Source organism: Salipiger sp. ABF4_146 (genome assembly GCF_056161345.1).
This window is the reverse complement of record NZ_JBSWYX010000008.1, coordinates 1-222,292: the sequence shown is the minus strand read 5'-3', so window position 1 is coordinate 222,292 and position 222,292 is coordinate 1. Positions and strand designations below refer to the sequence as shown.

Annotated in this window: 201 protein-coding genes, 2 pseudogenes and 1 riboswitch (1 of these 204 cut by a window edge); of the genes and pseudogenes, 98 read left to right on the top strand and 105 right to left on the bottom strand. The window is 66.0% G+C overall.

Annotated features, from left to right (window positions below):
* Positions 1-298, top strand: partial view of a cyclophilin-like fold protein gene (locus ACXAJT_RS13770; protein WP_475236134.1) — the 3' portion only. It extends 140 nt beyond the left edge of the window; 298 of the gene's 438 nt are visible here — the last part of the coding sequence; its start codon lies off the left edge, out of view; it ends in the stop codon at positions 296-298.
* A gap of 133 nt (positions 299-431) precedes the next feature.
* Here the strand turns inward: ACXAJT_RS13770 and ACXAJT_RS13765 are convergent, their stop codons facing one another.
* The 3 genes from ACXAJT_RS13765 to ACXAJT_RS13755 are packed head-to-tail and all read right to left on the bottom strand — an operon-like array spanning position 432 to position 2,319.
* Positions 432-659, bottom strand: a complete 228-nt coding sequence (locus ACXAJT_RS13765; RefSeq protein WP_475236133.1) for a DUF1127 domain-containing protein — start codon at positions 657-659, stop codon at positions 432-434.
* Positions 656-1,105, bottom strand: a complete 450-nt coding sequence (locus tag ACXAJT_RS13760) for an STAS domain-containing protein (RefSeq protein WP_475236131.1) — start codon at positions 1,103-1,105, stop codon at positions 656-658. Before ACXAJT_RS13760 ends, ACXAJT_RS13765 begins: the two co-directional genes overlap by 4 nt.
* Positions 1,102-2,319, bottom strand: a complete 1,218-nt coding sequence (locus tag ACXAJT_RS13755) for a cytochrome P450 (protein ID WP_475236129.1) — start codon at positions 2,317-2,319, stop codon at positions 1,102-1,104. The genes ACXAJT_RS13760 and ACXAJT_RS13755 overlap by 4 nt, the downstream gene beginning before the upstream one ends.
* A gap of 264 nt (positions 2,320-2,583) precedes the next feature.
* Here ACXAJT_RS13755 and ACXAJT_RS13750 point away from each other — a divergent pair, with 264 nt between their 5' ends.
* Complete coding sequence (locus ACXAJT_RS13750; protein WP_475236128.1) at positions 2,584-4,128, top strand: bifunctional AfsR/SARP family transcriptional regulator/alpha/beta hydrolase; 1,545 nt, start codon at positions 2,584-2,586, stop codon at positions 4,126-4,128.
* A 122-nt stretch (positions 4,129-4,250) separates the two neighbouring features.
* Here the strand turns inward: ACXAJT_RS13750 and ACXAJT_RS13745 are convergent, their stop codons facing one another.
* From ACXAJT_RS13745 to ACXAJT_RS13710, 8 genes are all read right to left on the bottom strand, one after another.
* A complete protein-coding gene (locus ACXAJT_RS13745) occupies positions 4,251-5,024 on the bottom strand; it encodes a cyclase family protein (RefSeq protein ID WP_475236127.1) in 774 nt (257 codons plus the stop codon).
* Positions 5,021-5,992, bottom strand: coding sequence for a fumarylacetoacetate hydrolase family protein (locus tag ACXAJT_RS13740; protein ID WP_475236126.1), 972 nt, complete (start codon positions 5,990-5,992; stop codon positions 5,021-5,023). The genes ACXAJT_RS13745 and ACXAJT_RS13740 overlap by 4 nt, the downstream gene beginning before the upstream one ends.
* A 1-nt stretch (position 5,993) precedes the next feature.
* Positions 5,994-7,175 carry an alpha/beta hydrolase family protein gene (locus tag ACXAJT_RS13735; RefSeq protein WP_475236125.1) on the bottom strand — a complete coding sequence of 394 codons (1,182 nt, stop codon included), beginning with the start codon at positions 7,173-7,175 and terminating at the stop codon, positions 5,994-5,996.
* Between the two features lie 132 nt (positions 7,176-7,307).
* On the bottom strand, positions 7,308-8,255 hold the full coding sequence (locus ACXAJT_RS13730) for an MBL fold metallo-hydrolase (RefSeq protein ID WP_475236124.1): 948 nt from the start codon (positions 8,253-8,255) through the stop codon (positions 7,308-7,310).
* Positions 8,256-8,313: 58 nt separating this feature from the next.
* Positions 8,314-9,477 carry an MFS transporter gene (locus ACXAJT_RS13725; protein ID WP_475236122.1) on the bottom strand — a complete coding sequence of 388 codons (1,164 nt, stop codon included), beginning with the start codon at positions 9,475-9,477 and terminating at the stop codon, positions 8,314-8,316.
* A 118-nt stretch (positions 9,478-9,595) separates the two neighbouring features.
* Positions 9,596-10,726, bottom strand: coding sequence for an FAD-dependent oxidoreductase (locus ACXAJT_RS13720; protein WP_475236121.1), 1,131 nt, complete (start codon positions 10,724-10,726; stop codon positions 9,596-9,598).
* A gap of 2 nt (positions 10,727-10,728) precedes the next feature.
* Complete coding sequence (locus ACXAJT_RS13715; protein ID WP_475236120.1) at positions 10,729-11,106, bottom strand: Rieske (2Fe-2S) protein; 378 nt, start codon at positions 11,104-11,106, stop codon at positions 10,729-10,731.
* On the bottom strand, positions 11,103-12,053 hold the full coding sequence (locus ACXAJT_RS13710) for a VOC family protein (RefSeq protein ID WP_475236119.1): 951 nt from the start codon (positions 12,051-12,053) through the stop codon (positions 11,103-11,105). Before ACXAJT_RS13710 ends, ACXAJT_RS13715 begins: the two co-directional genes overlap by 4 nt.
* Positions 12,054-12,199: 146 nt before the next feature.
* Between ACXAJT_RS13710 and ACXAJT_RS13705 the strand changes: the two genes are divergently transcribed.
* From ACXAJT_RS13705 to ACXAJT_RS13695, 3 genes are all read left to right on the top strand, one after another.
* Positions 12,200-13,120 carry a LysR family transcriptional regulator gene (locus ACXAJT_RS13705; RefSeq protein ID WP_475236118.1) on the top strand — a complete coding sequence of 307 codons (921 nt, stop codon included), beginning with the start codon at positions 12,200-12,202 and terminating at the stop codon, positions 13,118-13,120.
* Positions 13,121-13,547: 427 nt separating this feature from the next.
* Positions 13,548-14,678 (top strand): autotransporter domain-containing protein, encoded by a 1,131-nt coding sequence (locus ACXAJT_RS13700; protein ID WP_475236117.1) that lies wholly within the window; start codon positions 13,548-13,550, stop codon positions 14,676-14,678.
* A 152-nt stretch (positions 14,679-14,830) separates the two neighbouring features.
* The gene (locus tag ACXAJT_RS13695) at positions 14,831-16,057 is read left to right on the top strand and encodes an FAD-dependent oxidoreductase (protein WP_475236115.1); all 1,227 of its coding nucleotides are present in this window, start codon (positions 14,831-14,833) and stop codon (positions 16,055-16,057) included.
* 60 nt (positions 16,058-16,117) lie between these two features.
* On the opposite strand, the gene ACXAJT_RS13690 is transcribed toward ACXAJT_RS13695, so the two are convergent.
* Positions 16,118-16,996, bottom strand: coding sequence for a dihydrodipicolinate synthase family protein (locus tag ACXAJT_RS13690; RefSeq protein ID WP_475236114.1), 879 nt, complete (start codon positions 16,994-16,996; stop codon positions 16,118-16,120).
* An 11-nt stretch (positions 16,997-17,007) separates the two neighbouring features.
* Positions 17,008-17,979, bottom strand: coding sequence for a 4-hydroxythreonine-4-phosphate dehydrogenase PdxA (gene pdxA / locus ACXAJT_RS13685; RefSeq protein ID WP_475236111.1), 972 nt, complete (start codon positions 17,977-17,979; stop codon positions 17,008-17,010).
* Positions 17,980-18,147: 168 nt separating this feature from the next.
* On the opposite strand from pdxA, the gene ACXAJT_RS13680 reads away from it, so the two are divergent.
* Positions 18,148-19,203: a four-carbon acid sugar kinase family protein gene (locus ACXAJT_RS13680; RefSeq protein ID WP_475236110.1), complete on the top strand. Its 1,056-nt coding sequence runs from the start codon at positions 18,148-18,150 to the stop codon at positions 19,201-19,203.
* A complete protein-coding gene (locus tag ACXAJT_RS13675; RefSeq protein WP_475236109.1) occupies positions 19,200-19,943 on the top strand; it encodes a FadR/GntR family transcriptional regulator in 744 nt (247 codons plus the stop codon). Before ACXAJT_RS13680 ends, ACXAJT_RS13675 begins: the two co-directional genes overlap by 4 nt.
* Positions 19,944-19,959: 16 nt before the next feature.
* On the opposite strand, the gene ACXAJT_RS13670 is transcribed toward ACXAJT_RS13675, so the two are convergent.
* Positions 19,960-21,084: an iron-containing alcohol dehydrogenase gene (locus ACXAJT_RS13670; RefSeq protein WP_475236108.1), complete on the bottom strand. Its 1,125-nt coding sequence runs from the start codon at positions 21,082-21,084 to the stop codon at positions 19,960-19,962.
* 29 nt (positions 21,085-21,113) lie between these two features.
* Positions 21,114-22,283 (bottom strand): sialidase family protein, encoded by a 1,170-nt coding sequence (locus ACXAJT_RS13665; protein WP_475236106.1) that lies wholly within the window; start codon positions 22,281-22,283, stop codon positions 21,114-21,116.
* 397 nt (positions 22,284-22,680) lie between these two features.
* On the opposite strand from ACXAJT_RS13665, the gene ACXAJT_RS13660 reads away from it, so the two are divergent.
* The 5 genes from ACXAJT_RS13660 to ACXAJT_RS13640 all read left to right on the top strand — a co-directional run bounded on the left by ACXAJT_RS13660 (position 22,681) and on the right by ACXAJT_RS13640 (position 28,844).
* Complete coding sequence (locus tag ACXAJT_RS13660; RefSeq protein ID WP_475236105.1) at positions 22,681-24,183, top strand: ABC transporter substrate-binding protein; 1,503 nt, start codon at positions 22,681-22,683, stop codon at positions 24,181-24,183.
* A gap of 99 nt (positions 24,184-24,282) precedes the next feature.
* Positions 24,283-25,197: an ABC transporter permease gene (locus tag ACXAJT_RS13655; protein WP_475236104.1), complete on the top strand. Its 915-nt coding sequence runs from the start codon at positions 24,283-24,285 to the stop codon at positions 25,195-25,197.
* 12 nt (positions 25,198-25,209) lie between these two features.
* The gene (locus ACXAJT_RS13650; protein ID WP_475236103.1) at positions 25,210-26,151 is read left to right on the top strand and encodes an ABC transporter permease; all 942 of its coding nucleotides are present in this window, start codon (positions 25,210-25,212) and stop codon (positions 26,149-26,151) included.
* Positions 26,144-27,763, top strand: a complete 1,620-nt coding sequence (locus tag ACXAJT_RS13645; RefSeq protein ID WP_475236102.1) for an ABC transporter ATP-binding protein — start codon at positions 26,144-26,146, stop codon at positions 27,761-27,763. Before ACXAJT_RS13650 ends, ACXAJT_RS13645 begins: the two co-directional genes overlap by 8 nt.
* Positions 27,764-27,809: 46 nt before the next feature.
* Entirely contained in the window at positions 27,810-28,844 is a 1,035-nt protein-coding gene (locus tag ACXAJT_RS13640; RefSeq protein ID WP_475236101.1) for a DUF475 domain-containing protein, read from the top strand.
* 65 nt (positions 28,845-28,909) lie between these two features.
* Here ACXAJT_RS13640 and ACXAJT_RS13635 read toward each other — a convergent pair whose 3' ends face one another.
* Positions 28,910-29,851 carry a LysR family transcriptional regulator gene (locus ACXAJT_RS13635; RefSeq protein ID WP_475236100.1) on the bottom strand — a complete coding sequence of 314 codons (942 nt, stop codon included), beginning with the start codon at positions 29,849-29,851 and terminating at the stop codon, positions 28,910-28,912.
* A 62-nt stretch (positions 29,852-29,913) separates the two neighbouring features.
* On the opposite strand from ACXAJT_RS13635, the gene ACXAJT_RS13630 reads away from it, so the two are divergent.
* The 3 genes from ACXAJT_RS13630 to ACXAJT_RS13620 are packed head-to-tail and all read left to right on the top strand — an operon-like array spanning position 29,914 to position 33,549.
* Positions 29,914-30,504: a sugar dehydrogenase complex small subunit gene (locus tag ACXAJT_RS13630; RefSeq protein ID WP_475236098.1), complete on the top strand. Its 591-nt coding sequence runs from the start codon at positions 29,914-29,916 to the stop codon at positions 30,502-30,504.
* Between the two features lie 34 nt (positions 30,505-30,538).
* The gene (locus tag ACXAJT_RS13625) at positions 30,539-32,158 is read left to right on the top strand and encodes a GMC family oxidoreductase (RefSeq protein ID WP_475236096.1); all 1,620 of its coding nucleotides are present in this window, start codon (positions 30,539-30,541) and stop codon (positions 32,156-32,158) included.
* Complete coding sequence (locus ACXAJT_RS13620; protein ID WP_475236094.1) at positions 32,158-33,549, top strand: c-type cytochrome; 1,392 nt, start codon at positions 32,158-32,160, stop codon at positions 33,547-33,549. The genes ACXAJT_RS13625 and ACXAJT_RS13620 overlap by 1 nt, the downstream gene beginning before the upstream one ends.
* A 203-nt stretch (positions 33,550-33,752) precedes the next feature.
* On the opposite strand, the gene ACXAJT_RS13615 is transcribed toward ACXAJT_RS13620, so the two are convergent.
* A complete protein-coding gene (locus tag ACXAJT_RS13615; protein WP_475236092.1) occupies positions 33,753-34,940 on the bottom strand; it encodes an MFS transporter in 1,188 nt (395 codons plus the stop codon).
* A gap of 718 nt (positions 34,941-35,658) precedes the next feature.
* Between ACXAJT_RS13615 and paoA the strand changes: the two genes are divergently transcribed.
* The 5 genes from paoA to ACXAJT_RS13590 all read left to right on the top strand — a co-directional run bounded on the left by paoA (position 35,659) and on the right by ACXAJT_RS13590 (position 40,863).
* Positions 35,659-36,309 (top strand): aldehyde dehydrogenase iron-sulfur subunit PaoA, encoded by a 651-nt coding sequence (gene paoA / locus ACXAJT_RS13610; RefSeq protein ID WP_475236091.1) that lies wholly within the window; start codon positions 35,659-35,661, stop codon positions 36,307-36,309.
* A complete protein-coding gene (locus ACXAJT_RS13605) occupies positions 36,306-37,256 on the top strand; it encodes an FAD binding domain-containing protein (RefSeq protein WP_475236090.1) in 951 nt (316 codons plus the stop codon). Before paoA ends, ACXAJT_RS13605 begins: the two co-directional genes overlap by 4 nt.
* Positions 37,257-37,260: 4 nt before the next feature.
* Positions 37,261-39,447 (top strand): molybdopterin cofactor-binding domain-containing protein, encoded by a 2,187-nt coding sequence (locus tag ACXAJT_RS13600; RefSeq protein ID WP_475236089.1) that lies wholly within the window; start codon positions 37,261-37,263, stop codon positions 39,445-39,447.
* A gap of 227 nt (positions 39,448-39,674) precedes the next feature.
* Positions 39,675-40,052 (top strand): DUF2255 family protein, encoded by a 378-nt coding sequence (locus ACXAJT_RS13595; protein ID WP_475236088.1) that lies wholly within the window; start codon positions 39,675-39,677, stop codon positions 40,050-40,052.
* A gap of 43 nt (positions 40,053-40,095) precedes the next feature.
* A complete protein-coding gene (locus ACXAJT_RS13590) occupies positions 40,096-40,863 on the top strand; it encodes an SDR family NAD(P)-dependent oxidoreductase (RefSeq protein ID WP_475236086.1) in 768 nt (255 codons plus the stop codon).
* Positions 40,864-41,051: 188 nt separating this feature from the next.
* On the opposite strand, the gene ACXAJT_RS13585 is transcribed toward ACXAJT_RS13590, so the two are convergent.
* The 4 genes from ACXAJT_RS13585 to ACXAJT_RS13570 all read right to left on the bottom strand — a co-directional run bounded on the left by ACXAJT_RS13585 (position 41,052) and on the right by ACXAJT_RS13570 (position 44,290).
* Positions 41,052-41,873: a formate/nitrite transporter family protein gene (locus tag ACXAJT_RS13585; protein WP_475236084.1), complete on the bottom strand. Its 822-nt coding sequence runs from the start codon at positions 41,871-41,873 to the stop codon at positions 41,052-41,054.
* A gap of 150 nt (positions 41,874-42,023) precedes the next feature.
* The gene (locus tag ACXAJT_RS13580; RefSeq protein ID WP_475236083.1) at positions 42,024-42,977 is read right to left on the bottom strand and encodes an alpha/beta hydrolase; all 954 of its coding nucleotides are present in this window, start codon (positions 42,975-42,977) and stop codon (positions 42,024-42,026) included.
* A 122-nt stretch (positions 42,978-43,099) separates the two neighbouring features.
* Positions 43,100-43,846: an SDR family oxidoreductase gene (locus ACXAJT_RS13575; RefSeq protein WP_475236081.1), complete on the bottom strand. Its 747-nt coding sequence runs from the start codon at positions 43,844-43,846 to the stop codon at positions 43,100-43,102.
* A gap of 90 nt (positions 43,847-43,936) precedes the next feature.
* A complete protein-coding gene (locus ACXAJT_RS13570; RefSeq protein ID WP_475236079.1) occupies positions 43,937-44,290 on the bottom strand; it encodes a cyclophilin-like fold protein in 354 nt (117 codons plus the stop codon).
* Between the two features lie 342 nt (positions 44,291-44,632).
* On the opposite strand from ACXAJT_RS13570, the gene ACXAJT_RS13565 reads away from it, so the two are divergent.
* The 12 genes from ACXAJT_RS13565 to ACXAJT_RS13510 all read left to right on the top strand — a co-directional run bounded on the left by ACXAJT_RS13565 (position 44,633) and on the right by ACXAJT_RS13510 (position 54,612).
* Positions 44,633-45,091 (top strand): (R)-mandelonitrile lyase, encoded by a 459-nt coding sequence (locus ACXAJT_RS13565; RefSeq protein ID WP_475236078.1) that lies wholly within the window; start codon positions 44,633-44,635, stop codon positions 45,089-45,091.
* A 25-nt stretch (positions 45,092-45,116) separates the two neighbouring features.
* Positions 45,117-46,088: a PQQ-dependent sugar dehydrogenase gene (locus ACXAJT_RS13560; RefSeq protein ID WP_475236076.1), complete on the top strand. Its 972-nt coding sequence runs from the start codon at positions 45,117-45,119 to the stop codon at positions 46,086-46,088.
* 56 nt (positions 46,089-46,144) lie between these two features.
* Positions 46,145-47,074, top strand: coding sequence for a LysR family transcriptional regulator (locus tag ACXAJT_RS13555; protein ID WP_475236075.1), 930 nt, complete (start codon positions 46,145-46,147; stop codon positions 47,072-47,074).
* 109 nt (positions 47,075-47,183) lie between these two features.
* Positions 47,184-47,663: a carboxymuconolactone decarboxylase family protein gene (locus ACXAJT_RS13550; RefSeq protein ID WP_475236072.1), complete on the top strand. Its 480-nt coding sequence runs from the start codon at positions 47,184-47,186 to the stop codon at positions 47,661-47,663.
* 8 nt (positions 47,664-47,671) lie between these two features.
* Entirely contained in the window at positions 47,672-47,950 is a 279-nt protein-coding gene (locus tag ACXAJT_RS13545) for a carboxymuconolactone decarboxylase family protein (protein ID WP_475236071.1), read from the top strand.
* 51 nt (positions 47,951-48,001) lie between these two features.
* The gene (locus ACXAJT_RS13540) at positions 48,002-48,640 is read left to right on the top strand and encodes an NADPH-dependent F420 reductase (RefSeq protein ID WP_475236070.1); all 639 of its coding nucleotides are present in this window, start codon (positions 48,002-48,004) and stop codon (positions 48,638-48,640) included.
* 31 nt (positions 48,641-48,671) lie between these two features.
* A complete protein-coding gene (locus ACXAJT_RS13535; protein ID WP_475236069.1) occupies positions 48,672-49,067 on the top strand; it encodes a (R)-mandelonitrile lyase in 396 nt (131 codons plus the stop codon).
* Between the two features lie 251 nt (positions 49,068-49,318).
* Complete coding sequence (locus ACXAJT_RS13530) at positions 49,319-50,047, top strand: dihydrofolate reductase family protein (protein WP_475236068.1); 729 nt, start codon at positions 49,319-49,321, stop codon at positions 50,045-50,047.
* On the top strand, positions 50,044-51,423 hold the full coding sequence (locus ACXAJT_RS13525; RefSeq protein ID WP_475236067.1) for an MFS transporter: 1,380 nt from the start codon (positions 50,044-50,046) through the stop codon (positions 51,421-51,423). The genes ACXAJT_RS13530 and ACXAJT_RS13525 overlap by 4 nt, the downstream gene beginning before the upstream one ends.
* Positions 51,424-51,606: 183 nt before the next feature.
* Positions 51,607-52,053, top strand: coding sequence for a (2Fe-2S)-binding protein (locus ACXAJT_RS13520; RefSeq protein WP_475236066.1), 447 nt, complete (start codon positions 51,607-51,609; stop codon positions 52,051-52,053).
* A 3-nt stretch (positions 52,054-52,056) separates the two neighbouring features.
* Complete coding sequence (locus tag ACXAJT_RS13515) at positions 52,057-54,252, top strand: xanthine dehydrogenase family protein molybdopterin-binding subunit (RefSeq protein WP_475236065.1); 2,196 nt, start codon at positions 52,057-52,059, stop codon at positions 54,250-54,252.
* A 3-nt stretch (positions 54,253-54,255) separates the two neighbouring features.
* Complete coding sequence (locus ACXAJT_RS13510; protein WP_475236064.1) at positions 54,256-54,612, top strand: c-type cytochrome; 357 nt, start codon at positions 54,256-54,258, stop codon at positions 54,610-54,612.
* 79 nt (positions 54,613-54,691) lie between these two features.
* On the opposite strand, the gene ACXAJT_RS13505 is transcribed toward ACXAJT_RS13510, so the two are convergent.
* Both ACXAJT_RS13505 and ACXAJT_RS13500 read right to left on the bottom strand, forming a co-directional pair.
* Entirely contained in the window at positions 54,692-55,156 is a 465-nt protein-coding gene (locus tag ACXAJT_RS13505; RefSeq protein WP_475236060.1) for a group III truncated hemoglobin, read from the bottom strand.
* Positions 55,153-55,818 (bottom strand): helix-turn-helix transcriptional regulator, encoded by a 666-nt coding sequence (locus ACXAJT_RS13500; protein WP_475236058.1) that lies wholly within the window; start codon positions 55,816-55,818, stop codon positions 55,153-55,155. The genes ACXAJT_RS13505 and ACXAJT_RS13500 overlap by 4 nt, the downstream gene beginning before the upstream one ends.
* Before the next feature lie 88 nt (positions 55,819-55,906).
* Here ACXAJT_RS13500 and ACXAJT_RS13495 point away from each other — a divergent pair, with 88 nt between their 5' ends.
* The 3 genes from ACXAJT_RS13495 to ACXAJT_RS13485 are packed head-to-tail and all read left to right on the top strand — an operon-like array spanning position 55,907 to position 57,441.
* Complete coding sequence (locus ACXAJT_RS13495) at positions 55,907-56,509, top strand: superoxide dismutase (protein ID WP_475236057.1); 603 nt, start codon at positions 55,907-55,909, stop codon at positions 56,507-56,509.
* A 60-nt stretch (positions 56,510-56,569) separates the two neighbouring features.
* The gene (gene fdxA, locus ACXAJT_RS13490) at positions 56,570-56,908 is read left to right on the top strand and encodes a ferredoxin FdxA (protein ID WP_475236056.1); all 339 of its coding nucleotides are present in this window, start codon (positions 56,570-56,572) and stop codon (positions 56,906-56,908) included.
* Complete coding sequence (locus ACXAJT_RS13485) at positions 56,905-57,441, top strand: flavin reductase family protein (RefSeq protein ID WP_475236053.1); 537 nt, start codon at positions 56,905-56,907, stop codon at positions 57,439-57,441. The genes fdxA and ACXAJT_RS13485 overlap by 4 nt, the downstream gene beginning before the upstream one ends.
* A gap of 10 nt (positions 57,442-57,451) precedes the next feature.
* Here the strand turns inward: ACXAJT_RS13485 and ACXAJT_RS13480 are convergent, their stop codons facing one another.
* A complete protein-coding gene (locus ACXAJT_RS13480) occupies positions 57,452-58,474 on the bottom strand; it encodes a GlxA family transcriptional regulator (protein ID WP_475236052.1) in 1,023 nt (340 codons plus the stop codon).
* A gap of 230 nt (positions 58,475-58,704) precedes the next feature.
* Between ACXAJT_RS13480 and ACXAJT_RS13475 the strand changes: the two genes are divergently transcribed.
* Positions 58,705-59,832 carry an S-(hydroxymethyl)glutathione dehydrogenase/class III alcohol dehydrogenase gene (locus ACXAJT_RS13475; protein WP_475236050.1) on the top strand — a complete coding sequence of 376 codons (1,128 nt, stop codon included), beginning with the start codon at positions 58,705-58,707 and terminating at the stop codon, positions 59,830-59,832.
* A 300-nt stretch (positions 59,833-60,132) separates the two neighbouring features.
* Positions 60,133-60,993 (top strand): aldo/keto reductase, encoded by an 861-nt coding sequence (locus ACXAJT_RS13470; RefSeq protein WP_475236048.1) that lies wholly within the window; start codon positions 60,133-60,135, stop codon positions 60,991-60,993.
* A gap of 77 nt (positions 60,994-61,070) precedes the next feature.
* Here the strand turns inward: ACXAJT_RS13470 and ACXAJT_RS13465 are convergent, their stop codons facing one another.
* A complete protein-coding gene (locus ACXAJT_RS13465; protein ID WP_475236047.1) occupies positions 61,071-62,132 on the bottom strand; it encodes an MBL fold metallo-hydrolase in 1,062 nt (353 codons plus the stop codon).
* A 335-nt stretch (positions 62,133-62,467) separates the two neighbouring features.
* Here ACXAJT_RS13465 and ACXAJT_RS13460 point away from each other — a divergent pair, with 335 nt between their 5' ends.
* The 3 genes from ACXAJT_RS13460 to ACXAJT_RS13450 all read left to right on the top strand — a co-directional run bounded on the left by ACXAJT_RS13460 (position 62,468) and on the right by ACXAJT_RS13450 (position 65,861).
* Complete coding sequence (locus ACXAJT_RS13460) at positions 62,468-62,992, top strand: hypothetical protein (protein ID WP_475236046.1); 525 nt, start codon at positions 62,468-62,470, stop codon at positions 62,990-62,992.
* 251 nt (positions 62,993-63,243) lie between these two features.
* Entirely contained in the window at positions 63,244-63,504 is a 261-nt protein-coding gene (locus ACXAJT_RS13455) for a spike base protein, RCAP_Rcc01079 family (protein ID WP_475236045.1), read from the top strand.
* A complete protein-coding gene (locus ACXAJT_RS13450) occupies positions 63,504-65,861 on the top strand; it encodes a hypothetical protein (protein ID WP_475236043.1) in 2,358 nt (785 codons plus the stop codon). The genes ACXAJT_RS13455 and ACXAJT_RS13450 overlap by 1 nt, the downstream gene beginning before the upstream one ends.
* Positions 65,862-65,868: 7 nt before the next feature.
* On the opposite strand, the gene ACXAJT_RS13445 is transcribed toward ACXAJT_RS13450, so the two are convergent.
* From ACXAJT_RS13445 to ACXAJT_RS13420, 6 genes are all read right to left on the bottom strand, one after another.
* Positions 65,869-66,345 (bottom strand): glycosyltransferase, encoded by a 477-nt coding sequence (locus ACXAJT_RS13445; RefSeq protein WP_475236041.1) that lies wholly within the window; start codon positions 66,343-66,345, stop codon positions 65,869-65,871.
* Positions 66,342-66,791: a UDP-N-acetylglucosamine--LPS N-acetylglucosamine transferase gene (locus ACXAJT_RS13440; protein WP_475236039.1), complete on the bottom strand. Its 450-nt coding sequence runs from the start codon at positions 66,789-66,791 to the stop codon at positions 66,342-66,344. Before ACXAJT_RS13440 ends, ACXAJT_RS13445 begins: the two co-directional genes overlap by 4 nt.
* A gap of 208 nt (positions 66,792-66,999) precedes the next feature.
* Positions 67,000-68,340 carry a right-handed parallel beta-helix repeat-containing protein gene (locus tag ACXAJT_RS13435; RefSeq protein WP_475236036.1) on the bottom strand — a complete coding sequence of 447 codons (1,341 nt, stop codon included), beginning with the start codon at positions 68,338-68,340 and terminating at the stop codon, positions 67,000-67,002.
* Positions 68,337-69,293, bottom strand: coding sequence for a glycosyltransferase (locus tag ACXAJT_RS13430; protein WP_475236035.1), 957 nt, complete (start codon positions 69,291-69,293; stop codon positions 68,337-68,339). Before ACXAJT_RS13430 ends, ACXAJT_RS13435 begins: the two co-directional genes overlap by 4 nt.
* Positions 69,290-70,255 (bottom strand): glycosyltransferase family 2 protein, encoded by a 966-nt coding sequence (locus ACXAJT_RS13425; protein ID WP_475236034.1) that lies wholly within the window; start codon positions 70,253-70,255, stop codon positions 69,290-69,292. The genes ACXAJT_RS13430 and ACXAJT_RS13425 overlap by 4 nt, the downstream gene beginning before the upstream one ends.
* Before the next feature lie 312 nt (positions 70,256-70,567).
* Positions 70,568-72,520 carry an acyltransferase family protein gene (locus ACXAJT_RS13420; protein WP_475236033.1) on the bottom strand — a complete coding sequence of 651 codons (1,953 nt, stop codon included), beginning with the start codon at positions 72,518-72,520 and terminating at the stop codon, positions 70,568-70,570.
* A 536-nt stretch (positions 72,521-73,056) separates the two neighbouring features.
* Between ACXAJT_RS13420 and ACXAJT_RS13415 the strand changes: the two genes are divergently transcribed.
* The gene (locus ACXAJT_RS13415; RefSeq protein WP_475236031.1) at positions 73,057-73,887 is read left to right on the top strand and encodes an inositol monophosphatase family protein; all 831 of its coding nucleotides are present in this window, start codon (positions 73,057-73,059) and stop codon (positions 73,885-73,887) included.
* Here the strand turns inward: ACXAJT_RS13415 and ACXAJT_RS13410 are convergent.
* Genes ACXAJT_RS13410 through ACXAJT_RS13390 form a run of 5 tightly spaced genes read right to left on the bottom strand, consistent with a single transcriptional unit; the run spans position 73,884 to position 78,716 of the window.
* On the bottom strand, positions 73,884-74,744 hold the full coding sequence (locus tag ACXAJT_RS13410; RefSeq protein ID WP_475236030.1) for a glycerophosphodiester phosphodiesterase: 861 nt from the start codon (positions 74,742-74,744) through the stop codon (positions 73,884-73,886). The genes ACXAJT_RS13415 and ACXAJT_RS13410 overlap by 4 nt on opposite strands.
* Positions 74,737-75,798 (bottom strand): ABC transporter ATP-binding protein, encoded by a 1,062-nt coding sequence (locus ACXAJT_RS13405; protein ID WP_475236029.1) that lies wholly within the window; start codon positions 75,796-75,798, stop codon positions 74,737-74,739. Before ACXAJT_RS13405 ends, ACXAJT_RS13410 begins: the two co-directional genes overlap by 8 nt.
* Positions 75,799-75,808: 10 nt before the next feature.
* Complete coding sequence (locus tag ACXAJT_RS13400) at positions 75,809-76,663, bottom strand: ABC transporter permease (RefSeq protein ID WP_475236027.1); 855 nt, start codon at positions 76,661-76,663, stop codon at positions 75,809-75,811.
* Positions 76,660-77,553, bottom strand: coding sequence for an ABC transporter permease (locus ACXAJT_RS13395; protein WP_475236026.1), 894 nt, complete (start codon positions 77,551-77,553; stop codon positions 76,660-76,662). Before ACXAJT_RS13395 ends, ACXAJT_RS13400 begins: the two co-directional genes overlap by 4 nt.
* 5 nt (positions 77,554-77,558) lie before the next feature.
* On the bottom strand, positions 77,559-78,716 hold the full coding sequence (locus ACXAJT_RS13390; protein WP_475236024.1) for an extracellular solute-binding protein: 1,158 nt from the start codon (positions 78,714-78,716) through the stop codon (positions 77,559-77,561).
* A gap of 198 nt (positions 78,717-78,914) precedes the next feature.
* Here ACXAJT_RS13390 and ACXAJT_RS13385 point away from each other — a divergent pair, with 198 nt between their 5' ends.
* Positions 78,915-80,084, top strand: a complete 1,170-nt coding sequence (locus tag ACXAJT_RS13385) for an MFS transporter (protein WP_475236022.1) — start codon at positions 78,915-78,917, stop codon at positions 80,082-80,084.
* Positions 80,085-80,094: 10 nt separating this feature from the next.
* On the opposite strand, the gene ACXAJT_RS13380 is transcribed toward ACXAJT_RS13385, so the two are convergent.
* The gene (locus ACXAJT_RS13380; RefSeq protein WP_475236020.1) at positions 80,095-81,264 is read right to left on the bottom strand and encodes an ROK family transcriptional regulator; all 1,170 of its coding nucleotides are present in this window, start codon (positions 81,262-81,264) and stop codon (positions 80,095-80,097) included.
* A 142-nt stretch (positions 81,265-81,406) separates the two neighbouring features.
* On the opposite strand from ACXAJT_RS13380, the gene ACXAJT_RS13375 reads away from it, so the two are divergent.
* The 6 genes from ACXAJT_RS13375 (at position 81,407) to ACXAJT_RS13350 (ending at position 87,264) form a co-directional block, all read left to right on the top strand.
* Positions 81,407-82,717, top strand: a complete 1,311-nt coding sequence (locus ACXAJT_RS13375) for an extracellular solute-binding protein (protein WP_475236019.1) — start codon at positions 81,407-81,409, stop codon at positions 82,715-82,717.
* 84 nt (positions 82,718-82,801) lie between these two features.
* Positions 82,802-83,686, top strand: coding sequence for a carbohydrate ABC transporter permease (locus ACXAJT_RS13370; protein ID WP_475236018.1), 885 nt, complete (start codon positions 82,802-82,804; stop codon positions 83,684-83,686).
* Positions 83,683-84,588 carry a carbohydrate ABC transporter permease gene (locus ACXAJT_RS13365; RefSeq protein WP_475236017.1) on the top strand — a complete coding sequence of 302 codons (906 nt, stop codon included), beginning with the start codon at positions 83,683-83,685 and terminating at the stop codon, positions 84,586-84,588. The genes ACXAJT_RS13370 and ACXAJT_RS13365 overlap by 4 nt, the downstream gene beginning before the upstream one ends.
* A 2-nt stretch (positions 84,589-84,590) precedes the next feature.
* Positions 84,591-85,706 carry an ABC transporter ATP-binding protein gene (locus tag ACXAJT_RS13360; protein WP_475236015.1) on the top strand — a complete coding sequence of 372 codons (1,116 nt, stop codon included), beginning with the start codon at positions 84,591-84,593 and terminating at the stop codon, positions 85,704-85,706.
* On the top strand, positions 85,687-86,415 hold the full coding sequence (locus ACXAJT_RS13355) for a DUF1868 domain-containing protein (RefSeq protein ID WP_475236014.1): 729 nt from the start codon (positions 85,687-85,689) through the stop codon (positions 86,413-86,415). Before ACXAJT_RS13360 ends, ACXAJT_RS13355 begins: the two co-directional genes overlap by 20 nt.
* A 12-nt stretch (positions 86,416-86,427) precedes the next feature.
* Positions 86,428-87,264, top strand: a complete 837-nt coding sequence (locus ACXAJT_RS13350; RefSeq protein ID WP_475236013.1) for an inositol monophosphatase family protein — start codon at positions 86,428-86,430, stop codon at positions 87,262-87,264.
* 39 nt (positions 87,265-87,303) lie between these two features.
* Here ACXAJT_RS13350 and ACXAJT_RS13345 read toward each other — a convergent pair whose 3' ends face one another.
* Positions 87,304-88,653: an aspartate ammonia-lyase gene (locus ACXAJT_RS13345; RefSeq protein WP_475236012.1), complete on the bottom strand. Its 1,350-nt coding sequence runs from the start codon at positions 88,651-88,653 to the stop codon at positions 87,304-87,306.
* A 218-nt stretch (positions 88,654-88,871) separates the two neighbouring features.
* On the opposite strand from ACXAJT_RS13345, the gene ACXAJT_RS13340 reads away from it, so the two are divergent.
* The gene (locus tag ACXAJT_RS13340; RefSeq protein ID WP_475236010.1) at positions 88,872-89,825 is read left to right on the top strand and encodes an asparaginase; all 954 of its coding nucleotides are present in this window, start codon (positions 88,872-88,874) and stop codon (positions 89,823-89,825) included.
* Positions 89,826-89,828: 3 nt separating this feature from the next.
* Here ACXAJT_RS13340 and ACXAJT_RS13335 read toward each other — a convergent pair whose 3' ends face one another.
* Positions 89,829-90,641: a helix-turn-helix domain-containing protein gene (locus ACXAJT_RS13335; protein WP_475236008.1), complete on the bottom strand. Its 813-nt coding sequence runs from the start codon at positions 90,639-90,641 to the stop codon at positions 89,829-89,831.
* 143 nt (positions 90,642-90,784) lie between these two features.
* Between ACXAJT_RS13335 and ACXAJT_RS13330 the strand changes: the two genes are divergently transcribed.
* The 4 genes from ACXAJT_RS13330 to ACXAJT_RS13315 all read left to right on the top strand — a co-directional run bounded on the left by ACXAJT_RS13330 (position 90,785) and on the right by ACXAJT_RS13315 (position 95,419).
* On the top strand, positions 90,785-92,212 hold the full coding sequence (locus ACXAJT_RS13330; protein WP_475236007.1) for an alanine/glycine:cation symporter family protein: 1,428 nt from the start codon (positions 90,785-90,787) through the stop codon (positions 92,210-92,212).
* Between the two features lie 164 nt (positions 92,213-92,376).
* Entirely contained in the window at positions 92,377-93,327 is a 951-nt protein-coding gene (locus ACXAJT_RS13325) for an HlyD family secretion protein (protein ID WP_475236184.1), read from the top strand.
* Complete coding sequence (locus tag ACXAJT_RS13320; protein ID WP_475236006.1) at positions 93,324-94,277, top strand: ABC transporter ATP-binding protein; 954 nt, start codon at positions 93,324-93,326, stop codon at positions 94,275-94,277. The genes ACXAJT_RS13325 and ACXAJT_RS13320 overlap by 4 nt, the downstream gene beginning before the upstream one ends.
* Positions 94,274-95,419 (top strand): ABC transporter permease, encoded by a 1,146-nt coding sequence (locus ACXAJT_RS13315; RefSeq protein WP_475236003.1) that lies wholly within the window; start codon positions 94,274-94,276, stop codon positions 95,417-95,419. The genes ACXAJT_RS13320 and ACXAJT_RS13315 overlap by 4 nt, the downstream gene beginning before the upstream one ends.
* A gap of 335 nt (positions 95,420-95,754) precedes the next feature.
* Here the strand turns inward: ACXAJT_RS13315 and ACXAJT_RS13310 are convergent, their stop codons facing one another.
* Genes ACXAJT_RS13310 through atpD form a run of 10 tightly spaced genes read right to left on the bottom strand, consistent with a single transcriptional unit; the run spans position 95,755 to position 103,255 of the window.
* Positions 95,755-96,726 carry an LOG family protein gene (locus ACXAJT_RS13310; RefSeq protein ID WP_475236000.1) on the bottom strand — a complete coding sequence of 324 codons (972 nt, stop codon included), beginning with the start codon at positions 96,724-96,726 and terminating at the stop codon, positions 95,755-95,757.
* 17 nt (positions 96,727-96,743) lie between these two features.
* Positions 96,744-97,607, bottom strand: a complete 864-nt coding sequence (locus ACXAJT_RS13305; RefSeq protein WP_475235998.1) for a F0F1 ATP synthase subunit gamma — start codon at positions 97,605-97,607, stop codon at positions 96,744-96,746.
* Entirely contained in the window at positions 97,604-99,142 is a 1,539-nt protein-coding gene (locus tag ACXAJT_RS13300; RefSeq protein WP_475235996.1) for a F0F1 ATP synthase subunit alpha, read from the bottom strand. Before ACXAJT_RS13300 ends, ACXAJT_RS13305 begins: the two co-directional genes overlap by 4 nt.
* Positions 99,135-99,869 (bottom strand): F0F1 ATP synthase subunit delta, encoded by a 735-nt coding sequence (locus ACXAJT_RS13295; RefSeq protein ID WP_475235994.1) that lies wholly within the window; start codon positions 99,867-99,869, stop codon positions 99,135-99,137. Before ACXAJT_RS13295 ends, ACXAJT_RS13300 begins: the two co-directional genes overlap by 8 nt.
* Positions 99,870-99,882: 13 nt before the next feature.
* Positions 99,883-100,131 (bottom strand): F0F1 ATP synthase subunit C, encoded by a 249-nt coding sequence (locus tag ACXAJT_RS13290; protein WP_226623606.1) that lies wholly within the window; start codon positions 100,129-100,131, stop codon positions 99,883-99,885.
* Positions 100,128-100,826: a F0F1 ATP synthase subunit A gene (locus ACXAJT_RS13285; protein WP_475235992.1), complete on the bottom strand. Its 699-nt coding sequence runs from the start codon at positions 100,824-100,826 to the stop codon at positions 100,128-100,130. Before ACXAJT_RS13285 ends, ACXAJT_RS13290 begins: the two co-directional genes overlap by 4 nt.
* The gene (locus tag ACXAJT_RS13280) at positions 100,823-101,104 is read right to left on the bottom strand and encodes an N-ATPase subunit AtpR (protein WP_475235990.1); all 282 of its coding nucleotides are present in this window, start codon (positions 101,102-101,104) and stop codon (positions 100,823-100,825) included. The genes ACXAJT_RS13285 and ACXAJT_RS13280 overlap by 4 nt, the downstream gene beginning before the upstream one ends.
* Positions 101,101-101,379 carry an AtpZ/AtpI family protein gene (locus tag ACXAJT_RS13275; RefSeq protein WP_475235988.1) on the bottom strand — a complete coding sequence of 93 codons (279 nt, stop codon included), beginning with the start codon at positions 101,377-101,379 and terminating at the stop codon, positions 101,101-101,103. The genes ACXAJT_RS13280 and ACXAJT_RS13275 overlap by 4 nt, the downstream gene beginning before the upstream one ends.
* On the bottom strand, positions 101,376-101,837 hold the full coding sequence (locus tag ACXAJT_RS13270; protein ID WP_475235986.1) for a F0F1 ATP synthase subunit epsilon: 462 nt from the start codon (positions 101,835-101,837) through the stop codon (positions 101,376-101,378). The genes ACXAJT_RS13275 and ACXAJT_RS13270 overlap by 4 nt, the downstream gene beginning before the upstream one ends.
* Entirely contained in the window at positions 101,834-103,255 is a 1,422-nt protein-coding gene (gene atpD, locus ACXAJT_RS13265) for a F0F1 ATP synthase subunit beta (RefSeq protein WP_475235984.1), read from the bottom strand. The genes ACXAJT_RS13270 and atpD overlap by 4 nt, the downstream gene beginning before the upstream one ends.
* A 191-nt stretch (positions 103,256-103,446) precedes the next feature.
* On the opposite strand from atpD, the gene ACXAJT_RS13260 reads away from it, so the two are divergent.
* On the top strand, positions 103,447-104,172 hold the full coding sequence (locus tag ACXAJT_RS13260; RefSeq protein WP_475235982.1) for a SpoIIAA family protein: 726 nt from the start codon (positions 103,447-103,449) through the stop codon (positions 104,170-104,172).
* Positions 104,173-104,408: 236 nt separating this feature from the next.
* On the opposite strand, the gene ACXAJT_RS13255 is transcribed toward ACXAJT_RS13260, so the two are convergent.
* Entirely contained in the window at positions 104,409-105,914 is a 1,506-nt protein-coding gene (locus ACXAJT_RS13255) for a DUF2235 domain-containing protein (RefSeq protein ID WP_475235979.1), read from the bottom strand.
* A gap of 544 nt (positions 105,915-106,458) precedes the next feature.
* Here ACXAJT_RS13255 and ACXAJT_RS13250 point away from each other — a divergent pair.
* From ACXAJT_RS13250 to ACXAJT_RS13240, 3 genes are read left to right on the top strand one after another with little or no spacing between them, the layout of a single operon-like run.
* Positions 106,459-107,292 (top strand): N-acetylmuramidase domain-containing protein, encoded by an 834-nt coding sequence (locus ACXAJT_RS13250; RefSeq protein ID WP_475235977.1) that lies wholly within the window; start codon positions 106,459-106,461, stop codon positions 107,290-107,292.
* A gap of 3 nt (positions 107,293-107,295) precedes the next feature.
* Positions 107,296-108,006 (top strand): hypothetical protein, encoded by a 711-nt coding sequence (locus tag ACXAJT_RS13245; protein ID WP_475235974.1) that lies wholly within the window; start codon positions 107,296-107,298, stop codon positions 108,004-108,006.
* 56 nt (positions 108,007-108,062) lie between these two features.
* A complete protein-coding gene (locus ACXAJT_RS13240; RefSeq protein ID WP_475235972.1) occupies positions 108,063-110,918 on the top strand; it encodes a hypothetical protein in 2,856 nt (951 codons plus the stop codon).
* Between the two features lie 10 nt (positions 110,919-110,928).
* Here ACXAJT_RS13240 and ACXAJT_RS13235 read toward each other — a convergent pair whose 3' ends face one another.
* Positions 110,929-111,294: a hypothetical protein gene (locus tag ACXAJT_RS13235; protein ID WP_475235971.1), complete on the bottom strand. Its 366-nt coding sequence runs from the start codon at positions 111,292-111,294 to the stop codon at positions 110,929-110,931.
* A gap of 293 nt (positions 111,295-111,587) precedes the next feature.
* Positions 111,588-112,400 (bottom strand): restriction endonuclease, encoded by an 813-nt coding sequence (locus ACXAJT_RS13230; protein WP_475235969.1) that lies wholly within the window; start codon positions 112,398-112,400, stop codon positions 111,588-111,590.
* A gap of 327 nt (positions 112,401-112,727) precedes the next feature.
* Here ACXAJT_RS13230 and ACXAJT_RS13225 point away from each other — a divergent pair, with 327 nt between their 5' ends.
* The 3 genes from ACXAJT_RS13225 to ACXAJT_RS13215 are packed head-to-tail and all read left to right on the top strand — an operon-like array spanning position 112,728 to position 115,703.
* Positions 112,728-113,852 (top strand): ABC transporter substrate-binding protein, encoded by a 1,125-nt coding sequence (locus ACXAJT_RS13225; RefSeq protein WP_475235967.1) that lies wholly within the window; start codon positions 112,728-112,730, stop codon positions 113,850-113,852.
* Positions 113,845-114,912, top strand: a complete 1,068-nt coding sequence (locus tag ACXAJT_RS13220) for a FecCD family ABC transporter permease (RefSeq protein WP_475235966.1) — start codon at positions 113,845-113,847, stop codon at positions 114,910-114,912. Before ACXAJT_RS13225 ends, ACXAJT_RS13220 begins: the two co-directional genes overlap by 8 nt.
* On the top strand, positions 114,906-115,703 hold the full coding sequence (locus ACXAJT_RS13215) for an ABC transporter ATP-binding protein (protein ID WP_475235965.1): 798 nt from the start codon (positions 114,906-114,908) through the stop codon (positions 115,701-115,703). The genes ACXAJT_RS13220 and ACXAJT_RS13215 overlap by 7 nt, the downstream gene beginning before the upstream one ends.
* A gap of 75 nt (positions 115,704-115,778) precedes the next feature.
* On the opposite strand, the gene ACXAJT_RS13210 is transcribed toward ACXAJT_RS13215, so the two are convergent.
* From ACXAJT_RS13210 to ACXAJT_RS13145, 14 genes are all read right to left on the bottom strand, one after another.
* Positions 115,779-116,138, bottom strand: a complete 360-nt coding sequence (locus ACXAJT_RS13210) for a response regulator (RefSeq protein WP_475235964.1) — start codon at positions 116,136-116,138, stop codon at positions 115,779-115,781.
* A gap of 322 nt (positions 116,139-116,460) precedes the next feature.
* Entirely contained in the window at positions 116,461-119,250 is a 2,790-nt protein-coding gene (locus tag ACXAJT_RS13205; RefSeq protein ID WP_475235963.1) for a bifunctional aconitate hydratase 2/2-methylisocitrate dehydratase, read from the bottom strand.
* Positions 119,251-119,564: 314 nt separating this feature from the next.
* Positions 119,565-121,151 carry an arylsulfatase gene (locus ACXAJT_RS13200; RefSeq protein ID WP_475235962.1) on the bottom strand — a complete coding sequence of 529 codons (1,587 nt, stop codon included), beginning with the start codon at positions 121,149-121,151 and terminating at the stop codon, positions 119,565-119,567.
* A 190-nt stretch (positions 121,152-121,341) separates the two neighbouring features.
* Positions 121,342-122,835 carry a tripartite tricarboxylate transporter permease gene (locus ACXAJT_RS13195; protein WP_475235961.1) on the bottom strand — a complete coding sequence of 498 codons (1,494 nt, stop codon included), beginning with the start codon at positions 122,833-122,835 and terminating at the stop codon, positions 121,342-121,344.
* A 9-nt stretch (positions 122,836-122,844) separates the two neighbouring features.
* Complete coding sequence (locus tag ACXAJT_RS13190; protein ID WP_475235959.1) at positions 122,845-123,480, bottom strand: tripartite tricarboxylate transporter TctB family protein; 636 nt, start codon at positions 123,478-123,480, stop codon at positions 122,845-122,847.
* Positions 123,473-124,411 carry a tripartite tricarboxylate transporter substrate binding protein gene (locus ACXAJT_RS13185; RefSeq protein WP_475235957.1) on the bottom strand — a complete coding sequence of 313 codons (939 nt, stop codon included), beginning with the start codon at positions 124,409-124,411 and terminating at the stop codon, positions 123,473-123,475. Before ACXAJT_RS13185 ends, ACXAJT_RS13190 begins: the two co-directional genes overlap by 8 nt.
* A 49-nt stretch (positions 124,412-124,460) precedes the next feature.
* Positions 124,461-124,985 (bottom strand): hypothetical protein, encoded by a 525-nt coding sequence (locus tag ACXAJT_RS13180; RefSeq protein WP_475235956.1) that lies wholly within the window; start codon positions 124,983-124,985, stop codon positions 124,461-124,463.
* Positions 124,986-124,988: 3 nt separating this feature from the next.
* A complete protein-coding gene (locus ACXAJT_RS13175; RefSeq protein ID WP_475235954.1) occupies positions 124,989-126,968 on the bottom strand; it encodes a primary-amine oxidase in 1,980 nt (659 codons plus the stop codon).
* 249 nt (positions 126,969-127,217) lie between these two features.
* Positions 127,218-128,258: an AraC family transcriptional regulator gene (locus ACXAJT_RS13170; RefSeq protein ID WP_475235953.1), complete on the bottom strand. Its 1,041-nt coding sequence runs from the start codon at positions 128,256-128,258 to the stop codon at positions 127,218-127,220.
* 95 nt (positions 128,259-128,353) lie between these two features.
* Positions 128,354-129,460 carry a DmpA family aminopeptidase gene (locus tag ACXAJT_RS13165; RefSeq protein WP_475235952.1) on the bottom strand — a complete coding sequence of 369 codons (1,107 nt, stop codon included), beginning with the start codon at positions 129,458-129,460 and terminating at the stop codon, positions 128,354-128,356.
* On the bottom strand, positions 129,457-130,275 hold the full coding sequence (locus ACXAJT_RS13160) for an ABC transporter permease (protein ID WP_475235951.1): 819 nt from the start codon (positions 130,273-130,275) through the stop codon (positions 129,457-129,459). Before ACXAJT_RS13160 ends, ACXAJT_RS13165 begins: the two co-directional genes overlap by 4 nt.
* Positions 130,272-131,156 carry an ABC transporter permease gene (locus ACXAJT_RS13155; protein ID WP_475235948.1) on the bottom strand — a complete coding sequence of 295 codons (885 nt, stop codon included), beginning with the start codon at positions 131,154-131,156 and terminating at the stop codon, positions 130,272-130,274. Before ACXAJT_RS13155 ends, ACXAJT_RS13160 begins: the two co-directional genes overlap by 4 nt.
* On the bottom strand, positions 131,153-132,214 hold the full coding sequence (locus tag ACXAJT_RS13150) for an ABC transporter ATP-binding protein (protein ID WP_475235947.1): 1,062 nt from the start codon (positions 132,212-132,214) through the stop codon (positions 131,153-131,155). The genes ACXAJT_RS13155 and ACXAJT_RS13150 overlap by 4 nt, the downstream gene beginning before the upstream one ends.
* A gap of 59 nt (positions 132,215-132,273) precedes the next feature.
* Entirely contained in the window at positions 132,274-133,296 is a 1,023-nt protein-coding gene (locus tag ACXAJT_RS13145; protein WP_475235946.1) for an ABC transporter substrate-binding protein, read from the bottom strand.
* A 112-nt stretch (positions 133,297-133,408) separates the two neighbouring features.
* On the opposite strand from ACXAJT_RS13145, the gene ACXAJT_RS13140 reads away from it, so the two are divergent.
* Positions 133,409-134,275 carry a MurR/RpiR family transcriptional regulator gene (locus ACXAJT_RS13140; RefSeq protein ID WP_475235945.1) on the top strand — a complete coding sequence of 289 codons (867 nt, stop codon included), beginning with the start codon at positions 133,409-133,411 and terminating at the stop codon, positions 134,273-134,275.
* A gap of 152 nt (positions 134,276-134,427) precedes the next feature.
* Here ACXAJT_RS13140 and ACXAJT_RS13135 read toward each other — a convergent pair whose 3' ends face one another.
* From ACXAJT_RS13135 to ACXAJT_RS13105, 7 genes are all read right to left on the bottom strand, one after another.
* Complete coding sequence (locus ACXAJT_RS13135; protein ID WP_475235944.1) at positions 134,428-134,760, bottom strand: hypothetical protein; 333 nt, start codon at positions 134,758-134,760, stop codon at positions 134,428-134,430.
* A 102-nt stretch (positions 134,761-134,862) separates the two neighbouring features.
* Positions 134,863-136,608: a SulP family inorganic anion transporter gene (locus ACXAJT_RS13130; protein ID WP_475235943.1), complete on the bottom strand. Its 1,746-nt coding sequence runs from the start codon at positions 136,606-136,608 to the stop codon at positions 134,863-134,865.
* Between the two features lie 55 nt (positions 136,609-136,663).
* The gene (locus ACXAJT_RS13125; protein WP_475235941.1) at positions 136,664-138,241 is read right to left on the bottom strand and encodes a sulfatase family protein; all 1,578 of its coding nucleotides are present in this window, start codon (positions 138,239-138,241) and stop codon (positions 136,664-136,666) included.
* Positions 138,241-140,178 carry a TRAP transporter permease gene (locus ACXAJT_RS13120; RefSeq protein ID WP_475235939.1) on the bottom strand — a complete coding sequence of 646 codons (1,938 nt, stop codon included), beginning with the start codon at positions 140,176-140,178 and terminating at the stop codon, positions 138,241-138,243. Before ACXAJT_RS13120 ends, ACXAJT_RS13125 begins: the two co-directional genes overlap by 1 nt.
* A gap of 111 nt (positions 140,179-140,289) precedes the next feature.
* Positions 140,290-141,300: a TAXI family TRAP transporter solute-binding subunit gene (locus ACXAJT_RS13115; RefSeq protein WP_475235937.1), complete on the bottom strand. Its 1,011-nt coding sequence runs from the start codon at positions 141,298-141,300 to the stop codon at positions 140,290-140,292.
* A 67-nt stretch (positions 141,301-141,367) separates the two neighbouring features.
* A complete protein-coding gene (locus tag ACXAJT_RS13110) occupies positions 141,368-142,399 on the bottom strand; it encodes a LysR substrate-binding domain-containing protein (RefSeq protein WP_475235934.1) in 1,032 nt (343 codons plus the stop codon).
* 42 nt (positions 142,400-142,441) lie between these two features.
* Positions 142,442-143,386: a nucleoside hydrolase gene (locus tag ACXAJT_RS13105; protein WP_475235931.1), complete on the bottom strand. Its 945-nt coding sequence runs from the start codon at positions 143,384-143,386 to the stop codon at positions 142,442-142,444.
* Positions 143,387-143,473: 87 nt separating this feature from the next.
* Here ACXAJT_RS13105 and ACXAJT_RS13100 point away from each other — a divergent pair, with 87 nt between their 5' ends.
* The 7 genes from ACXAJT_RS13100 to ACXAJT_RS13070 all read left to right on the top strand — a co-directional run bounded on the left by ACXAJT_RS13100 (position 143,474) and on the right by ACXAJT_RS13070 (position 149,186).
* A complete protein-coding gene (locus ACXAJT_RS13100) occupies positions 143,474-144,253 on the top strand; it encodes a GntR family transcriptional regulator (protein WP_475235928.1) in 780 nt (259 codons plus the stop codon).
* 92 nt (positions 144,254-144,345) lie between these two features.
* Entirely contained in the window at positions 144,346-145,215 is an 870-nt protein-coding gene (locus ACXAJT_RS13095; RefSeq protein ID WP_475235926.1) for a carbohydrate ABC transporter permease, read from the top strand.
* On the top strand, positions 145,212-146,057 hold the full coding sequence (locus tag ACXAJT_RS13090) for a carbohydrate ABC transporter permease (protein ID WP_475235924.1): 846 nt from the start codon (positions 145,212-145,214) through the stop codon (positions 146,055-146,057). Before ACXAJT_RS13095 ends, ACXAJT_RS13090 begins: the two co-directional genes overlap by 4 nt.
* A gap of 10 nt (positions 146,058-146,067) precedes the next feature.
* The gene (locus ACXAJT_RS13085; RefSeq protein ID WP_475235923.1) at positions 146,068-147,078 is read left to right on the top strand and encodes an ABC transporter ATP-binding protein; all 1,011 of its coding nucleotides are present in this window, start codon (positions 146,068-146,070) and stop codon (positions 147,076-147,078) included.
* Between the two features lie 40 nt (positions 147,079-147,118).
* Complete coding sequence (locus ACXAJT_RS13080) at positions 147,119-148,438, top strand: ABC transporter substrate-binding protein (protein WP_475235920.1); 1,320 nt, start codon at positions 147,119-147,121, stop codon at positions 148,436-148,438.
* A 254-nt stretch (positions 148,439-148,692) separates the two neighbouring features.
* Positions 148,693-148,914: a hypothetical protein gene (locus ACXAJT_RS13075; protein WP_475235917.1), complete on the top strand. Its 222-nt coding sequence runs from the start codon at positions 148,693-148,695 to the stop codon at positions 148,912-148,914.
* An 11-nt stretch (positions 148,915-148,925) separates the two neighbouring features.
* Positions 148,926-149,186 carry a hypothetical protein gene (locus tag ACXAJT_RS13070; RefSeq protein WP_475235915.1) on the top strand — a complete coding sequence of 87 codons (261 nt, stop codon included), beginning with the start codon at positions 148,926-148,928 and terminating at the stop codon, positions 149,184-149,186.
* A 161-nt stretch (positions 149,187-149,347) separates the two neighbouring features.
* Here the strand turns inward: ACXAJT_RS13070 and ACXAJT_RS13065 are convergent, their stop codons facing one another.
* Together ACXAJT_RS13065 and mnmC2 are read right to left on the bottom strand one after the other, a co-directional pair.
* The gene (locus ACXAJT_RS13065; RefSeq protein WP_475235913.1) at positions 149,348-150,220 is read right to left on the bottom strand and encodes a DMT family transporter; all 873 of its coding nucleotides are present in this window, start codon (positions 150,218-150,220) and stop codon (positions 149,348-149,350) included.
* Positions 150,221-150,904, bottom strand: coding sequence for a tRNA (5-methylaminomethyl-2-thiouridine)(34)-methyltransferase MnmC2 (gene mnmC2, locus ACXAJT_RS13060; RefSeq protein ID WP_475235912.1), 684 nt, complete (start codon positions 150,902-150,904; stop codon positions 150,221-150,223).
* A 51-nt stretch (positions 150,905-150,955) separates the two neighbouring features.
* Here mnmC2 and ACXAJT_RS13055 point away from each other — a divergent pair, with 51 nt between their 5' ends.
* The 4 genes from ACXAJT_RS13055 (at position 150,956) to ACXAJT_RS13040 (ending at position 155,240) form a co-directional block, all read left to right on the top strand.
* A complete protein-coding gene (locus ACXAJT_RS13055) occupies positions 150,956-152,008 on the top strand; it encodes an NAD(P)/FAD-dependent oxidoreductase (protein WP_475235910.1) in 1,053 nt (350 codons plus the stop codon).
* Between the two features lie 107 nt (positions 152,009-152,115).
* Positions 152,116-153,285, top strand: coding sequence for a M20 aminoacylase family protein (locus ACXAJT_RS13050; protein WP_475235908.1), 1,170 nt, complete (start codon positions 152,116-152,118; stop codon positions 153,283-153,285).
* The gene (locus ACXAJT_RS13045) at positions 153,282-154,286 is read left to right on the top strand and encodes an Ldh family oxidoreductase (protein ID WP_475235907.1); all 1,005 of its coding nucleotides are present in this window, start codon (positions 153,282-153,284) and stop codon (positions 154,284-154,286) included. Before ACXAJT_RS13050 ends, ACXAJT_RS13045 begins: the two co-directional genes overlap by 4 nt.
* A 135-nt stretch (positions 154,287-154,421) precedes the next feature.
* Positions 154,422-155,240, top strand: a complete 819-nt coding sequence (locus tag ACXAJT_RS13040) for a sugar phosphate isomerase/epimerase family protein (protein WP_475235906.1) — start codon at positions 154,422-154,424, stop codon at positions 155,238-155,240.
* Positions 155,241-155,432: 192 nt separating this feature from the next.
* Here ACXAJT_RS13040 and ACXAJT_RS13035 read toward each other — a convergent pair whose 3' ends face one another.
* From ACXAJT_RS13035 to ACXAJT_RS13025, 3 genes are all read right to left on the bottom strand, one after another.
* Positions 155,433-157,811 carry a Tex family protein gene (locus tag ACXAJT_RS13035; RefSeq protein WP_475235904.1) on the bottom strand — a complete coding sequence of 793 codons (2,379 nt, stop codon included), beginning with the start codon at positions 157,809-157,811 and terminating at the stop codon, positions 155,433-155,435.
* 300 nt (positions 157,812-158,111) lie between these two features.
* Entirely contained in the window at positions 158,112-158,837 is a 726-nt protein-coding gene (locus tag ACXAJT_RS13030; protein ID WP_475235902.1) for a response regulator, read from the bottom strand.
* A gap of 13 nt (positions 158,838-158,850) precedes the next feature.
* Entirely contained in the window at positions 158,851-160,086 is a 1,236-nt protein-coding gene (locus tag ACXAJT_RS13025) for a GAF domain-containing sensor histidine kinase (protein ID WP_475235900.1), read from the bottom strand.
* Between the two features lie 213 nt (positions 160,087-160,299).
* Here ACXAJT_RS13025 and ACXAJT_RS13020 point away from each other — a divergent pair, with 213 nt between their 5' ends.
* The 7 genes from ACXAJT_RS13020 to ACXAJT_RS12990 all read left to right on the top strand — a co-directional run bounded on the left by ACXAJT_RS13020 (position 160,300) and on the right by ACXAJT_RS12990 (position 167,563).
* The gene (locus ACXAJT_RS13020) at positions 160,300-161,310 is read left to right on the top strand and encodes a substrate-binding domain-containing protein (RefSeq protein WP_475235899.1); all 1,011 of its coding nucleotides are present in this window, start codon (positions 160,300-160,302) and stop codon (positions 161,308-161,310) included.
* Positions 161,311-161,316: 6 nt separating this feature from the next.
* Positions 161,317-162,747 carry a sugar ABC transporter ATP-binding protein gene (locus ACXAJT_RS13015; RefSeq protein WP_475235897.1) on the top strand — a complete coding sequence of 477 codons (1,431 nt, stop codon included), beginning with the start codon at positions 161,317-161,319 and terminating at the stop codon, positions 162,745-162,747.
* A 1-nt stretch (position 162,748) separates the two neighbouring features.
* Positions 162,749-163,678 (top strand): ABC transporter permease, encoded by a 930-nt coding sequence (locus tag ACXAJT_RS13010; RefSeq protein WP_475235895.1) that lies wholly within the window; start codon positions 162,749-162,751, stop codon positions 163,676-163,678.
* A 10-nt stretch (positions 163,679-163,688) separates the two neighbouring features.
* A complete protein-coding gene (locus tag ACXAJT_RS13005) occupies positions 163,689-164,624 on the top strand; it encodes an ABC transporter permease (RefSeq protein ID WP_475235894.1) in 936 nt (311 codons plus the stop codon).
* Positions 164,621-165,553, top strand: a complete 933-nt coding sequence (locus ACXAJT_RS13000) for an SMP-30/gluconolactonase/LRE family protein (protein WP_475235893.1) — start codon at positions 164,621-164,623, stop codon at positions 165,551-165,553. Before ACXAJT_RS13005 ends, ACXAJT_RS13000 begins: the two co-directional genes overlap by 4 nt.
* A 180-nt stretch (positions 165,554-165,733) precedes the next feature.
* Positions 165,734-166,294 carry a type 1 glutamine amidotransferase domain-containing protein gene (locus tag ACXAJT_RS12995; RefSeq protein ID WP_475235891.1) on the top strand — a complete coding sequence of 187 codons (561 nt, stop codon included), beginning with the start codon at positions 165,734-165,736 and terminating at the stop codon, positions 166,292-166,294.
* Between the two features lie 363 nt (positions 166,295-166,657).
* Positions 166,658-167,563: a LysR family transcriptional regulator gene (locus ACXAJT_RS12990; RefSeq protein ID WP_475235889.1), complete on the top strand. Its 906-nt coding sequence runs from the start codon at positions 166,658-166,660 to the stop codon at positions 167,561-167,563.
* A gap of 63 nt (positions 167,564-167,626) precedes the next feature.
* On the opposite strand, the gene ACXAJT_RS12985 is transcribed toward ACXAJT_RS12990, so the two are convergent.
* Entirely contained in the window at positions 167,627-168,298 is a 672-nt protein-coding gene (locus ACXAJT_RS12985; protein WP_475235888.1) for a TetR/AcrR family transcriptional regulator, read from the bottom strand.
* A 138-nt stretch (positions 168,299-168,436) separates the two neighbouring features.
* On the opposite strand from ACXAJT_RS12985, the gene ACXAJT_RS12980 reads away from it, so the two are divergent.
* Complete coding sequence (locus ACXAJT_RS12980; protein WP_475235887.1) at positions 168,437-169,342, top strand: LysR family transcriptional regulator; 906 nt, start codon at positions 168,437-168,439, stop codon at positions 169,340-169,342.
* Between the two features lie 30 nt (positions 169,343-169,372).
* Here the strand turns inward: ACXAJT_RS12980 and ACXAJT_RS12975 are convergent, their stop codons facing one another.
* From ACXAJT_RS12975 to ACXAJT_RS12960, 4 genes are all read right to left on the bottom strand, one after another.
* Positions 169,373-170,362, bottom strand: coding sequence for an OmpA family protein (locus tag ACXAJT_RS12975; protein WP_475235886.1), 990 nt, complete (start codon positions 170,360-170,362; stop codon positions 169,373-169,375).
* Positions 170,334-170,903 carry a peroxidase-related enzyme gene (locus ACXAJT_RS12970; RefSeq protein WP_475235884.1) on the bottom strand — a complete coding sequence of 190 codons (570 nt, stop codon included), beginning with the start codon at positions 170,901-170,903 and terminating at the stop codon, positions 170,334-170,336. The genes ACXAJT_RS12975 and ACXAJT_RS12970 overlap by 29 nt, the downstream gene beginning before the upstream one ends.
* Positions 170,904-170,907: 4 nt before the next feature.
* The gene (locus tag ACXAJT_RS12965) at positions 170,908-171,633 is read right to left on the bottom strand and encodes a GNAT family N-acetyltransferase (protein ID WP_475235882.1); all 726 of its coding nucleotides are present in this window, start codon (positions 171,631-171,633) and stop codon (positions 170,908-170,910) included.
* An 89-nt stretch (positions 171,634-171,722) separates the two neighbouring features.
* The gene (locus ACXAJT_RS12960; protein ID WP_475235881.1) at positions 171,723-172,448 is read right to left on the bottom strand and encodes a competence/damage-inducible protein A; all 726 of its coding nucleotides are present in this window, start codon (positions 172,446-172,448) and stop codon (positions 171,723-171,725) included.
* Positions 172,449-173,478: 1,030 nt separating this feature from the next.
* Between ACXAJT_RS12960 and ACXAJT_RS12955 the strand changes: the two genes are divergently transcribed.
* Complete coding sequence (locus ACXAJT_RS12955; RefSeq protein WP_475235879.1) at positions 173,479-174,381, top strand: nucleoside hydrolase; 903 nt, start codon at positions 173,479-173,481, stop codon at positions 174,379-174,381.
* A 281-nt stretch (positions 174,382-174,662) separates the two neighbouring features.
* On the opposite strand, the gene ACXAJT_RS12950 is transcribed toward ACXAJT_RS12955, so the two are convergent.
* From ACXAJT_RS12950 to ACXAJT_RS12930, 5 genes are all read right to left on the bottom strand, one after another.
* Positions 174,663-176,552 carry a bifunctional sugar phosphate isomerase/epimerase/4-hydroxyphenylpyruvate dioxygenase family protein gene (locus ACXAJT_RS12950; RefSeq protein ID WP_475235877.1) on the bottom strand — a complete coding sequence of 630 codons (1,890 nt, stop codon included), beginning with the start codon at positions 176,550-176,552 and terminating at the stop codon, positions 174,663-174,665.
* A 13-nt stretch (positions 176,553-176,565) separates the two neighbouring features.
* The gene (locus tag ACXAJT_RS12945; protein WP_475235874.1) at positions 176,566-177,840 is read right to left on the bottom strand and encodes a TRAP transporter large permease; all 1,275 of its coding nucleotides are present in this window, start codon (positions 177,838-177,840) and stop codon (positions 176,566-176,568) included.
* A 4-nt stretch (positions 177,841-177,844) separates the two neighbouring features.
* The gene (locus ACXAJT_RS12940) at positions 177,845-178,372 is read right to left on the bottom strand and encodes a TRAP transporter small permease (protein WP_475235870.1); all 528 of its coding nucleotides are present in this window, start codon (positions 178,370-178,372) and stop codon (positions 177,845-177,847) included.
* Between the two features lie 114 nt (positions 178,373-178,486).
* Entirely contained in the window at positions 178,487-179,497 is a 1,011-nt protein-coding gene (gene dctP, locus ACXAJT_RS12935; protein WP_475235867.1) for a TRAP transporter substrate-binding protein DctP, read from the bottom strand.
* A gap of 11 nt (positions 179,498-179,508) precedes the next feature.
* Positions 179,509-180,411, bottom strand: coding sequence for a shikimate dehydrogenase (locus ACXAJT_RS12930; protein ID WP_475235866.1), 903 nt, complete (start codon positions 180,409-180,411; stop codon positions 179,509-179,511).
* Between the two features lie 131 nt (positions 180,412-180,542).
* Here ACXAJT_RS12930 and ACXAJT_RS12925 point away from each other — a divergent pair, with 131 nt between their 5' ends.
* On the top strand, positions 180,543-181,256 hold the full coding sequence (locus ACXAJT_RS12925; protein ID WP_475235864.1) for a TetR/AcrR family transcriptional regulator: 714 nt from the start codon (positions 180,543-180,545) through the stop codon (positions 181,254-181,256).
* 3 nt (positions 181,257-181,259) lie between these two features.
* Here ACXAJT_RS12925 and ACXAJT_RS12920 read toward each other — a convergent pair whose 3' ends face one another.
* The 4 genes and pseudogenes from ACXAJT_RS12920 to ACXAJT_RS12905 all read right to left on the bottom strand — a co-directional run bounded on the left by ACXAJT_RS12920 (position 181,260) and on the right by ACXAJT_RS12905 (position 185,025).
* Complete coding sequence (locus ACXAJT_RS12920) at positions 181,260-181,949, bottom strand: aspartate/glutamate racemase family protein (protein WP_475235862.1); 690 nt, start codon at positions 181,947-181,949, stop codon at positions 181,260-181,262.
* A 49-nt stretch (positions 181,950-181,998) separates the two neighbouring features.
* Positions 181,999-183,324, bottom strand: coding sequence for a TRAP transporter large permease (locus ACXAJT_RS12915; protein WP_475236183.1), 1,326 nt, complete (start codon positions 183,322-183,324; stop codon positions 181,999-182,001).
* A gap of 138 nt (positions 183,325-183,462) precedes the next feature.
* Positions 183,463-183,906: pseudogene (locus tag ACXAJT_RS12910) on the bottom strand (TRAP transporter small permease); the annotation flags it as partial.
* 150 nt (positions 183,907-184,056) lie between these two features.
* Entirely contained in the window at positions 184,057-185,025 is a 969-nt protein-coding gene (locus tag ACXAJT_RS12905; RefSeq protein WP_475235860.1) for a TRAP transporter substrate-binding protein, read from the bottom strand.
* A 256-nt stretch (positions 185,026-185,281) separates the two neighbouring features.
* Between ACXAJT_RS12905 and ACXAJT_RS12900 the strand changes: the two genes are divergently transcribed.
* Positions 185,282-186,406 (top strand): alanine racemase, encoded by a 1,125-nt coding sequence (locus tag ACXAJT_RS12900; protein WP_475235859.1) that lies wholly within the window; start codon positions 185,282-185,284, stop codon positions 186,404-186,406.
* Between the two features lie 61 nt (positions 186,407-186,467).
* Here ACXAJT_RS12900 and ACXAJT_RS12895 read toward each other — a convergent pair whose 3' ends face one another.
* The 3 genes from ACXAJT_RS12895 to ACXAJT_RS12885 form a co-directional block, all read right to left on the bottom strand.
* Positions 186,468-188,006: a tripartite tricarboxylate transporter permease gene (locus ACXAJT_RS12895; RefSeq protein WP_475235858.1), complete on the bottom strand. Its 1,539-nt coding sequence runs from the start codon at positions 188,004-188,006 to the stop codon at positions 186,468-186,470.
* A gap of 13 nt (positions 188,007-188,019) precedes the next feature.
* Positions 188,020-188,451 (bottom strand): tripartite tricarboxylate transporter TctB family protein, encoded by a 432-nt coding sequence (locus ACXAJT_RS12890; RefSeq protein WP_475235857.1) that lies wholly within the window; start codon positions 188,449-188,451, stop codon positions 188,020-188,022.
* Between the two features lie 89 nt (positions 188,452-188,540).
* Positions 188,541-189,530 (bottom strand): Bug family tripartite tricarboxylate transporter substrate binding protein, encoded by a 990-nt coding sequence (locus ACXAJT_RS12885; RefSeq protein ID WP_475235856.1) that lies wholly within the window; start codon positions 189,528-189,530, stop codon positions 188,541-188,543.
* 190 nt (positions 189,531-189,720) lie between these two features.
* Between ACXAJT_RS12885 and ACXAJT_RS12880 the strand changes: the two genes are divergently transcribed.
* From ACXAJT_RS12880 to ACXAJT_RS12870, 3 genes are read left to right on the top strand one after another with little or no spacing between them, the layout of a single operon-like run.
* On the top strand, positions 189,721-190,392 hold the full coding sequence (locus ACXAJT_RS12880) for a response regulator transcription factor (RefSeq protein WP_475235855.1): 672 nt from the start codon (positions 189,721-189,723) through the stop codon (positions 190,390-190,392).
* Positions 190,385-191,797, top strand: a complete 1,413-nt coding sequence (locus ACXAJT_RS12875) for a sensor histidine kinase N-terminal domain-containing protein (RefSeq protein WP_475235854.1) — start codon at positions 190,385-190,387, stop codon at positions 191,795-191,797. The genes ACXAJT_RS12880 and ACXAJT_RS12875 overlap by 8 nt, the downstream gene beginning before the upstream one ends.
* Entirely contained in the window at positions 191,794-192,867 is a 1,074-nt protein-coding gene (locus ACXAJT_RS12870) for an ABC transporter substrate-binding protein (RefSeq protein ID WP_475235853.1), read from the top strand. Before ACXAJT_RS12875 ends, ACXAJT_RS12870 begins: the two co-directional genes overlap by 4 nt.
* A 59-nt stretch (positions 192,868-192,926) precedes the next feature.
* Here ACXAJT_RS12870 and ACXAJT_RS12865 read toward each other — a convergent pair whose 3' ends face one another.
* A complete protein-coding gene (locus ACXAJT_RS12865) occupies positions 192,927-193,694 on the bottom strand; it encodes a DeoR/GlpR family DNA-binding transcription regulator (RefSeq protein WP_475235852.1) in 768 nt (255 codons plus the stop codon).
* Positions 193,695-193,927: 233 nt separating this feature from the next.
* On the opposite strand from ACXAJT_RS12865, the gene glpD reads away from it, so the two are divergent.
* The 9 genes and pseudogenes from glpD (at position 193,928) to ACXAJT_RS12820 (ending at position 206,016) form a co-directional block, all read left to right on the top strand.
* Entirely contained in the window at positions 193,928-195,523 is a 1,596-nt protein-coding gene (gene glpD, locus ACXAJT_RS12860; RefSeq protein WP_475235850.1) for a glycerol-3-phosphate dehydrogenase, read from the top strand.
* Between the two features lie 36 nt (positions 195,524-195,559).
* Complete coding sequence (locus ACXAJT_RS12855) at positions 195,560-196,648, top strand: ABC transporter ATP-binding protein (RefSeq protein WP_475235849.1); 1,089 nt, start codon at positions 195,560-195,562, stop codon at positions 196,646-196,648.
* Between the two features lie 12 nt (positions 196,649-196,660).
* Positions 196,661-197,743: an ABC transporter ATP-binding protein gene (locus ACXAJT_RS12850; protein WP_475235847.1), complete on the top strand. Its 1,083-nt coding sequence runs from the start codon at positions 196,661-196,663 to the stop codon at positions 197,741-197,743.
* Positions 197,743-198,618, top strand: a complete 876-nt coding sequence (locus ACXAJT_RS12845) for a carbohydrate ABC transporter permease (RefSeq protein WP_475235846.1) — start codon at positions 197,743-197,745, stop codon at positions 198,616-198,618. Before ACXAJT_RS12850 ends, ACXAJT_RS12845 begins: the two co-directional genes overlap by 1 nt.
* Positions 198,619-198,838: 220 nt before the next feature.
* Positions 198,839-199,690: a carbohydrate ABC transporter permease gene (locus ACXAJT_RS12840; protein ID WP_475235844.1), complete on the top strand. Its 852-nt coding sequence runs from the start codon at positions 198,839-198,841 to the stop codon at positions 199,688-199,690.
* Between the two features lie 13 nt (positions 199,691-199,703).
* Positions 199,704-199,976 carry a DUF2160 domain-containing protein gene (locus tag ACXAJT_RS12835; protein ID WP_475235843.1) on the top strand — a complete coding sequence of 91 codons (273 nt, stop codon included), beginning with the start codon at positions 199,704-199,706 and terminating at the stop codon, positions 199,974-199,976.
* Between the two features lie 68 nt (positions 199,977-200,044).
* On the top strand, positions 200,045-201,748 hold the full coding sequence (locus tag ACXAJT_RS12830; protein ID WP_475235842.1) for an ABC transporter substrate-binding protein: 1,704 nt from the start codon (positions 200,045-200,047) through the stop codon (positions 201,746-201,748).
* Positions 201,749-201,984: 236 nt separating this feature from the next.
* Positions 201,985-203,514, top strand: a complete 1,530-nt coding sequence (glpK, locus tag ACXAJT_RS12825) for a glycerol kinase GlpK (RefSeq protein ID WP_475235840.1) — start codon at positions 201,985-201,987, stop codon at positions 203,512-203,514.
* A 195-nt stretch (positions 203,515-203,709) separates the two neighbouring features.
* Positions 203,710-206,016 (top strand): annotated as a pseudogene (locus ACXAJT_RS12820) (FepA family TonB-dependent siderophore receptor).
* 342 nt (positions 206,017-206,358) lie between these two features.
* On the opposite strand, the gene ACXAJT_RS12815 reads toward ACXAJT_RS12820, so the two are convergent.
* From ACXAJT_RS12815 to nrdH, 7 genes are all read right to left on the bottom strand, one after another.
* Positions 206,359-207,714, bottom strand: a complete 1,356-nt coding sequence (locus ACXAJT_RS12815; protein WP_475235838.1) for a c-type cytochrome — start codon at positions 207,712-207,714, stop codon at positions 206,359-206,361.
* Positions 207,715-207,725: 11 nt separating this feature from the next.
* Entirely contained in the window at positions 207,726-209,495 is a 1,770-nt protein-coding gene (locus tag ACXAJT_RS12810; protein WP_475235837.1) for a GMC family oxidoreductase, read from the bottom strand.
* Between the two features lie 2 nt (positions 209,496-209,497).
* Positions 209,498-210,199 carry a gluconate 2-dehydrogenase subunit 3 family protein gene (locus ACXAJT_RS12805; RefSeq protein ID WP_475235835.1) on the bottom strand — a complete coding sequence of 234 codons (702 nt, stop codon included), beginning with the start codon at positions 210,197-210,199 and terminating at the stop codon, positions 209,498-209,500.
* 390 nt (positions 210,200-210,589) lie between these two features.
* The gene (gene nrdF, locus ACXAJT_RS12800) at positions 210,590-211,564 is read right to left on the bottom strand and encodes a class 1b ribonucleoside-diphosphate reductase subunit beta (protein ID WP_475235833.1); all 975 of its coding nucleotides are present in this window, start codon (positions 211,562-211,564) and stop codon (positions 210,590-210,592) included.
* A 111-nt stretch (positions 211,565-211,675) separates the two neighbouring features.
* A complete protein-coding gene (nrdE, locus tag ACXAJT_RS12795) occupies positions 211,676-213,799 on the bottom strand; it encodes a class 1b ribonucleoside-diphosphate reductase subunit alpha (protein WP_475235831.1) in 2,124 nt (707 codons plus the stop codon).
* A complete protein-coding gene (gene nrdI, locus ACXAJT_RS12790; RefSeq protein ID WP_475235830.1) occupies positions 213,784-214,197 on the bottom strand; it encodes a class Ib ribonucleoside-diphosphate reductase assembly flavoprotein NrdI in 414 nt (137 codons plus the stop codon). The genes nrdE and nrdI overlap by 16 nt, the downstream gene beginning before the upstream one ends.
* Before the next feature lie 19 nt (positions 214,198-214,216).
* The gene (gene nrdH / locus ACXAJT_RS12785) at positions 214,217-214,438 is read right to left on the bottom strand and encodes a glutaredoxin-like protein NrdH (RefSeq protein ID WP_475235828.1); all 222 of its coding nucleotides are present in this window, start codon (positions 214,436-214,438) and stop codon (positions 214,217-214,219) included.
* 97 nt (positions 214,439-214,535) lie between these two features.
* Positions 214,536-214,736, bottom strand: a riboswitch (cobalamin riboswitch).
* Between the two features lie 592 nt (positions 214,737-215,328).
* Between nrdH and ACXAJT_RS12780 the strand changes: the two genes are divergently transcribed.
* The 3 genes from ACXAJT_RS12780 to katG all read left to right on the top strand — a co-directional run bounded on the left by ACXAJT_RS12780 (position 215,329) and on the right by katG (position 220,261).
* The gene (locus tag ACXAJT_RS12780) at positions 215,329-216,321 is read left to right on the top strand and encodes an asparaginase (RefSeq protein WP_475235826.1); all 993 of its coding nucleotides are present in this window, start codon (positions 215,329-215,331) and stop codon (positions 216,319-216,321) included.
* A gap of 92 nt (positions 216,322-216,413) precedes the next feature.
* Entirely contained in the window at positions 216,414-217,823 is a 1,410-nt protein-coding gene (locus ACXAJT_RS12775; protein WP_475235822.1) for an alkaline phosphatase D family protein, read from the top strand.
* 263 nt (positions 217,824-218,086) lie between these two features.
* The gene (gene katG / locus ACXAJT_RS12770; protein ID WP_475235820.1) at positions 218,087-220,261 is read left to right on the top strand and encodes a catalase/peroxidase HPI; all 2,175 of its coding nucleotides are present in this window, start codon (positions 218,087-218,089) and stop codon (positions 220,259-220,261) included.
* Positions 220,262-220,400: 139 nt separating this feature from the next.
* Here katG and ACXAJT_RS12765 read toward each other — a convergent pair whose 3' ends face one another.
* Positions 220,401-221,159, bottom strand: a complete 759-nt coding sequence (locus ACXAJT_RS12765; protein ID WP_475235817.1) for a FadR/GntR family transcriptional regulator — start codon at positions 221,157-221,159, stop codon at positions 220,401-220,403.
* A gap of 23 nt (positions 221,160-221,182) precedes the next feature.
* Positions 221,183-222,148, bottom strand: coding sequence for a D-erythronate dehydrogenase (denD, locus tag ACXAJT_RS12760; RefSeq protein WP_475235814.1), 966 nt, complete (start codon positions 222,146-222,148; stop codon positions 221,183-221,185).
* Positions 222,149-222,292: the final 144 nt, after the last annotated feature.

The window sequence follows — 222,292 nt, the reverse complement described above, 5'->3', positions numbered from 1 at the left end:
CGACACCCCCACGACCCGCGACCTAATCTCGATGCTGCCGCTGCAACTGGAGATCGAAGATCTCTCTACCAACGAGAAGATCGTGCACCTGCCGCGCCGATTGGACGAAGGCGGCTTCGATGCGTTCAGCGACGAGACGCCGGGCGATCTGTGCTATTTCCTCGGCTGGGGCAACCTTGCGCTGTTCCACGACGATTATACGTTCCGCGATGATCTGATCCGGCTGGGCCATATCGAGGGCGACTTGGCACCGCTGCTGCACAAAGGCACCTACCCGGTGCGCATCGAAATGATCTGAGCGCGGCGCACCGGGGCGGTGGGCTGTCTGGTGCCTCCGGGTGGTTTCGGGGGCAACGCCATAGGCGGGGTGCGTTGAACCCGCCCCGGAGAGCTTTGCTCCGGAGCGGGCGAGGGCTTCGACAAAGACAGGGTCAGTAGGGAAACTCGCCGCGGCGCGCCCTTGCGATGTCACCGCGTGTGAGGCCGATATCGTCGAGCAGGTAGTCCGGCAGATCTTCGAGGTGGCGATACTGGGATCGGGCAACCCAAGACCTGCGCAGCCTGCTCAGCCAGCCCGCGGCCTTCTTCGCGCGCGTGCCGCGGCGCACGCTCCACTGGCTTTGCTGGGTGAAGGCGGTGAAGAAATACGTCGTCATCATTTTCGAATCTCCTTTTTGAAATCGCTGGAGGTGCCGCGGCGCTCTGGCGCGGCGGCGGAAATGCTCGTCAGGGCGGCGCTGCGATCGGGGGCGAAGCGCAGCAAATGGCGAAAGCTCTCGCGTTTGCCGAAGGCTTCGGTCTCGGCGGTCGCGCCGCAGATGCGCATGTCCCCCTGCCGGGCTTGCAGCAGCTTGGCAGCGACCACGAGGCCGCGCAGTCCTGGCCGGGTGAGCTGTGTCTGCGGCGTCAGTTCGATCACCATGCGCCGCCAGCCGGACCGGACATGCGCCACCAGCGCATCGCACAGCGGGCCGGTCGAAGACGCATCGATGCAGCCGCTCAGCGAGACGATCAGCACGTCGCCCGCGGCGAGACATCCCATCTGCATCCGTGGCGCGGTCTGCGCCGCCTGTAGGGCAGCCTGTGGGGCAAGATCGAAGCTCATGACAGGCGCACCCGCATCGGTGTGGCCCGGCGCAGCCCGCCAAAGCCTTCCAGCCGGGGGCTCAGCAGCAACTCGGTGAACGGCGCCTCCGCCATCAGCGCTGCGAAGGTCTCTTCCATCTCGATCCGCGCCAGCCTTTCGCCAAGGCAGCGGTGCGGCCCATGTCCGAACACCGGGTGCAGCCGGGGGTGATCGCGGCGGCGGATATCGAATGCCTCGGGCGCATGGTGCAGCGCCGGATCACGCAGCGCCGAGAGCAGCGACAGCCGCAGCGCGCAGTCTTTGGCGAGCAGCGTTCCGCCAATCTCGAGCGGTTCGGCGACCACCCGTGTTACCGAGCCCACCGGCGGATCAAAGCGCAGCACCTCTGCCACGGCGCCGGGGATCAGCGCCGGGTCCTTGCACAGCGCGGCCCAGTCGCGTGGCCGTTCCAGCAGCATCGCGGTGCCGCGCGCCAGCGCCGTGCGGGTGGTGTCGACCCCGGCGATCAGCACCCCCATGATCTGGAAGATCAGGCATTCGGCTGAAATGTCCGGCTCGGCGCGCCAGGCTTTCACAAGCTGGCTCAGGACGTCGGCCCGGGGCTGGATGATCCGTGCCTGCAGCTGCCGCTCGACATAGAAGTAAAGCGCCTCGGTGGCGTCTTCGATCTGCGCATGACGCTCACGCGGATAGATTGGAGAGATCGCGCTGGCGACCTCACCGACCAAGGCCGCAAGGTGCGGCGCGTCGGCGTCGGGCAGGCCAAGGATCGCGGCCACGGCTTCGGCGGGAACCCGCGCCGCCACCGCAGCGCTGAAATCCAGACTTTCGCCGCGGGGCAGGCGTGCCAAGATGCGCCGCGCCGTGTCCCGCACTGCGGGGCGACGCGCTTCGATCTCTTTGTGCGCGAAGGCACGGGCGAAGAGCCCGCGCTTGCGGCGGTGGTCTTGGGTGTCGGCGAACAGGAAGAACTCGGCTTGCAGCCGCGCGGTCAGCCCGTCGGGCACCCGGTTGAGGGCAATATACTGATCCCCGCTGATCTGCCGTGTGCGCGGATCGTTCAGCAGCGGCAGCACATCATCGGCGCGCAGGACGAGAAACTGGCCGTCGCCGATCTGCACCAGCGGGTGTTCGGCGCGCAGTGCCGCAAGGCGGGCGTGTGTGTCGCGCTGCAGGCTGCGCGGATCGATCACCGGACAGCCAAGCTTGTGCAGGGTCGTGTCTTCAATCATCGTGGTACTCCAATTCAGCAGGCCCGCCGGAAATTTCACGCTCGCTGAGCCGTGGCGGGTGCTGCAGGGGTATCGGGGCAGAGCGTTGTCACCAGCGTTGTCATCGGCGTGGAAATTGCCGCAACGTCACGTTGTATTTGCCGGTGCGTTTTGCCCGCTAGGCGGCCGTGGGGGCCGCTCAGAACGCTGGACAGCTCGGGGGGCATTGGCTCAGGATGAAGCGCAATTTCGATCCGCGCTTTCTTACATCTGTCCGGAGACCTGATGGGGCCGCACGACCGCCCAGAGGACGCCACGTCGCCGAGCGACCGTTTGCAGGTTTCTCTGCTCGGCGAACTGCGGGTGCGCTGCGGCGGCGCGGACATTGCGCTGCCGTCATCGCGCAAGGCGCGGGCGCTGCTCGGGTTTCTCGTGGCCACCGGACGCCCGCATCGGCGCGAGCGTCTGTGCGAATTGCTGTGGGATCTGCCCGACGATCCAAAGGCGGCGCTGCGCTGGTCGTTGACCAAACTGCGCCCGGTCGTCGACACGCCCGACCGGCGCCGCATCCTGTCGGACCGCGAGCGGGTGCGCTTCGACGCCGAGGCGGCGGAGGTCGATTTGCACGAGGTCTACGCCCGGCTGCGCAGCGACGCCGAGCTTGATGTGGCCGAACTTGAGGACATGGCTCTGGCGCTGTCGCCGATCCTGCTCGACGGGTTGGACGGCGCCGGGGATGCCGGCTTCCGGTCGTGGCTGGAGGCCGAGCGCGAAGACGTGCGAATTGCCCGCGTCGAGGTGCTGCGCCGTCTCGTCGCCCATCCCGAGTTGCCAGCGCTCTCAGCGCAGAAATGGACGCGCCTGTGGCGCGACGCGGACCCCGAAGCAGGTTCCGAAAGCGGACTGCCAGCTGCGCGAGACGCCTCGTCCGGCCCCGCCAGCGGCGGCTCGGAGGCGCCCGCTGCCGGTGGCGCCTCGGGGCTACGCAGCCAGCGCATCGCCTTCTGCGAAGCCCCCGACGGCACGAAGATCGCCTATGCCACGCTTGGCTCTGGCCCGCCGCTGCTCAAGGCGGCGAACTGGCTGACGCATCTCGAGTTCGACTGGACCAGCCCGATCTGGGGCAAGTGCTTTGCCGAGATCGCCAGCAGGCGCAGGTTCGTGCGCTACGACGAGCGTGGCTGCGGCTTGTCGGACTGGGACGTGGCCGACCTCGGGTTCGACGCCTTCGTCGAAGACCTCGAGGTGGTGGCCGACAAGCTGGAGCTTGAGCGCTTCCCGCTGCTGGGGATCTCGCAGGGGGCGGCGGTCTGCGTCGAATATGCCGTGCGCCACCCCGAGCGGGTCTCGGGGCTGATCCTCGTCGGGGGGTATGCTGCGGGCTGGCGCCACATGGTCAGCGAGGAAGAGAAAGCTCGGCGCGAAGCGGTGCGGGCGCTGACCGAACTGGGCTGGGGCACCGACAATCCGGCCTACCGGCACATCTTCTCGCAGACCTTCATGCCCGACGCGGGGCCAGAGGAACTGGCGTGGTTCGACGAGTTCCAGCGGCTGACCACCTCGCCGGGCAACGCCGCGCGGTTTCAGGACGCCTTCGGCGAGATCGACGTGCGACACCGTCTGGGAGAGGTGCGCGCGCCGACGATCGTGCTGCACTCCAAGGACGACATGCGCATTCCGCTCGATATGGGCCGGGCGCTGGCCTCGGGCATCCCCGACGCGCATTTTGTGCCGCTCGACAGCCGCAATCACGTGCTTGTCGACTATGAGCCCGCTTGGCGCACCTGCATGCAGACCGTTCGCGAGTTTCTGGACCAACATGACATCTAGGCGCGACGTTGGCGGTGGTTCGCTCTCGGATCGTCGCTGGCGCGGTCCTTAGGCAAAGCAACTTGGGCAAAGAAAAAGGCCGGCGCCCCCCACAGCGCCGGCCTTCCCGGGAGGCGCGGACCTCAGTCCGCGAGGATGGCCACCGGGCGGCACCAGCCTGCCGAGCCGCGGGCGACCTTGACCGGAAAGCACATGACCTCGAAGCCGGTGTCGGGTAGCTGGTCGAGATTGGCGAGTTTCTCCATGTGGCAATAGACCGTCTCGGCCCCGGCCTTGTGGCCTTCCCAGAACAGGTCCCACTGGCCGGTCGCCTTGGCTTTTTCCGCCACCGCCTTCAGCGGAGCATCCCAGCTCCACGCGTCGGTGCCGCAGACCTTCATGCCGCGCTCGGCCAACCAGAGCGTCGCCTCGCGGCCAATGCCACAGCCCGCCGCCACATAGCCGGGCTGGCCGTAGAGCGCGCCGGCACGGGTGTTGACCAGCACGATGTCGCCCGGTTGCAGATCATGGCCGATGCGGGCGAACTCCGCCTCCATCTCGGCGGCGGTGACAACGTGGCCGTCGGGCACCTCGCGGAAGTCGAGCTTCACGCCCGGCCCCATGCACCACTCCAGCGGCACCTCGTCGATGGTGATCGCCCGCTCGCCCTTGTTCATTGTCGGGTGGTAGTGCCACGGCGCGTCGAGATGCGTGCCGTTGTGGGTGGTCAGAGTGAGGCGTTCCGCCGCTGCGCCGGCACCGTCAAGCTGGTGCTCCACGGGGATGCCGAACATCTGTTGGTATTCGCGCGCGCCGCCGGAGTGCTCCATGTACTCGATGCGCGGCCCCATGCCGGGCGGGTCGGCGGGCACCTCGTCTGTAAGCGTGACCGAAAGGTCGATGATCCTGCGGCTCATCTGCGTCCTCCTTTGATCACCTTCTGGTCGATGGCCCCAAAGAGCGGCGCCCGGTCGCGGCTGCGGCACTCCATGGCGACGCGGTCGCCGAAGCCCATGAAAGGCGTGCGCGGCGCGCCCTCGTCGAGCAGTTCGATCGCCCGGCGCTCGGCAAGGCAGGACGAGCCGACCTCGCGGTAATTCTCGTTCGACACGGTGCCAGAGCCGAGCACGGTTCCAGCCACCAGATCGCGCGAATGCGCGGCATGGGCGAGCAATTCGTCAAAACCGTAGCTCATCGGGTAGCCCTCGGCATGGCCGAAGGGGGCACCGTTGAGCGTGACGGTCAGCGGCAGATCGACCCGCGCATCGCGCCACGCGTCGCCCAGCTCATCGGGGGTGAGGGCAACAGGCGCAATGGCGCAGGCAGGCTTGGCCTGCACCCAGCCAAAGCCGGTCTTCATCTCGATCGGGGCGAGGCGGCGCAGCGACCAGTCGTTGATCTGCACCACCAGCCGGATCCGCGCGGCGGCCTCGGCCGGCGTGCTGCCCATGGGCACAGAGTCGCAGATCACCCCGAACTCGCCCTCGAAATCGATGCCGTCCTCTTCGGACGGCAGCGGAATATCGGCGGTGGGACCATAAAAGCGGTCGGACATGCCCTGATACATCAAGGGCCGCCCCTTGGGGTTGGGATCGAGGCCAAAGACCTTCTGCATCAGATCGCCGTGGCTGTCGTAGGCCGATCCGTCGAGCCATTGCCACGCGCGGGGCAGGGGGGCGCGCGCGGCGGCGGGATCGAAGGGCGCACCGCCGCCCGCGTTCAGCGTGGCGTATTGCGCCTCGAGCGCGAGCGCATGGCCGTCCCAATCGTCCATAAGGGCCAGCAGCGTCTGCACCCCCTCGGCGGGGATGCAGCGCGCGTTGTCGCGGCTGACGAGGTGCAGCCGCCCGTCGCGGCTGCCGTCGGGCAGGGTGGCGAAGCGCATCTCAGCCCTCCGCCACTGTCTGGGCGCTCAGCCGTCCGCCAAGCGTCTCGGCGAACCAATCGGCGATGTAGTTGCGGCCGTAGGTCATGTTGTCGGCGCCCACATGCTCAACCCCGCCCTCGCGATCGGTGAAGATCTTCAGCTCGCGGCGCGGCGCGTTGACCAACTGGTCGTAGGACTGATGCGCGTAATCCAGCGCGATCTGCCGGTCATTCGCGCCATGGGTGACGAGGAAGGGCACCTTGATCTTTTCCATCTGGCCGTCGAGGCAGAAACCCTCGGCCTTGGCGAGGAACGTGTCCATGTCGTCGGCGCCGAACACCCACATGACGTGGTTCCAATAGTGCGGCACCGGGTTCTCGCCCTCGCGCTTGAGGCGCTTTTGCTGCACCTCGGCCCAGTTGTGGTTGGCGCCCCAGACCGCACCGGAGGCATAGCGCGGCTCGTTGGCGCAGACCCGCGGCGCGTAATAGCCGCCGAGCGAGATGCCGGTGATGCCGATACGCTCCGCGTCCACATCCTCGCGCGCGGCAAGCCATTCGTAGATCGGGGTGCCCCATGTTTCGCTGTCGTAATGCGCCGGCAGGTCCTGCAGGCGCAGGCTCTCGCCGGTGCCGGGCTGGTCGACGCAGAGCGTGGCGATGCCGCGCTTGGCCAGTTCGTGCGGCAGGAACGACCAGTAGAGCAGCTCTTTGCAGCTATCGAGACCGTTGAGGTAGACCACCGCAGGGGCGGGGCCCTCGACGCCCTGCGCCGGGGTGTAGAGCACCGGGATCACCTTGTCGCCATAGGCGACCTCGAAGCGCTGCACGTTATCGCCGGACTGCTGCGTGCCCTTAAGAAAGTTCTCGAGCCCCTTCTTGTAGGTCACCATGCGCTCGGGATCGCCCTGACCCTGCATGCGCTCTGCAAGGATGTAGTAGAGCGCCGCGCGCTTGCGCTTGGCACCTGCGGAGAACAGCTTGCCCTCCGCCTCTTCTTCCTCTGCGATCGCGGTCAGCTTGTCGGCGACGCGCACCCATTCGACCATGAATTCCTTGGTGCCCGCGTCCTCGCCGTTCTTCGCCTTCTCAAGCAGCGGCTGGCACATGTCCATGATCTCGCCGATCTCGCCGCCGGAGGCGAGCGCGATAGAGACCGTGAGGTTCCAGACATAGTTGGGGAAGTAGTTGAACATCGCCATGGGGAGGCTCCTTGGATCGTCGGAGTGAGCGGGCGCGTCGCCCTTGGGGCCGAGAGGTATTCGGGGCCCGCGCATTCGGAAAATGGAAAGGTGTGATCCCGGGCATTCACGCGGTGAATGCCCGGGGCCGTGTCAGAAGTCCTGCAGGTCCTCGGCGATGACGATCTCGCCATCGAAGCCGGCGCGGATCAGCTCGGCCCAGCTCTCGGTCTGCTCGGGGGTGATGCGGGCGCCGGCCACAAGGTGTGTGGCGACGACCTTCTGCACGCCCGCCTCTGCGGCCATGCGGCCGATCTGCTCGGGGCTGACGTGGTGCTCTGCAAGGTGCCACTCGATCTCTTCGATCAGGTGCTCGGGCGCGGTTTTGCGCACGTTTTCCATCACCGAGGGCAGGTCGATCAGTTCGGTGACCAGCAGATCGGCGTCCCGCGCCAGCTCAATCACCGCCTCGGACCAGCCAGTGTCGCCGGTGTAGACGATCGAGCGGTCAGGTGTGTCGAAGCGGAAGGAAAGCGACTCGTATTTGGCCTCGAGGTCGGACCCATGGGCAAAGCTGTAGTGCGAGTTCTTCGCCGCGGTCACCTTCACGTCGCCCAGTTGCAGCGTGTCGCCGTCGCGGATTTCCTGCACCTGCACCAGCTGCTCGGGGGTCATGATCTCGGCATCCTCCATGCCGTAGGCGGCTTCCATAGCCGGCCCCATGCCCTCGACAATGCCGTTGACCAGCGCGGCGGTGCCCGGCGGGCCGTAGATCATCACCGGCTTCGCTGGGTTGGTCTGAAAGCGCTGGCCGAGTACCGCCAGCAGCCCGCCCGCGTGGTCGAAATGCAGGTGGCTGAGCAGCACCTCGTCGACGCCGCCCATCCGCACGCGTTTCGCTGCGAGACGGATCGACAGGCCGTCGCCGGCGTCGACCACGATGTTGCGGCCATTGACCTGCAGCAGGTTGGCGGGCTGCGAGCGGTCGGGGCGGGCGATCGGGCCGCCGCCGCTGCCGAGCACGGTGAAGGTGGTCTCGGCCATTGCAGGCAACGCGGTCAGCGCGGCAAGGGCCAGCGCGGTTGCTGTACGTTTGATCATGATTGGGTCTCCTCCTCAGTCTCGGGCCCGCCAAGGCGGCAGGCCCTCTTGGTCTTGGTCAGTCTTGCGCGCGGGTGCCGCGGGCAAAGCAGGTGACGGAAAGCGCCGCGACGATCACCGCGGTCACGCCGAGCGCGCCGATGCCGAAGCTCTCCATAAGGATGCCGCCGATGATCGGGCCGAGCGCCGAGCCGGTCATCAGCATCGCCGGGGTTGCAGCCACGGCGCGGCCGGTGCGGTCCATGCGCGCCAGCAGGCCGAAGGCGAAGGTGTGGGTGAAGATCTGTACCGCCACGAAGATCGCCGCGACCGGGGCCCAGACGGCCAGCACCGTGGCGAAGGTCAGCACCAGCGCGAGGGTGGCCTGCACCACCGGCCCGGCCAGCACGACGCGGCGCGCCGAGAGGCGCTTTTCCAGAAGCGCGGCCAGCGGTGCGGGGCCGACGAAGTTGACGATGCCGAGCGCGATCAGCGTGCCGACGATGGCCTGCGGCGCGAAGTTGCGGGCGGTGCCGATGACCTCTACGAAGGAAAACACCATCGCCTGATTGAAGGTCATCAGGCTGACGCCTGCGATCACGGCCAGCACGCCAGCCGCAAAGGGCGCGCGGCTTGGGGCGTCTTCGGCCTGTCCGGCCACCGAGGGGAAGGCCAGCAGCATCGCCAGCGCCGCCACTGCCATGATCGCGCCGAAGCTGTAGAACAGCACCTGTCCGCCGTGCAGCGCCAGAAGCTGCGGCACCGCGCCCATGTAGATCACCCCGAAAAGGCCGAGCCCGGCGCCCGCGAAGGCGAACAGCCGGTGCGGGTTGGCGGCGCGGCCCATGCTGCCGTGCACGAGGCTGAGCGCCATGCCGGTGGCGGTGCCGCCCAGCAAGTGCAGGGCCGCCAGCGGCGCGAAGCCGCTCTGCCCGGCGGCCAGCACGAAGGCCAGCGCCGAGAGCGCGTATCCCGTCACCGCCAGTGCCTTGCGCGGCAGGCGGTTGAAGTTGCGCGCGGTCAGCACGCTGGCGATCACCGCGCCGATCAGGAACAGCGTCACCAGCGCCCCGGCCTCGCGCGGGCCAAAGCCAAAGCGCGCGATCAGCGCGCCGACCCAGACCGGCAGCGCCACCAGATCGATCAGCCCGGCGCAATGCCCGACGATCAGCGCCGCGGCGCCGATCTTGCGCAGCTCTCCCGCCGCCGGGACCGGCCCGGCGTGAAGTTGTGTTTCCGTCATATGTTTTCCTCCCTGCTGGGCCGGCCTCCCGCCGACCTTGCTCCCCAGATTTTGCCCGTGGTTTTGCCTGTGATTTTGCCCGTGATGTTTCCTGCGGCCTCGCCTTGGCCGCGCCGGGTCAGACCGGTGCGCCGAGGGCCATCATCGAGCGGCCCATGATCGCGTTGTGTTCCTGCTGGTCTCCGCCGGTCACCTCGATTTCCGACAGGCGCGCAGAGTTGTTGACCACCATGCTGCAGCGATCCCAGCGGCGCGCCTCATGCGCGGCGAAGGCCTCGGCCACGGTGTCCGCGCGCAGCAGTTCCTCGGCGATCACCAGCCCGTCTTCCATGCCGATACAAGCGCCCGCGCCGAGGTGCGGCGTGGTGGCGTGCACCGCATCACCGATCAGCATCACCCGGCCCGCGTGCCACGGCTGCGGCAGCAGCATTTTCTCGAGCGGGCGGTAGATCAGCTTGCTGTCGGCGCTCAGACCCGCCTTCACGCCGGTCAGGATCGGCGAGGGGAACTGATCGAGCAGCGCGGTCATCTGCGGCAGCAGATCGGCCTCCCCAACCCAGTCGTTGGTCGGGCGGTCCTCGGTGACGAACATATACGAACGGCCCTCGGAGACCGGGTTGATCCCGACCTTGAGACCCTTGCCGAGCCACATGTTGAGCGTCTCGACGCCCTCGGGCGTGGCCATCTCTGCGCGCCAGACCGCCTGTCCGACGTACTCGGGCTGCGGCGCCTCGGGCATCAGCGTGGCGCGGGTCTTCGAATACAGCCCGTCGGCGCCGATCACCGCATCGTAGCGCGCCGAAGTGCCGTCGGTGAAACTGACGTCGACGCCCGCATCGTCCTGCGCGATGGTCTCGAAGCTGCAGCCAAGCTTCACCGAAACGCCCGCGGCGCGGGTGGCGTCTGCAAGGATCGCCGCCAGCGCCGGGCGCATGATCGCGGCATTGCCGGGAAGGCCGGTGCCGGGCATCGGCGGGGTGGGAATGGTGACGAGCACCTGATCATTGTGCGGCATCCGCACCACCAGCCCATCGGTCGCCGCGCCGGTGGCCTTGAACGCATCGAGGATGCCAAGCTCGGCAAACACCCGCAGCGTTGCGCCATGCAGGCTGATGCCCGCGCCGTAGCTGCGCCAGCCGGCGTCGATCTCGACGAGGTCGGTCTCGATGCCGCCGCGTGCCAGCATGATCGCCGCGGACATGCCGGAAAAACCGCCGCCGATCACCAGTACTTTCTTTGCCGCTCCCATGATCAGCCCTCCCGTGCTGCGCGTCCGGCGACCTGCGCCGGGACGCTGATGAACCCGTCCGGTGCCTCGGTCAGAGGCACGCGGGTCAGTTTCCGTCCCAGGCAGGGGCCGGACACGCAGGCCCCCGTCTCGATGTCAAAAAGTGCCCCGTGGGCGTGGCAGGCCAGATGCGTGCCGTCGCCGTTGAGGTAGGCGTCCCTGCGCCAGGCCATGGGCGTGCCGCCGCGGTAGTGCGGGCAGGAATCCATGTACCCATGCAGATGCCCGCCGCGCTTCACCACGATGACGTTGCGCGAGGCGCCGGGCAGGGGCAGGAAGCCGCGGGCTGCGCCTTCGGGAATATCGTCCCGGTGGCACAGCCGAAGCTGGCGCGGGCTCATTTCGGGCCGGCGCCGCCTTCGGGGCCGCCGCCGGGCGCCCATTTCTCGCGCCACTGCAGCAGGAACATCTGGCTCGCCTCGGGTCCGTTCGGCGCCTCGCGCGCGACCCATGTGTCGTCGTGCTTGTCCATGTCGGCGTCGTATTCGAAATGGCAGCCGAGCGGGCTGTTGAAGTACCAGAACCAGTTCGAGCCGAACTTGTGCCGGCCCGGACCCCAGAAGCTCTGGTAGCCCTTCCGCACGAAGCGATCACCCGCCACCATCAGTTCGGTCGGCCCACCCATGTGGAAGGCGAGGTGCTCGCAGCCCTGCATGTAGGCCGGGGTGCGGATGAAGAAGTGCGTGTGATGATCGTCATTCGCCGCGGGGCGCAGGAACGGTCCGGCGCCGGAGAGCACGTCGGTGATGACGAAGCCCAGACGGTCGCAGAAGAAGCTGACCATCTTGTCGATGTCCGGCACAAACAGCACCACGTGGCTCAGCGTGCGGGGCAGGGCGGCCATGTCGTCGGTCACGCCCAGCTCGTTCGCCGCGCGCTGCGCCGGGGCGCCGGGGGCGTTGATCTTCTCGGCGGGCATCGACAGCTCGCGGCGGATGGTCACCTGAAAGCGCAGCTCGAAGCCCAGATCATCTTTGAACTCCAGCCCGCCGTCCGACAGGCGGGTGACGCGGCGGTCCTTCGACATCTCGGCCTCGATCGCGTCGAGCGTTTCGGCGTCCTCGACCCCATAGACCTGCTGGCGCAGCATGTTCTTGGTTTCCAGCGGCGCGGGCAGCTTGGGGTCGTCGCGGTGGCGAATGATCACGCCGGTGCCGTCTAGCGTTTCATAAAGCCAGCCGCTGTCGTCCAGCTGCACCGGCTTCAGGCCGAAATCCTCGAGATAGGTTTTCGACCCTTCCAGATCGTCCACCCCGAACACCAGATAGTCGGGTCCGATGATGCGCATGGTCAGCCTCCTCCGTCTGCCAGCACCCGAACGTGGCCGGGTGCGAATCCTGCTTGCCAATCGTGTAGCTTTGGCAGAGGTATTTAGAAAATTGCTTCGATGAATGGCTGACATTGATCGTGTGAATTTGTGGGGAGGAGACCCGGATGCGTTTCAACAAGCTCGACATGAACCTTTTGGCGGCACTGGATATTCTGCTGAAGACCCGCAGCGTCACCCGCGCGGCGGAAGAGATGTTCATCACCCAATCGGCCATGTCGAACGCGCTGGGGCGGCTGCGCACCTTCTTCGACGATCCGCTGCTGGTGCAGGTCGGGCGCGGCATGGAACTGTCGCCGCTGGCGCAGAGCCTGCAGGAGCCGGTGCGCGAGATCATGGTGCGCGTCGAGAGCGCCACGCGCATCCGCCCGCACTTCGACCCGTCCGAAGACAGCGCGACATTCAATGTGGTGATCTCTGATTACTCGCTGAGCGTGCTTGGGCCGGGGCTGTCGCGCCGGTTGGCTGCCGAGGCGCCGAATGTGCGGCTCAACCTGCGCCCGCAGCACGCGCAGCCGAGCCAGTTGCTGGACCGCGGCGAGGCCGATCTGCTGATCGTGCCGGACTACCTTGGTGCCAGCAGCCAAGAGCATGAGATTCTCTTCGAGGACGAACTGGTTGTGCTGGTCGCAGCAGACGGGCCGCACGCGCAGGCGGAGATGACGCCGGAGCGCTTTGCCGAGGCGCCGCATGTTCTGATGGAGCCCTTCACCGGGCAGGACAGCTTCTCGGCTGTCTCCATGCGGCAGGCCGGGGTGACGCCGGCCAAGGTGCTCTCGACCTATGTCTTCGCGTCGATCCCCGGACTGATCCGTGGCACCGACCGGGTTGCGCTGATCCAGCGCCGGCTCGCCGAGCCTGAGCTGGCGCATGGCGGGCTGTCGATCAAGCCCGCCCCCTTCGACTTCGCTCCGCTTCGCCAGAGCATCCGCTGGCAGTCGCACCGCAGCCGCGACCCCGCGCTTGCGTGGCTGCGGCAGCTGATCCACGACTGCGTGCCGCCACGGCAGCTCGGGGCGCTGGCCTGACCTATCACCGCGGCGAATGCGGATACATTCACCGCATGAATAGGTACATGAGATAGAATCAATTTTTCTTTTTTCTGGTGCGGCGCCTAGGGTCTGTCCTCAAGCGCGACGAAGCGCTGTCGGGGGAGGCAGCGCGCGTGGAGGGAGGACAGGATGCGACACACAGGCCGCCCGCGATAGCGGGGACAGTGCCGGGCTGAGCCGCCGCTGACGGCGCACCGCCCGAAACGCACAGCACACAGCATCACGTTGCCCCACATCCGCGGCTCCGGCGCGCGGCGTGGCCGCTTGCGGCCCGCCGTCCGCCGGGCCTCGGCACAAGACACCGCCTGGCGCGACGCGCGGCAGGCGCCGGCACGTGTCTGTCCGACGCAGGGCAGGGCGCGCCGTCCGGGCCGGAGAGGCCAGACAACAAGGGAGGAGCCACATGCTCAAACTCAAAGCGACACTCGCTCTGGGCACAGCCATTCTGTGCCTTTCGACGCCTGCCACAGCGCAGCAGCAGCCCCCGGCGGGGGCACAGAACATGCCGCCTATGTCGATCCGGGTGCTGGCCAACATGGGCCGGTCCGGCCTGCTGGGCACGATGGCCTCGAACGAGCGCTACGGCACCGTGCAGTCGCGCGTCGCGCTTGGCCGGGCCATGTCGGCGCTGACCGAGGTGCCCGGAAACCCCGAGGATGGCTATCGCGACGGCATCACCGATATGCTTGCGCCGCTCAGCGCAATGGTGCGGCTGAACAAGGGGCCGAGCGACAGCGCGCATTACCTGCGGTTTTCGTCCAACAACCGCTGGTCCAACGGCTGGCCGACGCGCAATGGCGGGGCCGAGCTCGAGTCCGACAGCGAGGCGCATGGCTTCGGCGCGCAGTACCTTTATGCGCCCAGCACCGATTTGATGATTGGCATCGGCATCGAGGTCGACCGCAATGAGGTCGACATCCGCCATGCCGACGGTGAAGCGACGATCGAGCAATATGCAATCCGCGGCGATCTGTTGAAAAAGGTCAACGAAAACTGGGGTGTTGCCCTGCGCGCCGGTTGGTTCGAAGAGAGCTCGGAGACCGAGATCCCACTGCCCTTTGGCCTGCTTGAGGTCGAGCAGGACGCCTCGCGGCTCTACCTGCAGGCCGACGCCGTGGGCACCTTCACCAAGGCCGACATCGCGGCGCTGCCCGAAGGCTGGATGCTGCGCCCGACCATCGGCACCGCGTGGCAGCAGACGTGGTTCGACGAGACCACCAACTCCTTCGGCGAGGTCGAGAAAGGCCCGCGCGGCGAAAGCTCGGATCAATACGGCTCGATCTACGCCAACGCGGCGCTCAACTTCGGAACCTTCGGCAAGGTGCAGCCCTACGTCGGGCTCGGCCTCGACCATGAGTACGTCAATTCCTACAACGACTACGTCGACGAGAGCACCTATTTCAACAGCTTCGTCGGGGCGACGATCAAGCTCTCGCAAAGCGCGCTGATGAACGTGAACTACGGACGCTACGACGGCTTCAACGGCAACCGCGAGAAGGAAGCCTTCGTGGTGGCTTTCGGCGTCACCTTCTGACGCCACTGGCGCGGCGGCAGGTAGGGTGCCGTCGCGCCATCCATGGAACTTTGCTCGCGCTTCGGCGACAGAAAAGCCGGAGCCGGGCGGCCGCGCCGCTCTTGCCGGGTGGCGGAGGGGCGGCCCGATCTGGATCTTCGAGGGAGGATATCATGACTGACATGGCGTGGCGGCCCGGCCGCCGTGTGGCCATCGCCGGGGCGGGTCCCGGCGGAATTTCCGCGGCGCTGGAGATGCTCCGGCAAGGCTATGACGTGCGGGTGTTTGAAAAGGCCGCCGAACCCAAGCCGCTGGGCGGTGCGGTGCTGTTGTCCTCGCCGGTGCTGGCGGTACTGCGGCACTATGGTGTCGACGTCGGGCCAAGCTTCGGCTCGAAGACGCTGGTCGAGTTCCGCAACAACAAGGGCAAGGTCCGCGCCCGTCTTCCGTTCAACGAGAAGGTCGAGAAGGCGTTGGGGATCGACGGCTGGCATTACGGCGTGCTGCGCGCCACCGCCTTTCGCAAGATGCTAGACCTGCTGCCCGAAGGGGTGATCGTGCCCGGGCGCGCGGTCAGCGGCTACGAAGAGACCGGCGCGGGCATCCGGGTCGAGTTCGAAGAGGGCGCGCCGGTCGAAGCTGATCTGCTGATCGGCGCCGATGGCATCCGCTCGAAGGTCTCGGCGCAGGCCTTCGGCGATCCCAGGCTGTTTCACGTCGGGCTGCGGGTCTGGCTGGCGTGGTGCGAAGATTGGGGCGGGCTCGACCGCTCGACCGGTGCGATCACCCACGCGCGGGACGTGCAGGCCAGCTACTTCCCCATGCTGCACGAGGGCAAGCCAGGCTGGGAGTGGTGGATCGTCGAGAAATCCGGCGAAAACGCCAGTGCGCCCAAAGACGTCGAGGCGCACCTGCGCGAGCGCCTGTCGCATTTTGCGGCGCCGCTGCCGGCCTTCGCGGCGCACACCGATTTTTCCAGCCAAGTGTTCCGCTGGGAGATTTACAATCGTCCCTCGCTGAGCTCGTGGACCAAGGGGCGTGTGGCTTGCGTTGGCGACGCGGTGCATCCGGTCTCGCCCTATGCCGCTTATGGCATGGGCATGGCGATCGAGGATGGGTACTTTCTTGGCCGCGCGCTGGGGGGCTGCGATCTGTCGGACCGGGCTGCCGTCGGCAAGGCCTTCGCGCGTTACGAGAGCGAGCGGGTGGACTATGTGAACCATCAGGTCGAGTTCGCCCGCAAGCTGGGACAGCAGTTCCACCATGCCGCAGCGCCGGTCGGCATGCTGCGCGACATGGTCTTTGACAACACCAAGCTGCTCGAGAAGCTCATCACCAAGGACTACCTCGCGGACGCGGAGGTGATGTCGCTGAAGCTCAGAGAACTGCACGTCTCCTGATCCGGGCGGGTCGTGCAGACCGTTTCGGCGCCTCGTAGCGGGCGCCGGAACGGAACCGGATCAAAGCCCGTAGCGCCGCAGGATGGCGTCGATCGCCTTGTCCTGCTCGGGATCGGGCAGCAGCGCGGGCTGGCGCGAGGCGCCGACCGAATTGTCGCGCAGCCACAGCGCCCGCTTCACCAGCGCTGGCGGGAAGCCAAGCTTGTAGAGATCGGTGCGGAAGGCGGTGTAGGTCTCCTGCGCTTTGGCTGCGCCAGCCTCGTCACCGGCATTGAAGCAGCGCACGATCTCGGCCAGCACCTCGGGCATCACGTTGCCGAGGCCGGAGATCGCCCCCTTGGCACCGTTCTGGAACGCCCAGTGCACCAGATGATCGGGGCCGGAGTAGACATCGAAGCCCGCGCAGTCCTGTCCCACCGCCATATACGCCTCGAGCGTGTCCTGCGCGCCGCCCGAGTCCTTGATCCCGGCAATATTGCCATGCGCGGCAAGGGTGCGCGCGGTCTCGGGCTCGATGTGGTTCTGCGTGCGGGCAGGGATGTCATAGAGGTAGATCGGCGTTGTCACGGCATCGGCCACCGTCGAGAAATGCCGGATCAACCCGTCCTGAGTGCAGGCAATGAAGAAGGGCGTGATCACCGCGATACCGTCGACGCCGATGCGGTCGAACTCGCGCGCCAGCAGCACCGTCTCGAAAGTGGCGGGCATGCCGGCATTGACGATCACCTTCGCGGCGCCGCCAACCTCGTCGACCACCTCGCCGCAGAGTCGCACTTTCTCGTCGAAGGTCAGCGCCGAGAAATCGCCGTTGGTGCCGGCGCACATGATGTTGTTGCCTGCGGCCACTTGTCGGCGCACCTGCGCGCGGGTGGCCTCGTAATTGATGGTCTCGTCCTCGTTGAAACAGGTGACGAGCGCGACGAAGGCTTCCTTGGTCATGGTCTTCCCCCTCAGCGCGCCGCGGCGCTCATTTTCGCGGCGTAGTCGAGCGCCGAGAGCATGTTGACGTGGTTGGCCTTGCCGGTGCCGGCGATGTCGAAGGCGGTGCCATGGTCGACCGAGCAGCGGTCGATCGGCAGCCCCAGCGAGACGTTCACCGCCGTGTCGAAGGCCACCAGCTTGATCGGGATATGGCCCTGATCGTGGTATTGCGCGATCACCAGATCGAAAGCGCCCTGATAGGCGCGGTGATAGACCGTATCGGCCGAGATCGGCCCCTCGACATTGATCCCCTCGGCCTTGGCGGCGGCGACGGCGGGCACGAGGAACTGCGTGTCCTCGGTGCCAAAAAGACCGTTCTCGCCGCAATGCGGATTGATCCCCGCGACAGCGATGCGCGGGTTTTCCAGCCCCATCCGCTTCATGTGGCGGTGGCCGGTGCGGATGGTCTCCAGCACCCGCTCGACCGTGGCGCGGTCGATGGCGTCTCGCAGCGAAACATGGGTCGAGACATGCACGACGTTGAGCCGCTCGGAGGCGAGCAGCATCCACGACGATTTCGAGCCGGTGAGATGCGCCAGCATGCCGGTGTGGCCATCGTAATGGTGGCCGGCGGCGTTCAGCGCCTCCTTGTTGATCGGCGCGGTGACGATGCAGGAGGCATCTCCGGCGGTGGTCATCTGGACCGCACGCTCGATGAAGCGGAAAGAGGCCTCGCCGCAGGCCGGGCTGAGCACGCCGAACTCTCCGGGCAGGCCCTCGACGGCCACATGCTCGACGCGGATGCCATCGCCGTTGGCGCCGGGCTCCAGCAGCGGCAGCGTCACGCCCGAGACCTTCGCGGCGCGCTCCAGCGTCTCGCGGTCGCCGATCACGACGGCAGAGGCGCGCAGGTCTGCGTCGCGGTCGGCCAAGGCCTTGACGGTGACCTCGGCGCCGACACCGGACGGGTCCCCCATGGTGATGACGATTGGCTTGCTCATGGTGGCCTCCCTGCCTGCTCCGATGCCCGATGGTTAACCTATAGGTAAAGAGGTTGCAACTTCTCATCCGATCCTGTTTGATATTGGTGTGAAGCGTCAATTTCCTTGGGGTTTGTCATCGCTTCTCTATATGTAATATTCTTTACAACACGGGTCGAAAGGGACGCCATGCCGCGAGTCCTCATCATCGCAGACGATCTCACCGGGGCGCTCGACTCGGCGGTGGCCTTCGCGGCGCCGGGCTGCCGGGTGTTGGTCGCGCGTGGGGCCGACGGCATTCCCGGCGCGCTGGCGCGGGCCCCTGATGTGCTGGCGGTGGTAACCGCCAGTCGTGAGATTGCCCCAGACATGGCGCGCAACCGGGTGGCCGAGGTGCTGGCGGCGCTGTCGCTGGATGACTTCGATGTCGTGATGAAAAAAATCGACTCCCGGCTGAAGGGCAACACCGGCCCCGAGACCGAGGTTTTGGCCAAGGCGATGGGAGCACCGCGCGTGATCGTCTCCCCGGCGATCCCGGACATGGGGAGGTTCGTACGCCATGGCGCGCTGACCGGCAGTGGCGTCGCCGCGCCGATCGATGTTGCGGCGCGGTTTCTGCGCCCCGTCGAAGTGCCCGAGGTGGGCTCGGACGCCGATCTCGACGGCTGTGTGTCCGGTTGCGCAGAGCGGGTGCTCTGGGTCGGGGCGCGGGGGTTGGCATTGGCGCTGTCGCGCCATGTTGGATTGCGCCCGGCGCCACCGCCAGCGCTCGACGCGCCGCTGCTGATCGCCAGCGGCTCGCGCGATCCGGTGACGCTGGCGCAACTGGATGCACTGAAAGCAGAGCTGCCTGTGCAGGAGGCACCTGACGGTGCCGTTCCCGAGGTGTCTTCTGTCGAGGCTCTGGCGCTCTCCATCACCGATGGCGGCGCGGGATTGGATGGTGCCGAGGCGGCCTCGCGCTATGCCGAGGGCATCCTGCGCGTGGCGAAGAACCTGCGCCCGCGCAGCCTGCTTGTCTGCGGCGGCGAGACGGCGCATGCGGTGCTGGACCAGATGCAGGTCGGCAGTTTACAAGTGACCGCCGAGTTGCGCCCGGGTCTGCCGCTGTGCCGGATCGAGGCGCCTTGGGGGCCGTTGCATCTGGTGACCAAGTCGGGCGGCTTCGGGGAGCCGGGGCTGCTGCGGGATATCCTGCGCGAGCTGCGGGCAGGGCAAGCTGGGACGGAAGGACAATGCGCATGAGCATGGCGGGACCCGAGATCGAAAAGGACGGCGCCTCCGGGCGCAGTCGGCCATCGCTGTCCGAAAAGGTCTACGCGGCGCTGCGCAGCCGGATCATGCGCGGCGATTACGCGCCGAACGAAAAGCTGCCAGCGGAAAAGGACCTGTCGGTGACCTTCGGCGTCTCGCGCCCGGTGCTGCGGCTGGCGCTGGAGCAGTTGCGCGAAGAGGGGCTGGTTTATTCCCGGCAGGGGGCGGGCAACTTCGTGCGGGTGAAGCGCGAGCCGGCGCTTGGCTACACGCCGGTCGAAACCATTGCCGATATCCAGCGCTGCTACGAGTTCCGCCTGACGGTCGAGACCGATGCGGCGGCGCTGGCGGCGCTGCGGCGCAATGATGCCGCGCTCGAAGAGATCGAGCGCGCGCTGCACCTGCTGTCAGACGCCACCGGCTCGCGGCTGCACCGCGAGGACGCGGATTTCGCTTTTCATCAGGGCGTCGCGCGTGCGTCGAACAACCAGTATTACGAAGAGACGCTGAAGGCGCTGCGCGATCACATCCACGTCGGCATGAAGCTGCACGGCGAGTCGCTGATGTCGGACGGCGCGAAGGCGCTGGAGGCGGTGTTTGCCGAGCATCGCGGCATCTATGAGGCGATCCGCGACCGCGACGCCGAGCGCGCGCGCGAGGTGATGCGCCAGCACATCACCCATTCGCGCGAGCGCCTGTTCGGCGGCGGCGAGTTCGACCTCTCGCTCTGACGTCTCTCGCGCCGCCTCAGAAGGCGGCGCGGTAGATCTCGTGCACCTCGGTGACGCTCATGTCGCGCGGGTTGTTGTCCATCAGCCGCCGGATCGCGTGCGCCTCGCCAGCCCAATCCTTAAGCGCGGCCTCGCTGGCGCCATGGGCCGAGAGGCGCATTTCCACCCCCAGATCGGCGCAGAACCCATGCGCGGCCTGTAGCAGCCCCTCTTGGCTGCCGGCGCCGGAAAGCCCCAGCGCGGCCGAAACCTCGGCGCTTTTTTCGGGGCGGACCGGCTGATTGAAGGCCAGTACATGCGGGAAGATGATCGCATTCGCCAGCCCGTGCGGCAGCGACAGTCGCGTGCCAAGCGGGTAGGCTAGCGCATGTCCGGCGGCAGTGTTCACCGGCCCCAGACACAGCCCGCCATAGTAGCTGGCCAGCATCATGCCCGCGCGCGCTTCGGCGTCATCGCCATTTTCGACGGCGCGGCGCAGGTACTTGCCCACCAGCGAGATGCCCATGCGGGCATAGCCGTCGATCAGATCATGCGCTCGGATGTTGGTGAAGGCTTCGACGCAATGCGCCATGGCGTCGATGCCGGTGGCGGCGGTGACCGCGGGTGGCACCGAATAGGTAAGTTCGGGGTCGAGGATGGCGATATCGGCCAGCAGGTAGGGGCTTTCGACCGCCACCTTGGATTTGGTTTCGGGGTCGGTCAGCAGCGCGCGGATGCCCGCCTCCGAGCCGGTGCCGGCGGTCGTCGCGACCTGCGCCAGCTTGGTGCGGCGCCCGGCGACCTTGTTGGGGCCGGCCACCTCGGCCAGCGCCTGCGACCCATCCCACATCGCAGCGGTCAGCTTGGCAACGTCGAGCACCGAGCCGCCACCAAGCCCGACCACAAGGTCGGGGCGGTGGGCGCGGGCAGCCTCAAGCACCGCTTCGAAGGCGGGAATGTCGGGCTCTGGCGGTACGTCATCGATCACGCAAATGTCGCCGGTCAGCCCGAGCCTCTCGACGTATTGCAGCGTGGCGGTGCTGGCGATGACCAGCGGGCGCGCGGCACCCTCGGCCCAAGTGCCGAGGGTGCGTGCCGCGCCGGTGCCGATTTCAAGCCGCGGCGGCTGGTGCAGGGTGATGGGGCGGTCCATGCCGGACATGGCGGGTCTCCTTCGTGCAGGAAATGGGCTCAGGCGCCGAGCGCGGCCAGCGTGGCGGCGTCGAGGCGGACGTGGCGGATGGCGCGGCGGTAGAGCGTATAGGCGACGTCGAGCCCGCCGTCGGGGCGGGGCAGCAGGACGGGGTAGGACAGCTCTTTGTTGCGCCCATCGAGCGAGTTGTTCGACAGGCAGGTGCCGGGGCTGTCCTCGATTACGTGGCGCACCGGGAAGCTGCGCCCGCCGTCGCGCGACAGGCAGAGGGTCAGCGGTGCGCGCTCAACGCCCCAGATCGGTTTGCAGCCTTCCTCCGCCTCGGGGCGGTCGTCGCCCTCGTCCAGTTCGTCGTAAAGCGAGGCGCGGCGGGCCTGCGAGTGCGCGGCCGAGGTCGGATTGCAGACCAGCGCCAGCCGACCGTCTGCCAGCAGTCCCGCACCGATCGAGCTGTTGTTGTTCGGAACATCGGTGGCGGCGGGCGCGCTCCAGCTGCGCCCGCCGTCATGGCTTTCCGAGCGATGTACCCAGTCGGCCTGCCGGCGGCGATAGAAGGCGGCGAGTGAGCCGTCTTCCAGCGGCACCGGGCTCATGTGCACGGCGCCGGGCGAGTCCGGCACCTCGGTGATTTTCCAGCTTGCGCCGCCGTCGGTGCTGACCGCCATGGCGGCGGTGTCGAAAGCGCCGGTCCAGCGGATGCCGGGGCGGGGGTTGCAGCGGAACAGCGGCAGCATCCATGCACCGTCGTCACGCAGCAGCGGCGCGGCGCGGATGAAGGTGCCGGGCGGCAGTCCGGTGTCGCGCGCCTCGCCCGCGACCAGACGGTCCCCCTCGCGGTGAACGGGGCGCATGAAGACACGTGCTTCGTCTTGGTTTCCGGCGGGTTGCGCGGTGTTGAACAGCCAGATCGTGTTGTCCGGTGCAACGAAGAGCACCGGGTTCTGTTCGGAGCGGTCGGGATCGTTTGTCAGCCGTGCGGCGGGGCCCCAGCGCGTGGCGCCCTCGTCCAGCAGGCAGGCGTGGATCGAGATGTCGGATTTGCCTTCCAGCGTGCCGCCGAACCATGCGCAGGCCAGCGCGCCGTCGGGCATGCGTGCCAGGAAAGCCGCGTGGTTCTGCACCGTGGGGGCGGGCAAGACTGCCTCCTGTCCGCCAGCCCTTGGTGCCAGTTCGCCGGTCATTTTTTCGGCGATTTCCTCCGGTGTCATCCGCGCCCCTCCCTGTGCGTGATTCCGCCCTGAGAGAACAAGGTTGCAAACAAGTTGTCAAGTTGGTCGCATCTTGTCATTTCCCGGGATCATCGGATCGAGAAAATTATTGCGATTTAAAGCAAAGCCTTAGGCTAAGGGGGTGCAGGTATGCCTTAGTGGTCTGAGAAACGCATTTGACATGTATTGGCAAGTTTACCAATATGCCTGCACCGCAACTGGCCGAGGGAGGAGACCGATGCCAGGCTTCGGAGTGACCCAGCGACGTTTCGGCCGCTGCCTTGTGTTCCGCGTGTTCCGCGCGGAGCGGCATGGGCCGGGGCAGCATGTCGGCGCGGGGAGAGCCGCGCAGCCGGACAACGGCTGATACGGCGGATTATTCAGGGAGGACATCATAATGAAAAACTTCACGGCCCTTGCCGGGCTACTACTGGCCAGCACGGCGATCACGCCGGCCTTCGCTCAGGACAACCACGACGTCACCGTCGTGCTGGCCGAGGAAGCCGACGTTATCGAACCTTGCATGGCGACCCGCTCGAACATCGGGCGCATCGTGCTGCAGAACATCTCCGAGACGCTCACCGAGCTTGACGTGCGCGGCGATGAGGGCCTGATGCCCCGCCTTGCCGAAAGCTGGGAGATGACCGGCGACAACACCTGGCGTTTCCATCTGCGCGAGGGTGTCAAGTTCTCGGACGGCAGCGATTTTGACGCCGAGGACGTGAAGCACAGCTTCGAGCGTGCCGGCAGCGATCAGATCACCTGCGAGATCTCGCGCTATTACGAAGGGATCGACATCACCCCCGAGGTGGTCGACGCCAACACCATCGACTTCACCACCGACCCGGCGCAGCCGATCCTGCCGCTGCTGATGTCGCTGCTGACCATCGTGCCGTCTGAGACGCCGCTCGAGTTCACCCGCGATCCGGTCGGCACCGGCCCCTACACGCTGTCGGAATGGAACCCGGGCCAGAACATCACGCTGACCCGCCGCGACGATTACTGGGGCGAGGCGCCCGCGGTCGCCGGCGCAACCTACCTGTTCCGCACAGACGCCGCCGTGCGCGCCGCCATGGTGCAGACCGGCGAGGCGGATATCGCGCCGTCGATCTCGGCCACCGACGCCACCGATCCGGAGATGGATTTCTCCTATCCGAACTCGGAAACCACCTATCTGCGGATCGACCAGAACGTCGCGCCGCTGGGGGATAAGCGGGTGCGCGAGGCGCTGAACCTCGCCATCGACCGCGAGGCCTTTGTCGGCACCATCCTCGCCGAAGGCACGCAGATCGCCACAGCGCTCAACGTGCCGACCACGCTGGGCTGGAACCCGGATGTGCAGGCATGGTCCTATGATCCCGACAAGGCCCGCGCTCTGCTCGAAGAGGCCAAGGCGGATGGCGTTCCGGTCGACACCACGATCTCGCTGATCGGCCGCACCGGCAACTTTCCCGGCGCCACCGAGGTGTTCGAGGCGATCCAGGGCATGCTGTCCGACGTCGGCTTCAACATCGATCTGCAGATGGTCGAGGTGGCCGAACACGAGCAGTACTACTCGAAGCCCTACGTCGAGGATCGCCCGATCCTTGTCGGCGCGCAGCACGACAACTCGCGCGGCGATCCGGTGTTCTCGATGTACTTCAAGTACCACTCCGAGGGCCGCCAGTCGGGGATCAACGATCCCAAGGTCGATGAGCTGATCGAGGCCGCGACCGCGGCGACCGGCGAAGAACGCAGCGCGCTGTGGTCCGAGCTTTTCGCCTACCTGCATGACGATGTGGTGGCCGATGTGCCGCTGTTCCACATGGTCGGCCACGCCCGCGTCGGCACCCGCGTGGATTTTGAACCGACGATCGCCACCAACAGCTCGCTGCAGCTGTCGGAGATCGGCTTCAAGTAAGCGAACCGTGGGCGCGCGACCCTGTCGCGCGCCCCGTCAAGGCCCTGCCAGACCCCCGTCAGACCCCTGCCATCCCCTGCCAGACCCCAGGAGGCCCCCATGTCGTCGATGCTGGGAAAACGCGCCGTGTCGAGTTTCATCTCGCTGATGGTGCTGATCGTCCTCGTCTTTTTCCTGTCCCGTCTGACCGGTGATCCGGCCGCTCTGTATCTGCCGGTCGATGCCTCCGAGGAGATGCGGCAGAACTTTCGCGAAATTCACGGGCTCAACGATCCGGTGCTTGTGCAGTTTGGCCACTACCTCGCGGACCTCGTGCAGTTCGACTTCGGCGAGAGTCTGCGCAAGGCGCGCCCGGCGCTCGAAGTGGTGCTCGAGGCCTTTGCCTGGACGCTGCAACTGGCGCTGATCACCATGGCGCTGGTCTCGGTTGCGGCCATCGCGCTGGGATCGCTCGCCGCCTTCAACATCGGCTCGCCGCTGGATCGCGTCGCCTCGCTGCTGTCGCTGATCGGCGCCTCGGCCCCCGACTTCTGGATCGCCATCGTCGGCATCGTGCTGTTTTCGGTCTCTCTCGGCTGGCTGCCGACCTCGGGCACCGGCTCGGTCTGGCACTGGGTGCTACCGATCTCGGTGCTGTTCATCCGCCCCTTCGGCCTGATCCTGCAGGTGGTGCGCGGCTCGATGATCACCGCGCTCGGCTCCGCCTACGTCAAGACCGCCCGCGCCAAAGGCGTGAAGAACCGCCCGATCATCTTTGTGCACACGCTGCGCAACGCCATGCTGCCGGTGATCACCGTGATCGGCGATCAGGCGGCGGCGCTGCTCAACGGCGCGGTGGTGGTGGAGACGATCTTCGGCTTCCCCGGCGTCGGCAAGCTGATGATCGACAGCATCCTGCAGCGCGACTTCAACGTCATCCTTGCCGCGATCATGGTCACCGCACTGGCGATCTTCGTGATGAACCTGCTGATCGACATCGCCTATGCGCTGCTCGACCCCCGCATCCGCACCTGAGGGGATGCCGCAATGACCCACACAAGCACCGAGACTTCCATGGCCCAAACGCAGACCACCCCCCGCGATCCCGGCAAGCTGCGCCGCGTCCTCGCGATGCTCTGGGCCGATAAATTCGCCTTCGCCGCGGCGCTGTTCCTGCTCCTGATGCTGCTCTTTGCGCTTTTCGGCCCGGCGGTGCTGGGCGACGCGGCGGCCAAGCAGAACCTGCGCGCCCGCAACGCCGACCCCTTTACCCTCGAGCGCGGCTTTCTCTACCTGCTCGGCGGCGACGCGCTGGGGCGGCCGCTGCTGGCGCGGATCATCGTCGCGGCGCAGAACACGCTGGTGATCGCCGCCGGCGCGGTGGCGGGCTCGATGATCATCGGCTCGACGCTGGGGCTGATCGCCGGCTACGCCGGCAAGACCACGGGCGAGGTGATCATGCGGCTTGCCGACGTGATCATGTCCTTCCCCTCGCTGCTGCTGGCGGTGATCGTGCTTTACATGCTCGAGCCGTCGATCGGGAACCTCGTGCTGGTGCTGGCGATCACCCGCATCCCGATCTATCTGCGCACCACCCGCGCCGAGGTGCTGGAAGTGCGCGAACGGATGTTCGTGCAGGCGGCGCAGGTGATGGGGGCGTCGAACCGGCGCATCATCTTCCGCCACATCCTGCCGGTGATCCTGCCGACGCTGCTGACCATCGCGACGCTCGACTTCGCCTTCGTGATGCTGGCGGAATCGGCGCTGTCGTTCCTCGGCATCGGCATTCAGCCGCCCGAGATCACCTGGGGCCTGATGGTCAGCCAGGGGCGGCAGTATCTGACCACCGCGTGGTGGCTCGCCTTCTGGCCCGGTCTGGTGATCATCCTCACCACCATGTCCCTCAACCTGATCTCGGGCTGGATGCGCGTGGCGCTCAACCCGACGCAACGCTGGCGGCTCGAGCTTGGAGGTAAGCGCAATGACTGACCATCTTCTTGAAGTGCGCGACCTGTCGGTGCGCTTCCACACGGCACGCGGCACGGTCAACGCGGTGAATGGCATCTCGTGGCACCTCGACCGCGGCGAGACGCTGGCCATCCTTGGCGAGAGCGGCTCGGGCAAATCGGTGTCGGCCTCGGCGATCATGAACCTGATCGACTGCCCGCCGGGAGAGATCACCTCGGGGCAGATCCTCTTCGAAGGGCAGGACCTGTTGACCCTCGGATCGGAGGCGCGGCGCGAGATCAATGGCCGTCGCATCGCGATGATCTTTCAGGACCCGCTGAGCCACCTCAACCCGGTCTACCCCGTGGGCTGGCAGATCGCCGAGGCCGGGATGACCCACGGCGAGAGCCGGTCCGAGGCGTACGGCCGCACGCTGGACCTGATGCGCCGCGTCGGCATCCCCGAGCCCGAGGCGGCGATGAAGAAATACCCGCATCAGTTTTCGGGCGGCCAGCGGCAGCGGTTGATGATCGCCATGGCGCTGGTGCTCAAGCCCGACATCCTGATCGCAGACGAGCCGACCACGGCGCTCGACGTGACGGTGCAGGCCGAGGTGCTGTCGCTGCTTGAGGAGTTGCAGCAGGAAACCGGCATGGGCTTGCTGATGATCACCCACGACCTTGGCGTGGTCGCCGAGGCCGCCGACCGCGCGGTGGTGATGGAAGGCGGGCGCATCGTCGAAAGTGGCACCCCGCGTGAGCTTTATCACAACGCGCAGCACCCCTACACGCGCAAGCTGCTGGCGGCGGCACCGGGGCGCGGCGAGATGCGTGAGGCGAATGAGGCGCCCGAGCCGATCCTGCAGGTGCGCGGCCTGACCAAGAGCTATGGCGCTTTCACCGCGCTGAAGCGCGTCGACTTTGATCTGCGCGCTGGCGAGACGCTGGCCGTGGTGGGCGAAAGCGGCTCGGGCAAATCCACCGTCGCGCGGCTGCTGCTGAAGCTCGAAGAGGCCTCGGGCGGCGAGGCGCTGTGGAAGGGACAGGATCTGCTGCAGATGACCCCGCGCCAGATGGCGCCGCTGCGGCGGCAATTGCAGATGGTGTTTCAGGACCCGACGCAATCGCTCGCGCCGCATATGTCAGTCTATGAGATCATCTCGGAGGCGTGGGTCATCCACCGCGACATCCTGCCCAAGAGCCGCTGGCGCGCGCGGGTGACCGAGTTGCTTGAACAGGTCGGGCTGCAGGCCGATCATGCCGACCGCTACCCGCATCAGTTCTCGGGCGGGCAGCGGCAGCGCATCGCCATCGCCCGCGCCTTGGCGCTGGAGCCGGAACTGATCATCTGCGACGAGGCGGTCTCGGCGCTCGACGTGTCGATTCAGGCGCAGGTGATCGATCTGCTGGGACGGCTGCGCGACGAACTTGGCATCGCCTTTATCTTCATCGCCCACGACCTGCCGGTGGTGCGCGACTTTGCCGACCGGGTGCTGGTCATGCAGCGCGGCGAGATTGTCGAGCAGGGACCGGTGAAGCAGATCTTCGAGGCCCCGCGCGAACTCTACACCCAGCGGCTGCTGGCGGCCGGGCTGGATGCCGACCCGGATGTGCAGGCCGAGCGCCGCGCCGCGCGACTGGCGCTGGCGGACTGAGCCCCCCTCCCGGACCACCCTCTGCAAGACACCAAGGGAAGACCGTATGTCGACCGCACTTCACTATTTCAAATGGGCGTTCCTCGTCACCGCACTGGGGCTGGTGGGCAGTTTCTGGCTGGGCTGGTGGTACGGCGGCACGCTGGCCTCGGCACTGTCGTTCCTGCTGATCGGCACGGTGCTGGCGGTTCTGGAGATCTCGCTGAGCTTCGACAACGCCATCGTCAACGCCAACAAGCTCAAGAGCATGACGCCGGTCTGGCAGCAGCGGTTCCTCACATGGGGCATCCTGATCGCGGTGTTTGGTATGCGCATCGTCTTTCCGCTGGCGGTGGTCGCGGTGGCGGCAAAGGTCGGTCCGGTGGACGCGCTGCTGCTGGCGGCGCGCGAGCCGCAGGAATACGCCCGGCTGATGAACGAAAGCCACTTGTCGATCGCCGCCTTCGGCGGCGCGTTCCTGATGATGGTGGCGCTGTCGTTCTTCATCGACGACGGCAAGGACATCGACTGGATCTCGCGTATCGAGCGGCGCATGCGCTCGATGGGCACGGTCAAAGGCGTGGCCTACGGGCTGGTGCTGCTGTTTGTCATGGCGTTCGGCATGGGGCTTGGCGTGCAGGATCAGGCGACCTTCTACCGCGCCGCGATCCTCGGGCTTGTGGTGTTCATGGCGGTCGACACGCTCAGCCATGTGCTCGACGCCGAGACCGAGGTGATGAGCGCCGCCCGCGCCGGCGGGTTGGGGGCGTTCCTCTATCTGGAGGTGCTGGACGCCTCGTTCAGTTTCGATGGGGTGATCGGGGCCTTTGCGCTGACGCAGAACCTGTTCCTGATCGCCATCGGCCTTGGCATCGGCGCGATGTATGTGCGCTCGATGACCATCATGCTGGTCGACCGCAAGACCCTCAGCGAGTTCCGCTTTCTGGAGCATGGCGCGTTCTATTCGATCCTTGCGCTGTCGCTGATCATGTTCTCGCAAAGCGTGGTGCATGTGCCCGAGGTGATCACCGGTCTGCTGGGGGCGTCGATCATCGGCCTGTCGATGGTGTCGTCGATCCAGTTCAACCGCCGCAGCGCCTGAGGTGGGTGCGGTGCCTTGAGAGGCGCCGCGCTTTGTCAGAGCGCCGATCCTCATGTGCGCTCGGATCAGCTAGGGGCAGGGGCCTCGGTTGCCGGCGCCTCGGCATGCGCCACGGCCGCTGCATCAAGGATGCACTCGCGAAATCGCCGGAGAAACCGCGAGCCAGCGCCGTCGACGCTGCGGGTCAGTACGCCAAGGTCCCGCGTCACCAGCGGCTCGACCAGTGGAAGGGTGCAGAGCATCGGGTGGTCCGGCGGCGGGCAACTGACCATCGGCAGCGCGCTGACCCCAAGCCCGGCCTCGATCATCCCCTCGACGGCAAGAAAGTGGTTGAACTCCATAACGGTGCGCGCCGGATGGTTGATCGAGTGCATCGCCGCGTCGGTGGCAAAGCGGGTGCCGCTGCCGCGATTGGCGCCGATGAAATCGTAGCGCAGCAGGTCGGACCACGTGACCTCGTCCTGCGTCGCCAGCGGGTGCGTCCGCGGCACCACCGCCATGAACGGGTCGGCGCGGATCAGTTCGAACTCCACGTCCTTGTTCTTGTGCGGCAGAAAACTCGACACGGCCAGATCAAGCTCACCCTGATGAACGGCGGCGAACAGGCCCTCGGCGGTATCGTCGCGCGCGTGCACGGCGACATCGGGGTAGTCGGCGCGGAATTGGCGCAGGGCGAGGGGCAGGTATTTCACCGCAGCCGAGGCCAGAAACCCAAGCCGGAGTGTCACGCCGCTGTCCTTTCCGAAGGTGCGCGTGCGGTCGAGTGCATCTTGCAGCGCGGGCAGCAGTTTCGCGAGGTGGGTCTGAAGCTCTGCGGCCTCTGCGGTGAGCCGCACCGAGCGTGTGGTGCGCAGAAACAGCTTCGTGTCGAGATGCGCTTCAAGCTGCGCGATGTTCTGCGAAAGCGCGGGCTGAGACATGCCAAGACGGTCAGCGGCGAGCCGAAAAGACCGCGCCTCCGCCACGGCGAGAAAGGCTTCAAGCTGGCGGGGAGGGGGCAGGCTCATTGATTGGAAATCCTTAATTGAAGTTCAATTAATACGATTTGTCTTATTTATCGGCAAGCGATATGCGGTGCGGCGTTATCACGCAGGTCAGGTCGCGAGTGACCGCCTTCCCCACGTCGTCAACGAGGGACACCTTGACATCCAAAGCCACTCTCGCCCGAGCAAGCCGCAGACAGGTCTTGTTCGGGACCGCAGCCGCCGTCGCCTCTGTGGCGTCGCCGGGTCTGCTCCGCGCAGCGCTCTCCGCCGGGACCGAAGAGAAATTCCTGTCGGTCTCGCAGCTGCTTATCAACCACAGCCTTGATCCGGCAGTCGGCGCGCGCATCGCGCAATTTGCCGGCGCGACCTATCCGAACCTCGAGCCAATGCTCGACGGGATCATCGCCGCCGCCGAGTCGCGCGGCGCCAGTCAGGTCGAAGACTTCTTCGACGATCTGCCCGAAGGTGAGCTGCGCGATTTTGCCTACTGGGTGATCTCGGCATGGTACACCGGCTCGTCCTCCTTCGACCGCGACGCCACGCTCTTCACCTACGAAGAGGCGCTGCTTTATCGCGCGACGCTCGACATGGTGCCGATCCCGACCTTCGGTTTCTCTGCGCCGAACGCCTGGGGCCAAGACCTCTACCCGCTGACGAACCTGCCGCGGTTCTGATCCTCCTGCTCCTCCTCCCAAGAAAAGCCTCCCAATGACCAGCTCCTCGCAAGTCGTCATCGTCGGAACCGGCGTGGTCGGTGCTGTCGTCGCAGAACAATGCCTCGACGCCGGCCTCGAAGTTCTGATGATCGAAGCGGGTCCGCGCGTGACGCGGTCCCAGATCGTCGAAAACTACCGCAACCTGCCGCTTGGCTCGAAGCCCGATGCCACCGCCTCCTATCCGCCCGCCGACTGGGCGCCGCACCCGTTCTACGGGCAGGAGTATCTCGAGAGCACCGGCCCCAACACCTACAACCCCACCTATCTGCGCTACGCCGGCGGCTCGACCTGGCACTGGGCCGGCACCTGCTGGCGCCTGACGCCGGAAGACATGCAGCTGCGCTCGCGCTACGGGGTGGGCCGAGACTGGGCCTTCGACTACGACACGCTCGATCCCTACTACAACAAGACCGAGCAGGTGCTGGGCATCTGCGGGCCGTCGGACCCCGAACTGCAATGGCCGCCGCGGCCGCGCTCGATGGACTACCCGATGCCGCATCTGCCGCTGTCGCAGGGCGAGCAGAAGTTCAGCCAAGTGGTGCAAGAGCAGCTTGGTCTGCGCAACCTGCCGGTGGCGCAGGCGCGCAACTCCGGCACGCCCTACGATGATCGCCCGGCCTGCTGCGCCAACAACAACTGCGTGCCGGTCTGCCCGATCGGCGCCAAATACGACGCCGCCACCGCGCTCAACCGGCTGGAGGCGAAAGGCGCCACGATCCTCGACAATTCTGTGGTCTACCGGGTCGAGACCGGCGAGGGCAACGGCATCGCCGCGGTGCATTACTACGACAGCAACCGCGAAAGCCACCGCGTCACCGGCGCGCATTTCGTGATCGCCTGCAACGGCGTCGAGACGCCGAAGCTGATGCTGATGTCGGCCGATGACCGCAACCCGAACGGGCTGGCCAACTCCTCCGATCAGGTGGGGCGCAACATCATGGACCACCCGCAGCAAGGCTACACGTTCACCACGACCGAGCCTTACTGGCTGGGCGCCGGGCCGGTGGTCAACAGCGGCATCATGGAGACCTCGCAGGGCGCGTTCCGCGGCGAGCATGCCGGGGCCTACTTCCGGATGAACAACTTTGCCCGCAACCGCTATATCGCCAAGCGCGCGGTGCAGAGGGGCAAGGTTGGCCGCGCGCTGGACGAGGAAATCCGCCGCCTGACGGCCTGCACGGTCAATGTCGTCGCGGCCTACGAGATGCTGCCCGATCCCAACAACCGGCTGACCCTGTCGGGCAACAAGGACTGGCTCGGCCTGCCGCGGCCGAGCGTTTACTGGGACGTGGGGGACTACACGCGCCGCTCCTCGCGCGAGTATGCAGAGCCGATTGTGCGCCGCATCGGCGAAGCCATCGGTGCGACGGATTTCAAATCCGCCGGCGACAACTTCTCGACCTCCAAGCACATCATGGGCGGCACGATCATGGGCAACGATCCGGCGGATTCCGTCGTCGATGCCGTGTGCCGCACGCACGACCACGAGAACCTCTACCTGCCCGGCGGCGGCGCAATGGCCTCGACCGCCTGCGGCAACAGCACGATCACCATGACGGCCCTCGCGTTCAAGGCAGCCGAGGCGCTGATCTCGGAGGCGAAAGGCGCATGATGTCCCGCAAACTCCCCCTCGCCGCCGCGTTGACGCTGGTTGCCGGCGCGGCCTCGGCGGCCGATTTCTCTGACGACCTGGTCGAACAGGGGCGCTACATCGCCACCGCCTCGGACTGCGTGGCCTGCCACACCAGCGCCGAGGACAAGCCGTTCGCCGGCAACCACGCGATCGCCTCGCCGGTGGGCACGATCATGGCGACCAACATCACGCCGTCGGTCGAGCATGGCATCGGCAGCTACACCGAGCAGGAATTTTCTGACGCGGTGCGGCGCGGGGTGCGCGCCGATGGTGCGAACCTCTACCCGGCGATGCCCTACACGGCCTATGCCAAGATCACCGACGCGGACATGCACGCGCTCTACGCCTACTTCATGCAGGGCGTGGAGCCGGTGGACGAGCCGAGCGCCGAAACCAGCCTGCCGTTCCCGTTCAACATCCGCGCCTCGATGATCGGCTGGAACCTGCTGTTCCGTGATACGTCGGTGCATCAGGATGTGCCCGGAGAGTCCGAGGCATGGAACCGCGGCGCCTATCTTGTCGAGGGGCCGGGCCACTGTTCGAGCTGCCACACGCCGCGCGGCGTGCTGATGCAGGAAGACGGCAGCCAGCATCTTGCAGGGGCGCAGATCGGCGCATGGTACGCGCCGAACATCACCTCCGACCCCGAGGCCGGCATCGGCGCGTGGTCGCAGGACGAGATCGTCGCTTATCTCGCCACCGGCCGCGCCGAGGGCAAGGCGCAGGCGGGCGGCAGCATGGCCGAAGCGGTGACCCACAGCTTCTCGAAGCTGACCGACGAAGACCTCGGTGCCATGGCGACCTACCTGTCGGATGTTCCCGCCGTTGCCGGTGAGAGCCGGTTTGACCAAGGCGAAGCGGGCAATATGACCATGGCGTTCCGCGGCCTCGACGCAGAGCCGGAAGGGCTTGCGGAAGGCGCGCAGATTTATTCGGCCAACTGTGCCTCGTGTCACGGCTTCAACGGGCAGGGCACCAAGGATCAGTACTACCCGAGCCTTTACCACAACTCGGCCACGGCGGGCGCCTCGACGGTCAATTTCATTGCCGCAGTGCTGAACGGCGTCGACCGCGAGACTGAAGAGGGGCATGTCTTCATGCCGCCCTTCGGCGATCAGGTGAACGCCTTCAATTCGCTCAGCGACGATGAGGTGGCGAGCCTGTCCAACTACGTCTTCGCGCAATACGGCGACCGCGATCAGGCGGTGACCGCCGCGGAGGTTGCACAGATCCGCGCGGGCGGGCCGGAGTCGAACCTGCTGGCGATGGTTCGCATCGCGATGGTCGTCGGGGTTGCCTTGGGGGCGCTGCTGCTGCTGGCTCTCGTGGTGTGGCTCCGGCGCCGTCGGAATGGCGCTGGCGCGGCCTGAGCCGCGCCTGTCTCCCGCGGTGTCTTTGGGCGCGGCGGGGGCAGCCAAGGCAGGCGGGGTTTGCCGCCACTGCCTGAACATTGAAGGCTTGCCCCGGACGGCAGAACGTCGCCGGGGCAAGCCTCTTTTTTGGGGGGGCGGGCCGATCGCCGGACCTGCGTGCGCTTGCCGGGTCGCTCAGGCCAGTCGCTTAAGTCCCCCGCTCAGGCCAGCCCTTGGCGTCTGGCGTTGGCGCTTTGCAGACGCAGCGCGACCAGCCCCAGCAGAGCAAGGCCCCCGCCCGCCAGCGGCACCGCAGCGACGCCGAGGCCAAGGCCGATCACCGCGCCCCCCACCGCTGCGCCGACGGCGTTGCCGAGGTTGAAGGCCGCGATGTTCATCGCCGCGGCGAGGCTCGGCGCGTCGGCAGCGGCCTGCATGGCGCGCATCTGCAGCGCGGGAACGCAGGCGAAGGCGGCAGCCGACCATGCGATGAAGCCAAGGATGGTGCCCGCGGCAGAGCCGCAGACAAAGGGCAGCGCCGCCGAGGTCAGGGCCAGCGCCAGCATCGCCTGCGCCGCGCCGCGTTCGACAGAGCGGTCGGCCAATTTTCCGCCCAGCCAGTTTCCAAGCGTCAGGCCAAGGCCGATCAGCACCAGCATCAGCGTCACGAAGGCGCTCGACGCGCCGGCGATCTCTTGCAGAAACGGCGCCACATAGGTGTAGACGGCGAAGAAGCCACCGGCAAAGAGCACCGTCGCGGCGAGTGTGCCCAGCATCTGCGGGCGCAACAGCGTGGCCAATTCGCGGCGGGCATCGGGGCGCGGCTGCGGGCCGGTTTCGGGCAGCGCACGAGCGATCGCGATCAGCGCCACCACGCCAAGGCCCACGGTCCCCGCGAAGGCTGTACGCCAGCCGATGGTCTCGCCCATCCACGCCGAGGCGGGCACACCGCCGATGTTGGCGATGCTGGTGCCCATGAACATGATGGCAAGCGCACTGGCCCGGCGTTCCTGTGGTACCAGCGACGTCGCCGCCACCGCGCCGAAACCGAAGAATGCGCCCTGACACAGGCTGGTGAGCAGCCGCCCGGCCATCAGCGACCAGTACTCGGGGGCGAGCGTCGAGACGAGGTTGCCGAGGATGTAGATGCCCATCGTCATCATCAGCGCGCGGCGCGGTCCGAAGCGCGCCAGATAGAGCGTCATGAACGGCGCGCTGATCATCACCCCGATGGCGTAGGCGGTGACCAATTGGCCTGCGGCGGGGATCGACACGTCGATGCCATCGGCAATCGCGGGCAACATGCCCATCGGCGCGAATTCGGTGGTGCCGATGCCAAACGCGCCAAGGCCGATGGCCAGCAGCGCAAGGCGGGGCGATACGGCAGAAGACGGGGCTGCCTTGGACATGAGGATTGTGTCCTTTGGTTGTTGTGAGGGAGGTGTTGAGGGATTTGCACCACATGTACGCCGCGGATCGCGGACGCTGTATGGGGGCAAAGCCACTGCCACTGATGAACACGCGTCATGAAAGCGCCAAGGTTTAGGGCTGCTTCGGCTTCGCCGGCGCACAAGCGCAAGCCGAGGCTCGGACCGGGCAGAAGGTCCGTCGCCGTCAAGCTGGTCGGCACAGGCTGTTCACCCTTCGAGGCGCTGCCTCGCTTGCAGGGAGGGATCGCGCTCACCCCAAGGGGGCCTCTCGATCTGGATGCACCGGGGCGCGACGAACTGCAGGCGCGTGCGAGCAGACGAGCATGCCTCTATGCGGAATGCTCACTGCATATTTGTTTTGCGCCGGGAAACCCAATGCGCTGCCGGGCGTTTTTCCCGACAACGCCCGTCGACGCAGTGTCACCCGGTTTGCGCCTGTCTCCCACGCGTCCGGGGGCAGCAATCGATGTCTCTGCGAGGTCGGCTCTGCGCCCTTCTGGGCGCCGACTGCGAAAATCCGGTGCTTTCGCAGGTCATCAAAACCCTACCCAACGCGCGAGCTTGGTCTTTGGTTTCATGAATCTGCCTAATGGCGGGAATGAGCGCCAAGGCGTTGGACATTGCGAGGTTCCGCAACAGGTTTTCTTCCAAATCTCCGTGCGTGCCGCCGCGCGCCCATCGACAGGAAGGATACTCCATGTCCCCACCCATCGAATTCGAACTCCGCCGTCGAACCCTGCTTGCCGGAAGCGCCGCGATCGCCGTGAGCGCCGCCGCGGGCCGACCCGGTGCCGCGCAGACCTCCGGCGGATCCGGCACACCGGTCGGCCCCGAAAGCACCTCGGTCACGCTGACGGTGAACGGCGAAGAGCGCGAGCTTACGGTCGACAACCGCACCACGCTGCTCGATGCGCTGCGCGAGCAGTTGCAACTGACCGGCACCAAGAAGGGCTGTGACCACGGCCAATGCGGCGCCTGCACCTGCACGGTGAACGGCCAGCGCATCAATTCGTGCCTGTCGCTGGCGGTGATGCACGACGGCGACGAGGTGAAGACCATCGAAGGTATCGGCACGCCCGAGCAGATGGACCCGATGCAAGCTGCCTTCGTCGAGAATGACGGCTTTCAGTGCGGCTATTGCACGCCGGGCCAGATCAACTCGGCCAAATCGGTGATCGAGGAAATCCGTGCTGGCATTCCCAGCCACGTCACCGGCGATCTGACCGCCGAGATCGAGATGACCGACGCCGAGATCCGCGAGCGCATGTCGGGCAACATCTGCCGCTGCGGCGCCTATGCGAACATTCTCGCCGCCATCACCCAAGTCGCCGAAGGAGACGAGGCATGAGAGCGTTTTCCTACGAGAAGGTGAGTGATCCGGCGCAGGCCGCGGCGCGCGCCGCCGAGGTCGAGGGCGCCAAGTTCCTCGCCGGGGGCACCAACCTGCTGGACCTGATGAAGCTCGAGATCGAGACCCCGGCGCATGTGATCGACGTCAACGGTCTCGGCCTTGATGAGATCACCGAGACCGAAGAGGGCGGGCTGCGCATCGGCGCGCTGGTGACCAACACCGCGCTTTCCGCAGACAGCCGCATCCGCCGCGACTACCCGGTGCTGACGCGGGCGATTGCCGCGGGCGCCTCGGGTCAGCTGCGCAACAAGGCGACGACGGGCGGCAACCTGCTGCAGCGCACGCGCTGCCCGTATTTCTACGACACCGCCCAGCCGTGCAACAAACGCAGCCCCGGCTCGGGCTGCGCAGCGCTGAGCGAGGGGGCCTTTTCGCGCCAGCTTGGGGTGATCGGCACCTCTGATGCCTGCATCGCCACGCATCCGTCGGACATGGCCGTGGGCATGCGCGTGCTTGATGCGGTGGTCGAGACGGTGACGCCCGAGGGCATGACCCGCACCATCCCGCTGGATGAGTTCCATCTGCTCCCGGGCGATACGCCCGAGCAGGAGAACGCGCTGATGCCGGGTGAGCTGATCACTGCGGTGACCCTGCCCGCGCCGGTGGGCGGCGAGCAGAAGTACCACAAGGTGCGCGACCGGGCGTCCTACGCCTTCGCGCTGGTCTCTGTGGCGCTGATCCGACAGCCCGACGGATCGGGCCGTGTGGCGCTTGGCGGCGTCGCGCCGAAGCCGTGGCGCAGCGCTGCCGCCGATGCCGAGCTTTCCAACGGGGCTGCGGCAGTGATGGCCGAGTTGCTGGGCGGCGCGCGTCCGACCGAGGAAAACGCCTTCAAGATCACCCTGGCCGAGCGCACGCTCGCAGCCATGCTGGCAGAGGAGTGACGACATGAAATTCGACAATGCAGCAGGCGAAAACACCCTGTTCGACAATGCCGAGGTCGTCGGGCGGCCGACGCACCGGATCGACGGGCCGCTGAAGGTCACCGGCACCGCGCCCTATGCCTACGAGCGTCACGATGTGGTCGAGGGGCAGCTTTACGGCTACCCGGTCGGCAGCGCGATCAGCCACGGGCGGATCGTGTCGATGGACGCCGAGGCGGCGCGCAATGCGCCGGGTGTGCGGGCGGTTGTGACCACTTTGGAGATCGACCCGCTTGAGAAGGGCATGAACAACGTCGCGCGGCTTTTTGGCGGCGCCGAGGTGCAGCACTATCATCAGGCGATCGCCGTGGTCGTGGCCGACAGCTTTGAGCAGGCGCGCGCCGCAGCTTCGCTGATCGAGGTCGACTATGAAGCCGGCGATCCGGCGGATTACGATCTGGGCGCCGCCTTCGAACGGTTGCAGGGATCGGGCGAGATGGACACCGACACCGGCGACGTCGAGGCGGCCTTTTCCAGCGCCGCCGCGGTGCTCGACGAGATGTACCACACGCCTTCGCAGTCGCACATGGCGATGGAACCGCATGCCTCGATCGTCGATTGGTCGGATGGCGAGCAGATGACCGTCTGGACCTCGAACCAGATGATCAACTGGAACCACGGCTCGCTGGCCACCACCTTCGGCATGGATCAAGAGAACATCCGCGTCGAAAGCCCCTATGTGGGCGGCGGCTTCGGCGGCAAGCTGTGGCTGCGCGCCGATGCGGTGCTGGCGGCGCTCGGCTCGCGCGCAGCGGGGGCACCGGTGAAGCTGGCGCTGCCGCGTCCGTTCATCATGAACAACACCACCCACCGGTCGGAAACCGTGCAGCGCATCCGTCTGGCGGCGGGCGAGGACGGCAAGCTGACCGGCATTTGGCACGAGGCGGCCTCGCACGCGCTGCCCGATGGCCGCGGCGAGAACGCCACCGCGCAGACGCCGTATTTCTATGCTTCCGACAGCATCCGGGCCAAGCACCACATCGTCACCATGCCGCTGCCCGAGTCCGCCGACATGCGCGCCCCGGGTGAGGCCGCGGGCCTGATGGCGCTGGAAGTGGCGATGGACGAGATGGCCGAGAAACTGGGCATGGACCCGGTGGAGTTCCGCAAGGTGAACGACACGCAGGTCAATCCCTCCAGCCCGGATCAGGAGTTCTCGGACCGGCACTTCGTCGAGTGCCTCGACCGCGGCGCCGAGAGCTTTGGCTGGGCGGACCGCAACAGCGCGCCGGGCGCGACGCGTGACGGCCAGTGGCTGATCGGCCATGGCGTCGCGGGGGCTTACCGCGGCGCGCTGGTGCTGCCGTCGGGCGCGCGGGCGCTGCTGGAGGGCGGCAAGCTGGTGATCGAGACCGACATGACCGACATCGGCACCGGCTCTTATACCATCCTTGCGCAGACCGCCGCCGAGACCATGGGGCTCACCCTCGACGACGTCGAGATGCGCATGGGCAACAGCGCCTATCCGGTGTCCTCGGGCTCGGGTGGCCAATTCGGCGCGGCCTCCTCGTCGGCGGGGGTCTATGCCGCCTGCATGGCGCTGCGTGAACGCATCGCCGAGCAGCTTGGCGTCGAGGACCCGGAGTTCCGCGAGGGCCGGGTAATCGCCGGGGATACCGAGCGCGCGCTGTCGGACCTTGAAGGGCAGATCGACGCGGTGGATTCCATCGAGTGGGGGGACTTCCAGTCCGAATACCAGATGGCCACCTTCGGCGCGCATTTCGTCGAGGTCGGCGTGCATGCCGGCACCGGCGAGACGCGGGTGCGTCGGATGCTGGCGGTCTGCGACTCGGGCCGCATCCTCAACCCGATCACCGCGCGCAGTCAGGTGATCGGCGGCATGACCATGGCGGTCGGCGCGGCGCTCTCCGAAGACATGGCGCTGGACAGCGGCCGCGGAATGTTCGCCAACCACGACCTTGCGGGCTACGAGGTGGCGGTGAATGCCGACATCCCCGAGCAGGAGGTGATCTTCCTCGACACGCTCGACCCGGTGGCCTCGCCGCTGAAGGCCAAAGGCGTTGGCGAGCTGGGGGTTTGCGGTGTCGCCGCGGCGGTGGCCAATGCCGTCTACAACGCCACCGGCGTGCGGGTGCGCGAGTACCCGGTGACGCTCGACAAGCTGATCGGTGAACTGCCGCCGGTCGGCTGACCCTGACATCTTTCGCGGGTCCGGGCCTCGCAGGGCAATTGCCTTGCGGGGCCCTTTTCTTTGCCGGGAGGGCCGTCCGCCTGACGCGGCGCTGCCCGTCCGCAAGGTTCCATGAATCCGGCTCATGAGCGCCAGTTGCAGGCGTGCTCTACTGGCCGCGCGGACCCCAGCTAGATGTCTTCAGAGGGACGAAACGCGCCCGGCAGCTATCGGAAGGAGCAGGCACCATGACATGGACCGCGGAATTTCTTGAGATGATCGCTGGCAGTGACGGGCTGCGCGTCGCGCCGCTGCGCGAGGACGGGAAGACCTTTGGCACGCCCACGTTCATCTGGGCGGTGGTGGTCGAGGGGCGGCTGTTCGTCCGCGCCTACAGCGGGCCCGGATCGAGCTGGTACCGCGCCGCGCTCCGCGAAGGCGCGGGCCGTATACACGTGGCCGAACAACCGTTCGAAGCGCGTTTCGCACCGGTCGATCCGGCGCTCTGGGGCGCCATCGACGCGGCCTACCGCAGCAAATATCCGACCAGCCCCTATCTCGCGCCGATGGTCTCGGAGCGGGCCCGGGAGGCCTGCGTCGAAATACGGCCGGCCGGCAACGCCTGACGGCACCGGAGCGGCACTCGAAGACCAAGAAAGGACCAACGACATGAAGAAGATGCTTGAGGGGAAAACCGCGGTGATCACCGGGGCGAGCAAGGGTATCGGCTACGCCATCGCCGATCTCTTCGCCGAAGAGGGCGCCAACGTGGTGCTGACCGCGCGCGGCAAGGACGGGCTCGACAAGGCCGTGGCGGAGATCAAGGCCAAGGGCCACAGCGCGCTTGGCGTGGTGGCCGACAGCGCCGACCGCGAGGCGCCCGCGCGGGTGTTCAAGGAAGCGATCGACGCCTTCGGCCAGGTCGACATCCTGGTCAACAACGCGGGCGTGGGCGAGATGTACGCGATTGAGAAGACCTCCGACGACCATTTTGACGACATCATGCAGATCAACCTCGCCGGGCCGTTCCGGTTCTGCCGCGAGGCGGTGAACCACATGATGCCGCGCGACGAGGGGCGGATCATCAACGTCAGCTCGGTGAACGGCACCACGCCGATCTGCGGCGTCGCCTACACCACCACCAAGGGCGGCATGAACACCATGACGCTGAACATCGCCATGCGCCTGTCGGGCACCAAGATCCGCTGCAACGCGATCGCGCCGGGGGTGACCGACACCGACGCCGCCCGCGCCTGGGCCGCCGGCGAGCAGGAAGGCGGCGGCGAGATGCTGGAGTTCTCGGACAAATACACCAACACCACCGTGCCTTCGACTGAACCGATCGATCAGGCCTATGCGGCGCTTTATCTGGCGTCCGACATGGGCCGGGCGGTGACCGGTCAGGTGATCCAGGTCGACAACGGCCAGTTCCTCTGAGCGCTGCGCCAGTGTGACGACATGCAACACCCCCGCAGGCCTTGCGGGGGTGTTTTTCTGTGCGAGACACGGGGTCGCGTGAGGGCTCCATTGTTCCTCAAACACGCAGGTGCGGCGCTGGCGGCTTGGTTCGGCATGCGTATTTGGAAAGAGAAGAAGCGGGACCTGACGAGGTCTTCCGCGTTCGCTCAGTCGGGGAGTTCGCGCAGCACCTGCCCGTGCGCGATCAGCGCAAACAGGCCGGTGCCGCCAGCTATATTGCCCAGCAAGGTGCCGGCGAGCAGCGCCGCACCTGCGGTGAGACCCAGCTCGTCGTGGATCACCAGCAGGAAGACCTCGGCCGAGCCGGCGATCGAATGGGTGAAATCGCCCATCGCGATAAGGTAGGTGAACAGCATGATGACCAACACCCCGGCGCCGCGCGCCGCCGGCAGCATCCAGACGATCGCGGCGATGTAGAACCCGGCGGGGATGCCGTAGCGAAACGCCTCCCACGGGGTATAATTGCCGAAGTGGCGTGAAACCGCGAGCATGCCGTCGACGTGTTCTGGGGGGATCGCGTCGCCCCAGGTGGCCAGCGCGATGGCCAGGAAGGTGCCCGCGAAATTGGCGATCAGCGTCACGCCCCAAAGTCGCGCCGTGGCGCCCAGCATGGCCATGCCGCCCTTCTGCAGCAGCGGCAGGATCGCGGTCAGCGTGCTTTCGGTGAAAAGCTGCAAGCGCCCCATGATCACCAGCACGAAGCCCAGCGTGTAGCCGAGGTTTTCGATCGCCGTCCGATAGGGGTGATCGGTGAAAAGCCCGTGCAGGATGCCTTCGGCGGTGACCGAGACGGTGATGCCAAGCCCGGCGGCGACACCCGACCACCACAGCGAAAGCGCGGGGCGCTGCAGATCGTGCATGCCATCTTGATGGACGATGCCGTAGACCGAGACCGGGCTCAGCCCTTGGTTTTCGGCGATGTCCTTTTTCTCCTGACGGGAGATCTGTGTCGTGCCCTCTTGGCTCATCTGTCTGGCGTCCTGCTGGAAGGGGGGGGCGCGGCGGCCAGCGGCGCCGCGCCGATGCAGCGCGGCCCGCAGGGCCTTGGCAAGCGGACGCCCCGAGGCCGGAACCTCGGGGCGCGGAGTGTCGGGCAGGGCCGGAACGGCCCGGGCCCTTTACTTGCCGAAGGCGGCGCCGAAGAACTCGAGGAGCTTGCCGAACGGGATCACGTCGGTCTTGTCATAAAGGTCGACGTGGTTGGCGCCGGGCACCATGAAAAGCTCTTTGGGGTCATGCGCCTCTTTGAAGACGTCCTCGCTGAAGTAGCGCGAGTGCGCCTCTTCACCGATCACCAGCAGGACCGGGCGGCCGTTCAGCCACTCCAGATCGTCGAGCAGCGCGAAGTTCATCCACGACGGCGTGCTGGTCATGGTGAACTGGGTGATCGAGCGCGGGTGGTTGCCGCGCGGACGCGAGTAGAATTCGCCGAACTCGGCACCCACCGGGTTGGCCTCGGCGTCCCACTCCAGCGGCGCGCCGCGGTCGGTGAGGGTCTGCTCGCCGGTTTCGAAGTCGGCCCAGCGTTGTTCGGCCAGCGTCGCGAGCAGCCCGGTGCGGTCGTCATCGGTCATGCTGTCGCCGAAGCCGTTCTTCTGCATGCGGCTGATGTCGTACATCGACACGGTGGCCACGGCCTTGATGCGCGGATCGATCTTGGCCGCCGACAGCGCGAAACCGCCGGAGCCGCAGATGCCGATGGCGCCGATCTGGTCGCGGTTCACGAAGGGGCGGGTGCCGATGAAGTCGACGCAGGCCATGAAATCCTCGACCATCTGGTCGGGCGACGACAGGTGCAGCTCGCCGCCTTCCGAGGCGCCGTTCCAGGCCGGATCGAAGGTCAGCACGACATAGCCCTGCTGCGCCAGTTCATTGGCGTAGATGCCGGGGCCCTGTTCCTTGACGCCGCCATAGGGTGCGCCGACGATCAGCGCCGGGTATTGCTTGGTTTCGTCGAAATCTGCCGGGCAGTAGAGATCAGCGGCGATGCTGATGCCGTAGCGGGTCTGAAAGTCCACCGGGGTGCGGGTGACGTTCGGCGACAGATCGAAGATGTAGTTGTCTTTGGGCATGGGTCTTCCTTGGGAGGTATTCTGAGAGTCTTTTTGGGGAGGAGGTCTTGGAGGAGGGCTTGGTGGAAGTCCGGGACCACCGTCAGGGCGGCCCCGGACGTTTCTTCAGTCTCAGCCGCGGATCATTCCGGCTGCACTGTGGGGCGGAACAGGATCTCGTTCACATCCACATTCGCCGGCTGCGAGATGGCGAAGCTCACCATGTCGGCCATCGTGGTGGCGGGCACGGCGATCTGCGGCACGAACTCGCGCAGCTGGTCGCCGAGGCCGGGCTCGGAGATGTGCTGGGTCAGTTCGGTGTCGACCGCGCCGGGCGAGATCACCGTGACGCGCACGTTGTAGTCCTTCACCTCTTGGCGCAGGCCTTCCGAGAGCGAGCGCACGGCGTGTTTGGTGGCGCAGTAGACGGCGCCGGTGGCAACGGTCTTGTGGCCGTAGACCGAGGAGACGTTGATCACCTGACCCGACTTCTGCTCCTTGAAGATCGGCAGCACCGCGGCGATGCCGTAGAGCGTGCCCTTCATGTTGACGTCGATCATCTGGTCCCACTCGTCGATGCGCAGGCTCTCCAGCGGCGAGAGCGGCATCAGCCCGGCGTTGTTGAAGATCACGTCAATCTTGCCGAAGGTCTCTTTGGCGGTGTCGACGAGCTTCTGCACGTCTTCGCGCTTGGTGACGTCGGTGGCCACGGCGATGGCCTCGCCGCCCGCGTCCTTGATCTCTTTGACCAGGGTTTCAAGGCGGTCGGCACGGCGGGCACCAAGCGCGACCTTGGCGCCCTTGGCGGCGAGATCGCGGGCGGTCGCTTCGCCCATGCCGCTCGAGGCGCCGGTGATAACAACGACTTTGCCGGTGATGTTGTCGGTCATGATAGTCTCCTTCCTAGAGGGTGGCCTTGAGGGTGGCAGAGCGTTGTCCGGGCCGTTTGCCGGCCTCTGATGGCTCTGCCGGGGTGTGTGTCAGTCCGCGCGGGTGATGCGGGCCTTGAAGCTGCCGTGCTTCAGAAGGGCGGCGAAATCACCCTCGATGGCGCCGAGGCGGACAAACCCGCTGGCGGGCTGAAACGGCTTGTAGAAGATCGCAAGGTTGCCCCAGGGCGCGTAGAGCGTCAGGTCGCCCGCTTGCGCCGCATAGCGCGCCGGCGCTCCGGTGGTGTCGAGCTTGCGGGGCAGGTCGGCGACCTTTTCGATGCCGTGGTAGTCGCTCAGGGTCAGGTCAAGCGGCAGCAGTGCAGCAAAGTCCTGCCCGGCGGGGCTGTCGTCGAGCGTGGCGGGAAGCACCGCGTCGTCGACAGTGATCTGTATCTTTGTCATGGCATGTCCTTTCCGTCGGAGCGATCCGGGGCCGAGGCGATGGTGCGTCGGACAGCGCTCCATCTAATCCATCTTGCGCGGCGGATAATCGGTGGCGAACTACAGGCACCCATGAGCCGCATTCATGAAACCTCAGGAAGCGCCGCGGCGGCTCGTGATCGGACCAACCTTCCAGATCGCCCCGGATCATCCTGTTCTGCGCTTTTCATGAGACCTCCTCATGAGCGTATTCTTACCTTGCGGCATTATACGCACAGACGACAGCACTATGTCTTTGCTGGACCGGGGATAAGCCCCTGTTTCAGGCCAAACGGCCGCCTCACGAGAAACGGAGACGACCAGATGAAATCCACCCTTGCAGCCCTCGCCCTCACGCTTGCCGCCACCCCCGCGGCCTTCGCGCAGGAAATGACCCAGACCACCACGCTCGAGCGCGGTGGCCAGATCGGCGGCGACGAGACCTTCACCGGCACCGTGTTTGTCGCGCCGGTCTTCGACCCGAACATGAACGACGTCAGCGCCGGCGAGGTGACCTTCATGCCCGGCGCGCGCTCGGCGTGGCACACGCATCCGATCGGCCAGTACCTCATCGTGACCAAGGGCACCGGCTGGTACCAAGAAGAAGGTCAGGAAAAGCAGATCATGCGCACCGGCGACGTGGTCTTTGCCCCGGCCGACGTGAACCACTGGCATGGCGCCACCGACAGCACCTCGGTCACCCACTACGCGATCCAAGCTGCCGAAGACGGCACGGCCGTTGTCTGGGGTGATCTGGTGACGGACGAAGAATATGGCAGCTAAGGCTGCTTTCTGGCGCGGCCTTTGCATGGCCGCGCTTCTTCCGCTCAGTGCGCAGGCGCAGGAAACCGTGCTCGAGGGGCTCGACTACCCTTGGGACATCGAGGCGCAGGATGCGGTGATCTACATCACCGAAAAGGCTGGCACCATCGGCACCTTCGAAGACGGTGACTTCAGCCGGCTGCCCGTCGAGACCAGCGCGCCGATCCTCAATGACCGGGGCGGCGGCCTGCTTGGCCTTGCGCTGCGGCCCGACTTCGCGCAGAGCCAGCGGGCAGTGGCGTATCAGCACATGGGCACGTCCGACGCGCGCAGCAACCGGGTCATCGAGATCGAGCTTGATGGCGATGCATGGCGCGAGACGCGCGTCCTGCTGGACGGCATTCCCGGCCATCCGCTCTACAACGGTGGGCGCGTCGCGTTCGGGCCCGATGGGATGCTCTATGTCAGCACCGGCTGGACCGAGAACCGCGAACGTCCCCAGGACCTCGAGAACCTCGCGGGCAAGATCCTGCGGCTGACGCCCGATGGTGCGATCCCCGCGGATAATCCGTTCGAGGGCTCGCCGGTCTGGTCGCTGGGGCATCGCAATCCGCAGGGGCTGGCATGGGGCGCCGATGGGCACCTCTATGCCGCCGAGCACGGCCAGTCCGGACATGACGAGGTGAACCTCATCGAGCCCGGTGCCAACTATGGATGGCCTCTGATACAAGGCGACGAGACTGCAAACGGCATGCAGGCACCGCTGGCGCATTCCGGGCGCAGCACATGGGCGCCGTCCGGCCTTGCATGGGATGGCGAGCGTCTGCTGCTGGCCAGTCTGCGCGCCGGGGCCGTGCTGTCTGTCGGGGCAGACGGGGCGGTGAGTGAAGCCTTCGATCTCGGTGGGCGCGTCCGCGACGTGCTGGTGACCGATGAGCATGTCTATGCGATCACCACCAACCGCTCGCCCCGCAGAGACGGGCCGTCTGAGGACCAGATGGTCCGGATGCCACGATAGTCGGATAATCGGTGGACGTCATGAGCCACACCCATATATCGTGAGGGAGACCCGTCGTGATCCTCGACAAACAGATCAAGGCCTCCCTCATGCTTCGCGAAAACATCAACGATCTCATTGCGCTGGCGGCTGTCGCCGAAGAGCGCAGCTTTACCCGTGCCGCGGCCCGTCTCAACGTCTCGCAATCGGCGCTGAGCCACACCATCAAGGGGCTGGAGCAGCGGCTGGGCCTGCGTCTGCTGACCCGCACGACGCGCTCGGTGGCGCCGACGCTGGAGGGTGAGGATTTGTTGGCGACGCTCAACCCGTGCTTCGAGAAGATCGAGGCGCGGCTCAATGCGCTCAACGACTCGCGCGATCAACCCACTGGCACGGTGCGGATCGTCGCCGTGGAATACGCCATCGACACCATTCTCTGGCCCAAGCTCTCGGCGGTTCTGAAGCAATACCCGGCGGTCAACGTCGAGTTCGTCATGGACTACGGCTACACCGACCTTGCCAGCTCGCAATGCGACGCCGGGGTGCGCTACGGCGAGCAGGTGAGCGAGGGGATGATTTCTATGCGCATCGGCCCGGATGAACGGATGATCTGTGTCGGGGCGCCGGAGTATTTCGAAGCCGCGGGGATCCCGCAGGTGCCGCAGGACCTGACCGAGCATCGCTGCGTGAACCTGCGCCTGTCGACCCACGGCGCGCTGTATGCGTGGGAATTCGAGGATCAGGACGGCAACGAGATCCGCGTCAAGGTATCGGGCCAGACCTGCTTCAACACGATCAACCCGGTGATGCGCGCGGCGCTGGACGGCCACGGGCTGGCGCTGATCCCCGAGCGGTTGGCTGCCGATCATCTGGCGTCCGGCGCGCTGCAGACCTGTCTCGAAGAATATTGCCCCTATTTTCCCGGTTTTCACCTTTACTATCCCAGCTGTCAGCGCCCGTCCTCGGCCTTCGAAGTGGTGCTGGAGGCGCTGCGCGAGCGGGGCTGAACCATTCATGAGGCGCTGTCATGAGTGGGTTGGTGTGATTTGGCATTAAGCTTCCCTAGCGTCGGCCTACATCAAGCGTGCAACCGGAATTAGCCCAACAGGAGCTCCCATGAAGACCTATGTTGCCGCTTCGGCCCTCGCCCTCATGACCACCGGCGCTACGGCGCAGGAGGTGACCAACACCCTGCCGTCCGCCGTCGGCTCGGTCGCCCCGGCGCTTGAATCCTATTCCAACGACGGTCTGTTCGGCTCCGTCTGGTCCGGCGAAGAGCTGTCGATGCGCGATCGCTCGCTGGTGACCTTCGCCGCGCTGATGACCCGTCATGAGACCGAAAACCTCGGCAGCTATGTCGAACTGGCGCTTGATGCGGGTGTGACCCCGGCCGAGCTGTCCGAAACGATCACCCACCTTGCCTTCTACACCGGCTGGGGCAACGCCACTGCCGCCGCCGAAGCCATGGCGCCGGTCTACGAAGAGCGCGGCATCACCGCCGAAGACCTGCCCGCCGTCGATCCCGAACTGATGGATTACGACGAAGAGCCGAGGCAAGCCGTCAGGAGTTCGTCTCGAGCACCTATGGCGACGTGAGCCAAGGCGTGGTGGACACCACCGAACAGATGCTGTTCCTCGACCTGTGGCGCCGTCCGGCGCTGGAGCCGCGGGATCGCAGCATGGTTACTGTGGCCGCGCTGATCGCGGCTGGTCAGCCCGAGCAGATGACTTTCCACCTCAACCGCGCGATGGACAACGGCATGTCGCAGGAAGAAGCGGGTGCGATGCTGTCGCATCTGGCGTTCTACGCAGGCTGGCCCAAGGTGTTCTCGGCGATGCCGGTGGCCAAGCAGGTGTTCAGCGACCGCGTGAGCACAGAGTAAGACACGGGCAGGCGGGGCATGGCCCCGCCGCCTCACTTTTAGGAGACCCCCATGAAGATCGGCATTCTCGGATCGGGCCTGATGGGCGGCAAGCTCGGCACGCTCTGGGCGGCCAGTGGCCATGACGTCACCTTCGCCTATTCACGCAGCGCCTCGAAGCTTCAGCGCCTCGCCCGCGACAGCGGCGCCGCGCATGGCACAGTGGCCGAGGCGGTCGAGGGCGCGGATGCGCTGCTGCTCTCGGTGCATTGGTCGCGCGTCGGCGACGTGCTGGAACAGGCCGGCGATCTGGCGGGCAAGGTCGTGCTGAACTGCTGCGTTCCGCTGGATGCGGCAGACCGCGATCTGGTGGTCGGCACTACCTCTTCCGGCGCCGAGGAACTGGCCAAGATGCGCCCCGAAGCGCGCTGGGTGTCGTGCTTTAACACAACGCCGTCCGAAAGCTTTGCCCCGGTGTTCGCCCGCAAGGGTCAGGACCCCGCGCCGCAGGTGTTCACCTATGGCGACGACGCGGAGGCAAAGCAGATCGCGGGGCAGTTGATCCGCGACATCGGTTTCGAACCGCTGGAAACCGGCGGGCTGCGCAACGGGCGCTATATAGAGCCCTTCGCGATGGCCACCGTCGAACTGGCCTACGTCCAACCGGGCGGGCCGGCGCTCACTTACAGATTTACCAAGCTGCGCGACTGATCGCGCAGCCCTACGAAGAAGGAGAACGACAATGAAAATCATTCGCGCAGGCAGCATTCCTTCCGGCCCCGGTCCCGAGGACTATTTCACCGGCACGGTGCGCATCGATCCGATGTTCCAAGCTGACGAGCCGGGCCGCACCAGCGGCGCGCATGTCACTTTTGAGCCGGGCGCGCGCACCGCATGGCACACGCATCCCGCCGGCCAGACCATCATCATCACCTTCGGCAAGGGCCGTGTGCAGCGCGAAGGCGGCCCGGTCGAGGAAGTCACCGCTGGCGACGTGGTGTTCTTCCCGGCCGAGGAAAAGCACTGGCACGGCGCCGCGCCGGAAAACGCCATGTCGCACATCGCCATTCAGGAAAGCATCAACGGCTCGCCGGTGACCTGGATGGAGAAAGTGGCCGACGAAGACTACAACGGCTGATCGGCAATGATCGGGGCGGACTGCCCTGCAGCCGGGCCGGGTGCACCATTGCGCCCGGCCTTCTGCGTTCTGTGGCGGCTTTCCGGCCTGCCTGCCGTGCGGCCGAACGGGCCCCGCGCGGCCCATTCATGAGCGGCGGTCATCTCTGCGAGGTGAGAAACAGGGATACTACCGTCGCGACCGCGCCGCATATGTAGCAAAACTCTCCCCGCGTCTGCGGGGCCCACCTTGAACCGCACGCGAGCCGAGCCATGATTGACGCCAAATCCCGCCCCGAAATCATCTGCCACATGATCACGTCCATCGACGGACGGTTGCTGGCGGATCGCTGGCCCTGCGAGGAAGAAACGCTGCTGGAGATTTATGACGCCGCGGCGGACCTTCTGGAGGCCGACGGCTGGATCGTCGGGCGGGCGACGATGCAGGCGCATTATCTCGACGCCGCAGAGCCCGCAGCATCCGTAGAGGCTGGCCCGCGCGAAGACCTTGTGGCGCCCAGTCACAAGGCGCTCGACGGTGTTGGCATCTGTATCGACCGCAAAGGTCGGCTGCATCCCGAAAGCGGCGAGATCGAGGGCGCGCATCTGGTGATCGTGCTTGGGCGCGATGTGGCCGCGTCGCATGCGGAGGCGCTGGCTTCGCGTGGCGTATCCGTGTTTTTTCTTGGCGCCGGTGAGGACGCGATCGCCGATGTGCTGGCGCGCATCGGAGCGGCCTTCGGGACCGGCCGGCTGATCCTCGAAGGTGGCGGTGAAATCAACGGCGCGTTTCTTTCCGAGGGGCTGATCGACGAGACCAGCACGCTGGTCTACCCCGTGGTGGACGGGCAGGGCGGAGATCCGGCGATCTACGAACATCGCGGCAAGACCGATGTGCGTCCGCTTGAACTGATCGCGGTGGAAACGCTGTCCGGGGGCTGCGTCTGGATGCGCCACCGCGTGGTGGCCCCCGCCGGCGCATGCGATGGAGACCCGCGATGAGCCGCCGCGAGAGCTCCGCCTCGGAGGCGTCGCGGCTTCCGCTCGCCGTGATTGCGCTGGCCACGTTGCTGGCGCTGGTGGTGTTCACCGCGCCGCTGACCACCCTCGAGGCGATGACCGCCGCGCTGGAGCTTGGGGCGGCGGAACAGGCTTGGGTGATGAGCGGCATGCCCCTAGGGGCCGCCTGCGGGCTGCTGACGGCGGGGGCTTTCGGTGACACGCTGGGCCGCCGCCGGACCTTCGTCGGCGGGCTGTGGATCACGGTGGTCTCCTCGATCGCGGCGGCGCTTGCGCAGAACGGGCCGATGCTGATCGTGATGCGCATCGTGCAGGGCCTCGGCAGCGCAGGGATCATGGCCTGCGGGCTGGGTCTTCTGGGACAAATCTATCAGGGCGAGGCGCGCCGACAGGCGGCGGCGATCTGGGCGGCGGCGCTCGGCGCCGGCGTGGCGGTCGGGCCGATCCTGGCCTCCGCGTTGCTGGCGTATTTCGGCTGGCATGCGATCCATTGGTTCATCGCGGTGATCTCTGCTCCGCTGGCGCTGGCGGCAGCGCGCCGCCTGCCGGAAAGCCCGCGCACCGGGCAGCGGGTGGATCTGCCCGGCTCGGCGGTGCTGATCGTCGGCATGGCGGCGCTGATGTCCTCGCTGGTCGAGGTGCGGGTCGGCTCTTCGGGGCTGGTGACCGTGCTGATCGCGCTCGCCGCGGTGCTGCTTGCGGTGTTTATCCTGCTCGAGCGGCGCAGCAGCAACCCGATCCTCGAATTGCGGCTGTTCGGCAACCCCGCCTTCGTTGGTGCGACCCTTGCCGCCTTTGCCTCGGGGGCCGGGGTGCTGGCGCTGATGTCGATGGTGCCTACCGTGCTGGTGCGCGGGCTGGGGCTGTCGCCGCTGGCCTCGGCGCTGGTCATCCTCGCATGGTCGGGGGTCACGGTGATCGCGGCGCTCTGCGCGCGGTTTCTGCCAGAGGCGCTGTCGTCGCGGGCGCGGGTGATCTGGTCGATCCTTGGCTGCGCGCTGGGGCAGGCGCTGCTCTTCGCCGCGGACGCGGGCAGCAGCTGGGCTGTGGTGCTGCCGGGGCTTTTCGTGGCGGGGGTCTCCAACGGTATCCTCAACGCCTCGCTGGGCCACGAGGCGGTGCAGACCGTGCCGCAGGAGCGCACGGCCATGGGCTCTGCGGCCAACAACACCGCGCGCTATCTCGGCTCGGCGCTTGGCATCTCGCTGATCTCGGTGCTGATCGCCGGGGCGCAGGGCGACAGGCTGTTCCACGGCTGGCATCAGGCGGTCGTCGCGACCTCTGTGATCAGCCTGCTGGGCGTGCTGGCGATGTTGCTGCTGTCGCGCGGCGCAAGGGGCGGCGCGCAGGCCGCCTGAGCCGCCTGCGCCATTCATGAGCCGGGCTCATCGGCGCTATCTGGTTTTGCCCCCTAGCCTGATCCGCTGCAGGATAGGACATTGGCTGGTGCAGAGAGATTTCGGCAGGACTGGCCCGCGCTGCCCGCGCGCTGGTCCGTTCTGCCTTGAGAGCAACAGACGTTCTAACCGACAGGTATGACTATGCAGCTGAAAATCAACGGCGCGACGCATGACGTCGACGTGGAACCCGATACCCCGCTTCTGTGGGTGATCCGTGAAGAGCTTGGCCTGACCGGCACGAAATATGGCTGCGGCATCGCGCAATGCGGCGCCTGCACCGTGCTGATCGACGGCGTGGCAACGCGCTCGTGCGTGACCCCGGCGGACAGTGTTTCGGGGCTCGAGATCAAGACCATCGAGACCGTCGAGGAAACCGAGGTCGGCCGCCGCGTGGTCGAGGCCTGGGTCGAGAACGAGGTCGCGCAATGCGGCTATTGCCAGTCGGGTCAGGTGCTGGCGGCAACGGCGCTGCTGAGCGACATCCCCAACCCGAGCGATGATGACATCGATGGCGCAATGACCAACCTGTGCCGCTGCGGCACCTACAACAAAATCCGCGCCGCCGTGCGCAGCGTGTCGGAGGCCTGAGCCATGGGTGTGCTTGATCAGATCTCGCGCCGCCTCGGCAAAGCGCCGATGAACGTCTCGCGCCGCGGCTTCCTTGCCGGGTCGGGCGCGCTGGTGCTCGCCACCGCGCTGCCGCTGCGCCCGGTGCGCGGCCAAGAGGCCGCCGCCGAAGCACCCGCCGTCGAAGCCTTCCTCGAACTGCGCTCGGACGGCACCGCGCTGCTGCGCAGCCCTTTCATCGAGGGCGGGCAGGGCATCTTTACCGCCATGGCGCAGATCGTCGGCGAGGAGCTTGACCTCGCGCCCGAGAGCTTCTCGGTCGAGATCGCCCCGGCGGGCGGCCCCTTCGGGCTGATGGGCGGCTATCGCCTGACCGGCGGCAGCATGTCGACGCGCACCGGCTACCCCGTCATGCGCCAGCTTGGCGCTGCGGCGCGCGCGATGCTGGTCGAGGCCGCGGCGCAGGAATGGGGTGTCGACGCCTCTGAACTGGTGACCGAGCCGGGCGTTGTCGTGCACGAAGGCTCTGGCCGCCGCGCGGCCTACGGCGATCTCGCCGCCGCCGCGATGGACCTGCCGGTGCCCGCAGAGCCCACGCTCAAAGACCAGGCCGACTTCCGCTGGATCGGCTCCGCGCTGCCACGCTTTGACGTGCGGGCGAAATCCACCGGACGGCAGAACTACGCCATCGACGTCGAGGTCGAGGGCATGCTGCTGGCCGCGTTGCGTCATGCGCCGCGGCTTGGTCTGACGCCCTCGGCGGTGACCAATCAGGCCGAGATCGAGGCGATGCGCGGCGTGCACTCGGTGCAGATGCTGGACGGCGCCGTGGCCGTGGTGGCCGAGAAATTCTGGCAGGCGCGCCGCGCCATCGACGCCGCCGAGATCGACTGGACCGAGGGCGAGGCGCAATGGCCGATGCCCTCCGATTTCTCGTCTGCCGGGTTCCGCGACACGCTGGCGGGCGCGACGGGCGAGGTGGTCGAGGTCGAAGCGCAGGGCGATGCCGCCGGTGCGCTCGACGCCGCCGAGACGGTGATCGAGGCGACTTACGACGCGCCCTACGTGGCGCATGGCCAGCTTGAGCCGCCGTCGGCCACGGCGCGGTTCAACGAGGATGGCACGCTTGACCTGTGGATGCCCTGTCAGGCGCCCGAGATGTTCCTCGGCGCAGCTGCTGAGGCCGCGGGCCTCGAGGCGGGCCAGGTTAATCTGCACCAGCAGGTGCTGGGTGGCTTCTTTGGTCGGCACTTTCTCTACGCCACCGCCAACCCCTTCCCGCAGGCGATCGCGCTGGCCAAGGCCGTGGGCCGTCCGGTGAAACTGATCTGGACCCGCGAGGAGGACTTCTTGCGTGATGCGCCGCGCCCGCTGGGCCTTGCGCGCTTCCGTGGTGCCGTCGGCCCCGAGGGCCCGACCGCGCTGCAGGTCGAGGTGGTGGGCGAAGGCCCGACCCAGCGGTGGTACCAAGCGCCTCCGGGGCAGGACCCTTCGGCGACCGAGGGCATCTCGGGCAAAACCTACGCGATCCCCGACAAGCACATCGGCCAGATCTTCCACGCCAACCCGGCGGTGATCGGCTACTGGCGGGCGGTGGGCCACTCGATGCATGACTTCATGTATGAGGGCTTCCTCGACGAGCTGGCGGTAGAAGGTGGCCTCGATCCTTACGAGATGCGCCTGTCGATGCTGTCGGGTTCCGAGCGTCACCGCACGCTGCTTGAGCGCGTCGGCGAGCTGTCGGGCGGCTGGACCCCCGGCCCGTTCGAGGCCGAGGACGGCACCACCCGCGCCCGCGGCGTGGCCATGGCCTCGCCGTTCGGCTCCGAGGCGGCGGTGATCGCCGAGGTGTCGATCGACGGCGGCGAAGTCCGCGTGCATCAGGTCTGGGTTGCGATCGATCCGGGGCAGGTGGTGAACCCCTCCACCATCGAAGCGCAGGTGCAGTCGGCGGTCGCCCTCGGCACCTCGCAGACGCTGGTCGAGGAGCTGGTCTATGAGAACGGCGAGCCGACGGCGCGCAACTTCGACATGTATCCGATCCTGCGTCCCGATCAGATGCCGCAGGTTCACACCGCCATTGTCGAGAGCGGTGCGGCCATGGGCGGCGTCGGCGAGCCCGGCTTGCCGGCGGTTGGCCCGGCCATCGTCAACGCGGTGGCGACGCTCACCGGGCAGCGCATCCGCAGCCTGCCCCTGTCGAAACACGACTTCGGATAAGTGATGAAGAAACTTGCTACGTTCGTTCTCCTCGGCCTGTTGGCCGGGGAGCCTTTGCTGGCGCAGGACGCCGCCGAAGGTGAAACCGTGTTCCAGCGGCGCTGCTCGGCCTGCCACACGCTCGACGGGTCCAACCGGGTCGGCCCCAGCCTGCAGGGCGTGGTCGGTCGCGCGGCGGGCACCGTCGAGGGCTTCCGCTACTCGGGCGCGATGGAAGACAGCGGTTTGACCTGGGATGCCGAAACGCTGGTGCAATACCTCGAAAACCCGCGCGACATGGTGCGCGGCACGCGCATGGTGCTGCGCCTTCCCGATGAGGAAGATCGCCGGAACGTCGTGGAATTTTTGTCGACCCAGTGATCTCTGGCCCTTGCGAGAGACGTATCGGCATACGAGAGGCGGCTTCGGCCGCCTCTTCGCGTTTCCGCCAACCGGTCGCCTACGGGTAATCCTCGCGGGTGAGCGGCGGGCGAAAGGTCATGATCTCTCCACGGTGCATGGCGATGTTCATGCGGAACGCCTCGGCCACCCGCTCAGAGCGGGCAATGAACAGCGCGGCGGTGCGTTCGGGGCAAAGCTCGGTGACCGTGTGGCGAAAGATCGCGAGCCAGCGGCGGAAATGCGCGTCGTCCAGTTCGTCGATGGCCTGATGCTTGGGCATCGGCTTGCCGCTGTAGCTGCGGGTGCCGAGCAGCGCGGAACTCCAGAAGGCGGTGATCTTCTCCATGTGCTCGGGCCAGTGATCCTCGGCCACGCGGGCATGAAACACCGGGCCGATCAGCGGGTCGGCGCGGACCTGATCGTAAAAGCGGTGCACCACGCGGCGGACCATTGCCTCGTCCAGCCCTTCGGCGATCGCCTCGTCGGTGGTTGGCTCTCCGGGACGCGCGGGGGAGGGGCTCATGTGCCTGTCTCCCGGACCACATAGGTGCAGCGGCGTCCGCCGTTCACGATGTGCTCGTCCCGCTCGATCTGTGCGCCCGCGCCGAGGGCGTTCTGGAAGACCGCCTTTTCGGCGCGGCAGAAGCCTTGGCAGAAACTCGCGGCGGCGCAGATCGGGCAATGGTTCTCGACCAGCCGCAGCGTGCCGTCCGGCTCTTCCTCGACCTGCGCCATGTAGCCCTCGGCGCTGCGCAACTCGGCAAGCCGTTCCAGTCGGGCGCGGGTGCTGCCGCAATCTGCCATCGCGTCGCGGTACAGCTCCAGCGTCGCCGCCTCGCGTTCGGCGATGATCCGGTCCAGCGCCTCTGGTCCCAGCACCTCGGAGATGCTGCGCAGGATGTCGACGGTGAGCGCGGCGTGGGTGTCGGGAAAGCGCGCCTGCGCCTTGTCGGTGAGGTGCCAATACACCGCAGGGCGCCCGCGTCCGGCACTGCGGCGTTCCTCGCGCACCAGCCCGTCCTCTTGCAGCCTGCTGAGCTGCTGGCGCGCGGCCTCGCCGGTGATGCCCTGCCGCCGCCCGACCTCCGCCGAGGTTTGGGCGCCATGCATCTTGAGCGTCATCAGCAGCCGCTCGGAAGGGGCGCGCGGCGACCACGTCTCTTTTTCCAAGTCATCGCTTGACATATTCGCTCCAGTGTTTTTCAAAGTGCTTGCTTGTTTAAATAACCAAACGGGCCGCGGCGCGCAAGCGCAGGCTCAAAGGAGACCACAGATGACCTTCGAACTTCCCGCCCTGAACTACGCGCATTCCGCCCTTGCCGAGCGTGGCATGAGCCAAGAAACCCTCGAGTTGCACCACGACAAGCACCACCAAGCCTATGTCACCGCGCTGAACGGTTTCGTCGGCGGCAACGCCGCCCTGCAAGGCAAGAGCCTCGAGGAGATCATCGCGCTGAGCTACGCGGATGATGCGCTCGCGGGCGTGTTCAACCAAGCCGGCCAGCACTGGAACCACATCCATTTCTGGAACGCTCTGTCGCCGAACGGCGGCGGCATCCCCGGCACGCTCGAAGCCAAGCTGGTCGAGTCCTTCGGCTCGGTCGACGACTTCAAGGCCGCGTTCAAGACCGCCGCGACCACGCAGTTCGGCTCGGGCTGGGCGTGGCTCATCCAGAAGGCCGACGGCAGCCTCGGCGTCACCAAGACCCCGAACGGCGTCAACCCGCTGGCCACCGGCGAGGGCACCGCGCTGCTGGGTCTCGACGTGTGGGAGCACAGCTACTACGTCGACTTCCGCAACCGTCGTCCCGACTACGTGAGCAACTTCCTCGACAACCTCGCGAACTACGAGTTCGCCGAAAGCAACCTCGCCTAAGCGGTCCAGGGCGCTGCTGCCGTGCGGCGGCAGCGCTTTGCCACGCCGGATGGAGACAGAATGACTTACGTCGTCACCGAGAACTGCATTGCCTGCAAATACATGGACTGCGTCGAGGTCTGCCCGGTAGATTGCTTCTACGAGGGCGAGAACACGCTCGTAATCCACCCCGAAGAATGCATCGACTGCGGCGTCTGCGAGCCCGAATGTCCCGCCGACGCGATCCGCCCGGACACCGACCCGGAGATGGAGCGCTGGGTCGAGTTCAATCGCAAGTATGCCGAAGCTTGGCCGGTCATCACCATGCGCGGCACGCCCCCGGCCAACGCCGAAGAGATGGATGGCGTGCCCGACAAGCTCGCAACGCAGTTTTCGCCCAAACCCGGGAGCGGAGCATGAAACCTTGGACACCGAATTCCGACGCGGACGTGCCCCACGAGGACGCCGCGCCCGCCGACCCGCGGGTGTTCCGCGACGCGATGGCAACGCTTGCCGCGACGGTCTGCGTTGTGACCTCCGGTCAGGGGCACGCGCGCATCGGGCGCACGGTCACCGCGGCGATCTCGCTCGGGATTGCGCCGCCGTCCATCCTCGTGTCGATTGCTGCCGGCTCGGACCTTGCCGAGCGCCTGCGCGAGACCGGACGGTTCTCCTATGCCATGCTGTCCGAAGGGCAGGACGACATCGCAAGCGCCTTCGCCGGGCAATTGCCGCCGGAAGATCGGTTCTTTGACGGCGACTGGGCCAGTTGGGACTCCGGCGAGCCGCGGCTGCTCGATGCTGTCGCCTCGATGGATTGTCGGGTGGCGGATGTGTTCGAGGCCGAGGGGCACCTGCTCTTTGTCGGACACGTGCAGCAGATCGCCCGGCGCGAACGGCGCAAGCCGCTGCTTTGGTACGGTCGCCGCTACGGCACGGTCAGCCCCGAATAGCCGCCGAGGCTCAGGCCGCGGTCGCAAAGCGGTCGCGGTATTCGCGCGGGGTCAGCGAAAACTTGCGAGCGAACACCTTGCGCATCTGGTCGTCCGAAGAAAAGCCGACCCGATGCGCGATGGTCTTCACCGGCAGATCGGTTTCCAGCAGCAGCGTGGTGGCCCGTTCGCAGCGCGCGTTCATCACAAAATCCGACGGCGTCTGCCCCACGTCGCGGGTGAACTGGCGCACGAAGTTCCGCTCGCTCATCCCGGCGCGCTGCGCGAGGTCGCCGGTCTGCAGCTTCTGATCGAGATTGGCATGGATCCATGTGCGGATGTCGGCGATGCCGGAGCGCGCCTGCGCCTGCCCGGTAAGCACCGCGCTGAACTGTGACTGCCCGCCCGGACGCTTGAGATAGATCACCATGTCGCGCGCCACCGACAAAGCGAGATCGCGCCCGAAGTCCTGCTCGACGAAGGCCAGCGCGAGGTCGATCGCGGCGGTGACCCCGGCCGAGGTGTAGAGGCTGTCTTCGCGCAGAAAGATCGCATCGGCCTCGACGCGCACGTCGGGGTAGGCGTGCTGCAGCCGCTCGGCGACGCTCCAATGCGTGGTGGCGCGGCGCCCGTCCAGCAGCCCCGCCTCGGCAAGGAAGAAGGTGCCGGTGCACAGCGAGGCAAAACGCCGGGCCTGCGTCGCGTGGCGGCGGCACCAGTCGACGATCTGCGGGTTCTGGCGCAGCGCCACCTCGATCTCCAGCGCCCCGGCGATCATCACCGTGTCTTGCGGCGTGACCTCCGACAGCGCGGTCTGCGCGGTGAGCGACAGAAAGCTCTCGGACGGCACCGGTCCGGGCGTCGGGGCGACCAATTCCACGTCGTAGCGCGCGGGGTGCGCGCCCGCGGCGAGGTAGCGGTTCGCGGCGGTGAACACGTTCACCGGCCCGACGGCCTCCATGCATTTGAAGCCCGGATAGATGACGATCTGCACCTTCCGCGCGCGGGCCGTCGCGGTGTCCTGTCCCGAGAGGGGGGCGGCTGTGTCAGGCATGAGGTCTCCGTTGGGCTGCGGGGGTCTGCGCGATCTGGGGGTGACTTGTCCGAAAACAGCCGAACATCCCGATTGCTCGCGCCGAGCAGATATAGAACTTATGGGACATGGGAAAGGCGAAGCCTGCGCAAGCGGCTTCGGCTTTCGCGACGTTTTTCACAGGCCTGCCCGCCGCCGCGGTGGCGGGGCAGCGCCGTTACCGCTTGGAAACCCCGGGAAGGACAAAGATCATGAGAACCCGTGCAGCCGTGGCGCTGGAAGCCGGCAAACCGCTCGAGATTATGGACGTGGAGCTTGATGGCCCGAAGGCTGGCGAGGTGCTGGTGGAGGTGAAAGCCACCGGCCTGTGCCACACCGACGAGTTCACCCGGTCGGGCGCCGATCCCGAGGGTATCTTCCCGGCGATCCTCGGCCATGAGGGGGCCGGCGTGGTGCTGGAGGTGGGCGAGGGCGTCACCACGCTGAAGCCCGGCGATCATGTCATCCCGCTTTATACCCCCGAGTGCCGCGAGTGTCCGTCGTGCCTGTCGGGCAAGACCAACCTCTGCACCGCGATCCGCAACACCCAAGGCCAAGGGCTGATGCCCGATGGCACCACCCGCTTCAAGATGCTCGATGGCACGCCGATCCATCACTACATGGGCTGCTCCACCTTCGCCAACCACACGGTGATGCCGGAGATTGCGCTGGCCAAGGTGCGCGACGACGCGCCCTTCGACAAGATCTGCTACATCGGCTGCGGCGTCACCACCGGCATCGGCGCGGTGATCAACACCGCGGGCGTCGAGATCGGCTCCACGGCGGCGGTGTTCGGTCTGGGCGGCATCGGTCTCAACGTGATCCAGGGGCTGCGCATGGCCGGTGCGGACATGATCATCGGCGTCGATCTCAATGACGACAAGGCCGAGATGGCCCGCAAGTTCGGCATGACCCATTTCGTGAACCCGTCGAAGGTCGAGGACACCAAGCAGGCGATCATCGACCTGACCAAGACCGAGCGCGACCAGATCGGCGGGGTGGATTACAGCTTCGACGCCACCGGCAACGTGCAGGTGATGCGCGACGCGCTGGAATGCTCGCACCGCGGCTGGGGCGTGTCGGTGATCATCGGCGTGGCGCCCGCCGGGGCCGAAATCAGCACCCGTCCGTTCCAGCTGGTGACGGGCCGGGTCTGGAAGGGCACGGCGTTTGGCGGCGCCAAGGGCCGCACCGATGTGCCGAAGTTCGTCGACTGGTACATGGACGGCAAGATCGAGATCGACCCGATGATCACCCACAAGCTGACCCTCGACGAGATCAACCACGGCTTTGATCTGATGCACGAGGGCAAATCGATCCGCGCGGTCGTCGAGTTCTGAGACCGGCACTGCGCCGCCGGCCCTTGGGCCGAGACGAAAATTCTTCCGGCAGGCGCTTGGCTTGCCGGGAGCACTGCGCCCGGCAGCCCGCCCCCAGCGACCCGGCGCACGTGACGCCGGAGGCTCGGGCAATGCGCACATTCATGCGCAGCTCTCATGAGTGACTTTTAATCTGAGCGGATTATCCCACCGGGCACTCTGTCCTACATACCTGGTCATGAAGCGGAGAGGGGCGGTGCGCCGTGGCACGCCGCGTGTCGCAGGGCTCCTGTCCGACAAGCAAGATCAGGAGAGAGTCAGATGATCCTCGAAGAAACAACCACCCTGCCCAATGGTGTCGCGATCCCGAAGCTCGGCCTCGGCACCTGGATGATCGAAGACGATGTGGTGGCGGATGCCGTCAAAGCCGCTATTGAACTGGGCTATCGCCACATTGACACCGCGCAGGCCTACGGCAACGAGCGCGGCGTCGGTGAAGGCATCCGCGCCAGCGGCATCGCACGCGATCAGATTTTCCTGCAGACCAAGCTGGCCGCAGAAGCCAAGGACTATGAAAGCGCCAAGGCTGCGATCGACGGCTCGCTCGAGACGCTGGGCCTTGAGTACATCGATCTGATGATCATCCACAGCCCGCAGCCCTGGGCCGATTTCGGCGGCGACGACCGCTTCTTCGAGGGCAACCTCGCGGCGTGGAAAGCGCTGGAAGAGGCATATGAGGCTGGCAAAATCCGCGCCATCGGCGTGTCGAACTTCAAGCAGGCCGATGTGCAGAACCTGCTCGACAACGCCACCGTCAAGCCGATGATCAACCAGGTGCTGGCGCATATCAGCAACACGCCGTTCGAACTGATCAAGTTCTGCAAAGACAACGGCGTGATGGTCGAAGCCTATTCGCCGATTGCCCACGGCAAGATCCTCGACAACCCCGAGATCAAGGCGATGGCCGACAAATACGGCGTTACCGTGCCGCAGCTTTGCATCCGCTACGTGCTGCAACTGGGTCTTCTGGCGCTGCCGAAAACCGGCAACCCGGCACACATGAAGAGCAACGCCGATCTGGACTTCGTGATCGCGGAGGCCGACATGGACGCGCTGAAGAACGCCGAAGAGATCAAAGACTACGGCGACGCCAGCATGTTCCCGGTCTACGCCAAGGCCTGATCTGCTTGAAGGTTGTGGGACGTGATGTCCCAACAGACGCCGCGCCCCTGGCGCGGCGTCTTGTCATGTCTGGGCCTTCAAAGTGCGGGGATCGCCCAAGCCTCGCCCGGCTCCAGCGCGCGAAACCGCGTCTTGGCGATGCCATGGCGGGCGAGCGCGCGCAGCAGATCGTTGCGCGGCGCCTTGCGCGCCTCGTTGGTCAGTTGGATCGCGCCCCAGTGGTGGCCAATGGCAAAGGCCGACCGCGACGCGAGGAAGCCGCGCACCGCCTCATCCGGGTTCTGGTGCTGATCGGCCATGAACCAGCGCGGATCATAGGCGCCGATGGGCAAAAGGGCCGCGCGCAAAGGACCGAAGCGCTCGTAGAGGCCTCGGTAGGGCCTGCCATTGTCGAAGCCGGTATCGCCGATGAAGTAGACCGAACCGCCGGGCGCGGTCAGCATGAAGGCCCCCCAGAGCGCCATGGACCGATCACCAACTCCGCGGGCGGACCAATGGTGGCTTGGCAGGCAGTGGATACCAAGTGGACCGACGTCGGTGCTGTCACCCCAATCCATGGTCTGGCAACGCAGGCCGGTGGGCGCGATGATCGTATCGTTGCCCAGCGGGGTGATCACCAGCGGGTCGTGCGCGGTCTTCAGTCGCGTCAACGTGTCCAGATCAAGATGGTCGTAGTGGTTGTGCGACAGCAGGATCAGATTGATCGGCGGCAAGGACTCGAAGGCGATGCCCGGCGCGACGACGCGTTTCGGTCCGGCGAAGGAGAACGGCGAGGCGCGTTCGGACCAGACTGGATCGGTCAGGATGTTAAGCCCCTGCGTCTGGATGAGCATCGTGGCGTGGCCCACCATGGTCACCGTCAGGTCTGCGACGCGCTGCGCCGGCACGGCGACCTGTTGCAGCGAGACGCGCTCGGGCCACTCCTCCGGCGAGTCGCCGAAGCGCCAGCGCAGGATGTCGCGAAAGCCGCGCGGCGGCGTGCCACCTGGGTTGAAAAAGCGGGTGCCGTCGAAGTGATCGCTGGGCGGACCTTGATAGTATGGGTTTCGGGGCTGGGTTGCGCAGGAGGCGGCCAGCCCGCCCACTGCGCCGAGCCCGAGAAAACCTGCGGCGGTCCGGAAAACTTTGCGTCTGTTCATCTCGGACTCTCCGGATCTGCAGTTTCAGAAGCGCGGATGTTCGGTGGTTTTGCCTTTGCTTATTAGGGCTTCAGTGATCATTGCAGTGATGAGAGGGGCTCATTTATGGCCGCGGCAAAGCGCTGTTTGTGTGGTGTGGGCAGAAGGAACGCTGGCCCGCTTGCCTGATCCACTGAGCTTTTTGGGGTGGGGGCACCTAAGGTGGCGCCGAGCGAAGCGCGGACGCCGCATAAGCACGCCGCGCCTCGGACCGGCGCTTGCATCCCGGAGGTGTTTCGCGAGATACGGCGGCCTGAACCTTCCTCTGGCCGGACCATGGATAATCGAAAGCGACAATGCCTCAGACCGATCATCTCAAGACCGACTGTTCGAAATGTGCAGCCCTGTGCTGCATCGCGCTGGCCTTCGATAAGGGCGAGGATTTCGCCTTCGACAAGAACCCCGGTGAGCCGTGCCGCAACCTGTCGGGCCACAGTTGTACGATCCACGACAGGCTGACGCAGGAAGGATTTCCGGGCTGCGTCGCCTATGATTGCCTCGGGGCCGGAAACCGGGTGGTTCAGGAGATCTTCGGCGGTCAGTCCTGGCAGACGGACCCGCGCCTCACGCGGCCGATGATGGAGGCCTTCTCGGGCATGCGCGAGGTCCATAAACGCATTGACCTGCTGCGCGCCGCGGAGACGCTGCCGTTGGAGCAGGCCGATGAACAGACCCGCCGGGATTTCCTCGCCCGGCTCGAGCAGCACCGCTGGAGCGGGCCTGAACTCAATGACTTCGAGGTCGGGCTGGCTTTGGAGATCGACATCTTCTTCCATGGGATCCGGAGGTATGTCTCCGTCGATCCGGACGCTGGTTGGTAAACTGGCGGGTTCAGACGCTGCGGACGGGGGACGCGCGCAGCGGTTATTTCTGAGCCATCGGTATGCTTTTTCGGTCGGCAGACTGGACCGCGGCGATGTCGCCAGCGGTCAGGGGCGGATACTCCATGCCTTAACGTAAACGTGGCGATCTCCTCGGTGCCACGCGGTTAACTCTTTGCGGAGAACACTGGGCCACGTTCCAAGGGGCCTGATTTCTCGGGCCTCCAATCTGCACAGTGGAGACCGACCCAATGTCCGATGGTTTTGCCAAGCACGCGTCCGGGCTTTCCAGCCCGGCCACCGATCTTCATGAAATTACGCCAGATGACAGCAACGACCTGAGCTTGGCGGTGCGGGCGGTCTCGGTGGCCGTCTCGGGCGCAGTGCGGATGACCACGGTGGGGGGAACCACGGCGACCGTCTACGTGGTGGCGGGCTGCCCGTTTCCTGCGCGGGCCCGGCGCATCTGGGCAACTGGCACGAGCGCCACCGGTATCGTGGGGCTGATCTGATGTTCGTTGGCCTTCAGCTAGGGGTTATCCCTGCGGCTCCCGCAGCGTCGTCGTCCGCGCCAGTCAACCCCGCCGAGCCTGTCGACCTCTCCGCTGGCCGCTCTCTGGCCTTTCCCGAAGGCAATCTTGAGGGCAGCGCTGCGCAGAACCAGTTGGCGTTGCAAACCACGTGGAGTGCGGCGGCGGATGGCAAGAACCTTTTCTATCCGCTCTCGTCCGACGGCGTGACGCCGTTCTTCGCCCACGTCCGGCTGCCAGCGGTAGTGCGCAATTCCAGCAATCGGTTCCTCTTGGTTTCCGGGTTCTCGGATGACAGCACCGATTTCTTCTGGCTTGGATACTACGGTGCGGCACAGGGCACGTCCGGCTATCGCAACCGACTGGTGGCGAACGTCCGGACGCAGGCGGCAGTGTCGGCCGAGCTGACCGACGAGGACTTTGTGATCGTCGCGACCACAGCCTCAAATTCAACGCAGCTGCGGGTGGATTGGTATGGCGCCGACGGCAGCAAACATGCGGGCGGGCTGACCTCGGGGTTCAACCCGGTGAATATCGACTCCAGCGAAGGCTTCTTCACGCTCGGCGCGCTGGCCGGTGAAGGCAGTATGCCAAGCCCCGGCGACGGCTATCCCGAAGAGGCGCCGGTGGGCTGGCCGGGTGAGATCCGGTCCTGCGGCTTTGTGAAGTCGGGCACGTCGGGCGTGCTGATCCCCGACACGGTCTGGCAGCAAATCGCCACTGGCGGCGATGTCGAGGCCGCGCTGGCCGGGACAACGCCGCTTTTCCTGCGGGTGTTCGATGGCACGACGGACACGCTGGCCGCGCCGCCGCTTGGCGATATGACCGATGCTTCGGTGCCATGGCCGTCGGCTGGCAACCTGCGTCCAGGCGGAACTGTCGGGCGCTCGGCGGCTGCGGCGTGGCTCAACCCGGCGCGGCACGCGGATGGCTACGTCTACGGCATCGCCGCGGGTGAAACCTCGCGCGACGTGACGCTGAGCGGCACCGCCGATGCGGCGCTTGATGGTCAGAGCGTTCGGGCGCGGCTGGTCTACGAGGACGGCACCGTGGCCGTTGACTGGACCTCGCTGGGACCGATCAGCGGTGGCGCTTTTTCCGGCGTGTTGACCGTACCTTACGGGCTTGATCGGGGGTGGGTCGCGGCGACGCAATACGATCTGGGCGATGGTGTCGTGCGCGCCGAGGACCGGAGCCGCTGGGGCGTGGGGTGGAAGGTCATGCCGCTGGGGCAGTCGCAGCTTTCGGCGCATATGCTGAAGATCACCCATCTAAGCCGGAAGACGGAAAACGCGCTGGTGTCTTTCGCGCATGAGAACCCGCGCATGGTCAACAGCCCCAACAGCACGCTGCCCACGCTTCACCGTCTCGGGCTTGGCTGGACGGCATCTGATGGCCTGTCGGCTTTCGCCGATCAGCTTGCGGCGCTTGGGGTGGGCTGCCCGGTGATGGTGATGCCCGACGCGATCAACGGCACGGGACCGGACGGGCTGATGGACGATGCGTCGCCATCGCGCCCCTGGTCGGACCTCTCGGCGCGTCTTGCGGCCTTCGGCAATGATGTCTCCTGCGTGGTGACGAACTGGGCGACGCAGGGCTGGACCACCGGCGGGAGCGTGGCCGATACAATGGAGGCGCTGCTCTACGGCACCGGCGATTATGCCGGAGCGGTGGACCATTGGCTGGACGCGGATCTGCGCCCGGGCTGGAAATTCGGCCTGTCGCCGGCCACGCGGCACGCGCAGCTCAATCACGAATACGCCCGTCAGCCGCAGATCGACTATGCCAATGGCGCGGGCCTGACGGTCGGCCTGCCGGTGTCGGATTATCACATCACCACGCTCGACCATGTGCACCCGGATGGGGCGAAGGGGGGCAATATCCGCCTCGGCGCGCGGCTCGCGATCCTTGCCGCCCGGATGATGGGGCTGCAGGTGCCGCAAACGGCGTACTTTTCCACCGCGTCGCGCTCGGGCGGCGTGCTCACGATCGGCGTGGAGTGTCCCAATGGCGGCACGCTCTACAGCCCGCAGCCCGACGCGCTGACCGGCTTTCAGGTGGACGAGGGCGGCGGTTGGAGCGGCACCGGCTTTACCGCGGCGATCAGCGGCGACTCCGTGGTTTTGACGCGGGACAGCGGTGACTTTCCCGAAGGCTCGCAGGTGCGCCATCTGGCGAATGGCGAGCCGCGCGACGGGCTCGACGGTGTCGATGAGGACCGCATCGTCGATGGCATGCTCTACGAGACATGGGCGGGCGACGTGCTGGGGCTTGGCGTGCCGGTCCTGGGCTCGATGAGTGGCGGCACCTGGGTCTCCGGCTGGAGCGCGGCCACTTGAGGCCGGATCAGCCGGCTTCGGCAACGAACTCCCGCAGCTTGGCCACCAGCGCCTCGCGCGCGGGGCTGGGCGCCTCCGACGCGGGCGCTAGGTTAGGGGCCATGAGCAGCGGTTTGATGTCGCCTGTCTCCCAGGCGACGTGAACCCCGGCGACGCCTTCAAGGTGTTTTGCCGTTGCGATCTGGTGGTCGTTGCGGTGTTCGCCGAAGGCATGGCGCCGGGGCAGGATGATCAGCGGTTTGCGCAGGCGCTTTGCGGTGAGGATCGAGCCGACACCGGCATGCGCGACAACCACCCTTGCCGCCGAAAAACGCTGCTCAAACTCGTTGGGCGAGAGATCGCTGGACACCGTCAGGTTTTGCCATCTCTTGTTGGCTGCACCGGCCTGAGCGATGATCGGCTCGCCCAAGTCCGGTGCCATGGCATCAAGCGCGCCGATCAGCCGATCAAAGGGCAATTGGGTTCCGACGGTGGCAAAAATCATAGGATCGATCCGGCAAAGTCGACGCCGGTGTCCCGAGCGACGTGTTCCCACTGACTGAGCGAAAGATGGGCCCAGCGGCGCGCCAGCGATCCCGATTTCGACAGGCATTCGGCGTTGGCGACGCTGTCGATCCAGATCGTCTTGGCGCCAAACACGCGGCCGGCCAAGATCGCCAGAAGCCCAGACATTGCGCCAGTGGTCAGGATGACATCGGGCCGCCAGTGTAGGATGCAGAGAAATACCTTGATCGCGCCAAGCAGAACCAAGTCCGGCCTGTGGCGATTGCAATCGGGAACGATGATGGCTGGCGTGGCGCCGAATTGCTCGGGCAGACCGCGCAGGGTCGTCATGTAGAGCACGTCGTTCTCGGCGAAGGCTGCGCGCAGAAGGCACAATTGTTGCCAATGGCCGCCACCTGATGCGACGGCAAGGATGCGTTGACCCATTCAAATCACCTCAACTGGCGAAGGCCCGAAGTTCCACAGATATGACGCAGGTCTTTTCAGGCGAAAGGCATGAGCCTGATGCCCAGAGAAGGAGGCTGCTGCGGCTGACCGCGTGCCGGTCGTCGTTTTGCAACGACCTCGGCGGGGACATCGGCGGGCGTTCTGCCCGTCACTATGCTCCGATGATTCCGTTTAAAATTCAGTAAAGTCACTTCCATTCCACCGCGCCGATATCCGCCGCTTGCCCCTGTGGTCTGGACACGCCGTAGCGATCCCGCATCGGGGCGAAGGCGCTGATGGCGTTGTCGATCAGCGGGTTTTGCTGCGCCGCGTGGCGAAACTCCCCATCGATCATACGCGGAAAGAGCCGCGCGGGATTGCGCAGAACCATATTGTGGCGCTTGTCGGCGAAGGGGCGCGCCAGAGCGGTTTTTGCAATCAATCCGGCAGCGATATTGTTCGCGGCGCGAATGTCTCGCGCTGGCGTGCCGTCCTTCTTGTCGTGCAGGAGGATCCACGGGTGCGTGGCGCCCACGGTACCAGACGCGTGGACGACGGTGTTGTTGACGATGCTCACACCGCGGCCCCCATAAACCGATATGCCGTGATAAGAGCTGACCGAGACGATGTTATTTTCGATCCGCAGGTTGTCGAAAAAGCCATCGAAGAACCCGATCCCCTGAAGCACGCACCGCAGCGGATTGTGGATTGATCCCGTCCATTCGAGGATCGTATTGCGCGCGATCACCACGTCGCGGACAGGTTGGCGCTGCCCATCGATGACCCGGTTGGCCCAGGATTGAATGCCGTCGTCATGGTTGTCGTTGATCTTGACGCAGTCGCGGATCTCATTGTCTTCGACGCGGCTGCCGTCTCCGAGCACGCGGATCGCGTCGCCGGAAAAGCCGAGGATATGGTTGCCTTCCGCAACCGTTCTGTCGCCCTCGAGGGTGAGCCCGAAATTCGTCGCCACGAGACGGCTGTCAAAGATCCCGCTGTCAGCCCCGCCCAGCATCACGCCATTTGGAGCCCAGTGCCGCTTCCAATCGTCGAACACCCAGGACCGATAGCTTGCTGGCGCATGTACGGCACCGCGCAGATCGAGGCGGTGCAGCCTAATGCGTGCGGTGCTGGCGGACGTCCTGACCAGCGCGCGCGGCAGGTCTCCGGCCACAACCGGCCAGATCGCCAGCCCTTCGAAGGTCAGGCCGCTGCCCTTGTCGATGCGCAGCGCGCGCAGGTGCACGCGCCCCGACTCCGACGGCAGAATACGGATCGGCGGATCGAAGTCCGGTGTCTGGAGCACAAGCTCTCCATAGGTGCCGGGCAATAGCAACACGCGATCGCCACCGGTGATCCGATCGTTGTTGAGCGCCGCCCAAACGGTTCGAAAAGGAGCGTCTGCTGTGCCGTCTCCTACGGCAAGTTCCGCGCCCGGAGGGGCGACATAGACGTCTCGGGCAAGGCCGGGAGAGCCGCTGAGAAGTGCGGTAGCGACCAGCGAGAGAAGCAGCAGTGATCGACAGGCAAGCATCATGGCGGGTTTCATATCGGTCCGCGCGCGCCGGTTTCTGCAGTGCGCTTTGCCATCGACGTTCGCGCAGATTTGCCGCCGAGTGCGAGCATCACCTGAAGCCCCCGCAAAGACGGATCAAAGGGCCGAAGCGCGGTCGCTCTTTGCAGGGCAGCGCGGGCGCCTTCAGTCTCTCCCAGTCGGCGCCGGGCACCTGCCAAGGTGCGCCACTGCTGTGCCAGACAATCTGGATGCGCGGCGAAACGCCGTTGATGCTTGTCGATGATCCGCGCCCGCGCGGTGGCCCAGAGCGGCATCTTTCGTGTCAGGCTATTGGCCGAAAAATGTTGCATCACCAGGGGCATGTCGACGAAAGCAAAGCCGCCGAGGTCCGACAGGCGCAGGGCGCAGTCCCAATCTTCCAGCGCGGAAAGGCTGGTGTCAAAGCCGCGTATCCGGGTCAGGGCATCGCGCCGCGCCATGAGGGTCTGCGTGCTGATCAGGCTGCGCCAAAGCAGAGCTTTCGAAAGGTCGCCCTCAAGCCCTGTGACCTCGGGTGCGGGGTGGTAGCGCGGGGCCGTTCGGCCTCGGTGGCCGGGCACGTTGCGCGCGCAGATCAGCATGCCGCAATAGGCGGCCACATCGCGCATATCCCGCTCTTGCAGGCGGGTCATTTGCTGATCGAGTTTGCCGGGCAGCCATTCGTCGTCGCTGTCCTGAAAGGCGACCCATTCGCCACGCGCCTCGGCGAGCCCGAGGTTGCGGGCGGCCGACGGGCCGGAATTGCGGGGGCTGGTCAGAACACGCACGCGGGGATCACGGATGCTGCGGGCGCGGTCAAGCGTCGCGTCTGTCGAGGCGTCGTCGACAACGATGAGCTCAAGATCGCGCCAGCTTTGGCGCAGCACGCTCTCGATGGCCCGCGCGATACTCGCCTCGCGATTGTAGGCGGGCAGCACGACGGAGATGATCGGGGCGGCGGCCGTCATGCTTCGCCTCGCCACGTCCAGCGCATCGGATAGCTTGCGGGCCGCAGCATCGAGAGCAGCGGCGTCAGGGGCAGGCGCCAGCGCCAGTGCGCTTGTCCGCCGCTCAAGATCAGCGCGCGTTCGCTGCGCCACAAATCGTAGGCCATGCGCACGTGGCCTCGGGCGAAGGCGGTGCGGATCGTGTGAACCGCGGCGCGGGCGAGAAAGCCTTGCCGTAGGGCAGCATCTCCGCCGTAGAGCCCCTTGGCCTCACGGGCGCGCATGAACCGATAGCCTTCGGTCACTGCTGGCGCATTCCCGCTCAGACAATCGCCGGCCCCGACGCGATGGCCGACAATCCAGTCGCCGGTCAGGCAGACGACCGGCTCGGTGCCCGCGGCGCGGAGGAGCAGATCGCTGTCTTCGCTGCAGCGCACGCGCGTGGTGAAGCCGCCAAGCCGGGCGAAGAGGTCGCGGCGGATCATCAGGTTGCATGAAGCAAACCGAAACCGCGGCAGGGCCTCAACCGCCTTGAGCACATTTGGGAACGGCTGCGCCCGACGCCGCGGCGCGGCTGGCGCAACTGGAGGTGTGCTGGCGGCAAAATCCAACGTTTGCATAAAGATCATGGCGGCGTGTTGCGTGCGGAGGGTGTTCAGCAACAGCGGCACAGCGTCGGACGCCCAAAGATCATCGCAGTCGAGAAAGGCAATCCATTCGGCGCGAGCCACCGCGGCGCCGGCGTTTCTGGCGGCGCCGGGGCCGGCGTTTTCTTGTCGCAGGATGCGGACCGGGTGATCTCCGGCGCAGCCAGAGATTGCTTTGCGGGCCGCCTGGGCCGACCCATCGGTAGAGCCATCGTCGACGAGGATGACCTCGATATCATCGCGAGAGGGCAGCGATTTCAGGCAGGGTCCGATGAGCGCCGCGCGGTTGAACATCGGGATGACGAGCGAGAGCTGCGGGCGCTTTCTGGCCTTCATCGCGCGGCCCCGACGCCGGATCGTTTATCTCGCTCAGCCGCCGGAGAGTCTGAGCGCTGGCCTATACTAGATAACATGGTACAACTCCGCGCTACACGCTACAGCCTGCGCAGCCTCACTGGTTGGCCAAGCCGTGTCAGGAATAGTCCTGCAATCGGCTATCGGTCTATCTTTCGGTTTTTTGACGCTAAGGCTGAGCGGTTAATAACACCTAAATGCTCGCGAGATTTTTTGCGTCGGCGTCTGTTTTTCGGGAGTTTGGGTATGTTGTCGGAAGGGCATTATTAACTTCTTGCGAGAAAATTTTATTTGTCACCGCAAGGCTCCCAAGTCCTCTGCTGCCCTCAGCTCTCGGTCAATCAGCGGCATGATGGCAAGCTCGGCGCCTTTTTGGCTGTAATGTGTGCGATCCGACAGGAGCGGAAGGCCCGCACGTATGAAGTTACAGGAGCCGCCGCTGCAAAAGGTCTCGCCGGGATTGACCCGAAGACTGCCGTTTGGGGTTGCAACATCAAAGATTTTCCGGATTTCGCGGACTTGGTGCTCGTAGAGGGCGCGATCAATGTTGAAGTCGCTGCGTTTGCCGTGGGTGCGCAACTCACGCACGGCGCGGTCCCTGACGTTGACGGGCGGCCGGGGATGTGGACCTACAAGCAGCAGTCGAGCCCCGGTTTTTTTGACCGTGTCTTTGAAATCCCGGGCAAAAGACGCGGGGGTCGCGCGCGCGTGATCCGATCGTATGAGGGTGAGTTGGCCTTTGTCTGTCATGGCCTGGAACGCGCCAGCGGTGATAACGAGATCGAAACCTTCAGCGGCGATGTAGGTGACCACTCTGGATATGAACTCCGGGCAGGGCGCGGCATCAATTTTGTTGATGCGATGGTGGCGAGTCATCATGCAGTGCGAATGCGTGAACTGTTCAACGTCGTAGCCTTTCGCGGTGAAATAGGCGATCAGCGCGGGGCTGAGAGAACTCATTACGCTGTCACCAACGAGTGCCACACGACCTCTGGGCGTTTCGGAGGCTGCGGCGAACCGACAGGCGGGAACGGGTAAATCCTTCAAAGGCTCCCGGCGGGTGAAAAGGCAGCGTCGTGGCCATTCGTGCTCTTGCAGGAATGCAGCCTGTTGCGGTGTATAGCGCGATGGATGGCCCCCTTTAACGTGTCCCCAGGTGCCAAAGACAGCAGCTGCAACGAGCGCGGCGGCGCTGAGAGAAAAGACATGGGCTCGTCTGGAAACGAGCACCTTGGGACCGCGCTTTCGGAAAGGTTGTTCGACGAAGCGCCAAGTGATGTAGGCCAGTGGCAGACTGGCTGCAGCGAGGGCGACGAGCGCTGGTTGCGACGGCTCATCGGGGGCGTAGATGCGGCCGAAGGCGAGAAGAGGTTGGTGCCACAAATACGCGGAATAACTGATCAATCCTATCCCGACGCAAGGCGGTGAGCCGAGGGCGCGCCCGATTGTTCTGCGCCCATCGGCGAAGAGCAGGATGAGACAACTCCCCACCACCGGGACCAGCGCGTATGCGGAAGGAAAAGGCGTGTCTTTGTCGAAGGCCGTGATCGAGATGAGCAGTGCTACGATCCCGACAAGCGTGAGCGCTCCGCTGCCGCTGCGTCCATATCGGAAATGCCAGAGCGCGCAGAGTGCGCCGAACATCACCTCCCACGCGCGAAAGGGCAGCAGATAAAACGCTGCAGCCGGAGCATCGCGGACGGTCAGGAGGCACAGCCCGAGACTCGCGAGCGTTACCATGCAGATCACCGTCGCGCGTTGCCGCAGGGGCGAACGCCAGAGCAGGGCAAGTGCCGGAGGAAAGAAGAGGTAGAACTGTTCCTCTACCCCAAGGCTCCAAGTGTGCAGAAGCGGTTTGAGCTCTGTCGCGGTGTCGAAATAGTCAGTTTCGAGCCAGAAAAGTATGTTTGAGACAGAAAATGCCGCGGCCAGAACGCTCTGGGAAAAATCCTTCATTTCGAGCGGCAAGAGCCATGCCCATCCAACGGGTATCGAACATAGGATCACCACTGAAAGCGCAGGGAGGATCCTCCGCGCGCGGCGTTCATAGAAGTCGAATATTGAAAATCTTCCGGTTTCCAGATCGCGCATCAAGATTGTGCTGATCAGATATCCGGATATAACGAAAAAGACATCCACACCGATGAAGCCGCCGGGCGCCCAATCGGAGTTGGTATGGAATATGATCACAGAGATTACGGCAATCGCCCTTAGGCCATCAATTTCGCGCCTGTACTCTTGGGGCATCGGTCATTGCCTCTGGTTCTTGGGGTTGTGCGCGCGGATTGGCGCAGCCATCTTATCTGCAGGACTTTGAGATCGGGTTAGTTGAATAATCTGAAAGGCTTTCGTTCGATCTTTGATTTGTTCTGCGGGTAAGGGATGAATAATTTATGAAAATTAATCCTGCTTGGTTGTCAGCCCTGCGTGGCGCAATTTCCGGTCGGCCCGGTGCACTGGGGGCGTTCACCCTTTGGGCGCACGGCAATTTTCTTGCTGGCATGACGGACAACCCCATTTGCTTCTTCTGGCTTCGCTTTTGCAGAGGCGCTCGGCAGGGCCGCCCACAGGCGCCGCGGTTCGACCCGATGATCGGCGGGCACGAACATCGGTGCTGCGGATCCCGTTGCGCCTGCCCGCGTGCGAGCTCCGTGCCAGAGCGCTGCCGGGTGGTCCGGAGGCGCGCGGCGTGTGAGCGGCGGCGTCATCAAAGATTCACTTGTCTCTCGTGGCTGAAGACCGCATCCGGTGGCGGAAAATATGCTTTCAGGAAAGAGACTTCCATGCCGACGCTCATGCTCCGCGATGCCCTTCCCGAGACCGCCTCAGAGGGGCTTCGTGCCATGGCGCAGGCGGCGCTTGAGGGGGGCGAGATCGCCCGCGGTACCCTGCGCCGTCGCGAGACCGGCGAGATGGTGTTCAAAGGTCGCCACGATTACCAGACGCAGGGCGATCTGCAGACCGAAGAGGTGATCGTCGCGGCGCTGAAAACGGCCTTTCCCGGCTGCGGTATCATGGGCGAGGAGCAGGTGGGCGACCGCGCGGCGGACGCAGGCCGGCCGACCTTCGTCATCGATCCGATTGACGGCACGACGAACTACGCCTGGGGCATCCCGCATTTCGGCGTGGTCATTACCCGGCTCGAGCGCGGCGCGGTGGTGGCGGGCATCACCTATGATCCGATGATGGGCGAGATGTTTGCCGCCGAGAAGGGGCAGGGAGCCTGGCTCAATGGCGTGCGGCTCGATGCCACCGGTGGCGGCGATGTCGAGAACTCGGTGATCGGGGCGGGGCTGCCGATCCGCGGGCAGGTGCAGAGCGTGCGCGAAGAAACCTACCATGCCGCGCTGCGCCGGGCGATGGACAGCACGGCGGGGGTGCGGCGGCTGGGAAGCTCGGCGCTGTCGATCGCCTATGTGGCGGCGGGGCGACTTGACGGGTTTTTCGAGGACATGCTGTCGCTGGTCGACTACGGCGCCTCTGTGCTGATCCTGCGCGAGGCGGGGGGCGTGGTCACCGGCTTCGATGGCGGCGACATCCGCGACCCCGGCGCCATCCTCGCGGGCCGCGCCGGGATGCATCCCTGGCTTCTTGAGGGCTTCGCCGCGGGCTAGGCCAGCGCGGCAAAGAGCCCCTCTGGGTCGTCCGTGGTGATCTGGTCGGCCCCGAGTGCCATCAGCCGTTTGCACAGGTCTACCGTGGCCGGGCTGACCCCCTGCACGGTGTAGGCGTCGATCCGGCGGCCCGCCGCGTGGAAGGCGGCGATCATGTCGAAGTCGCGGCTCAGAGCGTCCATGATCAGGCGGATGTCGAGATAGATCATCCGGGCTGTCCCGGCCTCGGCGAGGGCGCGCGCGACGAAGCCGCGGTCATCGCCCGAGACCTCGAGCGCCTCGCGGGCGCCGAAATGGCAGGGGTCGTGGCCGGTCTGCATCTGCGGCAGCGCCGCGGCCAGACGGCGGACGGCCCGCGCATCGCCGCCCGACAGGATCATGTGGCGCTGCACTGGCGCGACGTCGCGGGCGAAGGCGTCGATGTCGGTGTCGGTCAGCGTGCTGCTGTCTTCCTTCAGGTCGAGCTGCAGCAGGGCGCCATCACCAATTGGGGCCGCGGCGAGGTCGCGGCAGAGGTCACTCAGCAGGGCAACCTGCACGCCCGTCACCGCGCCGCTGTTGTCCCGCAAGCGAAGCCCGCGCAGTGCCTCGGCAGACGCCAGTGCGACTGGTCCGCTGCCGGTGGTCGCGGCGTCGAGGGTGTCATCGTGCAGCACCGCAAAACCGCCGCCCGCATGGCGGCGCAGGTCGATCTCGACCGAGGCGCCAAGGCGCATGCCCTCGCGGATGCGCTGCGGGTCGAACTCGAAATCGGCAAAGCGGCGGCGGCCCCGGTGCCACTTCAGCCATGTGCGGCCTGCGGGGTGGACGATCACGGTGGGGGCCTCGGCCGTCTGCTCGGAAGGGCGCTCAGACATGGACCGCCACCCGCCGCTCGACCGTCACCTCGGCCAGTTTCGCATCGCCGCGGAAAAGCGCCACGTGGCTGGCCTCGAGCGCGACCACCTGCCCGGTCTCGTAACGGGCGCTCGGCGGGCACATGGCCTTGATCCTTATGCCGTCGGGCAGATCGACGTCGACCAGCAGGTGCGTGCCGTAATCGGTGACCCGGTGCACCCGCGCGCCGGTATCGCGCGCGGGCAGAAGGGTCAGCGCCTCGGGGCGGATCGCCAGCTCGACCGGGCCATCGGGCACCGTGGCGCGCACGGCAAACAGCGGGTGGTCCGACACGCCGCCGCGCATGTCGCAGGGCAGGAAGTTCATCGAGCCGATGAACCCCGCGACGAAGCGCGTCTGCGGTGCGCGGTACATGCGGTCGGGGCTGGCGACCTGCTCGATCTCGCCGCCGCGCAGCACCACGATGCGGTCGGCCAGCGCCAGCGCCTCGTCTTGCCCGTGGGTGACGAAGAGCGTGGTGATGCCGAGCCGCCGCTGGATGTCGCGCAGCTCTTCGCGCAGGCGCTCGCGCAGGTGCTGGTCGAGGCTGGCGAAGGGCTCGTCGAGCAGCAGGATCTTCGGCTCGAGCACGAGCGCGCGGGCGATGGCGACGCGCTGCTGCTGGCCGCCCGAGAGCTGCCAGACCCGGCGTTCGCCGAAGCCCTCGAGGCCGACGAGGGTGAGCGCCTCCTGCACCTTGTCGCGGATCTGCGGCTTGGGCAGGCCGCGCAGCTTCAGGCCGAAGGCGACGTTGCCCGCCACCGACATATGCGACCACAGCGCGTGGCTCTGGAACACCATGCCCGTTGGGCGCTTCTCGGGCGGCACGCGGGTGACGTCCTCGCCGTCGATCAGGATGGCGCCGCGGTTCGGCGTCTCGAAGCCGCCGACCATGCGCAGCACGGTGGACTTGCCCGAGCCCGAGGGCCCAAGCAGGCAGACCAGTTCTCCGTCACCGACGTCGAGCGAGAGGTCGCGGATCACCTCGGCGCTGTCGAAGGACTTGCCGAGGTTCTTGAGTGTCAGTTGTGCCATTGCAGTCTCCTCAGACGCCGAAGCCCTTGGCAAAGGATCCCGAGCCGACGAGGCGGCGGGTGAACATCAGCGCGACAAAGCTCGGCACCCACAGAAGGACCGACAGCACCGCGCCGTATTGCACGACGATCTGGTTGTTGATGTAGGTGATCATCAGCACCGGCATGGTGCGGATCTCGGGCGCGCCGATCAGCCAGGCGCCCTCTGTCTCGTAGAAGGTGCCGACGAAGCTCAGCAGCACCGCGGCAAAGATGGTGGGGGCGGCTTGCGGCAGGCTTACCGACCAGAACACCCGGATCGGTCCCGCGCCGGCGTCGCGCGCCGCCTCTTCCATGGCGCGGTCGACGTTCTGGAAAGCGGCGACGGGGATCCAGATCATCATCATCAGCGTGCCGACAAGCTGGATCAGCACCACGCCCCAGAAGGTCGAGATCAGCCCGAGGTTCAGGAAGATCCCCGCGATCGCCACCAGCAGGCCGAACTTCGGGAAGGCGTGCGAGGCGAGGAACGACAGGAAGAGCAGGTTGCGCCCCGGGAAATCCATCCGTGCGAAAGCATAGGCCGCCGGTAGGCAGATCAGCGCCGAGAGCAGCGTGACGGTCACCGACAGGCGCAACGACAGCGACATGGCGCTCCACACTTCGGGGCGGGCGAGCGTCGCCTGCCAGAAGCGAAAGCCGAACTCCTGCGGCAGCAGGCTGGGGTAGCGCCAGACCTCGGCAAAGGCCCAGATCGCCACCACCAGCAGCGGGATCACCACCACGATGCCAAGCGCCAGCGCCAGCACGGCGCCCAGCCAATCGGGACGCTTGGTGCGGTGGACGGGCACCTCGGCGGAAAGGATCGAAGGGTCGACGGCGGTCATCGGCGGGCCTCTCGGTTCTTGGCGATGGAGCGCACGTAGAAGGCTCCGAATACGGCACAGATGGCGAAGGTGATCACCGCCTGCGTCACCGCCATGCGCGTGTCCATCACCTGCGAGAAGGTGCGCTGCATGAAGGGACCCATCATCTCGGGAGAGGCGGGGCCAAGCACGTAGGGCAGGGTGAAGGCCGAAAAGATGCTGAGCACGGTGAAGGATAGCACCACCAGCATGGCGTTGCCGATCTGCGGCAGGATGATGTGGCGCAGCAGGGCAATCGGGCGGGCCCCGGCGTCGCGGGCCGCCTCGACCGCGTTGTCCGAGACCGCGCCAAGCCCGGCCACGAGCATCAGCGTGGTCAGCGGGATATTGTCCCACACCAGCCCGATGATCGGGCCCCATGGGGTCAGGTAGGGCGAATTGATCTTCGGCAGGCCGAGCGCGTTCAGCACCAGATCGACGCCGCCGTTCGGCCCGATGGTGCGGATCAGCGCGTAGGCGAGGATCACCGAGGGCACGAACATCGGGAAGAGCGCCAGCCCCTGCACCACGCCCGCGACCCGGCTCTTGGCAAAGCGCAGGTAGAGCGCCAGCGGCAGGCAGATCGTCAGCAGCAGCGCGGCGCAGACCGCCGTTACCCAGAGCGTCAGCCACAGGTTTGCCAGCGCGTAGCCGTCGGTGAAGAAGCGGACGTAGGTGTCGACGCTGAACGCCGTGCCGGTTTCGGTCGGGGCAAGGAGCGTGCGGGCGATGGCGTTGAAAATCGGGTAGATGATCAGCCAGCCCAGCAGAGCGACCGGCGCGGAAACGAGAAGGAGGCCCGTGAGCCCCCTTCCGCCTGCGTGTGCCGTGCCGCCCGTCCGGCGCGTGCCGGAGGACGTAAGGTCGGTCATCGCGATCAGCCCCGGGTCAGGCCGGGGGCGACGTTGCGGTACCAGCCGTCGTTGATCGCCGCGTCCCAGTCGCCGCCGGGGAAGGTCGGGATCGAGGCGGGGATCACATCGGCGTATTGCTCGCGCAGCGCAGCGTCCACGTGGTCCCACGATACGCCGGGGAAGCCGCCAAGCTCGGTGATGATCTTCGACTGCACCTCTTCCGACAGCACGTAGGCCGCGAGTTGCAGCGCCACGTCACGGTTTGCCGCGTTGGTCGGCACGGTGATGCGGCTGAAGCCGCCGCAGAGCGCGAGGTCCTGCAACTGCACAAGGCCGGTGTTTTCCGGCAGCACGCCCATGGAGATCGCCTGCAGCACCTGATCCGACCACACGGGGGTCATGCTCACGACGCCCTGCGCCAGCATCTGGATCGACTGCGTGTTGCCCGACGAATAGGAGCCGCCCTCGTACAGGCTTGGGGCCAGATCGTTGAGCAGATCCCAAGCGCCCGGCAGGGTTTCGGCGGCATAATCCTCGGAGAAGTTGTCGAGGGTGAAGTTCTGCGGGTCGCGGCCGTTGGCCTCGTGGATGGCGCGGCGCACGAAGTTGCCGCCCGAGCCGCCCTTGTCGGGACGGTTGTAGATGAACTGGCCGGGGTTGGCGTGGATCCAGGCGGTCATCTCGTCCCAGGTCTTCGGCGCGTCTTCGGCGGCGACGCGGCTGGCGTCATAGGCCAGCAGAACCTGGCTGCCGCGGTAGGGCAGGTCGAAGTCGGTCTGCTTGGCGGCGGGGTTCACTTTACCCAGGTTCTCGATCCCGGCCTCGGCGAAGTTCACCCAGAGGCCCGCGTCGATCGAGCCTTCGGTCTGGTCGGGGGTATAGGCCTCGAAGAGGTCGACCTGCGGGTCGGCGTCGCTGCCGAGCGCGGCCATGGCGCGGTCCGCCATGGCGCGCAGGCCCGCACCGTCACCGGCGTCGACGACACGCACGCGCGCCTCGGGGTTCACCGACTTGAAGCCGGGCAGGATCACATTGGTCCAGAAGTCCGAGATATTGCTGTCCGAGCCGGTGTAGACGTTCACGACGCCATCGGCGGCGACGGCGATGCGGGGCAGGGCCAGCGCGGCGGCGGAAGCGGAGGCGGTCGCGAGGAAGCCGCGGCGCGAGAAATGGGAGGTCATGGAAGGCTCCTGAATGTCACTGTCAGCGCGCCGGGGAGGTCGGCGCGCATATAGGCGGCGCTGGTAGGCCCGGGTTGTTAAGCTTTTGTAATGGTTTGGTGATGGCTTGATGAAGAGTGCCGGCGCGCCCGCTTTGCGCATGGACTTGGCCCGGCAATGATGGTTGTGCGGACGCGCCTGCAACCACACGGCCCGATCATGACCCTGCCTTCTCCGCTCTTCGCGCTGCCCGCATCGATCTTCTTTGCCAATGCGTTGCTTTACGTGACGCTCTATTCGCGCCTGCCAGAGGTGACGACCGCGCAGGGCATCTCGGCCTCGGCGCTGGGGCTGGCGCTGCTCGCGCAGACGGCGGGAACCTTGGCGGGCTTTCCGCTGGCCTCCGGGATGATCGAGCGGCTGGGGGCGCGGCGCGTCGCGGGGGCAACGCTGCTGGCCGCCATGGCGCTTCTCCCGCTCGCGGCCTCGGGCTGGATTGCCAGTGGGCTTGCCGGGCTGGCTCTGCCGCTGTTCGGCTATGGGGTCGCCATGGCGATCCTTGAGGTCGCCAAGAACCTGATTGCCGCGCGGATCGAGGAGAGTTCCGGGCGCAACGTGATTTCCAAGTGTCATGGCTTTTGGTCGGCGGGACTGTTTGTCGGTGCCATGCTGGGCGGTTGGGCGGCGGCGCGAGGCCTGTCTGCAGAGGTGGAACTGCTGTGGCTCGGCGTGGCGACAGTGCCGCTCGTGGCGCTGCTTCTGCTGCGCGCCGGCGATCCCGAGCCGCTGGTGGTTGCGCCGGTCGACGGGCCGCGGTTCGCCCGTCCGGATGCCTTTGTGCTGGGGCTGCTGCTGCTGATCGCCGGGTTCAGCATCACCGAGGGGGTGATCTACGACTGGTCGATGTTCTACCTCAAGCAAGAGCTTGCGCTGGATGCGCTGAGCGCCTCGCGGATCTACGCCGCCTTCACAATCGGCATGTTCGCCGCCCGCATGGTGGGGGACACGCTGCGTATGAAGCTGCGCGTGCGCGTGTTGCTCAGGCTGATGGCGGCGGTGACGCTGCTGGGGCTGGCGCTGTGCATCTTCTCGCCGGTCGCGGGCCTTGGCGGCGGTGGGCTGCTGTGCGGCTTCGCGCTCGTTGGGGCGGGCGTGGCGCTGGGGGCGCCGGTGGCGACCTCGCTGGCGATGCGCCATCCGACGCGCTCGGCGACCAAGACCATGGCGGCCTATTCGCTGGCCTCGCTGCTGGCGTTGTTCGCGGTGCCGCCGTTGCTGGGCGGACTGATCGAGGCCTATGGCGCGGTCTGGGCGCTCGTGGTGTCTGTGCCGCTGTTGCTGGCCGTGGCGCTTTTTGCCGGACGCATCGTCGGCTGGATGGGCCGGTAGGGCCGGCGGATCAGAACACCAGCGCCCGCAGCGGCAGACAGGCGGCGCCCACCGCCGGGGTTTCGCCGCCGAGGGTCGAGATCGCCAGGTCCGGCAGGGGGTTGATATGGCCATGCCGGGGCCGGGCATAGAACTCTGCCCGGTCGATGAAGGCCTGCGCCAGCGCGCGCGGGATCTGCCCGCCAAAGGCGATGCATTCGGGGTCGGCCACGGCGGTCACCGCGTTGAGCACACGGTTGAGTTGCGGCGCGACCTGATCCACCCACTCGGTCACGGCGGGCGCCATGGGGCTGGTCAGCGCGCCGATCTCCTCGAGGCTGCGCAGATCGTGGCCGGCCCTGCGCAGATGCGCCAGCAGCAGGCCAAGCGCGGGTCGGATCTCGGCCTCGGCGGGGGGGAAGATCATGCCGATCTCGCCAGCGTTGCCGAAGGCGCCGCGCAGCAGGTCGCCCTCGCTGATGATCCCGGCGCCAAAGCCGTAGTTGAACGACAGGTAGACCAGGTCTCGGTGCTGGCGTCCGAGGCCGAACATCGCCTCGCAGAGCGCCGCGGTGTTGGCATTGTTGTCGGTCCAGCACGGCAGGGCAAACCGCTTGGACACGGCGCGCGCCAGATCGACCTCGGACCAGTGTTTCAGCGGCTCGGGCGGATTGTAGCGTCCGTTCTTCATCAAGTAGCCGGCGATGGCAAAACCCACGCCCAGCACATCCGCGCGGCTGAACCGCGTCTGGTCGAGCAGGGCGGCGAAGGCCTCGTCGAGCCGGTCCAACACCGCCTCGACACTGTCGCCTGCGATGGGGAACTGCCGTGTGACGTGGCCGCCCGCGAAATCCATGCAAGCCACCCCCACGCGGTCGGTGTCGAGCGAGACGCCAAGCGCGCAGCCAAAGCGCGGATTGAGCAGCAGCCGCGGGCTGGGCTTGCCCTTGTGCTTTGGCGGAACCAGCGGGCCGAAGAGGATCATCCCGGCGTCGTGCAGCGCAGTCAGCAGGCGATGCACGGATTGCTGGGTCAGGTCCATCCGCGCGGTGAGCGAGGCGCGGGTCTGCTCGGGGTCGGCCCAGACGGCAGAGAGCATCTGCCGCTCGTTGCGGCTGACGATGCCGGCCCCTTGCCTGCGAAAGCGCAGGCCGAGCAGTTCGGCGGGGTCGGGGGGGAAGGTGCGGAACAGCGCGGTCATCTGGTCACATTCCACGTGAGATGATCTCGCATCAAGCGAAATAATACCGTTTCAAAGCCTTCACGCACTTGTCACACACAAAGTGTTACTAAAGGCCCATGCCGATTCCGGCGCTCCTGCTCCTGCTCAACAAGGACCCGACATGCTGAACAAATCCGCCCTTTCCGCGCTTGCGCTGGTGGCTGGCACCGCCGCCGTGCCGGTCGCACATGCCGCCGATATCGACTTCTGGTACGGCAACACCGGCACCGGCGAAGAGGCGATCCAATCCGCCTGCGACGCTTTCAACCAAAGCCAGTCCGAACATCGCGTGTCCTGCGTTGGTCAGGGCAGCTACGAGACCGGCATGCAGAAGGCGATCGCCGCCTACCGTTCGCAGCAGCACCCGGTGCTGATCCAGTTCTTCGACGCGGGCACGCTCGATCTGATGCTTTCGGGCGCCGTGGAGCCGGTGCAGGATTTCGCGCCCGAGGTTGATTGGGACGATTACATCAACGGTGCGCGCTCCTACTACGAGACCTCCACCGGCGATCTGTTCTCGCAGCCCTACAACGGCTCGACGCTGATCTTCTACGGCAACCGCGAGCTGCTTGCGCAGGCCGGAGTGAGCGAGCTGCCGCAGACTTGGGAAGGGGTGATCGAGGCGGCGCGCGCTCTCAAGGAAGCAGGCATCGACTGCCCGTTCACCACCGACGCGCACCCGTGGCGCGTGCTTGAGCAATTCTCGGCCCGCCACGGCCTGCCGATCGCCAGCCAGAACAATGGCTACGGCGGGCTCGACGCAGAATACACCTTCAACAGCGGCCAAGCCGCCGAGCACCTCAAGAACCTCGCCGCTTGGCGCGAAGAGGGGCTGGTGAAGCTCAACGAAGACACCGCCGCTGGCAATTACAGCACCGCCTTCAACAGCGGTGAATGCGCGATGATGGAAGGCTCCACCGGCTCTTATGGCGCGGCCTTCGCGGCGCTGGGGGATGAGGTCGAGATCGCCATGGCTCCGATGTACGAGGGTTTTGAGCGCCACAATACGCTGATCGGTGGGGCGTCGATCTGGGTGATGAAAGGCCATGACGCGCCTGCCTACGATGCGGCCCGCGCCTTCCTCGATTTCCTGCGCGGCGACGAGCAGCAGATCGAATTCACCCGCATCACCGGCTATGTGCCCGTGACCAACAGCGGCCTTGCCGCGCTCGAGGCCGCGGGCCTGTCGGATGATCCGCAGTTTGCTACCGCCAGCACCGGCGTCGAAAGCCTCAATCAGCCCGCCACCGCCGACAGCCGTGGCGTGCGCCTCGGCTTCTACGTGCAGTTCCGCGACATCTTCATGGAAGAGACGCAGAAGGCCTTCACTGGCGGGCAGGACATGCAGGCCGCGCTCGACAACGCCGCCGCCCGCGGCAACGACCTGCTGCGCCGCTTCGAGCAGACCTACAAGGGCACCAAGCTGCCCTGATCTTCCGGACCCCTGCAAGACCCGGCTGGCCTCCGCGCGGGGCCGGCCATCCCATGCTGACCGACCAACCCGAAAGCCCCGCCCATGAAACAGGAAATCTTCCGCTCCCGCTGGCTGCCATGGTGGCTGAGCGCGCCGCAGCTGATCGTGCTCTTCCTGTTCTTCTACCTGCCGATCGTGCTGGCCTTCTTCTGGGCCTTCCATCTCGAGCAGCCCTTTGGCGGCGGCTCGGAGTTCGTCGGGCTGGAGAACTTCCGCCGGGTGCTGGGCTCGGGTGAGTTCTGGTCCTCGGCGGGGATGACGCTGCTTTACATGATCCTCGCCTCGGGCACCTCGATCGCCACCGCGCTGATCCTCGCGCTGGCCGCCGACCGGGCGCTGAAACTCTCGCCGCTGGCGCGCAATGTGTTCATCTGGCCAAAGGCCGTGGCCTCGGCCTCGATCGGGGTGATCTTCGTGTTCATCCTGAACCCGTTCCTCGGCATCCTCGCGCCGCTCAACGAGATCTGGCCGGGGTTCTGGAACCCGCGCACCAATGTCGCCCACACCTACATCATGCTGTTCGTCACCAACGTGTGGAACGCCATTCCCTTCACCTTCATCATCCTGCTGGCCGGGCTGCAGGCGATCCCGCAGGACCTGCACAAGGCCGGGGCGATGGACGGCTCTGGACCGTGGCGCAGGCTGTGGGACATCCAGCTGCCGCTGCTGACGCCGCAGCTTTTCGTCGTGATCGTGCTGGAGGTCGCCGACAGCCTCTCGGGCAGCTTCGGCCTGATCGACACGATGACGCAAGGTGGACCGGGCGGCGCGACGAACCTCTTGGTCTACAAAATCTATTCCGACGGCTTCAAAGCCTACGACCTGTCGGGCGCGGCCACGCAGACGGTGATCCTCATGGTGCTGGTCGCCTGCATCACCGGCTTTCAGTACTTCTTCCTCGAGCGCAAAGTGAATTACGACCGATGATCGAGAACACCTCCTCCATCGACCGCGTCGCGGGCGCGATCCTCATCGCCGGGCTGCTCTTCGTGCTGACGCCTCTGGCCTTCGTGGTGATCACCGCGACGCAGAGCTACGAGGACTTCCTGCGCAACAACTTCTCGCTGATCCCCGGCGGCCATTTCATCGACAACATGCGCGAGGTCTGGGCCCGCACCGATCTGCCGCGCCAGACGCTCAACTCGATCATCGTCGGCGGCATCGTCGCGGCGGGCCGGGTCGCGCTGGCGGTGACCACAAGCTACGCCGTGGTGTTTTTCACCGGGCGGGGCCGGGGCCTTGTCTACGCGCTGGTGGTGGCCTCGATCATGCTGCCGCTCGAGTTGATGATCATCACCGCCTATCAGATCACCGCCAATGTCGCGCTGCCGCTCAACGTGGTGGCCAACATGGGCGGCTGGTGGGGAGCGCTGTTCGGCGGGCCGCTCGATCTGCAGTGGAACCTGCTGGACAGCTTCGCCGGCATCTCGATCCCGCTGATGGCGCAGGGCTCGTGCACGATGATCCTCGTGCAGTTTTTCCGCACCATCCCGCCGCAATTGGCGCGGGCCGCCATCGTCGACGGCGTCGGGCCGCTGCGCTTCCTGTGGGACATCCTGCTGCCGCTGTCGAAAGGGCCGATCACCGCGCTTGGCATCTACATGTTCATCAGCGCGTGGATCCAATACATGTGGCCGTTGGTCGCCGCCTCCTCGCCGGCGCGCACCATGGCCGTCGTCGGCCTTGCCCGGCTGCAGGAAGACGGCGAGCGCATCCCAGACTTCCCGCTGCAGATGGCTGGCGCCATCCTCGTCACCCTGCCGCCGCTGATCCTGATCGCGCTGTTCCAGCGCCGCATAGTGCGCGGCCTGACCCTCTCGGAGAAATGACAATGCTCGAGACAAGCTCCACCGCCGCCATCGGCCTGCACGGGCTGGTCAAATCCTACGGCGAGACGCCGGTGATCCCCGGCCTCGACGCCGAGTTGCGCGGCGGCGAATTCACCGTGATCCTTGGCCCTTCGGGCTGCGGCAAGTCCACGCTGCTCAACTGCATCGCCGGGCTGGAACGGCTGACCGACGGGCGCATCACCATTGGCGGCCGCGAAGTGCAGGACGAGGAGCCGAAGAACCGCCGCCTGGCCATGGTGTTCCAGAACTACGCGCTTTATCCGCATATGACGGTGGCCGAGAACATCGGCTACGCGCTGAAGGTGGCCGGGGTGAAGAAGCCCGAGCGCGCCGAGCGCGTGGCCGCCGCCGCGCGCATCGTCGAACTGGGAGACTACCTCGATCGCCGTCCGGGACAACTGTCGGGCGGGCAGCGCCAGCGCGTCGCCATCGCCCGCGCCGTGGTGCGCGAGCCGCAGGTGCTGCTCTACGACGAGCCGCTGTCGAACCTCGACGCCAAGCTGCGCCACGACATGCGCATGGAACTGGCCGAGCTGCACCGCCGCATCGGCGCGACCTCGGTCTTTGTTACCCATGATCAGGTCGAGGCGATGACGCTGGCCGATCGGATCATGGTGCTGAACAAGGGCCGGATCGAGCAGTTCGACACGCCGCAGGCGATCTATCACCGCCCCGCCTCGACCTTTGTCGCGGGCTTCATCGGGTCTCCGGCGATGAACCTCATTGATGTCACCGGCGCGGGCGGGACGCTGCGGCTCTCGGATGGCACCGCGCTGGCCGCGCACCCGCACCAAGGCCCCGCGCTGCTCGGCATCCGGCCCGAGCAGGTGGTGCCCTCGCCGCACGGCGTGCCCGCGCAGGTCACCTATGCCGAGGACCTCGGCGCTTATGCTGTGCTGACGCTGCGCCTGCCCGACGGCACGGCGCTGCGGATGACCACGGCGCTTGGCGGACGCGGCGGCCTGCCCGCGGATCTGCGCGTCACCCTGCCCACCGAGGCGCTTCACCTTTTCGATCCGCTGACCGGCATGGCGCTGCGTCCTTCAACGCCCCCTCAAGAGACCAAGAAAGTACACTATGACCACCTTCCGTCCTGATCCCGTTGAACACCTCACCGGCCGTGTGCATCCCGACCTGCCGCTGCCGCCCGGCATTTCCGCGCCCGGCGGCGGCGGCAAGTTCACCCCCGAGGGCCAGCTGCTGATCTGGCCCGGAAACACGATGATCTGCCATATCGACCCCAAGAGCGACGCCCATGCCGCGCTGGTGGATATCCAGGAGGGGCTGAAGGCTGGCCCGCACGCCAAGAGCTTTGCCTTCCTGCCGGCGGAATCGCTGCATATGACGGTGTTTCAGGGCATCTCCGGCCCCTTCGCCAACCGCTTCGACTGGCCCGAGGGCGTGGACAAAAGCGCGACGCGCAATCAGGTTACGGCGGAGGTGCTGAGCCGCCTCGACGGTGTCGAGGTGCCGCAGAGCCGCCGCATCCGTGCGCTGGAGGTGTTCGGCGGGCATTCGATGACCGTCGACGGCATCGGCGCCGACGAGCAGGGGCTGCGCGACACCCGCGCAAAGCTGCGCGAGGTCACGGGCATCGACCCGTCGGGCTATGCCACCTATACCTTCCACATCACGCTGGCCTACATGCTGCACTGGCTGACCGAGGAGGCCGCGCGCGAGGTCGTGGCGCTGTCGGAGGCGCTGTTTGCTGAGCATGGTCATCGTCTGCAGAACATCGAACTGGGCCAGATCGAGTTCTGCAATTTCGAGCACATGCACCATTTCGAGCCGCTGCGGCGCCTGTAAGGAGAGACCTCGATGAAGGACCAGATCGAAGGCGTGACGGAGGCCGAGGCCGCGGCACTGGTGGCGCTGGTTCGCCGGGTGAGCCGAGAGGTGATCCTGCCCCGGTTCCGCAATCTTGCTGCCGCCGATGTGGATGCCAAGGCAGACCCGACCGACCTTGTGACCATCGCCGACCGCGAGGCCGAGGCGGCTCTGGCCGAAGGCGCGCGCGCCATCCTTCCGGGCTGCGCAGTGGTGGGCGAGGAAGCGGTGGCCGATGACCCGGCGTTGCTGGATCGGATCGCCGGCGCGGACAGCTGCGTGATCCTCGACCCGGTGGACGGCACCTTCAACTTTGCCCGCGGGCTGGCGGTGTTCGGGGTGATCCTTGCGGTCACCCGGCAGGGACAGACCGTCTTTGGGCTGCTGTATGATCCGGTGATGGACGATTGGGTGATCGCGCATCGCGGTGGCGGGGCCGAGCATGTGACGGCCAGCGGCGCGCGACGCCGGCTGTGGGTCCGCGCCGAGGTGCCGCTGGCGCAGGCGGAAGGCACGCTGCCGCTCGATCTCTTCGGCGGCGCGCGCCGGGCCGACATCCTGCGCGCTTTCGAAGGCGCGCGCAGCGCCCGCTCGCTGCGCTGCTCGTGCCACGAGTACCGGATGCTGGCGATGGGGCAGGCAGATTTTGCGGTGAACGCCTCGCTCAACCCGTGGGATCACGCGGCGGGCGTGCTGGTGCTGCAAGAGGCGGGCGGCTCCGTCCTGATCGACGGGGCACCCGTCTACGCGCCGACGCTGCGCGAGGGCCGGATGATTGCGGCGTCGGGCGCGGCGCTGGCGGCGCAACTGGCCGCGCTGAATTGGTGACCCGGGGCCGGGGCGTGGCAGCGCCCCGGCCCGCGCCGCTCAGGAGGCGAGAGGCTCGGCCTTGATCCCCAGCTGCACCAGCGCCTCATGCACCGAGATGTCATTGTTCAGCGCGTGTTTGGCCACGCGCGCCGCGCTTTCATAGCCGATCTGCGGCACCAGCGAGGTCGCCACGGCAAGGCTGTTCTCCAGCAGGCCGCGGCAGCGCGCCTCGTCGGCCTCGATGCCCACCACGCAGCGGTCGGTGAGGCAGGCCATGGCGCGCTTCAGGATGCGGATCGACTGCAGGATGTTGAGGATCGCCACCGGCTCCATCGCGTTGAGCTGCAACTGCCCGGCCTCGGCGGCCATGGTCACGGTCAGATCGTTGCCGATGACCTGATAGGCCACCTGATTGACCACCTCGGGGATCACCGGGTTCACCTTGCCCGGCATGATCGACGAGCCGGCCTGTACCGCGGGCAGGCGGATCTCGCCGATGCCCGAGCGCGGGCCGGAACTGAGCAGGCGAAGGTCGTTGCAGATCTTCGACAGTTTCACCGCCACCCGCTTGAGGATGCCGGAAAACGCCACGAAGCCGCCAAGGTCCGACGAGGCCTCGACCAGATCGCGCGCCTGCCGCAGCGGCAGGCCGGAGACCCGGCGCAACTCTTCGACCGCCACGGCGGCATAGCCCGCGGGCGCGTTGACGCCGGTGCCGATGGCGGTGCCGCCGAGATTCACCTCCATCAGCAGGTCCGACACGTCGCGCAGCCGTTCTATGTCTTCCTCGATGGTGTTGGCGAAAGAGCGGAACTCCTGCCCCAGCGTCATCGGCACCGCGTCCTGCAACTGCGTGCGGCCCAGCTTGGGGATGGTGTCGAACGCCTCGGCCTTGGCGGCGAAGGCGTCGCACAGACGCTGGTGTTCCACCGAAAGGCCCTCGAGCCGTTGCAGCACCGCAAGCCGCAACGCGGTGGGGTAGGCGTCGTTGGTGGATTGCGACTTGTTGACATCGTCATTGGGGTGCAACTGCGCGTAGCTGCCCGGCGGATGGCCCATGTGACGCAGGCCGAGGTTGGCGATCACCTCATTGGCGTTCATGTTGGTCGACGTGCCGGCGCCGCCCTGCACCATGTCGACGATGAAATGCGCGTGGTGCTCGCCGGCCAGAAGCGCGTCGCAGGCGCTGTCGATGGCGCGGGTCTTTTCGGCGCTCAGCACGCCCATCCGGTGGTTCGCCGCCGCTGCCGCCTTCTTGACCATAGCAAGGCTGCGGACGAGTTCGGGGAACTCGGACACCGGCACGTCCGAGATCCGGAAGTTGTCGTAGGCGCGCATGGTGTGAATGCCGTAGAGCGCATCGTCGGGCACCTCGTAGTGGCCCAGTGAATCAAATTCCGTCCGCATGGTGTTTCTTCCCGGTGACTTCGCGGCGCGTTTACCGCGCCGGGATGCGATGGCAACGTGTATTCTTGGTGGTAGCGTTGAAGGTGACTCTAGTTGATGCGCCCTGTGGCAAGATCCGCGTCAGGGGGCGTGCCGGGGGCATCTGGTCCGGTGCCGGGAAATTGCGGAGACAGGACGCGTCTACACCGGCTCGCGCCGCGCAATGCGAAAGGAAACACGTGCGACTTCTGCTGATTCACACCGGGGGCACCATCGGCATGGCGGCCACGCCGCAGGGTTTTGCGCCGCAGACCGGGGTGATCGAAGCGGCGCTGCAGCGCCTCGGGGCAGAGCGGCGCATCCCGCAGGGCGTGGAACTGCGGCAGCTGGAGCCGCTGATCGACAGCGCCGAGGCGACGCCGGACGAATGGAACCGCCTCAGCCGCCTGCTGGCCGAGGCGCAGGCGGCGTTCGATGGCATCGTGGTGACCCATGGCACCGACACGCTGGCGTTCACCGCCGCGGCGCTGTGCCTTGCGCTGCGCGGGCTGCAGACGCCGGTGATCGTGACCGGCTCAATGCTGCCGTTGACGGTGGACGGCAGCGACGGCAGGGACAATCTGAGCGACGCGCTCAACGCCGCGACGCAGGCGGCGCCGGGCGTCTGGGTACGGTTCGCGGGTCGCCTTTTGCACGGTGCCCGCGTGCGCAAGGCGCACTCTTCTGCGCCCGGCGCTTTCGTCGCGGCTGAGAGCGCCACGCCGCCGCTGTCGCCTGCGGCAGAGCCCGCGCCGCTGCAGGTTCAGCCCCGGCGCGTCGCCATTATCTCCATCGCGCCCGGCGCCTGCGCCGAGGTGCTGCACTTTGCGGCAGAGCGCTGCGACGGGCTGGTGCTGCGCTGCTACGGCGCGGGCACCGCGCCCGACACGCCGCAGATACGCGCCGCGCTTGCGCAGGCGGCGCGGCGTCAGGTGCCGGTGGTGGCGGTCAGCCAGTGCCCCGAGGGCGGCATCGCTCTGGGCACCTATGCGGCGGGGGGCGTGCTGCGCGAAAGCGGGGTGATTGACGGGCGCGACATGACCCCCGAGATGGCCTATGCCAAGCTGCACTACGCGTTGTCCCTCTACCCGGACGCCGCGCAGCGCCGCGCCTTTCTGGAAACCCCGGTCTGCGGCGAGATGCGCGACGACTGAGCCTCAGGCCAGCGGCGCCTCGATCAGCGGGCCGGGCCGCCGCTGCCACGAGCCGAGCATCTCGCGCACCTCTTCGGGGATATCGGGGCTGTCGGGCGCGTAGAGCGCGCTGCGCCTGATCTCGCGGCGCAGGTCGGCCTTGTCGCCAAGGTATTCGAAGACGATCTGCGTCGCTGCCGGTGGGCGCGGCGCCCGGGCCGCGACGCCCGACACCACGCCGGTCAGATAGCGGATGCGGTTGTTGTAGCTGGGATAGAGGATGATCTGCATCACCTCGTTGCGGGTTAGCGTTTCCATCACCGTCATGAAGATGCGGTCGCCCAGCACGAAGCAGGCGCCATGGTACTTGCAGGTGAACTTCGAGCGCCCCGGCTTGCCGACGTTCTCGATGGTCTTGAGGTTCATCCCGAAGGGCGTTTGGTAAATCTTCCCGACCGAGAGCAGGATCTGCCCCGGATGTGACATCGAGTTGTAATAGACGCGGTAGGTGCCGGTGTAAGCCTGCAGCGCGCGCTGCGAGTCGAGCCGGATGTCATTGGCGATCGCGGCCACCACGTTTCGCTCGACGCTGGCGCCGCTGTGGGCCGGGCGCAGGCGCACCAGTTCGGCGAACTGCGCGTGCGGCAGCAGCAGTTCGCTTTCATCCACCCCGAAGAAATCGCACATCCGCTGCATCAGCCGCAGCGAGGGAAACGTCTCGCCCGAGAGGTAGCGATTGAACTGAGAGCGGTTCACCCCCAGCTGCCGGCACACCTCTGCGATCGACTTGTGGTAGCTGCACAGCAGCCGGAGGTTCCGGGGCAGATCGCGCGACATCCGCACATCCTTCGCTAGTTGATGCGCTCCCGTATCAATCCGCGTCAGGGGGGCGCAAGCTAGTGAAGTGGCGTTCCTGCGTGGGCTGCCTAGGGTGCGCGCCAACTTGCGTAAAGCGGACCGCACCGAGAACGGAGGAGTGCATGGACTTTCTGGAATTGATTTTCGGCAAGATCGGAGATCTCACATGGGGCTGGTCGCTGATCCCGATCTTGGTGATCTTCGGCTGCTTCATCACCTTGGCGACCGGCTTCGTGCAGTTCCGCTTCTTCGGCCGCATGTTCCGCGTGCTGAGCAGCGCCAACAACTCGGATGATCCCAGCCGCATCTCGGCGCGCGAGGCGCTGCTGGTTTCGGTCGGCGGACGCGTCGGCGGCGGCAATATCGCGGGCGTCGCCGTGGCGATCACCCTTGGCGGGCCGGGCGCGGTGTTCTGGATGTGGGCGGTGGCGCTGGTCGGCATGGCCACCAGCCTTGTCGAATGCTCGATCGCGCAGCTTTACAAGCGCCGCGTCGACGAGACCACCTTTCGCGGTGGCCCTGCACTGTCGATCATCCACGGGCTCGGCAAAGAGTTTCGCTGGCTGGCGGTGGTCTACGCGATCTGCCTGATCGCCGCCTTCGGCTTTGGCTTCAACGCCTTTCAGGGCAACACCGTGGCGGGCGCCGTGCAGGACAGCCTCGGCATCGACCGGCTGTGGACCGGCCTCGCGCTATCGCTGATCGCGGGCGCGATCATCTTCGGTGGCATCCACCGCATCGCCAAGGCCTCGGACGTGATCGTGCCGATCATGGCTGTGGGCTATCTGGCGCTGGCGCTGGTCGTCATCGTGCTCAACATCACCGAGATCCCCGGCGTCATCGCCTCGATCGTGCGCAATGCCTTCGGCTTCGAGCAGGCGGTCGGCGGCGGCATGGGCGCGGCGCTGGCACAGGGCCTGCGGCGCGGGCTGTTTTCCAATGAGGCGGGCCTCGGCTCGGCGCCCAACGTGGCAGCCACCGCCGAGGTGCGCCACCCGATCAGCCAGGGCATCACGCAGTCGTTCTCGGTGTTCATCGATACCATCGTGATCTGTTCGTGCACCGCGTTCGTCATCCTGCTGGGCGATGTCTACGTGCCGGGGGCCGAGGGCATCGACGGCGTGGCGCTGACCCAGCAGTCGCTGGTCTCGCACCTTGGGGCGTGGGCGCAGTATTTCCTGACGGCGGCGATCCTGCTGTTTGCCTTCTCGTCGATCATCTACAACTACTACCTCGGTGAAAACGCGCTGAACGTGCTGTCAAAGCACCCGATCTCGCTGATGCTCTTCCGTCTGGCGATCATGGCCATCGTCTTTGTCGGCGCAGTGGCGCCCGGCGCGACGGCGGTGTTCTTCTTCTCCGATCCGATGATGGGCGTGCTGGCGGTGGTCAACCTGCTGGCCATCATGATGCTTTTCCCGGTGGCGCTGCGCCTGCTGCGCGACTTCCGGGCACAGCTGAAGGCGGGTGTGGACCGTCCGGTGCTGAACCCCGACGACTATGCCGATCTCGACATCGACCGCGACGCATGGCGCGGCACGGCGAACTGAGCCGGACCCACAGAACCAAGAGGGGCCGCCATCGCGCGGCCCTTTTCTTTTGCGAAGGCGCGGGTTGCAGGGTCTGCAAGAGGTTGATCAAAATCATGGACTGACAGCGCCACAGGCGCGACCCTTGTCCAGCGGCGCGCGAGAAAGGGGAGGTCCTGTTGGCGATGCTAAGGCTCTTGGCTGTACCTGCGCTCTTGCTGCCGCTGGCCTTGCCGTCGTGCGAGGGGGGCGCGCCGGATGTGGCGCTTGGCCTGCTGATGCGCGAGCGCGTCGTGCTGACGGCGACGGCGAACGAATTGATCATCGCGTTGCCCGTGCCCGAAGGCACACCGGTGGAGGCCGGCGCGGTGCTGGTGCAACTCGACGATAGGTTACAGCAGGCGCAACTGGCGGTGGCGCAGGCCCAGTTGGCCGAGGCGGAGGCCGATCTGGAGCGTAGGCAAACCGGGGCGCGGGCCGAAGAGATTGCCATCGCAGAGGCCCGCGTGGAGGGCGCGCGCGCAGTCTATCAGGAGGCGCAGGCGAGCTACGTACGCAACGCGCGGCTGCTGGAGACCGGCACGGTCACCGCCGCGCGGCTCGATCAGGATGTGGCGCGGCGCAACTCTGCGTTGGCCGAACTGACCAGCGCAGAGCAAACGCTGCAGGAGATCAGGACCGGCGCGCGCCCCGAGGACCTGCGCATCGCCCGCGCCAAGGTGACGGCCGCCGAGGCACAGGTGACGGCGGAACGCACCCGGCTTGAGGATCTGACGATCCGCGCCTCGCGCGCCGGGCTGCTCGACAGCTTGCCGTGGAACCGGGGCGAGCGTGTGCCGCTTGGCAGCCCGGTGGCGGTGCTGCTCACCGACGACCGACCCTACGCGCGCATCTACGTGCCCGAGCCCCGGCGCGCCGGACTGGTGATCGGCGATCGCGTCAGCATCCGGCTCGACGGCGACGCACAGGCCTATGAGGGCAGCCTGCGGTGGATCAGCAACGAGCCCGCCTTCACGCCCTATTACGCGCTCAATCAGGAACAGCGCAGTAGGCTGGTTTATCCGGCGGAAGTGGCTTTGCCGGAAGAAGCAGCGGCTCTGCCGGCGGGTCTGCCGGTGTCGGCAGCGCTGCCATGACCGCGCCGGTGGCGCAGACCTTTGGCCTGACGCGGCGGTTCGGCAAGAAAACCGCTGTCGACGGGCTCGATCTGGCGATCCCGCGCGGCGTGGTCTACGGGCTGCTGGGTCCCAACGGGTCTGGCAAGACCACCGCCATGCGGATGCTGACTGGCCTGCTGACGCCGACGCAGGGCCACGCCGAAGTGCTGGGCGCGCGGCTGCCCGGCGACGCGGAGGCCGTGAAGCGGCGCATCGGTTACATGACGCAGGGCTTTGCCCATTATCGTGACCTTACGGTGCTCGAGAACCTGCGCTTCATTGCCGACATCCACGATCTGCCCGCCAAGACCAAGCGCCGCCGCATCGCCGAATTGCTGGAGACCTACACGCTGGCCGAGCAAGCCAATGTGCTGGCGGGATCGCTCAGCGGAGGCCAGCGCCAGCGCCTCGCGCTGGCCGCCACGGTGATGCATGAGCCCGAGCTGCTGTTTCTTGACGAGCCCACCGCGGCGGTGGACCCCGAAACCCGCCGTGCCTTCTGGGAGCGGCTGTTCGATTTGGTCGACGCGGGCACGACGATGATCGTCTCGACCCATCTGATGGACGAGGCCGAGCGGTGTCACCGTATCGCCATTCTCGACCACGGCCGCAAATGCGCCGACGGCACGCCTCAGGCGCTGATAGGACGGATCGAGGGGCGGGCGGTGGAGGTCTCTGCTGACGATCCGCGCCGCGTCGGGCGGGCTCTGGCCGGGCAGCGGGGAATTGTCTCGGTGGCGCAGATCGGCGCGCGGCTGCGGGTGCTGGTGGCCGAGGGGACGCAAGCGCCGGTCGCGCTGGTCTCGCGTGCGCTGCGCGATCACCCGGACGCCAAGGCGCGGGCCATCGCGCCCAATCTCGAAGATGTCTTCGTGCTGGCCACCGCGGCGCATGAGCGGGCCGGTGTCAGCGCGGAGGGCGGGCAATGATCTCGGGGCGGCGGATACTGGCGATCCTACGCAAAGAGCTTCTACAGCTGCGGCGGGACCGGCTGACCTTTGGGATGATCGTGATGATCCCGCTGATCCAGCTGGTGCTCTTCGGCTATGCGATCAACACCGAGATCCGCAACATCCCCGCGGTGGTGGTCGACCAGAGCGACACCAATCTCAGCCGCAGCCTGATCCAGATGGTCGAGGCGACGCAGGTGGTGCGCTTCGAAAAGCGCGTCGCCACCGTCGCCGAAGCCGAGCGTGCGATCGTCCGCGCCGAGGTGCGCGCCGCCTTCATCATCCCGCGCGACGTGGCGCAGCGGCTTGTGCGCAGCCCGGCCATCGGCGGCCGGTTTGCCTCGGGCGCCGAGGATCCGACCGCACGTCCGATCGCGCAGTGGATCGCCGATGGCTCGGACACGCTGGTCGCCGGGGTGATCCGGTCGCTGCGCTCTATGCCGCTGGGCGAGATGTTCCGCGCGCCCGCCAATGCCGCGGTGCCGACGTTCGAGGTGGCGCTTTTCTACAACCCCGAGCAGCGCACGGTGGTGAACATCGTGCCGGGGCTCGTCGGGATCATCCTGACGATGACAATGATCATGTTCACCTCGGCGGCCATCGTGCGCGAACGCGAGCGGGGCAATATGGAAATGCTGATCACCACGCCGATCCGCCCGGTCGAGATCATGATCGGCAAGATCATCCCCTATGTGGGCATCGGCCTGATCCAAGTGGCGATCATCCTCGGGCTTGGCGCGGTTCTGTTCTCGGTCAAGATCGCAGGGGCGCTTTGGGTGCTGCTTTTGGTGACGCTGCTCTTCATCCTCGCAAGCCTGTCGCTGGGGCTGGTGCTGTCGACGCTGGCGCGCAACCAGTTGCAGGCGATGCAGATGACCATCTTCGTGCTGCTGCCCTCGATCCTTTTGTCGGGGTTCATGTTCCCGTTCGAGGGGATGCCCAAAGGGGCGCAGATGCTGGCCGATCTGCTGCCCGCGACGCATTTCATGCGCATCATCCGCGGTGTGGTGCTGCGCGATGCCGGGTTGCCCGACCTGCTGCCGGACGCGGGCTGGTTGCTGGGCTTTGCGCTGCTCGGGCTGCTGCTGGCCTCGCTGCGCTTCCGCAAGCGGCTGGACTGAAACACAAGGCATACGCTTACAGCAGTGGCGCTGTTTCTCGCGCACCGCACAAGCCGCGCCGCCGAGGCGCCTTGTCCCCGGAACAGCTGCGGAAACAGGTGGAAGGCCGCATGTTATTCCCTGAGGTGTTTCAAAACCTGCCGTGCCGAATGCATTCCTTGCCCGGACGATCCCGCTTCTGCCGCGGTTGAACCTGATCTTATGCCTCGCTGCCTGCGCGATTGCCGCGACCCTTCTGGGCTTTGCCGTCTTTGCGAACGATCGACGCTTATTTGCACAGAACCTCGTCATCTCCGGAGCTGCGGCGGGGCTGGCGGTGGGACCGGGGCAGACCTTCAGCGGTCGCAAGGGGGCTCGGGCGGCGGCACGGTAATGTCCCGTCCGGCCCGCTGGTACCAGCGCTGGATGTCGTCCCAGATTTCCTCTGCGTCTTCGGCGTACCAGAATAGCTCGCGATCCTCGGGATCGATCACGCCCTCGTCGACAAGGAAATCCGCATCGAAGGCGCGCCGCCAATAGCGCTCGCCGACCAGCACCACGGGCACCGGCGGGATCTTCCGCGTCTGGATCAGCGTCAGCGTCTCGAAAAGCTCGTCCATCGTGCCAAAGCCGCCGGGGAACACCACCAGCGCGCGGGCGCGTTTGAGGAAATGCAGCTTGCGCAGGGCGAAGTAGTGAAACCGAAAGCACAGGCCCGGCGTGAGATAGGGATTGGGAACCTGCTCGTGCGGCAGCGTGATGTTGAGCCCCACGGTCCGCGCCCCGGCGTCGTGGCTGCCGCGGTTGGCCGCCTCCATGATGCCGGGGCCGCCGCCAGTGACCACCACCAGCCGGTTGCCGTGGCGTCCCTCCTGCTCTCCGACGATCCGCCCGAAGGCGCGCGCCACATCGTAATAGCGGCTTTTCTCGGCCACCCTTTGCGCGATGGCCAGCGCCTGCGCCAGCGCGGGATCGTCGGGGCGCTGTGCCAGCGCGGCGTGCCGGGCGCTGACCTCAGCGGCCGCGCGGGCGGGTTCGGGAATGCGGGTGGCGCCAAAGACCACGATGGCATGAGCGATCCCATGCGCCTGCAACAGCGCCTCGGGCTTTTGGTAATCCAGCAGCAACCGCACCCCGCGCATGTCGTCACGGTCGAGAAAATCGACATCGCGGTCGCCCTCGCGATAGCTGGGGCTGGACATGATGGTGCTGATCAGATCGGGCGCGCGGCGATCTTCTTCGGCGGGCTTGGGGGCGCAGCCGGGCAATTCGACATGCCGCTGCGGATCCGGGGCGGGATCGGGCTTTGCGGGGCCGGTCTTGGTCATGCTGCGTCCTCCTGCGCTCAGCGCGCCGACAGGCTGCCGGTCGCAAGCTCCATGATTTCCTCGGTGATCGCGTCCTGCCGCAGCCGCCGCGCCTGTCCGGCCAGCGTATCCAGAGAGGCGCTGACATTGTCATGGGCGGCGATCATCGCGCGCATCCGCGCCTCGTTCTCGGCGGCGAAAGACAGCATCATGGCTTCGCTGATCTCGGCAAAGACGTATTCCTCGACCAGCCGGGCCAGCAATTGCTCAGGCGGCAGGGTCAGGCGCGGCGGCAGGCTGGATTGGGGCGGCGGAAAGCGCGCGTAGTCGAAGGGGACAAGCCGCCGGTGCAGCACATCGAAGCCCTCGGTGCCGCCGGGGGCGGCGTGCAGGATCGTCACGGCGCGCGCGCGTCCGCCCGCGATGCGCTGGAACACCTCCTCGGCGATGCGCCCGGCCAGATGCGCGGTGCGTGCGGGGTGCGCGATCATTGGCGCGCTCCAGCTTGGCGCGATGCCGTACTCCGGCGCCAGCAGCAGCCCTCGGTCGCCCAGAAGCAGCACGTCGGGATAGGGCGCCCCGCCGCCGGTCTGCAACGCCGCCTGTGCCGCCGCAAGCACGCGCGCCGAGAAGCTGCCCGCGAACCCCTGCTCGGCGCAGAGCACGATCAGCACCTCGCCGCCGGGGGCGGTCGATCCACTGGCGGCCTGTGGCGGCATCGGGAAGGTCAGGGCATGGCCGATGGCCTCGCCGATGGTGTCGGCATAAAGCCGGATCGCGTCGACATGCGCGTGCGCGTCGCGCAGCCGCGACGCTGCGATCCCACGCATCGCCGCGATCACCGCCGCAAGCTTGTGCACCGTGCCGATGCGCTCTTCGATATCCGCAAGCGTGCCGCTCATCCGCCGGTTTCCTCGGCTGTGGCGCCTCCGGTGATCTCCTGCGCAAGTGCGGCCACCAGCGCCACCAGCGCCGCGCGATGCTGCTCGGCCAGCGTTCCATCCGCCTGCAGCGCGGCCACCGCCTCGGAGCCCTGCGTATCCAGCCGCCCGGGCAATTGCCGCCGCAGGTCTGGCAGGCGCTCGGTGGGCATCTTGTCGAGCACGCCCTCGGCCAGAGCCGCCAGCAGTGCCACCTGATCGGCCAGCCGCAGCCCGGCGTAGCGCGGCTGGGTGAGCAGCGCGCGAATGCGTTCGCCGCGGGCGATCTGTGCCGTCACGCGGGTGCTGGAGATGCCGCCGAAGCGGGTGAACATTTCAAGCTCTTGAAACTGTGCGTAATCCAGCCGAAGTCGCCCCGACACCGCGCGCAGCGCCGGGGCCTGCGCCTTGCCGCCAACCCGGCTGACCGACAGGCCCACATCCACCGCCGGACGCTGATTGGCCGCGAAGAGATGCGAGTCGAGCACGATCTGCCCATCGGTGATCGAGATCAGGTTGGTCGGGATATAGGCCGACAGGTTGCCCGCGTCGGTCTCGGCGATCGGCAGGGCGGTGATCGAACCGCCGACCTCGCGCGGCAGCTTGGCGGCGCGTTCCAGAAGCCGCGCGTGGAGGTAGAATATATCGCCCGGATAGGCCTCGCGGCCCGGCGGCTCGCGGGTCAGCAGGGCCAGTTCGCGATGGGTGGCGGCATGGCGGGTGAGGTCGTCGATGACAATCAGCACGTCGTGGCCCGCATCGCGGAACTGCTCGGCCATGGTCATCCCGGCGAAAGGCGCGATCCACTGCAACCCCGGCGCGCTGCCGGCGTGGCCGACGACAAAGACGCAGCGCTCGGGCGCGCCATGCGCGCGCACCGCGGCGATGACTCGCTCCACCGCCGTCGCGCGCTGGCCGACGGCGACGTAGATGCAGATGACCTCCGTGTGCTTCTGGTTGATGATCGCTTCCACCGCCAGCGCGGTCTTGCCGGTGGCGCGGTCGCCGACGATCAGTTCGCGTTGGCCGCGCCCGATGGCGAACAGGCTGTCCACCACCAGCACCCCGGTCATCAGCGGCTCGGACACCAAGTCACGCGCGATGATGCTGGGAGCGGGGCGTTCGATGGGCAGCCTGTCCGCGGGCTGCAGTGCCGCGCCGCCGTCGATGGGGCGCCCGAGCGGGTCGACGATGCGGCCCAGCAGCGTCTCGCCGACCGGCACTCGGACCACTTCTCCGGTGTCGGTGACCTTGCTGCCCGCCGCAATCCCGGTCACGTCGTCAAAGAGCACCGCGTCGATCTCCGCCGCGTCCAGGGTCTGGGCAAAGCCCTCCTGTCCGCCCTCGAACCGCAGCAGGGCACCGAGTGGGGCATCGGGAAGGCCGGAGACCCGCGCGATCCCATCCGCGACCGAAATCACTCTGCCAATCGGTTCGGCCTCGGGCGCCAGCGGGGTGCGGGCGAGCGCGGCGCGGCCCCGGCGCAGCCAGTCGGCAGAGGCAGGTTCCTCAGTCATGTTTCAGCAACTCCTGCCGGATGCGCGCGAGGTCGGCGCGGAAATGGTTGCGGACGATGGCGTGCGGGGCATCCAGTTCCAGCCCCGCGATCAGCGCCGGGTCTTCCGTCACGGTAATGTCGATCGGGCGGCCCAGAACTTCGGCGAGCCGGGTCTTGAGCCCCTCGCGTTCGTCTTCGCTCAGTGCGGCTGCGCAGCGCACCGGCACCGGCCCTTCGACGCCGAGGCCCGCCCGCGTCTGCTCGGGCAGGTCCGCCACCGCCTCGGCCAGCCCATCGATGAAGCCGGTCACGCGCAGCCGCTGGGGTAGCCGTTCCAGCAGCCGTTGCGAGATGTCGACGGCAAGGCCCGCCGCCTCGTCCTGCATCGCGCGCTCGGCGTCGGCGCGGCTGCGCTGTGCGTCGGCCTGTGCCTCGGCACGCAACGCTTCGGCGTCTTTGCGGGCTGCGTCGATCAGGTCGCGCTTGGCGCGGTCGGCCTCGTCCTGTGCCGTCTTCAGAAACGCGGCGCGCCGCTCTGCCATGGCGGCGTCGCTGGCCCGGAGATCGGCAAGCGCGGCCTCGGCTTCGGCCCGCGCGGCGCGGGCCTGATCCAGCGCCCCCGTCGCCGCCGCCTGCCGCTGCGCGAGGATCTTCGACACCGGCTTGAACAGGAAGTGCGACAGGATCCACAGCAGAACCAGAAGGTTGATCGTCTGCAGACCCAATGTCCACCAGTCGAAGCTCATCGCAGGTCCCGCCTCAGACGAAGGGGTTGGCGAAGAGCAGCAGCAGCGCGACCACCAGCGTGTAGATCGCCATGGTCTCGATCATCGCGAGGCCGACAAAAAGCGTGCGGCTGAGCGTGCCCGCCGCCTCGGGCTGGCGGGCGATGGCATCCATGGCGGCGGCAACGGCGCGGCCTTCGGCCAGCGCCGGGCCGATCGCGCCGAAGGACACGGCCAGTGCAGCGGCAAGGATGCTGACGATCTCGACAAGGTTTGCGGTCATGGGCGGGGCTCCTTTGCGGACACGGAAGAGGGGGCGTGTTCGCCGACCGCGGCACCGATGAAGACGGTGGCCAGCACGGCGAAGATGTAGGCCTGCACGGCACCGGTCAGCAGATCGAGCGCCATCAGCGGGATCGGCACCAGCAGCCCGGCGAGCGTGAGGATGATGCCGATGACGAAAACGCCGCTCATGACATTGCCGAAGAGGCGCACGATCAGCGAGAACGTGCGGGTGATCTGCTCGACGACATTGAGCGGGATCATCACCCACGACGGTTCGGCGAAGGTGGCGAGATAGCCTTTCAGCCCCTGCGCCGCGATGCCGTACCAGACGGTCGCGGCGAAGACGATCAGCGCCAGCGCGGCGTCGGTCTCGAGCCGCGCGGTGGGCGGCTCAACGCCGGGCAGCAGCGCGGACCAGTTGGCGACAAGCACGAACAGAAAGATCGTCCCGATCAGCGCGCGGTAGCGGCGCGGGTCGCGCTGCATGGTGTCTTTGATCTGCGCGTCGACGGTGCCGACGAAGAGTTCCAGCACGGTCTGCACCCGGCCCGGCGTCAACGACAGATGGCGGGTGGCGAGGCGACAGCCAAGCGCCAGCAGCACGAGGATCGCCCATGTCACCAGCACCGGTTCGGTGATCGGCACCGGCCCGACGTAGAACAGCGGCTCGAGGGAAAGCGGGCTGTCCATCATGGCGCCTTTCGAACCCGGCGCAGCACCGCCTGCCGCGCCAGCAGCAGCCCCAGCGTGCCCGCCAGCAGCGGCAGCGCGCCCAGCAGCGCCAGCCCGATCAAAAGCGCTGAAAGCAGCGCGAGGCGGCCGAGTTGCAGGGCGAGGGCGCGCCACGCCGAGCCACCTTCGAGGTAGAGCGCGGTCACACGTTGCAGGCTGGCGAAATGCCCCCATCCAAGCGCGAAACCAAGGCAGAGCGCGAGGGCAGCGAGCGGGTAGGGCGCATCGAGAAGGGTCATTGCTTGTGCATCCATTTCCATGCGGCGTGAAAGCCGATCGCCGCGCCAATCATGATCGCCGGGGCGGTGAAGAAGACGCCGGTGTCGAAGACCCGGTCGGCGGCGCGGCCCAGCACCACGCCCAGCAGCGTCGGCACCACCACCGCCCAACCCAGTATGCCGATCTGCCCCAGCCGCGCGCCGAGCGACGGCTCGGGCGTCTCCTCGCCGAGCCGGTGGCGTTCTGCCGAGCGGCGGGCGGCGTCGGCGATGTGGCTCTTGTGCTCTTCGCTCATCGCCCGTCTCCGCCTGCGTCGGCTGCGAAGGGCCCCGGAGCCGGACCGCCGGGCCGTCCGGGGCGCAGGTATTGCATCAACTGGCGCACCGCGCTGGCATGCAGGCGCATCTGCTCGACCCGCTCGCGCCGGTCGGCGTCTGCCTCGGCGGCGCGCAGCGCCTCCACCTCGGCTTCGAGCGCGTGCAGGTCGCCTCCGAGCACGCCTTCACGGCATGCCACGGCCACGGCGGTGCCGTTCTCCACCGTCAACAAACCGCTGCGCAGGGCGCAGAAGCGCAGCGCGCCCCGCGCCGTGCGCCAGCGCAGCACCGAGGCGGGCAGCACGGTCATGAACTCGGTATGCCCCGGTAGTATGCCAAAAGCGCCGCTGCGGTCTTCGGCGCGCACCGAGGTGACGCCGGTCTGGTCGACCAGAACGCTCATCGGCGTGGTGATGGTGAGATGGAGCCCGCTCATGTCGCACCCATCGCCGCGGCCTGTTTCTCGCGCGCCTCGTCCAGCGTGCCGACCATGTAGAGCGCGCCCTCGTCCCAATCGTCGCAGGCGCCGTCGAGGATCGCCTTGCAGCCGGCGATGGTCTCTTCGATCGGCACCGAGCGGCCGGGGATGCCGGTGAAGGCCTCGGTCACGGTGAAGGGCTGGGTAAGAAAGCGCTGCAGGCGGCGCGCGCGTTCGACGATCTGCCGGTCCTCGCGGCCCAGTTCCTCCATACCGAGCAGCGAGATCACGTCCTGCAGGCCGCGGTAATGCTCGATCGCCCGGCGCACTTCATTGGCGGTGCGCACGTGGTCTTCGCCAAGGATCAGCGGGTCGAGCAGGATCGACGAGGAGGCCACCGGGTCGATCGCCGGATACATGCCATCGGCGGCCATGGCGCGCGACAGCACCACCATGCTGTCCACATGCGAGGCGATGGCGGTCACCGCCGGGTCGGTGAAATCATCTGCGGGCACATAGACCGCCTCGACCGCCGTGACCGAGGCGCGGCCAGACGAGGCGATGCGCTCCTGAAGCTCGGCCACCTCGGTGCCCAGCGTCGGTTGATAGCCCACCCGCGAGGGCAGGCGGCCCAGAAGCCCCGAAACCTCTGCCCCGGCCTGCACGAAGCGAAACACGTTGTCCATCAGCAGCAGCACGTTGCGCTGCGCCTCGTCACGGAAATGCTCGGCGATGGTCAGCGCGGTCAGTGGCACCCGCCAGCGCGCGCCCGGCGGCTCGTTCATCTGACCATAGACCAGCACGGTGCGGTCGAGCACGCCCGCATGGGTCATCTCGACCAAAAGCTCGTGTCCCTCGCGCGAGCGCTCGCCGACGCCAGAGAAGACCGAGATGCCCTTGTAGCTGGCGACCATGGCGTGGATCAGTTCCATCACCAGCACGGTCTTGCCCACCCCCGCACCGCCGAACATCGCCGCCTTGCTGCCCTGCGCCAGCGGCGTCAGCAGGTCGAAGACCTTGATCCCGGTGTGGAACAGCTGTGGCGTCCCCAAGCTGGCGCGGAAGGGCGGCGGCGGACGGTGGACGGGGCGGCGTGGCACGTCGGTAGGAAGTGCCTCTCCGGCGTCGCCAATGCCGCCTGTGACATCCAGCAGACGCCCGAGCACCGCTTCGCCGACCGGCACTTCAAGTGGTCCGCCGACTGCGGTTGCGGGCGCGCCGCGCCGCAGGCCGGTGGTGTCTTGCAGCGCGATGCTGCGCAGCGTGGCGGTGTCGAGATGCGCCTGCACCTCGAGGGTGACATCCGCGCCATCGGGGCGGGGCACCACCAGAGCCTCGTCGATCTTAGGCAAGGCCCCACCGTCAAAGCGCACGTCCACCACCGCGCCGCGGATGGCGACGACCTGACCGATCGGGGCGATCTTCTGTGCCGTCATGCTGTGGTCCTCGCAGGGACATTCTTGCCGCAGCCTAGGCGGATTCGCGGGGCGACACTTTGCGCCGCATCAAATCCTGAAGCGTTACAGCCTTTTGCCGCCGGAAGCTCAGCGCAGGCAGGCAGGACTGGCCGGACAGGACTTTGCGCAAAAGCGGTCTTGGCGCATACTTCAAGCGGGAGGATCGCGCCATGATCGAAGTTCACGACACCGCCGAGCACGGTATCCTTGAAATGCGGATGACCCCGCCGATCACCGATGCCGATTATCGCGATACGCTGATGCCCGCGCTCGACGCGGCGCTGACCACGGGCAACCGGCTGCGGCTGCTCGCCACCGTCGAGGCGCGCGCGTCGGATTTCACGCTGGGGGCCTTGTTTCAGGACGCGCGAACCGGGCTGAAGCACTGGCGCGGGTTCGACCGCATCGCGTTGGTCTCGGACGACAAGATGCTGCGCCGGACGGTCGGAGGATTCTCGGTCTTCATGCCCTGTCCGGTCGCCACCTTCGAGATGCAGGAGGCGGACGCGGCCCGGCGCTGGCTGCGCGAGAGCCTTGGCACTATCCAGCAAGAGGATCTCGGAGGCGGGACGCTACAGGTGCGCCTGCGCGGCAAGGTTGATGGCGCGGCCTATGAGGCGGCTATCGGCGATCTTGACAGTTTCTTTGCCGAGCACGAGACGGTGCGGCTGCTGATCGACCTGCGCGATTTCGACGGCTGGCAGGGGCTCGACGCGCTGCGCGATCACTTCTTTCTGGTCCGCGGCCACGCGGCCCGCGTGCACCGCGCGGCGATTGTCGGCGACGCGGGCTGGCAGGACATGGCGGTGCAGATCGGCAAGCGCGCCTTCGGTCTCGACGCGCGCCACTTCCGAGCCGACGAGATGGCGCAGGCGCAGGCGTGGCTTGCCGGATAGGACGGGCATCGCGGCTGCTTTGCCAGGCTGTTTGGGCTTGGTTGAACCTCGGGCACCTTCCGGCGCTCGGCACCGCAGTGAAGTGTGAGATCCAGTCAGGCTTTTGAACCTCCGACAATGAAGGGTCCGGCCGGAGGTTTCGGCGGCGTCGCAAGACGTAGACTTCCGGTATTTCGACTGTCAAAGGCGCCCGTCTGGCCGGGACGCGCCGATATAAAGCGAACCATGCAGGGCGCTCAGGCGGAAATCGACAGGCGCACCTTCCCTTTGTTGTTGGCGTAGGCGTACCAGACGTCGTTGGCGAAGCAGTAGAGATAGCCGCTGGTTTTCGGGGTGATGCGGGCCTGCGTGCCGATCTGGAAGACCTCGTGCGGGCAAAGCTCCTTGGTTTCTGCATGTACTCCGGTGCCGCTGGCGATCACCCCGACGAGGCAGAACCACGGCAGGTCTTGCTCGCGGCGGGCAAGCGGAATGGTGGCATTGGGGTTCTTGGTCTTGGCGCGGCGGCGGCGCTGGTACCAGTCGAAGGGCGAGACCAGCGCATAGGCCAGATGGAACCCTTCGGGCGCGCCGTCGGGGCTGCATTTGATCGAGCCGTCGAGCCATTCACCGCTGGCCTTGAACTCGTAGCTGACACCCGCCCGCAAGTAGAGACCGCTGTGGTTCCACTGCTCGCGGGCGTAGACGTTGAACGTCTCCGTCTCTCCCGGCTGCAGGCTGCGGGTTTCCCAGTAGCGCGGCTGTACCAGCGGCGGCGTCGCTTGACGCTGCCGGACGCTGTCGTGCACGTCGCCGTCGGCGCTGTCGATGTTGGGCACGCTGCGCGGCCGGGTCTTGAGATAGGTGTAGAGCGAACGTTTGGCGGACTCGTGCAACTGGCCCAGCGGGTCTCCGGAAAGCTGGTCGAAGGCCGAGGCGCGGAAGGTCGCGCCATGGGCCTGCGCCTCTTCGATCATCCACTTCAGGGTGATGTCACCGAGCGCGCTATCGGCATAGCCGCCGCCGATGTCGCCGTGCGCGCCGGAGAACCACGTCTGCACCATATCGCTTTCGCCGGGATCATGGCTGGTCCAGAGCGTCGGGGCAAAGCTGCGGCGGCGTTCATCAACGGCGATCGCATGGCGGGCGACGGCGACCTGCGGGCCAAGCTCTGTGTCGTGGAACTCGAACCTCTTGCGGTTGTCGAGCACGTTGATCAGGAACTCATCGGGGATCCCCAGCGCTCCCACCGTGTCCCACACGCCCAGAAAGCCGATTTTGACGTCGGCGATCCGCTCGAAGGCGGTGTCGCTCCATTTCTGTCCGGGGGCGAGCGTGCGATAGGCTTTGTAGGCCGCATCCACCCGGCGCCATTTCTCGGCCTCGGCGATCTGATCGTCGGGAAAAGCCAGCAGACCGCATTTGCCGATCACCCCGGCAAGGCTGCGCACCGCAAAGGCGCCGCGGGAAAAGCCAAAGAGGAATATCCTGTCCGATGGCAGGTAGTTCTCGCACAGCCAGTGGTAGGCGCTCTTGATATCGTCATCGAGGCCGACACCCAAGCCGCCGCCTTTCAGCCGTGTCCAGAGCCCGCCCGAACTGCCGACCCCGGGCCGGTAGTAGGTTTTTTGCGGCGCGCCATCGGTGTCCAGCGGCGCCAGTGCCGAGTGGATCTTGACCACATTCGTGGGAGAGGGCCTGCCGTCTTCTCTTTGGGTCGGGGTGTTCCAGGTGCCGTCGCAACAGACGATCAGATTGGCCATGGCAAAATCCGCGTGCTGAAAATCCTCTGGCAAACTATGCCATGGCGGCGATTGGCTGCCTAATGGAGTTCCCCGCGCCCGAGTTGATTTGAGCGATCTGGTGCTGATGTCGCGCTTGCCCCGTTCCTTGCGCTGTGCCGTTGACGCGCTGTGGATGGCGCTGCAGCCCGGGCACCTGGCGAAAGAGAAGTCCGCGTTTTTCAAGTCGACGAATGTTCGTAGCGATGCACCTATTTCAAAAAAGTGCATGTCTCACGAGACGCACTGCCCTTAAAAAGACACATTTTTAGGTGGCTCGATATCGCTGATATTTTTTGGCGCCTAGATTTCTGCGTGAAGGCTTTATCTCAAGTAGCTGATTTTTATATTCATCTCTCTTTTTTCTTCGGCCAATTTCAAAGGGCTCAGAGGCTTCAACCTCAGGCGGCGTGTCTCTTGCGGCCAGGGCGCTGGCTCAAGTGTGAGTAAAAGTTGACCAAAATCGCGTTCTGAGGCACACTTTCGGGATTGGATGAAGCCTATTCCCCCTCCACGGGAGGAGCACATGTTTCCGATAAGGCATTTGACGCGGTCGGATGAAATTTCCGCCGCAAATCAGCTGGGAGTGAATGTTGCGGTGATCAAAGCCGTAAAGGCCGTTGAGGCGCGACAAAACGGCTTCATTTCCGGAACCGACCGGCCCTGTATTCTTTTCGAGGGGCATTATTTCAGCCGCTTGACCAAACGAAAATACGACCGAGAGCACCCTGATATCTCGTATCGGAAATGGACACGGACGCATTACAAGGGCGGGCGCGGCGAGTATGACCGTCTGGTCAAAGCGATCCGGGTGAACCGCGGCGATAGCGAACCGGCTTTGAAATCAGCCTCTTGGGGGCTGTTCCAAATCATGGGCTTTAACCACGATCTGGTCGGTTTTGATACGGTGGTCGACTTCGTCAACGCGATGTCTCTGGGGGAGCCGCAGCAGCTTGCCGCCTTTGTGCGTTTCATCGAACACAACAGCCTCGCCGAGAAGCTGCGCAGCGAAAACTGGAGCGAGTTTGCGCGGGCCTACAACGGCCCCGGTTACCGGGCCAACAAGTATCACATCAAGCTGGCAGCGGAATTCACCAAGGCGCGGGCGATGATCGACGAAGAGCGCACCGGCGGGCAGGTCAATCTCGAGCGCGGAGATACCATGCAGCTTCAGGCAGCGCTCAATGTGGCGATCGACTCCGGGCTCGTGGTTGATGGTTGGATCGGCGACCAGACCCGCGCGGCGATCCGCATCTTTCAGGAGCGCGAGGGGATGCCAGTGGATGGCCGGGTGAGCAAGGCGTTGCTCGACCGGCTGGAACTCGACGTGCCCGACTTCGATGCCATAGTGGAGGCCTGAGCCATGGTTGCCACCGCCACGCTTCTCACCGCCGCCCGGCTGATCGCCGGGCGGTTCTCTCCGATCCTGCTGGGCAAACTCAGCGGCAGCCGCGCCGGGGAGTTTGCCGAAAAGGTCGTCGGCACCGCCGCCGGGGTCGTTGGGCTGCCGGTTGATGCCAGCGTCGACGAGATCATTGCGAAACTGGGCAGCGATCCCGAGGCCGAGCGGCGCTTTACCATCGCGATGATGGAGATCGAGCGCGACGTCTACCGCCTCGAACTGGAAGACCGTCGCGCCGCCCGCGAAAGCCAGAACGCCCGTGGGCAGGCCCGGGCCGACATGATGCTGAAGATGGTCGTCGGCGGCCTGCTGGCCTGCATCGCGGCGGTGGTTGCCTTGGGTTTGATCGAGACGGAGAACAACACCGCGCGCGCCTCTTTGATCGCGCTGCTCACCACCATCGCCGGGGCGCTGTTGAAGATGTTCAGCGACGCTTTTGCCTTCGAGTTCGGCAGTTCCCGAGGTTCGAAGAATAAGGATGAGCAGATCGAGGAGTTCAATCAGGCGCTACTCGACGTCGGGCGCACCCAGCAGGACCGCACCCAGGAAATGCTGCGCCAGAACCTCGACCGCAAGCCCGCGCCCGCGCCGGAGGCCACGGCCGTAGTGGCGGAGGACGCGCCGGGGCATCGCAATTTCGTGGCCGAGCTGGAGGCCGAGGCAGCGGCCTAGGCGCGGACAGGCGCTGCGCCGGGGTTTGGATTGGGATCATTCGCGAGGAGACAGCCGTGCCCGGCGGACTTTGGACTTGGCTTTGCGCATGGAGCGCGACTGTGTTTCACGGTGCGAAAGTCTTTCGCGCACTGCTCGTTGTGGTCGCCACGGTCGCTGTACTTTGCGTGCTGTTCGTCTTGGGCTCTTACCTCGCTCCGCTGCTCACCCAGCGCTACCAGAACGCGCGCTCGGACATCGCGCAATCTTTGCGCGGCGATCCTGATCGTCCGGGGGTGTCGGGGCTGATCTATGTGGAAAGTCCCGAGGTCTATACCCGCCAGCGTCTGGTGAATGATCGGTACCTGCAGGACGCGTGGCTGCGTGAGCGGCTCGAAGAGATCGACGATCCCAACGCCGGTTGGATCGAAGAGGCGCAGGCGGACATGCGGCGCGCGGTGCTGAGCTTGGCAGCGGGCAGTGCCGGCGACAGCGGCAAGAAAAGCGGCGATGCGTCACCGGAGGCCGGTGCGATGATCTCTGACACCGCGTTGAAGGAGTTGCTGAAGGTGCCCTTCGATGCGCGGTTCCAATTGCAATCCGAGGCGCGTGACAAGATCCGCCAGTTGATCTTGGAAAACGCCCTTGATGATCGCCACGATCTGAGCGGCAACACCGTCTTCGGGCTGAAGTTTGACACGTCGATCCTGCCCGGCTCGGAGGCCTATCTCAACCCCACGGTCGTGGTGCGGATGGAGCAGAACCCGCTCGACCGGCTGTTCAACCTAAGCCGTACGCCGGCGCAGGGGGACGGGGATGCAAGGCGCGCGCCCGAGGATTTCCTGCGGCATTTCATGCGCTACGAGCAGGTGGCCCGAGAAAACGCGGCGGCGGATGATGTTCATAGCGAGCGCAGGCCGTGGAGGTTTACCGGCGACGAGATCGAGATCCTTGAACAGATCGACGATTACTTTGCAGGGTGGCTTCTGAGCCTTGAGCGGCGGTTGACGGAATACCGCGGCGACGAAGAGCGCATCTGCCGCGATGCGAACGTTCAGGAGGTGCGGGACCAGCTTGACGCCCCCATGTGCGAGCGTGGGCCGGACGGAAGGCCGGTGCTCGGAGATTGGGCGAGCGATCGCATCGAGACTCTCTTCGCGCAGGTCGAAGAGGTGGATGACGCGTTGAATTTCATCACCCGCGCGCCGCATTTCGGCGCCAAGACGGCCGAGAGGCTGCGCGAGCAGGTGCGCGGCAATGCAAGCGCGGCCTGCGAGCATGGCTCGGAGAGCACACTGTCTTTGCGGGACTTCCTTGAACGCGAACAGGCGGACATTCCCTTCACCAGCGGCGGCGTGCCCGGGGTCTGGGGGCTGTTTCTCGATGCCAAGACGATCTTCCGCGGGGCCTATGAGCCGGGGCTGTGCCCCTACGATGTCGACATGTCGTTCGGCGGCAGCAGCGTGAACCTGTTGGTGACGGCGCAGCAGGCGGTGGAAGGCTCGGGCGCGCCGCTAGATCCCGCCTTTCTGGCGGCAAGCGGATTGGAGCCTCTGGCCTGCGAACCTGCCTTTTGTCCGGGGTTCAACGTCTGGCTCGAACAGGGGATCGAGGCTGATGCGGCGTTGATCGAGGAGATCAAGAACAGCCTCACGCCAGAGGCGTTATCGGTCATCGGGCGCACCGCCGAGAATGTCTCGCAGCGGGTCTTGTGCCGCTTGGAGCAGGACGGCAGCAGCTTTCTCGCGACAGGGTCGGGCAGGGACTCGCTTGAGCAACTGTACAACGAGCTTGTCGAGCCGGGCGATCCGCCCGTCACCGTGAACGAATGCGTTGCCGGACGGTCGCTGCGGCTGCGGCTTGGCGCCTACGAGTTTTTTCGCCGGATGGCGGAGGTCGAAAGCTACACCTACGCGGCGTTTCCGCGCGGCGACGTCACCGGTGTTGTGCGCGAGGTCAGCGAGCATCAGTCGCTTGGCCTCGACGGTGGGGCGTCGGGGGTATCGGGCAGCGCCGGGTTCGAGCGGGGCAGCAGCCGCCGGACCATCGAGGCGGTGCCGCGGGTGATCAATTTCGCCTCGGGTCAAAGCCGGTCGGCCCAGCCCGAAGCGCAGCGCCGCAAGCATTTCGATTTTGGCTGGACCGTGGTCAAGGAGGGTCCGAAAGAGCCGATGATGGCCTCGCAGTTGGTGCTGATTTCGATGCCGGCCTACATGGATGAGATCAGCCTGAAGGTCTGGAAGGGGTTCCTCGACCTCGACAAGGTGCCGTCGGATCGCTCTGCGCTGCTGCCGGGGCTGGAAGAGGAGTTCTGGGAGAGGATTGTTGCCGGAGAGCCCGTCGCAGCGGCGGGCGGGCCCGAAGAGGGCACCGCGCCCCTTTCGCAAAGCTACGAGGGCATGGCGTTCGAAGACCGGATCCAGTTTCTGATGAAAGGGTACGAGACCGGAACGATCACCTTGAAAGTGCCGCCCGATTACACCGCGCTCGACAGTATCGTGATCGGGCGCAGTAAGATCCTCGGGCCGCAGATCAACGTCGAAGCCTTGGACGAGGCGGTTCTGCCGGAGGAGGAAGGCGGCCAGCGTGCCGAATGCGTCCGCTGGTCGAAGGTGTCCGCCGAGGCGGCAGAGCCCGGCGCGGCGCAGGACCCCTATTACCTTGTCGATCTGGTGGTGCCGGGCGAGCGCCTGTGGCGCTCCACGGTCGTCACCTTGGGCGGAGCAAAGGCGCAGCGGATCGAGGTGATGCCCGACATGCGCGGCATTCTTGCGAGCTTCCGACTGCCGGAAGAGCCGGTGCCGGGGGTCGAGCGCGTCTGGGTCTGGACCAGCGAGGGCCGCGATACCGCCTTGGTCCGGGTCTGCGACGAGATGGGCCACTACCCGCAAAGCAGCGGCGCGGCGCCGGTGCCAAGGGTGGGCGGACGTTAAAGCCTGCGGATCAGCGGACGACCTGACCGACATAGCGCCCGCATTTGCAGGGCGAGTTGATCGGGCGCGGGGAGACGGTGCACGAGCCGTTCGGCGTTTCGCAGACTGTGCCGGTGCTCTGCTGCACCAGTTCGCGCAGACGGTCTTCCGAAGAGCCACGCTGGGCAGAGGTGTCGGACGCCGGGGCGCGAGACAGCTGGGCCGGGGCGACCTCGGGCGAGGGGGGCGCGGCCTGCACGGAGACGGCTGGTGCGGGGCTGCTGTCCGCCAATGCGACGTGCTCGGGCTCTTGATTCGTCAACACGCCGTAGCCTGTCGCCACGATGGCGGCGACGGCCAGAAGGGTCCCTGCGGCTAGGCCTTTGACATTTCTCACTGCTTTGAACCTCTGGTCGATCCGGGCGCGCGCTTGCGCCTCTTGGTTGATCGCATCTTACTGCAGAGGCGGCTTTCGGCCAAGCAAACAAGGCAAATGCGCGAAGTTCCGCGCGTGGCGCGGAAACGCGACAGCTGCCCTTAGGCTGTTCCGTGACATTAGCTGTCGCGGCCAACCGATCGGCCGGCCGCGCTGAACACATCAGTGAGTGCGTGGGTGCCGATGAGGTTTGAGAGCGTGTCAAAGCGTCGGCCCGTGGCACACTGATCAGGCGGCGCGCTGCCCCAGGGGCCTTACATCGCCCACGCTTCGGTGAAGCTCTCCACGCCGAACTCGCGGTCGATGGTCGGCAGGTCGTGCGGGCTTAGCAGCAGAACGCCGGTGGTGGCCGCGAGCCGCCGTGCGCTTGCGGTGAACCCCGCCGTGGCGAGCACCCCGGCACCGGCCAGCCCATAGTAATTCTTGCCGGTGAACGCTTCTTGGATGGCCTTGTTGCCGACCGGTGAATTGTAAAGCTTGACCTGCAGCCCGATGACCAAAGCGCCCTTGCGCGCGACAATGTCGATGCCCTGATCATAGCCGCGTTTGGTTACATCCGCGTCCCAGCCAAAGTGGCGCAACTGTGCGGCGCACCAATGTTCGAACTCCGCCGGGTCTGTGGGGTAATCCTCTGCGTCGAACCCACCATCGCGCGCTTCGCTCTCGATCCGCTCGATCTCGGTCAGTACGTAGTCAACCACGGCGGGCTCGATCCGATGGTAATCGAAGGACAGATCGATGCTGTCGAGGAATTCGAGAACCATGTCGTGCCGCTCGTCGGCGATCACCCGATTGTAGTCGTTCTTCTTCACCGCCAGCCGCAGATTGCGCGACAGGGCGGCAGAGTGCAGCCCCACATGTCGGGTCAGTTCGCGCCGTTTGGCGGGCGTCAGCCCGAGGCCGAGTCCCTTGAACACGATGACCAGCACCGCGAGGTAGCCAAGCGCGATGATCGGCAGCGCCCGCGTCGTGGCCACCGAGGTGTCGAGGGCATAGTAGGCATAGCCGGTACAAAGCAGCGCCAGAAAGGTCACGGCGCCTAGGATCGTTTCGTATTCTTTTCTCATTCGCTGCCGCCTCGGTGCGTTGTTTTCCCTGATACTAATCCTGGCAGAACATTTCGGCAACATGTGACGTGAGAGTCGGCGTCTAAGCGCTTATCACAAAGGCATGAATCTGGGTTCGGTAAGAGCCTTGCCTCTGTGCATGGCATCCGGAGCCCGAGGGTCCGCCGTGGGCCTGCCGGCACCATTTCTTGAGGTGCGCAGGCGGCGACAGCATGTGTTGGCCTTCCCTGGCGTAATCTCGACAATTATGCTTGGGAATTAAACTTGACTGATATAGTCGTAATTACTAGGCCAGCCGCAACTGCTCTTTCCTGATTGGATGTTCCGATGATGCACCGCCTTGCTGGTAGCGCCGCCCTGATCCTCTCGATCTATGCCGGGGCCGCGCTGGCCGATCCTGTCACCTTCACCGACATCGCGGGGCGCGACGTCACCGTCGACGCGCCGGTCGAGCGGATCATCCTCGGCGAGGGTCGGCAGATCTACCTGCTGGGCATTCTCGACCGCGAGGACCCGTTCGAGAGGGTCGTCGGCTGGCGCAAGGATTTGCTGCAGGCGGACCCCGACAGCTATCACATCTACGCCGAGAAGTTTCCGCACCTGAAGGACCTGCCCACCTTCGGCGGCTTCAAGGACGGCACCTTCGATGTCGAGCAGGCCGCCGCGCTGCAGCCGCAGCTGGTGCTGATGAATCTGGAATCCAAAGCGGCGACCGAAGACGCGGGCTACGACGACAAGCTGGCCAAGCTGGGTATCTCGATCGCTTATGTGGATTTCCGTGAAGACCCGATGGCGCACAGCGTCGAGTCCATGCGCATCATGGGCAAGGTGACCGGCAAGGAAGAGCAGGCCGAAGACTACATCGACTTCGTCGAGGCGCAGATGGCGCGGGTGACCGATACTCTGGCAGAGGCCGAGATCGAGCGGCCCAAGGTCTTTGTCGATCGTGCCGGCGGCTATTCGGACGATTGCTGCATGACCTTTGGCCCCGGCAATTTCGGCGACTACGTCGAGATCGCGGGCGGCACCAATATCGCGGGCGACATCCTGCCCTCGACCTTCGGCACATTGAACCCCGAGCAGATCATCGCCGCCAACCCCGATCAGGTGATCGTCACAGGCGGCCAGTGGGACGCCTATGTGCCCGGCGGCAACTGGGTCGGCATGGGGCCGGGCTCGGACATGGATGTGGCGCGGAGCAAGCTCGAGGCGCTGACCGAGCGCACCGCGATGACCGGCATCGGCGCGGTCGAGACCGGCGAGTTCCATGCCATCTGGCACCAGTTCTACGACAACCCTTACTACTTTGTCGCCGTGCAGAAGATCGCCACATGGCTGCACCCCGAGATCTTTGCCGATCTCGACCCCGAGGCGACGTTGAAGGAGCTGCACGCGCGCTTCCTGCCGGTGGACTACAAGCCCGGCTACTGGGTCTCGCTGAGCGATGAGTGATATCGGATCTGCAACCGGATCGAACACAGGGCGCGATTTCTATCGCGCCCTCGTGCTTCGCAGGCAGCTGATCCTGCTGGCGCTCGGCTTGGCGCTGGTCCTGGTCTTCTGCGCCGATCTCGCGCTTGGCCCGGCGCGCTATTCGCTGACCGAGGTGGCGCGCACGCTGGTGACGCCCGGCGCCGTGGATGAACGCCTAAGGGTGATCGTCTGGGATATCCGCATGCCGGTCGCGCTGATGGCGCTGGTCGTAGGGGCAAGCCTGTCGGTCGCCGGCACCCAGATGCAGAGCATCCTCAACAACCCGCTCGCCAGCCCCTTCACGCTGGGCATCTCGGCGGGCGCGGGTTTTGGCGCGGCGCTGGCGCTGGCCTTCGGCGTGGCGCTGTTTCCCTTTGCTGTCGACTACATCATTCCGGTCAACGCCTTCCTGATGGCGATGCTGACCGCGTTGGCGATCTACGCGCTCAGCCTGCGGCGCGGGGTGACCAGCGAGACGATCATCCTGCTGGGTATCGCGCTGGTCTTCATCTTTAACGCGCTGATGTCGCTGATCCAGTTCTTTGCCAGCCAGCAGGCGGTGGCGGCGGTGGTGTTCTGGACCATGGGCAGCCTGACCAAGGCGACTTGGCCCAAGCTGGGCATCGCCTGCGCCGCGCTGGCGCTCTCGCTGCCGCTGTTGGCACGCCGGGGCTGGGCGCTGACCGCGATGCGGCTCGGTGACGCCAAGGCCGAGAGCATGGGCGTGCGCCCGGGGCGGGTGCGGCTCGAGGTGCTGATGATCGTCAGCCTGCTGGCCGCGATCTCGGTGTCTTTCGTTGGCACCATCGGTTTTGTCGGCCTCGTGGGGCCGCATATCGCGCGTATGCTCGTGGGGGAGGATCAGCGCTTCCTGTTGCCGGGGGCGGCGCTCTCGGGCGCGCTGATGCTGTCGGCGGGCTCGGTGCTGTCGAAGATGGCGATCCCCGGCACGGTGATCCCCATCGGCATCGTCACGGCGATCGTCGGCATTCCCTTCTTCCTCTACCTCATCCTCAGCCGGAGGGGCGGCGCATGGTAAGCCTCGAACTGCGCGATCTGTCGGCGACCTACGGCGGGCGCGAGGTGCTCTCCGGCATCACCACGCCACGGCTGCATGGCGGGCAAGTGGTCTCGCTTCTGGGGCCCAACGGTGCAGGCAAATCGACGCTGTTCAAGCGCGTCTTCGGTCTGCTGAAGGGGGCCGGAGAGGTCAGGATCGAGGGCGCCGAGGTGACGCGCCCCATCGCCTACATGCCGCAGGACGATGGCACACGTCCGGCGCTGTCGGTCTATGAGGCGGTTCTGCTGGCGCGCATGCAGGGGCGGCGGCTGCAGGTGTCGGGCGCGGATCATGCCGAGGTCGACAGGGTGATCGCACTGCTCGACATGGAGCGGCTGCGCGGGCGGCCTGTGGGCGATCTCAGCGGCGGGCAGCGGCAGATCGTCAGCGTGGCGCAGGCGCTGGTGCAGCGGCCGCAGATCGTGCTGATGGACGAGCCGACCTCGGCGCTGGACCTGTCGCGGCAGATCGGCCTGCAGACGCTGATGCGCAGCCTTGCGCGCGAGCAGGGACTGCTGGTTATGATTGCCCAACATGACCTCGGCCACGCGCTGCGCTTTACCGATGCGTGCCTGGTGATTGCCGACGGCGGGCTGGCCGCTTGCGGGCCGACCGGCGAGGTGGTCACGCCGGGCCTGCTGCGCGACATCTTCGAGGTGGAGGCGCGGGTCGAGCCCTGCTCGAAGGGCATCCCGCAGCTGGTGGTGGACCGACGCCTTGGCCGCAGCGAGGGGCTTGGGGCGGGGGCGCCCGGCTTCTCTCTGTGCTGAGCCATAGGGGGAGCGCCAGACAGCAGAAGGCCCGGACCGATGGTCCGGGCCTTTTTGCTGCGACGCGGTTGGCCCTCAGGCCGCGATGGCGTCGTCGATGGTGGTGAAAAACTCGCCGCGGGTGAACGGCATGGTGAGAATGCCGCTGGCGCCAAGGCCCTTGGCGATCAGCGTGGTCGCCACTTTGGCATAGCGGTTCAGCACGACGATCGGCTGGCGATCGTCGCGGGCGCGCAAATCGCGCAGGAACGAAAACCCATCCTGATCGGGCAGTTCGGGATCCAGCATCACCAGATCGTACTGGCCGCTTTCGATCAGCGGGCGCGCATCATCGGCGGTGGCGGTCTGAAAGGCGGCGTGGCCACCTTCGGAAAGAATACGATCCAGCGCGCGGCGCTGGTCGTGGTCTGGCAGGAGCAGAAGGATCCGGGCCATGCTGATCGCCTCATGTGTTGGTTTCGACAGCCCAAAGGATGCTGCCGCAGAGGCGTTCTCTCAACCGAGTCGTCCAGAGGTTTACGTTACGTCCACGGGGATAACTGCGGGGGAAGTGTGGGGGAATTGCGGGGGGTGAAATTTCCACCCTCGAGCGGCGTATCGTACCGCCCTAAGGTCTGCGCAACGCAAAACGGCACCCTGTCACGCGGCGCGCCCGGGTGGGAAGGACCCTTGCCCGAGGCGCGCCCGAACGGGGTGCCGCTTGTGTTTTAGCTCTTTGGGCACGTCAGGCGCGCCCAAAGAAATCCATATGCCGGGATCAGAAGTGGACCGAACGCGCGGTGCCGGGCACTTCCTGCGGCGGCGCGAATTTGGTCAGGTCGATGCCTTCGACGGCCGACTTGTACTCATCCGCGTTGGGCGTGCGGCCAAGGATGGCCGACAGCACCACCACCGGCGTCGAGGCCAGCAGGCTCTCGCCCTTCTTGTCCGAGGAGTCCTCGACCACGCGGCCTTGGAACAGACGGGTCGAAGTGGCCAGAACGGTGTCGCCCTTGGCGGCCTTTTCCTGGTTGCCCATGCACAGGTTGCAGCCCGGACGCTCGAGATAGAGGATGTTCTCGTACTCGGTGCGCGCTTGGCTCTTCGGGAAGAGATCGTCGAACTCGAAGCCCGAGTACTTCTGCAGGATCTCCCAGTCGCCTTCTTCTTTCAGTTCGTCGATGATGTTGTAGGTCGGTGCGGCCACCACCAGCGGTGCCTTGAACTCGACCTTGCCCTGAGATTTCTCAAGGTTTTTCAGCATCTGCGCGACGATCTTCATGTCGCCCTTGTGCACCATGCACGAGCCGACGAAGCCCAGGTCCACCTTCTTTTCGGCCCCGTAGTAAGAGATCGGGCGAATGGTGTCGTGGGTGTAGCGGCGAGACGGGTCGGCATTGTTGACGTCGGGGTCGGCGATCATCGGCTCGTTGATCTGGTCGAGATCGACGACGACCTCGGCGAAATACTTGGCGTTGGCGTCAGGTGCCAGCGCGGGCTTCTCGCCCGAGCGGATCTCGGCGATGCGCTTGTCGGCCTTGTCGATCAGGCCCTGCAGCGTGCCGTTGGCGTTGTCCATGCCCTTGTCGATCATCACCTGGATGCGGCTCTTGGCCAGTTCCAGCGAGCCGATCAGCGTCTCATCGTTGGAGATACAGATCGAGGCCTTGGCCTTCATCTCTGCGGTCCAGTCGGTGAAGGTGAAGGCTTGGTCAGCAAGCAGGGTGCCGATGTGCACTTCGATGACGCGGCCTTGGAAGACGTTGTCGCCGTGCTGCTGCAGCATCTGCGCCTGCGTGGCGTGCACCACGTCGCGGAAGTCCATGTGATCGGCCATCTTGCCCTTGAAGCTCACCTTCACGGACTCGGGGATCGGCATGGTCGCCTCGCCGGTCGCCAGCGCCAGCGCAACGGTGCCGCTGTCGGCGCCAAAGGCCACGCCTTTGGACATGCGGGTGTGGCTGTCGCCGCCGATGATCACGTCCCAGTCGTCCACGGTGATGTCGTTCAGCACCTTGTGGATGACGTCGGTCATCGCGTGATACTGGTCTTTCGGGTCACGCGCGGTGATCAGGCCGAAGTCGTTCATGAACTTCATCAGGCGCGGGATGTTGGCCTGTGCCTTCTTGTCCCAGACCGACGCGGTGTGACAGCCGGACTGATAGGCACCGTCGACGGTGGGCGAGATCACCGTGGCGGCCATTGCTTCCAGCTCTTGGCTGGTCATCAGGCCGGTGGTGTCCTGCGAGCCGACGATGTTGACCTTCACGCGGACGTCCGAACCGGCGTGCAGGGTCTTGCCCGGGGTGCTGCCGACGGCGTTGCGGTTGAAGATTTTCTCGACGGCGGTCAGGCCCTGACCTTCGGCCGAAACCTCTTTCGAGGGCGCATAGACCTGCGGCGCCTCGACGCCGAGCGTCTCTGCGGCAAACGTCTGGAGCTTCTTGCCGAAGACCACGGCGTAGGAACTGCCGGCCTTCATGAACTCGACCTTCTGCGGGGTGAAGGCGGAGGAGACGTCGACCAGTTCCTTGCCGGACTCGTCGAGCAGCTTCTTGTTCTTGGTGTCGATCTTGAGCACGGTGCCGGTCGCTACCGAGTATTTCTGCTCCAGCACCGGGTTGCCGTCGTTGTTGAGGATCGGTTTGCCGTCAGCGTCGACCTTCTTGACCCAGTTCTTCAGGTCGAGACCGATGCCGCCGGTCACGCCGACGGTGGTCAGGAAGATCGGCGAGATGCCGTTGGTGCCCGCGACGACCGGCGCGATGTTCACGAAGGGCACATAGGGGCTGGCTTTCTTGCCGGTCCACAGCGCCACGTTGTTGACGCCGGACATGCGCGACGAGCCCACGCCCATGGTGCCTTTTTCGGCGATCAGCATAACGCGCTTGTCGGGGTGCTGCGCTTGCAGTTCCTGAATTTCTTTCTGCGCTTCGGGCGAGATCATGCACTTGCCGTGCAGTTCGCGGTCCGAACGCGAGTGGGCTTGGTTGCCCGGCGACAGAAGGTCGGTCGAGATGTCGCCTTCGGCGGCGATGTAGGTGACGATCTTCACCTCTTCCTCGACCTCGGGAAGCTTGGTGAAGAACTCGGCCTTGGCGTAGCTTTCCAGCACATCTTTGGCGACGGCGTTGCCGGCCTTGTAAGCGGCCTCAAGGCGCTCCATGTCGGCTTCGTAGAGGAAGACCTGGGTCTTCAGCACTTCGGCGGCCTGCGCGGCGATCTCGGCGTCGTCCCCCAGCGCGAGGTCCAGCAGCACTTCGACCGAAGGGCCGCCCTTCATGTGCGACAGCAGTTCGAAAGCGAACGCCGGGGTGATTTCCGCAACCACCGTCTCGCCAAGGATGATCTTCTTGAGGAAGGCGGCCTTCACGCCCGCGGCGCTGGTGGTGCCGGGCAGGGTGTTGTAGATGAAGAACTCCAGCGAGTCCTTGCGGTGCTCGTTGGACTCGTCTTCGATCTGGGCGATCAGCTCAGCGACCAGCGCGCCATCGTCAATCGGCTTGGGGTGCAGCCCCTCGCCCTTGCGCGTTTCGATTTCCTGCAAGTAATCGGTGTACAAGCTCATGACGTTTCCTGCGACTGGTGTTTGGCAAAGCTGCATCACCGAAACGTCGGATTTGGCGTCGGCGAGCGGCGGCGGGCTTATTGTATGCGCCAGTATACCAATCCCGTGCCGGCATCAAGCGCCCTGACGTGGACAAATGCTCCGATCGCGCGCCGCGCGCGCGAATTGGCTTGGCCCGCCGCAACCGTGCCGCTGCGCAGATGCCACGTTCACGTTGCGGAAGGCAAGATGATAGAGGAAGACGCCTGACGCCGCCGCCTTTGCGCGATGGCGCAGAGGGTAGGGCGCGTGACTGCGCCCTACCGGGGCCATGCTTACTGCATGCCCTTTTCCATGAAGTCCGCCACGACGTTGGACATGTCGAAAGAGGTCCCCCCCTGCACCGGCGGGTATTCCGCCAACGACTGCAGGTGCTGGTTCATCAGCACGCTCATCGGCTGGATCAGCCAGGAGATCTTCTGCATCAGATGCCCGTAGGCGTCGGTGGTGTCATAGCTCTCGAAGGGGTCCATTCGGATGTTGAACACCAGCGGAACGGTGCGCGGCACGAGGTTGGCGTAATAGTCTTCCTTGGTCGAGAAGTGGAACTTCCACGGCCCCATGCGCACCGCGGTCAGCTTGCTCTCGTAGTAGTGGAAGATATGGGTCCGGCGCGAGGCCTCCTCTTCGCCCATCCAGTACGGCAGGTTGTTCACCCCGTCGATGTACTGCTGCTTCTCTTCCATGACCTCGGCGGCCACGTCCTCGATCCCCGCGGCAGCGGCAAGCGAGGTGAACATATCCTGGTGGCCCTGGATGCCGTTGAGGATTTGCCCGGCTTCGAGCTGGCCCGGCCAGCGGACCATCGATGGTACGCGTACACCGCCCTCATAGGTGGTCATCTTTTCACCGCGGAACGGCGAGGTGCCGCCGTGCGGCCAGGAGGCATGCTCGGGGCCATTATCGGTCGAGTACCAAACGATCGTATTGTCAGCGAGCCCCTGCTCATCGAGCCAGTCGAGCACCATGCCGATGTCATGGTCATGCTGCAGCATGCCGGAGCCGTAGAAATCGGCCTCGGACGTGTACTCCTCGGCGGCATAGCGCCATTCCTCGTTGAGCCGTGTGTAGAGATGCATGCGGCTGGTGTTGAGCCAGACGAAGAAGGGCTCTCCGGCTTCCTGCGCGGCCGACATGAAGTCGATCGCCAGCGGCAGCACTTCTTCCTCGTCGAACATCTTCATCCGCTCCTGGGTGAGCGGGCCGGTGTCCTCGATGGTCTGCATGCCGATCTTGCCGAAGCGCGGCTGCTCGGTGGGGTCGTCGGTCTCGGACGCGAAGGAATGGATCACCCCGCGGGTACCGAACTGGTCTTCATAGGCCTCGAGCGAGCCTGAGAAGGCCTCGCCAAAGCGTTGGTAGTCACGCTGCTCGGCCTCTTCTTGGGTGTTGAGGTGGTAGAGGTTGCCGAAGAACTCGTCGAAGCCATGCACCGTCGGCAGGTGCTCGTTGCGGTCGCCGAGGTGGTTCTTGCCGAAATGGCCGGTGCGATAGCCGATCTCCTTGAGCTCTTCAGCCAGCGTCGGAGAGGCGGCCTGCAGGCCCAGCGGCGAGCCCGGCTGGCCCACCGTCGTCATGCCCGAGCGGATCGGGTATTGCCCGGTGATGAAGGCGGCGCGGCCTGCGGTACAGCTCGGCTGCGCGTAGTGATCGGTGAAGCGGATGCCTTCCATCGCGATGCGGTCGATATTGGGCGTGGTGTAGCCCATGGTGCCCATCCCGTAGGACGACAGGTTCGACCAGCCGATGTCATCACCCCAGATAACGAGAATGTTCGGCTTCTCGGTCTCTTCCTGAGCCAAAGCGGCCCCTGTCAGCCCAGCGAAGGCTAGGGGGATCGCCAGAATATACGGCCTCAACATCACTTTTCTCCCGCGCGTCAATTGCTTGGAACCTAAATAGTGAGGGAACCCTAGCACACGTTTTAAGAGAGTCATCCCTCAACCGTCTGTGATCGGATGTTTTCTTGTCGCAGGGTAAGGTCTCGCATGGGACGGGAAATCGCTCCGCTTTGTGCGGCGCGCAGGACAAGGCCCGCGCGCCGCAAATGGGTCAGGTCTCTGCGGCTTCTGCGCGTTCCAGTGCCTGCCGGCGCAGTGACGCGAAATGCCCCACCACCAGCGCGAGGATCGCCACTCCGAGGAAGGCCGCGATCGGGCGTTGGAAGAAATCGGCAAAGACCTCGACCCGGGCCATGGCAGGGCGGAACTTCGTCTCCATGATCCCGCCCAGCACCAGCCCGAGGATGATCGGCACCGGCGGCAGGTCCTGCCGCTTGAGGATCAGGCCGATCCAGCCAAAGATGGCGGCGATGATGCAATCGGTGATCGAGTTGCGCAGGCTGTAGACCCCGACGAAGCTCAGGGTCAGGATCATCACCCCCAGAAAGCGCGTCGGGATGCGGATGATCTTCAGCAGCAGGTTCGACGAGACCATCATGAACAGCACCACGATGACATTCAGCAGGATCATCGCCGCATAGAGCGCGTAGACGAAATCGATCTGCCCCTGAAACAGCTGCGGGCCGGGGATGACGTTGTGCACGTAGAACACCGACAGCATCATTGCGGTGAGCGCCTCGCCGGGAATGCCGAGCGCCAAGAGCGGGATCATCGCGGCGGCGGGCACGGCGTTGTTGGCCGCCTCCGAGGCCACCAGCCCCTCTTCGCTGCCGTTGCCGAAGGCGTCGGGGGTCTTGGAGGTCTTCTGCGCGTAGGTGTAGCTGAGGAACTGCGCGGTGAACTCGCCGACGCCGGGGATCATGCCCATCAGCACGCCAAAGCCGGTGCCAGCGCCGACCAGCCGCTTGTGCCGGAAACTTCGGGTCATGGCGCGCGCCATGGAGCCGCGGATCGGCGTGGCGTCGGGCGCCTGCTCGGGCCCTGACAACAACAGAAAGGCTTGGCTCAGCGCAAACAGCCCCAGCACCACCACGATCAGGTCGAAGCCCGAGGCCAGCCAAGGCTGATCGAAGGTGAAGCGCTGGGTGTATTTCAGCGGCTCCAGCCCAACGGTGCCGAGGAAGACGCCGAAACCCGCCAGCATGCCCGCCGCCAGCGCTTGGCCGCGGTGCGCGATCACCACCAGCACGAGGCCAAGCAGCGCGGCGAGGAAGATTTCCTTCGAGCCGAACATCGGCGCCACCTTGGCCAGCACCGGCGAGAGCAGGATCAGCGCGAGGATCGACAGGATGCCGCTGCCGAATGACGCGCCATAGGCCAGACCCAACGCCTTCAGCGCCTCGCCTCGCCTGGTCATCGGGTGGCCGTCGTAGGTGGTCAGCGCGTTGACCGCCGTGCCGGGCGTGTTGATCAGGATCGCCGGCAGCGCGCCACCGAACATCGACGAGCCATAGATGCCGAGCAGCATCACCAGTCCGACCAGCGGCGGCAGGGCAAAGGTGGCGGGCAGCAGGATGGCGATGGCCACGGCCGGGCCGACGCCGGGTATGGCGCCGATGATGACACCGCCGACCGAGCCGATCAGCAAGGCCAGCAGCACGTCGAGATGCATCAGCATACCGATGCCGGAAAGAAGCATGTCCATGGCGGGGCCTCAGAAACGGGTCATCAGGACAGAGCGGAAGCCGCTGGCGGGCAGAAGCTCGTAGATCGCGCCCGACGGGATGTTCACCCCCAGCAGGCTGCGGAACACCAGCACGGTGGCGAGCGCGAAGAGCGTTGCCAGCCCCATCCAGCGCAGCGAGCGATAGCCCAGTCGCCAGCTGAGGGCGCAGGTGAAGGCGATGGTCGCAAGCAGGTAGCCGGACCACGGCACAAGCTGCACGTAAGCAAGGAACCACAGGGCGAATTCCAGGGGGCGCAGCCAGCCCTTGATCTCGTTCCAGGCGCCGCCCGAGGGATGCGCGGCGAGGGCGCGCAGCAGGTGGCCGCCAGAGAAGACCAGCATCGTCACGATCGCCACCGCAGGCCAGAAGCGCGGCTGCACGAAAAGCTGGGTGCGCGGCAGCCAGTCGGTCTGGAACGGCAGCAGCAGAAGCAGAAGCAGCGACAGGCCGAAGAAGCCCGCCGCGAAGATCACTTCGCCGGGGCCGGCAGCGCGGCGCGGCGCGCCGGTGACTTGCCGCAGGCTGATGGTGCGCAGCACGCGCTGAAAGCGCGTGCCGGTGCGCTGGCCCGGGCGTGGAGGGATGTCCACGCCCGGAACCGGTTTGGCGACGGGGTCACTCATCGAGAAGCTCGGCGATCTTCGCGCGTGCCGCCATGTCCGCCTCGAGCTGCGCCTCAGACTCCGCCGCGTCCTGCCAGTAGATCAGCGCGCCGGTGTCGGCGGCGAGCTTCTTGGCGGCGTCCGAAGCCATGACCTTTTCGGCCACCGCGGCGATCTTGTCGCGCGCCTCCTGCGGCACGTCCGATTTCACGAACAGCCCGTTCCACAGCGCGAGGTTCAGTTCGGGCACCACCTCGCCGACCGTGGGCGTGTCGGGGGTCAGCGGGATGCGCTCCGACCCGATCGAGGCGAGCACCTTGATGTCGTCAAGGCAGGGGAAGACCTGCTGCAGCGTGGTGTTCATCACGTCCACGTCGCCCGAGGCGAGCGTATTGCAGTCGAGCGCGTCGAAGGCGCTTTCATAGGCGAAATCGAAGCCTTTGGCCTGCGCCACGGCAAAGGTGATCTGCGTCGGCGTCAGCATGGCGCCGAAGTGGCCGAGCGCGACATCATTGTCCTGCGCGTAGGTGGCCAGCTCGTCCAGCGTGGCATAGGGCGCATCTCCGGCGGCGGCGATGACGAACGGGTAGGTCACGAAAATGCCGATCGGCTCGAAGGGGTTCGGCGAAAGCTGCGGGATGCCGATCTCGGGGCCCGAGAGCGGCACGTCCGAGACGAAAGAGCCGATGGTGTAGCCGTCCGCCGGGGCGCTGGCCACCTCGACCGCGCCGGGGAACGGGCCACCGCCGCCGCCGGGCTTGTTCACCACCGCGGCGGCAACGCCGTATTCGCTTTGGAATTCGTCGGCGATCATCCGGGTGAGGATGTCCTCGAGGTCGCCCGGCGGGAAGGGAATGACGAATTCCACCGGCTTTTCGGGGTACTCGGCCTGCGCCGCCAGCGGCAGGGCCGCAAGCACGCCGGTGAGGGCGAGAGGGGCAATGCGTGTCATGTCTGTCTCCTGTTGGTTTGTTTTCTTGGTTTTCTTTTTTGGGTGGTCTTCAGGCGAGGCCCACGCCCATGCCGGCGGTGGCCAGAGTCATCGGGGCGATCTCGCCCAGCCGGGCGAGGTCGCGGGTCAGGACGGCGCGCAGGCTCAGCAGCAGGCCGAAAGCAGCGTAGACGGCCAGCGCAAGTGCCGCGCCCTGCAGGTAGAGGTCCGGTCCCGGCATCGGCAGGCGGGCGAGCCCCTGCGCCGAAAGCAGCGGAATGGCCCCGCTGGCGCAGAGCGCGCTGCCGTTCAGGACAAAGAGTGCGCCCAGCACGAGCGCCATCACGAGGTTCGACGCGGCGCGGTGCGCGCAGAGCGCAGGGGCCGCGTCGCGTGCGGCCAGCGGGACCAGAGCCAGCAGGGCCCCCGCTCCCAGAACCAGTCCCGGCGTACCTCCGGTCATGGCGAGCGCCATGGCCAGCAGCGAGGCCAGCGCCGCCCCGCGCTGCGCCCGGCTCGCCCCGGCCATGCAGGCCAAGGTGCCGAGCGCCGCGAGCGTCAGCAGCGAAAGGTGCCATGCCGAGACCTCTGGCACGGCCTACTCCGCCGCCACCTTGTTCGATCGGCAGCAATGCGCGCCGTTGGGGTCCTTGGGCACGTCCAGCGTCGGGTTGCGGTCGAAGAAGTTCTCGGGGCGCAACTTGAAGCCCGCGTAGTCCACCGGCATCACCGGCCAGTCCTCGGTGCGCGGGAAGTGGGTCAGGCCGAAGGTGTGCCACACCACGATGTCCTCGCCATCGACCGAGCGGTTCGCTGCAGCATAGGCCGGAAGCCCCGCGCCGCCCGGATGCTGGTTCGGCGTGTAGCCCGCCGCCCACATCTCGTCGCGGTCGAACTGCGTGACCCAGAGCGACTTGGTGGCAAAGCCCGCACGCTGGGTGATCGAGGCGTCGTCATCCGCCAGCAGCAGCGGCAGCCCCTCGGGGGCCAGCACGTAGGCGGTCGGCTCGCCGAGGTAATTGGTCGCCTCGGCCGAGGAGATGCGCCAGACACGGCCCAGTTCGTTGCGGGCGACGCGCTGCGCCGCGCTTTCGGTCTCCAGCCGGGTGATTTGCCGGGTAAAGGCGTTGCCCACGGGGTTGCCCTTGCCCATCGGGACGCGCTTCACGTCGATTTCGTCGACCCGGTTCTTCAGCCCGTCGATGGCAAAATCGAGCCTTGCCGAGAACATGTGCTGGTGCTGCGGCGCGCCGAGTTGCGGTGCAAGCTCGGTGGCCCATTCATACTCGCCCTCAGGCCGGCCCGAGGTGAAGACGATGCCGGTCGCCTTGCACTCCAGTTCGATCTTCCCGTCGAGGTAGAAGTACCAGTAGAAGCCGTAGTCGTAGTTGCCGACGGTGACGAAGAAGGACACCACAAGGCGACGCTGGCGGCGCACGTCCGAGCGGCCGGTGAAGATGTCGGTGTGCTTCCAGAGCGTGCCGAAGTCTTCCTCGTGGATACAGACCGCGTTCTTGATCTCCATCGGGTTGCAGAAGTCGTCGACCACGGTGGCATCGACGTAGTGGATCTCGCCCAGACAGTCGCAGCCCAGCACCAGAGAGTTCGCCAGACGCCCGAACTGGTATTCGCCCGCGTCGAAGTAGTTCTGCCACTCGTGCGTCGGCTGCGGCTCGCCGTAGGGCACCACCATCTCCGACACCGAGGCGCGGTTGAGGATCGAGCGGTCACGCGCGCCGTCCTTGAAGCGGATATCGTGCAGGGTGAGCCCCTCGCGCCCGTTGAAGCCGACGCGGATGGACCAATTCTCCCAGCTCAGCACGTTGTCCTCCATGGTGAAGGACCCGCCCTGCGGCTGGGTGATGTTGAGCGGCTTCATCGTCTCGCGCGTCTCGATCGCGGGATCGAGATAGTCGTCGTTCTGCGCGGGCACGGTGGGAAAGCCGGTGTCGACGAAGCGCAGCACTTTCCGCTCGGTCAGGTCGACGTGGCACACCACGCCCTCGATCGGATGGGCCCAAAGCGCGTGGATGGCGTCGGCGCTGGGTGCCTGAAAGCTGAGCACGCGCAGCATGCGGCGGCCTTCTTCACCCTCGAAGCCGAACACGCCAGCCGAGAGAGGGCAGCAGAAGACGGTATCAAGGTCGGTGATGCCGCGCTTGGCCAGCGCCTCGACGAAGCGCGGGTCGGCCTTGGCGATTTCTTCGGCGGCGACGTAATCCTCGTCGAGCACCGGGCCCCAGCCGTCGACCTTGGGATCAAGGTTGCGCTGGTGAATGATCGACTTGGCGGGAATGTCGACGATGATCTCGGTCAGCGCCCCGGCGGCGAGGTCGGTGACCAGCACGCCGATCTCGCGCGGGATGGCGCCGCCCGGGGTGAAGCTGGCCAGCGTCTCGCGGGTGGGCTCGCGCAGCATCACATAGGAGTAGCGGGTGCTCTCCCCGGCAAAGCCGGCGGCCTCCAGAACGGCCTTCAGCGTGGTGATCTCTGTCGCGGTGATCGGGTCCAGCGGGTGCTTGACGGTCTGCGCTGCGGTGGTCTCGGCGGGCGGGGTTTCGGTGATCGTGTCGCTCATCTCGTCCTCTCGGGGGCTTTGGTTGCCAAAAGGCTGAAGAGGGGCGTGCGGTGCATCTATTGCGATACACGCCAAAAATTCGATAAAATGCGCCATTCGTGCCGCCACCCTCGCTTTCCTGCCGCAGCGCGGCGTCTGCGGCTTGAGCGCGGGGAAAAGGCGTTTTCACGCTGCATCTTTGCTACGCGGTTTGGTAGGGTGGGTGATTGTGCGCGCAGCAGCCGAAGAACGCTGGCGCAGGTGAGTCGCCTAGCCGCGACGGCGCGAGGGGGCCTCTCCGGTCCACTCCCGATAGGCCCGCCAGAACACGGTCTCATCGGAATAACCCAGCGTGGCGGCCACGGCCTTCAGCCGCGTTTCGGGGTGCGAGAGCTGTTGCGCAGCGATCTTCTGGCGCTGCGCGCGCACCAGATCGCGCAGCGAGCTGCCTTCAGCGGCGAGGTGGCGCTGCAGGCTGCGCGGCGCGACGCCGAGCGCCGCCGAAACGGTCGCCAGATCGACCGGTGCTTGGCCGAGGTTGCGGCTGATCACCAGTTGCACCCGCTCACGCACGCTGCGCTCCGGGTTCTGCGCGTGCACCAGATCGGCCACGTGCCGCTCGATCACCGCGATCAGCCCGGCGTCCTCGGTGCGATGCGGCGTGTCGAGCCCGACGCCGTCGAACAGCATGCGATTGGCGCTCTGCTCAAATCTGACCGGGGCTCCGAAGAGCCGTTCCAGAAGGTCGGGGCGGCGCGAGGGGGCATGGGTGAAATGCACCTCCTCGGGCGCCCAATGCCGGTCGAAGGACAGGCGCAGCAACTGGCACAGGCATGCGAGCGAAAACTCGGCGTCCTGCGCGCCGGGGGTGCGGGGGGTGGTGCGGATCTGGTAGCTGAGACTGTGCCACCCGGCATTGCCCGTGGCGCCTGTCAGGCTCATCTCGGTGGCGCTCTGCAGCGCGGCCAGCGCGCCTTTGAACCGGTCGAGCCCGCGCCGGATGGTTGCCGATTGCGCCAGCAACAAGCCGGTCGGGCCAAGATCGGCGGGGGTGATGGCGCGGCCCAGCCGGGCGCCCAGCACCGGGTCCTTCGCAGCGCGGGCGGCGGCCTCGAAGATGGTCAGATAGGAGGCAAGAGGGATTTCCTCGTAGGGGTCGCGCAGCGCAGGCAGGGTCAGGCCCTCGGCCTCGACGATCTGCGCCAGCGCCTCGGGCCGGGCCTCGAAATGGCGCAATACCGGGGCCAGCGCGGTGGCGCGGACGAACGGCTGGCCGGCGGGCGGAGCGGGATTTGGGGTGGATGGCGGCATGAGGCTCATCTTGGGCTGCGGGCCGCAGTATCCTACGCCGGATGCGCTTCGGCAAGCGGCGGGAGGCGCCAAAAACACCACCCGCCGCCTGCGTGTCAGCCCTGCAGCAGCGCCATGAGCTGATCGGTGTCCATAGCCCGGCAGGTGCCGACGGCGGGTCGCGCCATCGGCACGTCCTCGGCGGCGCAGAGCGCGTTGAGCACGGCCTCGTCCACCGCCTCGACGGCGGCCATATAGACCGGGTCGAGCAGCTCGTCGTTCAGGCAAGTCATCTGCCGCCACGGTCCCGAAAGCTGCGGCAGCGGCATCTCGTTGGCGGTGGAGAAGGCGAGGAAGATGTCGCCCGAGTTGTTGCCCCCCGGCGAGCCGGCGCGGCCGATGCCAATGGCGGCGCGGCGCGACAGGCGCTCGAGTTGGCTCGAAGACAGCGGCAGGTCGGTGGCGAGGATGACGATGATCGAGCCACGCTCGGTCATCATGTCCATGATACGGTGCTCGGTCATCGTCTCGCCAACCCGGCGGCCTGCCACGGTCAGCCATGGCCGCAACCCGTGGTTGGCCTGCACCAGCGCGCCCATGGTGAAGCTCTGGCCTTCGACCTCGATCCGCCGCGAGGCGGTGCCGGTGCCGCCCTTGAACTCGTAGCAGATCATCCCCGCGCCGCCGCCCGAGTTGCCCTCGGTCACAGGGCCGGGCTTGGCGGCGTCGAGCGCCTGCCGTGCCAGCGCCTCGGTCACATGCAGCCCGTTGATGTCGTTGAGCACGCCGTCGTAGGTCTCGGCCACCACCGGCATCGCCCAGAGGTGGTTGTCTTCCCATGTGGCGCCATAGGTCTCGACCATCCAGCGCACCGCCGCGGTGTGGCAGGGGCCGATGGCGTGCGAGTTGGAGATCATGATCGGCCCGGCCAGCCAGCCGCCGTCGCGCACCCAATGCGCGCCGGTCATCTCGCCGTTGCCGTTGAGGCTGAACTGCCCGGCCCAGACCGGTTTCGGCTCGGGGTCGCGGCCACGCGGCAGGATCGCGGTGACCCCGGTCTGCACCTGAATGCCGCGGGTGGCGAGCGCCGGGTCCTGCGACGAAAGCAGCTCGGTGGTGCCCACCTCGATCCCCGGTACATCGGTGATGGCGTTGAGCGGTCCGGGGGTGCCGGGCAGGGGAATTCCCAGCGCGCGGGCGCGGGGTTTGGTCTTCGAAGTCATTTCTGTCGTCTCGATCTGAAGTAGAGGCCGGCGGCGGCGATCACCAAAGTGAACAGCAACATCAGCGTGGCGATGGCGTTGATCTCGGGCTTGATGCCGCGGCGGAGCAGCCCCCAGATGTGAATGGGCAGCGTGGTATTGCCGGTGCCGGCGATGAAATAGGTGATCACCAGATCGTCCATCGAGATGATGAACGCCAGCAGCCAGCCGCCGAGGATACCGGGTGCGATGCCCGGCAGGGTCACCTTGCGGAAGGTCTGCGTCGGGGTGGCGCCAAGGTCGGCGGAGGCCTCTTCGACGCTGGTGTCGAACTCGGCCAGCCGGGCAGACACCGTGACGAACACATAGGAGATAAGGAAGGTCGACTGGCCGATAATGATGGTCATCATCGACAGGTTCATGCCGATGGTGATGAAGAAGATCAGCAGCGCGATGCCAAGCACGATGTCGGGCATGATCATCGGCACCATCAACAGCGTCCGGTAGAACCGCGCCAGCCGGAAGCGGTAGCGCGCCACCGCCAGCGCCAGTGCGGTGCCGCAGATCGTGGAGAACACCGAGGTCGAAAGCGCGACGATCAGGCTGGTGCGCACCGCGCCCCAGAGCTGGTCTGTGCTGTCGACGAAGGTGGCGCTTTGCGTCAGCGAGGTCTCCATGCCGAAGAGCTGCCGGTACCAGTCCAGCGTGAAGCCGTCCCAGATCATCATGTTTAGCGTGTTGGCGTTGAACGAGTAGATCACCACCAGCAGGATCGGCGCGTAGACGAAAACGAAAAAGAGCAGCCCGTAGAGGGTGAGCAGGCGGCGCAGGATCATGACTGCGCCTCCTTCTTCGCCAGCCGGAACTGCGCGATCAGCAGAAGCAGCACGGCGGTCATCACCAGCATCGCCAGCGCCGAGCCGAAGGGCCAGTTGCGCGCCGAGAGGAACTGCTGCTCGATCAGATTGCCGATCATCAGCACCTTGGCGCCGCCCAGCACCGAGGGCACGATGAAGTTGCCCAAGGCCGGAATGAAGGTGATAATCGAGCCGCCGACGATGCCGGGCAGGGTGGCGGGCAGGATCACCTTGCGGAAGGTCTGAACGCGTGTGGCGCCGAGATCCGAGGAGGCCTCGATCTGCGCCATATCGAGCTTTTCGATCGAGCCGTAGAGCGGCAGGAACATGAAGGGGATGAAGACGTAGGTCATCCCGAGGATCACCGCGAAATCGGTGTAGAGGAATTCCATCGGCGCGCCGGTCAGCCCCAGCCCCATCAGACCTTGATTGAGAAAGCCTGTGGGCCGCTGGATCAGCACCCAAGCGAAAAGCCGCACGATCAGGCTGACGAAGAACGGCAGGGTGACCAGAAAGATCGCGAAGTCGCGCAGGCCGGGCCGCATCCGGCTGATCCAGAAGGCGGCGGGGTAGCAGACCAGCAGGCTGGCCAGCACCGTCAGCGCCGCCAGTTTCAGCGAGCGCAGGAAGATCGCGATGTAGACCGGATCGAACTTCTCATACCGGGTGTCGGCCCAGCCGAGGATGCGCCCGTAGTTGAGGTGCGAGAAGATCCAGTCGACACCGCCGTAAAGGCCGGGTGTCAGGAAGCTGTAGACCAGCATGATCAGCAGCGGGCCGAAGAAGAACACCAGCAGGAACACCGTCGGCGCCCCCAGCAGGCCCACCAATTGCAGCAGCTTACGGCGGGCGAGGCTCATGCGGTGACCTCGTCGATCAGATGCAGCCCCTGCGCCGGCGCGTGCAGCGTCAGCGTCTCGCCAACGCCGGGCAGGGCGCTGCCGCTGCGCAGCAGTGCGTGCAAGGTGCCATGGCCGGTGGTTTCCAGCGCGATCTGGTGGTCGGTGCCGGTGTAGTAAGTCTCGCGGATGGTGCCGGTGAAACTCAGGGCATGATCGTCGGGCGCCCTCACCGACAGCGTCTCGGGCCGAAGCAGCAGCGTCGCCTCGCCTTTGGCATGGGTCGCGGCAAAGCTCTGACCGTCGTTCAGGCAGGCTCTGCCGCCCTCGATCTTCACGGGCAGCAGGTTGCTCTCGCCAAGGAAGTCGGCGGTGAAGAGATTGGCAGGCGTCTGGTACAGCTCGGTCGGCGCGCCGATCTGCTGGATCTGCCCATGTGCCAGCACGGCGATGCGGTCGGACATGGTCAGCGCCTCCTCCTGATCGTGGGTGACGAAGACGAAGCCTATGCCCAGTTCGCGCTGCAGCGCCTTCAGTTCCTGCTGCATCTTCTGGCGCAGGTTCTTGTCGAGCGCCGAGAGCGGCTCGTCGAGCAGCAGCAGTTTCGGCTTGGCGGCAAGCGCGCGGGCCAGCGCCACGCGCTGTTGCTGGCCGCCGGAAAGCTGCTGGATCGAGCGGTTCTCCATCCCCGCAAGCCCCACCAGTTCCAGCATCTCGCCGACGCGATTGCGGATCTCGCGCTTGTCGCGTCCGGCGATCTCCAGCGCGTAGCCGACGTTGCGCGCCACACTCATATGGCCAAACAGGGCGTAGCGCTGGAACACGGTGTTCACCGGGCGGCGGTGCGCCGGCATCTGGGTGACGGCGCTGCCGTCGATCAGCACCTCGCCCGCGTCCAGCGTCTCGAAGCCGCTGATGGTGCGCAGCAGCGTGGTCTTGCCGCAGCCCGAGGGGCCGAGCAGGGTGACGAACTCGGCGCTGGCGAGCTTCAGCGAGATGCCGTCGAGCGCGGTCATGGTGCCGCCCTCCGGCGTCCGGAAGGACTTGCGGGCGTCGAGGATTTCAAGCGGGGATGGCATTGCGGAGCGGTCCTGCGTACCGGCGGGGAAGATCCCCGCCGGATGGGTGTCAAAGGGCATCATTGCGCGGTCTTGATGCGCGTCCATTCAGAGTTGTAGAGCTGCAGATCGCGGCCAAGGTCTTCGAAGATCTGTAGTTTTTCCATGACGTCCTGCGACGGGTAGATCGTCGCGTTCGCCGCGATCTCCTCGGGGATCAGATCCTGCGCGGGCACATTGGGCGTGCCGTTCATCTGCTGCTCGACGTTCAGCGCGGCGATCTCGGGGCGCAGGTAGAACTCAAGGAATTTCTTCGCGGCGTCCTTGTTGGGCGCCGACTCCAGAACGCACATGTCCTCTTGGTACATGGTCGCGCCTTCCTCGGGGATGATGTAGCCGACGGTGTCGGGGTTTTCCGACACATAGAGGTTGGCGCCCACGTACCAATGCGCCGCCGCCACATCGCCCGAGATCACCTGCGGCACCGAGTCGTAGGTGAAGGCGGTAACGCCGGAGATGTGGTCGATAACGTAGTCCGCCGCCGCCTCGACCTCGGCCGGATCGGTCGAGTTCACCGAGTTGCCGTTGACGATCAGGCCGATGCCGATGGTCTCGCGCAGGTCGTCCAGCAGGGTGATCTTCTTACCGTCGGCGCCAAGCGCGAAGAAGTCGTCCCAGCTCTGGATGTCGCCGGCCAGTTCCTTGTTGTAGACGATGCCGACGTTGCCCCAGGCGTAGGGCAGGCAGTACTCGGCGTCGGGGTCGGTCTGGGCGCGCACGAACTGCGGGTCGATGTTTTCAAACCCCGGTGCCTCGCCGATGTCGGTTTTCGCCAGCAGGCCAAGCTGGAACATGATGTCGTGCATGTGGACCGACGGGAAAACGATGTCGTAGCCCGTGGCGCCAGCCTGAATCTTTGCTAGCATTTCCTCGTTAGAGCCATAGCTGTCGAGCGTGACCTCGATACCGGTTTCTTCGGTGAAGGCCTCGAGCACGGCGGGGTTGATGTAATCGCCCCAGTTGTAGAGCGACAGCGTCTCGGCGGAGGCCGCCAGCGGTGCCAGGACAAGCGCCGTGGTTGCGGCAAGATGCGTCTTTTTCATGGTTTCGGTGTCTCCCTGTCAGGCGGTTTTTCGGTTTTGCCTTGAGTCGCCAAAATGGTGCGATACTGTCATTTCGGTCAAATGTTAGTTTTCTATCGTCGGGGAAATCGCCATGTCGCACGGGTTCGCCTCCTACGCCGAAGCGCCGGTTGATGAATTTGTAAGCAAAGTCGAGGAAGGGCTGCCGTCCTTGCCCAAGCAGGAGGCGAAAGTCGCGCAGTACTTCTTGCTCAATCTCAACTCGATTTCCTTCGAGACCGGAAAGTCGATCGCCCAGAAGGCGGGCGTGGCCGAGATCACCGTGGGCCGGATGCTGCGCCGCTTTGGCTGTGCCGGGATGAAAGAGTTCAAGGCGATGCTGCGCCACCGCTATTCGGTGACCGGCGAGAGCCTTGCGACCGACAGCAGCGATCTGCCGCAGGATTGGCAGGACCAGATGAACGCCGAGCTGCGCGCGGTCAGCACGGTCTACGCAAAGATCAACACGCCGGCGTTCCAAGCGGCAGAGCGCTATCTGCGCGAGGCGACCGATGTCTATGTGACCGGCTTCCAGACCGTGCGCGGGCTGGCTGAGGATACGGCGCGTCGGCTGGCGTTGGCGCGGCCGCGGGTGCGGTTCCTGTCGGGCCATGACGGCATGCTGTCGGAATGGCTCGACCCGCCCGCGGAGGGCGGCAGTTGCCTGTTGATCATCGACGTCATCCCCTATGCCGCCGAATGCGAGACGCTGGCGCGGATGGCGCGCGAGCAGGGGCGCTCGGTGGTGGTGATCACCGACGAGTATTGCCACTGGGCGCATGAGGTGACCGACGCGGTGATCAACACGCCTTCTAAAACCGGGCTGTTTCTCGAGTCGATCCTCGGGCTCAACGCGGCTTCGAGCCTGCTGGTGCACGCCACGGCCACCGCTCTGGGCTCGGACATGGATCAGCGCATGCGCGACTGGAAGCGGCTGGCGCATCGCATCGGCATATTCTGAACGCGCGGCGCTCGAATGCCGGGTTGCATCGGCGCGCCTGGTGTCGCCTCAGCCGCCCCCAACCGCGCGGCATTGGTCTTTGCCGAACACCCAAATTTACCCGCGCGGCAACGGTCTCTCGCTCTGCTGGTGCCGCGTTTCGGGTAGCCCGCTCATCTGAGCAGGCTCTCGATACGGCTGCGCTTCTCGGCGTCATTGGCCTTGCTGTTATAGAGAATGGCGCGCAGCTTGCCGACCCTCGCGGGCGGGATCGATGCCGGATCAAGGCCCGGAACCAGCGTCCTGAGCGCCTGCTGCTCGCCGCTGGTCAGTCGCGTCGGTTTGCCGATGCTCATGGCAAGCGTCCGGCCAGCGGGCTCTGCCGGAGCCGTGGCCGCAGGGGCGACCGGGGCGCGCTCTGGCCCGCCGGTATCGCCGTAGGCCGCCGAAAGTGCGCTTGGCGCCAGCAGCGCCAATAGTGCGGCGGCGGTCTTGAGCATGGTCATGGCTCTCTCCCGTTGATCTTTATTGCGCGGTCAAAGCATAGCGCGTGGGTCAGGGCGGACAAGTGGGGCAGGGCCGACAAGCGGGTCGCGCCGGATCGCCGGTCACGTGCGCGTATCGGGCTGCGGCGGCGGCCCCGGCTGCGCGGCACACTCGTGGAAGATGCGCTTGGTACAGGTGGCACAGATGTCGGGATCGAGCTTTGGCACGATCAACGCGATGGCATCGCCTTTCGACAGGTGCAGCCGCTCGCGGGTCAGTTCGCGCACCACCTTGAAGCGCGCCAGTTTGGTCAGCGTGCGCGGCGTTTTCACTTGCAGGTGCAGCGCCCCGCCCATGCGCTCGCGCCGCCGTGCTTCATCTAGGATCAGGTCGGCCCCGGCAAGATCGATGTCGCCGCCGCCCTTGACGATGAACAGCATGGTGCGCTGCAGCGGGCGCTCACGTTCGAGCCGCCGGAACTCGCGCCGCAGATATTCCACCGAGCCGAAGAACAGCGGCCCGTCGAGACGGCAGACCATCAACTGCGGACATTCCTCCAGCCCGTTCGGCGCGGCGTGCTTGAACACCCGGCCCGGCGTCGACGGATCCGGCGCCCCCTGTCCGAGGAAGGGGCGTGCCGCGCCGCGCAGGAAGAAGCCCAGCGACAGCAGCACGCCGACATAGATCGCCGTCTCGAGGTTGACCAGCAGCACGGTGGCGAAGGTGACCCCGGCGATGATCGTCTCTGTCGAAGAAGACGTGACCAGATGCCGGATCTCGTGAAAATCGATCAGCCGCCATGCCACCAGCATGATCACCCCGGCAATGGCGGGGATCGGCACCACGGCAAAGGCGGGGGCCACCATCAGCAGGATCACGAAGAGGAAGGCCGAGGAAAAGATTGCCGAAAGCGGGGTGCGGGCCCCCGCGTCATAGTTGATGCCCGAGCGGGTGAAGGAGGCCGAACTGGGATAGCAACGGAACAGGCTGCCGATGACGTTCGACAGGCCTTGGGCCAGAAATTCGCGGTTGCCGTCGATCATCTGCCCCGAGCGCATCGCCAAGGCGCGCGACACCGAGAGCGCTTCCAGCAGGCCGACGATGGCGATGGCCATGGCGCCGCCGCCGAACTCGCGCAGGTCGCCCAGCGAAAGCTCCGGCATGGCGAGGCTGGGCACGATCTCTCCCAGCGGGCCGATGGTGGCGATGCCCGCTTCGGCGCCGCCGAGCGCGAGGCTGAGGCCGGTGGCGAGCACAAGCGCGGCAAGGTAATTGGGCCAGAGCGGGCGCCACAGCTTGATCGCCAGCCCGACGCCGAAGGCCGTGCCGGAGATCGCCAGTGCGTGCCAGTCCGCCGCCAGAGCGCCCTCGGGGATCGCCGAGAGAAAGGCGCCGAGGTCACTGGTCGAGGGCAGGGGCACGCCCAGCACATGCCGCACTTGGCTCAGCGCGATGAGGATCGCCGCGCCGGTGACGAAGCCGGTCATCACCGAATGAGAGACGAAATCCACCAGCGCGCCAAGCCGCGCCACGGCAAAGGCCAACTGGATGAGGCCGACCATCAGGCACAGGGTGACCGCGGCGGTGATATACTCGGGCGAGCCCGGCACATAGCGCCCCGAGAGCGTGGCAAAGAGCATGATCGACAGCGCCGTGGTGGGCCCAGACACGGCGTGCCAGCTGGACCCGAGCAGGGCCGCCACGAGGGTCGCGACCATCGCGGTGTAAAAGCCGTACTCAGCCGGCAGCCCGGCGATGGCGGCGAAGGCCACGCCCTGCGGCAGCACCAGCGTCGCGCCGGTGAGGCCAGCCATCAGATCGGCGCGCAGGGTGTGACGGCTGGTCAGCCCGATCCAATCTGGGACCAATGCGGAGACGCGCGCCCGAAGGGCGCGCGGGGATGTGCTCTCGCGGGCCATCGGATCAGGCGCGGGCGACAGGCGCCGGGGCGGTTTCGGTATGCGCCAGTTCGGCCTGCATCAGTTGCTCGAGCAGGTGCGCCTTGACCGTCGCCGCCTCGGGCGCGTCCCAGAGGTTGCGCAGCTCGTCGGGATCGGCCTCGAGGTCGTAAAGCTCGCCCCAGCCCAGCCCCTGGAACACCGAGATCCGGTAGCGGGTGTCGCGCAGCGAGTGCACGTTGGGACAGACGCCCAGCCCGTCCATCTGAGCCTGATGCGCATATTGGATGAGCACGCCCTCGGGCGCGGTGGCCTCGGACATCAGATCGCGCCCCTGCATGCCCCAAGCCTGTTCGATCTTCGCCCGTTCGAGGATGGTGGCGCCGATGTCCAGCGTCTGGCCAAGCCGGTCGCTGCGGGTGCCATGCGCGCCCTGCGGGTCGGCCCAGACGAAGGGCACGCGGGTGATCTGCTCGTATTGCTCGGACCCCTTGAACAGCAGCCGGTGATCGCCGAGGTGATCGCCGTGGTCCGAGGTGAAGATGGTGACCGTTTCGTCCTTGCGCCCGGAGGCGGCGAGCGCGCCCTGCACACGGCCGACCGCGTCGTCGATCATCGTGACCATGCCGCAGGTCAGCGCCTGCGCTTCCTGCGCCTCGCGGGCCGAGCAGCCGATGGCGTTCATCCCCTGCAGGTTGGCATGGCCCTCCTCGCGCGCCCCCAGAACACCGGCCACATGCGGCGGCGGGGTCCAGTCGTTCGCCGTGAAGGCGGTGGGCACCGGCATGTCTTCGGGTTTGTACATGTCCCAGTACGCGCCGGGCGGGTTGAACGGGTGATGCGGGTCGGGCCAGCTGACCATCAGGAAGAACGGCGTGTCGCTGTCCTTGCGCGCCTCCAGCCACGCGCTGGCGCGCTCGGCGATGTAGGAGGTGGAATAAAGCTCCGCCGGGACCGCGGTGCGCACCGCCTGCGGACAGCTGTAGTCATGCGGCAGCTGGTTCTTGGCCCCCATCTTGGAGCCTAGGTCCGGATCGCGCTGCAGCGCCCAGCGGGTGTAGTCGCCGCCGACGTGATCGCCGTGTCCGGTGACCAGTTCCACATGGTTGAAGCCGTAGAAGGGCACGGGAACCGCAGGCATCTCGCCCGACCAGAAATCCGGCTCTTCGACGTGGTAAACCGGCGTTGCGAAGTCGTTGCGGACCGCCTCGCTCAGCTCGCCGTTGGCCTTGTAGTAGCCGGGCCGCGCCTCGGGCGGGGTCAGCACCGGGGCGATGCCGGTGAAGGTCTGCAGGTGGCTCTTGCCGATCAGCGCCGTGTCATAGCCCGCGTCGCGCAGCAGCTCGACAAAGGTCACATTGCGCTGCGACAGCGGGATGCCGTTGAAGCGCACGCCGTGGCCCGAGGGCATGCGGCCGGTCATCAGGCTGGCACGGTTGGGCATGCAGACCGGGCTGGCGACGTAGAACCGGTCAAAAGCAGTGCCGCGCGCGGCCATGGCGTCGATGTTGGGTGTACGCACGATCGGGTGGCCATAGCAGCCAAGGAAATCGGCGCGGTGCTGGTCGGTGATGAACAGGATGAAGCTGGGACGGTCAGACATCAGAGGACCTCGGCGGGTTGAAGTTTCGCAGTGCGGCGCCAAACGGCGAGCGCAAGGCCCAGAGCGAGCGCGGCGGCGCCGGCAAGCACATAGGGCGATAGGAGGGTGGCGGCGCAGAGGAGGCGCAGCAGGCGCTCCCAGCCCGGCAGGCGCTGCTTGTCGAAGCCGATGAGGGCGCTGGCGGCGAGGTAGAGCGAGGCCGCCAGCGTCAGCAGCGAGAACAGCACAAAGCCGAGCGGGGCTGCCGTCGCCGCCTCGGAGCCCAGCAGCAGCGCCGGGTTGTAGACAAAGGCGAAGGGCACGAGGAAGATCATCGCGCCGATCCGCGTTGCCTCGACCGCCGTGCCGATGGGCTTGCCCTTGGAGATCGACGCCGCAGCATAGGCCGCGATGGCCACCGGCGGGGTGATCACCGAGGCGACGCCGAAGAAGAAGACGAACATATGCGCGGTCAGCAACTCGACGCCAAAGCCGGTGAGCGTGGGGCCCATGACGGCGACGATGGCGATATAGGCGGGCAGCGTCGGCATCCCCATGCCCAGCACGATGCAGCCGGCGGCGGCGATCAGCAGGGCGGCCATCAGCGAACTGCTCGCGGCATTGGCCAGCAGCACGGCGAATTTTGTCGGGATGCCGGTTGCGTTCAGCGTCGAGACAACGATGCCCACCATGGCGATGGCGATGGCCAGTTGCGCCACGGTCTTGCCGCCTTCGGCCAGCGCCTCGATCAGCTTCCATGGCGCGCGGCGGATGTCGGGGTTGATGAAGCTCATCGGGAACAGCAGGAAGATCGCCGCGATGGAGGCCCCTGCGGGCGACAGGCCCGAGACCAGCAGCCAGACGATCAGCGCGATCGGGCCAAAGACCAGCGCGAGGTTGATCCAGTCCTGCCCGGCGGGCGGCTCAATCGCCTCGTCTTCCTCGCGCGCGGTGATGCCGAGCTTCTCGGCCTCGAAGAAGACCGCGAGGAACAGGCTGACGTAATAGGCGATGGCGGGGATCAGCACGGCGAGGATCACCGCCAGATAGCTGACGCCGACGATGTCGGCCATGACCAGCGCGGCGGCGCCCATGATGGGGGGGAGGATCTGACCACCGGTGGAGGCGGCAGCCTCGACAGCGCCGGCGAAGTTGCCGGAGAAGCCGCGGCGGCGGATCATCGGGATGGTGACGACGCCAGTGCCGACCACGTTGGCCACGGCGCTGCCCGAGACGGTGCCGAAAAGCGCCGAGGCAGAGATCGCCGCATAGGCCGGCCCGCCGCGGAACCGGCGCATCAGATGAAAGGAGATACGGATCATCGAGCCGCCCGCGCCGCAGCCTTCAAGCACCGCGCCGAGGATGATGAAGGGCAGCACGGTCGACAGCACGATGCCCATGATGTTGCCCAAGATGCCCTGGCTGGCGTCGTACCAGATGTTCTGGGCGATGAACTCGTTCATGTCGCCGACGATGGTCTGGAAGACGCCCGGCCAGTAGGGGCCGGTGGCGAGATAGGCGAAGACCACGGCGCCAAGAATGGCGATGGGCGCGCCCCAGAGCCGCCAGCAGGCGATGATCGACAGCACGGCGGGGATCGTGGCCAGCCATGCCTCGCGGGCGGTGAAGAACATGAAGCTGTCCTTCAGGATCATAGAGACCTGATAGTAGTCCCATGACACCCAGCTCATCAGCCCCAGCGCGAGGGCGTAGCCAATCAGGTGGAATATGCTGAGCTTGCCGTCGCGGGTCAGGCGCAGCGCGTCCCAGATCAGGAAGCTCAGAAAGCACAGCCAGTAAAACAGCGGCCGGAACCAGTCGAGCTCGAACGGACCGACGCGCGGCAACACGCCATAGGTGGGCAGCACGTTGGCGAGCCCGGCAAGGGCGATGACAAGTCCAACGGCAAGACCTGCCCAATGCAAGGCCTTCACCCTGCGAGAAATCGAAACTGTCATGAGATCTCCTCCCGGCCCGGGTCGGGCCCTTCGCCGCGGGGCGGCGGTGCCCCGGCCCATCAGGCGGGCCGGGCGCGGTTCATCTGCTCCGGCGGTGTACCGGGGCGCGGATCACTCCGCTTTCAGAGCGTCCGGGATCGCGATGCCCTGTTCTTCGTAGTAGCGCGCGGCGCCGGGGTGGACCGGCATGTTGGCGCCCGCAAAGGGATCGTCGGTGTTGATCCGTGCCAGCAGTGCGTTGGCCGACTTCATCGCATCAAGGTTCTCGAAGAACGATTTGGTCAGCGCATAGGCCGCGTCGTCTGAAAGGTCCTTGTTGGCACCCATCATCATCACGGTGACAAAGAACTTCTGATCGGTGTCGCCGTTGACCTGCCCCTGATAGGTGCCGGCGGGGGCCACGTCGGTGCGCACGGCCTGTTCGGTCAGAAAATCGGCCCAGCCGTCGCTGGCGATGACCTCTTCGGGAACGCCGAGAATGCGGATGTCGCGCTGCAGGCTGAGTTCCTGCACCGACTGCTGACCGACGGCGGCGGACATGATGTACATGTCGAACTGGCCGTCCTGAAAGGCTTGACTGGAGGCCTCCCACGGCAGGCGGATGCCCTCGTAGTCGGTGCCATCCTCGAAACCGCCGCTGGCCTCGCGCACCATGCCGCGGGCCTGATTGGCCGCAGCGCCAGCGGGCGGGCCGACGTAGACGCGCTTGCCCTTGATGTCTTCCCAGCTTTCGATGCCGCTGTCGGCCCAGACGATGGGATGGAACGAGCCGCCCGGGAAGGTGAACAGCATGCGCATGTTGCTGGCAAAGGCCTTGGCCTGATCGCCCGCCTTGGCGTAGGGGCCGGCCCCGCGGGTCATCGCGCCATAGGCGGGCGGCGGCACCACCGCCAGATCGAGCTGCCCGGCGCCGACCTTCATCGCCGAGCGTGTCAGCGCCTGACCCAGAGAGACCTGCAGGTCATAGCCCGCGTCGCTGGTAAACTGCGCCCATGTCTGCGGCACGATGCCGGTGAGAGAGGCGCTGCCGCCGCCCTCGATGCCCAGCGTCTCGGCGCTGGCGGGTAGGCTGGCAGCGGCCAGCGCGACCGCGGCCGTCATGAGTTTCAGGGTCTTGAACATCCGTTCTCCTCCGGTTCGGAATTCTCTCCTCTGGGGGCTGACACTATATCATGCGCGCGGGAATGACCTATTCCTTCTTGGCCTCTTTCATATCAATATTGGTATGAAGTGGGGCGCGTGACAGGCGCTCGCGGAACATGCTTTGTAGCAGTCGCATCGCGGCCCCCTCCTGCACGCCCGGCAAGGTCGTCAGCCCGACCGGGCCCTTGAGCGCCTCGTCGCGGATCGGCAGCAAGACGACTTCGCCCGCGGCACGCGCATCGGCGACCAGCGCCTCGACCGTCACTACCACATGACGCGCGGCGCGAATGGTCTTGTTGATAAAGCCCGCGTCGATCGACTCGATCTCGAAATCCGGCGCGACGACCCCGCTTTTGAACAAGAACCGCTCTAGCTCCTGCCGGATGATGGTGCCGGGGATCGGGGCCAGCATCGGCTGTTCGAGCAATGATCTGAGGTCGATGCGCGCGTCGCTCTGCGCCAGCGGATGCTCGGTGCCAACGGCAAACACGATGGACTCGTCGTAAAGGTGCTGAAAGCTCAGCCCATGCATCGCGGTGGAATCCGACAGCCGCCCGATCACCAGATCAAGCGCCCCCTGCCGCAGCCGCGCCAGCAGATCGGCGTTGGAGCCCGAGACCACCCGGACCGTGGTGCGTGGGTAGATCTGCTGAAAATCTTCGATGATTGCGGGCAGGGTGAGGCCGCAGACGTTGGGCAAAGCGCCGATTCGCAGCAATTCGCGCGCGCCGCCCATGTCCTGTGTCGCCTGCAGCCCTTCGGTCAGCAGCGCCATCGCCGCTTCGGCGGCGTCGAACAGTTTGCGCCCATGCGCGGTCAGGACCGCGCCGCGCTGCGAGCGGTCGAAGAGCGTGGCATCCAGCGTCGCCTCAAGCTCGCGGATCGAGCGCGAGACCGCCGGTTGCGTCAGGCCCATCACATCGGCTGCGGCCATGAAGCTGCCATTCTGGGCAACCTCGATGAAGCAGCGGACCTGCCGAAAACGGACCTTGCTCAGTAATCGTGCCGGGGTGTCGATCGCGGGCCTCCCAATCTGCGCTCCCGTCTGATTTATCCTCAGGCGGGGCGCAAAGGCCATCGCGGATTGTGCTGGATGAGCCGAGGGAGGCGGCGCGATCGCTCAGCAGAAGGCGTCGACGATCTCGTCCATGAAGGCGGTGAAGTCAAAATCTTCCACCACGTCCAGCGCCGACAGGCCCTCCCAGCTGAAGTTCTCGCGCCGCTCGACGATGGTCTGGCCGAGGGTGATCGGGCTCTGGCACTCGATCAGCACGCGCAGCGGGGCGATGCGGGTCCATTCGGGATGCAGCGCCGTGGCGATGGCCACCGAGTCGATAAGTCCGCAGTATGTGCCATGGCCGCGACGTTCCACGAAATCGGTGACCTCGCGCAGCAGCCGGGCCTCGGGGCGCGGTGACGCCTCGAGCTTCGCACGGTGCGCTTCGGTCAGATGCAACTCGCGCCGTGTGGTAACGTCGAGGCCGCACGCTGTGAAGGTGAAGCCCGCTTCCAGCACGAGACGCGCCGCTTCGGGGTCGACATAGACGTTCCACTCGCTCGCCGGGTTGTCGCCGGTGGCGCGCTGGGTGCCCGAGGCATGCAGACCGAAGGCACCGTAGATCGCGGTGAGGCTTTTGACCTTCTTCGGCAGGTCCGGGTCCTTGATCAGCGCCAGCGCGATGTTGGTCATCGGCCCCAATGCGGCGATCTCCAACTGGCCGGGATAGGCGTTTGCCATCTCGATGATCATGTCGGCGGCAAAGCGTGGGTCGAGCGGGCGGGTGCTGGCGGGCAGCGCCATCTCGGCCAGCCCGTCGGAGCCATGCGAGAATGGATCGCGCGGGTAGGGGCGGGTAAGCGGTTTCAGCGGACCCTGCGCCACGGGAATGCCGGGCGCATCGATCAGGTCGAGCAACTGGCGGGCATTGCGTGCGCACACATCGGCGGTCAGGTTGCCCGAGACGGTGGTGATGGCCTTCAGGTCGAAGGCGCCCGAGCGCAGCGCATAGGCGATGGCGACGGAATCGTCGATGCCGGGATCGCAGTCGATCAGAAGGGGACGCATGTGAGCTCCAATAGGTATTAAACGTAATACCTCATATTTTCATTTTGCTGCAGACGCAATACTGTGGCCGCAGCAGAAGGAGCCCCCATGCCAAGCCGACCCGATCCCAAGCTTGAGTTTCAGCCGGTGAACCCCGACTCGCCGATCCCGGCTTACCTGCAGGTCGAGGATGATTTGCGGCGTTCGATTCAGGCGGCGATGGCCCCCGAGGGAACGCGTCTGCCGCGCGAGATCGAACTGGCCGAGGCGTATGGCGTCAGCCGCGTGACTCTGCGCAACGCGCTGCGGCGGCTGGAAGCGGCGGGGTTCATCGAGCGGGTGCATGGGCGCGGCACCATCGTGAAGGCGCAGCCCGCGCCGCTGGAGATCGACCTGACGCTGATGCAACCGATCTGGCAGCAGATACAGGCGCAGGGCGAGCGCAGCGTGATTTCGTTCCTATCCCGCGAAACCTGTAGCTTGCCTGCTTCCGTGGCCTCCGGACTGGATCAGCCGGAGGGGGCGCAGGGCTTTCGGCTGGTGCGTCTTGTCTCGGCTGATATCCGGCCGCTGGTGATCAACACCAGTTGGCTGCCCGCGGAACTGATGCCGGGCTTCGATCCACACGCACTGCTCAACAATTCTGTGTGGAGCACACTGTCCGAAGCGTTCAGCCTGACGCCGTCGCGCTCGCGCAATCGGGTTGGGATGATCCAGTTGTCGAATGATCAGGCGGTCTTGCTTCAACGGCCGCTCGGCTCGCACGGGATCGAAATGGAATCGATCACCTTCGATCAGAATGGCCGCGCCATCGAACTGTCGCGCCTGGTGTGGGGCGATGCGGTGCGCCTGACGCTGAACTCGGCGCCGATGGCGCGCGAAAGCTGACGTCGGGGCGTTGACAAGAGTAGAAGGGTATTAATAATAATACCTCGCAAAGCCCACCCCAAGGATTCCCCGACAGGAGAGCCGGACGCATCATGCGCGCCAGTCCGAGACATCATTCCAGCCTGTTCTGGTTCTGCCTGCCCGCGCTGCTTCTGTCGGTATCGGTCATCGCGCTGCCGGCCATCGCGACCTACGCCATGTCGCTCACCGATTGGGATGGCGTTTCGGAGCCATGGTATATCGGGCTGGAGAACTATGCCGACCTGTTCGACGATCGAAGCTTCTGGCGCACGCTGGTCAACAACGGTCGCTGGCTGATCATCTTTCTGACCATTCCCATGGCGCTGGCCCTGTTCGTCTCGGCACTGCTGACGACGCGGCGCAAGGCGGCGGCGGTCTATCAGGCGATCTTCCTGCTGCCCTTCGTGATCTCGCCGGTCGCCAATGTCGGCATCTGGATGAATGTGATCCTCGACAACAACGCCGGGCTTCTGGGCTGGGTCGATCGCACGATCACCCCCGTGGGCTACCCGCTCGGCGATCCCGACACCGCGCTCTACACGGTCGCGGCGGTCAATATCTGGAGCTTCTGGGGCTACCTGACGGTGATCCTCTTTGCCGCCATGCGCCAGACACCAGAGGACCAGCTGGAAGCGGCCTATCTGGAAGGAGCCAACGCCTGGCAAATCTTCCGCGAGGTGACGCTGCCCAACATCCTGCCTACGGTGGCGCTGCTGCTGGCGCTGGTCACGATCCTGAGCTTTCTGAACTTCGACTACGTCTTCCTGATGACCGGCGGCGGCCCCGCCGGCTCGACGGAGATGCTCTCTACGCTGGCCTATGGCTTTGCCTTTCGCACTTTCGAAGTGGGCAAAGCGGCCGCCGTGGCGGTGGTGATGAGCGGGTTCGGAATCCTTGCGTCCTTCGCCTACATCTTTGTCAGCCGCGAGGCGCTGAAATGAGCGTGGCGCAGCCTCATGCCCCGCGCCGCGCCGGTCGCTACGCGGGCTCGGTGATCCTGCTGCTGCTGGTGGCGGCGGTGCTGTTCCCCCTCGCACTGATGACACTCAACGCACTGAAGACCCATGCCGAGGTCGTCAGCAATCCGCTGGCGCTGCCGCAGGCCCCCAGCCTTGATGCCTTTGCCCGCGCGTGGACGACAGGGCAGTTCGGCCATGCGCTGGTCAACTCGGTGATCATCACCGCCGTCACCGTGGCGCTGACCACGGGCACCGCGGCGATGGCGGCATGGCCGCTGGCGCGCAAGGCGGTGCGTGGCTGGCGGATCATCATGCTGTATTTCCTCGCCACCGTGGCGGTGCCGATCCAGCTGTTCCTGTTTCCGCTGTTCTTCGTCTACGCCAAGCTTGGCCTCGTCTCGAACCCGGTGGCCACGGCGGTGATCCTGTCGGCGGTCAACTTGCCGGTGGCAATCCTGCTGCTGCGCAGCTTCGCGCTGTCGATCCCGGTGGCGCTGGATGAGGCCGCCTACATGGAAGGCGCGGGCAACTGGCTGGTTTTCAGGTTGGTGATCCTGCCGCTGATGCGGCCCGGCCTTGTCACCGTGGCGATCCTCACCGGCTTCAACGCGTGGAACGAATATCTGATCACCCAGACCTTCCAGCAAAGCCAGTCGAGCTACACCGTCATGCTCGCCTTCCTGTCGATGAACAGCGAGATCGCCGCCGATAAATCGCTGATGATGGCGGGCGCCGTCATCGTCATCGCGCCGCTGCTCATCTTCTTCCTTCTCATGCAACGCCTGTTCGTCGACGGGGTCACCCGCGGCGCCGTCAAGGGATGACCCGCCCCATATGTCGCAGTTGACGCTCTCCGAGATCCGCAAATCCTATGGCGAGACGGAAGTGATCCGCGGCCTCGATCTCGCCGTCGAGGCGGGCGAATTCATCGTCTTCGTCGGCCCCTCGGGCTGCGGCAAGTCCACGCTGCTACGCACGATTGCCGGGCTTGAGGGCATCGACACCGGCCGCATCGAGATCGCCGGGCACGACGCCACGCGCCTGCCGCCGGTCGAGCGCAACGTGGCCATGGTGTTTCAGGGCTACGCGCTCTATCCGCATCTGACGGTGGCCGAGAACATCGCCTTCGGGCTGAAGATCCGCAACATTCCGAAATCGCAGCGCCGCGCGCGGGCCGAAGAGATCGCCCGGCTGCTGCGTCTCGAGCCCTATCTTGATCGGCGTCCCGCGGCGCTGTCGGGCGGGCAACGCCAGCGCGTCGCCATCGGTCGGGCGCTGGCCCGGAGCCCCGAGATCTTTCTCTTCGATGAGCCGCTGTCGAACCTTGATGCCGAGTTGCGCGTCGAGATGCGCATCGAGATCGCCCGGCTGCATCGCGAACTGGGCAACACGATGATCTATGTCACCCATGATCAGACCGAGGCGATGACGCTGGCCGACCGCATCGTGGTGCTGAACGGCGGGCGGATCGAGCAGGTGGGCCGTCCGCTGGACCTTTACAACGACCCGGCCAACGCATTCGTCGCCGGGTTCATCGGCTCGCCCAAGATCAACCTCGTGGAGGTTGGGCGACTGCCGCTGCCGCAGGCGCCGCAGGGCGCAGCACAGATCGGCGTCCGCCCCGAGCATCTGCGTATCGACCCCGAGGGGCCGATCGAGGCGTCGGTTCTGTTTACCGAGGACCTCGGCAACCTTGGCTTTTCCTATCTCGACGCGGGCGGCACCCGTCTTTGCGTCGAAACCCGCGGTGCGCGGCCCGCGCCGGGTGACAGGCTGAGGCTCTCGGCCGATCCCGGGCATTGCCTCAGCTTCGATGCCCAAGGCGAGCGCCTGCGGCGCGTCTAACCTCCTCCCAAAAAATCCACCTCCCAACAGGACCCCTCCCATGACCCGCTCCACCCGATTTACTCTTCTGGCCACCACCGTCGCCCTGCTGCCGCTGCAAGCGGCGGCGCGCGAGACCGTCACGCTCTGGTTCTGGGGCGCCTCGCCCGAGTACCGCGAAGCGCTGGAGACCACGCTGGTCCAGCCCTTCTACGAGGCGCAGGACGCTTATGATCTGGTGATCGAGTACAAGAACGACGTCGACAACGATGTGCGCGTTTCGGTCATGGCGGGCGAGGGGCCCGACATCGTCTACACCTCCGGCCCGTCGTGGGTGTCGCCGCTGGCCAAGGCTGGCAAGCTGGCCGACCTCAGCACCTATGCCGAGCAGTTCGGCTGGGCCGACCGGATCGTGGCGCCGTCGATGCAGGCCTGCACCCAGCAGGGCGGGCTTTACTGCATGACCCCGTCGCTGGTCTCGGACGGCATGTTCTACAATGCCAAAGTGCTCGAAGAGAACGGCTGGGAGGTCCCGCGGACCGGCGCCGAGTTGGAAGAGATCATGCAGGCCGCGCAAGAGATGGGCATGTACGCCTCGGCGGTCGGCAACAACGGCTGGCAGCCGATCAACGAGAACTACTCCTCGACCTTCATCAACCAGTTCGTGCCGCCCGCCGAGCTTGAAGAGATGCTCACTGGCGAGGCCAGCTTCGACAGCCCGCAGATGCTGGCGGCGATGGAAGAGCTGAACCGCTACTACAAGGCCGGCTACCTCGGCGGCGATGACTATTTCTCGCTCAACTTCGACAGCTCGATCTCGGCGCTGGCGGATGAACAGACGCCGTTCTTCTTTGCCCCCTCCTTCGCGTTCCAGTGGGCGATGAGCTATTTCACCGGCGAAAAGGCCGATGACATCGGCTGGGCCGCTTTCCCGCAACTGTCGGACGACGTGGCCTATCCGAACTACTCGGTCGGCGCCGCCTTCGCGCTGTCGGTCAACGCCAGTTCGGACGTCATCGACGGTGCGGCGCAGGTGCTCGACATGATCATGTCGGAGCGTTTCGCGGCTGATATCGCCAAGGTCTGGCCGGGCTATTGGTCGATCCCGCTGCAGAATTTCCCCACCGATCCCGAGGCGACCGGCGTGGTGAAGGCCTATTTCGACGCTGCAACCGCCGTGTCGGGCGCGGTGGCGGACGGCCGGTTTGGCTACAAGGTGCAGACCTTCTTCCCGGCCAAGACGACCGACGTGCTGGTCAAGGACGTCGAAGCGATGTGGCTCGATCAGGAGACCCCGGAAGAGGTCGTGGAGACCACCGCCAAGACCTTCGGACGCGAGCTGAGCCGCGGCCTCGTGCAGCAGATCCCGGCGCAGCAGTAAGCGGTTTTCGGCGCCCTGAATGGACGGGCCCCGCCAAGGCGGGGCCTTTCTTTGTGTGTGCTTCGGATGATCCCTGCGGGGCTTCGCGCGGAGCGACCGGCATGGACCCACGCGAACTGCGGCAAGCAGTCGGCGCGCGGTCCGGGTGTTTCTGTCACTGGTCGAAGTCGGCGAAGCTGAGAAGCTGGCGGCGTCCGGGTTTGTCCCGCGGGTTTCACCTGCGCCGCACGGGCGCGGGAAGGGGATGCGGACCCATGGACCAGAAAACAGCCATCGTCAGCGGCGCGCCACGCGGCATCGGGCTTGTCATCCCAAAGCAGGTCTTGGACGAGGGCCGCGAGGCGGCGATGATCGACCGCGATGCCGAGGGCTTTGGCTGTCTCGACGCGCCGGTGAACAATGCGGGCGCCAGCGTCAGCATCGCCTCGATCTCGGGCTTGCGTGCGCCGAGACTGCAAGGGGCTATGGCAGCTTGAAGCCCGGCGTGATGCAGTTGGCGCAGCGGCAGACGGTGGGGCTGGGCGCGGATGGCATTCGCGCCAAGCGCGCCATGGTGGTGCATGCGCCCGTGATCATTGCCGCCTGTCACGCTGCGATCCCGCTCGACCGTTACGGCTCGGAAGATGAGGCCACCAGTGTGATTGTCGTCCTGCGCTCGCGAAAGGCCAGCTACGTGGCGGGACAGGGCATCGTGTCGAATGGCCGGGTCCTGCCGATCGGTGTGGGGCTGCCGACGCTGCGCGTCTGATGGGCGGTGCGTGGGGCGGCGATGCCGGGGGTGCGTATTTTTGAAGAGAAGAAGCAGGGGGGCGGGCGGCTTTGCGCGCACTTTCCCCCCACGTTGCCGCAGTGCCGGGGATTGGATGGGGAGCCCTTGCAGCGGCGGGCGCGGCTGCCGAAGGCACGCGCCTAGCCGCGTTCGGCCTTGCGGGCCCGGATCAGCGTGAAGATGCCCGCGCAGACGATGATCGCCGCACCGAGCGCCACATTGGGTCGCAAGGTCTCGCCGAACGCCAGCATTCCGAGCGCCGAGGCGAAGACCAGTTGCAGGTAGGCGAAGGGCTGCACCGCAGAGGCCTCGGCCACCTCGTAGCATTTGATCAGCGTGAAATGCCCCGCTGCGCCCGTGACGCAAAGCGCGGCCATCATCGCCCAGTTCGGTGCGCTCATCGGCTCCCAGAACCACATGCCGATCAGCGTGGCGGTGGCAACGCCCACGGTGCCGGTCCAGAAGAACGAGGTCGCGGCGCTGTCGGTGCGCGCCACGCGGCGGGTGAGCAGCCCGTAGAGCGCGAACATCAGTGCCGCGAGAAGTGGGATCGCGGCGAGCGGCGAGAATACCCCGCCCGAGGGTTGCAGGATGATCAGGATGCCGACGAAGCCGATGCCGATCGCCGTCCAGCGCCGCCAGCCGACCTTTTCGCCCAGCACCGGCCCCGACAGCGCCGCGATGAGCAGCGGGTAGCAGGCGAAGACGGCGTGGCTTTCGACGAGGCCAAGGTAGACGAAGGCCGAGACCATCACGCAGATCTCCAGCACCAGAAGCACCCCGCGAAAGGCCTGCAGCATGGGCTGGCCGCTTTTGACGGCGGCGCGCAGCCCGCCCTTGTGTCGCGAGGCCAGCGTCAGCACGAAAAGCGCAAAGAACCAGTAGCGCACCATCGTCACCATGTAGACGTTGGTGGCCTCCGACAGATGCCGCGACAGCCCGTCCTGCACCGAGAAGATGAAGGTGGTCAGCACCATCAGCCAGATGCCGAGGCGGGTGTTCTGCTGAGCCATTCAGGGCATCCCTGCGATCGGCATGCGGGCGACGGTCATATGCCGCTTGCGGCCGTGGCCCGGCTGGCGGCTGACCTCGAAGCCTGCTTCGGCCAGTGCCCGGCGCACGTGCCCCGCGGCGGTGTAGGTGGCGGCGCTGCCGCCCGGCGCGGTGTGGCGGGCGACCTCGGTCATCAGATCAGGTCCCCAAAGCTCGGGGTTCTTGGCGGGCGAGAATCCATCGAGGAACCACGCGTCGGCCTGCTGCCGCCATGCCGGGAGGGTCTGCCGCGCATCGCCCTCGACCATGGTGAACTGCAGGTCGGGCAGGGTGATCTCGCGCGCGTTCCGCTGCCAGTGGGGGGCCAGCTCGGCGGCGATCTCCGAAAGCTCGGGAAAGGCGGCCTGCGCGCGCAGCATGTCCTCGGCGCCCAGCGGAAACGCCTCGAAGCTGGTGAAGCGCAGCGTGCCGGGCACGCCCGCCTCGCGCCACAGGGCCAGCGTGGCCAGCAGGTTCAGCCCGGTGCCGAAGCCAAGCTCGGCGACCTGAAAGCCATCGGCCAGCCGCGTCGGCAGATCATTGCCCGCGAGAAAGGTGTGGCGGGTCTCGGCAAGGCCGTTTTCCAGCGAGTAATACGGGTCGTCGAAGCGTGGCGAGACCGGGACGTCTCCGTCCCGCCACTCGGGGGTGTCGGGCTGGCTCATTCTGCGCACCTGTCCTAGAACTGTGATCCTACATGAAGCGGAGAGATCGGAATGGCAAGCGGGCAGAACAGCGTGGATGTGACGGTGCGGGGGGCGGGCATTTTCGGCCTGTCGATCGCATGGGTCTGCGTGCAGCGCGGTGCGAAGGTGCGGGTGGTCGATCCGATTGGCGCGGGGGCCGGGTCCAGCGGCGGGCAGGTTGGGGCGCTGGCGCCGCATGTGCCCGAGAACTGGAACCCCAAGAAGGCCTTCCAGTTTGACAGCCTACTGATGGCCGCCGGGTTTTGGCAGGGCGTCGAAGAGGCTGGCGGGATTTCCTCTGGCTATGGCCGTCTTGGCCGCTTGCAGCCATTGGCGGACGACAAGGCGGTGGAGCTTGCCCGCGGCCGCGAGGCGACGGCGCGGCAGCTCTGGGGGGACCACGCGGTGTGGCAGGTCATCGCGGCCGAGGAGGCGGGGGCTTGGGCACCGGTGTCGCCGACCGGGCTGTTGGTGCATGACACGCTGACCGCGCGGATGAACCCGCGCCGTGCCTGCGCCGCGCTCGTCGCCGCGCTGGCGGCGCATGGTGTGGAGGTGGTGCCCGAGGCAGAGGATCGCGGGCAGGTGCTCTGGGCTGCGGGCTGGCGTGGGCTGGAGGATCTGTCGCAGGCGCTTGGCAAGCGGGTGGGCACCGGGGTGAAGGGCCAGTCGGTGAGCCTGCGCTATGACGCGGGCGAGGTGCCACAGCTCTTTGCCGGTGGTCTGCATGTGGTGCCGCATTCGGACGGTACCGTGGCGATTGGCTCGACCTCCGAACGGGAGTTCGACGATCCCACCGCCACCGACGATCAATGCGACGATCTCATTGCCCGCGCCGCGCTTGCCGTGCCGGCGCTGGACGGAGCCGAGGTGATCGAACGCTGGGCCGGGGTGCGCCCGCGGGCGCGCAGCCGCGCGCCGATGCTGGGCGCTTGGCCGGGACGCGAGGGGGTGTTCATCGCCAACGGAGGCTTCAAGATCGGATTTGGCATGGCCCCGAAGGTGGCGCAGGTGATGGCCGATCTGCTGCTCGAGGGGCGCGACGCGATTCCCGAGGGCTTTCGCGTCGAAGACTCGCTCTGATCGCCTTGGACTTCCCGACTGCATCTGCAACCATATGCGAACAATCTGGAAAGGCCGTCCTGCAAGGGGGCTCACGCCGCCGGATCGAGACAACAGGAGAGACCCGCGTGACCCACGCAGACGACATGGCCCGCATCGCCGAAGACGCGAAGCACTGGCGCCGCAGCATCCACGAGCAGCCCGAACTTCTGTACGATCTGCACACCACCGCCGCCTTCGTCGAAGACAAGCTCAGGGGCTTTGGCGTTGACGAGATCACCACGGGCATCGCCAAGACCGGCATCGTGGCGCTGATCAAGGGCGGCAAGGGCGCGGGGCCGGTGATCGGCCTGCGCGCCGACATGGACGCGCTTCCGATGGACGAGAAGACCAACCTTCCTTACGCGTCGAAGATCCCCGGCATGATGCACGCCTGCGGCCACGACGGGCACACGGCGACGCTGCTCGCCGCCGCGCAACACCTGTGCCAGACCCGCGATTTCGCCGGCACCGTGGCGCTGATCTTCCAGCCCGCCGAAGAGGGCGGCGCCGGAGCCCGCACGATGATCGAGGAGGGGCTGCTGGAGCGTTTCGGGATCGACAGCGTCTACGCCATGCACAACAAGCCGGGCCTTCCGGTGGGCCAGTTCGCCACGCGCCCCGGCCCGCTGATGGCGGCGGGGGATCGCTTTGTGGTGACCGTCACAGGGCGCGGCGGTCATGCTTCAGCGCCGACCATGTCGATCGATCCCGTGGTCGCGGCGGCACATCTCATCGCCTCGGCGCAGACGCTGGTGTCGCGCTTTTCCGATCCGTTCGATCAGGTGGTGGTGTCGATCACCTACCTCGAGGCCGGATCGGGCCGCGCGCTCAATGTGATCCCCGACAGTGCCACCTTCGGCGGCACCATCCGCACGATGAACCCCGAGACCCGCGCCGAGATCGAAGGCCACCTGCGCCGTCTGCTCAACGCCGGGGCCGAACAGTTCGGCTGCGCGGCCGAACTTGACTGGCGTCCGGGCTATCCTGTCACCGCCAACGACGCAGCCAAGGCAGCGGTCGCCGTGGGCGCGGCCTCGGCCGTGGTTGGTGCCGAGAACGTCGATGACAATTGCGACCGGATGATGGGCTCGGAGGATTTCTCCTACATGCTCGAACAGCGCCCCGGCGCCATCGTCTGGTACGGCAACGGCGACAGCGCTGAGTTGCATAACCCGGCGTACAACTTCAACGACGACGCGATCCTGCCCGGCATGCGCTATTGGGTGGAACTGGTCAGCCGGGAGCTTGCGGCATGAGCGAGGTCAGACTTCCATTTTCCGAACTGGTCGATCTGCTTGCGCGGATCTTCGAAGCGCAGGGGCTGCCGCAACGGGTGGCGCAGGTGCTGGCGCGCAATTGCGCCACCTGCCAGCGTGATGGCGGGCTCAGCCACGGGGTGTTCCGAATTCCGGGCTACGTCTCGACGCTGCGAAGCGGCTGGGGCAACCCGTCGGCGATGCCGGTGATTGATCAGGATGGCGGCACGCTGATCCGTGTCGATGCACGGGGCGGGTTTGCGCAGGTCGCGCTGGCCGAGGCGCGCGATCTTCTGGTCTCGAAAGTGCGGGCCGAGGGGGTGGCGGCCTTGGCGATCCGCAATTCGCAGCATTTCAGTGCGCTTTGGCCGGATGTGGAACCCTTCGCCGAGGACGGGCTGGTTGCGCTGAGCGTGGTCAATTCCATGGCGGTGGTGGTGCCGCCGGGCGGCAAGACGCCGGTCTTCGGCACCAACCCGATGGCCTTTGCCGCGCCGCGCGCGGGGCAGGCGCCCTATGTCTGGGATCAGGCGGCGAGCGCGCTGGCGCATGGCGACGTGCAGATCGCTGCGCTTGAGGGGCATGAGCTGAAACCGGGTACTGGTGTTGACGCCGACGGCCAGCCGACAAATGACCCGAACGCAATCCTGAACGGCGGCGCGCTGCTGCCCTTCGGCGGTCACAAGGGCGCGTCGATCGCCATGACCATCGAGATCCTCGCCGCCGCGTTCACCGGCGGTGCCTTCTCGACCGAGGTCGACTGGTCGCAGCATGAGGGGGCGAAAATCCCGCTCACCGGGCAGTTCCTGCTGGTGATGGACCCCGAGCATGGCGGCAGCCATGGCTTCGCAGGCCGGGTTGCTGCGCTCTCGGACACGGTGCGCGCCGCCGGACAAGAGCGCTTGCCCGGCGACCGCCGCACGACGATCCGCGCCGAGGCGGAAGAGAAGGGCGTGGCGCTGACTGAGGCGGATATGGAGATGCTGCAGAGCTATCTTTGAGCCTCCGCGCGGCGCCGGGGGCTATGCGCCATGGCGCCGCGCAACGAGGTGTTACGCCGCTGTCATTGCGGGACTCTAGATCGGGGTCGACAGCGTGGGCCACAGGGCCTGCGCGCCGATGACAGGACCGCTGACATGACCCTTCCCCTTCTCGGAGCGGCGATGCCGCTCGACACGCTCGAGACGCTGCGCGACTGGCTGATCGCCGACCAGCGCGACATCGAACTGCAGGATTTCACCAATGCCGAAGTTCTCACCGGTGATTGGCAACCGCTGGTGGAGCGTGCCAGACGGCTGTTGGATGGCCACACGGGACGGCTGGGCATCCATGGTCCGTTCTGGGGGCTGAGTCTGGCCAGCCCCGATGTCGAGGTGCGGGCAATCGTGACGCGCCGCATGCTGCAGGGGCTTGACGTATGCGCCGCGCTGGGGGCGACGCAGATGGTGATCCATAGCCCCTATACGACGTGGGATTACAACAACCTCGACAATTATCCGGGCGCCCGGGCGCGGATGGTCGAACTGGCGCATGAGACGCTGGCCCCGGCGGTTAAACGCGCCGGTGAGATCGGCACGACCCTAGTGATCGAGAACATCGAAGACATCGACCCCGATGCACGCTGCCAGCTTGCGGACAGCTTCGACAGCCCGGCAGCGGTGGCGGTTTCGATGGACACGGGCCATGCGCATTACGCGCACGGGTCGAACGGGGCGCCGCCGGTCGATTACTACATCCGCCGCGCCGGCGACCGGCTCCGCCACGTTCATCTGCAGGACGCCGATGGCTACGCCGATCGCCACTGGGGTATTGGGCAGGGCTCGATCCACTGGGGCGCGGTGTTCGACGCGGTTGCTCCACTCGAGGGGCAGGCGCGGCTTATCCTAGAGTTGCGCGACCCTGCGCAAATCCTGCCCTCGGCACGCTGGCTGGCAGAGCAGGGGCTGGCGCGCTGAGATCGAAATCGGGAGCCTAGAGCGGGGCGAGGCGGGCTCCGCAACGGCCTGTCGCTCTTGGCGGGCGTTTGCCAGAGCCCTGCGGGATGCGATTGGCGGCCCGTCGCAGCGACCGCCAATCGAAGACACAGCTGAACGCTGGGCCACGTCACCGTCAGGCGCGGCTTGCTCCGGCGGCGCTTTGGCGCCCTGTCAGCGCTTCTTCTTCATCGCATCCATCAGCGCCGCGCCGAGCGCGCCCTGACCGCCATCGGCGCCCCCTTTGGGGCCGCTGCTCATCGGGCCGCGCGGGCCTTTGCCCGCGCCTCCCTTGGGGCCGCCCTTCGGTCCACCCTTGCTGCCGCGGCCCTTGTCGGGCTGTCCGCGCCGCTCCTGCGCGGCCTCGCGACCGCTGCCATCCTTGCGCATCGACAGCCCGATGCGCTTGCGCGGCACGTCCACCTCGGTGACGCGCACCTTCACCACGTCGCCTGCCTTCACCACCTCATGCGGGTCCTTCACAAAGCGGTCCGCAAGCTGGCTGACGTGCACCAGCCCATCCTGATGCACACCGATGTCGACGAAGGCGCCAAAGGCCGCGACGTTGGTCACCGTGCCTTCCAGCATCATGCCGGGGCGCAGGTCGGTGATCTCTTCCACGCCATCGGTGAAGCTGGCGGTGACGAAGTCGGGCCGCGGGTCGCGGCCGGGCTTTTCCAACTCCGACAGGATGTCGCGCACCGTCGGCAGACCGAAGGCGCCGTCGACGAACTCTTCGGCGCGCAGCCCCTTGAGCGCCTGCGGCTGCCCCATGATCTGCCGAATGTCACGCCCGCAGGCAGAGACGATCTTGCGCGCCACGCCATAGGCTTCGGGGTGCACCGAGGAGGCGTCGAGCGGCTCGATCCCGTCGCGGATGCGCAGGAACCCGGCGCATTGTTCGAAGGCCTTGGGCCCCAGCCCCGCCACCTTCAGCAGCGCCTTGCGCGAGGGGAAGGCGCCGGTGCTGTCGCGGTGGCTGACGATGGAGTGTGCCAGCGACGGGCCAAGGCCCGCCACATGCGCCAGCAGCGGCGCCGAGGCGGTATTGAGATCGACGCCGACGGCGTTCACCGCGTCTTCGACCACCGCCTCCAGCGTTTGCGCCAGTTTGCGCTGGTCGACGTCGTGCTGGTACTGGCCGACGCCGATGCTCTGCGGCGTGATCTTCACCAGTTCGGCCAGCGGGTCCTGCAGGCGGCGGGCGATAGACACGGCGCCGCGCAAGCTGACGTCGAGGTCTGGGAATTCCTTGGCTGCCGTTTCCGAGGCCGAGTAGACCGACGCGCCAGCCTCCGAGACAACCACCTTGGTCGGCTTCGTCACGCTTGCGGGCAGCGCCTTCAGCACGTCGCCGACAAGGCGCTCGGTCTCGCGGCTGGCGGTGCCGTTGCCGATTGCGATCAACTCGATGCCATGCCGCGCGATCAGATCGAGCAGCGTAGCGGTGGCGCCGCGCGTGTCATTCTTTGGCTGGAAGGGATAGATCGTCGCCGTATCCAGAAGCTTGCCGGTGGCGTCCACCACGGCGCATTTCACCCCGGTGCGGATGCCCGGATCGAGGCCCAGCGTCGCCTTGCTCCCGGCCGGGGCGGCAAGCAGCAGATCCTTGAGGTTGCGGGCAAAGACCGCGATGGCCTCTTCATGGGCGCGGCGGCGCAGCTCTGTCATCAGGTCGACGTACATCGACAGGCTCAGCTTCACCCGCCACGTCCAGTCGGCGACGCCGCGCAGCCATTTGTCGCCCGGCCCGTCGCCGCGAATACCGATGGCGGTGGCCACGATATCCTCGCCGCGGCGGGTCGAGGTCTCGGGGTCCGGCGCGATGTCGACGGTGACCACCTCTTCCTTCGAGGCGCGCAGGATCGCCAGCGCGCGGTGCGACGGTATATCGGCCCATTTCTCGCGGTGGTCGAAATAGTCGGAGAATTTGGCGCCTTCCTGCTCCTTGCCCGGCGCGACCTTGGCCGAGATGAACGCCTCGGCGCGCATGAACTCGCGCAGGTTGCCCAGAAGGGTCGCGTTCTCGGTCAGCTCCTCGCCGAGAATGTCGCGGGCTCCCTCGAGGGCCTTCTTCGCGTCCACGACGTTCTCGCTCAGATAGCCTTCGGCCAGCTTGGCGGGGTCGGCGCTGCGGTCTGCTTCGATGGCGCGCAGCAGCGGCTCCAGCCCGTTCTCGCGGGCGATCATCGCGCGGGTGCGGCGCTTGGGCTTGTAGGGCAGGTAGATGTCTTCCAGCGCGGCCTTGGTCTCGGCACTGGCAATGGACTTCTCCAGCGCGCCCGTCAGCTTGCCTTGTTCCTTGATCGAGTCGCGAATAGCGGTGCGGCGCGCTTCCATTTCGCGCAGATAGGTGAGCCGTTCCGAGAGGTTGCGCAACTGCGTGTCGTCGAGTCCGCCGGTGACCTCTTTGCGGTAGCGCGCCACGAACGGCACCGTAGCTCCGCCGTCGAGCAGTTCGACCGCCGCCGTCACCTGCTTGGGGCTGGCCTGAATTTCACGCGCGATGGTGCTGGCGATGCGGGTCTGGGTGTCCACGGGCTTGGTCAACACGGGGGCGGCCTCCTCTGGGTCTTGGGAAGGTCGGTGTAGCCTTGCCGGACGGTTGCGCCAAGGGGGTGTGTGAGGGGCGGCTGATCCTTGCGCGAGGAGGGCGACAGGAGATCGAAGCGCTGCTCCGCCCGGAAACAAGGCGAAGCCGCCGGGCGAGCGCCGGCCCGTCCCGGCGGGCTGGCGCTTTGGTGTCGATGCACAACGCTCAGATGTCGTCCGGACTTGGCGGGGATAAAGCGCCGAACTTGACCGTTGCCGCGCCACCCCACGGGCCGGCGCCCGCCCGGCTCCCGTGGCACCTTAGTGCACCGACCTTGCCCGCCCTGCCAGCCAGCGCTCGTAATCGCGCTGCGCGCTCTCCAGCGTCTCGACGTTCAGCGTACGCGTGGTGAAGGCCCGCGACAGCGCCTTGACCCGCTTGTTGAGCGCCGGGCCCATGTCCTCGCCATCCACCCCCAGCTTGTCATAGAGCGACAGCAGCCGGTTCTGCACCGTCCGCAGCGACATCCCGCGGCGCTCGGCGATGAGCTTGTCCTGCAGCCCCAGCGCCAGATCCAGCAGCACAGCATATTCGCTGTCATCGAGCGCATTGCGCGGCGAGGCGCTGCGGCGCTGCAGGCGGTGAATCTCTCGGTCGACCATGATCTGCCCCTCCAGCAGCACCGCGCGCAGCGCCAGTTTCAGCCGCTCGCGGGTGGCGGTTTTCAGCACGTAGCCATAGGCGCTGTCCTCGGGCACGATGCGGGAGATGCCGCGCAGGTAGGCCTCGTCGGAATAGTTCGACCAAAAGAGGATGCGCGTGCCCGGCCGTTCGGCCCAGATCGCCCGCGCGGCCTCGATGCCGTTGCGGCCGTCCATCTGCAGATCCATGATCACAGCCTCGATCCGCGCCGAACGCGCTTCGGCCTCGCCGGCGGCACCGTTTGAGGCATGCAGCATTTCGGTCACCTCGGGCAGAGCCTCGGCAAGCGCGTCCTGCAGGTAGGAGGCGTGAAACTGGTCGTCCTCGACAAGCAAGACTTTCATTGGGACAGGACTTTCATTCTTGGGTTTCCGCGAGGGTGACGGTGACGCGAGTGCCGCGATCCGCCACGATTTCCAGATCGGCGCCGATGAGCCGGGCGCGGGTGCGCAGATGCGACAGCCCCGAGCGGCGGCCCACCTCGGGACCGATGCCCGTGCCGTCGTCGCTGATGCTGACGCGCAGCCGGTTGGTCGGCTCGAAACATACGGTGACGAGAATACGGCGCGCCTCGGCGTGGCGGGCGGCATTGTTGATCGCCTCTTGGGTGATGCGAAACAGCGCCGTGCGCGCGGTGGAGCCAAGCCGGTCCGGCGCGCCGTCGGTCTCGTCCTCGACGTCCACTTCCACCGGTTCTGGCCCGACCGCGCGTTCCAGATGCACGCGCACCGCATGGGCGAAGCCGAACAGATCGAGCAGCGTCGGCACTGCCGTGTCGATCAGCGCGCGCAGGTCGTCGATCGTGTCGGTCACCCGTTCGGCCAGCATATCGCGGTCCAGCGGGGCATCACCGGTGAGATCGCGCAGGATGCGTGTCAGGTCGGCGAGGGTCTGGTCGTGCAGATCCATGCCGACGCGCTGACGCTCTTGCTCGAGCGTCTGGGTGAGTTCCAATGCGCCCTGTCGCAGCCCCTCGGCCTCGTCCTGTGCCGCGGCGCGGAGGCGGGCCGCCTGCTGCGCCGAGCGGGCCGCGTGCAGCGCGTGGAACCAAGGTGCGACAAGGTTGCCAAGGTGCCGCAGCACCGGCACGTGTTGGGGGCCATAGAAGCCTTCGGTTTCGTGCGAGATATTGAGCGTGCCGATGACCGCGCCCATCACCCGCAGCGGCACGTTGATCCGGGCGCGCAGCCGGTGATTGAGGATCGGCTCGCAGCAGGCGCCGGGGAAAGTGTAACGCGGATCCTCCATGGCGTTGGCGCTGAGCATCAGATCGCAGCGGCCCTGCAGCAGGTCGCGCACCGGCGAGTAGTGCACCCGCGTGCGACGCTGCGACCAGCGCGTCTCTATCCCCGCTTCGTAACTGACCACCCAGCCGGGGCTGTCGTGCAGGCAGATGTCGGCATGGGTGAAGGGGATCACCTCGGCGATCAGCGGCGCGATGGCCGCCAGCGCCGCGCTGATCTCGACCTCGTCGGACAGCCGCGCCGCGATCCGTTCAAAGACAGGGTGCACATCCGGGTCCGGCGCGGGCGCAAAGCTCGCGTCGGGCACGATGGCCCCTTGCGCGGCCATGGCCGCTTGCGCTGATTTCATGATCCCTCCCGCCGCGCCTCCTCTTGCGCGTCTCCGCAAGATGGCGCGATCCGGCGCAGAAGAAAACACCTTTTCCCGCAGTCTTCCTGCGGTTCCCCGCAAGCGATCTGCGGGATGCACACTTTACGGGCGGCTTCCGTGGCGGCAGCATGAGCGGGCCCGTGGAGGACGGGCATCCAGTGAGCGCCCGGAATAGGGCGCATGGGAGGGAAAATGACCAAGACAATGATGCTGCTCGGCGCGGCAGGGCTTGCCATGGCGGCAGGCGGCGCATTTGCCGACACCTCCGACAAGCGCATTGCGCTGTCGAACAACTACGCGGGCAACTCGTGGCGTCAGGCAATGTTGCAGACCTTCGAGGAGGTCGGCGCGCAGGCGGTGGACGAGGGCGTCGTCGCCGCAGCGGATGCCTATACCACCTCCGAGAACCAAGCCACGGAACAGGCAGCGCAGATCCAGAACATGATCCTGCAGGGCTATGACGCGATCATCCTCAACGCCGCCTCGCCGACGGCACTGAATGGCGCGGTGGAAGAGGCCTGCAACGCGGGTGTCACCGTGGTCAGCTTCGACGGCATCGTCACCGCGCCCTGCGCATGGCGCATCGCCGTGGACTTCAAGGCGATGGGCAAAGAGCAGGTCGAATACCTTGCGTCCCGTCTGCCCGAGGGCGGCAACCTGCTGGAGATCCGCGGCCTTGCCGGGGTTTTCGTGGATGACGAGATCCACGCCGGGATCGAAGAAGGCGTGAGCGAGAACGACCAGTTCGAGATCGTCGGCTCGGTGCACGGGGACTGGGCGCAGGACGTGGCGCAGAAGGCCGTGGCGGGCGTGCTGCCCTCGCTGCCCGATGTGGTCGGCGTGGTGACACAGGGCGGCGACGGCTACGGCGCGGCACAGGCGTTCAAGGCCGCAGGTCGCGACACCCCGCTGATCGTGCTCGGCAACCGTCAGGACGAGATGCAATGGTGGGCCGAACAGCGCGACGCCAATGGCTATGAGACCATGTCGCTGTCGATCGCGCCCGGTGTGGCCTCGCTGGCGTTCTGGGTGGCGCAGCAGGTGCTGGACGGCGCCGAGGTGCCCAAGGACCTGACCGTGCCCTTCCTGAAGGTGACGCAGGACACGCTGGACGAGGCGCTGGAGAACACGCCCGAGGGCTCGGTGGCCAATACGGTCTACACGCTCGAAGATGCCAAGGCCGTGATCTCCGAGGCGATGTAAGCACCTATGAGTACAGCAGCCCCCACGGCTGCGCCGATCGTCGCTCTGACCGAGGCCGCCAAGCACTTTGGTCCGGTCAGGGCGCTCGATGGCGTGAGCCTGTCCATCTCTCCCGGCGACTGCCTTGGCCTTGTCGGCCACAACGGTGCCGGGAAATCCACGCTCGTCAACGTGGTCAATGGCGGGCTCGCGCCCTCCTCGGGAACCGTCACCTTTCCGGCCTCCGGCGCTGCCAGCGCATTGGCCGCCGGGGTGCGCTCGGTGTTTCAGGAACTGTCGCTTTGCCCGAACCTGACGGTGGCCGAGAACCTGCGCATCTCGCATTCGCGGCTGAAGGGCATCAACTGGCGCGCCGCAGCGCGGGCCGAGATCCGCGCGGCGCTGGATCAGGTCTTTCCCGGTCACGGCATCGACGCCGACGCGCCGGTCGACACGCTGACCATCGCCGAGCGGCAGATGGTCGAGATCGCCATCGGCTTTGCCCCGCGCGGCACCGAGGCGAAGCTGGTTATCCTCGACGAGCCCACCTCGTCGCTGGATGCCGGCATCGCCGATCAGCTTTTGGCCCACATCAAGACATTCTGCGCGCAGGGCGGCGCGGTGATCTTCATCTCGCACATGCTGGGCGAGATCTTCGAGGTCGCCACCCGCATCCTCGTGATGAAGGACGGCAAGGTGGTGGCCGAGAAACCCGCCGGGGGCTTCACCCGGCAGGGGCTGGTGGATGCCATGGGCCATGTGGCTGCCGAGGGCGCGAGCACCGAAACCGCCCGCAGCCACGGCGAAGAGGTGGTGCGCAGCGCCGAAGGGCTGAGCGCCCGCAAGGGCGAGATTGTCGGGCTGTCGGGGCTGGCGGGCCATGGCCAGGCCGAGGCGCTGGCCCGGCTTTACCTTGCCGCCACCTCGTCGTGGCGCAGCCCGCGCGATGCGGGCATGGTCTTTGTCGCCGGGGACCGGGGCAGGGATGGCGTATTGCCGCTGTGGTCGATCCTGCGCAATGCCTCGATCTCGATCCTGCCGCAGATCGCGCGGCGCGGGATGGTCGATCGGACCCGCGAGGCCGAGATCGTCGCGGATTGGAAAAAGCGCATCGGCATCCGCACCGAGGACGTGACCAACCCCATCCTGTCGCTCTCGGGCGGCAACCAGCAAAAGGTGCTTTTCGCCCGCGCGCTCGCCTCCGCCGCCCCGGTTGTGGTGATGGACGATCCCATGCGCGGCGTCGACGTGGGCACCAAACAGGACGTCTATGCCATGATCCGCGCCGAGGCCGCCAAGGGCCGTACCTTCCTTTGGTATTCGACCGAGACCGAAGAGGTCTGCCAGTGTGACCGCGTCTTTGTCTTCCGCAACGGCGAGATCTCTGCCGAACTGACCGGCGCGCAGATCACCGAGGAGCGCATCCTTGAGGCTTCGTTCGAGATGGAAGGGGCCTGATATGGGGTTTTTCGCGAAATACCGGATCTTGCTGCCCGTGGTCTCGCTGGCGGTGCTGCTGGCGGCGACCTTCTACATGCAGCCGCGGGCGATGAGCTACTTCGGGCTGAACCTGCTGTTCAATCTCGCGGTGCCGATCGCGCTGGCCACCATCGCGCAGATGATGATCATCATGGTCAACGACATCGACCTCTCGCTCGGCGCCTTCGTGTCGCTGGTGGCCTGCGTGACGGCGACCTTCCTCAACGACAGCCCGATGCTTGGGGTGCTGGTCCTGCTGGCGCTGGTGCTGTGCTACGCCGCGCTTGGCGCGGTGATCCATGCGCTTGATCTGCCGGCCATCGTGGTGACGCTGGGCATGTCCTTCGTCTGGGGCGGGCTGGCGCTGTTCATCCTGCCGTCGCCCGGCGGCGCGAGCCCCGGCTGGCTGCGCACGCTGATGACCGTCAAGCCGCCCTACATCCCCATGGCGGTCTGCGCCTCGGTGATCATCGCAGTGGTGACCCATCTGCTGATCATCCGATCGGGGCTGGGCACGGTTCTGCGCGGGGTCGGCGGCAACGCCCGCTCGGTGCAGCGCGCGGGCTGGCCAGTGGTGCGCCTGAAGGCGCTGGCCTACGGGCTGGCGGGGCTCTTCGGGGTGTTTGCCGGCATGGCGCTGGTCGGGCTGACGACCTCGGCCGATGCCAATATCGCGCTGCGCTACACGCTACTGAGCATTGCCGGGGTGATCCTTGGCGGCGGCGAGTTCACCGGCGGCAAGGTCAGCCCGGTGGGCGCGGTGATCGGGGCCCTGACGCTGACGCTGGCGGCCTCGTTCCTGAGCTTCCTGCGGCTGTCGCCCGATTGGCAGATCGGCGCGCAGGGGGCGATCCTGATCCTTGTTCTGACGGCGCGGCTTCTGTTCACCCGCCGCGACGCGCAGGCGTGAGGAGGCGCGCATGAAACTGATACAGAAACCCTGGCTCTGGTCCTGGGTCGCCGCCGTCGCTGCCTTCGCGCTGACCGTCGCGCTGACCGAGGGGCGCGGCGCCGGAGAACTGGCCTACGCCGCACTCAGCTTCGGGGCTTTTGCCGCCATCGTGGGGCTTGGACAGATGCTGGTGATCACGCTCGGGCCGGGCAATGTGGACCTGTCGATCCCGGCCACCATGACGCTGTCGGGCACCTTGGCGCTGAAGGCCATGGGCTCGGACCCCGGCACGGCGTGGATGGGGCTGGGCGTGGCGGTGCTCGTGGGGCTTGGCACCGGGCTGGCGAATTTTGCGCTGATCTACCTGCTGCGCCTGCCGCCGATCATCGCAACGCTCGCCGCCTCGCTGGTCTATCAGTCGCTGGCAATCTGGTCGAACCGCGGCCTGCGCATCAAGCCGCCCGCCGGGCTGGCCGAGTTTGCCACCGGGCGCACGCTTGGGATTCCCAACGTGGCGCTGGTGGGGCTGGGCCTGTCGATCCTGATCTGGGTGCTGCTGGAACGCTCGGTCTGGGGGCGCTGGCTGCTCGCCTCGGGGCAGAACCTGCGCGCCGCGCGGCTGGCAGGCGTTCCCGTCGAGGCGGTGCGTGCCGCCACCTATGTGGCCGTCACCGTCTTTGCTGCAATCGCGGGCTACCTGCTGGCCAGCTTCTCGGGCGGCGCGGCGCTCAACATGGGGGCGGAATACCTGCTGATGTCGATCGCCGTGGTGGTCATCGGCGGCACCTCCATCGCCGGGGGCTTTTCCAACGTGCCCGGCGTCTGGGGCGCGTCGCTCTTCATGTTTCTCGTTGTCTCCATGCTCAACTCTTACGGCGCGGGCGCCGGGGTGCGCATGGTGCTGACCGGTCTCATCATCATCGGCATCGTCATTGCCGCCAGCACGAGGAGAGTCCCGCGATGATCCGCACGCCTGAGCATCTGGAGATTCATGACGAGAGGTTCCGCCGCCTCGTGCACCCGATGGGCAAGCTCGAACAGCTGTGTACCGGGTTCACATGGACCGAGGGGCCGGTCTGGTTCGGTGATCGCAATGCGCTGATCTTCTCCGAGATCCCCTCGCAGACCTTGTACCAGTGGACCGAGGGGCAGGGGCTGAGCGTCTTCCGCGAGCAGAGCCAGTTCAACAATGGCAACACCCGCGATCCCTGGGGGCGTCTGGTGGGATGTCGGCACGGCGCGCGGGACGTGGTGCGGACCGAATACGATGGGTCGCTCAGCGTGCTGGCCGCAACGTATCAGGGAAAACCGCTCAACTCACCGAACGATGTGGTGGTGAGCCGCGACGGCGCCGTGTGGTTCACCGATCCGACCTACGGCATCATCTCGAATTTCGAGGGCAACCGCGCCGAGCCCGAGCAATCCGCCCGCCATGTCTTTCGCATTCCGCCCGAGGGCGGTGCGCCGGAGCCGGTGATCTCGGATTTCGCGCAACCCAACGGCCTGTGCTTCTCGCCCGACGAGTCCGTTCTATATGTCGCCGAAAGCGGCTCGAGCCATGACGACAGCGTTCCGCCGGTGATCCGGCAGTTTGCGGTTGCGGCTGGCAGCGTGTCTCCGCTCGGCGATTTTGCCACGCTCGACTGTGGGCTGCCCGACGGCATGCGCTGCGATGTGGAGGGCAATTTGTGGTCCTCGGCCGGCGACGGGGTGCATTGCTTCGCGCCCGACGGCACGCTGCTGGGCAAGATTCTCGTGCCCGAAGTGGTGGCCAATCTTTGCTTCGGCGGACCGGACGGGCAGCGCATGTACATCACCGCCACCGGTTCCGTGTACCGCGTCTTTGTCGACGTGAAGGGGGCCGAGCCGTGGGCCCGCAGCGCCCGCGCCTGACGCGCAGCTGTCTCAATGGCGCGCCGCGTCTGCCGGGGGGCCATGGTGCCTCCGGTTCCCAGATCGCCTTCAAAAACCCGTGTCCGCGAAATTCGGAACAGGCGGCGGGGCGATCCCGTTGCACCTTCAGACGCGCCACATATGGCGCCGCATCGCAAGACAGATGGAAGGAGGCAACTCATGACCGCCATCAGCAACGCAAAGATCCTGATCATTTCCACCAATGGTTTCGAGCAGTCGGAACTGGAATTCCCGCGTGACCAACTGCGCGTGAAGGGTGCCGACGTTCACGTCGCCACGCTCGACGGCCAGAGCATCAAAGGCTGGGAAGGCACGGACTGGGGTCGTGAGGCCGAGGCCGACGCCAAGGTCTCGGACATCAACTCGCACGACTACGACGCGCTGGTGATCCCCGGTGGCCAGATCAACCCTGACCTGCTGCGCGCGGACGCCGACGTGATCAACCTCGTCAAAGATTTCCACAACGAGGGCAAGGTGATCGCGGCTGTCTGCCACGGCCCGTGGGTGCTGGTCGAGGCCGGCATCGTGAAAGGGCGCGAGGTGACCTCGTTCCACTCGATCAAGACCGACGTGGTGAATGCCGGTGGCGATTGGGTGGACGAAGAGGTGGCCTGCGACAAGGGCATCATCACCAGCCGTAATCCGAACGACCTGAAGGCCTTCGTCTCGAAAATCGTCGAGGAGGTCGAAGAAGGTCAACATGATCGCAAGGCGGCCTGACCCTTCCGTACCGCCTTGTGACCACTGGCCGCGTCGGTTCTTCCGGCGCGGTCTTTTTGCGGCCAGCCGCCGTGCCGAACCCGCGGCTTGTGCTTCGGCGGTCCGCCGACGCGCCGCAGGACCGTCGTATTTGGCGCGGCGCGCGACTTGGATATCTTGCAGGAAGGCGAGGATTGTGTCGGGCAAAGCCTCAGCGGGCGGCGTCGTCTTAAGCCCGGAAACAGTGCTTCGGCACATTTTACCGCCGGGTTTCGTGGACAGGCACAGTGCCCGCTAAAACCCCGATATTGTCTCCGCACTGTCCAAGTCCTGCCCCAATCCGGCGCGATACCAAGGTCAGACGCGCATAACGAGGTGACGGGTATGGATCGACTGACCGAAATGGAGGCCTTTGCCATGGTCGTGGACCAAGGCGGGTTCACGGACGCGGCCAAGAAGATGGGAATCTCGAAGTCCGCCGTCTCGAAACACGTGTCGTCGCTCGAGGCCCGGCTCGGCGCCCGCCTGCTGAACCGCACGACGCGCCGCGTCTCGCCGACCGAGATCGGTCTGGCCTATTATGACCGTGCCCGCCGGGTGCTGAACGATGCGGGCGAGGCCGATGCGCTGGTCACATCGATGCAATCGGCGCCCTCTGGCCTGCTCCGGATCTCCGTCGCCACGGATTTCGGGGTGAACCACCTCAGCCCGGTGCTGGGCGAATTCCTTGCTGAATTTCCCGATATCACCGTCAACATGGTGCTCAACAATCGCTATGTCGAACTGATCTCGGAAGGCTTCGACATGGCGGTCCGGATCGGCGAGTTGGAAGACAGCACGCTGCGCGCCCGCAAGCTGACCGACACCACCAAGCGGATGATCGCGTCGCCCTCGTATTTTCAGAAGTTCGGGCGCCCCATGCGCATCGACGATCTGAACGAGCACAAGCTGCTGCACTATTCCAACCAATCCTCGGGCAACGTCTGGAAGGTCACCGCGCCGTCAGGCGAAAAGCGGCAGGTGCGTACGGCGGGCTGGCTGTCGGTGAATGACGGCCAGTCGCTGCTGAACGCCTGTATCGCAGGGCTGGGGATCGCCTATCTGCCCTCGTACCTCTATGCCGACGCGATGAAGCAGGGGCTGGTCGAGGATGCCATTCCGGACCTTCCGGTCGAGACGCAGGGCATCTACGCGGTCTACCCGCCGGGCCGGTTTACCCAGCCAAAAGTCCGCGCGTTCATCGATTTCCTTGTCCACGCCTTTGTCGACAAGGGACCGCAGAACTGGTGAGTGTGTTTTCCTCAGGCTGATCTTTTCAAGCCAACCTGCGCCCCGGTTCTGCCGGGGCGTTTTTTATGCCGCGCCGCTATTTCGCGCATTCAACTGGGCCGGGGCGGCGGCGCCCGACACGTGCAAGGACAGGCCATCGAAGAGTAGCCGCGCGCGCGTGATGATCCGCTCGGCACAGGCCGCGGCGGTGGCATCATTATAAACCGCGGGCCGCAGCCCGTGGGAGTAGATCGCGTAGAACGTATCGACCGCATCGTCGAGTTGCTCGTCGCTGCACTGCGCAAAGCGCGGTTCGTCGCGCAATGCCTGCCACAGCGGCGCTAAAGCCTGCCGCAACTGCTCGCGATTGTCCGCCTCGGTGGCGACGGGCCACTGCCAGTAGTATCCCTGCATCACCGCCATGAGCTGTGGATCTTCCAGATCATGCTCGGTGTAGACGGTCACGATGTGGCGCAGCTTGTCTTCGAATGTCGCACAGCTGTTCAGCGAACCCGAAAGCTCATCTATCTGCGCGGCGTTATTGTCTTGGATCAGCGCGTAAAGCAGCCCGGCCTTCGAATGGAAGTAGACGTGGATCATGCCGTGGGTCACACCAGCGGCGCGGGCGATCTCGGTAACCGAGACATTGTGGTAGCCCTGCTCATCGAAAAGGCGGCGGGCGGCGGAAATCAGCCGGGCCCGTGTGGCGGCGCTTTTCTCTTCCTTGCTGCGGTGGCGGGTAGGTTTGTGGCTCATGTGACTGAGATTACGGCACATTTAAGGAAAGTCCATGACATTGTCAGTAACACTGTAATTAACAATGTTGAAAAACTGTCGTCTAGACTACATAAGCCGCGGCGGGAGAATAGCCCCGAAGGTTGTTGGAGAGTCGGAATGGATAAGTTTGCCGAGTTGCGCGCGTTCACGCATGTGATGGATCACGGCGGGTTCACCGCTGCAGCAGAAGCGCTCGGTATGTCGAAAGCGGCGGTGTCAAAGAATGTCGCGGCGCTTGAACGGCGACTTGGGCTAAAGCTATTCGAACGCACCACACGGCAGGTTCGCCCGACCACCGAAGGCAACCATTATTATCGCTGGACCCGGCAACTGCTGGCCGAGGCGGATTGGGCCGACACCTGCGCGCGCGCTCTGGCAGAGCCGCAGCAGGCCGCGCTCCGGGTCTCGGCCCCGGCCGAACTGGTCGAGCACATGATCCTGCCGCGGCTTGGGCGTTTTCTGACCTCGCACCCCGACGCCTCGATCGTGTTCGAAGCGCCGGGCACCGAGGACTGCGACCTGAGCCTGTCAAACGAGACCGGCGAGGACATGGAGGGCCGCCCGCTGGCGGTCAGCACGCATGTGGTCGTGGCCTCCTCGCTCTATCTTGCAACCCAAGGCCGGCCCGACAGCGCCAGCGATCTGGCGAGCCACCGGCTGCTGCATCTGCCCGCGGAGCAGGAGAGCGTGATCTGGACGCTGACCGACCGTCGCGGCGCGGTGACACCGGTGACCACCGAACGCCGGATCGAACTGGCCGACACGCGCACTGTGCTCGAAGCCTGCCTCGCCGGTCTCGGGATCGCCTGCCTGCCGGATTACGTTGTGGCGCGGGATCTGGGAGTGGGGCGTCTGACCCGCGTGTTGCCCGACTACGATTCCGAGCGCCGCGTGGTGGTCTCGCGCACCGAGGTTGGTGGCGCAGCGCGAGAGCTTGCCATGCAGTTCGAAGCGTATCTGGACAAGGTCCTGCGCGAGCAGGGCGCGCCGGTTTCCGGGCGTGTCGGCGATCTGGTGCCCTGAGGCGCGAGCCCCCCGACGCCCGGGCGGCGATTATTCGACCGCCGGCAAGAGCACCACTTCGACCCGGCGGTTCGCTTCCCGGCCTTCTTCGATAAGATTGCTCGCCACAGGGGCGAGATAGCCAGCGCCATCGGCCTCCATCTGCTCGGGCGGAATGTCGTGGCGCGTTCGCAGGTAGCTGCGCGCGGCATTGGCGCGCTGCCGCGAAATGGCGACATTCGCTTCGGCCGAGCCGGTGGCATCGGTATGTCCGACGAAAAGCACACGCCGCGCCGGGTCTTCCCTCAGGAACACGGCAAGCCGGTCGAGCGAGTCGATCGACCCCTCTTCCAACGCGTCATCGCCCGAGGCAAAGGCAAGATCGCGCAGGATCGCGTGGCCCTGTTCTTCAAGCGTGTCGATCAGGTCCCGCCCGGCGGTGGCGACCACCGGAGCTTCTGGAAGGGGCTCGGCGCCGCTGTCCGTCGCTGCGGTTTCGGTGGCGGACGGGGGCGGCGTCTGCTCTGCCAGGGGCGTGACCCGGATCAATTGCAGGAACCCGGCGGCGGGGCCGCGGCTGGCCAGCGCGGTCAACACCTCGCCGTCGGGACCGCGCGCCGACACAAAGCGAAAGGCGGTCAGGTCGACATACATCGCCGGACCACGCATCACCTCGGTCGCGAAGCGAAAGTCAAAGCCGCCGCAGGCCCGCGTGTCGCAGTCCAGTAGGATGTCCCAGCCCGCCGCCTGCAATTGGCTGCGCAGCGGATCGACGATCTGCAGCACCGTCAGGCCCGAGGCGTCGAGCCGCCACGCCTGTCGCTGCACGCGCCCCTCGACGGCAGTGGTGGGCAAGCCTTCCATCTCGGTCCAAGGGGCGATCGGCACGGCATAGCTGCCGGGGTCGGTGATGCGCTCTTCGGTCAGCCGGGCAGTGGGCGGCAGTTCCAGATTGAGCGCCGCCGCCGGGACTGCGGGCAGCAGCGCCAGCGCGAGGGCAGGGAGGAGGCGCTTAGCGCGCCTGCGCGTGGTAGTCGTCATTCGGTCGCATATCGGTGGCGCTGGCCACCCGGTTGGTCATGTTGAAAAAGCCCGCCACATTGGCGATGTCCCAGATGTCGCGCTCAGAGAAGCCCGCGTCGCGCAGCGCCTCGCGGTCGTACTCGGCGATCTCGGCGCTGTTCTTGGTCATCTTCTCGGCAAAGCTCAGCATGGCGCGCTGGCGGTGCGGCAGGTCGGCGACGCGCCAGTTCATCACCAGCATCTCGCCCAGCTGCGGATCGCCCGAGAGATCGCGCACGGCGGCACCATGGGCGGTGAGGCAATAGAAGCAGCGGTTGATCGACGAGACCACCACCGCGATCATCTCGCGTTCCAGCTTTGACAGCCCCGAGTCCGCCAGCATCAGTTCGTTGTAGATCGCGGTGAACGCGTCGAGCTTGGCGATGTCGAAAGCATGGGCCTTCAGGACATTCGGCACCATGCCAAGCTTGTCTTGGCAGACATCGAAGTATTTCTGCGTGCGCTCTGGCAGCGGGTCGACCATCGGCAGGTCGAGGGCGGTGGGCAGGTCCTTGGTCATGCGCTCAGATCCCGGGCTGGATGCGATAATGGTACTGTCCCACAAGCACCATCCCGAGGGAAGCATAGAGGCCGTTCGCCGCAGCGTTGTCTTCAAGGCAGACCACAGACATCCATTTCGCGCCGCGCTCCTCGGCCCAGAGTGCCGCCCGGCGCATCATCGCCTTGCCCACGCCCTTGCCGCGATGGGCGCGCAGAACCTCGAGCGCATGCACCATGGCGATGCCATCGTGGAGGCCGCAATAGCCCGCCCCTGCGGGCTTGTCCGACACCCGCCCAAAAAGCCCGGTCTTGCGGCACTCGGCGCGTTCCATCACCGCCACACGCGACGGCCCGATCCCGCCCGACGCCCAGATCTCGCGCATCACGGCGAGCGGCTCCCACAGCGAAAACGCGCTCATCCGGTGCGGCGGCGTCTCGGTCAGCCGGGTGATCGGGCAGGCCCAGATATTGACCGGGTCGATCACCTCGTAGCCGCGCGATTCAAGCGCCACGTCAAGCGCGGTCTCACCAGCGCGGATCATGAACAGCGGCTGCTGCTGCATCATCCGCTGCGCCTGTTCGGCGGCCTGCAGATCGTCGGGGCTCCAGCCATCCTCGGCGGTGATGCACGACACCCGTTTGCCGCCGCCGCCGCCCTGCCTTAGCAGCCAGGGGCCCGCGGCCACCTTGGATGCGGCGGGCCATGTGGCATCTATCGTGGCGTAGAGACTGGGCAGGTCTGGCGTCATCTGGGCACTCTGGCGGCGGCGCGGCCGGTACGGGTTACGTCGTTGGCTCCATCTATGGCGGCTGCGGCGGACGAGGGCAATCGCTGCCGCTAGCCTTGCGGAAAGAGCTCGGCAAGGCGCGTCATCGCCGCATCGACCCGCGCGCCGTCGGCGCCCCGGATGACGATGTTCGCGCCGTAAATGCCATCTTTCTGGAACGGGTAGGAGCCAATGGAAAGATCGGCGAAGTCGGCGGCCAGCTTGGCCAGCGGCCCGGCGATCTCGCCCTCTCCGCGCTCAATCCGCAGCGATTGCGACAGCAGCGGCGCGCCGCCGGTCAGCTTGGGCAGAACAGACGCAAGCATCGCCTCGAACACCGAGGGCACCCCGGCCATGACGTGCACGTTGCCAAGGGTGAAACCGGGCGCGATCGACACCGGGTTGTCGATCAGCGTGGCGCCTTCCGGGATGCGCGCCATGCGCTGGCGCGCCTCATTGAACTCGCGCCCGGAGCGTTCGTAATGCGCCGCCAGAAGATCATAAGCGTCCTGCCGCACACCAATCGAGGCGCCGAAGGCATTTGCCACGGCGTCGGCAGTGATGTCGTCATGGGTGGGCCCGATGCCGCCCGAGGTAAAGACGTGATCATAGGTCTCGCGCAGGGTGGTAACGGCGGCGACGATGGCGGCATGATCGTCGGAGACCATGCGCGCCTCGCGCAGATCGACGCCGTGCTTGGTCAGCTCCTGCGCAAGATAGTGCATGTTCGAATCGCGGGTGCGCCCGGCGAGGATTTCGTCTCCGATGACCAGCATGGCGGCGGTGGGGTTGGGCATGGTCCGGGCTCCTAGCAAGGCTTGGTCGTTCGCCGCTCCGTGGCGGCTCGTCCTTGGTATAGGCCTCGACGCGCGGCTTTCAAACCCCTGCGATCACAGGGATTGCCACCGCCGAGGGCGGATCGGTCGGCAAAATCGTGGCGCCGCGAGTGTTCTGCTTTCGCTTGGATTTCTCGCCGAGCGCTTAAAAAGAAGGCGGTGACGCCGCGTCTGCCGGTGAAAAATCACTGGACAGTCACCAATTCTTCATGTGTTGTGTCCCAGACACGACATTCCGGTCGGTCCACTGGCGCAGCGCGCTCAGCAGATCGACCAGCAAGATGGCGCTTTGGGAGGAGTGGCCATCTTCAGCGATCCGGTCGCCCCGCGGGAGGGTTTGGGGCGGCCGGATATCGCACCCTGCTAGCTAAGAACGCTGCATCATCGCGCAACCCGTGCGTAGCGTTTTTTTTCGCTGCAACTGCCATTCCAGTTCCTGCCCGGCGCATTTGCTCATTGTATGAGCAGTTACGCGCGACTGCGGTGGCGGCCATGATGTGCTGAGGCTATTGCCTTTGGCTGGATCTGGACCAACGCTCCGCACCTTGCGGGGGCGGAACTTCTGCGGGGTCCAGGGGCGACAGCCGATGCCCCCAGTCGAAGCCCCAGTCGATGTCCCCCAGGCAAAGGGTCCACTGGAAGGCACCCCGACCTGTTGCCATGCAGCCACGTCAGGACAGGTCTGCAAAGCTGACCATTGTGCGGCGGCGCAGCATTGGCTAGCTTCTTCTCATGACGCAGCGATGCGTCAACGGGTTTCCTGGGGCTCTCTCCTCCTCCCTGAGCTCCGGAAATTGGCGGCGATCCCTCTCCTCCTCCCTGGGATCGCCGCGTACCCCCTCCCAACACACCCGCGATACCCTTAGGCGCTGCGCATTTGTTCGCGCGCAGATTTCCCGGTTCCCCTGTCTGCTGGGGCGCGGTAGATCGGTGCGACATTGACTGGCGCGCGGCCTTCGCCCGCCCGGCGCCCACGAAGCTGGACCGACGCATGAAACTCATTATCGATACCGACCCGGGCGTCGATGACGCCCTTGCCATCCTCTACGCCGCGGCGCATCCCGAGATCGACCTTCTGGGGCTCACCACGGTTTTTGGCAATGTCACGGTCGAACAGGCGACGCGCAATGCGCTCTACCTTGTCGAACGCGCCGGGCTCGACATTCCCGTGGCGCAGGGCGCGGCCAAAGCGCTGGACCTGCCGCCCGCGACGCCCAGCCATCACGTGCATGGACCCGAAGGCTTCGGCGGTCTGCCCGAAATGACCCCCAAAGGCCGCAAGCTCGACGAAAGCGCGGCGGAGTTCCTCGTGCGTATGGCGCGGACGCACAAGGGCGAGCTGGTGCTGTGCCCGATCGGCCCGATCACCAATATCGCCGATGCCATCCGTCTCGACCCGGAGTTCGCGGGCAATGTGAAGCGGATCGTCTTCATGGGCGGCGCACTGGACGCGCCGGGCAATATTTCCCCCCATGCCGAGGCCAACACCTACCACGATCCGCATGCGCTCGACATCGTGCTGCAGAGCGGTGCGAACATCTGCATGGTGGGCCTGGACGTGACGATGCAGGTGCTGCTCGTCGCCGAGGATTTTGCCGAACTGGAACGGCGCGACCCGGCGCACGGCGCTTTCCTGCGCGAGATGAGCCACTTCTACCTCGATTTCTACCGCTCGGTCGGGGTGGAGGGCTGCGGGCTGCACGATCCGCTTGCGGTGATGGCCTGCGTGATGCCCGATATCGTCGGCACCGAGCGCGCGCCGCTGCGGGTGACGCTGGACGGCCCCGAGATCGGCAACACGCTGCGCTGCACAGGACGTCCCGAGGTCGACATCGCGCTGTCCTGCGATCCGGCGACGGTGAAACGGCTTTTCATGGAGACCTTCGGCGGCTGACGCAAAGCCCAAGCGGCAAGCCCGCGTACGAGCCCCGAAGCAAGCCCCGGTGCAAGACCTGTTGATGAGCACCGCAACGCTATGGTGACAGGGCTCGTCAAAGCGGTGCTGGGAAACGGCAAGAGGGGGCAGAGGGTGGACCTCAGCTGCTCAATGCCTCAGAGAAACGGCCCATGCAGTTCTTCGCGCGCCAACCTTTCGAAGACCTGATCCAAGGCGCCAGAAATAAGAACGCCCGCCGAATGAAGCGGCGGGCGTCTCTCTTTGCTGCGGTGCGGCGCTCAGGCCTGCGGGATGCCCTTGCTCGGCCCAAGGCGCTTTTGCGCGGCGATGCGGAAGGGCGCGTTCGGCCCGCCGAATCCCTTGTAGCCTGGCCCGCGCTGGACGATTTCGAAGAACATGCCGCCCGCGAAGGCGCGGCTGTAGACTTGGAAGAACTCCGCCTCGCCCTCGCGGTCGTATAGAATATTCCCTGCCCGCAGACGCTCCAGCAGCCCCTCGGGCATGTCGAACCGCGCTGCCAGATCGTCGTAATAATTGCCGGGGATCGGCAGCGGCTCGAAGCCGAGCTTCTGCATCTGCGCTACGCTGGCGAAGATGTCGTCGGTCGACAGCGCGATGTGCTGCACCGAAGCGCCGAAGGTCGAGGCAAGGAAGCGGCCCGCCAGCGTGCGGTGCGTTTCGGCGCCGTTGAGGGTGATCTTGAGCCGCCCCGCGTCGCTTTCCACCACCTGACTGCGCACCAGCCCGTCCGGGTCGATCACATCGACCATCGGCGATTTCTCCATGTCGAAGAGCGTGCTGTAGAACAGCGTCCAGCTCAGCATGTCCTCGTAAGACATGGTCTGCGCGAGGTGATCCACATGGGTGATGCCCGCCTCGGAGGCATCGGCCTCTGCGGTGGCTTCGAATTCCACGTCCCAGACCTCGTCGAGGCCGCTGGTGGCGTCTATGAAATGCATCACCGAGCCCCCAAGGCCGCGGATCGCCGGGATCGCCAACTCGCCGGGGCCGGTGGGTTGCGAGAAGGTCGGCGAGCCGAGCGCCGTGGCGCGTTCGACCGTGTCATGCGCCGAGGACACCTGCAGACCGATGTCGCAGACCGAGAGGCCACGTGTGTTCCAGACATGTGCGGCGTGGCCCTCGGTTTCCGAGTTCACCACGATCCGCACATCGCCCTGCTGCCAAAGCGTGATCGCCTTGTTGCGGTGCGTGGCGGCGTTGCGAAAGCCCAGCGTGCGCAGCATCGAGGTCAGCGTCTCGACCTCGCCATCGCGCGCGGCGAACTCGACAAAGCTGACGTCCTCGGCGCGCACACGCGGCGGGATCACGGGCATGTCGACCTTCGTCTCGGGCTCGGCGCGGCGCACGTCGTCCATGAGCGCGATAAGTGAGCGATAGCCGTCCTGCGCCGTGGCGCGGGCGTTGCTGCCGCGGAACTGATCGTTGAAGATCTCGAGGCTGACCGGCCCGGTGTACCCTGCGGCCATGACCGCCTGCATGAAGCGCTTCACGTCCAGATCGCCCTCGCCGGGCATGTTGCGGAAGTGTCGCGACCAGTAGAGCAGGTCCATTTCGATCGCCGGGGCGTCGGCCAGTTGCACAAAGAAGATCTTTTCGCCGGGGATCGACCGGATCGACTCAGGATCGAGCTTGCGGCCCAGCGTGTGGAAACTGTCGAGGATGATGCCGACGTTGGAATGGTCGGCTTGGCGCACGATTTCCCACGCGTCGCGGTGATCGTTGATGTGCCGCCCCCATGCCAGCGCCTCGTATCCGACGCGGATGCCGCGGGCCTTGGCGATCTCGCCAAGCTCTGCCAGATCATCGGCCGCACGCTGGATACCGCCGAGGCTGCGCGGATGCACCGACGAGCAGATCAGGATCAGATCGGTGCCCAGTTCCTGCATCACGTCGAACTTGCGTTTGGCACGGTCGAAGGCCTTGGAGCGAAGCGGCTCGGGCAGGCACTCGAAGTCGCGGAAAGGCTGGAACAGCGGGATCTCCAGCCCGTGGTCGCGGATCATCCGGCCGACCTCTCGGGCGCCGCCGTCATGGGCGATGAAGTCCTGCTCGAAGATTTCCACTCCGTCGAAACCGGCGGCGGCGATGGCCTCGAGCTTCTCGGGCAGTGTGCCCGAGATCGAGACGGTGGCAATCGCGGTTTTCATGGGAATTCCCTCCTCAGTAGCCAAGTACCCGCGGCAGCCAGATGACCGTTTCGGGCATGAAGGTCAGGATGAACAACACCAGCAGTTCGACGAAGAAGAACGGCATGATCGAGCGGATAAGCCGCGCCATGCCGACGTTTGCCACACCTTCGGCGACGAACAGACACAAGCCAAGCGGCGGCGTGATCAGGCCGATCATCAGGTTGAAGATGACCAGAATGCCGAAGTGCGTCGGATCAACACCCATCGACACGGCGATCGGATGCAGGATCGGCACCAGCACCAGCATTGCCGCGATACCTTCGAGGAACAGGCCCACGAAAAGGAAGAGCACGATCACGGCCAGCAGGAAGGTGGTCTGGCTGTCGACGTTGGTCAGCACCCAGTCGGTCAGCATGTTGGGCACGCGGTTGTAGGTCAGCAGCCAGTTCGCCGCCGAGACCGCCGCGATGATGATCAGGATCACCGCGCTGTCGCGCATTGCGCCCGAGAAGATGCGGGGCAGGGCCTTGAGCCGGATGTTGCGGTAGACGAAGAGGCCGAGGATCAGCGCATAGCCGACGGCGAAGCTTGCGGCTTCGGTCGGGGTGACGATGCCCATCAGGATCGAGCCCACAACCAGCACCGGCATCAGCAGCGGCAGGATGCCCTGCAGCAGCGCTTTACCGTTGGACGGCCCGCCGAGGTCGCCGGTCTGTTTGCTGGTGTCTACCTTGACGGTCAGCATGACGTAACCCGACAGAAAGACCGCCAGCAGGATGCCGGGGACCACGCCCGCAAGGAACAGTGCCGGAACCGACACGCCCGAGACGATCAGCGCATAGATGATCACCGGGATCGACGGCGGGATGATCGGGCCGATCACCGAGGAGGCTGCAGTGAGCGCCGCGGCGAAGCTGCGGTCATAGCCGTGCTTTTCCATCTCGGGAATGAACACGCGGCCAATCGCCGAGGTGTCGGCCACGGCGGAGCCCGACAGGCCCGCGAAAATCACCGAGGCCCAGATGTTGACCAGCGCGAGGCCGGCGCGCATGCGGCCCACCAGAACGTTGGCAAATGCGATGATACGGCCGGTGATGCCGCTTTCGTTCATCAGCTCGCCGGCCAGAACGAACAGCGGAATGGCCAGCAGCGGGAAGGAGTTGAGACCCTTGTAGATCTCGGTGGGCACGATGCGCAGCGTGTAGGGCGCCTCGCCGGTGGCCATGAAGTAGAGCAGCGCCGCTATGATCGCGATGGCAATGGGGGCACCGGCCAGCAGGCCGCCGATCAGAATGATGTAGACCATTGGCTCAGACCTCCGTGCGGCCGGTCAGCCGCTGGATCAGTTTCAGGGCCGCCGCGATGGCGAGGATCGCTCCGCCAAAGGCCACGGCGTATTGATAGGGGCCGACCTTGCCGAGCCAGACCAGTGCTTCGATGCCGGTGCTTTGCGCCAGCGCGTCGGCGGTGGCCTTCAGCCCCGAGGAGTCGACGTCGCCGCGGCGCAGGGCGAAGACATGCCCGGCATAGGCCAGCGCGAGGCCCGCGACGACGCCCATGACGTCGGCGGCGGCGAACACCCAATGGCGCACGCGCTTGGGCATCATGTCGGAGATCACGGTGAAGCGGATGTGGCTGTCGCTCAGATAGGCCAGCGCAAGGCCGAACATCACGCCGTAGATCGTCAGGTAGATCGGCAGTTCCTCGCCCCACGGCACAGAGCGGCCGATGGCATAGCGCCGGATCGAATTGACGAAGATGATGAGAAAGACCAGCGCCATGCTGAGGCCGGCGCCGAAGGCAAAAAACCATCGCGCGGCACGGGTGAGACGATCCATCGTGGCTCCTCCGAAGACAAGGCCCGAGCGCACGGGCCAAAATGCGGACCTGCGGGGCAGGCCGTAAAGAAAAACCGGGCCGCGAAGACGCGGCCCGGCATTTGGGGTCGCGGATTACTGCGCGGCGTCGGAGACGGCGGTCTGCAGACGGTCGATCCACTCGGCATCGTCACCCAGCTCGCCGCGGAGGTATTCGATGACCGCAGGTTGCGCCTTTTCGGCGAAGGCTGCAATCTCGTCGGCGGTCGGTGCGTAGACCTGCATGCCTTCTTCCTGAACGGCACCCACGCCCTGCGCGGTGTTCCACTGCTGGATCGCGCGGCCCATGTTGCCGGCGATGCGCGCGGCCTTGGCGACAACTTCCTGCTGCGCCGGCTCAAGCATGTCGTAGAACTCGTCCGAAATCACGATGAAGTCGGCGGCATACACGTGACCGTCGAGGGTCATGTACTGCTGCAGCTTGTGCAGGCCGTTGTTGTAGATCACGCCAACTGGGTTTTCCTGACCGTCGACAACACCGGTCGACAGCGCGTTCGGCAGTTCGGTCCATGCGATCGGGGTCGGCTCACCGCCGAGGCCCTTGACCATCTCAACGTAAAGCGGGATCGGCTGCACGCGGAACTTCAGGCCTTCCATATCCGCGGGCGATTTGATCTCGCGGGTGTTGTTGGTGAAGTTGCGGAAGCCGGTTTCCCCATAGGCCAGCGTGCGCAGGCCGGTCTGCTCGAGGCAATGCTCGGCAAGCGCGTCGCCGAACTCGCCGTCCAGAACGTCCCATGCGATGGTGGCCGACGAGAAGGTGTAGGGAATATCCAGCACCGAGGCCGCCGGGCAGACCTTCGACATGGCGCCAGACACCAGCGCGACCTGCGTCAGGTTATCCTGCACCTGCGCGACCAGTTCGTCTTCGTTGCCAAGCGCGCCCGCCGGGAACAGCTCGACGGTCATATCCGACTCGCCCTCGACGATGTTCTTGAAGATCTGCGCCGCGGCGCCTTTCTTCGAGCCGGTCCACTCATCGGGATCCACGTGCGCAACGCGCAGCGTCTGAGCGCCAGCGGTGGTGGCGGCGAGGCTGCCGCAGAGTGCGGTGACAGCAAGCAGAGTCTTTGTGATAGAACGCATGAATTCCTCCCTCAGCGTTTCGTGTCGGCCGTCTTTTCAGCGGCCAGGTCGAAGGCGTCGAATGTCGCCTTCATGCGAACCGGATCGGCGGGCCGTCCGGTGAACAGTTCGAAGGCGCGCACCGCTTGGAACACGGCCATGCCCGAACCGGGCAGGACGCGGCAGCCCTTGGCGCGCGCGGTCGCGATCAATTGGGTCTCAAGCGGAAAATACACGATATCCGCGACCCAGAGGTCGGCTTCGATCAAATCGGCATCAATGGCCATGCCCGGCAGCTTGGCCATGCCCATGGGGGTGCAGTTCACCACGCCGTTGGGCTTGTCCTCGGCAAAGAGCGCGGCGCTGTCGCTGACAGCCTGCGTCTTGGTGCCCGGACGGTTGGTGGCGACCAGCTTGGCCAGACCTTCGGCGCGCACCGGATCGGTATCAAAGATCGACAGTGTCTCAACACCACAATCGGCCAGCGCGTGGGCCACGGCGACGCCTGCGCCGCCGGCACCCAGCAGCAGCGCGTGGCGCGTATCGGCGCCTTCGAGGCCACGGCGGAAGCTCTCGGCAAAGCCCCACATATCGGTGTTGTGGCCGATGCGTTTGCCGTTCTCAAAGACCACGGTGTTCACCGCGCCGACGGCGCGGGCGTTCTCCGACAGCTCATCGAGCAGTTCGATCACCTCGATCTTGTAGGGATAGGTGATGTTGAGCCCGTCAAAACCCGCGGCTTCGGCGGCAGAAACCATCTGCGCCAGCGTCATGTCCTTGCGCTGCGGCGCGTCCATGTCGAGCTTTTTGTAGGTGGTGAAGAGCCCCTGCGCGCGCGCTTCTTCCATCTGCATCAGCGGGGTGCGCGACAGGGCGATGCCCTGACCGATGAGTCCGGCAAGCAAACTGTCTTCTCTTGTTCGCGCGTTCTCCAAAGCGGCCTCCCCCCAACTTCGCGTGTCTGACAAGTTGTCGCAGCATTGTACCCACCAGTTAAATTGTCAAGTCAATTGAACCGGCGGGTTAAAAATGTAGGATGAGCATCCAGAGGACGTGAGGAGGACACATGGGGAGACCTGTAGAAAACCGTGCAAAGTCACGCGGCTGGAAGCAGAATCCCGAGGCTGTGAAGGCCGATATCCTGCGCGTCGCGCGCAGCGAGTTCGCCCGTCGCGGGCTGACGGGAACCCGAATCGAGGACATCGCAGCGCAGACGACGACCTCGAAACGGATGATCTTCTACTACTTCGGAGACAAGGAATCACTCTACGAGGCGGTGCTTGAAGAGTGTTACGCCGAGGTGCGCGAAGGCGAAGCGGAGCTTGATCTCGAGGGGCTGCGGCCCGATGCGGCGCTGAAGGCGCTGCTGGAATTCACCTTCGATCACCACCGCCGCAACCCCGAGTTTATCCGCCTCGTGATGATCGAGAACATCCACGAAGCGCGGCACATGAAGAAGATGCAGACGCTGGCGGCGAAAAACGAGCGCGCCATCGGTGTGGTCGAGAAGATCTGCCGCGCAGGCTGCGCGGCGGGGCTGTTCTTGCCCGATATCTCACCCGTGGCGCTGCACTGGCAGATCAGCGCCATGAGCTTTTTCAACGTGGCCAATCAGGCGACCTTTTCGACGAACTTCGGCCCGGGGCTGTTCAATGAGGAAGGGCAGGCGCTGCTGCGCCGGTCCGCCGTGCGCGGCATTCTCGCGGCGGTGCTGAAGGATCCGTCGCAGATCGACACGCTCTGCCCATCGACAGAGGCAGGGACGGACCAGCTGTCTTAAGCGTCAGGTGTCTGCAGGCTGGACCAGCCGCGCCGCGTCGAGGATCGAAAAGACCGGGCGCCCGGTGACCTCGCGGATCGCTTCGGCATAGGGGGGCAGGTTCCCGCACTCCAGCACGATGGCGTCGATCTCGGGGGAGTGCGCCACCAGCCGCTCCGCGGCGGCACAAACCTCGCGCCGCATCGTGTCGATGTCGAAGGCGGCGTTCTGGCGGTCCGTCGCGACGAGGAAGGTCTGGGCAAAAAGCGCGCTGTCCTGCAGTCCACCGATCCGCACCGCGTCGGGTGCGGCACCGGCAGCGCGGATCGCGTCTGGCCCCAGCACCGCGGCCGAGGCGGTGAGCACACCGACAGGCTGGCCGCCGGTCATCTGCTGCACCATCGGCAGCAGGCACAGCCCCGACAGCACCACGGGAATGGGAAGCGTCGCGGCGATCTCGCGCTGGACCGAGATCAGGAACCCGCAGGTAGAGGTGATCAGGCAGGCGCCCTCGGACGCAAGGTCTTCGGCGGCGGTGCGGAAAGCTGTCACCAGTTCAGGCGCCGGGCGTCCGTCGCGGACGATGTCGGGGCTGCCGGCGCCGGGCACCACCCGCACGCGCGCCGGCAGGTGATAACTGCCGGGGTTGCCTGCATCGCCAAGGATGCGCGGAAACCGCGTGTCGAGGCTGAGAATGCCGATGAAGGGTGTCATGCAAGAGCCTGTCCGGTAATCGAGGGCCGGCGCGCCGGCCCTCGGGATGTCACTGCGCGGCCTGTACCGTCTGGGGTAGCCATGTGGCAAGGCCGGGGAAGGCCACCAGCACGCCCACCATCAGCACCATGATCAGGAACATCGGCAGCGCGGTGCGGGCGATGTAGCTCATGTCGTGGCGGGTCATCCCCTGCAACACGAAGAGGTTGAACCCCACGGGCGGGGTGATCTGCGCCATTTCCACGACCACCACGATGAAGATGCCGAACCAGATCAGGTCGATGCCTGCGGCCCGGATCATCGGCTCGATGATCGCCATGGTCAGCACCACCGCCGAAATGCCGTCGAGGAACATGCCAATGATGATGTAGAACACCGTCAGCGCCGCGATCAGCGCCACCGGCGACAGATCCCATGCTGCGATGATCCCGGCCAGCGCGCGTGGCACGCCGGTGAAGCCCATGGCCAGCGTCAGGAAACTCGCGCCCATCAGGATCAGCGCGATCATCGCCGAGGTGCGGGTGGCGCCGAAGAGGCTCTCGCGGAACGCCTGCCAGCTGAGCGAGCCTTGCAACATCGCCAGCACCAGCGCGCCAATTACCCCGAACGCGGCGGCCTCGGTGGCGGTGGCGATGCCAAGGTACATCGAGCCGATTACCACGAGGATCAGCGCGATCACCGGGATCAGCAGCGTCGAGGCGCGCAGCTTCTCGCCAAACGACATCGACGGTTCCGGGTCAGGCGCTTGATCGCGCCGCAGGATCGACCAGATGGCGATATAGGTCATGAACATGGTCGCCAGCACCAGACCGGGGAAGACGCCCGCCATGAACAGGCCGGTGACGCTCTGCTTCACCGTCACACCGTAGACGATGAGGGTCAGCGAGGGCGGGATCATCAGGCCCAGCGTCGCGGCACCCGCCAGCGTGCCGACGATCATGAACTCGGGGTAGCCGCGCTTGCGCAGCTCGGGGATCGACATCTTGCCCACCGTGGTCAGCGTCGCCGCCGATGAGCCGGACACCGCCGCGAAAACCGTGCAGCCCACCACGTTGGAATGCAGCAGCCCGCCGGGAAAACGCGAAAGCCACGGCGCGAGGCCTTTGAACATGTCCTCGGAAAGCCTTGTGCGGTAGAGGATTTCGCCCATCCAGATGAACAGCGGCAGCGAGGTCAGTGTCCAACTCGAGGCCGAGGTCCAGACGGTGATGCTCATCGAGCTGCCGGGGTTGCGCGGGGTAAAGCCGATCATCCCCATATAAGCGACGCCCATCAGCGCCAGCCCGACCCAGAGGCCGGAACCCAGCAAGAAGAACAGCACAAAGAGGAAGACCCCGATCTTCAGCCCCACCGCGTCGCGGTCGAAGCCGGTCATCAGGTGCACGGCGGCGTAAAGCACCAGCGCGCAGGCCGCAAAAAGGACGAGCCGTGCCTTCACCGAGCCAAGTGCATCGCGCAGCAGCGGATCGCGCGGGTGGTCAACGCCCATGCTGTCGGTGAACAGCAGGCCGATCAGGCTGTCGATCACCGCCACGGCCAGCAGTACCGCGCCGACCGCCATGACGATCTGCGGGATCCACAGCGGCGTGCCGTCCTGCCCTTGGCTGACGTCATTGATCTTGTGGCTGAGGATCGGCGTCTGCACCGCGTACCACGCAAAGAAGAGCGCCACCACGGCGGCGGCGGTATAACACCAGATCTCGATCCCGCGCCGCCACGCGCCGCCGCGTTCGACCAGCATGCCGACGCGGATATGCTCGTTGCGGCGGAAGGTATCGGCCAGCGCAAGGAACGAGGCCGCGGCCATGGCGTAGCCGGCGTAATTGGCGCCGCCGGGCAGCAGGATGCCCAGCCAGCGGGTGACCATCTGCGCCACGACGAGGCAAAGAATGGCGATCAGCGACAGCGCGGCGCCATAGCCCGACGCGGCATAAATCCCGTCCAAGATGCGGCGCATGGGCTGCCCTCCTGTGGTCTCTTGGTCTTTTTCTGGGGTCGTATGAGAGGTCATAGCGGGGCCCGCAACACCGGCACCGATCCGTGGGGGCGGAAGGCGCCGGGGCGCCCCGGCAGGACCGGGACGCCACTTGTCAGCGTTGCGCTGTCCTTACTCGGCTTCGTAGGCGTCGACGATGGCGCTGCCGTTCTCGCCGGCGTTTTCCATCCACTCGGCAGTCATCGTCTCGCCGATCTCCTGCAGGCGGGCGACGATCGCGTCGCTCGGCGGGTTCACGTCCATGCCGTTCTCGGCCAGCGTATCGACAAAACCGCCGGCCAGCTCGGCGGCCTTCTCGGCGCCGCGGCTCTGCGCGGCCTCAGCCTCGTCCAGCACGCAGGTGCGGGCCTCGTCTGAAAGCCCGTCAAGCGCGTCTTTGTTGGCAAAGACGGTGTTGCGCGGCAGCCAAGCCTTCACGTCGTAGAAGTTGGTCATGTCTTCCCAGACGCTCTCGTCGACACCGGTCGAGCCAGAGGAGATCATCGCCGAGACGACACCGGTGGCCAGCGCCTGCTTCAGATCCGCGGCCTCGACCTGCGTCGGCACCATGCCGGCAAGTTCCGCGACGCGGGCGGTGATCGAGTTGTAGGCACGGAATTTCACGCCTTCCATCTCGGCAGGCTCGGTGACCGGCTTGGAGAAGTAGAGGCCCTGCGGCGGCCACGGCACGGAGTAGAGCGGCACGATGTTCTGCTCTTCGAGCACTTTGGCCAGCGTCGGCTCGGCGGCGGCGCGTAGTTCTTCCGAGGCCTCGAAAGAGGTGGCGAGGAAGGGGATCGAGTCGTAGGCGAAGACCGCATCTTCGTTGGCATGCGCCGACAGAAGGCGCTCGCCGATTTGCGCTTCGCCCAGTTGCACGGCGCGCTTGATTTCGTCGCCCTTGAACAGCGAGCCGCCCGCGTGGATCACGATCTCCAGCTCGCCACCGGTGCATTCTGCCACCGCGTCGGCGAAGGTCTGGGCGTTCTCGGTGTGGTAGTTGCTGGCCGGGTAGGCCATCGGCATGTCCCAAGTCTCGGCCGAGGCGGCGCCGGCCAGCGCGGTGGTCAGCGTCAGGAACGCGGTCGCAGTGAATTTCATGGTGTACCTCTCTGTGGTTGCATTGGTTTTTTTGTTTTGCCCCGCCATCAATGTTGATCGGCGAGTCATTTTGCAACGACGTTTGCAGAAGTTTTTCACGATTGGAACGCCGCTTTGGGATTTGCCGCACCCTCGCTGTGCAACTGGCGCGCAGTCCGGGTGGGTGCCAAAGCGCTGAGAAGCGGGTAGAAGCGGGCGAAACGGCCGGCCCAGCCGGAGAAAATCCGCAGACGACCAAGCAAGGAGCCTTGCCATCATGGCCACAGACCTGTCCCTTCTCGACGGCCTCACCACGCCCGCGCTGATCATCGATGAGGCGCGGATGCTGCGAAATCTTGCGCGGCTGTCGCAGCGCGCGTCGGACCTTGGCGTGACCCTGCGCCCCCACATGAAAACCGCGAAATCGCTGGAGGTGGCCGAGCGCATGAGTGGCGGCACGCCGGGGCCGATCACTGTCTCCACGCTGGCCGAGGCAGAGGTCTTTGCCGCCGCCGGTTACGATGACATCCTTTATGCGGTGGGGATCGCGCCGGGCAAGCTGCCGCGGGCGCAGGCGCTGCGCGACAAAGGCTGCGATCTGGTGGTGATCCTCGACAGCGTGGCACAGGCGCGGGCGGTGGCCGAGGCCCGCGTGCCCGCGCTGATAGAGATCGACAGCGACGGCCATCGCGGTGGGCTCTCGGCTGAGGATCCGGCGCTGCTGGAGATCGGGCGCATTCTGTCGGAGGCGGGGGCGCTGCGCGGCGTGGTGACCCATGCCGGCGAGAGCTATGGCGTGCCCGGCGCCGAGGCGCATGCCGCCTTCGCCGAGCGCGAGCGCGCCGCCACGGTCGCGGCGGCAGAGGCGCTGCGCGGGGCAGGGCTGGCGTGTCCGGTGGTCAGCACCGGCTCCACGCCCACCGCCCATGCCGCAAAGGACCTGACCGGGGTTACCGAGCTGCGGGCCGGGGTCTACATGTTCTTTGATCTGGTGATGGCGGGGATCGGGGTGTGCACGACCGACGATATCGCGCTGTCGGTTCTTGCCACGGTGATCGGCCATCAACCCGACAAGGGCTGGGTGCTCATCGACGCGGGCTGGATGGCCCTGTCGCGCGATCGCGGCACAGCCGCGCAGGCGGTGGATCAGGGCTACGGCGTGGTCTGCGATGCTGAAGGCCGGGTGATCCCGGAACTCATCGTCACCGCCGCCAATCAAGAGCACGGCATCATCGCGCGGCGCGACGGGGCGGCGGGACCGATGCCCGATCTGCCCGTCGGCACCCTGCTGCGGATCCTGCCCAACCACGCCTGCGCCACGGCGGCGCAGCACGATGGCTATTCGGTGATCCCCGCCAGCCCCGGGCCGCTGCAAAGCTGGTCACGCTTTGGCGGCTGGTGAGCCAATGAAAAAGGCCCCCGCCGAAGCGGGGGCCGTGGAGTGCTGAGCAGAGGGCAAGGGGTCAGTCGCTCAGCACGCCTTCCTCGTCACGGCGGCGGTGCATCTTCGAGCGTACGACGCGGCCGACGATCAGCGGCATGATGAAGCCGATGATGGCGATGGCCCAGAGGCCGATCGAAAGCGGGCTGTCGATCAGGGTGAACCAGTCGCCGTTGTCGATGGTGATCGCGCGGCGCAGGTTGTTTTCCATCGTGTTGCCCAGCAGCGTGCCGAGGATGATCGGCACCAGCGGCACGTCGAGCTTGCGCAGCACCCAGCCCATCACGCCGAAGCCGATCATGATCAGCAGATCGAAACTCGAGCCAGAGATGCCGTAGATGCCGACAAAGCTGACCATGGCGACGATCGGCATCAGGATGCGCGGCGGCACCATCAGCACGCGGGTGAACAGGCCGACCATCGGGATGTTCAGCGCCAGCAGCATGACGTTGCCGATGAACAGCGCTGCGATCAGGCCCCAGACCACGTCGGGGTTTTCCGAGAACAGCAGCGGGCCGGGGGTGATGTTCAGCGACAGCAGAACCGCCAGCAGAACCGCGGTGGTGCCCGAACCCGGCACACCCAGCGCCAGCATCGGCACCAGGGCGCCACCGGCGGCGGCGTTGTTGCCCGCTTCGGGCGCCGCGACGCCGCGCGGATCGCCGGTGCCGAAGGTGCCCTTCTTGTCCACCAGACGTTTCTCCATCGAGTAGGAGATGAACGAGCCCAGCGAGGCGCCCGCGCCCGGCAGCACGCCGGCGATGAAGCCCAGCACCGAGGTGCGCAGCATGGTGGGGGTGCAGGCCTTCAGCATCGACAGCGGCGGGGTGAGCCTGCCGATGTTCAGCTTGCGGCCCTCGGCGTCGGCTTTGCCGTGGCGATGCTCGAGGAAGATGAAGACTTCGGACAGGGCGAAGAGGCCGACGATGGCGACAAGGAAATCGAGCCCGTCATAGAGGTGCACTTCGCCGAAGGTGAAGCGCGGCACGCCGGTCTGGGTGTCGACGCCGATGGTCGCAAGGCCGAGGCCCAGCATGGCGGCGAAGGCGGATTTCGCTTGGTTGGTCGACGACACGCCGCCCAGCGTGGCGAAGGCCAGCGCGAAGAGGGCGAAATATTCCGCCGGGCCGAACAGCAGCGCGATCTTCACCAGCTGCGGCGCGAGGAAGATCAGGCCCCATGTGGCGAAGAAGGCACCGACGAAGGAGGCGATGCCCGACAGCGAGAGCGCCTCGCCGGCCATGCCCTTCTTGGCCATTGGATGGCCATCGAGCACGGTCATCATCGCCGGCTCGTCACCGGGAATGCCCAGCAGGATCGAACTGATCCGCCCGCCGTACATGGCACCATAGTAGACCGAGGTCAGCAGGATCAGCGACGGCGTCGGGCCGAGGCCGAGGGTGAAGGCGAGCGGGATCAGGATGGCCACGCCGTTCGACGGGCCAAGGCCCGGCAGCGCGCCCATGATGGTACCCAGAAAGCAGCCCAGCAGCGCGAGGCCGAGGTTCTGCAGGGTGAAGGCGACGGCGAAACCGTCTCCGAGACTTGCGAAGATATCCATTGCGGCCTCCTCCTCAGAAACCCAGCGGGCCGCGGGCGAGCGAGAGGCCCAGCAGCAGGTGGAACACGGCGTAGATGCCGACAGAGGTCAGCACACCGATCAGCAGCGATTGCAGCGGCGCGCTGCCGAGGCGCCACGTCAGGTAGGTGGCGGCGAACGCGGTGGCGATGACGAAACCGGCGATCGGCAGAAACTCGGCGTAGAGGATCATCATCACGATGGCGGCGAGCACTTCGACAAAGCGCGGCAGGCTCGGCCATTGCGGCTCGGCATCGGGTTTGAGCGCGATGAAGATCGACGAGATGCCGAGGATGGTGGCGATGATCAGCGGGAAGGCCTTGGGGCCGACTTCGTCAGAGAGGAAGCTTTCCTCGATCTGTAGCGCCGCCCAGGCAAAGAAGATGGCGAGCGCCAGGCCGAAGAGGCCGAAGATGCGGTCACTCATGGGATCCCCCTTAATGTGCGTGAGTGTAGGATTTGAAGCGGCGGGCCCTCTGGGAGGAAAGGGCCCGCCGCACCGAGCGTGGGATCAGGTCACTTAATGATGCCGATCTCGCGCGAGATGTTCTGGATCTCGCTCACGCTGTCCGAGACGAATTGCTCGAACTCTTCGCCCTGCAGATCGAGCGGGGCGAGGCCGTTGGCCGCCATGATCTCTTTCCACTCGTCGGAGGCATAGAGATCACCGATCTTCGACGACCAGGCGTTGTAGGCGTCGTCGCTCATGCCCTCGGGGGCGTAGAAGCCGCGCCAGTTGGCACCGATGGCGTCGACACCCTGTTCCCGGGCGGTCGGGAAGTCGGCGAAATCGCCTTCCAGACGCTCGGGCGCGAGCACGGCGATGACCTTGATGTCGCCGGAGTCGACAAAGCCCTTGGCCTCGGAAGCGTCACCGGTGAAGGCCTGAACCGAGCCTGCGAGCAGCTGGGTCACCGCTTCGCCGCCGCCGTCGAAGGCCACGTATTTCACCTTGCGCACGTCTTCGATCTCGTAGGCCGACGCGGCGATCAGCACCTTCAGGTGGTCCCAGCCACCGACGGCCGAGCCGCCCGCCACGGAGACCGAGCGCGGGTCTTCCTTGATCATGTCGAGCAGTTGCGGAAGCGTTTCGACCTCGCTGTCAGCGGAGACGGCGATCACGCCGTAGTCGGCACCGATCGAGGCCAGCCAGCGCACCTGATCGGTGGTGTTGCCCGGGTAGGCGCCCTGCGCCAGACGGGTCGCGGTGGCCGAGCTGGCCGCAACGATCAGATCGTTGTCGTCGCCGCGCTTGTTGACCACTTCTGCGAAGGCCACGCCACCGCCGCCGCCGGCGAGGTTGACCACCTGCATAGTCTTCTCGATCAGCCCGAGGTCCTGCATGGTTTTGCCGACCTGACGGCAGGTGAAGTCCCAGCCGCCGCCGGGGTTCGCCGGTGCGATGCACTCGGGGTTTTCAGGGGTGTAGTCCTGCGCCTGTGCAGCGAAGGCGGATGCGCCCAGAACGGTGGCGGCAATGAGACCGCGGGTTGCAGTGATAAACATGGTATCCTCCTCATGGTCGGCGCCGCGCGTACCGCACGCGACCCCGTCAGTTCCCCGCAGAACCCGACTGCGCTTTGCAGCCTCCCCGGTTGCGGGTTAAGACGTGTCTCTAAGCCACGAAGCTGTCGCGAACCTGTCATCGGGCTGTTAGCGCGCAAACACGTCGTCAGCGAAGAGGAGTGCCAGTGCCATGCGTGTGTTGATGGTCGAAGATGCCAGCGATCTTGCCGAGGGTGTCAGCGCGCGTCTCGCGCAGTCGGGGATTGTCTGCGATGTCGCAGAAAGTCTTGAGTCTGCAGAGGATTTTCGGGCGGTGCAGAGCTATGATGCGCTCATACTCGACATCAACCTGCCCGACGGCTCGGGCCTGCGCTTGCTGCGCGAAATGCGCGCTGCCGGTGATCGGACCCCGGTGCTGATGCTGACCGCGCTGGTTTCTGTCGACGACCGTGTGAGCGCGCTTGACCTTGGCGCGGACGACTATCTGGGCAAACCTTTCGATCAGCGCGAACTGGAAGCGCGGCTGCGCGCCTTGGTCCGCCGGGAGGCGGATCAGAAAGGCGCGGAGATCGTGCTTGGCCCGCTTGCCTTCTCTCCCGCCGGGCAGAGCGCAACGCTGGACGGAAAACGGCTGGATCTGACCGGACGCGAGGCTGCACTGCTTGGCGTGCTTCTGCGCCATCAGGGGAATTACCTCGGGAAAAGCAGGCTTTATGACTCGCTCTACGGGTTCGGCGATGCCGATGTCGGGGTCAATGCGATCGAGCTCTACATCGCGCGGCTGCGGAAAAAGCTGGCCGGCAGCGGGGTCGGCATCGTCACCCAGCGCGGCGTCGGCTACCGGATTGGTCTCGATGGCTGAGGGGGCGGCGCGCCTGCCGTCCAGCCTGTCGACCCGGGTTCTGCGCGCGGTGCTGCTGATCCTGCTGGTCGGCGGGATACTGGTTGGCGCCTCGACGCTCTACAACGGGCGGCTGGCGGCACGGCAGTCCTATGACCGCATTCTGCTGGGGGCGGCGCAGAACATCGCGGCCTCGATCCGGATCCAGAACGGCGCACCCTTGGTCGATCTGCCGGTCTCAGCGTTCGAACTCTTGGCGCAGGCGCCCGAGGACCGCATCCACTACTCGGTGCGCGGGCCGGGCGGGGAAATGATTACCGGCCTCGACGAGACGCGCATCGAGCCGTCCGCGCGCCGCAGCGGCTCCGCGGGGCCTGAATTTTTCGACGCGCAGTTGAACGGTGAGGACGCCCGCTTCGTGCGGCTGACGCGGCGATTTGCCGAGCGTGATTTTTCCGGCGGGGTCTCTGTCACCGTCGGTCAGACGCTGCGCGCCCGGCAGGCGATGGCGCTCGATCTGACACGCGCCACGCTGCTGCCGATGCTGCTGGCCGGGTTGGCGCTGCTGGTGATGTCTTGGCTGGTGACACGCTCCGCCGTGCGCCCGCTCGAGACGCTGTCCGAGGACCTGCTGCAGCGCGATCCCTATGACCTGACCCCGGTGCCCACAGCCAAGCTGCCGCGCGAGCTTGTGGTGATGCTGGGCGCGATGAACCGCTTCATGGGCCGGCTCGACCGGCAGGTGGAGGGTATGCGCTACCTGATCTCGGACGCCGCGCACCAGTTGCGCACGCCGGTGGCCGCGATCCGCGTACAGGCCGAGTCGATCCAAGACCTCGAGAACGAGGCGGCGCGGCAGCGCGCCTTGGTGCGTCTGCTGGGGCGTACCCGGTCGTTGGGCGCTTTGCTCGATCAGTTGCTGTCGCAGGCGCTGGTCATCCATCGCACCGAAAGCGCGCCGCGCACGCCGCTTGATCTGCGCGAAGTGGCGCTGGACCTGCTGGAGCGGTCGGATCACGAGATTCTGGCGCCGGGCGCCGACCTGCGGCTGGAGATCGGCGAGGACCCGGTGATGGTGCGCGCCGATGCTTTCTCCATCGGTGAGGCCGCAAAGAACCTGCTGGCCAATGCGCTCAAGCATGGCGCGCCGCCGGTGGTGGTGGGTGTCGAGCAGCGCGCCGAGGAGGCCGTGCTGTGGGTGCAGGACAGCGGGCCGGGGCCGACGCCGGAGGTCGCCGCCCGGCTGGGCCAGCGGTTCGAACGCAGCACCCGGTCGCGCGAGGACAGCGCCGGTCTTGGCCTCGCCATCGTCAGCGCGGTCGCCGAGGCGTTCGGCGGGCGGGTGGAGCTCGAGTATCCGCCGGATGGCTTTCGGATCGCGCTGGTGCTGCCCGCCGAGCCAGCAAGCGAGGAGACGCAGACATGATCCGTTCGATGCAGGCTCTTTTCGCCCTTCTCTGGGTCTTGCTGCTGCCGTGTCTTGCCGCCGCGCAGGAGCGGGTGGAGGTGATCGGCAGCGGGCCAACCGAGCTTGTGCTGCGCTCGACCACTGACGTGTCGATCATCCAGCCGGTGATCGCGCGCTTCACCGAGCGCAACCCCGACCTGTCGGTGCGCTACGAGCAATGGGGCTCGAACAATCTCTTCGACAACAGCCGCGCCGCCTGCGAAGGGGCCGCCGCCCCGGCGGACGCTGTTTTCTCGTCGGGCGCCCACCAGATGACTTGGTTGGTCAACGCCGCCTGCGCGCGGCGCTATCAGTCGCCGCGCACCGAGGCGTTGCCCCCCTCCCGCCGCTGGCGCAACGAGCTTTGGGGGATCACCGAAGAACCCGCGGTGATCATCTACAACACCGGCGCGATCCGGCGCGCCGACGTCCCGCGCAGCCGCTTTGCGCTGCTCGACCTGATGCGCACCCAGCCCGACCTGCTGCGCGGAAAGATCGCCACTTACGATATCGAGGCCTCGGGGCTGGGCTATCTCTTTGCGCATGCGGACAGCCTTGAAGCGACCACCTTCGGCGCCATGCTCGAGGCGTTCTCGCGGGTCGGCGCGATTGCCACCTGCTGTTCGGCGACGATCATCGAGGGGGTGTCGAAGGGGCGCTACCTGATCGCCTACAACGTGCTGGGATCCTACGCCTCGGCGGCGGCGCGGGTCGGCGAGGCGAGCAATGTCGGGGTTGTTCTGCCCGAAGACTACACGTTGATCGTGTCGCGCAGTTTCATGATCCCAAAGGCCGCGCCGCACCCGGAGGCAGGCGAGCGCTTACTGGAGTTTCTGCTGGGCCCCGAGGCGCAGGCGATGCTGTCGGAACTGGGGTTGATCACGCCCAGCGATCCCGCCGAGACCAGCCTGCTGCCAAGTGCGCGGCGGTTGATCGCCCTCGCGCCACCGCTGCTTCTGGCGCTTGATGGCAGCACGCGGGCGCGGATGTTCTCTTTGTGGAATGCGGCGTTTGCGCCGGATACCGAAGGGCCGGACTACGGCCCCTGAGGCATTGCCGGTCCGCTTATTGCCACAGGCTGCCTTACGTCCTTCGCGGCGATGCAGGGCTATGATCCGCGCGCCACCGCCACCTCGCAGCCCCATCCCGCACAGGCGTCGCTCAGGGCGGGCTCCAACGGGCGGTCGGTCACGAACACGTCGATCTCGGACAGCGAGGCGATCCGGGCCGGGGCGCTGCGTTTGAACTTTGAATGATCGGCGACGAGGATGGTCCGGCGCGACTGGCGCAGGATGGCCCGGCTGACTCCCACCTCCTGAATGTCGAAATCGAGGATGTCGCCCTCCGCATCCAAGGCCGAACAGCCGATCACCGCGAGGTCGAACTTGAACTGACGGATGCTCTCGGTGGCCAGAGTGCCGATCAGCCCGCCATCCGTGCGGCGCAGGCTGCCGCCGGTGAGCAGCACGTCGCAATCGGGGTTGGCTGCGAGGATCGTGGCGACGTTCATATTGTTGGTCACCACCATCAGGCCCTTGTGATGCAGCAGTTCGCGCGCCACCGCCTCGGTGCTGGTGCCGATGTTGAGAAACAGCGAAATGCCATGCGGAATGAGCTCGGCGCAGGTGCGCGCGATGCCGGTCTTGGCGTCCATATTGAGATGGCGCCGTTCCTCGTAGCCGATGTTCATCGTGCCGGAGGGCAGCACCGCCCCGCCATGCACCCGCTCGAGCCGCCCGCTGTCGGCCAGATCAGTCAGGTCGCGCCGGATGGTTTGCAGCGTGACGCCGAAATGCTGCGCCAGTCCCTCGACGGTGACCTTGCCGTCGCGGCGGGCGATCTCGAGAATTTCGGGGTGGCGGAAGGATTGGGACATGCGTGTTCGGTTTCTTTCGCTTTTCGCGGATGCCCCCTAGGAAACGCGCAAATTCGGGGCATTTCCAGTGCAAAATTTTCTGCAGTTGCGCGATGAGATCAAAAAGTTCCATGAAAACTTCGTGTCTTGCGTGGGCAATCCTGAGAAGACCGATGCGAACGAAAACGAAAACATTTGGCTTGCGCCAATGCGCGATCCGGGTTTAGCCTGCCGCCAACCAGCAGGAGACCGACGTGACCGATAGCCAAAGCACATCCCCCAGCGATCTTTTCGTGATTGGCGGCGGCATCAACGGCTGCGGCATTGCGCGCGACGCGGCAGGGCGGGGCGCCTCGGTGGTGCTTGCCGAGATGGGCGATCTTGCCTCGGCCACCTCGTCCTCGTCGACCAAGCTGTTCCACGGCGGGCTGCGCTATCTTGAATACCTCGAGGTGCGGCTTGTGCGCGAAGCGCTGATCGAGCGCGAGGTGCTGCTGCGCGCCATGCCGCATATCAGTTGGCCGATGCGTTTTGTGTTGCCGTATCACCCCGATATGCGGTTCGAGAGCGAGACACCGATTTCGAAAATGCTCAGCAAGGTCATGCCGTGGATGAAGGAGCGCCGCCCGGCGTGGCTGATCCGCATGGGGCTGTTCATGTACGACAATCTCGGCGGGCGAAAGATCCTGCCGGGCACCTCGACGCTGTCACTCAAGGGCAGCAAGGAGGGCGCGCCGCTGCAGCCGCGGTTCGAGCGGGCCTATGAGTATTCCGACTGCTGGGTCGAGGATTCGCGTCTGGTGGCGCTCAACGCCCGCGACGCCGAAGCGCGCGGGGCAAAGATCATGACCCGCACGAAGGTGACGCACGCGCAGCGCGAGGGCGATCTTTGGCGTGTCGAGACCGAAGACACCGAGAGCGGCAAGGCCACCACGCATTACGCAAAGATGCTGATCAACGCCGGTGGCCCTTGGGTTGGCGACATTATCCACGACAAGATCGACCTGCCGTCGCGCGAAGGCGTGCGGCTGGTGCGCGGCAGCCATATCGTCACGCGCAAGCTCTACGATCACGACAAGTGCTACTTCTTTCAGGGCACCGACGGGCGGATCATCTTCGCCATTCCCTACGAGCGCGATTTCACCCTGATCGGCACGACCGACTCCGAGCACAAGGACCCGTCAAAACGGCCGGTCTGCACGCCGGAAGAGCGCGACTATCTGATCGATTTCGCCAACCGCTACTTCGCCCAGCCGATCTCGGCCGACGACGTGGTCTGGACCTATTCCGGGGTGCGCCCGCTTTATGACGATGGCGCTTCCAGTGCCACCGCGGCGACCCGCGACTACACGCTCAAGGTGGATGCCCAAGGCGGGGCTCCCGTGCTCAACGTCTTTGGCGGCAAGATCACCACCTATCGCCGTCTGGCCGAAAGCGCATTGGAAAAGATCGGCGAGCACATCCCGCTCGACAAGGGCGCTTGGACGGCCGGCGTGGCGCTGGCTGGCGGCGATTTCCCGGTCGACGGCGTCGATGCGCTGGTGCAAGAATTGCGCAGCAAATATCCTTTCCTCAGTGACGGTTGGGCGCTGCGTCTCGTGCGCGCCTACGGCACCGAGGCAAAGGAGATGCTGGGAGAGGCAAAAAGCGCGGAAGAACTTGGGAGGGACTTCGGCGCTACACTCACGGAGGCAGAAGTGATCTGGCTGATGCGGCACGAATTTGCCCGCGCAGCCGAAGATGTGGTGTGGCGACGCACCAAGCTCGGGCTGCGCCTGAGCGGGGAGGAGATATCGGCGCTGGACGGCTGGATGACATCCCGCCGGGAAAGGGCCGACGCCGCCGAATAGCACGGCGGAGACATACGGCGCGGGGAGGAGGACCTTATGTCGCTGGAATTGAAGGGCGTTTCAAAGAACGTCGAAGGGCAGGTGCATATTGCCCCGACAGATTTGACGCTCGAGAACGGCACGATGAACGTGCTGCTTGGGCCGACGCTGTCGGGCAAGACAACGCTGATGCGGCTGATGGCGGGGCTTGATGCGCCGACCACCGGGCGCATCTTCTGGGAGGGCAAGGACGTCACCGGGATGCGGGTTCAGGACCGCAAGGTGGCGATGGTCTACCAGCAGTTCATCAATTACCCGTCGATGACCGTCTACGACAACATCGCCTCGCCGATGAAGCTGATGGGCGTGGGGCGCGAAGAGATCGACCGCCGGGTGCGCGAAAGCGCCGAGTTGATGAAACTCTCGCCGATGCTGCAGCGCAAGCCGCTGGAATTGTCGGGCGGTCAGCAGCAGCGCTGCGCGCTGGCGCGGGCGCTCGTGAAAAACGCCGGGTTGGTCCTGCTCGACGAGCCGCTGGCCAATCTCGACTACAAGCTGCGCGAAGAGCTGCGGATCGAAATCCCAAAGATTTTCGAGGCTTCTGGCTCGATCTTCGTCTACGCGACCACCGAACCCGAAGAGGCGCTTTTGCTCGGCGGCAATACCGCGACGCTGTGGGAAGGGCATGTCACCCAGTTCGGCCCGACGCCCGAGGTCTATCGCCAGCCTGCCGACGCCACCACGGCGCGGGTGTTCAGCGACCCGCCGATGAACTTCCTGCAGATCTCCAAAACCGGTGATCGGCTGATGTTCGGAGATGGCCAGAGCGCCCCTGCGACCGGCAAGCTCGCCGAGCTGCCCGACGGGCGCTACACCGCAGGGTTCCGCCCCAACCACCTTGAGATCCTCAAGCACGCGTCCGACGCCCTGCGGTTCACCACGACACTGCAGGTGACCGAACTGACCGGTTCCGAGACCTTCGTGCACCTCGACCACAATGGCGCGCGCTGGGTGGGTCTGGTGCATGGGGTGCACGATCTGGAGCTTGGTGCGCCGCTCGACGTCTGGCTTGACCCGCGGCACGTCTATGTTTTTGGCGAAGAGGGCGAACTTGTCGCCCCCGCCGCCTACGCGCTGGCAGCCTGAGGAGGGGCGGAGATGGCGAAGATCACGCTCGACAATCTGGCGCACAGCTACCTGCCGAACCCCGGCTCGGAGGCGGATTTCGCGCTGAAGGAAATGACCCACGATTGGGACGATGGCGGTGCCTATGCGCTGCTCGGCTCCTCGGGCTGCGGCAAATCCACCTTGCTCAACATCATCTCGGGCCTGCTGACGCCGTCGCAGGGCAGGGTGCTGTTCGACGGGCAGGACATGACGCATGCGCCCACCGCAGAGCGCAACATCGCGCAGGTGTTCCAGTTCCCGGTCGTCTACGACACGATGACCGTGCGCGACAATCTCGCCTTCCCGCTGCGCAATCGTGGCCGGGACGAGAGCTATGTCGCCGAACGGGTGCAAGAAATCGCCCGGATGATCGGCATGGAAGACCAACTGCGCCGCAAGTGCAGCGGGCTCACCGCCGACGCCAAGCAGAAGATCAGCCTCGGGCGCGGCATGGTGCGCAAGGACGTCAACGCGCTGCTGTTCGACGAGCCGCTGACGGTGATCGACCCGCATATGAAGTGGGAACTGCGCACCCAACTGAAAAAGCTGCACCGCGATTTCGGCCATACGATGATCTACGTCACCCATGACCAGACCGAGGCGCTGACCTTCGCCGACAAGGTGGTGGTGATGTACGACGGGCGCGTGGTGCAGATCGGCACGCCCGAAGAGTTGTTCGAGCGGCCAGAACATACGTTTGTCGGCTATTTCATCGGCTCGCCGGGGATGAACGTCATCCCCGCCAAGGTCGAGGGCAGCCGCGCCTATATCAACGGCTCGGATTTCGACCTCGGCGCGGGTTACCGCGCGATGGACGGCAAGGTCGAGATCGGCGTGCGCCCTGAATTCGCCCGGCTCAGCCAGACCGAGGGGCTGCCGGTGAAGGTGCGCCGCGTCGAGGACGCGGGCCGCCACCAGATCATCCGCGCCGAGTTTTTCGGCCACGACATCAACATCATCGCAGGCGAGGACGAGCGCGTCAGCGCCGATATGAACCGGGTCAGCTTCGATCCTGCCCACGTCAATGTCTATCGCGACGATTGGCGCGTGGCACCGCAGGGGGAGGCGGCCTGATGACCAAGACCTTCAACAACAAGGCGTGGCTGCTGGTGCTGCCGGTACTGCTGCTGGTCGCTTTCTCGGCGGTGATCCCACTGATGACCGTGGTGAACTATTCGGTGCAGGACACCTTCGGCAACAATCAGTTCTTCTGGGCCGGGCTCGAATGGTTCGAAGAGATGCTGCATTCCGAACGGATGTGGGACGCACTCGGACGGCAGTTGATGTTCTCGGGCATCATCCTTGCCATCGAGGTGCCGCTTGGGATCTTCGTGGCGCTGAATATGCCGAAATCGGGGTTCTGGGCGTCGTTCTGCCTCGTGCTTATGTCGCTGCCGCTGCTGATCCCGTGGAACGTGGTCGGCACCATCTGGCAGGTGTTCGGCCGCGTCGACATCGGCCTGCTGGGCCGGACGCTGGAAAGCCTCGGCATCGACTACAACTACACCCAAAGCCCGTTGGCGGCATGGATCACCATCGTGGTGATGGATGTCTGGCACTGGACCTCGCTGGTGGCGCTGCTGGCCTATGCAGGCCTGAAATCGATCCCCGATGCCTATTATCAGGCCGCCAAGATCGATCAGGCCAGCCGCTGGAAGGTGTTCCGCTACATCGAACTGCCGAAGATGGCCGGCGTGCTGATGATCGCCATCCTGCTGCGCTTCATGGACAGCTTCATGATCTATACCGAGCCCTTCGTGGTCACCGGCGGCGGTCCGGGCAATGCCACCACGCTGCTGTCGATCGATCTGGTGAAGATGGCGTTGGGGCAGTTCGACCTCGGCCCGGCGGCAGCCTTCTCGATCATGTATTTCCTCGTGATCCTGCTGATTTCATGGGTGTTCTACACCGTGATGACCAACCTCGACAAAAAAGGGGATGTGAGATGAACCGACCTCTGACACAGGCCCCGACCCGCCCGGAATCAAGGCGAAGCCGCCGGGCGAGCGCCTGCCCGTCCCGGCGGGCTGGCGCTTGGAAACCCGTGCACCCCAGTTCGATCTCGCTCGGACTTGGCTGGCATAAATCGCTGGGCTCGACTGTTGCAGCTCCAGCCCACGGGCAGGCGCTCGCCCGGCTCCCCTCTCATCTTCTTCAAGGGAGCCCCGCATGACCGACGCAACCGCCACCCACTCCGCCGGGCGCACCCGCAGCGTGCTGCGCGTCAACGGCAGTGTCATCGTCATGGCGCTTTACCTGCTGTTCCTGCTGCTGCCAATCTACTGGCTGCTCAACATGAGCCTGAAGACCAATACCGAGATCCTCGGCGACTTCACGCTCTGGCCGCGCGACCTGACCTTCGCCAATTACGCGACAATCCTCACCGATCCCAGCTGGTACACCGGCTACATCAACTCACTGATCTACGTGGTTCTGAACACAGTGATTTCGCTGACGGTGGCGCTGCCGGCGGCCTATGCCTTCTCGCGCTACCACTTCATCGGTGACAAGCACCTGTTCTTCTGGCTGCTCACCAACCGCATGGCACCGCCCGCGGTCTTCGCGCTGCCGTTCTTTCAGCTTTATTCCAGCATCGGGCTGTTCGACACGCATATCGCGGTGGCGCTGGCGCATTGCCTGTTCAACGTGCCGCTGGCTGTGTGGATCCTCGAGGGCTTCATGCGCGGCGTGCCGAAAGAGATCGACGAGACCGCCTATATCGATGGCTACAGCTTCGGCGGCTTCTTCGTGAAGATCTTCATGCCACTGATTTCATCGGGCATCGGCGTCGCGGCCTTCTTCTGCTTCATGTTCTCATGGGTGGAACTGCTGCTCTCGCGCACGCTGACCACGGTGGACGCCAAACCGATTGCCGCCACGATGACCCGCACCGTCTCGGCATCGGGTCTCGACTGGGGGGTGCTGGCGGCGGCCGGCGTGCTGACCATCATTCCGGGCGCCTTGGTCATCTGGTTCGTCCGCAACTACATCGCCAAGGGCTTTGCCCTCGGCCGCGTCTGAGAGGAGAGGTCTCATGGACTGGATGGCATGGACATGGCCCACGGCGGCGTTCTTTCTCATCATCGCGAGCCTGCTGATCATCTTCACCGTGCTGGCGGTGCGCTTCCCCGAGACCCCGCGCCGCGGCGTCTTGGGCATCGAGACCACCCGCGGTGACCGGCTGTTCATCACTCTACTGGGCTCAGCCTTCATCAATCTCGCCTGGCTCGGCCTCGTCGGCCAGGTGCAGTGGGCGGCGCTTGTCGTCTGCCTGATCTACGCGGCGATGGTGTTCCGCTGGGTCTAAGACCCGGCACGGGCTGGAGGAGGCCCGGACCACCCCGCGCAAAACATGGTTCAATAAGGGAGGATACCATGAACCTGAAGACATCCACGGCCATGGCGCTTGCGCTCGGCCTGCTGACCGGCCCGGCCTGGGCCGACATGGAGGCGGCGACGGCCTTCCTCGACGAAGAGATCGGCGATCTGTCGGCGATCTCGCGCGAGGATCAGGAAGCCGAGATGCAGTGGTTCATCGACGCCGCCGAGCCGTTCCAGGGCATGGAGATCAAGGTGGTGTCCGAAACCATCACCACGCATGAATACGAAAGCCAGGTGCTGGCCCCGGCTTTCGAGGCGATCACCGGCATCCGTATCACCCATGACCTTATCGGCGAAGGCGATGTGGTCGAGAAGCTGCAGACGCAGATGCAGTCGGGCGAGAACATCTATGATGCCTATGTCAACGACAGCGACCTGATTGGCACCCACTGGCGCTATCAGCAGGTGCGCAACCTGACCGACTGGATGGAGAACGAGGGCGCGGAAGTAACCAGCCCGACGCTGGATCTCGAGGATTTCATCGGCACCCAGTTCACCACCGCGCCGGACGGCAAGCTTTACCAACTGCCCGACCAACAGTTCGCCAACCTCTACTGGTTCCGCTACGACTGGTTCACCGATCCCGACATCATGGCCGAGTTCGAAGAGGCATACGGCTACGAGCTGGGCGTGCCCGTCAACTGGTCGGCCTATGAGGACATCGCCGAGTTCTTCACCGGTCGGAATATCGACGGGCAGGAAATCTTCGGCTCGATGGACTACGGCAAGAAGGACCCCTCGCTTGGCTGGCGCTACACCGATGCGTGGATGTCGATGGCCGGCATGGGTGACAAGGGCGAACCGAACGGCCTGCCGGTCGACGAATGGGGCATCCGGGTGAACGAGAACTCGCAACCCGTGGGTGCCTGCATGTCGCGCGGCGGCGCGGCCAACAGCCCGGCGGCGGTTTACGCGGTCGAAAAGGCGATCGAGTGGCTGAACAAGTACTCGCCGCCCTCGGCCATGGGGATGACCTTCTCCGAGGCCGGTCCGGTCCCGGCACAGGGCAACATCGCGCAGCAGATGTTCATGTACACCACCTTCGTCGCCTCGCTGGTGGAGCCGGGCCTGCCGGTGATGAACGAGGACGGCACGCCGAAATGGCGCCTCGCACCGTCGCCGCATGGCGTCTACTGGGAAGACGGCATGAAGGTCGGCTATCAGGACGTGGGCTCGTGGACACTGATGAAATCCACCCCCGAGGACCGCGCCAAGGCCGCCTGGCTCTACGCGCAGTTCGTCACCTCCAAGACCGTGGACGTAAAGAAAAGCCACGTCGGCCTGACCTTCATCCGCGAAAGCTCGATCCAGGACGAAAGCTTCACCGAGCGTGCGCCGAACCTCGGCGGTCTGGTGGAATTCTATCGCTCGCCGGACCGCGTGCGCTGGTCGCCCACGGGCACCAACGTGCCGGACTACCCCAAGCTGGCGCAGCTGTGGTGGCAGAACATCGGCGACGCCATGTCCGGCGCCAAACCCGCGCAGGAAGCACTCGACAGCCTCTGCTCGGATATGGAGCGGGTGATGGAGCGCCTCGAGCGCGCCGGCATTCAGGGCGACCTGGGCCCGGTGATGAACGAGGAGAAGGACGCCGAGGAATGGCTTTCGATGGAAGGCTCGCCGAAGCCGGCGATCGAGAACGAGCGCGAGGAGCCGAAAACGGTGTCCTACGACGAACTCGTCGCCTCCTGGCAGTGACCTAGATGTGAAGGGGGCGGGGCCTTTTCCCGCCCCCTTCTTCTCGTCTTCGCCATGGCGCTGCGGCGCCATCGCCGATACGAGTTGTGTTAAGAGATTGTATTGGGACGGATAAGTCTGAGCACAAGACCTGCGAGCCGATGCGGAGGCGCGACCGCGCCGCGACGAGCGGCACGCCTGCCGAACCCTGTGCCCAGACATAGACACCGCATAAAACGGAAGGCCGGAAGACTGCTATGACCCTCATCCTCGCCATCGACCAGGGCACCACCTCGACCCGCGCGATCCTGTTTGACGAAAAGCTGCAGGTCACCGCCTCGGCGCAGGAAGAATTCCCGCAGCATTTTCCGCAGAGCGGCTGGGTGGAGCATGATCCGCTCGACCTTTGGGCCACCACCGCCGCCACCTGCCGCGCCGTGGTGGAAAAGGCGGGGGTCAGTGCCGAGGCCATCGCGGCCATCGGCATCACCAACCAGCGAGAGACCACGCTGGTCTGGGAAAAGGACACCGGCAAGCCGATCCACAACGCCATCGTCTGGCAGGACCGGCGCACCTCGGAGATGTGCCACAAGCTGCGCGACGAGGGCTTTGAAGAGACGGTAACAGACAAGACCGGCCTGCTGCTCGATCCCTATTTCTCGGCGACCAAACTGGCGTGGATCCTCGACAGGGTGGAGGGCGCGCGCGAACGGGCGGAGAACGGCGAGCTGCTCTTCGGCACGGTCGACAGCTGGCTGGTGTGGAAGCTGACCGGCGGCGCCGTGCACGCCACCGATGCCACCAACGCCGCGCGCACCATGCTCTACAACATCCGCGAGGGGCGCTGGTCCGAGGCGATCTGCAAACGGCTTGGCATCCCCACCGCAATGCTGCCAGAGGTGCGCGATTGCGACGCCGAGTTCGGCACCTGTCGGGCCGACCTCTTCGGCCGCCCGATCCCGATCCTCGGCATCGCGGGAGATCAGCAGGCCGCGACCATCGGTCAGGCCTGCTTCGCGCCCGGCATGGTCAAATCCACTTATGGCACGGGCTGCTTCGCGCTGCTCAACACCGGCGATGCGCCGGTGGTCTCGCAGAACCGTCTGCTGACCACCATTGCCTATCGCATCGGCGGCAAGACCACGTATGCGCTTGAAGGGTCGATCTTTGTCGCGGGCGCGGTGATCCAATGGCTGCGCGACGGGCTGCAGGTGATCCGCCACGCCGCCGAGAGCCAGCCGCTGGCCGAGGCCGCCGATCCGGCGCAGGAACTGGTGCTGGTGCCCGCCTTTACCGGGCTCGGTGCGCCGTACTGGAATGCCGACTGCCGGGGCGCGATCTACGGGCTGACCCGCAACTCCGGCCCTGCCGAATTCGCCCGCGCCGCGCTGGAAAGCGTCGGGTACCAGACCCGTGACCTGATCGAAGCGATGAAGGCCGATTGGAGCGCCGCGCATGGCGACGTAGAAATGGCGGCGCTGCGCGTGGATGGCGGGCTCAGCGCCTCGGACTGGGGCATGCAGTACCTGTCGGACATTCTCGACGCGCCGGTGGAGCGGCCCACGGTGCTGGAGACCACCGCCATGGGCGCGGCGTGGCTGGCAGGGCAGAAGGCGGGGCTGATGCCGGGGATGGATGAGTTCGCCAACGCATGGGCCCGCGAAGCGCGCTTTGAGCCGCAGATGGAGGCCGCCACGCGCGAACGCAAATACGCGGCATGGAAGCGCGCGGTCGCGGCGACCATGGATTTCGGCGCCGCGGGCGAAGCCACTCCGCCGGCGGAATGACCGTTCCAAAGCGATCCTGCTATCCTCTCAAGCGCTGACTTGGGGTCTGAAGCTGTTGCGAAATTGTAACATTTCGCGGGCCACGCAAGCGTTGCGATTGAGCCTTCGCGGGTAACGTGATTGTTCGCAGTAGCCAGCTATCCGCGAGCAGTCCCCATACACCCGCAACCTTCGAACGCGTAGAGAGGATCGCTCATGGCATCCGCACGTGCGCGGCTGGCTTCAGGCACAGCCGTCATCCTTTTGTCCGCACTACCGCTGGCCCCCGCGCTGGCGCAGGACTTCACCCTTGGCGATGAGGCTGACTACGAGCTTGGCACCATCGTGCTGACCGCCGAGGAGCAGATCAAACAGGCGCTTGGCACCTCGACCATCACCGAGGAAGACATCGAGCGTCAGCCGGTCACCAACGACGTCTCCGAAATCATCCGCAAGATGCCCGGCGTCAACCTCAGCGGCACCTCCGCTTCGGGCCAGCGCGGCAACCAGCGCCAGATCGACATTCGCGGCATGGGCCCCGAGAACGTGCTGATCCTGATCGACGGCTAGCCGGTGCTGTCGCGCACCTCGGTCAAGCAGGGGCGCGCGGGCGAGCGCGACACTCGCGGCGACACCAACTGGGTGCCCGCCGAGATGGTCGAGAGCATTGAAGTGATCCGCGGCCCGGCGGCGGCGCGTTACGGCTCCGGCGCGGCAGGTGGTGTGGTGAACATCATCACCAAGGCCCCCGAAGAAGACCTGCTGCAGATCGGCACCAGCTTCGATGTGCCCGAAAGCTCCTCCGAGGGCATGACCCAGCGCTACAACCTGCTCTGGGCCAAGCGGTTGAACGACCAGCTCGCGCTGCGGTTCTCGGCGAACTACAACAAGACCGACGGTGACGACTACGACATCAACGAATCCGAGGTCGATTGCGAAATCGACGACGAGGGTGTCGAAAGCTGCGACGTGCCGCAGGCCGGTGCCGAGGGCGTTGAAAACCAGGACTATACCCTGCGCCTCGACTGGACGCCGAGCACCGCCAACCAGTTCAACGTCGAACTGGGCTATTCGCGCCAGGGCAACATCTATGCCGGTGACACGCAGCTTGGCAACGGCCGCAGCGCAAACGACGACGTCTTGGATCTTGCCGACGACGGCGAAGAAACCAATGTGATGAAGCGCGGCACCTTCGCGCTGACCCACCTCGGCTCTTACGGCTGGGGCGAGACCAACAGCTTCATCCAGTACGAACGCACCGAAAACCGGCGCCTGACCGAAGGGGCCGCCGGCGGCGTCGAAGGTGCGATCAACAGCACCGACGAATACGACGAGGCAATCCTCGAGGCGATCGCGGCGAAATCCGAGGCTTACATCAACCACGACACCCTTGGCCGCCCCTCGGCGCTGACCCTCGGTGCCGAAGTGCGTTGGGAAAAGCTCGATCTGACCGACTACAGCTCTTTCTCGACGCTGGAATCGCTGGACGGCAGCATCGACACCACCGGCGGCGATCCGTTCACCGAGCAGAAGACCTTTGGGTTCTACCTCGAAGACAATATCGAGTGGAACGATCGCCTGACGCTGACCCCGTCGCTGCGCTATGACCACTCGGATGTCTTCGGCGGCGAGTTCTCGGGCGGGCTGAATGCCTCCTACGCGCTGACCTCGGAATGGACGCTGAAGGGTGGCGTGGCCAAGGCCTACAAGGCGCCGACCGCTTACCAGATCTCCGAGACCTACGTATATGTGACAGGCGGCAACGGCTGCCCGTATCCGTACTACCGTAACGGCCCGTGCTATGTGCTTGGCAACGAGGACCTCGACCCCGAGACCTCGATCAACAAGGAAATCGGCGTCCAGTACACCGGCATCGACAACGGCATCAACGCGACGCTGACCTACTTCCACAACGACTACCGCGACAAGATCCAGTCCGGTCTCGATCAGGTCGGCACGGTGCCTGTGGTGTCGCGCGGCTCTGAAGCCGACGCGCGCCTGTACCAGTGGGAGAACATCCCCGAAGCACGCGTGCAGGGTCTGGAAGGCAGCTTCAGCAAGCAGTTCAACGACAGCCTGAACCTCGCCGTCAACGCCACCTACATGATCGAGTCGAGCCAGCAGCTCGACATCCCGGGCGGCACGCGCAGCGACGATGGTGCCTACTATGCGCCGCAGAGCCTCGAAGTCCCGCTGTCGCTGGTGCCGGAATACACGGTCAACGCGGCGCTGACGTGGAACGTCAATGAACAACTGTCGGTGATCCCCTCGCTGACCCACTACGGCAAGATCGAAGCGCCGGAGTACAGCGCGACCTCGGGGCGCGAAACCAGTGAGGATCAGGACCGCGATCCCTACACGCTGGTCAACCTCGGCATGACCTATCAGTTCGACAACGGTTTCCACCTGAAGGGCGGCGTGACCAACCTCTTCGACACGTCCATCAAACGCTCGGGCAATGGCGCAGAGACCTTCAACGAGCCGGGCCGGGCCTATTACTTCGGTCTGACCAAGACGTTCTGAGCCAAACGCCAAAGCGTGTCCCAGCGCCGCCCGGTTCTGCCGGGCGGCGTTTTTCGTGCCCGGACCACTGCGCAGGTTCGGCGGACATGTTGGTTGGGCCCGTGGCCATGGGGCGCGCCAAGCAAGGGGGCAAGACGCCGACCGGAGACCCGGGCCATACCTTCAGGTCAGCCACTTGGGGCCGGAGCGTCGGGCCAGAACTTGGCGCATGGCGTTGAAGGGCGGAGGCTTCGTGCCGGGCGGCCAAAGCAAAGCTGACGCCCAGTGCAAAGGTTGACCTGCGCAACAAGAAAGGCGGGCCGGAAAACCGGCCCGCCTTTTAACGATGTGCGATGATATGGCTCAGTGCGTCGCTTCGGCGCCGCGCACCGCGGCCACGTCACTGGCGCTCACCGCACCGGCGTCGTTGCCCCATGCCCCGCGCAGCCACGTGACAAGCTCGGCCACCTCGTCATCCGACAGGCGGTCGGCATAGCCCTGCATGCGCAGCGTCATCGGACGCTTGGCGGTGCCGGGCACCTCTGCACCGTTCAGGATCACCGAGATCAGCGGCCCAGTTTCCGAACCGGTCACAAGGTGGTTGTCCTGCAGTTCGGGGAAGATCCCCGCCGCGCCCTTGCCCGAGGCAAAGTGGCAACCAATGCAGTTGTCGGTGTAGAGACGCGCGCCAAGCGGCATGCCCGGATCGGCCTCGATCAGCATCTCGGCGGTGGCGCGGCCCGCCTCATCTGCGGCAGCGTCCGGCGTGGCGATCGGGCCCGCAGCGGCGACGGTGTCGGGCAGTTCGACCTCGGCGCCGTCGATCCCCTTGAGGAAGGCGGCCATGGCGAGCGTGTCCTCATCCGTCAGATATTGCAGCGAATGCTCGACCACGAGGCCCATCTCGCCGTTGGCGGCGGAATGCGCGTTGCGGCCGGTGGCAAGGTAATCGGCCAGTTCACCGACGGTCCATGCTTGCGCCACGGACTCTTCACCGCGCAGCGTCGGGGCGTTCCAGCCGTCGATCACGCCGCCGGTGAGAAAGGCGTCATCGGTTGCCGTCACACCGTCCTGCGCCATGAAGGGCGTACGCGGGCTGTGGCAGGCGGCACAGTGGCCGGGGCCTTCCACAAGGTATTGGCCGCGGTCCTGCATCTCGGAGGCACCCACCGGGTTGAACCCGGCGTCATGGGTCAGCGCCAGCCAGTTCCATGCGCGGATTCCGAAGCGCAGGTTGAACGGGAACGCCAGATCTGTGTCGGGCACCTCGTTCGACACCGGCGTGACCTCAGCCATCATGTAGTCATAGAGCGCGCGCAGGTCCTCTTCCTTCATCAGGCGGTAGTTCTCGTAGGGCATCGCCGGGTAGAGGTGGGTGCCCCCCTTGGCCAGACCATCGACCATCGCGCCGCGGAAGTCCGCATAGCTCCAGTCGCCAATCCCGGTCTCGGGATCGGGGGTGATGTTGGTCGACCAGATGGTGCCCATGGGCGAGGCGATGGCGCGGCCACCGGCCAGCGGCTCGCCATCGTCGGCAGTGTGGCATGCAACGCAGTCCGAGGCATGCATCACGTATTCACCCTGACCGGGCTCGGGCTCCCAGTTCGCCGCCAGATCCTGCGCCGGCTCGCTGCGCTGCACCGGCACGAAGATGAAGGCCAGCAGGGCGATCACGCCCAAAACGACCAGACCGGCGATAATGCGGAGGAAAGTCTTCATTTACGTTCTCCTCAAACCAGCGGACGGGGGTTCGACAGGTACTGCGTGCGGATCGCGTGCACCGTGTGATAGGCCAGACCGCCGACAAGCCCGGTCGGGTTGTACTGCGTGTTCTGCACGAAGTTGCCCGCGCCCATGGCAAAGACGTTGTGCGCCTTCCACGTCTGCGAGTAGCGGTTGACCGCGCCTTCCTGCGCGTTCTCGGACATGATGTGACCGCCGGTGTTGTGCGTGGTCTGGTAGGGACGCACATTGTACTGCGCACCCGGACCCTTGAAGCCAGCTTGCATCAAATCGGGGTTCATGGAGGCCGCCAGCGGCTCCATCTTCGACTTCATGAACTGGTTCATCCGCAGGTCGTTGTCCTGCCAGTTGAACGTCATCCGCATCAGCGGCCGGCCATGCCGGTCGGTGTAGGTCGGATCGAGGTCGAGGTGGTTGTTGGCATAGGCCATGTGCGAGCCGTGCGAGCCGATCGACATGGCGTGGCCGTAGTTTTCGCCGATCGCCTGCTTCCAGCCTGCGCCCCACGACGGCGTGCCCGCGGGCAGCGGCATGTTGCGGATCGGCTGGCCGTTGAACGTGCCCGAGCGCCAGTAGGAGCCACCGATGAAGCCCTCGGCGCCAAAGTCGTTCTGGCTGATCGAGAAATCGTCGAGGCAGATGCCGTTGGCACCGTGGCCGACGAAGGGATTGAACTCCTCGTCGCGGAAGAACATCGTCACGCCGCCGTTCATCTGGTAGGCGTAGTTCTTGCCCAGCGTGCCGGTGCCGGTCAGCGGGTTGTAGACCTCGCCCAGCCCCGACAGCATCATCAGGTGCACGTTGTTGAGCTGGTAGCTCGACAGGATCACGATGTCGGCGGGCTGGAACACCTCTTCCTGAGCCGCTTCGTCCCAATAGGTCACGCCGGTCGCGGTCTGGCCGTCTTCGGCCATCTCCACGCGCAGCACTTCCGAATTGGTCCGGTACTCGAAGTTCGGCATGCTCTTCAGCGCGCCGAGGATCGCCGTCTGCGGCGAGGACTTGGAGTACTGGTAGCAGCCGTAGCGCTCGCAGAAGCCGCAGAAGTTGCACGGCCCCATCTGCATTCCGTAGGGGTTCACATAGGACGTGGACGCGATACCTGCCGAGGCCGGGAACGGATGGTAGCCCATGGCGGCCGCCGCGTCGCGGAACTTCGAGCTGTCGTAGGTGGTCGGCAGCGGCGGCATCGGGAAGTCTTCCGAGCGCCAGCCCTCGAACGGGTTGCCGCCGTCGCGGATCTCGCCGTTGAGATTGCCGGCGTAGCCGGAGATGCCCGCGACCTTTTCGAACTGGGTGAAGAACGGCTCCAGTTCGTCATAGCTGACCGGGTAATCCCCAAGGGTCATGTTCTCGGGGATGATGTCGGCGCCAAAGGTCTCTTCGACGTAAGAGCGCAGACGGAACTCGACCTCCTGCGGACGCCAGTTGAGGCCGTTCCAGTGGGTGCCGGCGCCGCCGACGCCATTGCCCGGCAGGAACGATCCAAGCTGGCGGTAGGGCAACGCGCGTTCGCCGTCGTTGCGGCGCACGGTGACGGTCTGCTGGCTCGGCTTCTGCATCATCTTCAGACGCACGCCGTATTTCAGCTCGTCGATCTGCTGCGGGTATTCGAAGTTGGGAACGGTGCTCTGGTCATGGCCGCGCTCCAGCGCAACGATGTCGAGGCCTTCCTGCGCCAGTTCGATGCCTGCGATCGAGCCGGTCCAGCCGAGGCCGACGATGACCACGTCCTTTTTCTTTTCCTGACGTGCCATTGTTATGCCCTTTCGCCGCTGATCGAGACCGGACCAAGCGGGTATTTCACGTTGTGGCGCTCGGGCCATTCCCGGTAGGCGGCGCGGGCGCCGGGGAAGCCGATATAGACCCAGGACTGCATCTCGTGGTTGCCGCCGTATTGCGGGTCCGCGAAATAGCCTTCCTTGGTGTTGCCGAGCAGGATGCCCCAGAACTCCGAGAGCTCGGGTGCCAGCGCGACGTCACCATTCTGCAGCGAGGTCAGCGCGGCGTCCTGCTGCTCGGCGCTCAGCTCAGCGAAGATCGCGCCATGGGTGTCTTGGCACCAAGCGTCGAAGGCGGGGATCGCCTGACGGTAGACCTCGGCAGGGCTCAGCGGCGTCTGCCAGCCACGCGCGGGCTCGGCGGAGGCGTCATGCGGGCCTTCCATGTACCAGTCGTCGGCGCTGCCGTAGTCGCTGGCCAGCTGGCGGTCGATGAACACCGGCACGCGGGTTTCGATGGCCCCGGGGCCGTCGCCGTCCGAGGGGATCAGCCGCGCCGTGGCAGCCATCACGAAGGCCCATTCGTCGGCGTTCAGATATTCACGTTCGTATTGGTCGAGGGAGACGGGTGCCGGAGCTTGCTGCGCGGAGGCAGAGGCGGCGAGACCCGAAAGGGCGACACCGGCGGCAGAGGCTTTGAGAAAGCCCCGGCGGCTCGGGTATCCGGGTAGGTCGGTCATTTAGGGGTGTCCTGCCGGTATGGGTGGAACAAATGTGCGCTCGCGCGGAGCGACACTTCGTCGCCCTACGCCGCGTCACCTTGTCGCGCAAGGCGGGCAGAGCGCCTCGCAAGGCAGCTATGATCACAGAGCATAAGGCATTGATTTTTCAACACGGAAAGGTGACTTGCCTTCAAAGCAGGCGAAACCGGAAGAAACTAAGGGCCAATACGGCGCATCCTGAGGAAGATTGTTTAATATTGAACCGGTTTTCCCCGCGCGGATGCACAGAGCTTTGTGCGCGCATGCAGAGTAGGAAAATCGCCGCGCGTCGCCATGGCAACGCAAAGAAAACGCCGCGGGCAGCAAAGCTGCCCGCGGCGTTGCGGTGTACGGGGCGCCCTCAGCGCGTCAGAAGTCCCAGTCTTCGTCTTCGGTGGCCACGGCCTTGCCGATCACGTAGCTCGATCCCGAACCCGAGAAGAAGTCGTGGTTCTCGCTGTCGGGGCTCAGAGCCGCCAAGATCGCCGGATTCACCTCGGCCGCTTCGGGCGGGAAAAGCGCCTCGAAACCAAGGTTCTGCAAGGCTTTGTTCGCGTTATAGTGGAGGAAGGCCTTGACCTCTTCCGTCAGCCCGATGCCGTCATACAGTTCCTCGGTGTAGCGCGCCTCGATGTCGTAAAGCTCGAACAGCAGCGAGAAGGCATATTCCTTCAGTTCCGCCTTGCGCTCTTCGCTCTCGCGCTCGAGCGCGCGCTGGAACTTGTAGCCGATGTAATACCCGTGCACCGCCTCGTCGCGGATGATCAGGCGGATCAGGTCGGCGGTGTTGGTCAGCTTGGCGCGGCTCGACCAGTACATCGGCAGATAAAAGCCCGAGTAGAACATGAAGCTCTCAAGGAACACCGAGGCGATTTTGCGCTTCAGCGGATCGCTGCCAGCGGCATAGGTTTCCAGCACCGCGCGCGCCTTGGCTTGCAGATGCGGGTTCTCTTCCGACCAGCGGAACGCCTCGTCGACCTCACGGGTCGAGCACAGCGTCGAAAAGATCGAGCTGTAGCTGCGCGCGTGCACCGCTTCCATGAAGGCGATGTTGGTCAGCACCGACTCTTCGTGCGGGGTCTGCGCATCAGGCATCATCGCCGGCGCCCCCACAGAGTTCTGGATGGTGTCGAGCAGCGTCAGCCCGGTGAACACGCGGATGGTCAGCCGCTGCTCGGCCTCGGTCAGCGTCGCCCAGCTTTGCACGTCGTTCGACAGCGGCACCTTTTCGGGCAGCCAGAAATTGACGGTCAGACGGTTCCAGACCTCGAGGTCCTTCTCATCCTGCAGCCGGTTCCAGTTGATCGCCCGCGGCACGGCGGGGGAGGTGACACTGTCCTTCATCGGATCATCCCATTCACGGGCCCGCGGCCCTTTGTCGCCGGAGCGCCCCGCGCCCCTTTCATCTTTCCAAAAATACTCCGGGGGTGCGAGGGCAGAGCCCCCGCTGTCGCCTCAGAGCGTGCAGGACACGCAGCCCTGCACCTCGGTGCCTTCCAGTGCGGTCTGGCGCAGGCGCACGTAGTAGATCGTCTTGATCCCCTTCTTCCACGCGTAGATCTGCGCGCGGTTGATGTCCCGCGTTGTCGCCTCGGCGGGGAAGAACAGCGTCAGCGACAGGCCCTGGTCCACGTGCTCGGTGGCCGCCGCATAGGTGTCGATGAGCTTTTCCGGACCGATCTCATAGGCGTCGCGGTAATACTCGAGGTTCTCGTTGTTCATGAAGGCGGCCGGGTAGTAGACGCGCCCGATCTTGCCTTCCTTGCGAATCTCGATCTTCGACACGATCGGGTGGATCGAGGAGGTCGAGTTGTTGATGTAGCTGATCGAGCCGGTCGGCGGCACCGCCTGCAGGTTGCGGTTATAAAGCCCGTACTCCATCACGTCGGCCTTGAGTTGCTCCCAGTCGGCGCGGGTCGGCAACTGCGTATCTGCAAAGAGCTCGGTGACGCGCGGGCTCGTCGGCAGCCAGTCGCGGGTGACATATTTCTCGAAGAAACTGCCGTCGGCGTATTTCGACTTCTCGAACCCTTTGAAAGTCATGCCCTTTTCCCGCGCCATTGCGCAGGAGGCGCGCAGCGCGTGATAGGCCACTGCAGCGAAATAGACCGAGGTGAACTCGACCCCCTCGTCCGAGCCGTAATGCACATGCTCACGCGCGAGATAGCCATGCAGGTTCATCTGACCCAGCCCGATGGCGCGGCTTTCGTCGTTGCCGCGGCGGATCGAGGGTACGCTGTCGATGGCCGACATTTCCGACACGGCGGTCAGCGCACGGATCGCGGTCTCGATCGAGGTGCCGAAGTCCGGGCCATCCATGGTCTTGGCAATGTTCATCGAGCCAAGGTTGCACGAGATGTCGGTGCCCAGCTTGGAGTAGCTCAGGTCGTCGTTGAACTCCGACGCCTCGGCCACCTGCAGGATCTCCGAGCACAGGTTCGACATGGTGATGCGCCCGTCCACCGGGTTCATCTCGTTCACCGTGTCCTCGAACATGATGTAGGGGTAGCCGCTCTCGAACTGGATCTCGGCCAGCGTCTGGAAGAAGGCGCGGGCGTTGATCTTGGTCTTGCGGATGCGCTTGTCCTCGACCATCTCCTCGTATTTCTCGGTGACCGAGATTTCCGAGAAGGGCACGCCATAGACCTTCTGCACGTCATGCGGCGAGAACAGGTACATCGGCTCGTTGCGCTTGGCCAGTTCGAAGGTCACGTCGGGGATCACCACGCCAAGGCTGAGGGTCTTGATGCGGATCTTCTCGTCGGCGTTCTCGCGCTTGGTGTCGAGGAAGCGCAGAATGTCGGGGTGGTGCGCATTCAGGTACACCGCGCCAGCGCCCTGACGCGCGCCCAGCTGGTTGGCGTAGCTGAAGCTGTCTTCGAGCAGCTTCATCACCGGGATAACGCCCGAGGACTGGTTTTCGATGCCCTTGATCGGTGCGCCGGCCTCGCGGATGTTGGTCAGCATCAGCGCGACGCCGCCGCCGCGCTTCGACAGTTGCAGCGACGAGTTGATCGCGCGGCCGATGCTCTCCATGTTGTCTTCGATGCGCAGCAGGAAGCAGGAGATCAGCTCGCCCCGGCTCTTCTTGCCCGCGTTGAGGAAGGTCGGCGTGGCGGGCTGGAAGCGGCCCGACAGGATCTCTTCCATGAAGGACATCGCCAGCCCCTCGTCGCCGCGCGCCAGCGCCAGTGCCACCATCACCACGCGGTCCTCGTAGCGTTCGAGGAAGCGTTTCCCGTCGCGGGTCTTCAGCGTGTAGGAGGTGTAATACTTGAACGCACCAAGGAAGGTCGGGAAGCGGAATTTCTTGGCAAAGGCGGCATCCCAGATCTTCTGCAGGAAGCTCTGGTCGTATTGCGCCAGCACCTCGGCCTCGTAGTAGCCCTCGTCGACGAGGTAGCCAAGCTTCTCGGTCAGCGAGTGAAAGAACACCGTGTTCTGGTTCACGTGCTGCAGGAAGTACTGCCGTGCGGCCATGCGGTCCGCCTCAAAGCGGATGTTGCCGGCCTCGTCATAGAGGTTCAGCATCGCGTTGAGCGCGTGGTAGTCCAGCGTCTCGTTCAGGCGGTCAAGCATGGGGTCCCCCAGAAAGCGTCGAGCCCGTCGTTGACGCGGGCGAAATCCTTGGTCGTGCCCGCCAGCTCGAAGGAATAGAGCAGGGGGACATTGCATTTTTGCGCGATGACGCGGCCCGCAAGGGCGAAGGTCTCACCGAAGTTGCGGTTGCCGCCGGCGATCACGCCGCGCAGCAGCGCGCGGCGGGCCGGATCGTTGAGAAAGCGGATCACCTGTTTCGGCACCGCGCCTCGGCCTTCGCCGTCGGCGTAGGTCGGGCAGACCAGCACGAAGGGGTCCAGCGTGTCGGGCGTTGTCTCTTTCGGCGACACCGGAATGCGCGCAGCCACCCGGCCAAGGCCAGAGATGAAGCGCGCGGTGTTGCCGCTGGCAGACGAGAAATAGACGAGCCCGGACATGGCCGATCCCTCCGGGCGATCAGGAGGCGATGCGTGCGATCAGGTCGGGGCGGAAGCCCGACCAGTGGTCCTCGCCCGAGGTGACCACGGGTGCCTGACGGTAGCCCAGTTCGGTGACGCGGGCCATCGCCTCGGCATCCTCGGTGAGGTCGATCACGTTGTAATCGATGCCCTTGGCGTCCAGCGCGCGGGTGGTTGCGGTGCACTGCACGCAGGCGGGTTTCGAGTAGACGGTGATCATGCTCTTGCGTCCTCAGCTGTGAAGGTGGGGTCGCGCCGCCGCTCAGGCCCCGTGCCTGCCGCCGTCCGATCACGCCCCGAACCCTCCGTTCGTGGTCAATTCATTCCAGCTTCCGGCAGGTCTCCTGGCTTTGCGGGTCGTGGTTCCGGCCGCGCCTTCCCGGGACATCCCAGTGGCTCTCAGGGCCTTCACTCGCCGCTTACAGTTGCGGGGGCAGCACCGGAATCAGACCGGTTTCCCTCTTAGCGCCGCGCCGGGCCATCACCCGACTCGATGAACCGAAAGCAACTATATCTAGATCAGTTTGCCATGAGCCCGTCAACATACAGTTAGGGTTCAGCCGACGGGAAAACCCAAGATGATGTGCAATGCGGCAGTTGCACCACGCGTCGGCGCGGGTGCAAAAATTCTGCGCAGTGGGTCGATCTCTCCTTAAGAGCACATTCGTCCGACAACCGCCAGACACCCGGATCCGAGCCCGCCCTTGCAGCAATGCAGCCTTGGATCAGCATGTTGCGGCGTGCCCGGTTCTAAGACGCATTGGCACAGAAATCGCGCCCGGCAGGAGGGCTTGGAATGACGACAGAACAGGCCTCCGGCACCGCCATGCACAGACGTCAGGGCAGGCTTGCAGCCTTAGCGATTGTGAGCAAATGGAACGGTTAGTACATAGTGCTCACAGACGCGGAAACGCGCTACGGGATTTCCCGGGGTTTACTCCTCCTCCCTAAAGCCCCGGAAATCGGCGGCGACCCTTCTCCTCCTCCCTTGGGTCGCCGCCACTCCCCGTAACTTCCCATCCCAAGACTCTCTGACGCGCTCACTGGCATCTCCCCGCCAGACCGCCCATGCTGGCGCACAACAAGTTTTCCGCGTTCAAGGAGTCCCCCATGCCCCATATCGTTCTTGTCGCGACCGGAGGCACCATTGCCTCGTTTGCCCAGACCGAAGGCGGGCCGGTAACCGCAGGGCTCACCGGCGACGCGCTGCTGCAGAAGCTTCATGCGCCGCTTCCGGGGATCGAGGTCACCGTCGACAACCTTCCGGCTGCGGGAAGCAACGCGCTGACGCTTGCGACGGTCCACGCTTTTTGTCGGCACATCGACGCCCGCCTTGCCGAGCCCGGCGTGGACGGCGTGGTGGTCACCCATGGCACCGACACGATGGAGGAGAGCGCCTTTCTCGCTCGGCTGCTGGTGACCTCCGACAAGCCCGTGGTCTTCACCGGCGCGCAGCGCCACGCAGGCCAGCCCGACACCGACGGGCCGCGCAACATGCGTGACGCAATACTCACTGCCGCCGCGCCCGAGATGACCGGCATCGGCGCGGTGATCGTCTTCGAAGGCGACATCCATGGCGCGCGCTACGTCAGCAAGGTGCACAGCTCGCGCGTCGATACCTTCCGCTCGAACGGCCACGGCAAGCTTGGCGAGATCGACGAGGGGGAGGTGCATCTCTACTCGCGCCCGGCGCATCCGCGCCTCATCATCGACACGCCCTCACTCGATCCCGACGTCGAACTGGTGGCGCTGGGACTGGGCAGTACGCCGCGTTACCTTGAATGGGCGGGCGCCAATGGGGCCAGCGGCGCGGTGATCGAAGCCTTCGGCCGCGGCAATGCCCCCGCAGGCTTCGCCGAGGCGACGCGCAAGCTGGTCGCGGCGGGCCTTACGGTGATCCTCGCCACGCGCTGCCCCGAGGGACGCACCCGCGCCATCTACGGCTCCGACAGCGGTGGCGTGACCATGTGCGACGCTGGCGCGATCCTTGCCGGCGATCTGAGCGCTGCAAAGGCCCGGTTGCTGCTTGCCGCGCTGCTGCCAACCCTGCCCGAAGGCGCGGCGCGCACGGCCGCCGTCGCCGAGGCGATCGCAAAGGTCTGACCTGCTCGCCCGCGCGATTTTCCGCGCGGGCACGGGCATTTCCGCGGCGAATGCCTATCTCTTGCCATGGCAAGAACGAGCAGGACCCGCAGATGACCCAGTTTCCCGACCGGATCGGACCGATCCTCTATTTCCGCGCGGCGCTGCCCGACAGCCTACGCGTCGCGGCGCTGGTCGTGCGCCCCGAGGGCGAGACGCCGGGCGGGATCGACGTCGCGGGCCACGAAGTCGCGCCGCAACGTCTGGCGCAGACCGAGGGTCGGGCGGTCTGGCGCTACGATCTCACCCTGCCGCATGACGCGCCGCACTATACCTTTGAAGGCATGCGGCGCCGCGTGCAGACCGATCTGTCGGGCGACATGCGCATCGCTTTCGTCTCCTGCAACGGCGAAGAGCACGGCGATCTGGGGCGCGACGCAGGCGAGCGCAACGTGATGTGGCAGCGCCTGCTCGGCCAGCACCGCGACGCGCCCTATGCGCTGATGCTGATGGGCGGCGATCAAATCTATGCTGACGAAGCGACCGATGGTAACCCGCTCAGCGACGCATGGCCCGACGAGATCCCCGAAACCCCCACGCCCTCTGACTTGGCGGACCTCGAGCGCCACCTGCGCGCCCGCTTTTTCGAACGTTATCTGAGCGTATTCTCGGCGCCGGGCTTTGCCGAGGTCTCTGCCGAAGTGCCCGCGCTCTGCGTCTGGGACGACCATGACATCTGCGACGGCTGGGGCTCGCTGCGTCGCGAGGCGACCCATTCGGCGGTCGGGCAGCTGCTGTTTCGCATCGCGCGCGAGAGCTATATGCTGTTCCAGCACGCCGCCCGCGAAGAGGATGTGCCGCATCTTTTCCTGGACCCAACAGGCAACAGCCTGTCGTGGCGCCACGAGGTGCCGGGGCTGACGCTCTTCGGCCCCGACCTGCGCTCCGAGCGCGGACGGCGGCAGGTCATGGGCGCACCGGGCTGGCAGGCGGTCACACAGACCGAAGGCGGCGCGCATACATTCCTTGTCTCTTCGGTCCCGCTGCTGGGTCCGCGGCTGTCGCTCATCGAAGGGCTGATGATGGCGATCCCCAAAATGCAGAAATACGAGGACGACCTGCGCGACCAGTGGCAAAGCCGCGCGCATCGCGAAGAGTGGCGCCGGATGCTTTCCGAGGTTCTGCGCATGCGCCGCGCAGGGCCGGTCACGGTGCTGTCGGGCGAAATCCATCTCGCAACGCGCGCCGAGATGGGGGCAGGGGAGGAGATGATCCACCAGCTTGTCGCCTCGGGCATTTCGCACCGGGCGCCGCCGCGCGCCTATGCCCGCGGGCTCGGAGCGCTGGCCGGGCTGGGCGAGGCCCCCTTGCCCGAGCACCCCATTCGCATCCGCCCGTTGCCGGGCCAGAGCGCGCGCTACGCGGCGGAACGCAACTACCTCCGGCTGGAGCGCCGCGCCGGGCAATGGCGCGCGATCTGGGAGCTCGAGCAAAGCGGGCCGACACCGCCCATGGCACTTTGATCCGGCCCGCCGGACCGCCCCGGCGCGGGCAGAATGCCGCGCGCAGCGCTTATGCTTGGCCGCGTGACAGAACTGCGCAGGCGCCGCTTCGGGCCGCAAGAATCACCTGACCCACGCCCCCCGTCCCGTTAGACTGCCGATGCAGGAGGGAAGACGGCGCCGCACAGGGCGATGGACCTGCAAGCCGATGGGACCAAGCAGAGCGCGCCAGCGCGCCCGGCCTTCGTCCCACGCAAGGATGAGCATCCGATGGGAGAAGAGACATGGACGGAAACGACATCAACACCGCAGGCAAGTGCCCGGTGATGCATGGCGGCCTGACCGAACGCGGCCAGTCGGTCACCAGTTGGTGGCCCAAAAGCCTCAACCTCGACATCCTCAGTCAGCACGACCTCAAGACCAACCCGATGGGGCCCGATTTCGACTATCGCGAGGAGCTGAAGTCGCTCGACGTCGAGGCGCTCAAGGACGATATGCGCGCGCTGATGAAGGACAGTCAGGCGTGGTGGCCCGCCGACTGGGGCAGCTACGTCGGCATGTTCGCCCGCGTCGCATGGCACGCGGCGGGATCCTATCGCCTCGCCGATGGGCGCGGGGGCGGCGGCACCGGCAACCAGCGCTTTGCCCCGCTGAACTCTTGGCCCGATAACGTCAACACCGACAAGGGCCGCCGCCTTCTCTGGCCGCTCAAGAAGAAATACGGCAACAAGGTCAGCTGGGCTGACCTGATGATCCTCTCGGGCACCATCGCCTATGAGGTCGCAGGCCTGAAGACCTTTGGGTTTGCCTTCGGGCGCGAAGACATCTGGCACCCCGAGAAGGATGTCTACTGGGGCGCCGAGAAGGAATGGCTGGCCGCCTCCGACAACCGCTATGACGATGTCTCCAACCCCGCCACGATGGAAAACCCGCTGGCCGCCGTGCAGATGGGCCTCATCTACGTGAACCCCGAGGGCGTCAACGGTCAGCCCGACCCGCAAAAGACCGCCGAGCAGGTGCGCGAGACCTTCAAGCGCATGGCGATGAACGATGAAGAGACCGCCGCGCTCACCGCCGGCGGCCACACCATCGGCAAGTGCCACGGCAACGGGCTGGCCGAGAACCTCAGCGCCGATCCCGAGGCGGCCGAGCCCGAGTATCAGGGCATTGGCTGGATGAACACCAAGGGCCGCAGCGTCGGGCGCGATCAGGTCGTCTCGGGCATCGAGGGCGCCTGGACGAAGAACCCCACGCAATGGGACATGGGCTGGTTCGACATGCTCTTTGGCCACGAGTGGGAACTGAAAAAGTCTCCCGCCGGTGCGTGGCAGTGGATGCCGGTGGACATCGCAGAAGCCGACATGCCCGCCGACGTCGAGGACCCGTCGATCAAGACCATGCCGATCATGACCGATGCCGACATGGCGATGAAGGTCGACCCGGCCTACAACGCGATCTGCCAGAAGTTCATGGCCGACCCGGCGTATTTCGCCGACACTTTCGCCCGCGCGTGGTTCAAGCTTACGCACCGCGACATGGGCCCCAAGGCGCGCTATTTTGGCCCCGATGTGCCGTCGGAAGATCTGATCTGGCAAGACCCTGTCCCCGCGGGGACAACCGATTACGACGTCGCCGCGGTGAAGGCCAAGATCGCACAAACCGGCCTCGGCAACGCCGAGATGATCGCCACCGCATGGGACAGCGCCCGAACCTATCGCGGCTCTGACATGCGCGGCGGCGCCAATGGCGCGCGCATTCGCCTCGCGCCGCAGAAGGACTGGGCCGGCAACGAGCCGGACCGGCTCGCCAAAGTGCTGGCGGCGCTCGAGCCCATCGCCGCCGAGACCGGCGCCTCGCTCGCCGATGTGATCGTGCTGGCGGGCAATCTTGGGGTCGAGCAGGCCGCCAAGGCCGCGGGCGTCGATTGCGATCTGCCGTTCGCGCCGGGCCGCGGCGATGCCAGCGACGAGATGACCGACGCCGAAAGCTTCGATCCGCTCGAGCCGCTGGCCGACGGCTTCCGCAACTGGCTCAAGCAGGACTACGCGGTTTCGGCCGAAGAGCTGATGCTCGACCGCGCGCAACTGATGGGGCTGACCGCGCCGCAGATGGTGGCGCTTTTCGGCGGCATGCGGGCGATGGGGACCAATCACGGCGGCACCGCGCATGGCGTGTTCACCGACCGTCCCGGCGCGCTGAGCAACGACGTGCTGGTCAATCTGGTCGACATGGCCAATGTCTGGGAGCCGGTGGAGGACGGGCTCTACGAGATCCGCGACCGGCAGAGCGGCGCGGTGAAATGGACCGCCACCCGCATGGATCTGGTGTTCGGCTCGAACTCGATCCTACGCGCCTACGCCGAGGTCTACGCGCAGGACGACAATGCCGACAAGTTCGTGGCGGATTTCGCTGCGGCCTGGACGCAGGTGATGAATGCCGATCGCTTCGACCTGAAGTAACCCCCAGGTAAGATAAAGAAAGGCCCGCAGCCCATTGGCAAGCGGGCCTTATTCAAAACGAGGCACTGCCGCTTCTTCTCTTTCCAAATACGCCGGGGGTGAATGCGGCAACGCCGCAGAGGGGCGGAGCCCCTTTGCCTCACCCGTCCCGCCCGACGCGCGCTTTCAGACGGTGCAGAACTTCCTCGACACCGGCTTCTCCCTCGAGCAGTTGCCAGCGTTCCAGCAGCGGCTGGCCCGAGTTCCGGCAGTGCTGCGCCATGGCCGCACGCGCCGCCTCGGCATCGCCCGCCGACAGGGCCTCGACGATGGCGGTATGTTCGTCGCCGTAGAAGCGCGCGATGTCTTCCGAGCTCTGGCGGTTGTTGAGGCGCGTCCATTCGGGGTAGCGCTGGCGCGCGTGCCAGAAGTCCTCGACCATGGTGACAAACAGTGAATTGCCGGTGGAGCGCGCGATGACCAGATGAAATTCGCGGTCGTGCGCTTCGATGCGTTCGAAGGGCAGGTTGCTGTCACACATGCCCGCGATGCAGCGGTTCAACTGTGAAATCTGTCCCGGCGTGACCGTGCTGGCGGCGATCGCGGCAATTTCCGGTTCGATGACGAAACGCGCCTCGACCAGTTCGTAGAAGCCGGGCAACCCCGGCGCGTCCTGCTGCGTCGCGGGCAGCGTGTCGGCGACAAAGGCGCCCGCGCCGTAGCGGGTCACCACATAGCCCATCAGTTCCAGCGCGATCATCGCCTCGCGCACCGTCGTGCGGCTGACCCCAAGCTTGGCCACCAGATCCTTGTCGGCGGGCATCTTGGTGCCGGGCGCGAAGTCGCCGGCGCGGATGCGCGCGGCGATCTCCTCGGCCACCAGCCGGTATCGCGGGGTCTGGACGATGGGGGTCAGCATCGCATCTCTCTGGGGTCGGCCCGTCAGGTCTTGGGCATGTCGTCTTCCATGTAGTACCGCACGTTCTCTTCGAAGCTCGCGTCGGCTTCAAGCCCCAGCGCCAGCGCCTTGTCGAAGCGATAGTCGTAACGCCAGCCGCGCACGATCTCGGCGACCTCGGGCTGCGCTTCCCATTTGATCAGCTTGGCGGGCTCCGGCCCGGCCACGGCGGTGAGCGCGTCGATCATCTGGCGGATCGACAGGCGCTGGCCGGGCATGGTCATGCAGCGCTGCATGCCCAGATCAGCGGCCTCAAGCTCGGCGCCCCTGATCAGGTTTTCCACGCAGCGGCGCGGCGAGAGGTAGAAATGCTCTTGCTCTTCGTCCACCGGACAGATCGCCGGCTCGCCGTTCAGCGGCTCGCGGATGATCGAGGACATGAAGGACGAGGCCGCGCGGTTGGGCTTGCCGGGGCGCACCGAAATGGTCGGCAGGCGGAAGCCGCGACCGTCCACATAGCCCTTGCGCGAATAGTCGTTCAGCAGCAGCTCGCCGATCGCCTTCTGCATGCCGTAGGAGGTTTGCGGGTTGGGGATGGTGTGATCGGTGATCGGGTCGGGCACCTCGCCGCCAAAGACCGCCAGCGAAGAGGTGAACACCACCACCGGGCAGGTTTCGAGTGCCCGGCAGCGCTCCAGCACATTGAGCGTGCCGTCGAGGTTGACCTTCATGCCCGCTTCGAAATCGGCCTCGGCATGCGACGACACGACGGCGGCAAAATGGAAGATCACATCGGTGTCGGCGTCGATCAGCGCGTCGACCGAGGCGCGGTCGGTGATGTCGCAGGCGCGGGTCTCGACGGGGAAGGCGGCCTCGATCGGCTCGGGCGCTGCAATGTCCGCGAGGGTCAGCGTGTCGATGTTCTGCCCGCGCAATGTGCCGCGGGCGGCGAGGCTTTGGGCAACCTTGCGGCCGACGAAGCCGCCGCCGCCGATGATCAGAACGTTCATCCTAAGTGTCTTTCCGTGTCTGAGGAGGGAGGCGGGGGGGGGGGGGGGGGGGAGGGAAGGGGGGGGGGGGGGGGGGGGGGGGGGGGGGGGGGGGGGGGGGGGGGGAAGGGGGGAGGGGGGGGGGGGGAGGGGGGTGGGTGAGGG

What these genes read in the sequence shown, in the direction of transcription:
- ACXAJT_RS13765 (WP_475236133.1), bottom strand. Translation starts at nt 659, where the DNA reads ATGATGACGACGTATTTCTTCACCGCCTTCACCCAGCAAAGCCAGTGG.
- ACXAJT_RS13760 (WP_475236131.1), bottom strand. Translation starts at nt 1,105, where the DNA reads ATGAGCTTCGATCTTGCCCCACAGGCTGCCCTACAGGCGGCGCAGACC.
- ACXAJT_RS13755 (WP_475236129.1), bottom strand. Translation starts at nt 2,319, where the DNA reads ATGATTGAAGACACGACCCTGCACAAGCTTGGCTGTCCGGTGATCGAT.
- ACXAJT_RS13750 (WP_475236128.1), top strand. Translation starts at nt 2,584, where the DNA reads ATGGGGCCGCACGACCGCCCAGAGGACGCCACGTCGCCGAGCGACCGT.
- ACXAJT_RS13745 (WP_475236127.1), bottom strand. Translation starts at nt 5,024, where the DNA reads ATGAGCCGCAGGATCATCGACCTTTCGGTCACGCTTACAGACGAGGTG.
- ACXAJT_RS13740 (WP_475236126.1), bottom strand. Translation starts at nt 5,992, where the DNA reads ATGCGCTTCGCCACCCTGCCCGACGGCAGCCGCGACGGGCGGCTGCAC.
- ACXAJT_RS13735 (WP_475236125.1), bottom strand. Translation starts at nt 7,175, where the DNA reads ATGGCGATGTTCAACTACTTCCCCAACTATGTCTGGAACCTCACGGTC.
- ACXAJT_RS13730 (WP_475236124.1), bottom strand. Translation starts at nt 8,255, where the DNA reads ATGATCAAACGTACAGCAACCGCGCTGGCCCTTGCCGCGCTGACCGCG.
- ACXAJT_RS13725 (WP_475236122.1), bottom strand. Translation starts at nt 9,477, where the DNA reads ATGACGGAAACACAACTTCACGCCGGGCCGGTCCCGGCGGCGGGAGAG.
- ACXAJT_RS13720 (WP_475236121.1), bottom strand. Translation starts at nt 10,726, where the DNA reads ATGGGAGCGGCAAAGAAAGTACTGGTGATCGGCGGCGGTTTTTCCGGC.
- ACXAJT_RS13715 (WP_475236120.1), bottom strand. Translation starts at nt 11,106, where the DNA reads ATGAGCCCGCGCCAGCTTCGGCTGTGCCACCGGGACGATATTCCCGAA.
- ACXAJT_RS13710 (WP_475236119.1), bottom strand. Translation starts at nt 12,053, where the DNA reads ATGCGCATCATCGGACCCGACTATCTGGTGTTCGGGGTGGACGATCTG.
- ACXAJT_RS13705 (WP_475236118.1), top strand. Translation starts at nt 12,200, where the DNA reads ATGCGTTTCAACAAGCTCGACATGAACCTTTTGGCGGCACTGGATATT.
- ACXAJT_RS13700 (WP_475236117.1), top strand. Translation starts at nt 13,548, where the DNA reads ATGCTCAAACTCAAAGCGACACTCGCTCTGGGCACAGCCATTCTGTGC.
- ACXAJT_RS13695 (WP_475236115.1), top strand. Translation starts at nt 14,831, where the DNA reads ATGACTGACATGGCGTGGCGGCCCGGCCGCCGTGTGGCCATCGCCGGG.
- ACXAJT_RS13690 (WP_475236114.1), bottom strand. Translation starts at nt 16,996, where the DNA reads ATGACCAAGGAAGCCTTCGTCGCGCTCGTCACCTGTTTCAACGAGGAC.
- pdxA (WP_475236111.1), bottom strand. Translation starts at nt 17,979, where the DNA reads ATGAGCAAGCCAATCGTCATCACCATGGGGGACCCGTCCGGTGTCGGC.
- ACXAJT_RS13680 (WP_475236110.1), top strand. Translation starts at nt 18,148, where the DNA reads ATGCCGCGAGTCCTCATCATCGCAGACGATCTCACCGGGGCGCTCGAC.
- ACXAJT_RS13675 (WP_475236109.1), top strand. Translation starts at nt 19,200, where the DNA reads ATGAGCATGGCGGGACCCGAGATCGAAAAGGACGGCGCCTCCGGGCGC.
- ACXAJT_RS13670 (WP_475236108.1), bottom strand. Translation starts at nt 21,084, where the DNA reads ATGTCCGGCATGGACCGCCCCATCACCCTGCACCAGCCGCCGCGGCTT.
- ACXAJT_RS13665 (WP_475236106.1), bottom strand. Translation starts at nt 22,283, where the DNA reads ATGACACCGGAGGAAATCGCCGAAAAAATGACCGGCGAACTGGCACCA.
- ACXAJT_RS13660 (WP_475236105.1), top strand. Translation starts at nt 22,681, where the DNA reads ATGAAAAACTTCACGGCCCTTGCCGGGCTACTACTGGCCAGCACGGCG.
- ACXAJT_RS13655 (WP_475236104.1), top strand. Translation starts at nt 24,283, where the DNA reads ATGTCGTCGATGCTGGGAAAACGCGCCGTGTCGAGTTTCATCTCGCTG.
- ACXAJT_RS13650 (WP_475236103.1), top strand. Translation starts at nt 25,210, where the DNA reads ATGACCCACACAAGCACCGAGACTTCCATGGCCCAAACGCAGACCACC.
- ACXAJT_RS13645 (WP_475236102.1), top strand. Translation starts at nt 26,144, where the DNA reads ATGACTGACCATCTTCTTGAAGTGCGCGACCTGTCGGTGCGCTTCCAC.
- ACXAJT_RS13640 (WP_475236101.1), top strand. Translation starts at nt 27,810, where the DNA reads ATGTCGACCGCACTTCACTATTTCAAATGGGCGTTCCTCGTCACCGCA.
- ACXAJT_RS13635 (WP_475236100.1), bottom strand. Translation starts at nt 29,851, where the DNA reads ATGAGCCTGCCCCCTCCCCGCCAGCTTGAAGCCTTTCTCGCCGTGGCG.
- ACXAJT_RS13630 (WP_475236098.1), top strand. Translation starts at nt 29,914, where the DNA reads ATGCGGTGCGGCGTTATCACGCAGGTCAGGTCGCGAGTGACCGCCTTC.
- ACXAJT_RS13625 (WP_475236096.1), top strand. Translation starts at nt 30,539, where the DNA reads ATGACCAGCTCCTCGCAAGTCGTCATCGTCGGAACCGGCGTGGTCGGT.
- ACXAJT_RS13620 (WP_475236094.1), top strand. Translation starts at nt 32,158, where the DNA reads ATGTCCCGCAAACTCCCCCTCGCCGCCGCGTTGACGCTGGTTGCCGGC.
- ACXAJT_RS13615 (WP_475236092.1), bottom strand. Translation starts at nt 34,940, where the DNA reads ATGTCCAAGGCAGCCCCGTCTTCTGCCGTATCGCCCCGCCTTGCGCTG.
- paoA (WP_475236091.1), top strand. Translation starts at nt 35,659, where the DNA reads ATGTCCCCACCCATCGAATTCGAACTCCGCCGTCGAACCCTGCTTGCC.
- ACXAJT_RS13605 (WP_475236090.1), top strand. Translation starts at nt 36,306, where the DNA reads ATGAGAGCGTTTTCCTACGAGAAGGTGAGTGATCCGGCGCAGGCCGCG.
- ACXAJT_RS13600 (WP_475236089.1), top strand. Translation starts at nt 37,261, where the DNA reads ATGAAATTCGACAATGCAGCAGGCGAAAACACCCTGTTCGACAATGCC.
- ACXAJT_RS13595 (WP_475236088.1), top strand. Translation starts at nt 39,675, where the DNA reads ATGACATGGACCGCGGAATTTCTTGAGATGATCGCTGGCAGTGACGGG.
- ACXAJT_RS13590 (WP_475236086.1), top strand. Translation starts at nt 40,096, where the DNA reads ATGAAGAAGATGCTTGAGGGGAAAACCGCGGTGATCACCGGGGCGAGC.
- ACXAJT_RS13585 (WP_475236084.1), bottom strand. Translation starts at nt 41,873, where the DNA reads ATGAGCCAAGAGGGCACGACACAGATCTCCCGTCAGGAGAAAAAGGAC.
- ACXAJT_RS13580 (WP_475236083.1), bottom strand. Translation starts at nt 42,977, where the DNA reads ATGCCCAAAGACAACTACATCTTCGATCTGTCGCCGAACGTCACCCGC.
- ACXAJT_RS13575 (WP_475236081.1), bottom strand. Translation starts at nt 43,846, where the DNA reads ATGACCGACAACATCACCGGCAAAGTCGTTGTTATCACCGGCGCCTCG.
- ACXAJT_RS13570 (WP_475236079.1), bottom strand. Translation starts at nt 44,290, where the DNA reads ATGACAAAGATACAGATCACTGTCGACGACGCGGTGCTTCCCGCCACG.
- ACXAJT_RS13565 (WP_475236078.1), top strand. Translation starts at nt 44,633, where the DNA reads ATGAAATCCACCCTTGCAGCCCTCGCCCTCACGCTTGCCGCCACCCCC.
- ACXAJT_RS13560 (WP_475236076.1), top strand. Translation starts at nt 45,117, where the DNA reads ATGGCCGCGCTTCTTCCGCTCAGTGCGCAGGCGCAGGAAACCGTGCTC.
- ACXAJT_RS13550 (WP_475236072.1), top strand. Translation starts at nt 47,184, where the DNA reads ATGAAGACCTATGTTGCCGCTTCGGCCCTCGCCCTCATGACCACCGGC.
- ACXAJT_RS13540 (WP_475236070.1), top strand. Translation starts at nt 48,002, where the DNA reads ATGAAGATCGGCATTCTCGGATCGGGCCTGATGGGCGGCAAGCTCGGC.
- ACXAJT_RS13535 (WP_475236069.1), top strand. Translation starts at nt 48,672, where the DNA reads ATGAAAATCATTCGCGCAGGCAGCATTCCTTCCGGCCCCGGTCCCGAG.
- ACXAJT_RS13530 (WP_475236068.1), top strand. Translation starts at nt 49,319, where the DNA reads ATGATTGACGCCAAATCCCGCCCCGAAATCATCTGCCACATGATCACG.
- ACXAJT_RS13525 (WP_475236067.1), top strand. Translation starts at nt 50,044, where the DNA reads ATGAGCCGCCGCGAGAGCTCCGCCTCGGAGGCGTCGCGGCTTCCGCTC.
- ACXAJT_RS13520 (WP_475236066.1), top strand. Translation starts at nt 51,607, where the DNA reads ATGCAGCTGAAAATCAACGGCGCGACGCATGACGTCGACGTGGAACCC.
- ACXAJT_RS13515 (WP_475236065.1), top strand. Translation starts at nt 52,057, where the DNA reads ATGGGTGTGCTTGATCAGATCTCGCGCCGCCTCGGCAAAGCGCCGATG.
- ACXAJT_RS13510 (WP_475236064.1), top strand. Translation starts at nt 54,256, where the DNA reads ATGAAGAAACTTGCTACGTTCGTTCTCCTCGGCCTGTTGGCCGGGGAG.
- ACXAJT_RS13505 (WP_475236060.1), bottom strand. Translation starts at nt 55,156, where the DNA reads ATGAGCCCCTCCCCCGCGCGTCCCGGAGAGCCAACCACCGACGAGGCG.
- ACXAJT_RS13500 (WP_475236058.1), bottom strand. Translation starts at nt 55,818, where the DNA reads ATGTCAAGCGATGACTTGGAAAAAGAGACGTGGTCGCCGCGCGCCCCT.
- ACXAJT_RS13495 (WP_475236057.1), top strand. Translation starts at nt 55,907, where the DNA reads ATGACCTTCGAACTTCCCGCCCTGAACTACGCGCATTCCGCCCTTGCC.
- fdxA (WP_475236056.1), top strand. Translation starts at nt 56,570, where the DNA reads ATGACTTACGTCGTCACCGAGAACTGCATTGCCTGCAAATACATGGAC.
- ACXAJT_RS13485 (WP_475236053.1), top strand. Translation starts at nt 56,905, where the DNA reads ATGAAACCTTGGACACCGAATTCCGACGCGGACGTGCCCCACGAGGAC.
- ACXAJT_RS13480 (WP_475236052.1), bottom strand. Translation starts at nt 58,474, where the DNA reads ATGCCTGACACAGCCGCCCCCCTCTCGGGACAGGACACCGCGACGGCC.
- ACXAJT_RS13475 (WP_475236050.1), top strand. Translation starts at nt 58,705, where the DNA reads ATGAGAACCCGTGCAGCCGTGGCGCTGGAAGCCGGCAAACCGCTCGAG.
- ACXAJT_RS13470 (WP_475236048.1), top strand. Translation starts at nt 60,133, where the DNA reads ATGATCCTCGAAGAAACAACCACCCTGCCCAATGGTGTCGCGATCCCG.
- ACXAJT_RS13465 (WP_475236047.1), bottom strand. Translation starts at nt 62,132, where the DNA reads ATGAACAGACGCAAAGTTTTCCGGACCGCCGCAGGTTTTCTCGGGCTC.
- ACXAJT_RS13460 (WP_475236046.1), top strand. Translation starts at nt 62,468, where the DNA reads ATGCCTCAGACCGATCATCTCAAGACCGACTGTTCGAAATGTGCAGCC.
- ACXAJT_RS13455 (WP_475236045.1), top strand. Translation starts at nt 63,244, where the DNA reads ATGTCCGATGGTTTTGCCAAGCACGCGTCCGGGCTTTCCAGCCCGGCC.
- ACXAJT_RS13450 (WP_475236043.1), top strand. Translation starts at nt 63,504, where the DNA reads ATGTTCGTTGGCCTTCAGCTAGGGGTTATCCCTGCGGCTCCCGCAGCG.
- ACXAJT_RS13445 (WP_475236041.1), bottom strand. Translation starts at nt 66,345, where the DNA reads ATGATTTTTGCCACCGTCGGAACCCAATTGCCCTTTGATCGGCTGATC.
- ACXAJT_RS13440 (WP_475236039.1), bottom strand. Translation starts at nt 66,791, where the DNA reads ATGGGTCAACGCATCCTTGCCGTCGCATCAGGTGGCGGCCATTGGCAA.
- ACXAJT_RS13435 (WP_475236036.1), bottom strand. Translation starts at nt 68,340, where the DNA reads ATGAAACCCGCCATGATGCTTGCCTGTCGATCACTGCTGCTTCTCTCG.
- ACXAJT_RS13430 (WP_475236035.1), bottom strand. Translation starts at nt 69,293, where the DNA reads ATGACGGCCGCCGCCCCGATCATCTCCGTCGTGCTGCCCGCCTACAAT.
- ACXAJT_RS13425 (WP_475236034.1), bottom strand. Translation starts at nt 70,255, where the DNA reads ATGAAGGCCAGAAAGCGCCCGCAGCTCTCGCTCGTCATCCCGATGTTC.
- ACXAJT_RS13420 (WP_475236033.1), bottom strand. Translation starts at nt 72,520, where the DNA reads ATGCCCCAAGAGTACAGGCGCGAAATTGATGGCCTAAGGGCGATTGCC.
- ACXAJT_RS13415 (WP_475236031.1), top strand. Translation starts at nt 73,057, where the DNA reads ATGCCGACGCTCATGCTCCGCGATGCCCTTCCCGAGACCGCCTCAGAG.
- ACXAJT_RS13410 (WP_475236030.1), bottom strand. Translation starts at nt 74,744, where the DNA reads ATGTCTGAGCGCCCTTCCGAGCAGACGGCCGAGGCCCCCACCGTGATC.
- ACXAJT_RS13405 (WP_475236029.1), bottom strand. Translation starts at nt 75,798, where the DNA reads ATGGCACAACTGACACTCAAGAACCTCGGCAAGTCCTTCGACAGCGCC.
- ACXAJT_RS13400 (WP_475236027.1), bottom strand. Translation starts at nt 76,663, where the DNA reads ATGACCGCCGTCGACCCTTCGATCCTTTCCGCCGAGGTGCCCGTCCAC.
- ACXAJT_RS13395 (WP_475236026.1), bottom strand. Translation starts at nt 77,553, where the DNA reads ATGACCGACCTTACGTCCTCCGGCACGCGCCGGACGGGCGGCACGGCA.
- ACXAJT_RS13390 (WP_475236024.1), bottom strand. Translation starts at nt 78,716, where the DNA reads ATGACCTCCCATTTCTCGCGCCGCGGCTTCCTCGCGACCGCCTCCGCT.
- ACXAJT_RS13385 (WP_475236022.1), top strand. Translation starts at nt 78,915, where the DNA reads ATGACCCTGCCTTCTCCGCTCTTCGCGCTGCCCGCATCGATCTTCTTT.
- ACXAJT_RS13380 (WP_475236020.1), bottom strand. Translation starts at nt 81,264, where the DNA reads ATGACCGCGCTGTTCCGCACCTTCCCCCCCGACCCCGCCGAACTGCTC.
- ACXAJT_RS13375 (WP_475236019.1), top strand. Translation starts at nt 81,407, where the DNA reads ATGCTGAACAAATCCGCCCTTTCCGCGCTTGCGCTGGTGGCTGGCACC.
- ACXAJT_RS13370 (WP_475236018.1), top strand. Translation starts at nt 82,802, where the DNA reads ATGAAACAGGAAATCTTCCGCTCCCGCTGGCTGCCATGGTGGCTGAGC.
- ACXAJT_RS13365 (WP_475236017.1), top strand. Translation starts at nt 83,683, where the DNA reads ATGATCGAGAACACCTCCTCCATCGACCGCGTCGCGGGCGCGATCCTC.
- ACXAJT_RS13360 (WP_475236015.1), top strand. Translation starts at nt 84,591, where the DNA reads ATGCTCGAGACAAGCTCCACCGCCGCCATCGGCCTGCACGGGCTGGTC.
- ACXAJT_RS13355 (WP_475236014.1), top strand. Translation starts at nt 85,687, where the DNA reads ATGACCACCTTCCGTCCTGATCCCGTTGAACACCTCACCGGCCGTGTG.
- ACXAJT_RS13350 (WP_475236013.1), top strand. Translation starts at nt 86,428, where the DNA reads ATGAAGGACCAGATCGAAGGCGTGACGGAGGCCGAGGCCGCGGCACTG.
- ACXAJT_RS13345 (WP_475236012.1), bottom strand. Translation starts at nt 88,653, where the DNA reads ATGCGGACGGAATTTGATTCACTGGGCCACTACGAGGTGCCCGACGAT.
- ACXAJT_RS13335 (WP_475236008.1), bottom strand. Translation starts at nt 90,641, where the DNA reads ATGTCGCGCGATCTGCCCCGGAACCTCCGGCTGCTGTGCAGCTACCAC.
- ACXAJT_RS13330 (WP_475236007.1), top strand. Translation starts at nt 90,785, where the DNA reads ATGGACTTTCTGGAATTGATTTTCGGCAAGATCGGAGATCTCACATGG.
- ACXAJT_RS13325 (WP_475236184.1), top strand. Translation starts at nt 92,377, where the DNA reads ATGCTAAGGCTCTTGGCTGTACCTGCGCTCTTGCTGCCGCTGGCCTTG.
- ACXAJT_RS13320 (WP_475236006.1), top strand. Translation starts at nt 93,324, where the DNA reads ATGACCGCGCCGGTGGCGCAGACCTTTGGCCTGACGCGGCGGTTCGGC.
- ACXAJT_RS13315 (WP_475236003.1), top strand. Translation starts at nt 94,274, where the DNA reads ATGATCTCGGGGCGGCGGATACTGGCGATCCTACGCAAAGAGCTTCTA.
- ACXAJT_RS13310 (WP_475236000.1), bottom strand. Translation starts at nt 96,726, where the DNA reads ATGACCAAGACCGGCCCCGCAAAGCCCGATCCCGCCCCGGATCCGCAG.
- ACXAJT_RS13305 (WP_475235998.1), bottom strand. Translation starts at nt 97,607, where the DNA reads ATGAGCGGCACGCTTGCGGATATCGAAGAGCGCATCGGCACGGTGCAC.
- ACXAJT_RS13300 (WP_475235996.1), bottom strand. Translation starts at nt 99,142, where the DNA reads ATGACTGAGGAACCTGCCTCTGCCGACTGGCTGCGCCGGGGCCGCGCC.
- ACXAJT_RS13295 (WP_475235994.1), bottom strand. Translation starts at nt 99,869, where the DNA reads ATGAGCTTCGACTGGTGGACATTGGGTCTGCAGACGATCAACCTTCTG.
- ACXAJT_RS13290 (WP_226623606.1), bottom strand. Translation starts at nt 100,131, where the DNA reads ATGACCGCAAACCTTGTCGAGATCGTCAGCATCCTTGCCGCTGCACTG.
- ACXAJT_RS13285 (WP_475235992.1), bottom strand. Translation starts at nt 100,826, where the DNA reads ATGATGGACAGCCCGCTTTCCCTCGAGCCGCTGTTCTACGTCGGGCCG.
- ACXAJT_RS13280 (WP_475235990.1), bottom strand. Translation starts at nt 101,104, where the DNA reads ATGACCCTTCTCGATGCGCCCTACCCGCTCGCTGCCCTCGCGCTCTGC.
- ACXAJT_RS13275 (WP_475235988.1), bottom strand. Translation starts at nt 101,379, where the DNA reads ATGAGCGAAGAGCACAAGAGCCACATCGCCGACGCCGCCCGCCGCTCG.
- ACXAJT_RS13270 (WP_475235986.1), bottom strand. Translation starts at nt 101,837, where the DNA reads ATGAGCGGGCTCCATCTCACCATCACCACGCCGATGAGCGTTCTGGTC.
- atpD (WP_475235984.1), bottom strand. Translation starts at nt 103,255, where the DNA reads ATGACGGCACAGAAGATCGCCCCGATCGGTCAGGTCGTCGCCATCCGC.
- ACXAJT_RS13260 (WP_475235982.1), top strand. Translation starts at nt 103,447, where the DNA reads ATGATCGAAGTTCACGACACCGCCGAGCACGGTATCCTTGAAATGCGG.
- ACXAJT_RS13255 (WP_475235979.1), bottom strand. Translation starts at nt 105,914, where the DNA reads ATGGCCAATCTGATCGTCTGTTGCGACGGCACCTGGAACACCCCGACC.
- ACXAJT_RS13250 (WP_475235977.1), top strand. Translation starts at nt 106,459, where the DNA reads ATGTTTCCGATAAGGCATTTGACGCGGTCGGATGAAATTTCCGCCGCA.
- ACXAJT_RS13245 (WP_475235974.1), top strand. Translation starts at nt 107,296, where the DNA reads ATGGTTGCCACCGCCACGCTTCTCACCGCCGCCCGGCTGATCGCCGGG.
- ACXAJT_RS13230 (WP_475235969.1), bottom strand. Translation starts at nt 112,400, where the DNA reads ATGAGAAAAGAATACGAAACGATCCTAGGCGCCGTGACCTTTCTGGCG.
- ACXAJT_RS13225 (WP_475235967.1), top strand. Translation starts at nt 112,728, where the DNA reads ATGATGCACCGCCTTGCTGGTAGCGCCGCCCTGATCCTCTCGATCTAT.
- ACXAJT_RS13220 (WP_475235966.1), top strand. Translation starts at nt 113,845, where the DNA reads ATGAGTGATATCGGATCTGCAACCGGATCGAACACAGGGCGCGATTTC.
- ACXAJT_RS13215 (WP_475235965.1), top strand. Translation starts at nt 114,906, where the DNA reads ATGGTAAGCCTCGAACTGCGCGATCTGTCGGCGACCTACGGCGGGCGC.
- ACXAJT_RS13210 (WP_475235964.1), bottom strand. Translation starts at nt 116,138, where the DNA reads ATGGCCCGGATCCTTCTGCTCCTGCCAGACCACGACCAGCGCCGCGCG.
- ACXAJT_RS13205 (WP_475235963.1), bottom strand. Translation starts at nt 119,250, where the DNA reads ATGAGCTTGTACACCGATTACTTGCAGGAAATCGAAACGCGCAAGGGC.
- ACXAJT_RS13200 (WP_475235962.1), bottom strand. Translation starts at nt 121,151, where the DNA reads ATGTTGAGGCCGTATATTCTGGCGATCCCCCTAGCCTTCGCTGGGCTG.
- ACXAJT_RS13195 (WP_475235961.1), bottom strand. Translation starts at nt 122,835, where the DNA reads ATGGACATGCTTCTTTCCGGCATCGGTATGCTGATGCATCTCGACGTG.
- ACXAJT_RS13190 (WP_475235959.1), bottom strand. Translation starts at nt 123,480, where the DNA reads ATGAGTGACCCCGTCGCCAAACCGGTTCCGGGCGTGGACATCCCTCCA.
- ACXAJT_RS13185 (WP_475235957.1), bottom strand. Translation starts at nt 124,411, where the DNA reads ATGACACGCATTGCCCCTCTCGCCCTCACCGGCGTGCTTGCGGCCCTG.
- ACXAJT_RS13175 (WP_475235954.1), bottom strand. Translation starts at nt 126,968, where the DNA reads ATGAGCGACACGATCACCGAAACCCCGCCCGCCGAGACCACCGCAGCG.
- ACXAJT_RS13170 (WP_475235953.1), bottom strand. Translation starts at nt 128,258, where the DNA reads ATGCCGCCATCCACCCCAAATCCCGCTCCGCCCGCCGGCCAGCCGTTC.
- ACXAJT_RS13165 (WP_475235952.1), bottom strand. Translation starts at nt 129,460, where the DNA reads ATGACTTCGAAGACCAAACCCCGCGCCCGCGCGCTGGGAATTCCCCTG.
- ACXAJT_RS13160 (WP_475235951.1), bottom strand. Translation starts at nt 130,275, where the DNA reads ATGATCCTGCGCCGCCTGCTCACCCTCTACGGGCTGCTCTTTTTCGTT.
- ACXAJT_RS13155 (WP_475235948.1), bottom strand. Translation starts at nt 131,156, where the DNA reads ATGAGCCTCGCCCGCCGTAAGCTGCTGCAATTGGTGGGCCTGCTGGGG.
- ACXAJT_RS13150 (WP_475235947.1), bottom strand. Translation starts at nt 132,214, where the DNA reads ATGCCATCCCCGCTTGAAATCCTCGACGCCCGCAAGTCCTTCCGGACG.
- ACXAJT_RS13145 (WP_475235946.1), bottom strand. Translation starts at nt 133,296, where the DNA reads ATGAAAAAGACGCATCTTGCCGCAACCACGGCGCTTGTCCTGGCACCG.
- ACXAJT_RS13140 (WP_475235945.1), top strand. Translation starts at nt 133,409, where the DNA reads ATGTCGCACGGGTTCGCCTCCTACGCCGAAGCGCCGGTTGATGAATTT.
- ACXAJT_RS13135 (WP_475235944.1), bottom strand. Translation starts at nt 134,760, where the DNA reads ATGACCATGCTCAAGACCGCCGCCGCACTATTGGCGCTGCTGGCGCCA.
- ACXAJT_RS13125 (WP_475235941.1), bottom strand. Translation starts at nt 138,241, where the DNA reads ATGTCTGACCGTCCCAGCTTCATCCTGTTCATCACCGACCAGCACCGC.
- ACXAJT_RS13120 (WP_475235939.1), bottom strand. Translation starts at nt 140,178, where the DNA reads ATGACAGTTTCGATTTCTCGCAGGGTGAAGGCCTTGCATTGGGCAGGT.
- ACXAJT_RS13115 (WP_475235937.1), bottom strand. Translation starts at nt 141,300, where the DNA reads ATGTTCAAGACCCTGAAACTCATGACGGCCGCGGTCGCGCTGGCCGCT.
- ACXAJT_RS13110 (WP_475235934.1), bottom strand. Translation starts at nt 142,399, where the DNA reads ATGGCCTTTGCGCCCCGCCTGAGGATAAATCAGACGGGAGCGCAGATT.
- ACXAJT_RS13105 (WP_475235931.1), bottom strand. Translation starts at nt 143,386, where the DNA reads ATGCGTCCCCTTCTGATCGACTGCGATCCCGGCATCGACGATTCCGTC.
- ACXAJT_RS13100 (WP_475235928.1), top strand. Translation starts at nt 143,474, where the DNA reads ATGCCAAGCCGACCCGATCCCAAGCTTGAGTTTCAGCCGGTGAACCCC.
- ACXAJT_RS13095 (WP_475235926.1), top strand. Translation starts at nt 144,346, where the DNA reads ATGCGCGCCAGTCCGAGACATCATTCCAGCCTGTTCTGGTTCTGCCTG.
- ACXAJT_RS13090 (WP_475235924.1), top strand. Translation starts at nt 145,212, where the DNA reads ATGAGCGTGGCGCAGCCTCATGCCCCGCGCCGCGCCGGTCGCTACGCG.
- ACXAJT_RS13085 (WP_475235923.1), top strand. Translation starts at nt 146,068, where the DNA reads ATGTCGCAGTTGACGCTCTCCGAGATCCGCAAATCCTATGGCGAGACG.
- ACXAJT_RS13080 (WP_475235920.1), top strand. Translation starts at nt 147,119, where the DNA reads ATGACCCGCTCCACCCGATTTACTCTTCTGGCCACCACCGTCGCCCTG.
- ACXAJT_RS13075 (WP_475235917.1), top strand. Translation starts at nt 148,693, where the DNA reads ATGGACCAGAAAACAGCCATCGTCAGCGGCGCGCCACGCGGCATCGGG.
- ACXAJT_RS13070 (WP_475235915.1), top strand. Translation starts at nt 148,926, where the DNA reads ATGCAGTTGGCGCAGCGGCAGACGGTGGGGCTGGGCGCGGATGGCATT.
- ACXAJT_RS13065 (WP_475235913.1), bottom strand. Translation starts at nt 150,220, where the DNA reads ATGGCTCAGCAGAACACCCGCCTCGGCATCTGGCTGATGGTGCTGACC.
- mnmC2 (WP_475235912.1), bottom strand. Translation starts at nt 150,904, where the DNA reads ATGAGCCAGCCCGACACCCCCGAGTGGCGGGACGGAGACGTCCCGGTC.
- ACXAJT_RS13055 (WP_475235910.1), top strand. Translation starts at nt 150,956, where the DNA reads ATGGCAAGCGGGCAGAACAGCGTGGATGTGACGGTGCGGGGGGCGGGC.
- ACXAJT_RS13045 (WP_475235907.1), top strand. Translation starts at nt 153,282, where the DNA reads ATGAGCGAGGTCAGACTTCCATTTTCCGAACTGGTCGATCTGCTTGCG.
- ACXAJT_RS13040 (WP_475235906.1), top strand. Translation starts at nt 154,422, where the DNA reads ATGACCCTTCCCCTTCTCGGAGCGGCGATGCCGCTCGACACGCTCGAG.
- ACXAJT_RS13030 (WP_475235902.1), bottom strand. Translation starts at nt 158,837, where the DNA reads ATGAAAGTCTTGCTTGTCGAGGACGACCAGTTTCACGCCTCCTACCTG.
- ACXAJT_RS13025 (WP_475235900.1), bottom strand. Translation starts at nt 160,086, where the DNA reads ATGAAATCAGCGCAAGCGGCCATGGCCGCGCAAGGGGCCATCGTGCCC.
- ACXAJT_RS13020 (WP_475235899.1), top strand. Translation starts at nt 160,300, where the DNA reads ATGACCAAGACAATGATGCTGCTCGGCGCGGCAGGGCTTGCCATGGCG.
- ACXAJT_RS13015 (WP_475235897.1), top strand. Translation starts at nt 161,317, where the DNA reads ATGAGTACAGCAGCCCCCACGGCTGCGCCGATCGTCGCTCTGACCGAG.
- ACXAJT_RS13010 (WP_475235895.1), top strand. Translation starts at nt 162,749, where the DNA reads ATGGGGTTTTTCGCGAAATACCGGATCTTGCTGCCCGTGGTCTCGCTG.
- ACXAJT_RS13005 (WP_475235894.1), top strand. Translation starts at nt 163,689, where the DNA reads ATGAAACTGATACAGAAACCCTGGCTCTGGTCCTGGGTCGCCGCCGTC.
- ACXAJT_RS13000 (WP_475235893.1), top strand. Translation starts at nt 164,621, where the DNA reads ATGATCCGCACGCCTGAGCATCTGGAGATTCATGACGAGAGGTTCCGC.
- ACXAJT_RS12995 (WP_475235891.1), top strand. Translation starts at nt 165,734, where the DNA reads ATGACCGCCATCAGCAACGCAAAGATCCTGATCATTTCCACCAATGGT.
- ACXAJT_RS12990 (WP_475235889.1), top strand. Translation starts at nt 166,658, where the DNA reads ATGGATCGACTGACCGAAATGGAGGCCTTTGCCATGGTCGTGGACCAA.
- ACXAJT_RS12985 (WP_475235888.1), bottom strand. Translation starts at nt 168,298, where the DNA reads ATGAGCCACAAACCTACCCGCCACCGCAGCAAGGAAGAGAAAAGCGCC.
- ACXAJT_RS12980 (WP_475235887.1), top strand. Translation starts at nt 168,437, where the DNA reads ATGGATAAGTTTGCCGAGTTGCGCGCGTTCACGCATGTGATGGATCAC.
- ACXAJT_RS12975 (WP_475235886.1), bottom strand. Translation starts at nt 170,362, where the DNA reads ATGACGACTACCACGCGCAGGCGCGCTAAGCGCCTCCTCCCTGCCCTC.
- ACXAJT_RS12970 (WP_475235884.1), bottom strand. Translation starts at nt 170,903, where the DNA reads ATGACCAAGGACCTGCCCACCGCCCTCGACCTGCCGATGGTCGACCCG.
- ACXAJT_RS12965 (WP_475235882.1), bottom strand. Translation starts at nt 171,633, where the DNA reads ATGACGCCAGACCTGCCCAGTCTCTACGCCACGATAGATGCCACATGG.
- ACXAJT_RS12960 (WP_475235881.1), bottom strand. Translation starts at nt 172,448, where the DNA reads ATGCCCAACCCCACCGCCGCCATGCTGGTCATCGGAGACGAAATCCTC.
- ACXAJT_RS12955 (WP_475235879.1), top strand. Translation starts at nt 173,479, where the DNA reads ATGAAACTCATTATCGATACCGACCCGGGCGTCGATGACGCCCTTGCC.
- ACXAJT_RS12950 (WP_475235877.1), bottom strand. Translation starts at nt 176,552, where the DNA reads ATGAAAACCGCGATTGCCACCGTCTCGATCTCGGGCACACTGCCCGAG.
- ACXAJT_RS12945 (WP_475235874.1), bottom strand. Translation starts at nt 177,840, where the DNA reads ATGGTCTACATCATTCTGATCGGCGGCCTGCTGGCCGGTGCCCCCATT.
- ACXAJT_RS12940 (WP_475235870.1), bottom strand. Translation starts at nt 178,372, where the DNA reads ATGGATCGTCTCACCCGTGCCGCGCGATGGTTTTTTGCCTTCGGCGCC.
- dctP (WP_475235867.1), bottom strand. Translation starts at nt 179,497, where the DNA reads ATGCGTTCTATCACAAAGACTCTGCTTGCTGTCACCGCACTCTGCGGC.
- ACXAJT_RS12925 (WP_475235864.1), top strand. Translation starts at nt 180,543, where the DNA reads ATGGGGAGACCTGTAGAAAACCGTGCAAAGTCACGCGGCTGGAAGCAG.
- ACXAJT_RS12920 (WP_475235862.1), bottom strand. Translation starts at nt 181,949, where the DNA reads ATGACACCCTTCATCGGCATTCTCAGCCTCGACACGCGGTTTCCGCGC.
- ACXAJT_RS12915 (WP_475236183.1), bottom strand. Translation starts at nt 183,324, where the DNA reads ATGACCGGCTTCGACCGCGACGCGGTGGGGCTGAAGATCGGGGTCTTC.
- ACXAJT_RS12905 (WP_475235860.1), bottom strand. Translation starts at nt 185,025, where the DNA reads ATGAAATTCACTGCGACCGCGTTCCTGACGCTGACCACCGCGCTGGCC.
- ACXAJT_RS12900 (WP_475235859.1), top strand. Translation starts at nt 185,282, where the DNA reads ATGGCCACAGACCTGTCCCTTCTCGACGGCCTCACCACGCCCGCGCTG.
- ACXAJT_RS12895 (WP_475235858.1), bottom strand. Translation starts at nt 188,006, where the DNA reads ATGGATATCTTCGCAAGTCTCGGAGACGGTTTCGCCGTCGCCTTCACC.
- ACXAJT_RS12890 (WP_475235857.1), bottom strand. Translation starts at nt 188,451, where the DNA reads ATGAGTGACCGCATCTTCGGCCTCTTCGGCCTGGCGCTCGCCATCTTC.
- ACXAJT_RS12885 (WP_475235856.1), bottom strand. Translation starts at nt 189,530, where the DNA reads ATGTTTATCACTGCAACCCGCGGTCTCATTGCCGCCACCGTTCTGGGC.
- ACXAJT_RS12880 (WP_475235855.1), top strand. Translation starts at nt 189,721, where the DNA reads ATGCGTGTGTTGATGGTCGAAGATGCCAGCGATCTTGCCGAGGGTGTC.
- ACXAJT_RS12875 (WP_475235854.1), top strand. Translation starts at nt 190,385, where the DNA reads ATGGCTGAGGGGGCGGCGCGCCTGCCGTCCAGCCTGTCGACCCGGGTT.
- ACXAJT_RS12870 (WP_475235853.1), top strand. Translation starts at nt 191,794, where the DNA reads ATGATCCGTTCGATGCAGGCTCTTTTCGCCCTTCTCTGGGTCTTGCTG.
- ACXAJT_RS12865 (WP_475235852.1), bottom strand. Translation starts at nt 193,694, where the DNA reads ATGTCCCAATCCTTCCGCCACCCCGAAATTCTCGAGATCGCCCGCCGC.
- ACXAJT_RS12855 (WP_475235849.1), top strand. Translation starts at nt 195,560, where the DNA reads ATGTCGCTGGAATTGAAGGGCGTTTCAAAGAACGTCGAAGGGCAGGTG.
- ACXAJT_RS12850 (WP_475235847.1), top strand. Translation starts at nt 196,661, where the DNA reads ATGGCGAAGATCACGCTCGACAATCTGGCGCACAGCTACCTGCCGAAC.
- ACXAJT_RS12845 (WP_475235846.1), top strand. Translation starts at nt 197,743, where the DNA reads ATGACCAAGACCTTCAACAACAAGGCGTGGCTGCTGGTGCTGCCGGTA.
- ACXAJT_RS12840 (WP_475235844.1), top strand. Translation starts at nt 198,839, where the DNA reads ATGACCGACGCAACCGCCACCCACTCCGCCGGGCGCACCCGCAGCGTG.
- ACXAJT_RS12835 (WP_475235843.1), top strand. Translation starts at nt 199,704, where the DNA reads ATGGACTGGATGGCATGGACATGGCCCACGGCGGCGTTCTTTCTCATC.
- ACXAJT_RS12830 (WP_475235842.1), top strand. Translation starts at nt 200,045, where the DNA reads ATGAACCTGAAGACATCCACGGCCATGGCGCTTGCGCTCGGCCTGCTG.
- glpK (WP_475235840.1), top strand. Translation starts at nt 201,985, where the DNA reads ATGACCCTCATCCTCGCCATCGACCAGGGCACCACCTCGACCCGCGCG.
- ACXAJT_RS12815 (WP_475235838.1), bottom strand. Translation starts at nt 207,714, where the DNA reads ATGAAGACTTTCCTCCGCATTATCGCCGGTCTGGTCGTTTTGGGCGTG.
- ACXAJT_RS12810 (WP_475235837.1), bottom strand. Translation starts at nt 209,495, where the DNA reads ATGGCACGTCAGGAAAAGAAAAAGGACGTGGTCATCGTCGGCCTCGGC.
- ACXAJT_RS12805 (WP_475235835.1), bottom strand. Translation starts at nt 210,199, where the DNA reads ATGACCGACCTACCCGGATACCCGAGCCGCCGGGGCTTTCTCAAAGCC.
- nrdF (WP_475235833.1), bottom strand. Translation starts at nt 211,564, where the DNA reads ATGAAGGACAGTGTCACCTCCCCCGCCGTGCCGCGGGCGATCAACTGG.
- nrdE (WP_475235831.1), bottom strand. Translation starts at nt 213,799, where the DNA reads ATGCTTGACCGCCTGAACGAGACGCTGGACTACCACGCGCTCAACGCG.
- nrdI (WP_475235830.1), bottom strand. Translation starts at nt 214,197, where the DNA reads ATGTCCGGGCTCGTCTATTTCTCGTCTGCCAGCGGCAACACCGCGCGC.
- nrdH (WP_475235828.1), bottom strand. Translation starts at nt 214,438, where the DNA reads ATGATCACCGTCTACTCGAAACCCGCCTGCGTGCAGTGCACCGCAACC.
- ACXAJT_RS12780 (WP_475235826.1), top strand. Translation starts at nt 215,329, where the DNA reads ATGCCCCATATCGTTCTTGTCGCGACCGGAGGCACCATTGCCTCGTTT.
- ACXAJT_RS12775 (WP_475235822.1), top strand. Translation starts at nt 216,414, where the DNA reads ATGACCCAGTTTCCCGACCGGATCGGACCGATCCTCTATTTCCGCGCG.
- katG (WP_475235820.1), top strand. Translation starts at nt 218,087, where the DNA reads ATGGACGGAAACGACATCAACACCGCAGGCAAGTGCCCGGTGATGCAT.
- ACXAJT_RS12765 (WP_475235817.1), bottom strand. Translation starts at nt 221,159, where the DNA reads ATGCTGACCCCCATCGTCCAGACCCCGCGATACCGGCTGGTGGCCGAG.
- denD (WP_475235814.1), bottom strand. Translation starts at nt 222,148, where the DNA reads ATGAACGTTCTGATCATCGGCGGCGGCGGCTTCGTCGGCCGCAAGGTT.